At 60.6% G+C, this 230,686-nt stretch carries 207 protein-coding genes, 4 tRNA genes and 5 pseudogenes (2 of these 216 only partly in view); 88 read left to right on the forward strand and 128 right to left on the reverse strand.

Annotated features, from left to right (window positions below):
• The 3 genes from AADH44_RS11190 to speB all read right to left on the reverse strand — a co-directional run.
• Positions 1 to 722, reverse strand: partial view of a DNA-directed RNA polymerase subunit beta' gene (locus tag AADH44_RS11190; RefSeq protein WP_341952908.1) — the 5' portion only. The gene continues 3,160 nt to the left of window position 1, outside the view; only the first 722 of its 3,882 coding nucleotides appear in the window; the start codon lies at positions 720 to 722; the stop codon falls past the left edge of the window.
• Between the two features lie 44 nt (positions 723 to 766).
• Positions 767 to 4,291 (reverse strand): DNA-directed RNA polymerase subunit beta, encoded by a 3,525-nt coding sequence (gene rpoB, locus AADH44_RS11195; protein ID WP_341952909.1) that lies wholly within the window; start codon positions 4,289 to 4,291, stop codon positions 767 to 769.
• Between the two features lie 211 nt (positions 4,292 to 4,502).
• On the reverse strand, positions 4,503 to 5,516 hold the full coding sequence (speB, locus tag AADH44_RS11200) for an agmatinase (RefSeq protein WP_341952910.1): 1,014 nt from the start codon (positions 5,514 to 5,516) through the stop codon (positions 4,503 to 4,505).
• A gap of 136 nt (positions 5,517 to 5,652) precedes the next feature.
• Here speB and AADH44_RS11205 point away from each other — a divergent pair, with 136 nt between their 5' ends.
• The 8 genes from AADH44_RS11205 (at position 5,653) to AADH44_RS11240 (ending at position 11,779) form a co-directional block, all read left to right on the forward strand.
• On the forward strand, positions 5,653 to 6,519 hold the full coding sequence (locus AADH44_RS11205) for a fused MFS/spermidine synthase (RefSeq protein WP_341952911.1): 867 nt from the start codon (positions 5,653 to 5,655) through the stop codon (positions 6,517 to 6,519).
• A 338-nt stretch (positions 6,520 to 6,857) separates the two neighbouring features.
• Positions 6,858 to 7,412 (forward strand): alternate-type signal peptide domain-containing protein, encoded by a 555-nt coding sequence (locus AADH44_RS11210; RefSeq protein ID WP_341952912.1) that lies wholly within the window; start codon positions 6,858 to 6,860, stop codon positions 7,410 to 7,412.
• A 113-nt stretch (positions 7,413 to 7,525) separates the two neighbouring features.
• Positions 7,526 to 8,110: a TasA family protein gene (locus AADH44_RS11215; protein ID WP_341952913.1), complete on the forward strand. Its 585-nt coding sequence runs from the start codon at positions 7,526 to 7,528 to the stop codon at positions 8,108 to 8,110.
• The gene (locus tag AADH44_RS11220) at positions 8,107 to 9,048 is read left to right on the forward strand and encodes a hypothetical protein (protein WP_341952914.1); all 942 of its coding nucleotides are present in this window, start codon (positions 8,107 to 8,109) and stop codon (positions 9,046 to 9,048) included. The genes AADH44_RS11215 and AADH44_RS11220 overlap by 4 nt, the downstream gene beginning before the upstream one ends.
• On the forward strand, positions 9,039 to 9,902 hold the full coding sequence (locus AADH44_RS11225) for a hypothetical protein (protein WP_341952915.1): 864 nt from the start codon (positions 9,039 to 9,041) through the stop codon (positions 9,900 to 9,902). The genes AADH44_RS11220 and AADH44_RS11225 overlap by 10 nt, the downstream gene beginning before the upstream one ends.
• Entirely contained in the window at positions 9,895 to 10,587 is a 693-nt protein-coding gene (locus AADH44_RS11230; protein ID WP_341952916.1) for a signal peptidase I, read from the forward strand. Before AADH44_RS11225 ends, AADH44_RS11230 begins: the two co-directional genes overlap by 8 nt.
• Before the next feature lie 23 nt (positions 10,588 to 10,610).
• A complete protein-coding gene (locus AADH44_RS11235) occupies positions 10,611 to 11,078 on the forward strand; it encodes a SprT-like domain-containing protein (RefSeq protein ID WP_341952918.1) in 468 nt (155 codons plus the stop codon).
• A 71-nt stretch (positions 11,079 to 11,149) separates the two neighbouring features.
• Positions 11,150 to 11,779, forward strand: coding sequence for a CGNR zinc finger domain-containing protein (locus AADH44_RS11240; protein WP_341952919.1), 630 nt, complete (start codon positions 11,150 to 11,152; stop codon positions 11,777 to 11,779).
• 21 nt (positions 11,780 to 11,800) lie between these two features.
• On the opposite strand, the gene AADH44_RS11245 is transcribed toward AADH44_RS11240, so the two are convergent.
• Both AADH44_RS11245 and AADH44_RS11250 read right to left on the reverse strand, forming a co-directional pair.
• The gene (locus tag AADH44_RS11245) at positions 11,801 to 12,103 is read right to left on the reverse strand and encodes a DUF427 domain-containing protein (RefSeq protein ID WP_341952920.1); all 303 of its coding nucleotides are present in this window, start codon (positions 12,101 to 12,103) and stop codon (positions 11,801 to 11,803) included.
• A 66-nt stretch (positions 12,104 to 12,169) separates the two neighbouring features.
• Complete coding sequence (locus tag AADH44_RS11250) at positions 12,170 to 12,691, reverse strand: hypothetical protein (RefSeq protein ID WP_341952921.1); 522 nt, start codon at positions 12,689 to 12,691, stop codon at positions 12,170 to 12,172.
• 72 nt (positions 12,692 to 12,763) lie between these two features.
• On the opposite strand from AADH44_RS11250, the gene AADH44_RS11255 reads away from it, so the two are divergent.
• The 5 genes and pseudogenes from AADH44_RS11255 to AADH44_RS11275 all read left to right on the forward strand — a co-directional run bounded on the left by AADH44_RS11255 (position 12,764) and on the right by AADH44_RS11275 (position 17,931).
• The gene (locus AADH44_RS11255; protein ID WP_341952922.1) at positions 12,764 to 13,264 is read left to right on the forward strand and encodes a hypothetical protein; all 501 of its coding nucleotides are present in this window, start codon (positions 12,764 to 12,766) and stop codon (positions 13,262 to 13,264) included.
• Between the two features lie 62 nt (positions 13,265 to 13,326).
• Entirely contained in the window at positions 13,327 to 14,310 is a 984-nt protein-coding gene (locus AADH44_RS11260) for a DNA topoisomerase IB (protein ID WP_341952923.1), read from the forward strand.
• Between the two features lie 73 nt (positions 14,311 to 14,383).
• A pseudogene (gene ligD / locus AADH44_RS11265) lies at positions 14,384 to 15,328 on the forward strand (non-homologous end-joining DNA ligase); the annotation flags it as partial.
• Positions 15,329 to 15,435: 107 nt separating this feature from the next.
• Complete coding sequence (locus tag AADH44_RS11270; RefSeq protein WP_341952924.1) at positions 15,436 to 16,065, forward strand: DUF1684 domain-containing protein; 630 nt, start codon at positions 15,436 to 15,438, stop codon at positions 16,063 to 16,065.
• Between the two features lie 270 nt (positions 16,066 to 16,335).
• Positions 16,336 to 17,931 carry a DEAD/DEAH box helicase gene (locus tag AADH44_RS11275; protein WP_341952925.1) on the forward strand — a complete coding sequence of 532 codons (1,596 nt, stop codon included), beginning with the start codon at positions 16,336 to 16,338 and terminating at the stop codon, positions 17,929 to 17,931.
• 150 nt (positions 17,932 to 18,081) lie between these two features.
• Here the strand turns inward: AADH44_RS11275 and AADH44_RS11280 are convergent, their stop codons facing one another.
• From AADH44_RS11280 to AADH44_RS11295, 4 genes are read right to left on the reverse strand one after another with little or no spacing between them, the layout of a single operon-like run.
• Positions 18,082 to 19,650 (reverse strand): 2Fe-2S iron-sulfur cluster-binding protein, encoded by a 1,569-nt coding sequence (locus AADH44_RS11280; protein ID WP_341952926.1) that lies wholly within the window; start codon positions 19,648 to 19,650, stop codon positions 18,082 to 18,084.
• Positions 19,647 to 20,639 (reverse strand): FAD:protein FMN transferase, encoded by a 993-nt coding sequence (locus AADH44_RS11285; protein ID WP_341952927.1) that lies wholly within the window; start codon positions 20,637 to 20,639, stop codon positions 19,647 to 19,649. Before AADH44_RS11285 ends, AADH44_RS11280 begins: the two co-directional genes overlap by 4 nt.
• Positions 20,640 to 20,653: 14 nt before the next feature.
• Positions 20,654 to 21,040 carry a hypothetical protein gene (locus AADH44_RS11290; protein ID WP_341952928.1) on the reverse strand — a complete coding sequence of 129 codons (387 nt, stop codon included), beginning with the start codon at positions 21,038 to 21,040 and terminating at the stop codon, positions 20,654 to 20,656.
• On the reverse strand, positions 21,033 to 21,401 hold the full coding sequence (locus tag AADH44_RS11295) for a hypothetical protein (protein WP_341952929.1): 369 nt from the start codon (positions 21,399 to 21,401) through the stop codon (positions 21,033 to 21,035). The genes AADH44_RS11290 and AADH44_RS11295 overlap by 8 nt, the downstream gene beginning before the upstream one ends.
• A gap of 122 nt (positions 21,402 to 21,523) precedes the next feature.
• Between AADH44_RS11295 and AADH44_RS11300 the strand changes: the two genes are divergently transcribed.
• The gene (locus tag AADH44_RS11300; RefSeq protein WP_341952930.1) at positions 21,524 to 22,189 is read left to right on the forward strand and encodes a response regulator transcription factor; all 666 of its coding nucleotides are present in this window, start codon (positions 21,524 to 21,526) and stop codon (positions 22,187 to 22,189) included.
• Entirely contained in the window at positions 22,189 to 23,571 is a 1,383-nt protein-coding gene (locus tag AADH44_RS11305) for a HAMP domain-containing sensor histidine kinase (RefSeq protein WP_341952931.1), read from the forward strand. The genes AADH44_RS11300 and AADH44_RS11305 overlap by 1 nt, the downstream gene beginning before the upstream one ends.
• Before the next feature lie 55 nt (positions 23,572 to 23,626).
• Here AADH44_RS11305 and AADH44_RS11310 read toward each other — a convergent pair whose 3' ends face one another.
• Positions 23,627 to 24,166: an NUDIX hydrolase family protein gene (locus AADH44_RS11310; RefSeq protein WP_341952932.1), complete on the reverse strand. Its 540-nt coding sequence runs from the start codon at positions 24,164 to 24,166 to the stop codon at positions 23,627 to 23,629.
• 100 nt (positions 24,167 to 24,266) lie between these two features.
• Here AADH44_RS11310 and AADH44_RS11315 point away from each other — a divergent pair, with 100 nt between their 5' ends.
• The 7 genes from AADH44_RS11315 to AADH44_RS11345 all read left to right on the forward strand — a co-directional run bounded on the left by AADH44_RS11315 (position 24,267) and on the right by AADH44_RS11345 (position 34,299).
• Positions 24,267 to 24,890 carry a dienelactone hydrolase family protein gene (locus AADH44_RS11315; RefSeq protein ID WP_341952934.1) on the forward strand — a complete coding sequence of 208 codons (624 nt, stop codon included), beginning with the start codon at positions 24,267 to 24,269 and terminating at the stop codon, positions 24,888 to 24,890.
• Between the two features lie 87 nt (positions 24,891 to 24,977).
• On the forward strand, positions 24,978 to 29,756 hold the full coding sequence (locus tag AADH44_RS11320) for a DEAD/DEAH box helicase (protein WP_341952935.1): 4,779 nt from the start codon (positions 24,978 to 24,980) through the stop codon (positions 29,754 to 29,756).
• Positions 29,749 to 30,528: a DNA-formamidopyrimidine glycosylase family protein gene (locus tag AADH44_RS11325; RefSeq protein WP_341952936.1), complete on the forward strand. Its 780-nt coding sequence runs from the start codon at positions 29,749 to 29,751 to the stop codon at positions 30,526 to 30,528. Before AADH44_RS11320 ends, AADH44_RS11325 begins: the two co-directional genes overlap by 8 nt.
• A gap of 128 nt (positions 30,529 to 30,656) precedes the next feature.
• Complete coding sequence (locus AADH44_RS11330) at positions 30,657 to 31,055, forward strand: (deoxy)nucleoside triphosphate pyrophosphohydrolase (protein WP_341952937.1); 399 nt, start codon at positions 30,657 to 30,659, stop codon at positions 31,053 to 31,055.
• 268 nt (positions 31,056 to 31,323) lie between these two features.
• Positions 31,324 to 32,313, forward strand: a complete 990-nt coding sequence (locus AADH44_RS11335) for a DUF262 domain-containing protein (protein ID WP_341952938.1) — start codon at positions 31,324 to 31,326, stop codon at positions 32,311 to 32,313.
• A 2-nt stretch (positions 32,314 to 32,315) separates the two neighbouring features.
• The gene (locus tag AADH44_RS11340; protein WP_341952939.1) at positions 32,316 to 33,269 is read left to right on the forward strand and encodes a hypothetical protein; all 954 of its coding nucleotides are present in this window, start codon (positions 32,316 to 32,318) and stop codon (positions 33,267 to 33,269) included.
• Positions 33,270 to 33,339: 70 nt separating this feature from the next.
• Positions 33,340 to 34,299: a NaeI family type II restriction endonuclease gene (locus AADH44_RS11345; RefSeq protein WP_341952940.1), complete on the forward strand. Its 960-nt coding sequence runs from the start codon at positions 33,340 to 33,342 to the stop codon at positions 34,297 to 34,299.
• Here AADH44_RS11345 and AADH44_RS11350 read toward each other — a convergent pair.
• Positions 34,296 to 35,273, reverse strand: a complete 978-nt coding sequence (locus AADH44_RS11350) for a DNA cytosine methyltransferase (protein ID WP_341952941.1) — start codon at positions 35,271 to 35,273, stop codon at positions 34,296 to 34,298. The two genes, AADH44_RS11345 and AADH44_RS11350, sit on opposite strands and share 4 nt — an antisense overlap.
• 234 nt (positions 35,274 to 35,507) lie before the next feature.
• Here AADH44_RS11350 and AADH44_RS11355 point away from each other — a divergent pair, with 234 nt between their 5' ends.
• The gene (locus AADH44_RS11355) at positions 35,508 to 35,975 is read left to right on the forward strand and encodes a hypothetical protein (protein WP_341952942.1); all 468 of its coding nucleotides are present in this window, start codon (positions 35,508 to 35,510) and stop codon (positions 35,973 to 35,975) included.
• A gap of 9 nt (positions 35,976 to 35,984) precedes the next feature.
• Here the strand turns inward: AADH44_RS11355 and AADH44_RS11360 are convergent, their stop codons facing one another.
• Both AADH44_RS11360 and AADH44_RS11365 read right to left on the reverse strand, forming a co-directional pair.
• Positions 35,985 to 36,992, reverse strand: coding sequence for an HNH endonuclease (locus AADH44_RS11360; protein WP_341952943.1), 1,008 nt, complete (start codon positions 36,990 to 36,992; stop codon positions 35,985 to 35,987).
• A gap of 37 nt (positions 36,993 to 37,029) precedes the next feature.
• Positions 37,030 to 37,170, reverse strand: a complete 141-nt coding sequence (locus tag AADH44_RS11365; protein ID WP_341952944.1) for a hypothetical protein — start codon at positions 37,168 to 37,170, stop codon at positions 37,030 to 37,032.
• On the opposite strand from AADH44_RS11365, the gene AADH44_RS11370 reads away from it, so the two are divergent.
• The 8 genes from AADH44_RS11370 (at position 37,171) to AADH44_RS11405 (ending at position 45,498) form a co-directional block, all read left to right on the forward strand.
• Positions 37,171 to 39,390, forward strand: a complete 2,220-nt coding sequence (locus tag AADH44_RS11370) for a DEAD/DEAH box helicase (protein ID WP_341952945.1) — start codon at positions 37,171 to 37,173, stop codon at positions 39,388 to 39,390.
• Positions 39,391 to 39,482: 92 nt separating this feature from the next.
• The gene (locus AADH44_RS11375) at positions 39,483 to 40,190 is read left to right on the forward strand and encodes a hypothetical protein (protein ID WP_341952946.1); all 708 of its coding nucleotides are present in this window, start codon (positions 39,483 to 39,485) and stop codon (positions 40,188 to 40,190) included.
• Between the two features lie 172 nt (positions 40,191 to 40,362).
• Complete coding sequence (locus tag AADH44_RS11380) at positions 40,363 to 40,944, forward strand: hypothetical protein (RefSeq protein ID WP_341954996.1); 582 nt, start codon at positions 40,363 to 40,365, stop codon at positions 40,942 to 40,944.
• A gap of 98 nt (positions 40,945 to 41,042) precedes the next feature.
• Positions 41,043 to 41,414, forward strand: coding sequence for a hypothetical protein (locus AADH44_RS11385; protein ID WP_341952947.1), 372 nt, complete (start codon positions 41,043 to 41,045; stop codon positions 41,412 to 41,414).
• A 64-nt stretch (positions 41,415 to 41,478) separates the two neighbouring features.
• Complete coding sequence (locus AADH44_RS11390; RefSeq protein ID WP_341952948.1) at positions 41,479 to 41,760, forward strand: metal-sensitive transcriptional regulator; 282 nt, start codon at positions 41,479 to 41,481, stop codon at positions 41,758 to 41,760.
• Positions 41,761 to 41,827: 67 nt separating this feature from the next.
• The gene (locus tag AADH44_RS11395; RefSeq protein ID WP_341952949.1) at positions 41,828 to 42,052 is read left to right on the forward strand and encodes a heavy-metal-associated domain-containing protein; all 225 of its coding nucleotides are present in this window, start codon (positions 41,828 to 41,830) and stop codon (positions 42,050 to 42,052) included.
• Positions 42,052 to 44,346: a heavy metal translocating P-type ATPase gene (locus AADH44_RS11400; protein ID WP_341952950.1), complete on the forward strand. Its 2,295-nt coding sequence runs from the start codon at positions 42,052 to 42,054 to the stop codon at positions 44,344 to 44,346. Before AADH44_RS11395 ends, AADH44_RS11400 begins: the two co-directional genes overlap by 1 nt.
• 39 nt (positions 44,347 to 44,385) lie before the next feature.
• The gene (locus tag AADH44_RS11405) at positions 44,386 to 45,498 is read left to right on the forward strand and encodes a PQQ-dependent sugar dehydrogenase (RefSeq protein WP_341952951.1); all 1,113 of its coding nucleotides are present in this window, start codon (positions 44,386 to 44,388) and stop codon (positions 45,496 to 45,498) included.
• A 139-nt stretch (positions 45,499 to 45,637) separates the two neighbouring features.
• Here the strand turns inward: AADH44_RS11405 and AADH44_RS11410 are convergent, their stop codons facing one another.
• The 6 genes from AADH44_RS11410 to AADH44_RS11435 all read right to left on the reverse strand — a co-directional run bounded on the left by AADH44_RS11410 (position 45,638) and on the right by AADH44_RS11435 (position 52,293).
• The gene (locus AADH44_RS11410; RefSeq protein ID WP_341952952.1) at positions 45,638 to 46,807 is read right to left on the reverse strand and encodes an acyl-CoA dehydrogenase family protein; all 1,170 of its coding nucleotides are present in this window, start codon (positions 46,805 to 46,807) and stop codon (positions 45,638 to 45,640) included.
• Entirely contained in the window at positions 46,804 to 47,970 is a 1,167-nt protein-coding gene (locus AADH44_RS11415) for a CoA transferase (protein WP_341954998.1), read from the reverse strand. Before AADH44_RS11415 ends, AADH44_RS11410 begins: the two co-directional genes overlap by 4 nt.
• A gap of 46 nt (positions 47,971 to 48,016) precedes the next feature.
• Positions 48,017 to 48,526, reverse strand: coding sequence for a DUF6328 family protein (locus tag AADH44_RS11420; RefSeq protein ID WP_341952953.1), 510 nt, complete (start codon positions 48,524 to 48,526; stop codon positions 48,017 to 48,019).
• Positions 48,527 to 48,608: 82 nt separating this feature from the next.
• Positions 48,609 to 48,893: a hypothetical protein gene (locus tag AADH44_RS11425; RefSeq protein WP_341952954.1), complete on the reverse strand. Its 285-nt coding sequence runs from the start codon at positions 48,891 to 48,893 to the stop codon at positions 48,609 to 48,611.
• Positions 48,894 to 48,973: 80 nt separating this feature from the next.
• Entirely contained in the window at positions 48,974 to 50,854 is a 1,881-nt protein-coding gene (locus AADH44_RS11430) for a cell wall-binding repeat-containing protein (protein WP_341952955.1), read from the reverse strand.
• 35 nt (positions 50,855 to 50,889) lie between these two features.
• On the reverse strand, positions 50,890 to 52,293 hold the full coding sequence (locus AADH44_RS11435) for a cell wall-binding repeat-containing protein (RefSeq protein ID WP_341952956.1): 1,404 nt from the start codon (positions 52,291 to 52,293) through the stop codon (positions 50,890 to 50,892).
• 285 nt (positions 52,294 to 52,578) lie between these two features.
• On the opposite strand from AADH44_RS11435, the gene AADH44_RS11440 reads away from it, so the two are divergent.
• Positions 52,579 to 52,722 (forward strand): hypothetical protein, encoded by a 144-nt coding sequence (locus AADH44_RS11440; protein WP_341952957.1) that lies wholly within the window; start codon positions 52,579 to 52,581, stop codon positions 52,720 to 52,722.
• A 536-nt stretch (positions 52,723 to 53,258) separates the two neighbouring features.
• Here the strand turns inward: AADH44_RS11440 and AADH44_RS11445 are convergent.
• A complete protein-coding gene (locus AADH44_RS11445; RefSeq protein WP_341954999.1) occupies positions 53,259 to 53,693 on the reverse strand; it encodes an Lrp/AsnC family transcriptional regulator in 435 nt (144 codons plus the stop codon).
• 179 nt (positions 53,694 to 53,872) lie between these two features.
• On the opposite strand from AADH44_RS11445, the gene pdhA reads away from it, so the two are divergent.
• The 3 genes from pdhA to AADH44_RS11460 are packed head-to-tail and all read left to right on the forward strand — an operon-like array spanning position 53,873 to position 57,299.
• Entirely contained in the window at positions 53,873 to 54,967 is a 1,095-nt protein-coding gene (gene pdhA, locus AADH44_RS11450; RefSeq protein ID WP_341952958.1) for a pyruvate dehydrogenase (acetyl-transferring) E1 component subunit alpha, read from the forward strand.
• On the forward strand, positions 54,964 to 55,980 hold the full coding sequence (locus AADH44_RS11455) for an alpha-ketoacid dehydrogenase subunit beta (protein WP_341952959.1): 1,017 nt from the start codon (positions 54,964 to 54,966) through the stop codon (positions 55,978 to 55,980). The genes pdhA and AADH44_RS11455 overlap by 4 nt, the downstream gene beginning before the upstream one ends.
• The gene (locus AADH44_RS11460; RefSeq protein ID WP_341952960.1) at positions 55,980 to 57,299 is read left to right on the forward strand and encodes a dihydrolipoamide acetyltransferase family protein; all 1,320 of its coding nucleotides are present in this window, start codon (positions 55,980 to 55,982) and stop codon (positions 57,297 to 57,299) included. The genes AADH44_RS11455 and AADH44_RS11460 overlap by 1 nt, the downstream gene beginning before the upstream one ends.
• On the opposite strand, the gene AADH44_RS11465 is transcribed toward AADH44_RS11460, so the two are convergent.
• The 7 genes from AADH44_RS11465 to paaA are packed head-to-tail and all read right to left on the reverse strand — an operon-like array spanning position 57,282 to position 62,169.
• Positions 57,282 to 57,644, reverse strand: a complete 363-nt coding sequence (locus AADH44_RS11465) for a hypothetical protein (RefSeq protein WP_341952961.1) — start codon at positions 57,642 to 57,644, stop codon at positions 57,282 to 57,284. The two genes, AADH44_RS11460 and AADH44_RS11465, sit on opposite strands and share 18 nt — an antisense overlap.
• Before the next feature lie 50 nt (positions 57,645 to 57,694).
• Positions 57,695 to 58,474, reverse strand: a complete 780-nt coding sequence (locus AADH44_RS11470; RefSeq protein ID WP_341952962.1) for an enoyl-CoA hydratase-related protein — start codon at positions 58,472 to 58,474, stop codon at positions 57,695 to 57,697.
• Positions 58,475 to 58,486: 12 nt separating this feature from the next.
• Entirely contained in the window at positions 58,487 to 59,587 is a 1,101-nt protein-coding gene (gene paaE / locus AADH44_RS11475) for a 1,2-phenylacetyl-CoA epoxidase subunit PaaE (protein ID WP_341952963.1), read from the reverse strand.
• Positions 59,587 to 60,111 (reverse strand): 1,2-phenylacetyl-CoA epoxidase subunit PaaD, encoded by a 525-nt coding sequence (paaD, locus tag AADH44_RS11480; protein WP_341952964.1) that lies wholly within the window; start codon positions 60,109 to 60,111, stop codon positions 59,587 to 59,589. The genes paaE and paaD overlap by 1 nt, the downstream gene beginning before the upstream one ends.
• The gene (gene paaC, locus AADH44_RS11485) at positions 60,108 to 60,914 is read right to left on the reverse strand and encodes a 1,2-phenylacetyl-CoA epoxidase subunit PaaC (protein ID WP_341952965.1); all 807 of its coding nucleotides are present in this window, start codon (positions 60,912 to 60,914) and stop codon (positions 60,108 to 60,110) included. The genes paaD and paaC overlap by 4 nt, the downstream gene beginning before the upstream one ends.
• Positions 60,911 to 61,219: a 1,2-phenylacetyl-CoA epoxidase subunit PaaB gene (paaB, locus tag AADH44_RS11490; RefSeq protein ID WP_341952966.1), complete on the reverse strand. Its 309-nt coding sequence runs from the start codon at positions 61,217 to 61,219 to the stop codon at positions 60,911 to 60,913. Before paaB ends, paaC begins: the two co-directional genes overlap by 4 nt.
• Entirely contained in the window at positions 61,216 to 62,169 is a 954-nt protein-coding gene (gene paaA, locus AADH44_RS11495) for a 1,2-phenylacetyl-CoA epoxidase subunit PaaA (protein WP_341952967.1), read from the reverse strand. The genes paaB and paaA overlap by 4 nt, the downstream gene beginning before the upstream one ends.
• 121 nt (positions 62,170 to 62,290) lie before the next feature.
• On the opposite strand from paaA, the gene AADH44_RS11500 reads away from it, so the two are divergent.
• Positions 62,291 to 62,929: a TetR/AcrR family transcriptional regulator gene (locus AADH44_RS11500; RefSeq protein WP_341952968.1), complete on the forward strand. Its 639-nt coding sequence runs from the start codon at positions 62,291 to 62,293 to the stop codon at positions 62,927 to 62,929.
• Here AADH44_RS11500 and paaZ read toward each other — a convergent pair whose 3' ends face one another.
• A complete protein-coding gene (gene paaZ / locus AADH44_RS11505) occupies positions 62,930 to 64,996 on the reverse strand; it encodes a phenylacetic acid degradation bifunctional protein PaaZ (protein ID WP_341952969.1) in 2,067 nt (688 codons plus the stop codon).
• 44 nt (positions 64,997 to 65,040) lie between these two features.
• Here paaZ and AADH44_RS11510 point away from each other — a divergent pair, with 44 nt between their 5' ends.
• Positions 65,041 to 65,439, forward strand: coding sequence for a hotdog fold thioesterase (locus AADH44_RS11510; protein ID WP_341952970.1), 399 nt, complete (start codon positions 65,041 to 65,043; stop codon positions 65,437 to 65,439).
• On the opposite strand, the gene AADH44_RS11515 is transcribed toward AADH44_RS11510, so the two are convergent.
• The 7 genes from AADH44_RS11515 to AADH44_RS11545 form a co-directional block, all read right to left on the reverse strand.
• Positions 65,436 to 66,290 carry a 3-hydroxyacyl-CoA dehydrogenase family protein gene (locus AADH44_RS11515; RefSeq protein ID WP_341952971.1) on the reverse strand — a complete coding sequence of 285 codons (855 nt, stop codon included), beginning with the start codon at positions 66,288 to 66,290 and terminating at the stop codon, positions 65,436 to 65,438. The genes AADH44_RS11510 and AADH44_RS11515 overlap by 4 nt on opposite strands.
• Positions 66,287 to 67,027 (reverse strand): enoyl-CoA hydratase/isomerase family protein, encoded by a 741-nt coding sequence (locus AADH44_RS11520; protein WP_341955001.1) that lies wholly within the window; start codon positions 67,025 to 67,027, stop codon positions 66,287 to 66,289. The genes AADH44_RS11515 and AADH44_RS11520 overlap by 4 nt, the downstream gene beginning before the upstream one ends.
• Positions 67,027 to 68,214 carry an acetyl-CoA C-acyltransferase gene (locus AADH44_RS11525; protein WP_341952972.1) on the reverse strand — a complete coding sequence of 396 codons (1,188 nt, stop codon included), beginning with the start codon at positions 68,212 to 68,214 and terminating at the stop codon, positions 67,027 to 67,029. Before AADH44_RS11525 ends, AADH44_RS11520 begins: the two co-directional genes overlap by 1 nt.
• A 209-nt stretch (positions 68,215 to 68,423) precedes the next feature.
• Positions 68,424 to 68,720, reverse strand: coding sequence for a hypothetical protein (locus AADH44_RS11530; RefSeq protein ID WP_341952973.1), 297 nt, complete (start codon positions 68,718 to 68,720; stop codon positions 68,424 to 68,426).
• 944 nt (positions 68,721 to 69,664) lie between these two features.
• Entirely contained in the window at positions 69,665 to 71,068 is a 1,404-nt protein-coding gene (locus tag AADH44_RS11535; RefSeq protein ID WP_341952974.1) for an MmgE/PrpD family protein, read from the reverse strand.
• Positions 71,058 to 72,596: an MDR family MFS transporter gene (locus AADH44_RS11540; RefSeq protein WP_341952975.1), complete on the reverse strand. Its 1,539-nt coding sequence runs from the start codon at positions 72,594 to 72,596 to the stop codon at positions 71,058 to 71,060. Before AADH44_RS11540 ends, AADH44_RS11535 begins: the two co-directional genes overlap by 11 nt.
• Before the next feature lie 5 nt (positions 72,597 to 72,601).
• Positions 72,602 to 73,204, reverse strand: coding sequence for an XRE family transcriptional regulator (locus AADH44_RS11545; protein WP_341952976.1), 603 nt, complete (start codon positions 73,202 to 73,204; stop codon positions 72,602 to 72,604).
• Positions 73,205 to 73,435: 231 nt separating this feature from the next.
• Here AADH44_RS11545 and AADH44_RS11550 point away from each other — a divergent pair, with 231 nt between their 5' ends.
• The 4 genes from AADH44_RS11550 to AADH44_RS11565 are packed head-to-tail and all read left to right on the forward strand — an operon-like array spanning position 73,436 to position 77,928.
• Entirely contained in the window at positions 73,436 to 74,206 is a 771-nt protein-coding gene (locus AADH44_RS11550; RefSeq protein ID WP_341952977.1) for an aldolase/citrate lyase family protein, read from the forward strand.
• Complete coding sequence (locus AADH44_RS11555) at positions 74,203 to 75,363, forward strand: CapA family protein (protein ID WP_341952978.1); 1,161 nt, start codon at positions 74,203 to 74,205, stop codon at positions 75,361 to 75,363. The genes AADH44_RS11550 and AADH44_RS11555 overlap by 4 nt, the downstream gene beginning before the upstream one ends.
• Complete coding sequence (locus tag AADH44_RS11560; RefSeq protein ID WP_341952979.1) at positions 75,360 to 76,553, forward strand: iron-containing alcohol dehydrogenase; 1,194 nt, start codon at positions 75,360 to 75,362, stop codon at positions 76,551 to 76,553. Before AADH44_RS11555 ends, AADH44_RS11560 begins: the two co-directional genes overlap by 4 nt.
• Entirely contained in the window at positions 76,522 to 77,928 is a 1,407-nt protein-coding gene (locus tag AADH44_RS11565) for an amidohydrolase family protein (RefSeq protein ID WP_341952980.1), read from the forward strand. Before AADH44_RS11560 ends, AADH44_RS11565 begins: the two co-directional genes overlap by 32 nt.
• 36 nt (positions 77,929 to 77,964) lie before the next feature.
• Here AADH44_RS11565 and AADH44_RS11570 read toward each other — a convergent pair whose 3' ends face one another.
• The 12 genes and pseudogenes from AADH44_RS11570 to AADH44_RS11625 form a co-directional block, all read right to left on the reverse strand.
• Positions 77,965 to 79,158, reverse strand: a complete 1,194-nt coding sequence (locus AADH44_RS11570; protein WP_341952981.1) for an iron-containing alcohol dehydrogenase — start codon at positions 79,156 to 79,158, stop codon at positions 77,965 to 77,967.
• Positions 79,159 to 79,177: 19 nt separating this feature from the next.
• Positions 79,178 to 80,803 (reverse strand): thiamine pyrophosphate-binding protein, encoded by a 1,626-nt coding sequence (locus AADH44_RS11575; RefSeq protein WP_341952982.1) that lies wholly within the window; start codon positions 80,801 to 80,803, stop codon positions 79,178 to 79,180.
• A 62-nt stretch (positions 80,804 to 80,865) separates the two neighbouring features.
• Positions 80,866 to 82,290: an amidohydrolase family protein gene (locus AADH44_RS11580; RefSeq protein WP_341952983.1), complete on the reverse strand. Its 1,425-nt coding sequence runs from the start codon at positions 82,288 to 82,290 to the stop codon at positions 80,866 to 80,868.
• Between the two features lie 59 nt (positions 82,291 to 82,349).
• The gene (locus AADH44_RS11585) at positions 82,350 to 83,267 is read right to left on the reverse strand and encodes an acetamidase/formamidase family protein (protein ID WP_341952984.1); all 918 of its coding nucleotides are present in this window, start codon (positions 83,265 to 83,267) and stop codon (positions 82,350 to 82,352) included.
• Positions 83,268 to 83,269: 2 nt separating this feature from the next.
• Positions 83,270 to 84,229, reverse strand: a complete 960-nt coding sequence (locus tag AADH44_RS11590; RefSeq protein WP_341952985.1) for a branched-chain amino acid transaminase — start codon at positions 84,227 to 84,229, stop codon at positions 83,270 to 83,272.
• A 13-nt stretch (positions 84,230 to 84,242) separates the two neighbouring features.
• On the reverse strand, positions 84,243 to 84,884 hold the full coding sequence (locus tag AADH44_RS11595; RefSeq protein WP_341952986.1) for an isochorismatase family cysteine hydrolase: 642 nt from the start codon (positions 84,882 to 84,884) through the stop codon (positions 84,243 to 84,245).
• A gap of 1 nt (position 84,885) precedes the next feature.
• Positions 84,886 to 86,244 carry an ABC transporter substrate-binding protein gene (locus tag AADH44_RS11600; protein ID WP_341952987.1) on the reverse strand — a complete coding sequence of 453 codons (1,359 nt, stop codon included), beginning with the start codon at positions 86,242 to 86,244 and terminating at the stop codon, positions 84,886 to 84,888.
• A 366-nt stretch (positions 86,245 to 86,610) separates the two neighbouring features.
• Positions 86,611 to 87,624: an ABC transporter permease gene (locus AADH44_RS11605; protein WP_341952988.1), complete on the reverse strand. Its 1,014-nt coding sequence runs from the start codon at positions 87,622 to 87,624 to the stop codon at positions 86,611 to 86,613.
• On the reverse strand, positions 87,621 to 88,607 hold the full coding sequence (locus AADH44_RS11610; RefSeq protein WP_341952989.1) for an ABC transporter ATP-binding protein: 987 nt from the start codon (positions 88,605 to 88,607) through the stop codon (positions 87,621 to 87,623). The genes AADH44_RS11605 and AADH44_RS11610 overlap by 4 nt, the downstream gene beginning before the upstream one ends.
• Positions 88,594 to 89,580 carry an ABC transporter ATP-binding protein gene (locus tag AADH44_RS11615; protein ID WP_341952990.1) on the reverse strand — a complete coding sequence of 329 codons (987 nt, stop codon included), beginning with the start codon at positions 89,578 to 89,580 and terminating at the stop codon, positions 88,594 to 88,596. Before AADH44_RS11615 ends, AADH44_RS11610 begins: the two co-directional genes overlap by 14 nt.
• On the reverse strand, positions 89,577 to 90,464 hold the full coding sequence (locus AADH44_RS11620; protein ID WP_341952991.1) for an ABC transporter permease: 888 nt from the start codon (positions 90,462 to 90,464) through the stop codon (positions 89,577 to 89,579). The genes AADH44_RS11615 and AADH44_RS11620 overlap by 4 nt, the downstream gene beginning before the upstream one ends.
• A gap of 368 nt (positions 90,465 to 90,832) precedes the next feature.
• Positions 90,833 to 91,876 (reverse strand): annotated as a pseudogene (locus tag AADH44_RS11625) (IS30 family transposase).
• Between the two features lie 656 nt (positions 91,877 to 92,532).
• Here AADH44_RS11625 and AADH44_RS11630 point away from each other — a divergent pair.
• Positions 92,533 to 93,504, forward strand: coding sequence for an IS481 family transposase (locus AADH44_RS11630; RefSeq protein ID WP_341952993.1), 972 nt, complete (start codon positions 92,533 to 92,535; stop codon positions 93,502 to 93,504).
• Positions 93,505 to 93,660: 156 nt separating this feature from the next.
• Here the strand turns inward: AADH44_RS11630 and AADH44_RS11635 are convergent.
• The 5 genes and pseudogenes from AADH44_RS11635 to AADH44_RS11655 all read right to left on the reverse strand — a co-directional run.
• A pseudogene (locus AADH44_RS11635) lies at positions 93,661 to 94,125 on the reverse strand (amidase); the annotation flags it as partial.
• A 111-nt stretch (positions 94,126 to 94,236) separates the two neighbouring features.
• A complete protein-coding gene (locus AADH44_RS11640; RefSeq protein WP_341952994.1) occupies positions 94,237 to 97,023 on the reverse strand; it encodes a cation-translocating P-type ATPase in 2,787 nt (928 codons plus the stop codon).
• 178 nt (positions 97,024 to 97,201) lie between these two features.
• Positions 97,202 to 97,711 (reverse strand): nuclear transport factor 2 family protein, encoded by a 510-nt coding sequence (locus tag AADH44_RS11645; RefSeq protein WP_341952995.1) that lies wholly within the window; start codon positions 97,709 to 97,711, stop codon positions 97,202 to 97,204.
• Between the two features lie 164 nt (positions 97,712 to 97,875).
• Positions 97,876 to 97,965 (reverse strand) — tRNA-Ser (locus AADH44_RS11650).
• A gap of 36 nt (positions 97,966 to 98,001) precedes the next feature.
• The gene (locus AADH44_RS11655; RefSeq protein ID WP_341952996.1) at positions 98,002 to 98,658 is read right to left on the reverse strand and encodes a hypothetical protein; all 657 of its coding nucleotides are present in this window, start codon (positions 98,656 to 98,658) and stop codon (positions 98,002 to 98,004) included.
• A gap of 170 nt (positions 98,659 to 98,828) precedes the next feature.
• Here AADH44_RS11655 and AADH44_RS11660 point away from each other — a divergent pair.
• From AADH44_RS11660 to radA, 4 genes and pseudogenes are all read left to right on the forward strand, one after another.
• A pseudogene (locus AADH44_RS11660) lies at positions 98,829 to 100,478 on the forward strand (FAD-dependent oxidoreductase); the annotation flags it as partial.
• 36 nt (positions 100,479 to 100,514) lie between these two features.
• Positions 100,515 to 100,817, forward strand: a complete 303-nt coding sequence (locus AADH44_RS11665) for a rhodanese-like domain-containing protein (protein ID WP_341955003.1) — start codon at positions 100,515 to 100,517, stop codon at positions 100,815 to 100,817.
• A 2-nt stretch (positions 100,818 to 100,819) separates the two neighbouring features.
• Positions 100,820 to 101,134 (forward strand): metal-sensitive transcriptional regulator, encoded by a 315-nt coding sequence (locus tag AADH44_RS11670; RefSeq protein ID WP_341952997.1) that lies wholly within the window; start codon positions 100,820 to 100,822, stop codon positions 101,132 to 101,134.
• Positions 101,135 to 101,226: 92 nt separating this feature from the next.
• Positions 101,227 to 102,582 (forward strand): DNA repair protein RadA, encoded by a 1,356-nt coding sequence (gene radA / locus AADH44_RS11675; RefSeq protein ID WP_341952998.1) that lies wholly within the window; start codon positions 101,227 to 101,229, stop codon positions 102,580 to 102,582.
• Between the two features lie 114 nt (positions 102,583 to 102,696).
• On the opposite strand, the gene AADH44_RS11680 is transcribed toward radA, so the two are convergent.
• The 6 genes from AADH44_RS11680 to AADH44_RS11705 form a co-directional block, all read right to left on the reverse strand.
• Entirely contained in the window at positions 102,697 to 103,824 is a 1,128-nt protein-coding gene (locus AADH44_RS11680) for a DUF2510 domain-containing protein (protein ID WP_341952999.1), read from the reverse strand.
• A gap of 180 nt (positions 103,825 to 104,004) precedes the next feature.
• On the reverse strand, positions 104,005 to 104,409 hold the full coding sequence (locus AADH44_RS11685; protein WP_341953000.1) for an SseB family protein: 405 nt from the start codon (positions 104,407 to 104,409) through the stop codon (positions 104,005 to 104,007).
• 12 nt (positions 104,410 to 104,421) lie between these two features.
• A complete protein-coding gene (locus tag AADH44_RS11690) occupies positions 104,422 to 105,036 on the reverse strand; it encodes a hypothetical protein (RefSeq protein ID WP_341953002.1) in 615 nt (204 codons plus the stop codon).
• 26 nt (positions 105,037 to 105,062) lie between these two features.
• On the reverse strand, positions 105,063 to 105,566 hold the full coding sequence (locus AADH44_RS11695) for an amino-acid N-acetyltransferase (protein WP_341955005.1): 504 nt from the start codon (positions 105,564 to 105,566) through the stop codon (positions 105,063 to 105,065).
• 105 nt (positions 105,567 to 105,671) lie between these two features.
• The gene (locus AADH44_RS11700) at positions 105,672 to 108,149 is read right to left on the reverse strand and encodes an ATP-dependent Clp protease ATP-binding subunit (protein WP_341953003.1); all 2,478 of its coding nucleotides are present in this window, start codon (positions 108,147 to 108,149) and stop codon (positions 105,672 to 105,674) included.
• A 106-nt stretch (positions 108,150 to 108,255) separates the two neighbouring features.
• On the reverse strand, positions 108,256 to 109,332 hold the full coding sequence (locus AADH44_RS11705; RefSeq protein WP_341953004.1) for a hypothetical protein: 1,077 nt from the start codon (positions 109,330 to 109,332) through the stop codon (positions 108,256 to 108,258).
• 187 nt (positions 109,333 to 109,519) lie between these two features.
• On the opposite strand from AADH44_RS11705, the gene AADH44_RS11710 reads away from it, so the two are divergent.
• The 5 genes from AADH44_RS11710 to AADH44_RS11730 are packed head-to-tail and all read left to right on the forward strand — an operon-like array spanning position 109,520 to position 116,707.
• On the forward strand, positions 109,520 to 112,192 hold the full coding sequence (locus tag AADH44_RS11710) for an ABC transporter substrate-binding protein (RefSeq protein ID WP_341953006.1): 2,673 nt from the start codon (positions 109,520 to 109,522) through the stop codon (positions 112,190 to 112,192).
• A gap of 3 nt (positions 112,193 to 112,195) precedes the next feature.
• Positions 112,196 to 113,185 (forward strand): ABC transporter permease, encoded by a 990-nt coding sequence (locus AADH44_RS11715; protein WP_341953007.1) that lies wholly within the window; start codon positions 112,196 to 112,198, stop codon positions 113,183 to 113,185.
• On the forward strand, positions 113,182 to 114,039 hold the full coding sequence (locus tag AADH44_RS11720; RefSeq protein WP_341953009.1) for an ABC transporter permease: 858 nt from the start codon (positions 113,182 to 113,184) through the stop codon (positions 114,037 to 114,039). Before AADH44_RS11715 ends, AADH44_RS11720 begins: the two co-directional genes overlap by 4 nt.
• A complete protein-coding gene (locus AADH44_RS11725) occupies positions 114,036 to 115,592 on the forward strand; it encodes an ABC transporter ATP-binding protein (RefSeq protein ID WP_341953011.1) in 1,557 nt (518 codons plus the stop codon). Before AADH44_RS11720 ends, AADH44_RS11725 begins: the two co-directional genes overlap by 4 nt.
• Before the next feature lie 41 nt (positions 115,593 to 115,633).
• A complete protein-coding gene (locus AADH44_RS11730; protein WP_341953013.1) occupies positions 115,634 to 116,707 on the forward strand; it encodes a peptidase C39 family protein in 1,074 nt (357 codons plus the stop codon).
• A 27-nt stretch (positions 116,708 to 116,734) separates the two neighbouring features.
• Here AADH44_RS11730 and AADH44_RS11735 read toward each other — a convergent pair whose 3' ends face one another.
• The 5 genes from AADH44_RS11735 to AADH44_RS11755 all read right to left on the reverse strand — a co-directional run bounded on the left by AADH44_RS11735 (position 116,735) and on the right by AADH44_RS11755 (position 124,157).
• Positions 116,735 to 118,918 (reverse strand): alpha-galactosidase, encoded by a 2,184-nt coding sequence (locus AADH44_RS11735; RefSeq protein ID WP_341953015.1) that lies wholly within the window; start codon positions 118,916 to 118,918, stop codon positions 116,735 to 116,737.
• On the reverse strand, positions 118,902 to 120,233 hold the full coding sequence (locus AADH44_RS11740) for an extracellular solute-binding protein (RefSeq protein ID WP_341953017.1): 1,332 nt from the start codon (positions 120,231 to 120,233) through the stop codon (positions 118,902 to 118,904). Before AADH44_RS11740 ends, AADH44_RS11735 begins: the two co-directional genes overlap by 17 nt.
• Positions 120,234 to 120,304: 71 nt before the next feature.
• Entirely contained in the window at positions 120,305 to 121,204 is a 900-nt protein-coding gene (locus AADH44_RS11745; protein ID WP_341953018.1) for a carbohydrate ABC transporter permease, read from the reverse strand.
• Positions 121,204 to 122,121 (reverse strand): sugar ABC transporter permease, encoded by a 918-nt coding sequence (locus AADH44_RS11750; protein ID WP_341953019.1) that lies wholly within the window; start codon positions 122,119 to 122,121, stop codon positions 121,204 to 121,206. The genes AADH44_RS11745 and AADH44_RS11750 overlap by 1 nt, the downstream gene beginning before the upstream one ends.
• On the reverse strand, positions 122,118 to 124,157 hold the full coding sequence (locus AADH44_RS11755) for a beta-galactosidase (RefSeq protein WP_341953020.1): 2,040 nt from the start codon (positions 124,155 to 124,157) through the stop codon (positions 122,118 to 122,120). The genes AADH44_RS11750 and AADH44_RS11755 overlap by 4 nt, the downstream gene beginning before the upstream one ends.
• Before the next feature lie 235 nt (positions 124,158 to 124,392).
• Here AADH44_RS11755 and AADH44_RS11760 point away from each other — a divergent pair, with 235 nt between their 5' ends.
• On the forward strand, positions 124,393 to 125,415 hold the full coding sequence (locus tag AADH44_RS11760) for a LacI family DNA-binding transcriptional regulator (RefSeq protein WP_341953021.1): 1,023 nt from the start codon (positions 124,393 to 124,395) through the stop codon (positions 125,413 to 125,415).
• 56 nt (positions 125,416 to 125,471) lie between these two features.
• On the opposite strand, the gene AADH44_RS11765 is transcribed toward AADH44_RS11760, so the two are convergent.
• From AADH44_RS11765 to tilS, 16 genes are all read right to left on the reverse strand, one after another.
• Complete coding sequence (locus AADH44_RS11765; protein ID WP_341953022.1) at positions 125,472 to 125,660, reverse strand: hypothetical protein; 189 nt, start codon at positions 125,658 to 125,660, stop codon at positions 125,472 to 125,474.
• Between the two features lie 98 nt (positions 125,661 to 125,758).
• Complete coding sequence (locus tag AADH44_RS11770; RefSeq protein WP_341953024.1) at positions 125,759 to 125,887, reverse strand: hypothetical protein; 129 nt, start codon at positions 125,885 to 125,887, stop codon at positions 125,759 to 125,761.
• A gap of 2 nt (positions 125,888 to 125,889) precedes the next feature.
• Positions 125,890 to 127,389: a lysine--tRNA ligase gene (gene lysS, locus AADH44_RS11775; protein ID WP_341953025.1), complete on the reverse strand. Its 1,500-nt coding sequence runs from the start codon at positions 127,387 to 127,389 to the stop codon at positions 125,890 to 125,892.
• A gap of 58 nt (positions 127,390 to 127,447) precedes the next feature.
• Positions 127,448 to 128,311, reverse strand: coding sequence for a pantoate--beta-alanine ligase (gene panC / locus AADH44_RS11780; protein WP_341953026.1), 864 nt, complete (start codon positions 128,309 to 128,311; stop codon positions 127,448 to 127,450).
• A complete protein-coding gene (locus AADH44_RS11785; RefSeq protein WP_341953027.1) occupies positions 128,308 to 129,057 on the reverse strand; it encodes a DUF2520 domain-containing protein in 750 nt (249 codons plus the stop codon). Before AADH44_RS11785 ends, panC begins: the two co-directional genes overlap by 4 nt.
• The gene (locus tag AADH44_RS11790) at positions 129,057 to 130,787 is read right to left on the reverse strand and encodes a PH domain-containing protein (RefSeq protein WP_341953029.1); all 1,731 of its coding nucleotides are present in this window, start codon (positions 130,785 to 130,787) and stop codon (positions 129,057 to 129,059) included. The genes AADH44_RS11785 and AADH44_RS11790 overlap by 1 nt, the downstream gene beginning before the upstream one ends.
• Positions 130,784 to 131,269, reverse strand: coding sequence for a PH domain-containing protein (locus tag AADH44_RS11795; RefSeq protein WP_341953030.1), 486 nt, complete (start codon positions 131,267 to 131,269; stop codon positions 130,784 to 130,786). The genes AADH44_RS11790 and AADH44_RS11795 overlap by 4 nt, the downstream gene beginning before the upstream one ends.
• Positions 131,266 to 131,754 carry a DUF3180 domain-containing protein gene (locus AADH44_RS11800; protein WP_341953031.1) on the reverse strand — a complete coding sequence of 163 codons (489 nt, stop codon included), beginning with the start codon at positions 131,752 to 131,754 and terminating at the stop codon, positions 131,266 to 131,268. Before AADH44_RS11800 ends, AADH44_RS11795 begins: the two co-directional genes overlap by 4 nt.
• The gene (gene folK / locus AADH44_RS11805; protein ID WP_341953032.1) at positions 131,748 to 132,278 is read right to left on the reverse strand and encodes a 2-amino-4-hydroxy-6-hydroxymethyldihydropteridine diphosphokinase; all 531 of its coding nucleotides are present in this window, start codon (positions 132,276 to 132,278) and stop codon (positions 131,748 to 131,750) included. Before folK ends, AADH44_RS11800 begins: the two co-directional genes overlap by 7 nt.
• Positions 132,275 to 132,694: a dihydroneopterin aldolase gene (gene folB, locus AADH44_RS11810; protein ID WP_341953034.1), complete on the reverse strand. Its 420-nt coding sequence runs from the start codon at positions 132,692 to 132,694 to the stop codon at positions 132,275 to 132,277. Before folB ends, folK begins: the two co-directional genes overlap by 4 nt.
• Positions 132,691 to 133,500, reverse strand: coding sequence for a dihydropteroate synthase (folP, locus tag AADH44_RS11815; RefSeq protein ID WP_341953036.1), 810 nt, complete (start codon positions 133,498 to 133,500; stop codon positions 132,691 to 132,693). Before folP ends, folB begins: the two co-directional genes overlap by 4 nt.
• Positions 133,501 to 133,510: 10 nt before the next feature.
• Positions 133,511 to 134,098, reverse strand: a complete 588-nt coding sequence (gene folE, locus AADH44_RS11820; RefSeq protein ID WP_341953038.1) for a GTP cyclohydrolase I FolE — start codon at positions 134,096 to 134,098, stop codon at positions 133,511 to 133,513.
• A gap of 7 nt (positions 134,099 to 134,105) precedes the next feature.
• Positions 134,106 to 136,106 (reverse strand): ATP-dependent zinc metalloprotease FtsH, encoded by a 2,001-nt coding sequence (gene ftsH / locus AADH44_RS11825; RefSeq protein ID WP_341953039.1) that lies wholly within the window; start codon positions 136,104 to 136,106, stop codon positions 134,106 to 134,108.
• 171 nt (positions 136,107 to 136,277) lie between these two features.
• Complete coding sequence (locus AADH44_RS11830) at positions 136,278 to 137,711, reverse strand: serine hydrolase domain-containing protein (RefSeq protein ID WP_341953040.1); 1,434 nt, start codon at positions 137,709 to 137,711, stop codon at positions 136,278 to 136,280.
• A 10-nt stretch (positions 137,712 to 137,721) separates the two neighbouring features.
• Entirely contained in the window at positions 137,722 to 138,273 is a 552-nt protein-coding gene (gene hpt, locus AADH44_RS11835; protein ID WP_341953041.1) for a hypoxanthine phosphoribosyltransferase, read from the reverse strand.
• A complete protein-coding gene (tilS, locus tag AADH44_RS11840) occupies positions 138,263 to 139,330 on the reverse strand; it encodes a tRNA lysidine(34) synthetase TilS (RefSeq protein WP_341953042.1) in 1,068 nt (355 codons plus the stop codon). Before tilS ends, hpt begins: the two co-directional genes overlap by 11 nt.
• 48 nt (positions 139,331 to 139,378) lie before the next feature.
• On the opposite strand from tilS, the gene AADH44_RS11845 reads away from it, so the two are divergent.
• Positions 139,379 to 139,870: an inorganic diphosphatase gene (locus AADH44_RS11845; protein WP_341953043.1), complete on the forward strand. Its 492-nt coding sequence runs from the start codon at positions 139,379 to 139,381 to the stop codon at positions 139,868 to 139,870.
• A 13-nt stretch (positions 139,871 to 139,883) separates the two neighbouring features.
• On the opposite strand, the gene AADH44_RS11850 is transcribed toward AADH44_RS11845, so the two are convergent.
• Together AADH44_RS11850 and AADH44_RS11855 are read right to left on the reverse strand one after the other, a co-directional pair.
• Positions 139,884 to 140,702, reverse strand: coding sequence for an SDR family NAD(P)-dependent oxidoreductase (locus tag AADH44_RS11850; protein ID WP_341955006.1), 819 nt, complete (start codon positions 140,700 to 140,702; stop codon positions 139,884 to 139,886).
• Between the two features lie 84 nt (positions 140,703 to 140,786).
• Positions 140,787 to 142,082 carry a M23 family metallopeptidase gene (locus AADH44_RS11855; protein WP_341953044.1) on the reverse strand — a complete coding sequence of 432 codons (1,296 nt, stop codon included), beginning with the start codon at positions 142,080 to 142,082 and terminating at the stop codon, positions 140,787 to 140,789.
• A gap of 258 nt (positions 142,083 to 142,340) precedes the next feature.
• Between AADH44_RS11855 and AADH44_RS11860 the strand changes: the two genes are divergently transcribed.
• The 3 genes from AADH44_RS11860 to AADH44_RS11870 all read left to right on the forward strand — a co-directional run bounded on the left by AADH44_RS11860 (position 142,341) and on the right by AADH44_RS11870 (position 142,666).
• Positions 142,341 to 142,416 (forward strand) — tRNA-Glu (locus tag AADH44_RS11860).
• 25 nt (positions 142,417 to 142,441) lie between these two features.
• Positions 142,442 to 142,515, forward strand: a tRNA-Asp gene (locus AADH44_RS11865).
• Positions 142,516 to 142,593: 78 nt separating this feature from the next.
• Positions 142,594 to 142,666, forward strand: a tRNA-Phe gene (locus AADH44_RS11870).
• Positions 142,667 to 143,143: 477 nt separating this feature from the next.
• Here AADH44_RS11870 and AADH44_RS11875 read toward each other — a convergent pair.
• Together AADH44_RS11875 and AADH44_RS11880 are read right to left on the reverse strand one after the other, a co-directional pair.
• Positions 143,144 to 143,611, reverse strand: coding sequence for an isoprenylcysteine carboxylmethyltransferase family protein (locus tag AADH44_RS11875; RefSeq protein ID WP_341953045.1), 468 nt, complete (start codon positions 143,609 to 143,611; stop codon positions 143,144 to 143,146).
• Between the two features lie 459 nt (positions 143,612 to 144,070).
• The gene (locus AADH44_RS11880; protein WP_341953046.1) at positions 144,071 to 144,688 is read right to left on the reverse strand and encodes a TetR family transcriptional regulator C-terminal domain-containing protein; all 618 of its coding nucleotides are present in this window, start codon (positions 144,686 to 144,688) and stop codon (positions 144,071 to 144,073) included.
• A gap of 93 nt (positions 144,689 to 144,781) precedes the next feature.
• Here AADH44_RS11880 and AADH44_RS11885 point away from each other — a divergent pair, with 93 nt between their 5' ends.
• On the forward strand, positions 144,782 to 145,810 hold the full coding sequence (locus AADH44_RS11885; RefSeq protein WP_341953047.1) for an agmatine deiminase family protein: 1,029 nt from the start codon (positions 144,782 to 144,784) through the stop codon (positions 145,808 to 145,810).
• A 2-nt stretch (positions 145,811 to 145,812) separates the two neighbouring features.
• Positions 145,813 to 147,540 carry an amidase gene (locus tag AADH44_RS11890; RefSeq protein WP_341955007.1) on the forward strand — a complete coding sequence of 576 codons (1,728 nt, stop codon included), beginning with the start codon at positions 145,813 to 145,815 and terminating at the stop codon, positions 147,538 to 147,540.
• Positions 147,541 to 147,560: 20 nt separating this feature from the next.
• Here the strand turns inward: AADH44_RS11890 and AADH44_RS11895 are convergent, their stop codons facing one another.
• On the reverse strand, positions 147,561 to 149,135 hold the full coding sequence (locus tag AADH44_RS11895; RefSeq protein WP_341953048.1) for an AMP-binding protein: 1,575 nt from the start codon (positions 149,133 to 149,135) through the stop codon (positions 147,561 to 147,563).
• A 51-nt stretch (positions 149,136 to 149,186) separates the two neighbouring features.
• A complete protein-coding gene (locus AADH44_RS11900) occupies positions 149,187 to 150,959 on the reverse strand; it encodes an aldehyde dehydrogenase family protein (protein WP_341953049.1) in 1,773 nt (590 codons plus the stop codon).
• A gap of 133 nt (positions 150,960 to 151,092) precedes the next feature.
• Here AADH44_RS11900 and AADH44_RS11905 point away from each other — a divergent pair, with 133 nt between their 5' ends.
• On the forward strand, positions 151,093 to 152,316 hold the full coding sequence (locus tag AADH44_RS11905; protein ID WP_341953050.1) for a helix-turn-helix domain-containing protein: 1,224 nt from the start codon (positions 151,093 to 151,095) through the stop codon (positions 152,314 to 152,316).
• An 87-nt stretch (positions 152,317 to 152,403) separates the two neighbouring features.
• Positions 152,404 to 152,688: a hypothetical protein gene (locus AADH44_RS11910; protein ID WP_341953051.1), complete on the forward strand. Its 285-nt coding sequence runs from the start codon at positions 152,404 to 152,406 to the stop codon at positions 152,686 to 152,688.
• Between the two features lie 25 nt (positions 152,689 to 152,713).
• Here AADH44_RS11910 and AADH44_RS11915 read toward each other — a convergent pair whose 3' ends face one another.
• The 6 genes from AADH44_RS11915 to AADH44_RS11940 all read right to left on the reverse strand — a co-directional run bounded on the left by AADH44_RS11915 (position 152,714) and on the right by AADH44_RS11940 (position 160,009).
• Positions 152,714 to 153,931 (reverse strand): ROK family transcriptional regulator, encoded by a 1,218-nt coding sequence (locus AADH44_RS11915; RefSeq protein ID WP_341953052.1) that lies wholly within the window; start codon positions 153,929 to 153,931, stop codon positions 152,714 to 152,716.
• Positions 153,932 to 153,942: 11 nt separating this feature from the next.
• Complete coding sequence (locus AADH44_RS11920; RefSeq protein WP_341953054.1) at positions 153,943 to 155,499, reverse strand: cellulase family glycosylhydrolase; 1,557 nt, start codon at positions 155,497 to 155,499, stop codon at positions 153,943 to 153,945.
• A gap of 12 nt (positions 155,500 to 155,511) precedes the next feature.
• Entirely contained in the window at positions 155,512 to 156,351 is an 840-nt protein-coding gene (locus AADH44_RS11925; protein ID WP_341953055.1) for a carbohydrate ABC transporter permease, read from the reverse strand.
• Complete coding sequence (locus AADH44_RS11930; RefSeq protein WP_341953056.1) at positions 156,341 to 157,219, reverse strand: sugar ABC transporter permease; 879 nt, start codon at positions 157,217 to 157,219, stop codon at positions 156,341 to 156,343. The genes AADH44_RS11925 and AADH44_RS11930 overlap by 11 nt, the downstream gene beginning before the upstream one ends.
• Positions 157,220 to 157,283: 64 nt before the next feature.
• Complete coding sequence (locus AADH44_RS11935; RefSeq protein ID WP_341953057.1) at positions 157,284 to 158,525, reverse strand: extracellular solute-binding protein; 1,242 nt, start codon at positions 158,523 to 158,525, stop codon at positions 157,284 to 157,286.
• 77 nt (positions 158,526 to 158,602) lie between these two features.
• On the reverse strand, positions 158,603 to 160,009 hold the full coding sequence (locus AADH44_RS11940; RefSeq protein WP_341953058.1) for a GH1 family beta-glucosidase: 1,407 nt from the start codon (positions 160,007 to 160,009) through the stop codon (positions 158,603 to 158,605).
• Between the two features lie 274 nt (positions 160,010 to 160,283).
• Between AADH44_RS11940 and AADH44_RS11945 the strand changes: the two genes are divergently transcribed.
• The 3 genes from AADH44_RS11945 (at position 160,284) to AADH44_RS11955 (ending at position 162,969) form a co-directional block, all read left to right on the forward strand.
• On the forward strand, positions 160,284 to 160,418 hold the full coding sequence (locus AADH44_RS11945; RefSeq protein WP_341953059.1) for a hypothetical protein: 135 nt from the start codon (positions 160,284 to 160,286) through the stop codon (positions 160,416 to 160,418).
• Positions 160,419 to 160,543: 125 nt separating this feature from the next.
• Positions 160,544 to 161,341 carry a TspO/MBR family protein gene (locus tag AADH44_RS11950; RefSeq protein WP_341953060.1) on the forward strand — a complete coding sequence of 266 codons (798 nt, stop codon included), beginning with the start codon at positions 160,544 to 160,546 and terminating at the stop codon, positions 161,339 to 161,341.
• Entirely contained in the window at positions 161,338 to 162,969 is a 1,632-nt protein-coding gene (locus AADH44_RS11955) for an MFS transporter (protein WP_341953061.1), read from the forward strand. Before AADH44_RS11950 ends, AADH44_RS11955 begins: the two co-directional genes overlap by 4 nt.
• A gap of 4 nt (positions 162,970 to 162,973) precedes the next feature.
• Here AADH44_RS11955 and AADH44_RS11960 read toward each other — a convergent pair whose 3' ends face one another.
• The gene (locus AADH44_RS11960) at positions 162,974 to 165,088 is read right to left on the reverse strand and encodes an acyl-CoA dehydrogenase (RefSeq protein WP_341953063.1); all 2,115 of its coding nucleotides are present in this window, start codon (positions 165,086 to 165,088) and stop codon (positions 162,974 to 162,976) included.
• Between the two features lie 230 nt (positions 165,089 to 165,318).
• Here AADH44_RS11960 and trxA point away from each other — a divergent pair, with 230 nt between their 5' ends.
• On the forward strand, positions 165,319 to 165,720 hold the full coding sequence (trxA, locus tag AADH44_RS11965) for a thioredoxin (RefSeq protein WP_341953064.1): 402 nt from the start codon (positions 165,319 to 165,321) through the stop codon (positions 165,718 to 165,720).
• Between the two features lie 106 nt (positions 165,721 to 165,826).
• Here the strand turns inward: trxA and AADH44_RS11970 are convergent, their stop codons facing one another.
• Positions 165,827 to 166,531, reverse strand: coding sequence for a DUF2202 domain-containing protein (locus tag AADH44_RS11970; RefSeq protein ID WP_341953065.1), 705 nt, complete (start codon positions 166,529 to 166,531; stop codon positions 165,827 to 165,829).
• Positions 166,532 to 166,652: 121 nt separating this feature from the next.
• Between AADH44_RS11970 and AADH44_RS11975 the strand changes: the two genes are divergently transcribed.
• Both AADH44_RS11975 and AADH44_RS11980 read left to right on the forward strand, forming a co-directional pair.
• Positions 166,653 to 167,345 carry a response regulator transcription factor gene (locus AADH44_RS11975; RefSeq protein WP_341953067.1) on the forward strand — a complete coding sequence of 231 codons (693 nt, stop codon included), beginning with the start codon at positions 166,653 to 166,655 and terminating at the stop codon, positions 167,343 to 167,345.
• Positions 167,342 to 168,706 (forward strand): HAMP domain-containing sensor histidine kinase, encoded by a 1,365-nt coding sequence (locus AADH44_RS11980; RefSeq protein WP_341953069.1) that lies wholly within the window; start codon positions 167,342 to 167,344, stop codon positions 168,704 to 168,706. The genes AADH44_RS11975 and AADH44_RS11980 overlap by 4 nt, the downstream gene beginning before the upstream one ends.
• 45 nt (positions 168,707 to 168,751) lie before the next feature.
• Here the strand turns inward: AADH44_RS11980 and recQ are convergent, their stop codons facing one another.
• The 4 genes from recQ to AADH44_RS12000 all read right to left on the reverse strand — a co-directional run bounded on the left by recQ (position 168,752) and on the right by AADH44_RS12000 (position 174,434).
• A complete protein-coding gene (recQ, locus tag AADH44_RS11985) occupies positions 168,752 to 170,788 on the reverse strand; it encodes a DNA helicase RecQ (RefSeq protein WP_341955009.1) in 2,037 nt (678 codons plus the stop codon).
• A 63-nt stretch (positions 170,789 to 170,851) separates the two neighbouring features.
• Positions 170,852 to 171,820, reverse strand: coding sequence for a carbohydrate ABC transporter permease (locus AADH44_RS11990; protein ID WP_341953070.1), 969 nt, complete (start codon positions 171,818 to 171,820; stop codon positions 170,852 to 170,854).
• The gene (locus AADH44_RS11995) at positions 171,817 to 172,950 is read right to left on the reverse strand and encodes a sugar ABC transporter permease (protein ID WP_341953072.1); all 1,134 of its coding nucleotides are present in this window, start codon (positions 172,948 to 172,950) and stop codon (positions 171,817 to 171,819) included. The genes AADH44_RS11990 and AADH44_RS11995 overlap by 4 nt, the downstream gene beginning before the upstream one ends.
• 143 nt (positions 172,951 to 173,093) lie before the next feature.
• Complete coding sequence (locus tag AADH44_RS12000) at positions 173,094 to 174,434, reverse strand: ABC transporter substrate-binding protein (protein ID WP_341953074.1); 1,341 nt, start codon at positions 174,432 to 174,434, stop codon at positions 173,094 to 173,096.
• A gap of 268 nt (positions 174,435 to 174,702) precedes the next feature.
• On the opposite strand from AADH44_RS12000, the gene AADH44_RS12005 reads away from it, so the two are divergent.
• Positions 174,703 to 175,416, forward strand: a complete 714-nt coding sequence (locus tag AADH44_RS12005) for a DUF981 domain-containing protein (RefSeq protein ID WP_341953076.1) — start codon at positions 174,703 to 174,705, stop codon at positions 175,414 to 175,416.
• Between the two features lie 20 nt (positions 175,417 to 175,436).
• Here AADH44_RS12005 and AADH44_RS12010 read toward each other — a convergent pair whose 3' ends face one another.
• The 15 genes from AADH44_RS12010 to AADH44_RS12080 form a co-directional block, all read right to left on the reverse strand.
• Complete coding sequence (locus AADH44_RS12010; protein ID WP_341953078.1) at positions 175,437 to 176,501, reverse strand: ABC transporter permease; 1,065 nt, start codon at positions 176,499 to 176,501, stop codon at positions 175,437 to 175,439.
• Positions 176,498 to 177,469 carry an ABC transporter ATP-binding protein gene (locus AADH44_RS12015; RefSeq protein WP_341953079.1) on the reverse strand — a complete coding sequence of 324 codons (972 nt, stop codon included), beginning with the start codon at positions 177,467 to 177,469 and terminating at the stop codon, positions 176,498 to 176,500. The genes AADH44_RS12010 and AADH44_RS12015 overlap by 4 nt, the downstream gene beginning before the upstream one ends.
• A 63-nt stretch (positions 177,470 to 177,532) precedes the next feature.
• Positions 177,533 to 178,102, reverse strand: a complete 570-nt coding sequence (cysE, locus tag AADH44_RS12020; RefSeq protein ID WP_341953081.1) for a serine O-acetyltransferase — start codon at positions 178,100 to 178,102, stop codon at positions 177,533 to 177,535.
• 95 nt (positions 178,103 to 178,197) lie between these two features.
• Positions 178,198 to 179,136: a cysteine synthase A gene (gene cysK, locus AADH44_RS12025; RefSeq protein ID WP_341953082.1), complete on the reverse strand. Its 939-nt coding sequence runs from the start codon at positions 179,134 to 179,136 to the stop codon at positions 178,198 to 178,200.
• A 164-nt stretch (positions 179,137 to 179,300) separates the two neighbouring features.
• Positions 179,301 to 183,500 (reverse strand): ExeM/NucH family extracellular endonuclease, encoded by a 4,200-nt coding sequence (locus AADH44_RS12030; RefSeq protein ID WP_341953083.1) that lies wholly within the window; start codon positions 183,498 to 183,500, stop codon positions 179,301 to 179,303.
• 264 nt (positions 183,501 to 183,764) lie between these two features.
• The gene (locus AADH44_RS12035) at positions 183,765 to 184,583 is read right to left on the reverse strand and encodes a PaaX family transcriptional regulator C-terminal domain-containing protein (protein WP_341953084.1); all 819 of its coding nucleotides are present in this window, start codon (positions 184,581 to 184,583) and stop codon (positions 183,765 to 183,767) included.
• 6 nt (positions 184,584 to 184,589) lie between these two features.
• Entirely contained in the window at positions 184,590 to 185,801 is a 1,212-nt protein-coding gene (locus AADH44_RS12040; protein WP_341953086.1) for an aminotransferase class V-fold PLP-dependent enzyme, read from the reverse strand.
• A complete protein-coding gene (locus AADH44_RS12045; protein WP_341953088.1) occupies positions 185,798 to 186,850 on the reverse strand; it encodes an amidohydrolase in 1,053 nt (350 codons plus the stop codon). Before AADH44_RS12045 ends, AADH44_RS12040 begins: the two co-directional genes overlap by 4 nt.
• Entirely contained in the window at positions 186,847 to 187,704 is an 858-nt protein-coding gene (gene kynA / locus AADH44_RS12050; protein WP_341953090.1) for a tryptophan 2,3-dioxygenase, read from the reverse strand. Before kynA ends, AADH44_RS12045 begins: the two co-directional genes overlap by 4 nt.
• A gap of 72 nt (positions 187,705 to 187,776) precedes the next feature.
• Positions 187,777 to 187,980: a hypothetical protein gene (locus AADH44_RS12055; protein WP_341953092.1), complete on the reverse strand. Its 204-nt coding sequence runs from the start codon at positions 187,978 to 187,980 to the stop codon at positions 187,777 to 187,779.
• The gene (locus AADH44_RS12060) at positions 187,977 to 188,372 is read right to left on the reverse strand and encodes a PGPGW domain-containing protein (RefSeq protein ID WP_341953094.1); all 396 of its coding nucleotides are present in this window, start codon (positions 188,370 to 188,372) and stop codon (positions 187,977 to 187,979) included. The genes AADH44_RS12055 and AADH44_RS12060 overlap by 4 nt, the downstream gene beginning before the upstream one ends.
• A 120-nt stretch (positions 188,373 to 188,492) precedes the next feature.
• A complete protein-coding gene (locus tag AADH44_RS12065) occupies positions 188,493 to 190,562 on the reverse strand; it encodes a DEAD/DEAH box helicase (RefSeq protein ID WP_341953097.1) in 2,070 nt (689 codons plus the stop codon).
• A 322-nt stretch (positions 190,563 to 190,884) separates the two neighbouring features.
• Positions 190,885 to 192,033, reverse strand: coding sequence for a hypothetical protein (locus AADH44_RS12070; protein WP_341953098.1), 1,149 nt, complete (start codon positions 192,031 to 192,033; stop codon positions 190,885 to 190,887).
• A gap of 65 nt (positions 192,034 to 192,098) precedes the next feature.
• Positions 192,099 to 195,254, reverse strand: a complete 3,156-nt coding sequence (locus tag AADH44_RS12075) for an efflux RND transporter permease subunit (protein WP_341953099.1) — start codon at positions 195,252 to 195,254, stop codon at positions 192,099 to 192,101.
• Positions 195,255 to 195,368: 114 nt separating this feature from the next.
• Positions 195,369 to 196,790: a PLP-dependent aminotransferase family protein gene (locus tag AADH44_RS12080; protein WP_341953101.1), complete on the reverse strand. Its 1,422-nt coding sequence runs from the start codon at positions 196,788 to 196,790 to the stop codon at positions 195,369 to 195,371.
• Between the two features lie 61 nt (positions 196,791 to 196,851).
• Between AADH44_RS12080 and AADH44_RS12085 the strand changes: the two genes are divergently transcribed.
• Positions 196,852 to 197,523, forward strand: a complete 672-nt coding sequence (locus AADH44_RS12085; protein WP_341953103.1) for a hypothetical protein — start codon at positions 196,852 to 196,854, stop codon at positions 197,521 to 197,523.
• Here the strand turns inward: AADH44_RS12085 and AADH44_RS12090 are convergent.
• From AADH44_RS12090 to AADH44_RS12100, 3 genes are read right to left on the reverse strand one after another with little or no spacing between them, the layout of a single operon-like run.
• A complete protein-coding gene (locus AADH44_RS12090; RefSeq protein ID WP_341953105.1) occupies positions 197,463 to 198,344 on the reverse strand; it encodes a carbohydrate kinase family protein in 882 nt (293 codons plus the stop codon). The two genes, AADH44_RS12085 and AADH44_RS12090, sit on opposite strands and share 61 nt — an antisense overlap.
• Positions 198,345 to 198,359: 15 nt before the next feature.
• Complete coding sequence (locus AADH44_RS12095; protein ID WP_341953106.1) at positions 198,360 to 199,271, reverse strand: pseudouridine-5'-phosphate glycosidase; 912 nt, start codon at positions 199,269 to 199,271, stop codon at positions 198,360 to 198,362.
• A gap of 13 nt (positions 199,272 to 199,284) precedes the next feature.
• Positions 199,285 to 199,926: a hypothetical protein gene (locus tag AADH44_RS12100; RefSeq protein WP_341953107.1), complete on the reverse strand. Its 642-nt coding sequence runs from the start codon at positions 199,924 to 199,926 to the stop codon at positions 199,285 to 199,287.
• 98 nt (positions 199,927 to 200,024) lie between these two features.
• On the opposite strand from AADH44_RS12100, the gene AADH44_RS12105 reads away from it, so the two are divergent.
• A complete protein-coding gene (locus AADH44_RS12105; RefSeq protein ID WP_341953109.1) occupies positions 200,025 to 200,456 on the forward strand; it encodes a CrcB family protein in 432 nt (143 codons plus the stop codon).
• The gene (crcB, locus tag AADH44_RS12110; RefSeq protein ID WP_341953111.1) at positions 200,453 to 200,830 is read left to right on the forward strand and encodes a fluoride efflux transporter CrcB; all 378 of its coding nucleotides are present in this window, start codon (positions 200,453 to 200,455) and stop codon (positions 200,828 to 200,830) included. The genes AADH44_RS12105 and crcB overlap by 4 nt, the downstream gene beginning before the upstream one ends.
• 81 nt (positions 200,831 to 200,911) lie before the next feature.
• On the opposite strand, the gene AADH44_RS12115 is transcribed toward crcB, so the two are convergent.
• Complete coding sequence (locus AADH44_RS12115) at positions 200,912 to 202,027, reverse strand: FAD-dependent oxidoreductase (RefSeq protein ID WP_341953114.1); 1,116 nt, start codon at positions 202,025 to 202,027, stop codon at positions 200,912 to 200,914.
• Positions 202,028 to 202,182: 155 nt separating this feature from the next.
• Between AADH44_RS12115 and AADH44_RS12120 the strand changes: the two genes are divergently transcribed.
• On the forward strand, positions 202,183 to 202,404 hold the full coding sequence (locus AADH44_RS12120) for a DUF3073 domain-containing protein (protein ID WP_341953115.1): 222 nt from the start codon (positions 202,183 to 202,185) through the stop codon (positions 202,402 to 202,404).
• 173 nt (positions 202,405 to 202,577) lie between these two features.
• Here AADH44_RS12120 and AADH44_RS12125 read toward each other — a convergent pair whose 3' ends face one another.
• Together AADH44_RS12125 and purM are read right to left on the reverse strand one after the other, a co-directional pair.
• Positions 202,578 to 203,831 (reverse strand): aminotransferase class V-fold PLP-dependent enzyme, encoded by a 1,254-nt coding sequence (locus tag AADH44_RS12125; protein WP_341953117.1) that lies wholly within the window; start codon positions 203,829 to 203,831, stop codon positions 202,578 to 202,580.
• Complete coding sequence (gene purM / locus AADH44_RS12130; RefSeq protein WP_341953119.1) at positions 203,821 to 204,927, reverse strand: phosphoribosylformylglycinamidine cyclo-ligase; 1,107 nt, start codon at positions 204,925 to 204,927, stop codon at positions 203,821 to 203,823. The genes AADH44_RS12125 and purM overlap by 11 nt, the downstream gene beginning before the upstream one ends.
• Before the next feature lie 117 nt (positions 204,928 to 205,044).
• On the opposite strand from purM, the gene purF reads away from it, so the two are divergent.
• Entirely contained in the window at positions 205,045 to 206,502 is a 1,458-nt protein-coding gene (purF, locus tag AADH44_RS12135) for an amidophosphoribosyltransferase (RefSeq protein ID WP_341953121.1), read from the forward strand.
• A 7-nt stretch (positions 206,503 to 206,509) separates the two neighbouring features.
• On the opposite strand, the gene AADH44_RS12140 is transcribed toward purF, so the two are convergent.
• On the reverse strand, positions 206,510 to 206,920 hold the full coding sequence (locus AADH44_RS12140) for a hypothetical protein (protein ID WP_341953123.1): 411 nt from the start codon (positions 206,918 to 206,920) through the stop codon (positions 206,510 to 206,512).
• Complete coding sequence (locus AADH44_RS12145) at positions 206,917 to 207,288, reverse strand: sterol carrier family protein (RefSeq protein ID WP_341953124.1); 372 nt, start codon at positions 207,286 to 207,288, stop codon at positions 206,917 to 206,919. Before AADH44_RS12145 ends, AADH44_RS12140 begins: the two co-directional genes overlap by 4 nt.
• Before the next feature lie 47 nt (positions 207,289 to 207,335).
• Here AADH44_RS12145 and purD point away from each other — a divergent pair, with 47 nt between their 5' ends.
• From purD to AADH44_RS12160, 3 genes are all read left to right on the forward strand, one after another.
• Positions 207,336 to 208,586, forward strand: coding sequence for a phosphoribosylamine--glycine ligase (gene purD / locus AADH44_RS12150; protein WP_341953125.1), 1,251 nt, complete (start codon positions 207,336 to 207,338; stop codon positions 208,584 to 208,586).
• A gap of 20 nt (positions 208,587 to 208,606) precedes the next feature.
• Positions 208,607 to 209,494: a phosphoribosylaminoimidazolesuccinocarboxamide synthase gene (locus tag AADH44_RS12155; RefSeq protein ID WP_341955011.1), complete on the forward strand. Its 888-nt coding sequence runs from the start codon at positions 208,607 to 208,609 to the stop codon at positions 209,492 to 209,494.
• Between the two features lie 245 nt (positions 209,495 to 209,739).
• Positions 209,740 to 210,402 carry a hypothetical protein gene (locus AADH44_RS12160; RefSeq protein ID WP_341953126.1) on the forward strand — a complete coding sequence of 221 codons (663 nt, stop codon included), beginning with the start codon at positions 209,740 to 209,742 and terminating at the stop codon, positions 210,400 to 210,402.
• 312 nt (positions 210,403 to 210,714) lie between these two features.
• Here the strand turns inward: AADH44_RS12160 and AADH44_RS12165 are convergent, their stop codons facing one another.
• Positions 210,715 to 212,325: an ABC transporter substrate-binding protein gene (locus AADH44_RS12165; RefSeq protein WP_341953127.1), complete on the reverse strand. Its 1,611-nt coding sequence runs from the start codon at positions 212,323 to 212,325 to the stop codon at positions 210,715 to 210,717.
• Between the two features lie 254 nt (positions 212,326 to 212,579).
• Between AADH44_RS12165 and AADH44_RS12170 the strand changes: the two genes are divergently transcribed.
• The 6 genes and pseudogenes from AADH44_RS12170 to AADH44_RS12195 all read left to right on the forward strand — a co-directional run bounded on the left by AADH44_RS12170 (position 212,580) and on the right by AADH44_RS12195 (position 218,016).
• Complete coding sequence (locus AADH44_RS12170; protein WP_341953128.1) at positions 212,580 to 213,740, forward strand: Xaa-Pro peptidase family protein; 1,161 nt, start codon at positions 212,580 to 212,582, stop codon at positions 213,738 to 213,740.
• A gap of 2 nt (positions 213,741 to 213,742) precedes the next feature.
• The gene (locus AADH44_RS12175; RefSeq protein WP_341953129.1) at positions 213,743 to 215,092 is read left to right on the forward strand and encodes a M20/M25/M40 family metallo-hydrolase; all 1,350 of its coding nucleotides are present in this window, start codon (positions 213,743 to 213,745) and stop codon (positions 215,090 to 215,092) included.
• Positions 215,085 to 215,624, forward strand: coding sequence for an Lrp/AsnC family transcriptional regulator (locus AADH44_RS12180; RefSeq protein ID WP_341953130.1), 540 nt, complete (start codon positions 215,085 to 215,087; stop codon positions 215,622 to 215,624). Before AADH44_RS12175 ends, AADH44_RS12180 begins: the two co-directional genes overlap by 8 nt.
• A gap of 23 nt (positions 215,625 to 215,647) precedes the next feature.
• Positions 215,648 to 216,853 (forward strand): pyridoxal phosphate-dependent aminotransferase, encoded by a 1,206-nt coding sequence (locus AADH44_RS12185; RefSeq protein ID WP_341953131.1) that lies wholly within the window; start codon positions 215,648 to 215,650, stop codon positions 216,851 to 216,853.
• Positions 216,854 to 216,895: 42 nt separating this feature from the next.
• A pseudogene (locus AADH44_RS12190) lies at positions 216,896 to 217,611 on the forward strand (VOC family protein).
• A 24-nt stretch (positions 217,612 to 217,635) separates the two neighbouring features.
• Positions 217,636 to 218,016, forward strand: coding sequence for a cytoplasmic protein (locus tag AADH44_RS12195; RefSeq protein WP_341953132.1), 381 nt, complete (start codon positions 217,636 to 217,638; stop codon positions 218,014 to 218,016).
• Positions 218,017 to 218,018: 2 nt separating this feature from the next.
• On the opposite strand, the gene AADH44_RS12200 is transcribed toward AADH44_RS12195, so the two are convergent.
• Both AADH44_RS12200 and AADH44_RS12205 read right to left on the reverse strand, forming a co-directional pair.
• A complete protein-coding gene (locus AADH44_RS12200) occupies positions 218,019 to 219,428 on the reverse strand; it encodes an FAD-binding oxidoreductase (RefSeq protein ID WP_341953133.1) in 1,410 nt (469 codons plus the stop codon).
• Between the two features lie 39 nt (positions 219,429 to 219,467).
• On the reverse strand, positions 219,468 to 220,478 hold the full coding sequence (locus AADH44_RS12205; protein ID WP_341953134.1) for a serine hydrolase domain-containing protein: 1,011 nt from the start codon (positions 220,476 to 220,478) through the stop codon (positions 219,468 to 219,470).
• Position 220,479: 1 nt separating this feature from the next.
• Here AADH44_RS12205 and AADH44_RS12210 point away from each other — a divergent pair, with 1 nt between their 5' ends.
• Complete coding sequence (locus tag AADH44_RS12210; protein WP_341953135.1) at positions 220,480 to 221,172, forward strand: YceI family protein; 693 nt, start codon at positions 220,480 to 220,482, stop codon at positions 221,170 to 221,172.
• Here AADH44_RS12210 and AADH44_RS12215 read toward each other — a convergent pair.
• Positions 221,132 to 222,406, reverse strand: a complete 1,275-nt coding sequence (locus AADH44_RS12215; protein WP_341953136.1) for an MFS transporter — start codon at positions 222,404 to 222,406, stop codon at positions 221,132 to 221,134. The two genes, AADH44_RS12210 and AADH44_RS12215, sit on opposite strands and share 41 nt — an antisense overlap.
• 68 nt (positions 222,407 to 222,474) lie before the next feature.
• On the opposite strand from AADH44_RS12215, the gene purS reads away from it, so the two are divergent.
• The 3 genes from purS to AADH44_RS12230 are packed head-to-tail and all read left to right on the forward strand — an operon-like array spanning position 222,475 to position 223,909.
• Entirely contained in the window at positions 222,475 to 222,747 is a 273-nt protein-coding gene (purS, locus tag AADH44_RS12220; RefSeq protein ID WP_341953137.1) for a phosphoribosylformylglycinamidine synthase subunit PurS, read from the forward strand.
• Positions 222,747 to 223,445 (forward strand): phosphoribosylformylglycinamidine synthase subunit PurQ, encoded by a 699-nt coding sequence (gene purQ / locus AADH44_RS12225; protein WP_341953138.1) that lies wholly within the window; start codon positions 222,747 to 222,749, stop codon positions 223,443 to 223,445. Before purS ends, purQ begins: the two co-directional genes overlap by 1 nt.
• Positions 223,445 to 223,909 carry a DUF3817 domain-containing protein gene (locus tag AADH44_RS12230; protein WP_341953139.1) on the forward strand — a complete coding sequence of 155 codons (465 nt, stop codon included), beginning with the start codon at positions 223,445 to 223,447 and terminating at the stop codon, positions 223,907 to 223,909. The genes purQ and AADH44_RS12230 overlap by 1 nt, the downstream gene beginning before the upstream one ends.
• Positions 223,910 to 223,916: 7 nt before the next feature.
• Here AADH44_RS12230 and AADH44_RS12235 read toward each other — a convergent pair whose 3' ends face one another.
• Positions 223,917 to 224,759: a CPBP family glutamic-type intramembrane protease gene (locus AADH44_RS12235; protein ID WP_341953140.1), complete on the reverse strand. Its 843-nt coding sequence runs from the start codon at positions 224,757 to 224,759 to the stop codon at positions 223,917 to 223,919.
• A 6-nt stretch (positions 224,760 to 224,765) separates the two neighbouring features.
• Positions 224,766 to 225,977, reverse strand: a complete 1,212-nt coding sequence (locus AADH44_RS12240; RefSeq protein WP_341953141.1) for a mechanosensitive ion channel family protein — start codon at positions 225,975 to 225,977, stop codon at positions 224,766 to 224,768.
• Between the two features lie 96 nt (positions 225,978 to 226,073).
• On the opposite strand from AADH44_RS12240, the gene AADH44_RS12245 reads away from it, so the two are divergent.
• The 3 genes from AADH44_RS12245 to AADH44_RS12255 all read left to right on the forward strand — a co-directional run bounded on the left by AADH44_RS12245 (position 226,074) and on the right by AADH44_RS12255 (position 228,754).
• The gene (locus AADH44_RS12245; protein ID WP_341953142.1) at positions 226,074 to 227,456 is read left to right on the forward strand and encodes a DUF2254 domain-containing protein; all 1,383 of its coding nucleotides are present in this window, start codon (positions 226,074 to 226,076) and stop codon (positions 227,454 to 227,456) included.
• Between the two features lie 63 nt (positions 227,457 to 227,519).
• Complete coding sequence (locus tag AADH44_RS12250; protein ID WP_341953143.1) at positions 227,520 to 227,984, forward strand: GNAT family N-acetyltransferase; 465 nt, start codon at positions 227,520 to 227,522, stop codon at positions 227,982 to 227,984.
• Positions 227,985 to 228,013: 29 nt separating this feature from the next.
• Positions 228,014 to 228,754 carry a sulfite exporter TauE/SafE family protein gene (locus tag AADH44_RS12255; protein WP_341953144.1) on the forward strand — a complete coding sequence of 247 codons (741 nt, stop codon included), beginning with the start codon at positions 228,014 to 228,016 and terminating at the stop codon, positions 228,752 to 228,754.
• A 99-nt stretch (positions 228,755 to 228,853) separates the two neighbouring features.
• On the opposite strand, the gene AADH44_RS12260 is transcribed toward AADH44_RS12255, so the two are convergent.
• Together AADH44_RS12260 and AADH44_RS12265 are read right to left on the reverse strand one after the other, a co-directional pair.
• Positions 228,854 to 230,353 (reverse strand): catalase, encoded by a 1,500-nt coding sequence (locus AADH44_RS12260; protein ID WP_341953145.1) that lies wholly within the window; start codon positions 230,351 to 230,353, stop codon positions 228,854 to 228,856.
• Positions 230,354 to 230,385: 32 nt separating this feature from the next.
• Positions 230,386 to 230,686, reverse strand: partial view of a Fur family transcriptional regulator gene (locus AADH44_RS12265; protein ID WP_341953146.1) — the 3' portion only. It continues 143 nt past the right edge of the window; 301 of the gene's 444 nt are visible here — the last part of the coding sequence; the start codon falls outside the window, past its right edge — the gene reads right to left on this strand; the stop codon is at positions 230,386 to 230,388.

Raw genomic sequence — 230,686 nt, forward strand, 5'->3', positions numbered from 1 at the left:
AAGACGGAATCCTCAGGCTTGAGGTCACCGATCTTGAGGCTGCGGAAGTCGTCCCAGACGCGCTCGAGCTGCGAGATCTGCTCGTCGATGGACTTGCGCAGCTGAGACATTTCCTTCTCAGCTGCATCCTTGACGCGACGCTTCTGGTCGGCCTTGGCACCCTCTTCTTCCAGAGCGGCGAGGTCTTCCTCGAACTTGGTCAAACGCTCAGCGATGCGGGAATCGCGCTGGCCCTCAAGCGTCTTGATTTCGAGACGGATCTCGTTCTCAAGCGCGGGCAGGTCAGCGTGACGGCCCTCTTCGTCAACCGAAATGATCATGTATGCGGCGAAGTAGATGACCTTTTCGAGGTCCTTCGGAGCCATATCAAGGAGGTAACCGAGACGGCTCGGAACACCCTTGAAGTACCAGATGTGGGTAACCGGAGCGGCGAGCTCAATGTGGCCCATGCGCTCACGGCGCACAGCCGACTTGGTTACTTCAACACCACAGCGCTCACAAACGATGCCCTTAAAGCGCACTCGCTTGTACTTGCCACAGGAGCACTCCCAGTCACGGGAAGGTCCGAAGATCTGTTCACCGAACAGACCATCCTTCTCCGGCTTAAGTGTGCGGTAGTTAATGGTCTCTGGCTTCTTAACCTCACCGTGCGACCAGCGACGAATGTCGTCGGCGGTAGCGAGACCGATTTTGATTTCATCAAACGCGTGAACGTCGAGCAATTTATCTTCTCTCTTCGAAAGTTGTGCAGTCGTGTTCGGTCGGGTTAAATCTCGTCAACAGACGAGGACTCGAACCGCGCTGAAATGTTGATGCCCAACTCTTCCGCTGCACGGAAAGCTTCATCATCCGTGTCGCGCAGGTTGACCGTTGAACCGTCGGCCGAAAGAACTTCGACGTTGAGGCACAGCGACTGCATTTCCTTGATGAGCACCTTGAAGCTCTCGGGGATGCCGGGCTCCTGGATGTTCTCGCCCTTAACAATGGCTTCGTACACCTTGACGCGGCCGAGGATGTCATCCGACTTGATCGTCAGAAGCTCCTGCAGTGCGTAGGCGGCACCGTATGCCTCAAGCGCCCACACTTCCATCTCACCGAAGCGCTGTCCACCGAACTGCGCCTTACCACCAAGTGGCTGCTGGGTGATCATCGAGTACGGACCCGTTGAACGAGCGTGAATCTTGTCGTCAACGAGGTGGTGCAGCTTGAGGATGTACATGTAACCGACCGAAACGGGAGCAGGGAACGGCTCACCAGAACGACCATCGAACAGCGGGGTCTTACCCGAGGAGTCGATCAGTCGAACGCCGTCACGAGTAGGGGTCGTGGAGTCAAGCAGACCCGCGATCTCTTCCTCGTAGGCGCCGTCGAATACAGGGGTAGCAACCTTGGTGCCTGGCTCGGCGCTGAAGGCCTCCTCGGGCAGCGAACGTGCCCACTCCGGCTTACCTTCAACTTCCCAACCCTGCTTCGCAACCCAACCGAGGTGAGTTTCGAGTACCTGACCGAAGTTCATTCGACCGGGGATACCGAGCGGATTCAGGATGATGTCAACCGGGGTTCCATCGGCGAGGAACGGCATGTCTTCGACCGGCAGAATCTTCGAGATAACACCCTTGTTGCCGTGACGACCAGCGAGCTTGTCACCTTCGGTGATCTTGCGCTTCTGGGCGATGTACACAACAACACGCTGGTTGACACCGGAGCCGAGCTCGTCATCGTTGTCTGCGGAGAACTCCTTGACAGCGATGATCGTTCCGGCTTCACCGTGGGGAACCTTCAGCGAGGTGTCGCGAACTTCGCGGCTCTTCTCATTGAAGATGGCGCGCAACAATCGCTCTTCTGCTGAAAGCTCGGTCTCGCCCTTGGGTGTTACCTTGCCAACGAGGATGTCGCCGGGGCGAACCTCAGCACCGATGCGGATGATTCCACGCTCGTCGAGGTCAGCCAATAGTTCTGGGCTGACGTTCGGCAGGTCGCGCGTGATCTCTTCTTTACCGAGCTTGGTGTCGCGAGCATCCACTTCGTATTCTTCGATGTGGATCGACGACAGTACGTCGTCTTTCACCAAGTTCTGGCTCAGGATGATCGCGTCCTCGAAGTTGTGGCCTTCCCACGGCATGAATGCCACGAGGAGGTTCTTTCCGAGCGCGAGCTCACCGTTCTCGGTCGCGGGGCCATCAGCAATAACCTGACCCTCTTCGACACGCTCTCCGGCGCTAACGATAACGCGGTGGTTGTAGCTCGTGCCCTGGTTGGAGCGGTCGAACTTGCGCAGGAAGTACTCCTGCGTTCCGCCCTCATCGAGCTGAACAACAACAACGTCTGCCGACACCTCGGAGACAACACCAGCCTTGAGCGTGGTGACAACGTCACCGGCGTCAATTGCGGCGAAGCCTTCCATACCGGTTCCGACCAGCGGGCTCTCGCTGCGAAGCAACGGAACAGCCTGACGCTGCATGTTGGCACCCATGAGTGCGCGGTTTGCATCGTCGTGCTCGAGGAACGGAATGAGCGAGGTAGCTACCGAAACCATCTGGCGCGGCGAAACATCCATGTACGCGATGTCTTCGACGGGAACGAGGTCAACCTCGCCACCCTTCTTACGGGCAAGAACGCGAGGCTCAGCGAACTTCATGTCGTTGGTGAGCGGTGCGTTTGCCTGCGCCACGATGAAGTCATCTTCTTCGCTTGCCGTCAGGTAGTCAATCGTGGTCGAGACGGTGTCGTTAATGAGGCGACGGTACGGCGTCTCAATGAAACCGAATGCGTTAATGCGTGCAAACGATGCGAGCGAACCAATCAGACCAATGTTGGGGCCTTCAGGAGTCTCAATCGGGCACATACGGCCGTAGTGAGAGGGGTGCACGTCTCGAACCTCAACGCCAGCACGCTCACGGCTCAAACCACCTGGGCCCAGCGCCGAAAGGCGACGCTTGTGGGTCAGTCCCGCGAGCGGGTTGTTTTGGTCCATGAACTGCGATAGCTGCGAAGTCCCGAAGAACTCCTTGATCGCGGCGACGACGGGGCGCACGTTGATCAGGGTCTGCGGGGTAATCGCTTCGATGTCCTGCGTGGTCATGCGCTCGCGAACAACACGCTCCATACGGCTGAGGCCGGTACGAACCTGGTTCTGGATGAGCTCACCCACGGCACGGATGCGGCGGTTGCCGAAGTGGTCGATGTCATCAACGTCGAGACGAACATCCACCTTCTTGCCGTCGCGGACGCCCTTGATGCTGGCAACACCACTGTCGCTTACCGCAACGTTGGGTGCCGAGTTGTCGTGAAGCGAAACCATGTACTTAATGGTCGCGATGATGTCTTCAACGGTAAGCACCGACTCTTTAATATCTGTGTCGAGACCAAGCTTGCGGTTGATCTTGTAACGACCAACCTTTGCGAGGTCGTAGCGCTTGGAGTTGAAGTAGAAGTTGTCAAGAAGCGCGCGTGCGGCTTCAGCAGCAACCTGCTCGCCCGGACGGAGCTTGCGGTAGATGTCTTTGAGCGCCTCTTCCTTGGTGAGGATGTTGTCTTTCTCCAAGGTGGCTTCGATCGACGGGAAACCCTTGAACTCGTGAAGGATCTCTTCGCTGGTGAGGCCGAGGGCCTTCAGGAATACGGTGACCGACTGCTTGCGCTTGCGGTCGATACGAACACCGACCTGATCGCGCTTATCGATCTCGAACTCAAGCCAAGCACCACGGCTCGGGATGATGCGAGCCGAGTAGATGTCTTTGTCGCTGAGCTTCTCGGGCTGGCGATCGAAGTACACACCGGGCGAACGCACGAGCTGCGAAACAACAACGCGCTCGGTTCCGTTGATGATGAAGGTACCGCGAGCGGTCATGAGTGGGAAGTCACCCATGAACACGGTCTGAGTCTTGATCTCACCTGTGAGGTGGTTCATGAACTCCGCGTTCACATAAAGAGGAGCAGCAAAAGTCTTGCCGCGCTCCTTGCACTCATCGATGGAGTACTTGGGCTCTTCGAGCTCCGGCTCCGTGAACGACAACTGCATCGTTTCGCCGAGGTCTTCAATCGGCGAAATCTCTTCAAAGATTTCGTCGAGACCACTGCGTGACGGCATATCGGTGCGACCGGCAGCTACGCCGTCGGTCGTACGTTGAATCCAGTCGTCATTTCCGACGAGCCAATCAAAGCTCTCGGTCTGCAATGCCAGCAGATCGGGAACCGTTAGCGTGTCAGTGATTTTTGCGAAAGAAAGCCGCGATGCTGAGCGGCCGTTTTTCGGGGACTTATTGGTGGACGCATCGCGCGCAGCAGCCAAGGAACAACCTCCGTGAACCCCGTCGGGTTCGTCTGTCAAGATAATTGACGGTCGGTAATGAAATGCTCACCAGAATTACCCCGCCGCTATACTCGGGGCACCCAGCTGTCCGCAATATGACTGCTTAAATTGTCTGGGAGCGCAAGGATCTACTATAAGCCGGTTTGCCGCGCCGTGTCCACCTGATTCTTGACCAAAGTCGAAATTTCGGCTAGGGGTTTGCTGTGAGTCCTGCTGCACGCTTCTTCGCAGCTAAGGCACCGAACGCTTCCCAGATCAAACGGTGGGCATTATTTACCGTGATGTCGGCGTGGTCATAGGCCGGCGCGACCTCCATCACATCGAAACCAACGACATCCGTTTCGAGCACAATTTGGCGCACCATTCGCAACAAATCAATGGGAGCAAAGCCTCCCGGCTCTGGCGTTCCTGTTGCGGGAGCGAAGCCGGGGTCGAGCACATCAATGTCAATGGAGATGTACACCTTGGATGCCCGAGCCTTCGCCGCAGCGATCACATCGGGGATCACGGCCTTGACGCCCCGCTCCCAAAACTCTTGCATCATGAAGTGCTTGAGGCCGTTATCGCGCATCCACTGCTGATCTTCTTCGCCCGGCCAATAGCCGCGCAAACCAACCTGCAAAAAGTTGGGGCCGGGAATCGCACCCGACTCAATGAGGCGCCGCATGGGGGTGCCATGGCTGGCCAGATTGCCTTCAAGAATATTTGCCGTATCGGCGTGAGCATCGAAGTGGATCATCACAACATTGCCGAAACCGTGATGCTCGGCCACCGCGGTTGCCGCCGGCCAGGTGATGGAGTGGTCGCCGCCAATGATGAACGGGATGATTCCGCGACTAGCGACCTCGGAGACGCGCTCGTAGATCGCCGCCTTAGATAGCTCCCACATTCCGTGACTCGTAATGGCATCCCCATAGTCGATGACATCGAGGTGGTCGAAGATTTCGACGCCAAGGTCAAGGTGATAGGTGCCGGGATCATAGGCGCTGGCGCGGAGAGCGCGTGGTCCGAAGCGGGCGCCCGGCCGGTTAGTGGTGCTGTCATCCCACGGTGCACCCACGACGGCAACATCGGGCTTCCACGAATCGAGCTGCTCTGGCTCACTCAGCATGGGCCGCATACCAAACGTGGCGGGGCCAACATAAGACTGGGCATTCAATTGCGCCTGCAGGTGAGGGGCAACCTCACGGTTCACATCGACCATGCTTCACGGTATCGCCCCGTGGCCGCTTGGCAGGTGAATGCCGCGCCACGGTTCTGTGCGACGAGCGCCGCACCAGCACGCACCAGTACGCACCAGTACGCACCAGTACGCACCAGATTGTGGCAAAGTCAATGCCATGGCCGAGCATCCAACACTCACTTTGAAACTCAGCGGCCACCTTGCCGAGATCGCCCCCGATAAGTGGATAGACGGCGCGTACACCCTGACCGTTGATGGCACACCGCAATCTCACGTGAATATAGACGACCCCAGCCAACTGTTCTTTGAGTACGTGCAGCGCATGGGGCACGTGATTGACCAGCTCACGGAGACTGGGGCACCCATCACTGCCGTTCACCTCGGTGGCGGCGCGCTGACCCTTCCCCGCTATGTCGAGGCCACCCGCCCGGGCTCGCGCCAACAGGTTGTGGAGCTGGAATCGGATCTCGTCGATTTTGTTCGCAAGGAACTTCCGTGGTCGAAGCAGGCATCCATTCGCGTTCGCCACGGTGATGCGCGTGAAGTGCTCGCCAAGTTTCCGCCCGGTTTGCGTGGTGCTGTCGACCTCCTTGTGGTTGACATCTTTAGCGGGGCGCGCACCCCGGCCCACGTAACGAGTCTCGAGTTCTACACCGAGGCAATGACTTTGCTTGCCCCTGACGGCGTGATTGTGGTGAATGTCGCCGATGGACCCGGACTCGCGTTCGCCCGGAGTCAAGCGGCAACCCTCAAGCACACGGTTGGTCATGTGGCCGCGCTCGCGGAGACACAGATCCTTAAGGGTCGACGTTTCGGCAACATTGTGCTCGTGGGTTCACCTTCTGCGTTGCCGCTGCAGTGGATGCCCCGTCTTTTGGCGGGTGGACCGCACCCATCAAAGGTGATCGCGGGCATTGAGCTGCTCGACTTTATTGGCAGTTCTCCCGTGGTAACCGACGCAACTGCGGTGAAATCACCCCCTCCGGCAAAAAATATTTTTCAAGTCAAGCCGGGGCATAGATAGACCGTTCCGTACACGGGGGACGCCTGTACCCCGGTTTCGTTGAGGCAAACGGGGGACAAATCTGTCCCCCCAATTGCCTGTTTCTGGCGATTTCCGCGGAAAACCGGGGTATTTCGTACCCCAAACGGTTTCGTCTAGTCCCCCATGGTGCGGACACGAATTGCCCCCCATTACTGGGGACTGTCCTCCATAGTGAGGACAGCTAGTGTGAATTTAGAAGTTGAACGCGAGCCCCGAAGCTTGCACAGGAACCCGAAACCAGCACACAGCTTCTTGAATCCCGATAACCCGAACCACAATCACTCCCGGCGAGCTTTGCTTTGCCGCGAAAGGAAATCATGAACAAGCTCGTTAAAGGCTCCATCGCAGGCGCAGCAGGAATCGCATTGCTTCTCGGTGGCGCAGGAACCCTCGCCACCTGGAACTCCTCAGTAACCGTCAGCGCACCCGGAAGCATCACCGCAGGAACGCTCGACATCGCAGCAACAACCGGCACGACCGACGGCTGGAAGCTTGGCTCTGCCGCAACCGTTGCTTCGCCCGCCAGCTTCAAGATCGTTCCCGGCGACACCGTCACCTACACGAAGACCTTCAACGTCACCGCAACCGGCGACAACCTCAGTGCAGCAATCGGACTCGGCACTGTCGCGATCGCACCGGCCAACTCAGCCACCGCGGCCGACACTGCACTCGCAGCAGCATTGACCAAGTCAGCAGTCTTCACGGTCAACGGTGCAACCGCGACAACCATCAGCCCCGCCGCAGGAACGCAGCCGGTAGTTGTGACCGCAACAATCACCTACCCGAAGAGCGCAACCGCTGGCGCAGAGAACTCGTCGAAGACCGGCGCTGTTTCGCTCAGCAACTTCAGCATCACGCTCACACAGAACTAGTTTTACCCGGCCGGGTGTGCGATCTGGGGGGACGCACACCCGGTAAAACTCTTCCTCTCTCCTCCCAGCTCCTCTTTTGCTCTGCACACTTCTCATCGGAAAGGCGGTGCACCATGAACTCAACACTCGTTCGCGGCTCGCTCCGCACCGATCGACGCCAGGGCCGTCACGCAAAGCCCCGTAGCACCTCACCCCTGACGCGTCTCATCCAGGGCACATCCGGTGTTCTCAAGGCGGCAGCTGTGCTCGCCATTGCGGTCTCGCTCGGTCTCGTCGGTACCGGTGGTACGTACGCTTACTTGAATTCCTCGGCCACAGTGACGCCCGGATCGACCGTGAGTGCCGGCACCGCCGCGCTCACCGTCGGCGCGGAAGCTCTCAACTGGACGGCGCTTGCGCCCGGCAAGTCAAGTACCGGAACCTTCACAATCACCAACACAGGTGATGTTCCCCTCGTGCTTTCTGCAACAATCGCAGCAACCATGACGCCCGCTGCCACAGCAAACCCATTCACCATCACGGTCGCCAATGGCGCCTGCCCGGCATCGGGTGTGCCCACCGGAACCCTCAACAGCACCCTTGCCGCAGGCGCAACTAGCAGCGCGTGCCTCGTAGTGACGCTCCCTGCGAACGCCCCTGCGAACGCACAGTCGGCCAGCGCCGCAATCACCGCGACGATCTCGGGGGTTCAGCCATGAGCCGCCGCACACAGCCGTCAGACACCAGCAAACAGCGGGGCATGAAACGCTCAACCCGGATGTCGATGATCGCCGGCGTTGCAGTATTTCTCACCCTAGTTTCAGGCGTGAGCTTCGCAGCCTGGACCGCGTCATCCACGAAAACTGCAACCGCCAGTGCTGGTGCAGTGGCAGTGACCACAGCAACAGCCGCTGGCGCTGCCACGATCACCGCTTTCGGTCCCTTCACTTACACGTCATCGAACCAGACCGTGACCAAGCCAATCACTGTGCGCAACACTGGCACCGTCGAAGCATCGGTGAGCACTGTTGCGATCTCGCGCTCCGGAACATTGGCCGGCAACCAGATAGCCGTGAAGTTCTGGGCTGGCACCAGCGCCGCATGCGCGGCGACCACCCCCGTCGTTTCATCGACGCTCGCCGGGGGCACTGTCTCGCTTGCCACGCTCAACATGACGATCGCCGCATCTGGTTCGGCGACCCTCTGCGCATCAACGACCTTCACCGGCAATATGACTACTCAGGCTGGCAGAACTACCGACGCCACTTTTGCCGTCAATGCAACCGCCGGAACAAACTGGAACGCCACAGACTCTCTCGCTGCGGCAAGCCGCACCTTCACTCAGAACATCTTCATCACCACTGTGCCGAACGCGCCGACGAATGCCCAGTGTGTGAACGAGAACAACCAGAACGTAATCACAATCTCGTGGAGCACCCCTAGCGGATTCGTCACGCCCAACGGCGGCTACAACGTTTATTGGAACGGCAGCTTCATCGCCAACACCTCCACTAACTCCATGGGACTTCAAGGCAGCGGTGTAAATGGAAGCCTGACCGTCCGCGCCGTCGCTTCTGATGGAACCGAATCTGCAGATTCCGCCAACATCCCCATCCAACCTCGCACATGGTGGGGAAGTGGGCTCGCGTGCGGATAGCAAACCGCCGAGCATCCGGAATTGCAATTGTGGTGGCACTGAGCGCAATGCTCGGTGCCACACCTTCTAGTGCCGCACCTGCTAGTGCCGCCACTGGCGTCGGCGTTGTCGAAGTCAGTAACGATGGCGTGAACTTCTCGCGCACCTACTCGGCCGCGGTTTTTGACAACATCGCTCGCCTGAGCCCAGGCGACAGTCAGTCCGAAACGATCTACGTTCGCAATTCAGGAACGGTAGCGGGCTACCTGCGCATCACCATGCGCGAGGTCCGCTATTCAGACCAGCACTACGGAAACGCGCTCAACCTGACCACAAGCACTCCGGCCGTCGCCGGCACTGCCAAGTCGATCAGTTCGGCAAACCCATGCCAGGTAACGTACGAAGGCACAATCGTTGCCCCGGGCGCCATAGTGCCCGTCGTCGCCACACTGGCTTTGGGCAATCTGAGTGGCACCGACGGACAGGGTGCAACGGCATCCCTGGCACTGAGGTTCGCGCTCTCCGATACAACACCGGGCACTTTGCCTGCAACGAACTGTGGTGGCTCAGGCACATCAATTCCGATAACGCCGACGAGTCCCGGTGCCGCGGGTGGAACCGCCACATCCGGAACTTTGACTGGTGGAATCGCTGTTCCCGCTCCCGCACCAAGCGCGTCTGCAGCACCAATATCCGGCGAGGCGTCAGGCGCCGAGGTTTTGCCATCGTTACCTTCAACATTCACTCTCGATCCCAACACGTGGCGGCTCTACCAGGAGTACCTTGTACTCATTCTGGTTCTGGCAGCAGTGATTGGGGCTGGAATCTCTTGGTTCGCCGGTCGACGCTCACGAAAGGACACCCACGATGTCTGAGATCACCGAGCGCGCTGACGCACGCAAGGCACAACGCGCCGACAACGAAAAACCCAAGAGCCTGCTGCATTACCTAGGAATAGGCATCAGCGCTGGCCTCTTCGGGCTAGTGCTCCTGGTTGGCGCCCTGGTTATCGTGATCCCCAACCTTGCCGGAGCCACGCCCCTGACCGTGCTCACCAGCTCAATGGAACCGGGACTTCCCCCGGGAACCCTCGTCGTGGTTAAACCGATCGCGACCAACGACATTGCCATGGGCGACGTCATCACCTACCAAATCGAGTCAGGCAAACCTGGTGTTATTACCCACCGCATTACAGGAATAACGAACTCGAGCGATGGAACCCGCACCTTCACACTCAAGGGCGACAACAACGACGTCGCGGATGAACTCGCCGTGCTACCCATTCAGGTCGTCGGCAAGCTCTGGTATAGCGTTCCGTGGATCGGAAACGTCAGCAACTTTGTTAACGGCGACGGGCGATCCTGGTTGGTTCCGATAATTGCCGTTGCGCTCTTTGTCTATGCAGGCTTCATGATCATGAGCGGCATCGTTTCAGGCGCGCGCAAACGCAAGCGGACACGAGCCCGTGCCGAACGTGAAGCCGAACGAGCCGCATCCATCCACGCCGTCACTGAAGTGGATGCCGTCGACCCTGTCGATAACCGCGTGCGACTGGGCTGACCCACTTCGATTAGCCTCAGTACGTGGCTGATCTTCCCCGAGTGCGCGTGTGGGCCGACGCGCTCATCAGACTGCACCTGACCGACGAGTGGCAGTTCACCTTCGACAACGCCAAAACGCGCGCCGGGCTCTGCAACTACACCCACAAGCGCATTTCGGTATCGAAGTATCTCGCTGCCCGCTATGAGGATGACGAGATTCATCAGGTGCTGCTACACGAGATTGCGCACGCAATGGCAGGGTCGGGGGCCGGCCATGGAGCCCAGTGGAAGACGATCGCGCGAGACCTCGGCTACGAAGGTAAAAGGCTGCACGGCGGGGCGATCGCCGACGAATTCGCCCCCTGGGTGGGCACCTGCCCGGCAGGACATCTGCACTATCGGTATCGCAAACCCACACGGGTGCTCGCCTGCGGCCTCTGCTCTCGAAAGTTTTCCAGCGCCCACCGCATCGAATGGGTGCAGCGCACTGTATCGCGCCCCCGGGGTTAGTCGCAGAGGGATACCGAATGTCGCGCGGCTCGCAGTCAGCGCGGCCAGCCGTAACCGGCCATAATGGTTAGGTGCAACATCCCGAGACTCCCGCTACAACCGGCCCATCTGGCACTTCTGACGCCACTGGACAGTGGTTCACCTCTCACACCTCACGCCGGTGGTGGTTTGACTCTGGCGCGCGTGCCCTCGACTTTGCCTACACCGGAGCTATGGGCAACAACCCGGCCTGGGAAAAGTTGCACACCCCCGGCGATCTCGCCAGCTGGCTCGATGAACGGTTCGACGCATCGGATGGTACAGTCACCGAGCGCGACCTGACCGACGCCCGAGGTTTGCGAGAAGCAATCGCCTCCATCGCATCCGCGCTGAGCGTAGACGCGACTCCTGACCCCCAACAGATCGACGTCATCAATCTTTTTGCGGCAACGCCGGATGTTCCGCCACGGTTAGCGGGAGGCGGCATGAAAGCGGGCCGAACCACCGTTCGCACCGGCCAAGCCCTCTCGACAATGGCCCGGGAGGCCGTGTTCCTGTTCGGTGCTGAGCAGCACGAACGAATTCGAGAGTGTGCCGCCGACGATTGTGCTCTCGTCTTCTACGACGAATCACGCTCAAATAACCGCCGCTGGTGCTCGATGCAACGGTGCGGCAACCGCGCAAAAGTGCGCAGCCACCGTGCCCGCAATGCGGCACGCTAGCTGCGCACACTCAGTTGTCGACTAGTCGACGAACTGAACCTCTTTCCAGAAAGTTACGTAGTTGGCAAAGTCTTTACCCACGCGCTTCGCAGCACCCGGAAGTGGGTCGGGGTAGCTGAATGCGCGGTCCTGGAACTTCTTGCCATCAGCACTCACGGTGAAGTACTGGCAGTCGCCTTTCCAGGGGCAGTGGTACGGAGTGGGGCTCTTCTCGAGCAGCTCGTGGTTTACGCTGGCCGGCGGGAAGTACCAGTTGCCCTCGATCTTGATGAGATCGTCCTGAGGTGCTTCTGCGATCACGGTGCCGCCGATTACTGCCTTCATACTGTCCTCCATTGAGTCGGTGATTGTTCGAGCCAATCCTTCAGGCCAACGCTCAAGGAGCAAGCGTCATTCCCGAACGATCTCAAAACTGGCTGCAGCATTGCTGACAATGGCAGCATGCAGCAAGTCTCTGCCTACATCGCTGATGTGCTGCTGGCCCGCGACACTGGCTGACAGCAAGTGGTCATGGGCCGACTTAAGCCCAGTAAACGCTGCGACGGCGGATGCTGCTTCCGGAGAAATGTAGTCAATTCCCGCATCCGCGAGCGCGTCAATGATCGCGCCGGCAGCGAGGAGATCGTCGACGGTGAAACCGCCGTGCGGGTCGCCCGCCGCGATGACGGCGACGGTGAACCGGTCGCCTTTCGCCGTCTGCTGGGCGAGAACCCAGTCAGCGACGGTCGTGGCGGCCCCGGTTCCGGCGGCGAGGATTGAGAAGGGTCCCGGCAACTCAGGCACGGGCGTGACACCGTCGGCAAGAGCATCCACCCATACAACAACGTCAGCGCCAGGACTCAGCTCGAGCGCGCGCTGGCGGCCAAATCCGAAACGCACTTGGTACTGGGGTTGGTTGCGAGGATCGTTCACTCCACGAGGTTAAGGCAAACTTCGGTGGCGAACTCTCTGGATTACCTAATGTGACAGGAGCACACTAGAAGCATGCGCGTGCTACTGAAACTCGAACTCGACTGCGACCCTGAAGATGCTTGGCGTGCGATTCGCACTCCGCAAGTTTTTCGAGATGTCTCCTACCCCCTCACGCAGTTCACCTCGCTGGAAGCTGGCGGTTTTCCTGAACTGTGGCAACCCGGCGATCATCCTGTGCAAGTGTCAGCGTTTGGCAAGTTTCCTATCGGTGAACAGCTGATTGCGGTGTCGTTCGAGAATTCCCCCGGCGGCCTTCGCATCATGCGCGACCGGGGGCGAGGTCTCAGCGGGCCGCTCGCGCTCGTCAGCCACTGGGAGCATTCGATGGCGATCAGCGCTGCACCCGGAGGCAAGACTCTCTACCGTGACCAACTCAGCTTCACGGCGGGCGCTCTCACCCCAGTGATGTGGCTCATGTATTGGGCGTTCTGGCAGTGGCGTGCGGCCGCACTCAAACGACTAGCCCCCACCTGGGGTTCTGGCATAACCGGGCGAACTAACTTGAGTCTTTAGAGCTTGAGGCGCACTTCGGCCACGAGCATAAATCGAATCAGCGTGCGTGGAAGGAAGTCACGGTGCCCCGGTTGCGTCGCAGTGATCCCTCAGGTCTTGGATACCACCGGGTGCGTTCCGGTCGAGGCTTCAGCTTTAGAGATCCCCAAGGCACGACGGTTGTGGACCGTCAGCGGCGTGAACGCTTCATGTCTCTCGGCATCCCGCCAGCCTGGAGCGATGTGTGGATCGCACCCTACGAAAATGGCCACATCCAAGCCACGGGACTAGATGCTGCTGGCCGACGACAGTACATCTACCACCCGGTCTGGCGTGAACGGCACGACCGCGAAAAGTTTGATCGAGCTCTAGCACTCGCTGAGGCGTTGCCGTCGGCGCGCGCACACGTCACTCGCACCCTGCGCAGTAGCGATGACGCTCACGAACGCAGCCTTGCTGCCGCCTTTCGGATGCTCGACACCGGGGCACTGCGCATCGGCAGCGAACGCTATGCCGACGAAAACGGCAGCCGAGGTTTATCAACACTGCTGTGTAACCACGTGGGAGTGCGAGGCGAGTGCGTCACACTCCGCTTTCCCGCCAAGAGCGGTCAGCTCTGGGAAAGTGAGATTAGGGACGCCGACCTTGCGACCTTCGTTCGCGGCCGGCTGCGGGCCGGCAAGCAGACCCCCCTGCTTTCGTGGAGAGAGGGTAGTCATCGTCGCTCGCTGAGCGCATCCGACATCAACGATTATGTGCGCGAACGCACCGGCGGTGAGTTCACCGCAAAAGACTTTCGCACGTTGCGGGGCAGTGTGGCAGCCGCCAGTAGCCTCGCAGTGACCGGGCCCGCGCAGAGTCAGCGCGAGCGGGCGACAGGGATCAAGCGCGCAATGGCAGCCGCAGCCGAGGTTTTGGGAAATACCCCCGCGATCGCGAGGAAGAGTTATGTCGACCCGCGCATCGTCGATGCTTATATCACTGGCTCAACAATTGACCCTCGCCGTTTAGCGTCGGCCGAGACTGAGTTGAGGCTGCTGCTCGCGCCAGCAACAACAGCAATCTGATACCGACCCGCGCATTTCGAGCGAGCCTCGTTTAGTGCTTGTTTGGTTTCTGGTTTCGGTGCATTCTGAGGGAATGGCTCAGACGAAGCAGGCCATCACGATTGACGGCCACAAGCTCACGCTCACCAATCTCGACAAGGTGTTGTATCCCGAAACCGGCACGACAAAGGCCGATGTTCTTGAGTACTACACCGCGATCGCCGACGTACTGATTCCCCACGCGAGAGATCGTCCCGCCACGCGCAAGCGTTGGGTCGACGGGGTGGGCACAGCAAGCATGCCTGGCATGGTGTTCTTCCAGAAAAACCTCGAAGACTTTGCCCCAGAGTGGATCGCACGGCGCACCATCGAGCACAAAGATCACTCCAACGTTTACCCACTCGTGAACGATCTCGCGACTTTGACATGGCTCGGCCAAGTTGCTGCGCTAGAGATTCATGTTCCGCAGTGGAGGTTCGGAAAGAATGGTCAACCCAAGAATCCGGATCGCCTGGTGCTAGATCTCGATCCCGGCGAAGGTGTTGGGCTCGCCGAGTGTGCCGAAGTTGCGCGCTACGCGCGCACGATTCTGAAAAACATGGGTCTCGACCCGATGCCAGTAACCAGCGGGAGCAAAGGCATCCACCTGTACGCAGCTCTCGACGGGCGCTCCAACTCGAAGCAAATGTCAGAGGTGGCACATGAGTTGGCCCAGGCACTTGAGGCCGATCATCCGGAGCTCATCGTCAGTGACATGAAGAAGTCACTTCGTCGCGGAAAAGTGCTTGTTGATTGGAGCCAGAACAGTTCGTCGAAGACCACAGTGACGCCCTATTCGTTGCGCGGTCGCTCTCGCCCGTTTGTGGCGACGCCGCGAACATGGCGCGAACTCGCCTCGCCCAATCTTGAGCAGTTGGACTACACGCAGGTGCTGGCGCGGATGAAACGGCGCAAAGATCCCCTGCGAGCACTAGTGGAGAGGGAACCAGCCACCGCGGTGAACACTGCGAGCGCCGATCGTTTGCGTACCTACGGTTCGTAGCGTGACGCAGCCAAGAACTGACTGATTGACGGGGTGAAGGATCGCAAGAAGACCAGTCCAGCCGAGTTGAGCTAACGGTCGGGCCGCGCAACTAATCTGAACCTATGACCGCTCTTGAGGTTGCCGACTGGCGCCGACGCACTTTTGCTCTCTACGCCGCAGTTCGTGCTAACCCGGATGCGGCGAGCGCCCACGCCGAGTGGCGTGCGGGTCGAGATGAGCTTTTTGCCACGCATCCAGCTTCGCCGCTATTGCCGGAGGACCGGCGCGACTTTAGTGGGTTGCCGGTTAGCGACTACGACCCAGAGTGGCGGTTTGAGGCATCCATAGTTCCTAGTGAGGGTCTTCCGGGAGAAAAGCGCCGCATGGAAGTCGAGACCGGTACGGATGGTGTGGTGCCGTTTGATCTGTTGGGTACGGTGACGATTGACCAGGTTGGCACTCTCGATGTGTGGCGCCTGGCGTCATATGGTGGCGGAATTTTTATTCCTGTGAAGGATGCTCTCTCCCGGGTTGCTGGCGGTACCTACGGTGGCGGTCGCTACCTCATCGACACCGTGAAGGGTGCCGATCTTGGAGCGGGCAGCGCGCCAGAGTCGCTTGTGCTCGATTTCAACTTTGCCTACAACCCCTCGTGCGCGTATGACCCCGCGTGGGCCTGCCCTCTGGCGCAGGCGGGGAACACTGTGACTGTGCAAGTGCCGGTAGGTGAGCGGTATGGTGCCTCTGCCTGATAGGCTGGGGTTACTTGCGAAACAATTGTGTTTCCCTGCGTCGTAGAACGCTTCCCTCTTCTCGTCCACGTCAATCAGAAACGTGTGGCTCGTAGATAACTTTCTCCGGCGAACTGGAGTTATCCGCGCCGAACGAAAGTTCGAGATCTGACCTGTGTACCGCATCCGTGTGAAACACCTGATTGGGTCGGTGTAGATCAGTGCGGGCTGTGCCTGTACGCCTCCGGTATAACGCCCATCTGTTACTTATGCCTGAAAGGCACCACTACTTTGACTGAACAAACTTTTAGTTCGCTCGGCGTACCCGCCCCGCTCGTAGCTGCACTCGCAGCCGACGGTAAGACCACGCCGTTCCCTATCCAACTTGACACCCTTCCGGACACTCTCGGTGGCCGCGACGTGCTCGGCCGCGGTAAGACAGGCTCGGGCAAGACCCTCGCCTTCTCGCTGCCGATGGTTGCTCGCCTCGGCGGCAAGCTTTCGGGTGGCAAGCGCCGCTCGGGTCGTCCGCTGGGTCTCGTGCTTGCACCAACTCGCGAGCTCGCCACCCAGATCTCTGCCGTCATCGAGCCCCTCGCCGCTGCGTACGGACTCAACACCACCACGATTTTCGGTGGTGTGAGCCAGAACCGTCAGGTTGCCGCGCTCAAAGCCGGCGTTGACATTGTTGTGGCCTGCCCTGGTCGCCTCGAAGACCTCATCAAACAGGGCTTCGTAAGCCTCGATGCCGTCGAGATCACCGTGCTTGACGAGGCCGACCACATGGCCGACCTCGGCTTCTTGCCCGTTGTAACGCGCCTTCTCGACAAAACCCCCAGCAACGGACAGCGCCTGCTATTCAGCGCCACCCTCGACAACGGTGTAGACAAGCTGGTTCGCCGGTTCCTCCACAACGAGGTAATGCACTCGGTTGACGAAGCGAACTCACACGTCTCGGCGATGACCCACCACGTGTTCGAAGTCGACAGCGTTGAAGCGAAGCGCGTTCTCATCGAGAAGCTCGCTTCGGGCACCGGCCGCCGTCTGCTCTTCATGCGCACCAAGCACCACGCCAAGAAGCTGGCCCGCCAACTCGTCGATGCCGGCATCCCCGCCGCTGACCTCCACGGAAACCTCTCGCAGGTAGCCCGTGACCGCAACCTGGCAGCCTTCTCCGCCGGTGACGTAAAAGTGCTTGTCGCCACGGATGTCGCAGCGCGCGGCGTGCACGTCGACAACATTGAGCTGGTCATCCACGTTGATCCGCCCGCCGAGCACAAGGCCTACCTGCACCGCAGTGGCCGCACCGCTCGTGCCGGAGAAGAGGGCGACGTCATCACGATCGTTCTTCCGACCCAGCGTAAAGACACAGCAGCACTGCTGCGTAAGGCCGCCATCACGGTGACCCCACAGCACGTGAACGCCAACTCGGATGCCGTGACCGCCCTAGTCGGTCAGGTTGCCGAATACGTGAAGCCTGCGCCTCGCGCAGCAGCTCCCGCCCGTGGCCAGTCACAGGGCGGCCGCTCGCAGGGGGCAAACGCCCAGCGCAAGCGTGCACGTCGCCCCGGTGAGGGTGATGGCGGCGGCCGTGATGGTGCCCGCGAGGGTGCCCGCGGTGGCGCTCGTGGCGGCCAGTCACGCGGCGGCAACGCCGCTCGTGGTGGCCAGCAGCGCTCCAACCAGCAGGGTTCCGGCCGTAGCAGCGGAGTTGTTGCCGGTGCCGGTGCGGACGAACAGCGCTCAACCCACCAGCCGAAACAGCAGCACTCCGATGCCCCGTCGCGTCCCCGTGGCGGCAAGGGCCGCGCTCAGGGCGGTGGCGGTCCCGTTCGCGTCGGACAGGTAGTTCGACCGAACCGTCGCGCTTCCAGCAGCGGACGCTAACAACTCAGCCCCGCACGACACAGCTCTGCCAGATAGGGCGGTGACCTGCTCCCAGCATTAGCTGGGCAGTGGTTCGCCGCCCTTCTGTATTGGTGAGGCTACTTCTCGCCAGACACTCTCGCTTGGGTCGTGAAGTCAACCGATTTTGCCCTAGAGGTCGAGCACAAGTTCCGGGCTTGTCGCGCGCGAGACGCACGGGTAGAACACGCCGATTTCGTCTTTGTCGGCGTCGGGCATCACTGAGTCGAGGTGCTGGGGAGCGCCGGCCAACACCTGGGTCTCGCACGTTCCACAAACGCCGGTTCCGCACGATGTCGCTACGGCAATTCCGGCACCCTGAAGAGCGCTCAGGATGCTTTGATCCGCTCTGACATTGATCTGGCGGGAACTGCGACGAGCCACCACCGACACTGGTGTGCGATTCACCCCGCTCGCGCGGTCGACAGCAAGGAAGCGTTCCACGTGGCAGCGATCGACCGGTGTGGCGGCAACCACAGCGTCGAGCACGGCACCACTGCCGCACGCATACACATCACCCGTGCTCGCGGTGATCTCGGCCGCCAAATCGATGCGTACCGCGCGCTGGTCGCCAGCGACAACGGTAACCTGATGGCCGTAACGCTGCTCGAGTTCGCCCGCGAACGCCATCTCGGAGCGGCTGCGCCCCAAGTACAAGAGGCGCCATGACCGCGCGAGCGGGAGCGCCTCGATCATGGCGCGAATCGGCGTGATCCCGATGCCTCCGGCAATGAAGAGATATTCGTGCGCGGCCTCAAGAGGAAAGGTATTGCGTGGGCCGATCACGTCAAGCTCATCACCGACCGCGGCGACGTCATGCAGATAGGTACTGCCGACGCCAGCCGGTGCCATCCGCAGGACCGAGATGTCGAGGTGATCGCGATCAGCGGGGTCGCTGCAGAGCGAATACTGTCGCTCTAGGCTGTTAGGTAGCCGAACGGTGATGTGTGCCCCGGCATACCAGGGCGCGATCGGTCCCCCATCGACGCGGGCGAGACGCAACCGGACAACACCGACGGCGACGAGTTGCTTCGCCACAATGCGCATCCGTACCACCGCAAGAGGGTCGCTCGGGTTCGCCTCATTCAGAGAAGGAACCGTAGCGCCACGGCCCTGGGTCGCACCAGCCTGTACCGCGTCCGTGGCGGTCGTAGCCGAGGGGGCAGGGCGGCGCCGGCGAGCCATCACAATGCGCACGACGAGCGCGAGCACGCTTGCCGTGACGACGACCGTAGCAACAAGCTGGTACCAGATTTCTCCCGCATCCGTGCCGGCAAAAGCCCCATGCAGGGCGACGGCGAGTACGGCAACATAGCTGAGGTAGTGCACTGCTTTCCAGAACCGACGCGGTAGCCGATTCATTACGAGTGAAGTCAACTGCACCACCACAAGCACGTAGAACGACACGATCCCGAGCGCGACGGGCAATGGACGATACTCGGCGATGAGCGGAATCAGCAGTTGATCGAGCGGCATCGCGAGCCACGGGTCGAGCATGAGCGAGACCATGTGGATGAGCGTGAGCACGAGGGCGGTCCCCCCGAGGTAGCGGTGCAAGTCTTGGAGCCACGCCGGGTTGTCGGCACCCCGGAACACGCGAGTGGACAGCAGGATGCCCCACAGTACTGCGGCGGTCATGATCACCCACGCGAGAATCGCACTCGCACGCGTGACATACCACCAGAAATGCGGGTCATTCATGCGTAGTCTCCCCAGTTGTCGGTCGCAAACTCGCGACCCTCGTCATCGATAAGTAGCCCAGCGGCACCGCGAGTGGGCAACCAGGCAAGGTAGTCGGTCATCGGGCGAAGAAAGCCCGATTTGGTTAGGGTCTCGGCGCGGGCAGCGGTGTTCGCGAGGACCGTGACGGTCTGCACACTCGTCGTCGCGCTGCGCTGCGTCTGCGGGTCGATGAGGTGGTGCGTCTGGGTCGACGCGTGCTGACCCCAGCGGCGCTTGCGCTGACTCGAGGTCGCAATGCCGCCCTCAGTCATGCGCACCGTCGACCGAGTGTTAGTCGCATCGAAGGGGTCCTCGACCCCCACACGCCACGCGATCCCGTCGGGGGCATCACCCATGACGCGCAGATCTCCCCCCACCTCGACAACGCAACCCCAAGCACCCAATTCCATAATGGATGCCGCGAGCTGGTCGGCTGCCAGCCCCTTTCCGATACCCCCGGCATCGAGAGTCATGCCTACCGGGAGCGTCACCCTTTCTCCCTCGACAACGATGGCATCAAGGTTCTGCCCCGAGCGGGCAGAAACGGGCAGAGTGGTAGTTACTGTGGGGTCCACTGTTGATCGGTCGTAACCCGCGGCGATGACGGCGGGAAGGAGCGTGGGATCGAACTGGCGGTCAGTCTCGCGCCAGCCCTCACGCATCGCCGTAATCAGGTGGATCATGTCGGCCGATACTGTCTCGGCGCCTCCGGCAGCTCGGTTAAGCCGGCTGAGGTCACTGTCGACGATAAATCGACTCCAGCTCTGTTCGAGACGCTCCCCCTCACGTTCAAGGAGTCGCGCTGCGCCCTCCGGCGCTGCCAAGATTCGAGCTCGCGCCCGCCCGCCCATCATCGCCCACTCGTGGTCGGTGGCCCGGGGAGTCGCGCCCGACGACCGTACGGCCGCGCGAATGGCGTCCCGGGCGACGTGGGTGACGGCATCCATGATCAGAGGAGCCGAGTGCATAATTGCCGGGCGGCTTAGCCGCCCGAACCTGCCGTGGTGGCGTCGGGTGCGGGAGCGGCAGGAGCGGGAGCTGCCGGAGCAGGAGCGGGCGCGGGCGCGGGTGCCGCAGGCGCTGCGGGTGCGGGTGCAGGTGCCGCAGGAGCAGCCGGAGCGGCAGGGACCGTGGCTGCCTCGGCGGCAGGTGCAGCGGCAGCAGGTGCCGCAGGGGCTGCAGGTGCAGCGGCCGTGGGGGTCGATGCGGGCGCCGGGTCGAGAACGGTGAGCATCGATGTTTCAGCAACGGCTTGGTTCTGGGCGAGTGCGGCGGAGACTTGAAAACCGGTGACCATCACGATAAACGCGATTGCTGTGCCAGCACCTGTGACTATGCGCGCTGACGCCGCAGGATGATGCTTAGTCATCGTCCTCGTGGTCCTCGTGATCTTCGCCCTCGTGGTCTTCGCCCTCGTACTCGTCATGATCGTCGTCGGCGTACTGGTCGTCATCGGCGTACTCGTCGTCACTGCTCGTAGCGCCAGATCCTCCCGTGCTCACCGAAGGAGCGGGCACGGACCCGGAGCCAACTGACGGCGCAGGGGTGGGAGCAGTCGGTGTCGGCGTGGCCGACTCGGGCGACTGAGGAACGATGATCGGATCGGGGCTGCCAACGACTGGCTGTTCCGTCGATGCGGTACTGAGCACGGACTGATTGACGGCGTAGGCACCTCCCGCGGTGCCAAGCACGGCGAGGATGGAAAGTACGGTCGTGATCTGTGTTTTCATACTGCAACGCTAACGAGGCGCGGTTGCAGGCGGATCCCTCGCTTATCCAAGATTTGTCCAAGATGGCCGGTACCCACGCCGTCCTCCCGCCCGTGCAGAGCCACGCAGGGCACAATGAGCACATGAGGGTTCTCGTGATTGAAGACGACGATGCCGTCGCCGACGGCATCGTTGACGGGCTCGCTGATCGTTCGATCACCGCGACGCGCGTAGCAGACGGCGCGAGCGGTCTCGCCGCCATTGCGAGTGATCCTCCCGACCTGGTCGTTCTCGACCTCGGGCTTCCCGATATGGACGGCACCGAGGTGTGCCGCCAGATCCGTGCGACGAGTACGATCCCCGTCATCATCGTGAGTGCTCGTGACGACGAAGTAGACCGCGTTGTGGCGCTTGAGCTGGGGGCTGACGATTACATTGTCAAGCCATTCGGAATGAGGGAGCTGGTCGCACGCATCCGCGCCGTCACCCGGCGCACCACCGAGACTGACCAGCCTCGCAACGACGACGCCGATTCCCGACTGGTCATTGACAGTCGCGCGCGACGTGTCTTGCTCGATGGAGAAGCCGTGCACCTTACTCCACGGGAGTTTGATGTGCTCGAATACCTTGCGCGCGACCGAGGCGCGGTCTACCGACGCACCGACATTCTTCGCGACGTCTGGGACACCACCTGGTTCGGCACCGCCAAAACTCTTGACGCCCATATCGCCGCAGTGCGCAAGAAGCTTGGGGATGCGGGCTGGATCGAGTCGGTGCGTGGTGTTGGTTTCCGACTGGGAGACCTCTAGTGCGTTGGCGCTTCATGGGGGTCGTGATGCTCATCACGGGCCTCGTTTTGTTGGTCCAGACCGTGCCACTTGCCCAGTACCTCCGCGCTGTCGAATACGACCGGCTCCTCACCTCGCTAGAACGCGATGCCTTCGTACTTGCCGGAACCTCGGAGGAGGCACTTGAGGATGGCGACCCCGAGGCGTTAGCGCTCGTGGAGATAGCCGCGCAGCAATACCGCGAAGCCGGAGGTGGTCGCGTAGTCGTCGTCAATGTCGGTGGAGAGGCCATCGTGACGAGTGACGATGATGAGTCGGCCATCGGTGGAGACTATTCTTCGCGGCCGGAGATCGCTGAAGCTCTCGGAGGCACCATCTCCACCGGTTCGCGGTACTCGAATACCTTGCAACAGCAACTGGTCTATGTCGCCGTGCCGGTCTTAAGCGGCCCGAACATTCTCGGCGCAGTTCGCCTCACGTACCCCGAGGCAACGGTGGATGACGCCGTAGGCGAGAGACTCTCCGTCATCTCTGTTGTCGCTCTGCTCACCCTCGTGATGGCAGGCTTGGCGGGAGTGATTTTCTCCGGCACCGTCACGCGACGCTTGCAGGTGCTGACCGCGACGACGGAACGCTTGGCGGCAGGAGACTTAAGCGCCCGAGCCGAACCGAATGCGGGCGCTCCGGAATTGGTGCGCCTTGCCCGGTCGTTTAACCGCATGGCCGACCGCCTCGCTGCGCTTATCGACGAGCAGCGCGCATTCGCGGCACACGCCTCCCATCAATTGCGCACTCCTCTCACGGCCCTACGGTTAAAACTTGAGCGCGCTCGTGATCTGGTGGACTCTGATCCCGCTGGCGCAGCCGCCCGCTTGGCGGCAGCGGAACAAGAGGCTGACCGCCTTGCGACAATCGTCGAAGGTCTTCTCGCTCTGGGGCGCGCAGGCGCGTCGATTGTGCCCAGCGAGCGAGTAGATCTGGGCCAGATCGCCCGCGAAAGAGTCGAGCAGTGGCAACCGCTTGCGGCGGAGAGCAACGTAGAGATCTCGGTGAGTGGGCCAGCAACCATTGCGGTGCGCGGTGTTCCCACGGGCATCGATCAGATCATCGACAACATCATTGATAACGCCCTCGCCGTTGCTCCGTCCCCATCGAGCATCCGCATCACTCTCACGGGAGGCTCACGCCCGACCATCACAGTCACTGACGAAGGCCCCGGTATGTCAGACGAGGATTTGGCGAACGCCTTCGAGCCATTCTGGCGCGGAACAACGACAACCCCCGGAACCGGGCTCGGGCTCGCGATCGTTGCCGAACTGACGGCCGCAAGCGGTGCAACCGTGGTCCTGCGGCGCCGCGAACCACACGGGCTCGAAGTCGTCGTGTCGTTCGAGTCGGCGTAAGACAGTCGCCGCTGAAGGAATCGCACGCTAAAGCAGTCGCGCGCTACAACGCTCGTTAGGGCAGAACTCCGACGGAGGCGAGGGCCGCACGCAACAGCGCACCCCGGCCACCCTCCATATCGGCGGTGACTGCTTCGGATGCTGCCTCGGCGGGGCTCAACCAGGTCAGTTCGAGGGCATCCTGTCGGGGTTCGCACGTGCCCGTCACGGGAACGACGTACGCCATCGACACGGCATGCTGTCGGGAGTCAGTGAACTGGCTTTCACCAGGCCACGGGAAATATTCGGCGACCATAAACGGTGTTGGGCTAGCCGGAAGTAGGGGGAAAGCCATCGGTCCGAGATCTTTTTCCAGATGACGGAATAGCGCGTCGCGCAACGTCTCGCCGTACATGACACGGCCTGAAACGAGCGTGCGAGTGATTTCGCCGTCGTTGCCGCGAACAAGTGTGCCGACCTCAGTGACGCGACCCAGCCCATCCACTCGCACCGGAACCGCCTCAACATAGAGCAGCGGAAGACGCCTGCGGGTCTCTGCAAGCTCTTCGTCTGATAACCACGAGGAGTTGGGGTCTGGTGTGCCGACGGAGCTCATGCTCCATTGTCACCCATGGTGGCGAGTTTGCGCACGCACGACGAGAGCCGCCCGCTGTCTAGGCTGCCGTGCACCACATCCGCCACGTAGGATTCGAGGCATGCAGATCGATTCATCAGCAGTTCTCTGGTCGGCCCCCGAACGTGAGAGGGCCGAGCGACCGCTGCTCGTGTTGTTACACGGCTATGGCTCGCATGAGGGCGACTTGTTTGCGATGGCGCCGGGGCTTCCGCTCGAACCGGTGATCGCGTCCCTTCGGGCGCCGATTCCCGAGAATGGTCGCTTTTCGTGGTTTCCGATCAATCTCAGCGGTGACGGTCGACACAACCCCGAGCTAGTGGATGACTCGGCACGGGCCGTGCTCACCTGGCTCGATGACCAGCAGTACACGAGTGTGAGCCTCCTCGGCTTCTCGCAGGGGGCGGCGATGACGTTGCAGCTTTTGCGGCTCGCCCCGGAGCGCTTCCGCAGTGCTGTGGCGCTTTCGGGGTTTGTGGCCAGTGCTGAGCACTCCGGTGATGCGCAGCTGGCGAGCATCCGCCCGCCCGTATTTTGGGGCCGTGGCACTGATGATGCGGTGATTCCGGCGGTGGCTATTGAGCGCACTGAGGAGTGGTTGGTTGATCACACGCGTGCCGAGTCGCACATTTATGAGGGGCTTGCTCATTCGATTTCGACGGATGAGTTGAACGACTTTGTGAGCTTCTTGAGCACGCACGGGTAGTGAGTGGTGCCGCGGTTGGGGTGCACGTCTCGCTGCACTTCGAGGCCGGTGTAGTGCACTGTCAGCGGCAACAACGAAGATAGAACAATGAGCAATGTGCTCGGCAAGTTTTCGCCCGCCACCCGAGAGTGGTTTGAGGGTGCGTTTGATGCTGCCACCCCGGCCCAATTGGGGGCGTGGGATGCGGTGTCTTCGGGGGCGAATGCTCTCGTGGTGGCCCCGACAGGTTCGGGCAAAACTTTGGCGGCGTTCTTGTGGGCGATCGACCAGTTGGCGTCGAGTCCCGCACCAGCAAACCCGAAACAGCGCACGCGGGTGCTCTACATTTCTCCGCTGAAAGCTCTCGGCGTTGACGTTGAGCGCAACCTCCGCGCGCCACTCGTGGGGGTCACGCAGACCGCACGCCGGTTGGGGCTCGGCGAGCCAGACATCACCGTGGGGGTGCGCTCGGGAGACACCACCGCGCAAGACCGCCGCCTGCTGGCGCGTCTGCCTCCCGACATCCTGATTACGACACCAGAGTCGCTGTATCTGATGCTCACCTCGGCGGCCCGCGAAACGCTCAAGAATGTTGACACCGTCATCATCGACGAAGTGCATGCGGTCGCCGCCACCAAGCGCGGTGCCCACCTTGCACTGTCGTTGGAACGGTTGGATGCTCTGCTCCCGAAACCCGTGCAGCGCATCGGCCTCTCGGCCACCGTGCGCCCCATCGACGAGGTTGCTCGTTTTCTCGGCGGGCGCGCTCCTGTGACGATAGTGCACCCGCCGTCGGCGAAGACTTTTGAGTTGAGCGTCGTGGTTCCGGTGGCCGATATGACGATCCCGGGCACGGTTGCTGCTGCGCGCGGAAAGAGCGGTGCGGGCGGCGGTGCGGGCGGCAGGGCCGGGTCGGGCGCCGGGTCGGGTTCCGGTTCCAGTTCCGGCGGCGACGGCTTTGATGCTGAGGCGACTCCGGAGTCTGCGGCATCGCTGTGGCCGCACGTTGAGGAGCGCATTGTCGATGCGATTCTCGAACACCGTTCCACAATTGTGTTTGCCAATTCGCGTCGCCTTGCCGAACGACTCACTGCCCGCCTTAATGAGATTTATGATGAGCGGATGAGCGACGGCAGCGTCGACGGTGCCGATGCCGTGCTCCCATCGCAGGCCAGTGCGGATGCTGCCGCCTACGCCGCACCGCAGCAACCTTGGAAGCCGCCCGCCCAGATGATGGCGCAGGGCGGATCCACGATGGGGGCTGCCCCGCTGCTGGCTCGCGCGCACCACGGCTCCGTCAGCAAAGACCAGCGTGCGATCATCGAAGACGACCTCAAGACCGGGGTGCTGCGCTGCGTCGTCGCGACTAGCTCGCTCGAGCTCGGTATTGATATGGGGGCGGTTGATCTGGTGATTCAGGTCGAGTCGCCGCCCTCGGTCGCGAGTGGGCTTCAGCGCATTGGGCGAGCCGGGCATCAGGTGGGGGAAATCTCTAAGGGCATGTTGTTCCCGAAGCACCGCACCGACCTCATCCACACTTCTGTTGCTGTTGAGCGGATGCGTAGCGGCCAGATTGAGGCGCTTGCGGTTCCGACGAATCCGCTCGATGTGCTCGCACAACAGACTGTCGCGGCTGTTGCCCTCGACGAGATCGATATCGAGGACTGGTTCGATACTGTGCGTCGCAGCGCACCATTCTCGACCCTGCCCCGGAGCGCTTTCGACGCGACGCTTGACCTGCTGAGCGGGCTTTATCCGAGTGACGAATTCTCTGAGCTACGACCCCGCGTGGTGTGGGATCGCGTCGCCGGAACGCTCAGTGGCCGCCCCGGCTCGCAACGCCTTGCCGTCACGTCTGGTGGCACCATCCCCGACCGCGGGCTGTTTGGCGTTTTCATGATCGGCGGTGAAGCGGGCGCCCCCGGCCGTCGCGTCGGTGAACTTGACGAAGAGATGGTCTACGAATCTCGCGTCGGTGACATTTTCGCCCTTGGCACTACGAGCTGGCGCATCGAGAACATCACCCACGATCAGGTGCTTGTCTCCCCTGCCTTCGGGCAACCCGGCCGGGTACCGTTCTGGAAGGGTGATGGCCTGGGCCGCCCCGCAGAGTTGGGTGAAGCTATCGGGGCCTTCACAAAAGAAATTGCGACCGCATCCGCTGATGACGCTCGCGCCCGTGCCGAGTCGATCGGGCTCGACGAGCACGCGGTGGCCAACCTGCTCGCTCTCGTCACCGAGCAAAAGGCGGCGACCGGGCACGTTCCGAGCGACACCACCCTCGTGGTGGAACGCTTTAGGGATGAGCTTGGCGACTGGCGCGTGGTACTACATTCCCCGTACGGCATGCCCGTGCACGCGCCCTGGGCGTTGGCGATTACCGCCCGCATTCGCGAACAGTTGGGGGTGGATGGCGCAGCCATGGCCGGTGACGATGGCATCGTCGTGCGCATCCCCGACACCGATGCCGCCCCACCCGGTGCGGATCTCTTTGTGTTCGACGCGGATGAGCTTGAGCAGATTGTCACCGAAGAAGTGGGCGGTTCGGCGCTGTTTGCTGCGCGCTTTAGGGAGTGTGCCGCCCGCGCTCTGCTGTTGCCGCGCCGCGACCCCGGCAAGCGTTCACCACTGTGGCAGCAACGTCAACGTGCTTCCCAACTGTTGGATGTTGCCCGCAAGTATCCGAGTTTTCCGATCGTGCTCGAGACCGTGCGCGAAGTGCTGCAGGATGTGTACGACCTGCCCGCGCTCACGGCGCTGACGAAGCGGATCGCGAGCCGCAGCATCCGCGTCATGGAGACAGAGACCGAGGTGCCATCGCCCTTCGCTCGAAGTCTCCTGTTTGGCTATATGGCCGCTTTCGTATACGAGGGAGATTCGCCGCTGGCCGAGCGTCGCGCTGCTGCGCTGTCGCTTGACCCGGCGCTGCTCGCTGAGCTGTTGGGTCGTGCGGAGCTGCGGGAACTGCTCGACCCCGGCGTGATCGAACAGACCGAGCTGGAGCTGCAGCGGCTCACGCCCGAGCGTCATGCCCGCGATGCTGAGGGGCTCGTTGATCTGTTGCGGGTGCTCGGCCCGCAGACCGTTGCCGAGATCGAAGCGCGTTCGCTGGTTACCGGTGCTGCGCTGGCTACCGACCTCGCCGGGCTTGCCGCCGCCAACCGCGTGCTCGAGGTGACGATTGCGGGCGAGCGCCGCTGGGCCGGTATCGAGGATGCTGCCCGTCTGCGCGATGCTCTCGGGGTGCCACTGCCGATTGGTGTTCCCGCCGCCTTTATCGAACCGGTTGACGATCCGGTGGGCGACCTTGTGAGTCGCTATGCCCGAACCCACGGACCCTTCACACTGGCGGATGCCGCGGCCCGCTTCGGTCTCGGAACGGCCGTTGTCAACGACACCCTCCGTCGCCTCGCGGCGGACCGTCGTGTCGTTGATGGCGAGTTTCGCCCTGGCGCTTCCGGCACCGAGTGGTGCTCGGTCGATGTGTTGCGTCGCCTGCGCAGCCGCTCTCTTGCGGCTCTCCGCCAAGAGGTGGAACCCGTTTCGCACGCAACGCTTGGCCGGTTCTTGCCGGCTTGGCAGCACGTGTCTGCGGCGGGTGACTCATTGCGCGGGGTTGACGGTCTTGCCCAGGTGATCGACCAGCTGGCGGGATATTCGGCCCCGGCATCCGCGTGGGAGAACTTCATTCTGAGTGCCCGCATTCGGGACTATTCGCCGGCCTGGCTTGATGAGTTGACCACTTCGGGTGAGGTGGTGTGGGCGGGGCAGGGTGCGTTGGCGGGCAGTGATGGCTGGATCAGTTTGCACCCCGCCGCTACGGCGGCGCTGACCCTGCCGGAGCCTGATCGTGATGGTGTTAGCGAACTGCAGCAGAGCATTCTGGATGCGTTGGGTGGCGGTGGCGCGTTCTTTTTCCGTCAGTTGTCGAACCAGATTGGCAGCACCGATGACAAGCTGCTGCTGAAGGAGCTGTGGGATCTGGTGTGGCGTTCGCTCATCACCAATGACAGTTTTGCGCCGTTGCGTGCGCACCTGGGTGGTGCTGTGCGTGCGACTCGGGCACCTCGTCCGGCGCGCGCGCGTGCCTACCGTGGCAGTGTTTCGACGGTGGCGCAGGCCGGACCACCGAGCGCTTCGGGGCGGTGGGCGCTCCTCGACGCCGCCGAGGGCGATACGACCGTTCGCGCCAAGTCGACGGCCGAACTCATGCTCGAACGGCACGCGGTCGTTACTCGCGGCGCTGTCGTGAGTGAGGGCATCCGCGGCGGCTTCGCGCTGACCTACCGGGTGCTGAGTGGCTTCGAAGAGACCGGCCGCGCACGACGCGGCTACTTCATCGACGGTCTCGGTGCTGCCCAGTTCGCGACCGGAGCCACCGTCGACCGCCTGCGTGGTTTCACTCGGGACCCGGATGCCGCACCCGAACTTCGTGCGATCACTCTCGCCGCGACAGACCCCGCGAACCCCTACGGGGCTGCACTCGGGTGGCCGGGGCTGGGCGGCGAATCCGCGGGTGCAGAGGCGAGCGTCGCGGGTGACGACGGCTCGACTCTGAGCGCTGGCGCCGTAGCATCAGCCAAGTCCCGCGCTGATGCCCCCAAGAAACATCGTCCCGGTCGCAAGGCCGGCGCAATTGTGGTGCTCGTTGATGGCCACCTCGCCCTCTACCTTGAGCGTGGAGGCAAGTCATTGCTCGCTTTTGATACCGAACCTGCCGTGGTGGATGCGGCAACACGCTCGCTCACGAGCACCCTGCGCGGCACCCTCCCGAAGCTGCGCATCGAGAAAGTGAATGGCGACTTCGCCGTCGGAACCCCCGTGGGCAAAGCCCTCGTAGAGGCCGGGTTTGTGGCAACACCGCAGGGGTTGAGGCTCCGTGCCTGAGGGTGATTCCGTCTATAAGGCGGCCGCAAAACTTCGGGCGGCTCTCGATAGGCAGGTTCTTACCCGCACCGACTTTCGGGTGCCCGCGTTTGCAACCCTCGACCTCAGCGGCCAGACCGTCACGAGTGTCGTGCCGCGCGGCAAGCACCTGCTGATTCGGGTTGGCGACCTCGCCATCCACAGCCACCTCAAGATGGAGGGCGTCTGGCAGATTTACGTCGCAGGCGAGCGGTGGCGCAAGCCCTCCTACCTGGCACGCGGGGTGCTGAGCACGGCATCGAAAGTGGCGGTAGGTTTCGAACTTGGCCTGCTTGAGGTGGTGCCCACGGCATCCGAAGACAGCATTGTGGGGTACCTGGGGCCTGACCTTTTGGGGCCCGATTGGGATGCCGAACTAGCGTTGACGAATCTGCTTTCAGACCCTGCACGACCGGTCGCACTCGCTCTGCTCGACCAGCGGAATCTGGCTGGCCTCGGCAATGTGTATGCGAACGAGTTGAGCTTTCTGCGTGGCTTTCGACCCCACACCCCTATCGGCGAGATCGCCGACCCGAAACGACTCGTGGCGCTCGCCTTCAAGGCGATCATGGTGAACAAGGACCGCCCGATCCGCAATCTCACGGGCTTGCCGCGCGGCAAGCCCCGCTACTGGGTGCACGGGCGGCGCGATGAAGCGTGCCTGCGGTGTGGCACCCGCATCGAGTCAGATCAGCTCGGCACCGGCCCCACCGATACCCGCTACATGTGGTGGTGCCCGAGCTGCCAGAAGTGACGTCGCTCGGCCGCGGGCAGTGTCGCACTCCGCGCATCCTGGTCTCGCCAATAGGCTGAAGCGAGCGAGCCCAACTGTGGTCAGCCCCTAACGCTCGCCGCTCGAGAAGTACCCAAAAGAGATCACCCGTGAAGAAACAGATCAACGTTGTTGGCGCGGTCATCGTTCGCGACGGCCTGATCCTGTGCGCCCAGCGCGGACCCGGTGGGGCTTTGCCCGGTATGTGGGAGTTCCCCGGTGGCAAGATCGAGACCGGCGAGACTCCCCGCGATGCGCTCGCGCGTGAAATCGCCGAAGAGCTTGAGTGTGAGGTGGCCGTGGGCGAGTTGATCACCACCACGACTCACGAGTACGACTTCGGGTTCGTCGTGCTGACGACGTTCTACTGCGAGTTGCTCTCCGGCACACCGGTGCTGACCGAGCACACGGACGTTCGCTGGCTCGCGCCCACAGAACTGAGCTCGCTCGAATGGGCGCCTGCCGATGTGCCAGCTGTTGAACTGATTGAACGAGCGGCCGCCTCCTAGTGTCAATCGACCTCTACGAACTCGTAATCCTATGGGGGTGATGTGAACTTCGGACCCTGCACGGCCGGTGGCACTCGACGTGAGTTTGTTTTTGTCTACACCAGCCCTCGCCCTCAGACCATTGCTACTAGTTACATTAGAAGAGTTGTGTTCGTTGAGGTGTACTCCGCTTTTTGATTAGGAGCGATACTCTTCTAACACTTAGGCACGCCACTGATACCCAGCCGTGCCCGTCGGAGATTCGATCAGCTGAACAACAGGAGTAAGCATGCGCCGTCGGCCGAATACACAAACAGTCAAGTGGTTCCTCGAGCTGGACGCCTCAGGACAGCTCGATCTGAATCCTCCATACCAGCGACGCTCGGTGTGGAATGACGACTACCGGCGTTTCTACATCGACACGATTTTGCGCGATTACCCATCTCCGTCAATATATTTGGCGACCGAAACAGCTCCAGATCTGCCAACCGTTCATCACGTGATTGACGGCAAACAACGCCTTGAGACACTGATCGAATTCACTAAGGACGCTTTTCACCTCGGCGACTACTTCTCCTCTGAAGGCTACTCAGCTCCGTATTACTCGGACCTAGCTCCTGAGTTACGGGAGACGTTGGCGGATTACGTACTCACCGTCGAGAACATCACTCGAACCACAGATGCAGAAATCAAATCGGCGTTCGAACGTCTGAATCGCAATACAGCGAAGCTGAATCGCCAAGAGTTACGAAAAGCGCAGTATGAAGGCAAGTTCATTTCCAAAATGACGGGTCTGGCCGAAGACCCCCTGTGGACAAAGTTTGGAATGGCAAGTCGAGCGCGCATCTCCAGAATGCTTGACGTCGAGTATGTATCTGAAATCTATCTACTAACCATGCACGGAGTGCTAGACGGCAGCCCCAACCTTCTCGATCAGTTCTACTCAGATTACGATTCTGAAATCCCAGACGAAGATAGGACTGATGCGGAGTACTACGCCACGCTGGAGTGGTTCAAGGGGCTCGAGCTACCCCCGGGTCGCTGGAATAATCTGGGAGACTTCTACAGCCTATGGGCCGCCATCCTTCACCTGTACCGCGACGGACAACTGCCGCCAGCGTCTCGATCTGCAGAGATTTTGACCGAGTTCGGTGCGCGGGTCGCGGAACCAGAGAGTGAAGACGAAAGAAGATATAGCGACGCTGTCCGCCAAGGAACAAACAAAGAATCATCCCGTTCTACAAGGGCAAATATATTGCAAGCCTTGCTCGCGGAATAGTCGTGAGGATCCCCGACAGCGTCGCAATTGCCTACGAAGAGGCACTTGCTGTCGCTACGCCACTGCGCACGCTGGCCTCCAAAAGACTTCGCCTAATTTGTGCCAAAAATAATTGGCTTTTCGACGACAGGATCAAGAGCGAGGAAAGCTGCCTTTCGAAGCTAGAAATGGGCGGCGGCCCCCTGAAGGATTTGCCTGATTTGTACGCGGCCACGATCGTCGTCCCCACTCAGAACGAGCTTGATGCCGCAGTGTCAGAGTTGTCGAAGAGCTTTGAGGGCACTCTAAAACCGATGCGCCTCAAGTCTGCGGAGGAATTCATTTACGATGACATCCACATGCTGGCGCACTTAGGCCTCAAAGTTAGCCCAGCCGCAGTTAGCTCCCCCATTCGCAGTCGTATATTCGAAATTCAGGTGCGGACCGGGCTGCAGTACGCGTGGTGGCGCGCGACGCATGACCAGGTATACAAGAGCGCGACGGACGAAGGGCACGGTTGGGGGGTTCGACGAGTTTCAGGTCAGGCAAAGGCTTCCCTGGAACTGCTCGACAACGTTTTGGCCGACCTCGAAAAAGCGGGGCAGCAACAGCGGCCCGGGCCACAGCCGAGTAATCCGAAACTCGAGTCAAGAGAATGGCTTAGACGTTGGAGTCCCTCTCGTCGACCGACCGATGCTCACCGCTTCGCCACAACCGCAGATTCGCTGCTGAGTGCCTGTGGTGTATCGAGCACAAGTGTTGAGACGGCCTTTGAATCAGCGGATATCGCCTGCCTAGTAAACGATAGCGATGTTACTCCGGGCCAGGTCGTCCTCGCGGCAGTCCACAGCCTCATTGGCGCCGATCTGGGGGCGCGCCTCGTTGCCGCCAACAAATGTGTCCTAGTCACAAGCGAACTCGTCAACCTCTACCCTGCGATTTCAGAACTGCCCGCTGCAGCGGTCGTACGTCCTTGACAACCCAGCGCGAATCAAATCACTTTCGATTGAAATGGGCGACGAAATCGACGCAAGCTAAGCTTCCACAATGAACGACCGACCAGTGAATGCCGAGATCTCTTTTGACCCGTATCTGGATGCCGACGATCAGGCGCTGGTCGAAGTCGCAGAAGAGCTTATTGGTCTTGATCCCACTGGCGAACGCTGGGCCGCGGTGCTCCGTCACACATACGACATGATCTACAACGGTCAAGAGACTGGGCGGTACAAGTGGGAAGACCTCATGAAGACCGAAAAAACCCACTTTGGAACTCTTTTTGAAATCAATGCACAACGCGAATTCGGATTTGATGGCGGGGACAGGACAGACTTCACCGTTGCTGGTCATGAGGTCGATGCGAAGTGGAGCCAGTCGGATGGAGGATGGATGCTTCCTCCAGAGGTGTTTGATGAGCTTGCCCTCGTCGCCACTGCAAGCGATGCCAAAGGTCAATGGTCGTTGGGATTGGTCCGGGTGGAGCTCGCGAATCGACGCGAAAAGTCCAATCGAGACAAGAAGACACAACTAAACAAAGCCGGGCGAGAAGCGATCCGGTGGCTTTGGCGCGACGCGCCACTTCCTCCGAACGTCCTACTGCTTCTAGATCCAAACGAAGTCGCGAAAATCTTTGAGCATCGAAGCGGAACCCAGCGGACGCACCGGCTGTTTAGAGCCGCTGAGGGAATGGTCGTTCACCGCAGCACAGTTGCGACCGTCAGCATGCAAATGGACCCACAGAAGCGCGTCCGCTACAATGGCGGTTCACGCGATGCGCTTCGATCTGAGGGAATTGTGATTCTGAGTGGCAAATACCATTCTGAGACTGCGCAAGATCTGGGCGTGCCGATTCCGGGCCCACTGGAGTACATTTCGGTACGCGTGGTGCAGTCAACCAATGACGAAGGAGCGGTCATGGACGGCGTGAGGTGGCGTCGGGCAAATCCGAGTGACCCTATCGTCGAGGCTCCACTCATCCCGGAACGGGGTGCTCGAAACAAATGGGCTTAGGCGACAACCTTCAAGTCTTGTTCTAAGATTCCCGCACCTAAAGCTTCTCGGATCGCGCTACCCACTCCTGCAGCTACTGGAGGAGGAAACGCGTTTCCAATCTGTCGGTAAGTCGAAGTTTTTAGACCAGAAAACTTCCAGTTCTTATCAAATCCCTGCACGAGCGCGACCATGGGATTCGTAAGGCGAGGGATGTGATCAAGCGGATGATCCGGCGACGGGGCTTCGTTGGCGATGCCTTTGCCGTCGACGCCTAGCATAAGCCAACCTTGCTTTGCGCGCGTGGGGCCTAGGTCAGCGCCACCGTGCTTTTTCGAGCCGCCAACGACTGTCGGCCCGATCCCGTTCGCGCGGTTGGCCCAAGCCTTCGCGCCTTTCCATCCATTCGCTTTCATCAATGGAAGGAGGGTTGCACCGACGACAGCGCGCTCGCCTGTTGGCTTTGGCCACTCGAAGCTATCGATTCCCGTGCCCCGAAAGGCGACCAGGATGAATCGAGGTCGGAGCTGTGGAACCCCAAAATCTGAGCTGAAGAGGAGCTGCCAAGATGCCTGATACCCCATTCGGTTTAGCTCAGAGAGTATCGAATCCCTATACGGGCCGAAGCGAGCCGAAGCCAACCCTCGGACGTTCTCAAGCATCACGGCGCTCGGTTTAGCCTCGTCCACCAACCTCAATGCTTCCGGAAACAAGTCCCTCTCATCGGCGGCACCAAGTTGTTTTCCAGCCATGCTGAATGGAGGGCAAGGGACACCGCCAGCTAGAAGATCTATCCCTCGAAATTTCTTGCCGTCCACCTCGCGAACGTCACCCTCTTGGACAGCCCACTCGGGCCGATTGAGTCGCAATGTCGCAGCAGCGTCGCGGTCGATTTCTACAGCAAGTTCATGCTCGAAGCCGGCCTTTTCGAGTCCAGAAGACTGGCCACCCGCCCCTGCACAAATCTCAAGGACGCTTAGCTTCGGAAGCGACATCAAACTCTCCATGCTTTGTTTTGTGGTCCACCTAGGCAGAACCGAATTAAAACTACTCTGACACACGCACCTGACATCCCACCGATCTCGGTGCGTTGCCTATGGGAGGGGTGACATTTGCGTATGAGTGCGCTGCTCGAGAGAGGGCCGCTATGTCATGCGGTAGCCGCGTGCTAGCGATCACGACATCGAACCCACTAGATTGTTGGTCACAAACTCAAGCGGAGGCGCTCAATGGGCACTCGAAGACAAGCCAAATCTGCAATAGGGGTCGGACTGATCCTTGTCGGGTTGCTTACTGCCTGCTCGAACGAGCCCATCGAAACGATGGAAGTAGACGAGACTCCCCACTCGGTCAGGACTTCCACGGCAGAACCTCAGATGCCGACCCCGAATGGATTCACGCACAGCGATGGGTACGCCTACATGTATGTCGAGAAGGCTGACTGTGGCGAAGGGTCATCGGGCTATTGCTGGCCATTCGAAATTCGTGCACTCAAGGATTGCAAGTCGACTACCTTTGAAATGTTGGTCACCGCAGAAGACGAAAACATCCTGCTTGAGAGCCAGACGAAAGAGTTGCCGGCAATGAAACAGGGCGAACGCCATTCAATCAAGCTCTCTTGGAATCCCGCCGACTACAACGAACTCGCAAGAGCGTGGGTGCAAGGACTGCGCTGCGACAGTGAGCCGGAGACTTAGGCTCTGGATCTAAACCAGCGATATTTTTTCCTGCACCAACAGGCTAAAACGATGGTTGTGCCACGCAATGAATTCGTGAGACGGCGATTTTCGGAATCTCCCGGCCACGACTGTCGAATTCAGAATATTGGAACCGAACTGGCGAGCAACAGCATCGTCGTGGGCAATCGCGCTCTCCAATAATGGGCTCCGGATTACACGGAGGTCCGGTGAAAAAGTAAGCAGAAAGCCGTCGAATGCAGCGTCGTGCGTCGGACAAGCGGCGACGCCGTTGCCCACGCTTAGCCGCTCCTTGTTGGTGCTCGCTTTCCAGGACTTGATGTGACTCGCGACCAACATTCGTGAAGACGGCAAGCCGTTTGCTCGAAAACTCATCCCGCAAAAGACGCACGCGAATCCGCAATTATTGAGCACGCTTCGCGCAAACTGTTGTTGGCCAACGCGCGCAGTTCCGAGAAGAACCTTCTCAGTTTCGGTAGCGTCACCACTTGGATTCCCGTCAACCCAATCCCGCAAATCGGATTCGACGGATTCCCTGAGCGCGTCGTTAGTGATTTGGTCTGCTTCGATGAATGCTCTCAAGGTGCTCGTCTCTATTCCAAGAAAATCAGGAAGACGCGCATTATCAAGGCCGACCGAGCGACCAGCTGTGAAGGCAAGCTCATAAAGGTGTTCGAATAGAACTAAGTCGTTTGACAGCATTGCCCACAACTGACGTTCGTGCTTTGCCCCATTGGGCCGTCGCCCGTCCAGGTTTGCGAGTTTGGCGGCCAAGCTCTTTGTGGGTCTCTTGAAAAGAGCGGCAAGACGTTGCGCTTCGCGCGACGACTCTCGAATATTTATGGTGCCTGAAGAACTAGGCTCGGCGATTAAACCCAGCCCGAAGCAGAGAAGTGTTTCTAGCGGAACGAAATCAACTTGCCTGCGGCCACCTGGGTCAACTCGCTGAAGAATCGATAGCCACTGGGAACGCGCATCAGCCTCAGTGAGACCGATGTAATCCTTCAACTCGAGCACTTGCCCTCAAATCGTCGATGAGTGCGGAAAAGGCCATCTATTTGAGCGACTCGACCCCTGCAATGAGGATAGTACCGCCAGCCTCAATCGCGCGCGCTTGAGGGCCAAGGCCGCCGACATGCTTCTTTCGGATCACTGCAAACGTCAGAAAGTCAGCACCCCCTGACACACTAGCCACGTGACAGATACTCGCACCGACGCCCTCACCGTTCTCCGCACGCTTGTCGGCAATGACATTGCCGATTTTCATGAGGGACAGTTTGAGGCGATCGAGACACTAGTCGATGGGCGTCGCCGCGCACTCGTTGTGCAGCGCACCGGGTGGGGAAAGTCCGCCGTCTACTTCGTTTCCACGCTGCTGATGCGACGCCGAGGTGCGGGCCCGACGGTACTGGTGTCGCCACTGCTTGCGCTGATGCGGGATCAGATTGCCGCGGCATCCCGTGCCGGTGTGCGTGCGGTCGCCATCAACTCGACCAACCCGCACGAGTGGGCTGAGGTGCAACAGCAACTCGCCAACGACGAAGTCGACGTGCTGCTCGTCTCGCCCGAGCGACTCAACAATCCGTCGTTTCGCGATAACCAGCTCCCCGCGCTGATCAGCCGCATCGGGATGCTCGTCGTCGACGAAGCACACTGCATCAGCGACTGGGGCCACGACTTTCGGCCCGACTACCGCCGCCTGCGCGAACTCATCGCCGCCATGCCCGCCGGAGTCCCCGTGCTGGCAACCACCGCCACAGCCAACTCCCGAGTCGTCGCCGACATCGCCGCGCAACTCGAAGGCAGCGCGGAAACCGGCGACACAAACTACAGCGGCAACCACACGGCCAGCAAGAACGCCGGAACCGAGGTCGTCACCATTCGTGGGCCGCTCGCCCGGGCATCCCTCCGTCTCGGAGTGCTGCGGATGCCCGACGCCCGCGCCCGACTCGGCTGGCTGCTCAGCCACCTCGCCGAACTGCCCGGCAGCGGCATCATCTACACGCTCACCGTTTCGGCCGCCGAAGACACCGCCCGGCTGCTGCGCGATAGCGGCATGGATGTGCGCGCCTACACCGGCAAAACCGACCCCCAAGAACGCGAAGAGTCCGAACAAGCGCTCAAAGACAACACCGTGAAAGCACTCGTGGCAACGAGCGCGCTAGGGATGGGCTTCGACAAACCCGACCTCGGCTTCGTCGTGCACCTGGGCGCTCCGTCCTCCCCCGTCGCCTACTACCAACAAGTAGGCCGCGCCGGCAGGGCCACCGACAACGCCGACGTGCTATTGATGCCCGGTCCCGAAGACCGCGACATCTGGGAATACTTCGCCACCTCATCCATGCCCGACCAGACCAACGCCGAACTCGTGATCGCCGAACTCACCGCCGCCGCGAACTCCGGCGCCGGACCCGTCTCCACCCCCGCACTCGAAGCGCGCGTGAACCTGCGCCGCAGCCCCCTCGAACTACTACTCAAAGTGTTGGATGTCGACGGTGCCGTCGCCCGAGTGCAAGGGGGCTGGACCGCCACCGGCCAACCCTGGAGCTACGACGCCGAACGCTACGCCGGAGTCACCGCCGCCCGCCGCGCCGAACAACAGAACATGCTCGACTACGAACAACTGCCCGCCGGCCCCGACGGCTGCCGCATGGAATTTCTGCAACGCGCCCTCGACGACGACACCGCCACCCCCTGCGGCCGCTGCGACAACTGCGCCGGCATCTGGTACCCCACCGACATAACCACGGATGCCACCACCCGCGCCGCCGCAACCCTCGACAAAGTCGGTGTACCCATCGAACCCCGCGCCCAATGGCCCACCGGAGCCGACAAACTCGGCGTGCCCGTGCGCGGACGCATCAACCCCGACCAGCGCGCCAGCGAAGGCCGCGCCCTCGCCCGCCTCACCGACCTCGGCTGGGGCGGAACCCTGCGCACCCTCTTCGCCCCCGGCACCCCCGACGCGCCCGCGAGCCCCGCCCTCATCGCAGCCTGCGTGCGAGTACTCGCCGACTGGGGCTGGGAGGAGCGACCCGTCGCCGTCATCTCGATGCCGTCACGCAGCCGACCACAGCTCGTGGCATCCGTCGCCGAAGCCCTCGCCAGCGCCGGCAAGCTGCCCTACCTCGGGTCGCTTTCGCTCACCGGTGCCGGACCGCAAGGTGAACCCGGCGGCAACAGTGCCTACCGGCTCGCCAGTGTGTGGGGGCAATTCGAATGGGCCGGTGGTAGCGGTGAAGCCGGAAACACCGAGGGCACCGCATCAGCAGCAGGCAACCCGCTACCCAACGGCCCCATCCTGCTCGTCGACGACCTCGTCGACTCCCGCTGGACCCTCACCATCGCCGCCAAAGCACTCCGCGAAGCCGGAGCAGAAGCGGTGCTCCCCTTCGCACTCGCGAGGCGCGGCTAGCTCCCACAAGAAATCGTGCCGTCTGGCCGGCAAAAAGCTACTCTGGAAGCTAATGCAACGCTGCAGTTGCAGTGCGATCGGAGGTCGCCGCAGTGTCAGATTCCTACACGAAGCCCCACAGTTTCGCCCTCGGCGCGTTCCTCTCAGTGCTGGCAATACCCCTCGCCATCACCGCAGCCGTTATCGTCGGCCTGCTGGGAACTGGGATCGCGGCCGCAGTCGCCGCGATTGGGATGTTTGCGGCATTTCAACTCTTCGCCCTAGGCTCACATGGCCCAGTCAGTCGAGGCCGCGACTTTCTATTCGCCCTCGTCGTTGGTGCCATCGCCACCATCCTCGGGGCCATCTCGGGACTGCTCGCTGACGCCTACACCACCTTCGTTGCCGGCGGCGGCACCAGCGGCATCATCGAAAACCTATTCACCGGACGCGTCGAGCTCCCCTTTCCCAGTCGCCCAGAAGAGGTTGCGGTCCCCCTCACCATTACCGCTGTCCTCGCCGTACTCGCGGTAGTCATGAATGCGGCCAAGGCCCTCGCTGTTCACCGCGACAACCTCATGGCCAAAGCCAACGCTGTTGCAACATCAGCCGCCAGCCACCTAGAGACTTCGCGAAACGCAATGACATCATCCGCCAAGAATTCAGCGAACGCCGCAAACCAATTCGCCAACCACGTCATGACCATCAATTCTTCGTCCCCTGGCATCCTTCTCAACGGCAAACCACTCGAACAACTGCAATCCAAGAAACACCTGTGGAAGGACTTGCGCGAGTTCATCTACAAAACCATTCGGGGGTAGGCACGGCCCCGAGCTACAGAGCACGCTGGCTCAACAGCAAGAACCCTGACATCAGCAACAGATCTCACCGAGAATTGTATTCAGAGAAATACTTAGCTATTCTCAGCAATATCGAAAAGTTGTCTGGCGAGAGATTCTCGCCGCAACCTCCGAGGTGATCACCGTGTCAGGTATGTTCATAAACCCCAGCCCTGGAAGCTACGCGACCGCAAAGGGGCGCATGTTCGAAGCCGAAGCCGCAATCGCGTCCGTCAGAAACGCAGAGGACGGTGGAGGCCAGATCTTGCCGCGGCCCGTGAAGCCGTACAGCTTTACCCGCGGAATTCTCTTCGGACTCCTCACCGCGCCGATCGCTGCTGCCTTTGTTGCCGTCTTCGGGCTCAACTCCCCCATCGCCGCCGTCGCCACCACACCCATCGCTATGGTCGTAGCATTCGGACTCTTCGCACACGGCTCCGGGCGCACACCCGTCAGAGGGCGTGGTTATGCAGCGGCAACAGGGATTGGCATCATCACCATGACCGTTGCCATCATCATCAGCTACCCGTACAGCCTGTTCCTCACCTATCTGTACGACGACGGCGTCGGCAGCATCCTCAGCACAGACTTCGCTAGCCACCTGTCGACCTGGATCACCACAAACCCCGGCCAAATCTTCATACCCCTTACCCTCGTCACGATAGTCACCGCAGTGATGCTGTTCAGAAAAGCACGAGCCGCTCGGGCACACACCGTCCCCGCCCGAGGAAAGTAGTTGTGTGAACTGGATTACACACCCATCAGGGGTTAGTCAGGTCTCCGAACTACACAGTAAGTAGGTACCCGACCCACAGCCCTGCCCCAGGAGGCATCATGGCGATCATCCGCTACACCGGAATCTACAACGCCGACGGTGGCATCTGGGGCGAAACTCGTTACGTCATCGGGCATCTTCTGGGGATCACCGCCTGCTCTTTGTGCGACATCACCCACTCGCCCATCCGTCGCAAACCCGAATGGGATGCCATGGTCACCCGCCTCGGCGTTCCTTTTGAGGTTCGCCACCGCAACGAAATAACGCCAGCCGAAAGCGACTTTGTTCTCAGCACCGGGCTGCCCGTCGTGCTCGCCCACCACGACGACGGCAGCATCGCCGCCGTACTCAGCGACAGCCAACTGGATGCCCTAGCCGGGTCAGTTGCCGAATTCGAGACCGCACTCGCAAAGGCTTTGTTCGCCGGTTGACTTTCGCGCGCTCCAGGCGTCTAATGGAGATACCCCTAAGGGGTATCCATGCGGAAGGAACGAAATGCCCGGCTACGACGAGAACAAAGAGCAACTGCTCAAGCGCCTGCGTCGCGCTGAAGGCCAGGTTCGCGGCATCCATCGCATGGTCGAAGAAGACACCTACTGCATCGACGTGCTCACCCAAGTGTCTGCCGCCACGAAAGCTCTCGAGTCTGTTGCGCTTGCCCTGCTCGATGACCACCTCAGCCACTGCGTCGCCGAAGCCAGCCGAGAAGGTGGCGCCGTCGCCGACGAAAAGATTCGCGAAGCGAGTGCCGCCATCGCGCGCCTCGTACGTTCCTAACCAGCACATCCGTCCGCAAAAAAACTTCCGCCCGCGTCTCACGCCTGCGGCAACCAAAGGAGAACCAATGTCACACACCGCCGATTACCTCGTCGAAGGAATGACCTGCAGCCACTGCGTGAGCAGTGTCACCGAAGAACTCACCGAAGTGAATGGCGTCACCGCCGTCTCGGTCGACCTCGCCTCGGGCTTGCCCTCCACAGTTTCTGTCACCTCTGATTCCCCGCTTGATGACGCAACCGTCGGCGCCGCAATCGAGGAGGCAGGCTACACGCTCGTGAAGAGCCTCTAATGACCGCCGAGCCCCTCGCACCGGGCAGCATCAACCTCACGGATGTCGAACTCGACATCACCGGAATGACCTGCGCATCGTGCGCCAACCGCATCGAACGCAAACTCAACAAGCTCCCCGGCGTCGAAGCCAGCGTGAACTACGCCACCGAGAAGGCCCGTGTTCGGGCGCCCGAGGGCGCGGACACAGAACTGTTCATCGAAACGGTGAAGGCTGCCGGCTATAGCGCGGTCATCCCCGTTCCCATTCACGAACGAGACAGCACTGGCGAGGGCTCCGACTCCGCAAACGCCAACGACGACTGGGCTTCACAACTATTGCGCCGCCTACTGATCTCCACTGCACTGACGATCCCGGTCGTGCTGATGTCGATGATCCCCGCACTTCAGTTCACCTACTGGCAATGGCTGGCACTCACTCTCGCAGCACCGGTCGCGGTGTGGGGGGCATGGCCATTCCACCGGGCCGCCGCCACCAACGCCCGCCACTTCACCGCAACGATGGACACCCTCATCAGCTTGGGTGTGCTCGCCGCTTTCGGTTGGTCGCTGTACGCGCTCTTCTTTGGGGGCGCCGGCGAAACCGGAATGCACATGACAATGACGTTCTTCGGAACGCCCCACGGCGGATCAAGCGAGATCTATCTCGAAGTCGCCTCCGCCGTCACCGTCTTCATCCTGCTCGGCAAATACATTGAAGCACGCGCGAGCCGCGAATCTGGGGCCGCCCTCCGTGCCCTACTCGAACTTGGCGCCAAAGATGCGACCGTGCTGCGCAATGGCACCGAACAAAATGTCGCCGTCTCAGCGCTCGTCGTCGGCGACCGGGTCATCGTTCGCCCGGGCGAAAAAATCGCCAGCGATGGGCTCGTCATCGACGGCAGTTCTGCTGTTGACGAGAGCATGCTCACCGGCGAATCAGTCCCCGTCGAGGTGGGCCCCGACAGCCGCGTTACCGGCGCAACCCTCAACGTGGGCGGCCGACTCCTCGTCGAGATCACCCGCGTCGGCAGCGACACCGAACTGGCACGCCTCGGTCGCCTTGTCGAAGATGCCCAAACCGGCAAAGCCGACATCCAGCGTCTCGCAGACCGGGTTTCGGCAATCTTCGTTCCCGTCGTACTCGTACTCGCCGTTGTTGCCTTCGTCGGGTGGATGATCGCCGGTGGGCCCATCGAACTTGCCTTCACAGCCGCCGTCACCACCCTCGTGATCGCCTGCCCCTGCGCCCTCGGGCTCGCAACACCCACCGCCCTGCTCGTGGGCACCGGTCGTGGATCGCAGCTCGGCATCCTCATCAGCGGCCCCCAAGTGCTCGAACAGACCCGCGCAGTTGACACCATCGTGCTCGACAAAACCGGAACCGTCACCACCGGCGAGATGCGCATGAGCGGCATCGAAGTCCTTGACGGCGAAAACGAGGAGCTCGTGCTGGCGCGGGCGGCCGCCGTTGAGGCTGGCTCCGAGCATCCAGTGGGCCGTGCCGTCGTTGGCGCAGCCTTAGAACGCGGAATCGACCTCCCCACTGCCACCGAGTTCACGGCGCACTCTGGCAGCGGAGTGCAGGCCACCGTCGACGGAACCATCGTATTGGTCGGCCGCGCCTCCTGGCTCACCACCGACCAGAACGTGACGGTATCGGATGCCGCACTCGCGTTCGTCGAGAAAGCGGAAGCCGCCGGATCCACCGCAATGGTCATCGCGTGGGATGGTCACGCCCGAGGTGTGCTGATTGTCGGGGACACCGTCAAGGCATCCAGCGCGGATGCCATCGCCGAGTTTGTTCGCCTCGGCCTGCGCCCCGTGCTCCTCACCGGCGACAACGCGGGAGCCGCAGCATCCGTAGCGTCCGTCGTCGGGATCACCGACGTGCACGCCGGGATCACCCCCCAAGGAAAGCTCGACGTTATTCGCCAGCTGCAAGCCGAGGGGCGCGTTGTCGCCATGGTCGGTGATGGCGTGAACGATTCTGCCGCACTCGCCGCAGCCGACCTCGGCATCGCCATGGGGGCCGGAACGGATGCCGCCATTGCCGCCAGTGACATCACCGTCGTGAGCGGCGACCTGCTCGTGGTCGCTGACGCCGTCCGGCTCGCAAAACGCACCCTCGGCATTATTCGCGGCAACCTGTTCTGGGCTTTCGCCTACAACGTCGCCGCCCTGCCGATCGCCATGCTCGGGCTACTGAACCCCCTCATCGCGGGCGCGGCGATGGCGTTCTCCTCAGTGTTCGTCGTCATGAACAGCCTGCGGTTGCGCAGGTTCACAGGCAGCACACGAGCCGGATCGGCCTAAGCACTGTCATCTTTCTGGAATGTGGGGTGGGATAGTCGCATGCGTTTACGCCTTCGTCTTCTCGCCCCACTGTTCGTGTGTGCGCTGCTAGCAGGGTGCGCTCAAGCTACAGAGGTCGAGCCACCGCCAGCGACAGAAACGGGAACTCCCCCCGAGGTGCGCGCCTCGGTGACAATCGACCCAGACGCTACGCCAACGACTGTGATCTCCGGGCTTGCCGCACCCTGGTCGATGGTGCGCCTAGAGTCTGGGTCAACTCTCGTTAGTGAACGAGACACTCGTCTCGTAAAGGAGCTGACGTCGGGCGGCCAATTCCGAGAAGTCGGCATTGTCGGTGATGCTGCCCCCGGCGGTGAGGGTGGCCTGCTCGGTCTCGCCACCCTCGACGGCACCTCGCTGTACGCCTATCTCACCACCGCGACCGACAACCGCATCGTTCGCTTCGACCTTGAGGGCGAACCGGGCGCGTACTCCCTCGGCGCGAGCAGCGAGATCCTCACCGGACTCCAAAAGTCGCGCGTTCACAACGGCGGTCGTATCGCGTTTGGGCCCGATGGAATGCTGTACGCGACAGTCGGCGATGCAAGTGAGCCAGCATCCGCGCAAGACTTCAACAGTCTGAACGGCAAGATTCTGCGGATGACGCCTGACGGTTCTGTTCCCGCTGACAACCCAATCGCGGGGTCACTCATCTACTCCCTTGGGCACCGGAATCCGCAAGGCCTCGCCTGGGATGCAGACGGACAGCTCTGGGCTGCAGAGTTTGGCCAAAACGCGTGGGATGAGCTAAACATCATCCACGCAGGCTCCAACTATGGGTGGCCGACAGTGGAAGGGGATTCCGCGGATTCCCGCTTCGAACCGCCCGCCTACGAGTGGGCAACCGATGACGCAAGCCCGAGCGGACTCGCCTACGTTCAGGGAACCTTCTTCATGGCAGGTCTCGGCGGTGAGAGGCTGTGGGAAATACACCCCGACGACGCGACGACAGCCCCCGAAGCCGCATTCGCCGGAACCTTCGGTCGCATCCGCGATGTCACGCCAGGGCCCGACGGCAGTCTGTGGGTACTCACCAACAACACTGATGGGAGGGGCGAACCACGCGAGAACGACGACCGCATCCTGCAGGTGACATTAGTGCCTGCTGACTAATGTGATTGTCTTACTTCGTGTCTGAGCCGGTGCCGGTATCGCGGTTACGGATAGCGATCGGAGCGAAGAAGGCGAGAGTCGCGGCGCAGGATGCTCAGGTTGCTGGTGTGCTCCGAGTCGGATGCTGCAAGCACGCCGGTTACCGGAACGCAGCGTGATCAGTGAGGGCGCGACCAAGGACCAGCGTGTGGATCTCGTCGGTGCCTTCGTAGGTGCGCACCGACTCCAAATTGTTCATATGGCGCATGACAGAGAAATCGCCAGTGATCCCATCGCCAGCAAGAATGCTGCGTGCCGTCGAGGCGATGTCAATTGCTTCGCGAACGTTGTTGAGCTTGCCAACACTGATCTGTTCAGGAGTGAGAGCGCCGGCATCCTTCAGCTTCGCCAGATGAAGTGCGAGCAGCATGCCCTTCTCATACTCAACGAATGAGTTGGCAAGTTTCTGCTGCGTGAGTTGCATCGCACCGATCGGCTTTCCGAACGCCTCTCTGGTCTTCGAACGCTCGACGGCCACGTCGAGACAATCGCGCGCCGCCCCCATCACACCCCAGACGATGCCATACCGGGCGTCATTTAGGCAGCGGAACGGGGCCGACAGTCCACGGGCTCCCGGCAACTGCGCCGAGGCGGGGAGGCGAACGTTGTCGAAGAACAGGTCGCACTGAATGGATGCCCGCAGCGAATGCTTACTCTCAATATCCACGGCGCGAAACCCTGGGGTGTCTGTCGGCACCACAAAGCCGCGCACACCCTCCTCGGTCTGGGCCCACACGATCGCGACATCAGCGACCGAGCCAAGCCCGATCCAGCGCTTGGAACCATTGAGCACCCAGTCGTCGCCTGACTTCGTGGCCCGCGTCAGCATCCCGGCAGGGTCGCTGCCACCGGTCGGTTCGGTGAGGCCGAAGCAGCCAATCGAAGTTCCGGATGCCAGTGACGGCAGCCACTGCTCCTTCTGTTCTTCTGAGCCGAAGTAGGCCAGCGCACTCATCGCCAACGAGCCCTGCACAGACACGAAGGTTCGCCATGCGGTGTCGGCGGCCTCCAACTCATAACAAACTAAGCCGTAACTCGTCGCGTTCGCACCGGCAGTACCGTAACCCGTGAGGTGCATGCCCAGCATCCCCAAGGCACCAAGTTCGGCCACGAACTCGCGTCGGAAGACGGCATCCTCAAAGTCTTTCTCGATCGTCGGGCTTACCCGCTGAGACGCAAAGGTTCGAGCTTTCGCCTGCCAGTTGCGCTCCTCCTCCGTGAGCATCGCATCGAGGCCAAGCAGGGTCTCTGAAACAGAGTTCGAGGTCATTGTGTCCCTTCGGCGGGCAGCCACGCGGCGCCCTGGTGTTGTCCGAGATCTGGAGGTATTAGACGGTACTGCGCGGGAGTGCGCGACAAGGTGATCGGGTTACTGATCTGCTGGCTGATGCGGCCGGAGTCTGTAATTTCGGTCACCGGTTCGAGGTCGAGACTGGCGGCGAATGCGATCGCCTGACCGATGTCATTAACCGGACCAGCGGGAATACCCTTGGTCGTCATTGCGTGAACCCAGTGCGCAGCGACCTCGGTCATCAATTGATTCTCAAGAATGCTTCGCAACTCGTCACGGTTCGCTACCCTATTTTCGTTGTGTGCGAAGCGAGGGTCGCCCGCTAGCTCGGGCAGGCCGAGCAGCTCAGTAAGCCTGCTGAACTGACTGTCGTTTCCGACGGCGATCACAAAGGGTCCGTCCAACGCGGTGAATGTTTCGTACGGCGCAATGCTTGGGTGAGCGTTGCCCATCCGCTGGGGTGATACCCCTGTGTTCAGTGCCGCCGACGCTTGATTGACGAGCGCGGACAGTAAGGACGACAACAGGTTCACCTCGACGCGTTGACCAATCCCTGAGTGATCGCGAACCCGCAGCGCGGCCTGGATGCCCACCACCGCGTTTTGGCCGGTGAGCACGTCGACCAGTGCCACACCAACCTTGGTGGGCTCAGAGTCGGGAGCGCCGGTAACACTCATCAAACCGCCGACGGCTTGGACGAGCAGATCATAGCCGGGGAGGTGCGCGCCCTCCCCGGCCCCGAAACCTGTTATGGAACAGTAGACGAGTGACGGATTCTCGGCCGCGAGTTCGTCAAAATCCAGCCCGAACCGCTTCATTGTTCCTGGGCGGAAATTCTCAATCAGCACGTCGGCGCTCAGGGCCAGCCGGCGCGCTTCGGCCGCGCCTTCCGGATCACGCAGGTCGCACACGATCGATCTCTTATTGCGGTTGACGCTCGAAAAATATGTGCCCCTGCCGGTGTCATCGACTGGTGGTGTCCACGATCGGGTGTCATCGCCGGAGGGCGACTCGACTTTGATCACGTCGGCGCCGAGGTCGGCGAGCATCATCGATGCGTAAGGCCCGGCGAGAACTCGAGAGAAATCTACGACGCGGATGCCCGCTAATGGCGCGCTGACGTCTCTGCCGACTGTGTCTATAGCGCCCGCGGCACGCTCCTCCCGTGTCACCACTCTCACCCCTCGCTCATTTGTGTTGCACGTTGGACAGGTATTTTCTGGCGAGGGCCGGCATCACAAGCCACAGCGCTATTGTCAGAGTAGCGGCCACCGCACCCGCTGTGAGTCCTGCCGTCCGACTAACAACCACATCAAAGATGAGCATCGCTGTGCCCGCTATAGTCAGCGACACGACAACGAGGGTGAGCTTGAGCAGCCGGTCGGATAACGTCACCAGTTGCGGTTTAGCTCTCCGACCGAAGAGGGCACGGTGCAGGCTCACGGGGGTGAGCGCGAGCGCTGTGGCGAGCACTGCTGCAGCCACTAGGGCCAGATAGAGCACGACCTGATACTGGTCGAGTTCGCTGAACCGGGGCTGAAACGCGAGCGTCAGTAGAAAACCGGTGAGGATCTGGGTTCCTGTCTGGATGACCCGCAGCTCTTGCAGGATCTCCGTCCAGTTGCGGTCGCTCCGTTCTATCGCAGTCTCATCTCTATCGTCGCTGTGGGAGACGGTATCCGGCATGTTTGCGCTCATCCCCATATCGTAAACAGATTCGCACCCGGCGGCGTGGCGAACATTGCCGACAGTACAACGGAGTCATTCGTAATGTCGTGCACTAGATACGTTCAACGGGCTGCCGCAGAATCGTGCGGAGCTTGGAAGCCTCGACTTTGCGAAAGTCGTTGAAGTAAATCTCGTGGTGCTTACCTGTCATGCGCAGCCCCTGCTTGGGGATGAACTCCTCGTGCAGGGTCGCGAGGGCATCGGGATACTCGCTGTCGCCACCGGGCGCACCATGCCCATCAACCATCAGGTAGTGCAGGGGCGGAGCATCCACAATCCGGAACTGGTTGTGGCGCGCCGCATATGAGTCGAGCGTCTTCGTGAAATCGGTCTTCATGGCTGGCTCCCTCGCTGGCAAGTACTTTAGCGACACCGTGTTAACTGCGAGAGCGCTCAAGCTGTTCAGTCGATGAGCGCCTATGGGCTAGGGGGTGCACCCGGCAGTGATTCACAGACGATTCCATCATTGTCTGAATCTAGCCGCGCAACGTCACCGTAGTGTGGGAAATAGTTGTTGTACCAGTTTTGTGCGGCGACCCAGGCACTGAAGCTGCTGCAATTCTTGGAGTCGCCCGGATTGCTCGGAATTACAATCGGCGGTGGACTTCCACACCGGGTCAAGTTTGCGACGTTATTGCTCAGCACTCCGGTTCCGCCAAGAATCACGCGATTCGTGGTGCCCAATTCCGTGAGATCATCGACGATATTGGCAGGCACACAAGTGGAGGGCACAACATACAGGGGCGCTGAGTTGCGTCCTGCCAAGGCCGCACCCGCCAGCGCGTCCGCGAATCCGGTACCCACAGCAAAGAATGCTTGTGGTGCCGCCGCGAAACTGTTGCGGTTGATCTCGCGCGACGTTGCGTAGCGGTTGGAGCCGGCATACCTCACTACCGTATTTACACTAGGCTGCGCGCGCAGTGAGCGTTCCACCTGCGATGACACGACTCCAGTTCCACCTGCAATGACGGCAGAAGTCACGCCAAGCTTTTGTATAAGCGACGCTGTCGCGGAATCTACTCCACCAGCGAGACCATTCACCAGGAACACCGGACTTCCCGTCGTTCCAGCGGCGGCACTCGCACTCAACGCGTCCGGGAAGTTCGCCCCGGTCGCAAAGAAAGCCTTACTAGCGCCCTCAGGGAAGGCTCGATCGATCACAATTCGGGAAGTCTCGTACCGGTTGGCTCCACCATCACGTCGAATGTTCGGGGCCAGCGCAGACAGTTGCGCATAGATTGTGCTCGAAAGGACACCCGCACCCCCCACAACAACGATTAGGGACGGTTGCAAGCGCAAGATCTCGGCACGCACACTGTTGGGTAGCCCTGTTGGGGGAGTCAAAAGAAGGGGGCCACCTTGCTTCGCTGCCGCCGGAGCTGCGCTGAGGGCATCCGGGTAGTTCGTGCCAGTTGCCACATAGACCGCATCTACTTCGGGCTGATACTGCTGAGAAATCGCAACGGCGGTCGCATACCGATTGGAACCGGAGAGTCGAACCACTCCCGGCTCGGGCAGTGCGCTCATCGTGTTCGCTGTCGATGGAGCCACCACAAGGGCAGCGCCACACTCACCGGTGAGAATGTCGCTCAACACGGACCGTTCCGCACCATCAATTGTTAGGCCCCAGCGGAACTTGACAAGAATCCAACTGGTTACATATCGGCATTGGACGTCAACGTCAGGTGGCAACCACGATGCGGGATCACTTGCGCCCTTGCTCTGGTTCACGTTGTCAGTGACCGCTTCTAGCGCGACATCCAGGGTCACATCGTTCGCGAAGTCCCTGCGTTGCGTCGCAGTCCACCGATCAGCTCCCGAGTCCCAGGCTTCAGACAGCGGCACCATGTGATCGATGTCGACATCCGATGGATCTGTCCACGTCACCCCGTCGTACCAGGAGAACCAGGTGCCCGAAGTTATTGTGCACCCGGTGCCTCTCACTACGGGCGTGATCGACTCCGCGATAAGAACTTCGTGGCGGGTGTCACATCCGTTTGAGTCAGCGTCAACCCAGTGTTCGAAGTACGACCGCTCATAGGCGGTAATGCTCGGTGTTGCGACGACCAGCTGAGCAAACAATTGAGATACCGCCATCTGGTTCGCCGACGCCGTCGAAACGGTGCTCATCGAGGCGTCGAACTTAACTGGACCAGGACCTTCGATGGCTCTTGCTTGATTCGCGAGAGAAATAGTCGTTTCATCGCCAACAGCAGCTGCGGGCAGCACGTTCGCAACGGTGAAGCCTGAAGCGAGAAGCGCCGCCGAAGCGAGCACAGCGACCAAACGGGCGGTCATGCGTCGCACTCGAAGCCGCCGGTGTTCCTCAACCATTAGCAGCGGCTCAAGTACACGACGCCATTGCCCAGTGCTGCGCTTCCCCCAAGAAGCACTCGACTCGTGGTTTCGAAGGCTTCTAGGTTGCGGACGACGTCGGCAGATACACAATTGCTGGGCACAACATAAAGTGGAGCTGAGTTGCGTCCTGCTAAGGCGGCGCCGGCAAGCGCATCCGCGAATCCGGTGCCCACTGCAAAGAAGGCTTGTGGAGCCGTGGAAAAACTCTCGCTGTTGATTGCGTTCGACGTTGAGTACCGGTTTGAGCCGGCGTACCTAACCACCGAATCCACACCGGGCTGGGCGCGTAGCGACAGTTCCATCTGTGCGGAAACAACTCCTGTGCCGCCAGCGATTACCGCTGAAGTAACGCCAAGCTTCTCGATAAGCGCAGACGTGGCAGCATCAACTGAACGTCCATGGCCATCGACAAGAAAGACAGGGCTTCCCGTGGCTCCAGCTGCGGCGCTTGCACTTAACGCGTCTGGAAAATTGGCACCTGTCGCGAAGAAAGCTTTTTCGGTTCCCGAAGTAAAGGCCCGATCGATCACGATGCGGGAAGTTTCGTACCTGTTGGACCCACCGTCACGCCGAATGTTCGGAGCCAGAACAGAAAGTTGCGAGTAGATCGCACCCGAAAGCACGCCCGTACCACCAACGACGACAATAAGGTCAGGTCGCAGACGCTGGATCTCGGCGCGCACAGTGCTCGGTATCCCCGTTGGAGGAGTGAGAAGAAGTGGCCCGCCCTGCTTTGCCGCTGCAGGTGCAGCACTGAGTGCGTCTGGGTAATTCGCCCCGGTTGTCACATAGACAGCCTTCACTCCTGGCGAGTACTGCTGAGATATCGCGACCGCAGTCGCATAGCGATTGGAACCGGAGAGCCGCTCTACCCCTTCAGGAGGCGCGGGTGCGGGAACGCTCGCGCCGTACTTGCCGAAGTTTTCGACCGCCCACGTGGTTCCGCCCGATGTCACGAACGCAATACCGATGTCGGTGTAATCACCCAAGATGTTTGCTCGGTGCCCTGATGAATTCATCCACCCGTTGTGTACCGCGGTGGGCGACGAGAACCCTCGGGCAACGTTCTCGGCTGCCTTGCTCCACCCGCTAGGGATCTGACTCGAGAAATATGGGTTGTGCGTCATTGAACCATTGGAGGCCATCTTGTTCGCCCACGCCGTCGACACCGAACTCATGGCGGCATTGAGCTTAAGAGGGCCAAGACCCTCGGCAGCTCTGGCCTGATTCACGAGTGAAAGAATCGTGTTTTCCCCAGCCGCAGTTGCGGGTGATGCACTGGAAACGGCCAATCCTGATGCGAGAAGTGCCGCGGCGGCGAGCACGCCCAACCAACGGACGACCATGCGCCGCGCTCGAAACCCCCCGGTTTTCTTCACAAAGGCAAGGCTACGCGACACTAGCGCGCACATCGAGACCCCCTTTGCGGGGGCTCTCGATGCGAACCAGCAGCGTCACATGAAGCTTTTCTGCGAATGAACAAACGGCGCCTTGAGGGAGGCGCCGCATTCGAATCACGATCCCGACAGCCCAGGGCCAGCCCCACCGGAATATAGGCCAAAAGAGTGGATGGGATCTTGATCTGAGCATGTGATTGCTGGCCAAAGTGGGGGTCGGTATGGTCCATGATGCTTAGTCGTGGCCCTTCGTGCAAATTCTGGCTCGTGTCTCGTACCGGAATCTGGAGCGGCACCCGGTGTCTGCTGATCGCGATCAACGAGACCGGTAACGTGCTGGCGAGTGTTGCCGAGCGACCAGCCCGATCGATGCGCGCGCGGTTCTGCCACTTGACAACGACAACCGGATAGCCTTAGCAAGCATTAATCGAACTTCAACGCGGACACGGCCAACGCTGGGTTGGCACTCATCCCGTTTCATGATCTGAAGGCTTCGCTCGCGTCCCTGCAAAGTTCATCGACGGCCTGCCTAACAAAACCATGGCTGCCTGCCGCGGAATGTCTCGACTTAACAGCATCACGAGTCTGTTCTATTGCATCTTCCGCAAAAGACGATCGTCCATCAAGCTGGAACCCTGTCTGCTGCACAATTGCTCCGTGCAGAGATAACTCTGGCGAGTGTTGGTGTCGGTTGTGGATTCTCAGTCATCTGATTTCCGACCGCAACCGCCGAAGCGCACACGCCTTCGCTGTACGCCCTCGCGCGGAGACTTGAGCCGCTCAGAGATACGGTGATCGCGGTCGTCGCTGGATCCGCGTGTTCGTAGCGGCGGATGCCAAAGCGATCATCGTCGAACTCATCCTGGGCAGAACGAAAACGATCGGCCTGACGCTGAAGGAGCTGTTCAGTGTGGTAACTCTCATCTGATCCCTGATCACCTAGCCGCTCAGGCCTGAATCGTCTCGAAGTCCTCGAAGATGAGTGCGGTCTTCGTGGTGCGCACCGCCGGGATTGCCTGCAGTTCCTCAAGCACTACTCGACGCAAGTCGCCGTTGTCGCGCGCGCGCACCAGAAGCATGACGTCGTAATCGCCGCCGACAAGTGCGACGTGCACCACCTCAGGGATTTGGGCAAGACGAGCTCGCATCTCCTGCCATGAAGCCTGATTGACCGTGAGGGTCACGTAGGCCGACGAGTGCTGGCCCGCGAGAACTGGATCAACTCGCGCTCCGAATCCGGTAATCACGTGTGACTCGATGAGACGGTTCACCCGCGCGTAGGCATTCGCTCGCGAGATATGAGTCGCTTGAGCGACCGCGCTGATTGAGGCACGGCCGTCTTTCCGAAGCTCAGCGAGCACTCGCGAATCAACTTCGTCCAAATCCACAGGTGAATCCCCTCAGTTGGAAGCCGATTGGTTGGAAGTACTGACTCAATCTACCGTTATCAATAGCATTCCGTCTAACATTCTTGAGTCTTATTGCGACGCTGTTACTCAAGAACCGATGATTGAGTTGCAAAACGTTTATCGCAGTCCGGCATCAATCAATGGAGATCATCATGAGCCATCGTCAGTTGCTACCGCGGGACGTCCCCGTGCAGTTGATCAACGCGGATGGAAAAGCGGACTCGGATGATGTCTACTTAGCTGCAAGCCCGACGGCTCTCACTGACGGATACCGCTCGCTTGTGGTCTCACGGCGGATCAACGATCAGTGCTACGCGCTGGTGCGACAAGGACGGCTCGCAGTGTACCCGTCGTCGTACGGTCAGGAAGCGTGCCAGGTCGCCGCGGTTTCGGTGCTTGACGATGGCGACTGGCTGTTTCCTACCTACCGGGACTCTGTCTCCTTGATGCTGCGCGGAATCGCGCCCGCCGATGCGTTGACACTTCTGCGAGGCGACTGGCACTGCGGCTACAACCCGCACGAGTTTAGGGTGGCACCGCAATCAACTCCGCTCGCGACGCAACTCATCCATGCGGTGGGCTTTGCCCACGCGGCTGTACTGAAGGGCGAGCCCACGGTCGTGATGGCCCTATGCGGCGACGGCGCGACCAGCGAGGGGGACTTTCATGAAGCCATGAACTTCGCTGCGGTCTTTCACCTGCCGGTTGTGTTCTTCGTGCAGAACAACCGATTCGCCATCTCCGTGCCGTTTTCTAAACAAAGCGCTGCGGAATCCCTTGCCCACAAGGCCGCGGGCTACGGGATGCCCGGGGAACAGGTCGACGGCAACGACCTCGCTGCACTGTTGGCTGTGCTGGGCATCGCTGTGGATCGCGCCCGTTCCGGGGGTGGGCCCACCCTCGTTGAGGCCCACACCTACCGCATGCAGGCGCACACCAACGCGGACGACGACACTCGCTACCGCGATAGCGGGGAAGTGCAGGCTTGGGCCGCTCGGGATCCCCTGGTTCGTCTGCGAAAGTACCTGCGTGGCAAGAACGCGCTCGACGACGCCGAGGAGACTGCGTTTGCTGCCGAGGCTGACGAAATCGCGACGACTTTACGTGACGCACTAAACACCGACGTCCAACCTGATGCCGGTGAGCTCTTCCGCCATGTCTACGCCACCAGCACACCTCAACTCGATGAGCAATGGGCTTCGCTGCAGGGCGAACTCGAACGATCAGAAGATGGAGCGAAATCATGACCATGCTGCAGGAGAACTCGGCAAAGGTCGACACCGGGGTAGAGACCATGTCGATGGCTGCGGCATTAAATCGAGCTCTCGCTGACGAACTGGCTGCCGACGACTGTGTCGTGGTGTTTGGTGAAGATGTGGGTGCTCTAGGTGGCGTGTTTCGCGTAACAGACGGACTTACTGGCCAATTCGGTGAGAAACGATGCTTTGACACTCCAGTCGCTGAGTCAGGCATCGTGGGCACCGCGGTCGGCATGGCAATGAACGGTCTTCGCCCCATAGTGGAGATGCAGTTCGATGCATTCGCCTACCCGGCCTTCGAGCAAGTAGTCAGCCATGTCGCGAAGATGGGCAACCGCACCCGCGGCGCCGTGCGCCTGCCGATTGTTATTCGCATCCCCTATGCGGGCGGAATCGGCGGAGTTGAGCACCACTGCGACTCTTCGGAGGCCTACTACGCGCACACTCCCGGCTTGACAGTGGTCGCTCCCTCGACCCCGCAAGATGCTTACAGCTTGCTGCGTGAAGCAATCCGCTTTCCTGATCCCGTCGTCTTCTTGGAGCCAAAAAAACTCTACTGGGCGAAAGGTCCGGTTGATACCTCCAGCACCGCCGAGATAGGCAAGGCAAGGGTGATCCGCGAGGGTACGGATGCGACGCTCGTCGCCTACGGCACTTCGGTGCCCATCGCCTTAGAGGCGGCCGACGCTGCTGCCGCGGAGGGTCGTAGCCTCCAAGTCGTCGACTTGCGGACTCTGTCGCCCTACGATGACGCCACTATCGACGCAGCAGTGCGCTCCACGGGCCGAGCCGTTGTGATTGCCGAAGCGCCGGGCTTCGCGAGCATGGCATCCGAAATCGCCGCCCGGATCTCGGAGCGCTGCTTCTCTTGGCTTGAAGCACCTGTGCGTCGGGTAACGGGCTTTGACATCCCGTTTGCCCCTCCCAGGCTCGAGCACTTCTACTTGCCTGATGTCGACCGAGTGCTGGATGCGGTCGACTCACTCAACTGGGACAGCTAATGGCCATCAACGTCTTTTATCTGCCCGACCTCGGCGAAGGACTCACGGAGGCGGCCCTAGTTCGCTGGATCGTCGCTGTCGGCGATAGCGTCGCGATCGACCAGGCAATCGCCGAGGTCGAGACAGCGAAGAGCATCGTCGAGGTTCCGAGCCCATACGCAGGCACAGTGTCGACTCTGCATGGAGAGGAAGGGGAAATGCTCAATGTTGGTGCGCCACTTCTCGAGGTAGACAACGGTGCCGCAGTGACGACTGAGGTAGCCCCGAGCGCTCCGATCGAGGTAGAGCTTGAGGCTCACCGGGAAGAAGAGCAGGCCGGCTCGGGAAACGTGCTCATTGGCTACGGCACGAAGGTGCGGCATTCGAGCGGACGCACTCGCCGGAGGGTGACGTCTCCCGCTCTCGTCCCGGCCGCAACACCATTGAAGACGAAGCCTGCGCGCAGCGGCCCCGTAGCGGTGCGCTCCCCTATCGTGCGTCGACTGGCCCGCAGTTCGGGCATCGATCTACTCACTATTGTCCCGACGGCCCCCGATGGCGTCATCCGCCGTGAGGACGTACTGAAGGCCGCTGCCACATCCGAGGACTCGGCAAGCACAGCGGCTAGGCTCCCCGTGCCAGCACACGCTGACCTCGAGGTGGTTCGCCGCGAACCGATGGGGATGCTGCGCAAGGCCGTCAGCGCGAGGCTATCCCGGAGTCGCACCGAGATTCCGGAGGCTACCGTCTGGGTGGATGTCGACGCGACGGCGCTATGGGAGCTGCGGCAGGCGATGGGCGATGGGCGCCCGTCTCTCACTGCTTTCATCGCGAAATTCGTGCTTCTCGCCCTCGCCGAGTACCCCGTGCTAGCCGGTCGCCTAAGCGAGGACGGCTCGGAGATTCTCGAGTTCGACGGAGTCAACCTGGGCATCGCCGCCAACACGCCCCGGGGACTCATGGTCCCGGTGCTGCGGCACGCTGAGCGTGACAGCATCGCCGATCTTGACACGGCCATTCGCCGGCTTGCCGAAGATGCCCAGGAAGGACGGCTGTCTCCAGCGGAGTTGTCGGGTTCGACTTTCACCCTCAACAACTACGGCAGCCTGGGGGTCGATGGTTCGGCTGCGATTATCAATCACCCCGAGGTGGCGATGCTCGGGGTCGGCAGGATGATCGAGCGCCCGTGGGTCGTGGGCGGAGCGATCATTCCGCGCCGAATTGTACAGTTGTCCATGGTGTTCGACCACCGCGTCTGCGACGGGGGGTATGCGTCCGGTTTCCTTCGGTCGGTTGTCGACGCCATACAGTCACCGGCGCGGTTATTCGCGCAGATCTGAGCGAAGCATCGCCGTCAGACCACGGTTTCCAGACAGAGACAATTCTCGCCTTCTCTCGACATCCAGCACGATCACAATGGGAAAGAATGTGATGGCTCTTGAGAGCTTGGGGTTGTGAGCATCAGTGCTGTGCACACTCACCAGAATGTTCACCTTGCAGGTGTCGGTGCGCACGAGTAGGACGTGCCCGCCGAAGAGGTCGTCGAGCTGGATCGGATGTGCATAGTTAATACCGCCGACACACGCCATGGCGCAGTACGACCCGCCCCAACGGAGCCCGGAGGCGTGGCTGCGCGATCTACCTACTTCTGCGCGACTGGCAGTAGCCGCGCGGCCGGGGAACATGATATCGTCAGGACCCGCTAGAAACCGAAGAATGATCCAGACGGTATCGGTCAGGGGCCGCTGCCGCCAAAGACGGGCCTACGCTTCTGTTGGAATGCAGCGAAGCCCTCGCGGTAGTCAACGCTCGCACACAGCTCTCCCTGCGCAGTGTTCTCCTCATCGATCGAGGCCCATAGCCCGATTCGATCGTCGCGCAGACGATGAACGAGTTGCTTGCTTGCGAGGAAGGCGCTGGTCGCACCAGTGGCCGCCCGGTGTGCGCGCTCCCGAGCGAATTTGAGAATCTCTGCCTCTGGGACCAGCCGGCTGAACAACCCTAGGGCAACCGCTTCGCTGCCCAGCATCAACTCAGCAGTGTAGATGAGGTCGAGGGTGCGGTGAGCACCCAAACGCTCAAAGAACAGCGCGTGACCACCAGAGTCGAGAGTCGCCCCTAGGTTCGCAAATGGGGATCCAATTTTCGCAGTATCGGCGACATAGACAACGTCGGAGGCGATCAGCAGGCCTAGCCCAACTCCAAGGCAAGCTCCGGTCGCGACCGCGAAGGTGGGTGCCGGAAACTCGTCAATCGTGCGCAGTAGTGGCGTCACAATGTTCGCCAAGTAGCCAGTCGCGTCATCCGTTGCGGGGTCAACTTTCGAGATGTCGCGGCCTGCGCAGAACGCGCGGCCCTCACCGCGCAGCAAGACCGCACGAACGCCCGCGTCCCGTGCGCTATTGTATGCCTCCGTGAGTTCGCAAATCGTGTCCTCATCAAGCGCGTTCAGTTTTTCGGGATCGTTCAGCACGATCTCCGCGACGGCATCTGCAATGTGTAATTCGATCGGCATGGTGTCTCCGGTTCAGGCGTCGTAGTTGACTTCAACAAAGTCGCTTGTGGGGATGGACTGGCAGGTCAGCACATAGCCGCGCGCAAGTTCGTCAGGTTCCAATGCGTAGTTCTCGACCATGTCCACGCTGCCGCTCACGACTACTGCGCGACAGGTGCCGCACACGCCCCCTGCGCACGCGAATGGAACATCGCCGCGCACCCGGAGAGCGGCATTCAGAACGCTTTCGTTGCTGTGCATAGGCGTAGTGACCGTTGCAGTCGTCCCATCCAGCCGGAATTTGACAGTGTGTAGCGGCTGCTCCGCAGAAACGACAATCGGGCGCCCCGACTGGCCACTGATGCGATCCGGCCGTCCGGCCGTGAACAGTTCATAACGAACATCTGCGACAGCTACCCCACGTTCGGCGAGCGTGTCTCTGCAAAGCTGTACAAGGTCGAAGGGACCACAGATGAACCACTCGTCGACTTCTTTAGGAGGGATAAGTTCGTCGAGGATCGCACTGAGCTTGTCGGCGTCCACCCGCCCCGAGAGCAGCTCGGAACTCCGATGTTCGCGCGTGAGCACGTGGTAAAGCGCGAGGCGAGCCGGAAATCGATCCTTCAGGTCTGCGAGCTCGTCCACGAACATCGTTTCCATCGCTGTGCGGTTGGAATAGACAAGTGAGAATCGGTTTCTCGGGTCGGCGCGCAACGCGCTTTCAATGAGAGCGATCACCGGTGTGATGCCCGAACCGGCCGCAATAGCGACATAGTGCGCGGGGGGTGCGACGAGTTGGGACGTGAATTTTCCCTCCGGAACCATCACGGACAGTTGCATCCCTTCACGCAGGTTGCTGACTGCCCATGTTGAGAACAGCCCACCAAGATCCCTCTTGATCCCAACCTTCAGCTCACCGGTGACCGGTGCCTGGCAGATTGAGTAGCTGCGACGCACATCCTCGCCCTCAAGCTCTGTGCGAAGGGCGATGTACTGTCCCGGCACGTAATCGTAGTCATTGACGAGTTGCTCGGGAACTTTGAATGTGACCTCGATCGCGTCGTCGGTGAGTTTGCGCACTCCCGACACAGTGAGTTCATGGAACGCCGCACGTCGCTTGGTTGCGGTTGTCATCAGTGTTCCTTGAAGTAATCGAAAGGCTCTTGACAGCGCTGGCACACATAGAGTGCCTTGCAGGATGTGGAGCCGAACCTTGCGGCTTCGCGGGTGTGAAGGGAACCGCAGTGCGGGCAACGCACGCCTAGCCCGAGGCTGACAACCCCGTCTGTGCGCCTTGGTCCGGGTGCTGCAATCCCGTACTCCTCGAGCTTGTCTCGACCCGACTGGCTCAGCCAGTCGGTCGTCCATGCTGGAGCGAGCACCACTTGTACCATCACCTCAGAATGACCGGCCTTGTTGAGCACCGCGACGATGTCGTCCCGCATAGCGTCGACTGCAGGGCATCCGGAGTAGGTCGGAGTGATCTGCACGATGACACCCTGATCGGAAATCCGTACGGAGCGAAGTACGCCGAGGTCCTCGATCGTGAGTACTGGCACCTCGGGGTCGACAACGGTCGCCGCCAAGTCCCATAGTTCACTTTCGAGAGTGCCGCTGGGTCTGGGTCGGGCAATCTGCTCGATGGCATCGTCACTCACCAGGATGCCCCTGGGTGGGCTCGAGCGAGCACCTGCATCTCGGCTAGCAACGGGCCAAGCGACTCGGAATGCTGTCCAAGTCGACCACCCCCCCGTGACTGCGGAGTCGTCGGAATCTGCAGCCCAGCATCGGTGATGAGGCGAGGCACCAAGACGTCAAAGTCGGCGCGCAGGGTTTGAGGGTCGACGGAGATCCCTTTGAGATCCTCGGCGAGGGGATCCGCGCTGTAGAGCTCATCGACACACGCCCACATGATGTCGAGTCCGCGCTGCATGCGCTCGTGCGAGAACTCAGTACCTCCACCGAGCCTGTTCAGCCACTGCACGCTGTGATCGAGGTGGTAGTCGACTTCTTTGCGAGCCTTCGCCGCGATCGCTGCGAGCGTCGGATCTGTGGATGTTGATAGCTCGCGGTACAGCGAGTCGAAGTAGACGGAGGCGATCAGTTGACGCGCGATCGTCTGAGCGAAATCTCCGTTTGGGCGCTCAAAGAGCTGGCGGTTGCGAAATTCTGGCTCGCCCCGAAAATAGGCTAGATCGTCTTCGGTCTTGCCCCACGCAGAACCCGCGTAGGTCAGAAGGCTTCGTGCATGGCCAAGCTGATCAAGCCCAATATTTCCGAGCGCTACATCCTCTTCGAGCTCGGGTGCGTTGGTGATCCACTCCCCGAGGCGCTGGGCCAGGATGAGTGCATCGTCACCGAGCCCGAGTGCGTACAGTGCAACCGCCTCGGACGCTATTGCCCCCGCCCCGGCAATCGATTCCGGGGTAATGGCCGTGGATGCGACATGGCTGCTCTTCATAGGTGGGGAACCGAATCTGACTCGGTGTAATAGCTGGCGTGGCGGTATTCCTTGCCCTGAGGCGACTCGAAGTATGCGCCGCGGGCGTCCGGGTCCGACGCGGTGATGCTCGAAGCGGGGACCACCCAAACGGACACACCTTCAGCTCGTCGGGTATAGAGGTCGCGCGCATTGCGAACAGCCATGATCTCGTCCGGGGCGTGCAATGATCCTGCATGCACATGGGATAAGCCCCGTGCGGAACGAATGAAGACCTCCCAGAGAGGCCACATCTCGCGGGCGCCGGAGTCGCCGGGACTGGTCATGATGCGATCCTTTCTGGTTCGACGGAGCGGGCTTCGGCATAGGCACGCGCGGCCACGCGCACCCAAGCACCATCTTCGTGAGCGCGCCGACGGCGCTCGACACGAATGCTGTTCGCGGGGCCGCGACCCGCGAGCACTTCGTAGAATTCACTCCAGTCGAGTTCGCCAAAGTCGTAGTGGCCACGCTCCTTATTCCAGCGGATGGCCGGATCGGGAAGAGTGACACCCAGGATCTCGGCTTGGGGCACGAGCATGTCGACGAAGCGCTGGCGCAAGTCGTCGTTGCTAAAGCGTTTGATTTTCCAGGCCATGCTCTGCTTTGAGTTTGGTGAATCGTCGTCGGGGGGCCCAAACATCATGAGTGCGGGGGCGTACCAGCGGTTGACGGATTCCTGAGCCATCGAACGCTGTTGTTCGGTCCCTCGCATCAACTTGAGCAAAATCTCGAATCCCTGACGCTGGTGGAAGGACTCCTCCTTGCAGATGCGCACCATGGCGCGACCGTACGGGCCGTAGGATGCCCGACACAACGGCACCTGATTACAGATCGCCGCACCGTCGACAAGCCATCCTATTGAGCCCATGTCAGCCCAAGTCGGAGCCGTGTAGTTGAAGATCGAGGAGTACTTAGCTTTGCCCGTGATGAGCTGCTCGAACATTGTGTCGCGGTCGACGCCGAGAGTCTGGGCCGCTGAGTAGAGGTAGAGGCCGTGGCCCGCTTCGTCCTGGACCTTCGCCATGAGGATGGCCTTGCGTTTAAGGCTCGGTGCACGCGTAATCCAGTTGCCTTCGGGCTGCATTCCGATGATCTCGGAGTGCGCATGCTGCGAGATTTGCCGTATGAGCGTCTTGCGGTATCCCTCGGGCATCCAGTCGGTGGGCTCAACCCGCTGCTCGTTCGCAATTAGTTCGTCGAAGCGGCGCTGTCCGACGAAGTCGTCCTCTGTCATGATGGCTCCTTTGCAACTTACCGGGCGTTCAGTAACCTTAGCAGGCGGAGTCGGACTGATCAAGCATCCGAGTCGACTAGAGTCGGGATACCATCGACCGGCGAAGTCACGAGGAGCACGCATGGCAAGCTCAGTTCCGGAGGCAAACGAACAGCGTCGCGGCGGCAATGGACGCAGCGGTCGCGATCCCTACGACCTCACCGCCGTCCTCGACATCTCGGTCGCCGCATTCAACGACTTCGGCTACGAAGCAACATCTATGGGGACTCTTGCCGAACGACTGGGAACCAGCAAATCTGCGGTCTACTACCACGTGACCGCCAAGGAGGACCTTCTGAGGCTGGCACTTGATCGCGCCCTCAGCCATCTGGAGGCGGTGCTCGCCGAGCCTGGGGCGACCTCCGGGCCAGCCGACGACCGACTGCGGTTCGTACTTCGCGGAGCAGTGCGGGTGCTGGTCGACGATCTGCCCTATGTGACTCTCCTGCTGCGCCTGCGCGGCAACACCGACGTCGAGCGCGTCGCCCTCGAACGTCGGCGGGAGTTTGACCATTCGGTCGCCAGTCTCGTTGACGAGGCGCGCACCACCGGCAGCCTGCGCTCCGACATTGATGCTCGCACCACAACCCGGCTTCTGTTCGGCATGATCAACTCGATTGTCGAGTGGTACAAGCCGGGCGGTCAGCTCACGTGCGAACAGCTCGCCGACGACGTCATCACCGTCGCTTTTGACGGGCTCCACGAGCGCTCAGCACGCTAGTTAGGTCTTCGACACGAGCGTCAGCACTTCATAGGTGGCGACCGGTTCATCCGACTGGTTGGTCAACACAGCGTCCCAGCGCACTTCACCGTACACTTCGTTCTCGCGAGGCGTGATTTCCTTAGCAGTGAGGCTTACCTTCACCACATCCCCGGGCACGACCGGCGTCAGGAAGCGAAGGTTGTCCAGACCGTAATTCGCAAGAACAGGGCCCGGTGAAGGATCGACAAACAGCCCGGCAGCCCAAGACAACAAGAGGTAGCCGTGCGCGACGCGCCCCGGGAAAAACGGGTTCGCGGCCGCCGCCTTCTCGTCGGTGTGTGCATAAAATGTGTCACCCGTAAAATCAGCGAAGTGTGCGATGTCGTCGAGCGTGATCTCGCGCCCGTCAGACTTGACGGTATCGCCGATCACGAGGCGTGACAGGGGTTTGCGGAATGGATGCTCGCCTTCGACTATCGGTGCACCGGCACGCCACTGGCCGGTCAATCCGGTCAGCACTGCGGGTGAACCCTGCAAAGCGAGACGGCGCATATAGTGCTTCACGGCACGGATGCCGCCTAGCTCCTCGCCACCGCCCGCGCGACCCGGGCCACCGTGTACCAAATGTGGCACTGGCGATCCGTGGCCGGTGCTAGTCCGTGCATCGTCCCGGTCGAGCACTAGTAGACGACCGTGGAATCCTGCAATGCCCTCCACGATTCGCGCGACTGACTCGGGATTATAGCTGGCGATTGTCGCGACAAGTGATCCTCCGCCACGATTTGCCAGCCGGATCGCGTCGCCAACGTCGGCATAGCCCAGCACGGATGCCACCGGACCGAACGCTTCGATATCGTGCACGGCCTCCGAGTCCGCATCGTCGAACTGAAGCAGGACCGGGCCTTGGAAAGCACCATCCGGGGCAGAGCCGCTACTGCCATCCTTGAGGACTACAGTCGGATCGTCGAGACTGCCGTACACGATCCGCCCGCCTCCTGAGACTAGTGCCTGCACGCTTCTGTACACCTCTTCGCGCTGTTCGACACTCGCGAGCGGGCCCATCGTCACACCATCGACGCGCGGGTCTCCCAAGGTCACACGCGAATCGAGGCGCTTGCTGACCGCCGCGATCACAGGGGCAACCATCTCGGCCGGGACGATGACCCGGCGGATGCTGGTGCACTTCTGCCCCGCCTTGGCCATCATCTCCGAAACGACCGACGCGACGAACGCGGCGAACTCGGGGGCGTCTATGGTCACGTCGGGCCCTAGGATCGCTGCGTTCAGCGAATCAGTCTCGATTGTCAGGCCCAGACCGCGGGAGATGACGTTGCGGTGGACCGCGAACGATGCGGCGGTGCTCGCTGAACCGGTAAACGACACGTGGTCACGCACGTCCAGCAGGTCGAGCAGGTTGCGTGCTCCGCCGCAAACGAGCTGCAGGGATCCTTCGGGTAGCAGGCCGGATTCGACCATCACCCGTACCGCTGCCTCGGTCAGGGTAGCCGTCGGACTAGCAGGCTTGACGATACTTGGCACACCCGCGAGGAATGCGGGCGCAAACTTCTCAAGCATGCCCCAGACCGGAAAGTTAAAGGCGTTTACCTGAAAAGCGACGCCGGGGATGCGCTCATAAACGTGCTGGCCTCCGAAGGACCCGTCACGCGCGAGATTTTCAGCGGTTCCGTCAACGATGCGAGTGTGTACATTAGGCAGATCACGTCGGCCCTTTGAACCATAGGTGAAGAGCACGCCTATACCACCGTCGACGTCTACCATCGAATCGCGGGATGTTGCGCCTGTGCTCGCGCTGACCCGATACAACTCGTCTTTCGCCTCGGTGAGGGCCCCGGCGAGCGACTTGAGGATCAGCGCGCGCTCATGGAATGTCAGCTGACCGAGGCTCTTCTGGCCGATGGTGCGGGCAAAGTCGATCGCCCCGGCGAGATCGATGCCCTCACTTCCGACGAGGGCCAACACCTCACCTGTGGAGGCATCTCGGATTGGAATGCCATCGGCACTTTCCCACCAACTGCCCTGCACATAGCTGGGAAGCACGCGAGTTTCAACGAGCGTTGCGGTCATGAGGTACCTTTTTCCATTTGCTGAACGGACAGTAGACTGGCGCGATGACGCAGCAGCCTTGGAAGATCGTGCTCGGTGACCTCGACCGCAAGATGGGAATCGAGGTCGTCGAAGAGTCGGCGGAGCGAGTTGTCGCGACCATGCCCGTAAATGGCAACACACAGTCGTTCGGATCGCTTCACGGTGGAGCGTCCTTGGTGCTTGGCGAAGCGCTCGGCTCGTGGGCCGCAGTCATCCACGCGAGCACGCTTGACAAAACAGCTGTTGGCCTCGATGTCAGCGCGACGCATCACCGTGGAGCGCGAGCAGGAATCGTCACGGGCACAGCAACCGCCATCCAGCTCGGCAAGACGGTGACGTGCCACGAGGTTGTGATGACAGACGAGACTGGCGCACGACTGTGCACAGTGCGGATCACAAATCTCATAGTGAAGCTTCGCTAGTCCTCCCATTGGAAGAACCCCTGACCGGTCTTGCGGCCGAGTCTGCCCGCGGCGACCATCTCGCGCATCAGGGCCGGCGGCTCGAACCGGTCGCCCAGCGTCTCGTGCAGGTAGGTAGCGATGCCCAGTCGAACGTCGAGACCGACCATATCGGTGAGACGCAATGGCCCCACCGGGAACTTGTAGCCCAGCACCATAGCTGCGTCGATGTCCTCGGCAGACGCGACGCCCTCTTCGAGCATCCTGATCGCCTCGAGAGCGATCACGACGCCCAACCGCGAACTTGCGAAGCCAGGTGAGTCATTCACCGTCACCGGGGTTTTGCCGATTTCCACCACCCACTGCTGCGCCAAGTCGATCAACTGAGCTGCGGATGCGACCCCGCGTACGATTTCGACAAGCTTCGAACTCGGCACGGGGTTGAAGAAGTGCAGTCCACACAGGCGCTCGGGGCGAGCGAGCGCCTGGGCGATCAGCGAAATTGATAGCGACGATGTGTTCGACGCGAGCCAAGCATCGGCACCGACCACCCCTTCTACGCGCGCGAGCATTTGGCCCTTGAGCGGAAGATCCTCGGGCACAGCTTCAACAACTAGTCCGGAGTCGGCCAGATCATCAATATTGATCGTGGTTCTGGCGCGCGCAACGAGTTCCTCGCGCGGCTCCTCGGTCGTGCCGCGGGCGACGCTCGTTTCGATCGCTGTCAATAGTGCTGCGCTGGCATGGTCGGCGGCCTCATGGTCGCGCTCGAGCACTGTAACCTGAGCGCCCGCGAGCAGGAACGCATGGGCGATACCAATGCCCATACGGCCACCCCCAACGACCCCTACAACCTGCGGTAGGGCGCTCACTTCGCGCGCCTATCAACAAAGGCGGTCATCCGCTCGAACTTCGCTGACGACTCGAACAGGACGGACTGCGCAAGCTCATCGACAGCCGGATGCTCAGAGCGCGGAGCGCTCATGACTCTCTTGCTGTGCTGGATAGCAAGGGGATCGAGCACAGCGATCCGATCGGCGAGTGCGTCAGCCGCCGCATCCAGTGCACTCGGGTCGTGCAGCTCGGTGACCAAACGCGCCTCAAGTGCCTCCTGAGCAGTGAGCACCCGACCAGCCAGCAGGATCTCCTTAGCAAGCGGCTCCCCGACCAGTTCGAGCAAGCGCCATGTGGCACCGGCAGCCGCAATGATTCCCAGCGAGGCTTCCGGGTTGCCAAAACACGCTCGATTGCTGGCGATCCGGAAGTCGGCCGCGTAAGCGAGCTCGGCTCCACCGCCGAGCGCCCAACCGTCGATCGCGGCAATGACTGGCATCGGCAGTGCGGCTATCCTCATGAACAGGCGCGAGTTGATACCTTCGAGAGCGTCTGCGGCTCGACGTTCACGCAACTCGGCGATGTCCGCTCCCGATGCGAAGACACCCTCGCCGCCGCTGAGGATCAGGATACGGGGGCTGGCTTCGAGGCGGTCACATATATCGTGGAGCTCCTCCACCATCACGCGGCTTATCGCGTTGCGCACGCCCGGACGATTGAGCCGCACGTGCAGGCGATCAGTTTGATCTCCGACAATCAGCAGCGTTGTGTACATCACACTGCCTCCACGATGAGAGCGGCTCCCTGCCCAACCCCAACACACATGGTGGCAAGGCCTCTTCGCGCACTTTCGCGGTCCATTCGGCCAAGCAGTGTGACCAATAGTCGGGTGCCCGACGCGCCGAGTGGGTGACCGAGCGCTATGGCACCGCCGTCGGCGTTCACGATCGCATCATCGAATCCGAGAGTGCGTAGGCAGGCGAGGGACTGGGTCGCGAAGGCCTCGTTGAGCTCGACGGCGCCGAGGTCTCCGATCGTGAGGCCGGTGCGCTCGAGCAGCTTGCGAGTTGCAGGAATAGGGCCGAGCCCCATTACTTCGGGCGCCAGGCCCGCAGAAGCGCCGCCGACTACTCGCGCGCGCGGCGTGAGGTCGAAGCGCTCAACCGCGGCTTCGCTTGCAATGAGTACCGCGGCCGCACCGTCGTTCAACGGTGACGAGTTGCCTGCCGTTACGATGCTGCCGCCCAGTACAACGGGCCGCAGACGGGAAAGTATCTCAAGCGTCGTGTCGGCACGGGGGCCCTCATCCGTCGACACGACGATGCCGTTCGGGGTTGCAACGGGGACAATCTCCCGATCGAAGTGACCGGAGGTCACGGCCGCGAGGGCCCGCCTGTGTGAGCCCAGGGCGAACTCGTCAGCGTCGGCCCGCGAGATGCCCTCCTGAACACCGACGAACTCGCCAGTCTCCGTCATAGAATAGGTCGCCTTGTCTCGGGCCTTGAGTCTCGGGTTGGGAAAACGCCAACCGATCGAAGTGTCATAGATCTCGCTGGGCTTGGCGAACGCCTTATCGGGCTTCGCAAGGACCCAGGGTGCCCGAGTCATGGATTCCACACCGCCGGCGATCACGATGTCGGCTTCGCCGGACTTGACCATGCTCGCCGCCAGGTGCACGGCAGAGAGGCCAGATGCGCACAGCCGGTTCACAGTGATACCCGGCACCGAGTCGGGCAGGCCAGCAAGGAGGAGCGCCATGCGGGCGACGTTGCGGTTGTCCTCACCAGCTTGGTTCGCATCACCGAAGATGACGTCGTCGATGACTGTCGGGTCTACGCCGGTGCGGGCAACAATCTCCCCAATGGCGATGGCGGCGAGGTCATCGGGCCTAACTGTGGAAAGAGTTCCGCCGTAACGGCCGATCGGGGTACGAACCCCATCGATCACAAATGCCTCAGCCACTGCTCGCCACCTTGCGTCGTGTTCGGTCGTTAAGTACTTACTTACTGATCGTTCGTTCGTTCTGCAAGAATGACACGGCTCTCGAAAACAGTCAACCCGCGCGCGTTGACTAGCGATTCCGAACCTGTCCTCATTCACCCAGTGCGTCTCGCACTTGCGGTCACGAAGTGTGACGGCGTCCATCGCCGTAAGGGTCGCGGATTTGCCGGTCACTTCAGCGCTTGGAAGAGGGGAGCAGTGCGTTCCCAAGTGTGCTTCATGGGACACGACTGGGTCATCTTCGTTAACCTCTCGCTGCATCGAGACTGACAAATCAAGAACTGCGGGGCGCAGCACATAGCCGAGGCAGAAGAACGCGCGCCCTTGTCCGAACCGCCGCCGGAGCTGAAGAATTGGTTGATAAAGCTGTCGGCGGCAATCGCCTTGAAGAAGGAGTCCTCCTGCCACTGAATGAAGCGTTGGTTGAACTCGCGCACGATCGCCTCGTTCTGACCTTTCACGAGCACTGCTAGCTCCTTAGGCGCCGCGGATGCTCTACTGGCCAGGATCGGATCCCCCGCGGACAGCGCCACCCAAAAACCACTTGGCGTCACGGACAATCGCTCCGCTGGCTGCCTGAACAATCGTCCCTTCCGGCATGTCCATGAGAGGGGAACAAATGTGGATGAGACTCAGCGCGCCCGATAAGGGCCGTGCTGCCAGCGCCGATGTTTAGCGCCCTGTGCACCTTGCTACGCGCGTACCTCTTGAGCAAAGGCGCGAAGCTCGGAAATGATGGACTGTCGATCCGTGATGGTGACCATTTGCTGTTGCGCTTGAAACCTAGTTGCTAACTTGAGGCATGCTAGTTGTTGCCGAGCACGTGGGTGCGTTCAATGTGTGACAGTCGATGGATTTATGCAGTAACGGCGGTGTTGCCGGTGGCTGAAACGTCGGCGGCGGCGTACGTACGCGAGCCGCGGCGGGGGCGACTTCGGTCATCACTGCGAAGAAGAGTCCGGTCGCTTCGAGGACCGCCTATCCCCAGCCAGACTGCGGAGTAAGGAACGGGAAGACTCGGGTCAAATTCTTGCTGGCGTCGCGGGTCCATCTCCGGCGCGAAGCGATGCCGAACAGGTGCTGGGCTACTCTGAGGCAGAGCAGTTCAGCATTGGTGATGGCTGGTCGTCGCCGGAGCCGATCCCGTTGGCAAATCCCGGTGCGGGAATGATCCGATCCTATAACTGGGCAAAAGTTTGGCCAGGCGGGTGGTCAGAGCTGTCTTTACAAACAAGGGTTAACACCCTTCACCTTTGATCAAGAGTGCCGACTCGCGACTAGTCAGATCGGACAATACAACAAGCGCGAAGCCTGTCGAATAGGAATCATTCCTCTAGGCCCGCCACGCATACGTTTTTCTTGGCAACTGCCGCCCCCGCAGGTCCCTTGCGAAACTGTTCGAAGCGTCGAGTCAACCGTCCTCCAGCAGCGGAAATCCGCGCATGGATATCCGATCGTCACAGGCCAATGTCGTGGCCCACAGCGCGATGGCGTCCAATTCGGGAGCAGCTTCGCTGACGAGGGCGATGAACTTGGCCCCAATGTCTTCATCGAGTGCACGGTTCTTTGGGTTCCCGTATGGGTTCTCGCAGGACCCGGTGAGCACCCGTCCGGAAGTGAATTCGAGCTCGACTCGAGCGCGATGGACATCGGGAAAGACCGCATCATATTTCGAATCCGACTGAATCGTGACTCGTTCCGCGAGCTGCCGGATGTCAGGATCAGTGAGGGCGGCTCCTTCGAACGCGGCTGCCGAGGCTGCACCATGGACGAGCGTAGTGGCCACGGAGAACGGGATGGAGAACCGCGCTGCCAAGGGCGTTAGCAATTCTGGCAGTGCGTCGAGTTCCGCTGCACGCTCGCTAACCCGCACGCTGACGCGCGCGACTGTGCGCGGATCGATTCGTGCGCCCAGCTCCCAACGGGCCCGTTCCGGTGAGGTATCTTCCCTCACAGCGTCAATAAGGGCGTCGACGACGGGATGCAGATGGCCGCAGGTGGAGTGGAACTTCACGTATCCGTCATTAACAGCCCAAGAAGCCCCCAGGTTTTCAGTGAGTGGTCCTTCCTCGAAGCGCTCGCCGAGGATACTTCCGAAGACTTCTGTCACGGATCTGTCGAATGCGCTGAAACCTACTGCCATGAGTCGGTCAACAGTGAGTGCTGTGAGTCCGCTCATCGCTGGTGCGGCCGAGTGAATCGTGGCCCCGGAGTAGGGAAGGCTGTACGAAGTGGCCGACGCGAATGCCGCAGCAGCGTTCATCGCTGCCGCGGTCGCTATGGCGTCCGCCCCCCGAAGCCACGCGAGGGCGGCTGCCACTCCGACATGCCCGTAGTTGCCGTGGCAGTGAATCGGCGGTCGGAGTCGTGCCGCACGCTGAATCCTGGCTTGGACCTCGTAGCCCAGAATGAAAGCGGTCAGGAACCGTCGGCCAGAGGCGTCGTTTGCCTGAGTTGTGGCTAGGACGGGCGGCAGGATGTGCATCGCGGGATGTCCGGTTGGGCGAGTGCCCTCGTCCAGCTCCGTCGAGCAGGCTGACACGGCGTTGAGAAGTGTTGCCTCCTCGATGTCTACTCGTTGAAACAGCGGTGAAATTACGGTCGCCGGTCCCGTGTTCTGCGAGCCGTCGATGAGACGGTGAGCCAAGTCCGTCACCGAACCTCGCAGCATGACACCGATGGTGTCCGATATAACGAACGATGCACGCCTTCGGGTCGCAGATGGGATATGATCGCCCGTCGTCGCTGCGACAAATCGTGCGAGCTCCTGGACTGATGGCTCGAAGTTGGAGCTGCTTTCCTCGTCAAATTTCATATTCTGCATCACCGGTCGCTTTCTGATGGTTGGCTAGAGGTTTCGTCTCGAGAAAGGCGAGGAGGACCGTGGCGACCAGCGCTAGTGGCGATAGGAGAAGAAACAGGGGCGGTAGGGCCGCGCTGTAGGCTTCCGCGACCTCGGATTGGAGCGTAACCGGCATTTGAGCCAGGACCGAAGGAGTCAAGGTCTCTAGATCCACGGCGACGGCCGTGTCGCCGATACGAGTTCCGGCCAAGGTGGTGGCGAGAGTCGCAGTGAACGCGCTTCCCACCGCCGAGATTCCAACCGCGGCCCCCACCTGTCTGAAATAGTTATTGGATGCCGTGGCGCTGCCAACCATGATGGCAGGCAGGGCGTTCTGCACGATAAGCACCAACAATTGGGTGACGGTGCCGAGTCCGGCGCCCATCAGCGCGGAGTAGGCACAAACTTCAAAGACGGTGGTGGATGCGTCCATGGTCGACATCAGCACGAGTGCGATACCGACTATCACCGATCCGACAATCGGAATGAGCTTGTAACGCCCGGTACGGGTGACGGTGTAACCCGTCACCGCGGATGAGACCAAGATCGAGCCGATCATGGGGATCAATATCAGGCCCGACTCAGTCGCGTTCAGACCCATAACCATCTGTACGTAAACGGGGAGGTAGGTAACCACTGCGAACATTGCGATGCCACTTACCAGCAGAGCCGCTCCCGTTGCCAGCACGAAGGTCCGGTCCCGGAAGAGCTTGAGGGACATGATGGGCTGCACTGCACGATACTCCGCAAAGACGAATCCAGTGGCGGATGCGAGAGAGATAGCTGCCATGCCAACAGTCTCGGGGGAATTCCACTCGAATACTGTGCCAGCCCAGGTGGCAAGAAGCACAACCGTGGTCGTTCCGATCAAGAGGAAGATAATGCCGAAAAAGTCGGGCTCAGGCCTCAGCCGGGACTGTGACGGTTTGACGAATCTAAGAGTCAGGCCAAGGGCAATGGCCCCGATCGGCACATTGAGCCAAAATGCCCAATTCCAGCCAGGCCCATCCGTGAACCAGCCGCCGAGAAGCGGTCCGATAACCGAAGCGACGGCCCATACTGCACCGAACACTCCTGCGTACTTGGCCCGCTCTCGAGCGGGAACGGCATCGGCGAGGATGGTTTGCGAGAGAACGAGAAGGCCGCCACCTCCCACACCCTGAATGAGGCGGCAAACGATCAGCCCGTCCATTGTCGTGGCGAGCGCTGCCGCGACTGATCCGCCCGTGAAGATTACGATCGCGAGGGCCAGAAGTCCCCTTCTTCCGACTACGTCACTCAGGGAACCGTAGATGGGCATGCTGGCGGTCGACGTGAGGACGAAGCCAGAGACCACCCAGGCGATGCGGTCCGCACCGCCGAGCTCGCCGGCGATAGTCGGCAGCGCGGTGCTCAGCAACGTCTGATTGAACGCGACCATGAGTAGGGCCAGCATTAGGCACGCGACGAGGAAGCGTACATCTCTCGGAGAGTAGAGCTGAGGGGAGGCAGTATCCGTCATATCTGCTAGTAATATCTTGCGGTCGTCGGAGGCGTGGAAGCCCCCATAAACACCACTGGCCGCGCGGTTCGGTTGGAGTATGCGTGGGGGGTCGCTGAATCGAACGAGACTGTGTCGCCTTCGCTCAATACATAGTGGTGGCCGTCGAGCGTGACTTCGAGTTCGCCCTCCAGAATGTGGAACGCTTCCTCTCCCGGATGGGTCATGGGTGTGTCTTCACTCGAATAGCCTGATGGAACGACTGTGCGAACCATTCCGAGCTTTCGGTTCGCATCCGGGGTGAGCAACTCCTGCGTCAACCCTTCGCTGGTGAGCTTGCGTCGTTCGTTGGTGCGAACGACGCGTCGCTCCGGCTCGTAGCCTTCGCCCTCGAATAGCTCGGAGATCGCAAAGCCCAGCGCGCGTGACAATCGCATCAGGGTATTGAAGGAGGGGTTTCCGATTCCTCGTTCCAGCTGACTAATCAGTCCCCCGCTGACCCCCGCGGCCTCCGCCAACTCCTCGACCGTCATTCGACCCTCTCTGCTGGCCCTGATGACTTTGCCTAAATGGGCCATGCGCGGCTCACTGTCTGGGAGGGCCCTAGTCTTAGTTTCCTTCATAGTCATGGAGATACTCCTTCTGGTGCGCTCGTAAACTAGACCAGATATTCCCGGCCAGGTGAGGAATTGCCAATGTATCGCAGTCGTGACGCTTTATTCGCGTCGTCTTCATTATAACCATGGTATCTTTGTTTTCATGAAGAGGGAGTGGTTGACAGTGACCACACAGCCGCTTGACCTTGATCTAGTCGGCCTTAACGGTCACGCACCGCTCACTCGGCCATACCAGGAGACCTCATGCCACAACCAAGCACGGAAGACGCCCGCCCAAAGCAGATAGGACTCATCACAGCAGATCCGAGCCCCACCTTAATCTCCGTCATCACTCAAGCAGGACTTGATTTTCTCGTCCTGGATGCAGAGCAGACTGGTCTGACGGTGAGGGACTGCACCGACGTGGTACAACGGGTCGCCTGCTCAGGTATAGAGGTGGCCATTCGCGTCCCAGACCTCGCTGGTAACACGCTGGTAGCTTTCGCCAACACGGGTGCATCTGAACTTGTCCTTCCCCAGGTGCGCAGCGTCAGCGAACTCGAACACGCTCATCGGGTAACTCGATATCTGCCAGACGGCAATCGGTCTGCACAGGCCTCGTTCTCCTCTGGTTTCGGAAAAGACTTCTCGCACGCCCCTCGGATCACAGTGCTATTCGAGACTCTGGAGGCAACAGAGTCAGTGGCCGACATCGCCGCTTCTGAGCATTTTCAGGGCGGGTGGGTTGGCCCGGCAGACCTCGCCTCCGACTTGCGCCTGGCGGGTCGATCCGCTCCCAATGCGCTGGAGCTCGCCACTAAGAAGATCGTGGATGGAGTGTGCTCCCAGGGAGGAAGCCTCGGCCTTCCTGCGTCTGGCATCGGCGGAATAGCGGCTGCGTTCGACGCCGGAGCAGACCGGGTGGCGCTGTATTGGGAGCGTCACCTCACCGCGGTCATATCGGAGCTGGTAGATGCCCCGCGCGGGTCCTTTGACAGCCGTGTCATAGCTAACGATAGAAGGCATAAGAGGTGAACTTCAAACGGCTGAGTGCAGTGGGTGACGTGCTCATCGATAGGGACGAACCGGCGACAGCGTTCACTCCGAGCCGGGCCGTGCTGCAGGACTCGGACGTGTTGTTTGGGAACTGCGAGGCTGTCTACGCGGATGGCGCACAGCCGGCGCCGAGTGCCAGTATCCCAGTGCTGGGTAAGCCGGAGCACGCTACCGGGTTGGGTGTCGCCGGTTTCGACATCATGTCGCTCGCCAACAACCACACAGTGGACGGTGGGTATGAGGGACTGCTGCAGACCCGCGAAACGCTCCGCGCTCAGGGCATCGACACATGCGGTGCAGGAGCCAACGCGGCTGAGGCCCGCGCCCCGATCGTAGTGGAACGCGGCGACTGGAGCGTTGCCTTTCTTGCATACTCGTGCGAGTATCCCGCCGGATACGGTGCCGGTGAGGACCGGCCGGGCATCGCCACCATTCGAACCCACACCATTTACGTGCCATCTGAGATGAACGCTTTCCAGTCTGGAGGCGCACCCGATCGGCTCACAATCGCCGATCCGCGAGACCTAGCCACCGTGAGTCGCGAGGTTGAAGCGGCGGATAAACTGGCGGATGTCGTGGTTGTCAGCGTGCACGCCGGGGACGGAAGTCGTCCAGCCGTCATCATGGATTTCGAGCGCCAGATTGCTCGGGCGGTGATCGATGCAGGTGCCGATGTCTACTTGGGACATCACCACCACATGCTGCGCGGCGCCGAATACCACCACGGAAAGCCGATCTTTTATGGGCTTGGGCACTTCGTTTTTGACGTGTTAGATTTCGAAAGTCAGGTTCCACCATCCGTGCTCGCTCGGATGAAAGAGCACGCCGGAGAGTACGGCTACGGATACAGGGAGGGATACCCTCTGCTCCCGATGCACCCCGAAGCCCGAATGAGCATGGTCGCCGTTTGCGATTTCATGGAAGATGGCTCCATTCGTGCCGGTGCCGTACCCTGCAGGCTCAACCCGGAGGGACAGCCCATTCCGCTCAGCCTGAATGATGCGGCGGGTCGCGAGGTCGAAGAGTACCTAGGCGAATTGAACACATCGCAAGGACTGCGCGGGAGGTGGCAACCTTCGCAGACTACAGTCGCTGGTTTTCCCCTATTGGAGTTGGTAGCGGCGGAGGCACAATGAGAATCGATGACTTGACGGGCAGACGCATAGCGTCAGGCTCGGTGCGACAGTTCGACTTCCCGAACCTGAAACGAGTCGTCTATGGCCAGGAAGCGCTCGGTGAACTCGGTGCCGAAGTACGCCGATTGCACGGGACTCGTGTGTTGCTCATCACGAGTCGCAGCACTGCGGCGAACAGCGAATTGACTAGGCTCGTACGCTCATCGTTAGGTAGTCTGCTCGTGGCCGAATTCCGGGACGCTGCCGCGCATGTCCCCTTGGCGACTGTTCGGGTGGCAACCGCGATGGCCAGGGAAGCCGGCGCAGACCTCGTGGTAAGTCTGGGTGGCGGTAGCCCCATCGACTGTGGCAAGGCGGTTGCGCTGTGTGCGCCTTCTACGGAATCCGTAGAAGTGACCCTGGCTCGCACCGTCGTCGACACCGGAGTGACAGCTGTGGGTGACATTGAACACGCCCCCTTGCCACAGGTCACGATCAGCACCACGCTTTCGGCTGCAGAGTTCACGCCGACATTCACTGTCACGAGCGAGATCGCGCGCGCCAAGATCATGTATCACGACCCACGGGTTACGCCATCAACCGTAATCCTCGATCCCTTCGCGGCGAAGGGGACACCGAGCTGGCTCTGGGCTGCCAGTGGTGTTCGGGCGATCGACCACTGTGTCGAATGGTACCTGTCAGCCGCACGCACCCCGTTCACAGACGCGCTTGCGATCTCGGCACTACAAATGCTCTGGCGAGCCTTGCCGACCGCCGTCAATGACCCGGACGACCTCGATGCGCGCCAGGAATGTCAGTTGGCCGCCTGGATGAGTGTTTATGGCTCCTCGAATGTGCTGGGTGGACTTTCCCACGCGATCGGCCACCAACTCGGCAGCAATACTGGAATGCCCCACGGGTACACTTCCTGCGTGATCCTGCCGCACGTGATCGAATTCAACGCCCACGCTGTCGGAGATCGGGTGGCCGCGCTCGCCGGCGCAGTAGGCCTTCCCGATGACGATCTGGCTAACGGCCTCAGGCGGTTGCTCGACGGGCTCGGCATGCCGAGCACAATTTCTCAAGCTACCGATAGCGTGCCGGACCTCAGCGCGATCGCGGAAGCGACCATGATGGAAGTGGCCATAGTCAACAACCCTCGTGAGGTGACGATTGAGGATGTCCAAAGAATTCTCGAGCAGGCGCATTGAGAAGCCCGAGACTTCGCTCGTTCTCGCCAATGTCGGCTTTGCGTGGGTCGGTGACCACGCCGATCGGCGTCTGGTCAGCGGTGTCGACCTAGTTCTCAGACACGGGCGGATCGATGAGATCACTGTCGCGGCAATGAGGCCTACCGATGCCAGGGTGATCGACGCCTCCAGCTGGCTGGTGTTGCCGGGTTTGATCAATGCCCATCATCACCTATCCCAACAACTCACTCGTAACCTAGTGCCATCGGCTTCTGTCGTTCAGTGGCTGGCAGAGTGCTACCCACGCTGGTCGCGTCTCAGCGCGGATACGGCGCTGGCAGGGGCGCGCGTCGGACTAGCGGAGTTGCTACTTGCCGGCGTGACGACGACGGCAGACCTCAGCTACTACTTCCCGCGCGGACACGCAGACATCTTTGACGCGCAGGTGCAGGCCGCCGCGGATGTGGGGATTCGGATGCTCGCGGTTCGAGGTGGCATGAGGAGCGTCGGCGGGCCGGTGCGCGACCTGATCGGTTCCAGCATCGATTCCACCGTTGAGTCCGCTGAGACACTTCTGACCGAACTTGACCGCGTGACGGCGGCCTACCATGATCATTCCCCTGATGCAATGCTCAAAGTGGGGGTCGGCTTGACCGAGCCCTTGTGGGACGAGCCAGACCTTATGCGATCACTCTCCGGTTTTGCGAGGCACCACGATCTCGCACTTCATACTCATGTACATCCGAGACAGATTGATCGAGAGGTAACCGGAGGAGTAGCTGACGCGTTCGCCGAGGTCGGGTGGTGGCATGACCGGCTCTGGGTGGCGCATGGGACGCAATTGTCTGAGCTTGAGCTCATCGCCATGAGCGAGGCGGGCGTAGCTCTGGCCACTTGCCCGTCTTCCAACGCCAGGTTGGGAATGCAGATCGCGCCGGCCTGGGATTTGCACCTCCGTGGCGGCACTGTAGCGATCGGCGTGGATGGTGCTGCCTCCAGTGACAGTGGAGACATGGTGGGAGAGACCCGACTCGCCTGGCAGGTTCAGCGAATCAGAGCCGGTGTTCACCCGGAGGCCAACGCACTGACGCCTGAACTGGCGCTGAGCTGGGCGACTAATGGCGGGGCGGTCGCGCTCGGTTGGCCCGGCCTCGGCGAACTTACAGTTGGCGGGCTTGCAGATGTCGCTTGCTTCGATATTTCACGGCTGGATTACGTCGGCTCATCCAGTCCGCTTGACGCCCTGTTACTGTGTGGCCTCTCACATCGTGCGAGCCTGGTTGTAGTGGCGGGTCGCATAGTTGTCGAGGACGGACGCCTGACATTGCTCGACGAATCGGAACTCGCGGACTCAGGCAGGCGAGCGGCGGCCTTACTGAGCCCTAGTAAGAGCTAAAACGGGCGACAGCATTCGTTGCGCCGCGTCAAGCCCTTAGCGAATGGACCCGAGTAATGCCTCGATGTCGTCGAGCGTGACGTAACGCGGGTTGTTCCGAAGCATCGGGTCGTTCATCGCGGCGCGTGCGACTCCACTGAGGTCGGCGTCCCAGATGCCGGCCTCAGCGAGTGTTCTCGGCAAGCGCATCGAAATAATCAACTCGTTCAGTGCACTGATCAGCTGGCACGCTGAGGAATTCGTGTCTAGTCCGGTGGTGTCCGATCCCATTGCCGCTGCGAGCGCCGCCTGTCGTTCGACAGTCGCCGGGCGGTTGAATTCAAGCACCGCCGGCAGCACGATCGAGGTGGTGTGACCATGCACTAGACCTGCGCGGGGGCCGAGATGGTGGCCAATTGCGTGAGATAATCCGCCGACGACGTTCAATGCACCGAATGCAGACATCCACGCGGCGATCTGACATCGTTGGCGCGCATCGGCGTCGCGCTCCTGGCCGACGGCGAGAGGAAGTGAGTCGCGCAATTCCTTCAGCGCATGAAGTACCAAGGCATCCGTGAATGGGGTACGCCCGAGGGAGAGATACCACTCGATACAGTGGTCGACTGTCTTTATGCCGGTCGAGGCCCACAGCCAGTCCGGAGTATGGATCGCTAAGTCTGCGTCTAAGAAGGCGATCTGAGGGACGACACGGCGATCCCAGTACATGTCCTTCATCTTGGTCGCGGAGTTGGTGACGGTGAAGGAGTGAGTGAACTCAGAACTGCCCAACGTCGTTGGCAACGAAATGTGGGGAAGCGGTTCCGCGGCGAGTGGCGAGTTGATCATACCCCCTGTGAGACTCAACGCCTGCAAACTGTCCACGTCATGTACTCCTTCGGGCATGGACATGGAAACTGCTTTCGCAGTATCGATTGCACTTCCACCCCCCAAGCTGATAACGCCATCGGCCCGGTATGCGCGTGCAGCCTCGATCGCCTCGAGCACCGCCGCGGCCGGAGCGTGCGAGCGTACCTCAGTAAACACTCCTATCGCGAGCCCTCCCAAACTCTCGCGGACGGAGCGGCCTATCGGCCCATTCGACACCGATGGGCTGGTCACCAGCAAAGGGCGTTTCAGGCCGAGCTCCGCTATTGCCTCTGGGAGCCGTGAACTGCAGCCGCGACCATAATGGACGCGACGCATTTCGGGCAGGTCAAAGGTCCGTGTAGATCTCCTCGAATTGCTGTTCATCTCGCGGCTCAGTCCATTCTCAGCGGTGCAGTTGCTTGATTTCCAGAAAGGTGTCAGCAATCAGGCCGCCGTTGACCCGCAGATCGATCAGTACTGGTCCCGACTCTTGGAGAAGCTGCGGAATCAGAGACAGATCTTCAACGCTCGACACAGTGATCGCAGACGCACCGGCAGCTCGTGCCAGATCGGCGAAATTTGGCGATGGGTAGTTCGACTCCGCGACGGGGAGGTTCTGGAGGGCAAGCGTGTGACGCTCTATTCCGAATCCGCCGTCATTGAGAACGACGATTGCAACCGGAAGATTCTCACGGACTGCAGTCTCGAGCTCTGCGATGCTCATTGCCGCCGACCCGTCGCCCATGATGGCTGCGACCCGACGGCCGTTGAGGCCCGCTGCGGCCCCCAGTGCGAGGCTCAGGCTCTGGCCGATCGAGCCGAATGAGAACCCGTGGGTGAATGATCGGGGCATGTGTGTCTGGACGAGTTGGGCGCCCCAGATGCAGGCGTGGCCACCATCCACAACAACGGCGCGATCTCGTGGAAGAGCATTTTCAATGGCGAGACAGGCCCGCCTCGGGTCGACTGTGTTGGCTCCGTCGTCGTACTCGAGGTCGTCACCGGCCGAGTCGCGTGCGGGCGGCCGCCAACTCAGCGGTGGGGCAGACGGCACGATGTACTCGGTGATCGCCAGTGCTGCACATGCTGCGTCGGAAAGGATCGCCAATGCTGGATCGACGAAGCGGCCGAAAGCCAGCGGATCGACGTCAATCTGGATGATGGTGGCGTCTGTAACGAAGTCTTTACGGGTGGTCGTCCAATCGTTCAGTGACGCGCCTATTGAAAGGACGCAGTCCGCAGTTGCCAAGGTGTGAGAAGCCGCAGGATCGCCTAGGCCGCCGGCCACACCTAGCGAGTTCGGGTGCGAACTGAAGTTTCCCTTTCCAAGCAACGACGTCACCACTGGCGCACCGATGGCGACGGCAAGCTTGCCGATCGCGGAGATCGCATCATTAGATGAGGCTCCACGCCCTGCCACGATGATCGGTCGCTTCGCGGCACCGAGGATGCGCGCGGCCTGCTCAGCGAGCTCGCGGCTGGGTGCTGGCGCCGATGCCGTGATGCGGGTTTCGCCACTGCGAATCGTCGTGATGCCTGTCTCTGCTGTCTGAATATCGGTTGCCGCGTCCAATACGACAGTTCGGCGACCGTTCAACACAATCCGGAGCGCCCTATCCAGATCAGCACCTACACGTGAAGGAGTCGTCAGAGCCACTCGGTCAGCACCCAGCGATGCCGCAAATGCCGATTGGTCCAGTTGCTGAAGGTTGTCGACGTCATGCGCGGCCAGTCCCCCGACAATGAGCAACACACGAGACCGGTGCGCCACCGCGGTGGCGAGCGAGGTCGCAGTGTTGGTCATTCCGGGGCCGTGAGTGACCGTCGCCACACCGAGCTGCCCAGTGAATCGAGAGTAGCCGTCCGCCATGCTTACCGCGCCCTGTTCGTGCCGCGCGTGCACGATCCGGATGCCATGGGTCAGGCCTAGCTCCGCCAACAGGTGAAGATTGCCGTCGCCCATAACAGCAAAGACCGTATCCACGCCCTCCGCGACAAGTTGGCGGGCAATAAGTTCATAGCCGTACATTTGATGGTTACCGCTTCTTTCACTAGGGGTCCGTGCAGTCATGGCGTGCGCCGGGATTGATCTCAGCAGGCGGGGCGGTTCAGCACATCACGGGAAACATGCTGTTTGAGCAGAGTGCCATCGGGCCCACGCAGGAGCTTCTTGTTCTCAACCATGACACGGCCCCGCAGGATGGTCATGCTTGGCCAAGCGGCAACTTCGTAGCCTTCCCAGGGTGTGTAGTCCGCCTCGTGCAGATCCATAGAGGAGATCGCGCGCCGGTCTGTGGTGTCCAGAACCGCTAGGTCGGCATCGCTACCGATGGCGATGGCGCCCTTCTGGGGATAGAGGCCGAGGATCTTCGCGGCATTCGCCGAGGTCAGATCTACAAATCTCGTCAGTTCGAGCCCACGCTTATCGACCCCTTCCGTATACGCGACAGGCATGCGCATCTCGACTCCGGCGTGCCCGCCCGTTGCATCGAAGATGGTCTTTCCCCGTGTCTTCACGTCAAAGTCTGTGCACACTCCATCGGTCGCCAGCGTGCTCAAGGAACCGGCGAGAAGTGCCTCCCACATGGAGTCTCGGTCGGTCGCAGACTTCAGTGAAGGGTAAGTGTGGTAGATCGCACCGTGGTCCAGCTTGTAATCCTCTTCAGTAAAGTGTGCGTAGTGGGGGAGCACTTCACCGTAAACGGCCTGCCCCCGCCCTCGAGCCTCCGCGATAGCCTGCACGCCCTCAATTGCACTGACATGCATTAGATAGATCGGGGCCCCAACATGCTCAGCGAGAGTTATCACTCGCTGAAACGAAATCTTCTCGGAGATCTTGTTGTGCGCTTGCGGCATGTATTCCAACGCGGTCTGACCGTCCCGCTGGAGTTGCTTGTAGGCGTACATCACGAGATCATCGTCTTCGGCGTGAACGGCGAGCATGGCGCCGGCCTCTGCAGTCTTCTGCATCAGACCCCATATATTGCCGAGGTCAGTCTTCTGCTTGGGCCGGGTCGGAGTCGTGTTGGTCATCCAGACCTTCCAGCTGCCGTGACCGTTGCGGATAGCATCCGGCACCTGTTCGAGTACCTCGAACGGGATTTCCTCCTCCTTGAACGTGCCATGGAGTGCGTAGTCAGTGTAAGTCTGACCTTCCCACTCAGCCGACTTGCGGGCGAAGGAATCGCTGAGATCGTCGCCGGGTTGCCAATGTGCGAAGTCGATCAAAGTGGTGGTCCCGCCGTAGATGGCGCCTTCGCTTACTCGATCCGCGCCAAAGCACTTGATGCCGCTGTCGGCAGCGGTAGGGAGAACCGAGTTGGTGTGGACGTGAGGATCCACACCCCCAGGTACCACAAGCTGTCCGGCCAGGTCGACGACACGGGCGGCCTCATTGGCGAGAGAGCGGCCGTTCTCTACTAGGGACACAATCTTGCCGTCGGCGATACCGATATCGAGTTTCTTCGCCCCGGAAGGAGTGACTACCAGTCCGTTAATTAGAAGGAGGTCGAGCATGAGGGTGGAGCCTTTCGTTTAAAGTTGTATTGCAGTCGGCGGGAGTACCATTTACTGATTCAGGAGGACGACAAAACAGGTGGTGCAATGAAGTACTCCGTGGCCAGACTCACCTTCACTGAACTGCGAGCGTTCACGAGCTGGGAGATGGAAACATCTGCGACGGCGCTAAGCAGCATCGCGGCCTTCTCGCGCTCCCATCCGCGGTCGGATTGCACCAGCGCGAGCATGTCGTCGAGGGCAAGTCGAGCTGCTTCATCAAGATCATCGCCGTCGCCGATCGTGATCACATAGTTCCCGGAGAGAATAACGGGGCGTGGGTACGATGCGCGGCCGACGACGCTACACGACATCACGACTCGGCCCTCAACCTCGACCGCGGTGAGGGAGGACTCACCGTCACCCTGCACCGCGTGAAGGTCGCCGACGAACAGGAACCCTCCGGCAACTTGCGCTGTGAGGAAGATCGTGGAGCCCTCCACCAAGTCCTTACAATCCATGTTGCCGCCGAAGGTGCCGACAGTGCTTGAACTTGGGCTATCGTCCGCCGGAGCGAACCCAAGCTTGCCGACCATGGGCCGTACAGGGATGGTGACATCCTTTTCGAAGTACACCAAGCCGTTGCGGATATCCATGGTGTGACCGAACGGGCGAAATTCGCCGCTGAAGCCTCCTCGTCCGGGCAGCGTAAGCATCGCACCACGCTCGGCAATATCGAGCTTGTGGATTTCAATGCGGACCAGATCACCCGGATTCACGCCCTCAATAGCTACGGGGCCTATTACTGGAATCGAGAATGCACTGAAGTCGTCGGCGTCCTCAAAACCTGCACGCGAAAGGATGCTCGGCGTTTTGACCAGGAACTGCTCGCCTTGCGCGACAGTGAGCGAGGCTGTCGCTTGCGCGGTGTAAACCGAGGACGAACCCTCATGACCGAGTGCCTGCATCTGCGGTGCCTCTTCGCTGCCTTCGTGCACCGTTATACCGAGTAGACGGGCTGAGCCCATCCTTGGTCGGCGGAGACCTTACCACGCACAGCTTTCTGGTAAAGGTCCTGCAGCTGACGAGTGATCTCTCCCGGCTGAGTGTCTCCAATGGGGGTTCGGTCTACCGATTTGACATGGTTGACCTCCGCCGCGCTACCGCACACGAAAACTTCTTCTGCGGAGTAAAGCTCGGTGCGATCAATGGGACGAACATCCAGCTCCAGACCGAGTTCTGCGGTTGCTAAGTGCATGACACTGTCCCGTGTGATGCCCTCGAGAATGCTCTCGGTGACCGGTGGGGTGCACAGCCTACCGTCGCGCACCATAAACACGTTGTAGCCGGCACCTTCGGAAACGTGACCGTCCTCGGTGAGCAGGAGTGCCGCATCATAACCGTTCCGTCGCGATTCCAGAAGCGCCAGTCGCCCGTTCTGATAGTTCGCGATTGACTTCACTCGCGGAGGCATCGATCGGTCTGACAGGCGCGCCCAACTGCTGATCTGCACATCCAACCCGGTCGCACCGAAGTAATTGCCCATGGGGATGGCCGCCATATAGACCGTCGCGGGGCCTGTATCATCAGGTTTTCCGTCACTGGAATCGACGAAGACCTGGGTGCGCATATGCAGATTGCCGCGCAGCTCGTTTGCCCGCACCAGTCCGAGTAGCTGTGCCGAAAGTAAGTCAACATCCGTCGGCCCGTCGATTTCGACGACTCGCATCGAGTCAACCAGTCGACGCATGTGGTCCTGAATTCGGAAAGCATAGAGTTCGTCGTCCTCTTCGCTCCAATAGGCGCGGAATCCTTCAAAGACTCCAACACCGTACTTAAGCGTCGTGCTGAGCACGTGGAGCTTCGCCTCGCCATATTCCACCAACTCCCCGTCGTGGAGCAGGTAACGTACGCCAATGTCTTGTGTCGGGGCTGCTGGGGCGATTGTGGTGTGTGTCATGACAGAGTTACTCCTATGAACGAATGGTCGATAAAGCGCTCGTGACGACCGCGCTGGTCGTCACGGTGCCGTGGAAAAGGGAAATATTCTTCATGGTGGCCGCGTGGAGGTCAGGCCAAGGAGTGCCACAGGCGTCTTCGACGACCGTGACGCCCAGATCTCGCGAGTACGCATCGCGTACTGTCCCATCCACGCAGTAGCTGGTGGTAACTCCGCAAATCACGAGATGCGTGATGCCCCGCATTCTCAGCTCGACTTCTAAGCCGGTGCCGTAAAACGCACTGGCCCGGTGCTTGACGATTTTCACATCGTTCTCGTGAACGAGCGGGGAGAGGTCATCCAGCAGTTCCGAGTCCCAACTGCCCCGAAGGCAAGGGGGCACGAGGAGTTCCGCTTGTGGATTATCCAACCAAGACCGATCGATCGACACGTCGTTCGCGATGTGCTCCTGGATTGACCAGAAAACGGTCATACCTGCTGCATGCGCAGCAGACACCAGACCAGCAACAACCGGGACGACCTTCGAGTTCGCATCAATAGGCATCGTCTGGGCGATTGACCCGTCTGGGTGGCAGAATCCGTTCTGCATGTCGATCACGACCAGAGCCGTATCTACTGCAGACAATTCGGGGCTCATTTGGATGACCTCGCCCACGCTATTCGACGCTCATAAGCGCCGGATTGATGGTGCGAAGTGGGGAGTTGGAGAATCCGGAAATGTTGTCGCGGTGCGCTTGAACGTTGGCACTGTCGACGAGATAGAGGATCGGCATATCCGCGACTGCGAGATCAGCAATCTGTGAGATCAAGTCACCGCGATCTTCTGCCGATGCCTCCTGCGCCTTACCGACAAGCGCGTCGTATTCGGCGCTATCGTATCCGAAGCTGTTGATGTTGGAGTTCGATAGCGTGAAAGCAGCTGCCCCGTAGGTGGCATCCCCCACGAACGTCGAGTCACTATAGAACGCAGCATCGTAGCGCCCTTCACGGACCAGCTGGAAGAACTCGGCAGCTCCTGCAACTCGGTTGAGTTCCATGGTCACCCCGATATTCTTGAGGTCGGCTTGAATTTGGATGGCAAGCGGCTCCACCCAAGGGCCGGGACGGGACGGGCTGAACAGGGCTGTAAAGGTAAGTCCGTCGGGGTAGCCAGCTTCGGCTAGCAACTTTTGTGCACCCTCAGGGTCGAACTTATAGCTGGTCCCTGACTCTGGGAAGTCATAGTATTGCGGGATGCCGTGTTTCGCGCTTTCCCCAAAGTCCCGATAAATGGTTTCCACAATCTGATCGCGGTCGATCGCCATAGAAATCGCTTGCCGAACGCGAACATCATCGAAGATCTCGCCGTCCTGCTGGAGGAACATTTCGTCACGATCGGCCGCAACACAGTTCTCGATGGCTACACCCTCGGCATCGCGCAACCCGTCGTACTCGGCAAAGGTCAAGGCGTCTGCCCAGTCTGCGTCGCCAGAACGCACGAGTTGCATGCGCGTCGCTGAGTCGGCGACTGCGCGCAGGGTGACCGTCTCGAAGTTGCCGCGTTCCCCTGTGTAGTTGGGGTTCTGGCTTAGCACGATCTCCGTGTTCGGCTGGAACCGGTCCACCTGCCAGGGGCCGAAGTTGGCTGAGTTCATGCGAATGAACTCATTGGCCCACGGGTCTGCGTCAGTTACATGCTTCTTCGCCTCAGTGCTGTCGTGGATGGTCAGAAGGGGGCTTGCGAATTGAATGACATCCGATGACGTTGACGTGACCACGTTCATCTGCACGGTTTTGTCGTCGATGACCTCGACCAGATTGTCGACGTCGTAGCGCCCGATGAACCCCAGCGCGCTCGGGATGAATGCCTCTTGCGCAAGCTGTCGCTCGACGCTCCACTTCACGTCTTCCGAGGTGATCTCGTTGCCGTTGTTACTCACCGCATCGCCTAGGCGGAATACGACGCTCTTGCCGTCATCAGCTAGATCCCAAGAGTCGGCCAGATGGGGTACGACGTCGTTGGATTCGCCGAGCACATCACAAGTGCCTTGGTAGCGGACAAGCGTCGAGTCATAAACCGAGTACAGGATCTTACTCGGCTGACCGCCCCAAGGTGTTTGATCAAGATGTTCTGGAACGCCAGGGACAGCATAGGAAAAGTCGAGATCTGCGGCGACTGAATCCTCGGTATTACCACTCTGAAGACTGCAACTACTGACTAACAGCACGCTTGCTGTCAGTATCCCGAAGGCTGCGGTTGTTCTTTGTCGAGCAGTGCGAGGGAGTGAAACGACCATGTTTTTGCTCCTTTTATTAAAATGATTGTCTAGACAGTATATTGAAACTTGGGTGCCGTCAACTGCGGATATTGTTTCGCTATTGACTCCAGCTCGAACCTGTGCTCAGTAGCGGATGCGCGGATCGAGCATGGCCACGATCACGTCCAACGCAACGTAGGCGAGGATGACAACCGCACCGGTCACGAGGATGAACCCCTGAATGATCGGCAGGTCGCCCTTGAGTACTCCGTCGAGTGCCCATGCGCCGGCACCAGGCCAGGCGAAGACGATCTCGATGATGGATTGGGCGCTCAGGCTGACGCCGAAAAGGATCGCCGCATAGGTGAGCGCAGCAGTGCGCGAGGACAGGAGCGCGTAGCGCATCACCTGCCACTCCGGCAGTCCACACCCCCGAGCGAACTCGATCTGCGGCGTGACCAGCGCCTGAGTGACGCTGGTGCGGACGGTCTTCGCGAAGTACGCAGCCAGAAATATTCCGGAACTAATTACGGGGAGAATCGAGTGGGCCGCGATTGCGCCCAAGGCATCCAGATTTCCGGCCAAGATAGCGTCGTAGAGAACTACACCAGTAACGTCTGGGGAGCGCGGTGTGTTGGGATAAAGCATACCGACCGGGGTGGGAAACAAGCGAAACTGGAACACGAACAGGAAGATTAGGACCACCCCGAGAAAAAATGGGGGGATACCCTGAGCTAGCGAGATGAACCCAGACGAGATTCGCCCTATTGTGCGTCCTCGGAAGTATGCGCCCACCGCACCGATGGCGGTGCCGAGAACGAGGGCAAGCATCAGTGATGGGATGACCAGGATAAAACTGTTCGGCAAGCGTCGCATCAACTCACCAGTGACCGAAGAGCCAGTCAGGTATGAATTGCCCAAGTCGCCGCGGAACGCGGCAAGTACATAGCTAGAGTACTGCTCCCACAGTGAGCGGTCCAACCCTAGATCCGTTCGCACCTTCGCAAGGGCCTCATCGCTTGCGAAATCCCCAAGAATCAAAGCGGCAGGATCCCCGGGAATAAGGAGCACGAGACCAAACGAAAGTGACGCCAAGATGAAGAGCATTACCGGGAGCAGCGCTAGCCGCTTTAGTGTGAAGATCAATGCGGAGTTCAATTCATCACCGTACTTTCCTCGGTCGAGTCAAGTGGGGGAGCTGCACCGATGTGAATACATGCGGCCGCCCGTGCTGGCGCGATTGGCAAAAGCGGAACTGGCGAGACGGCGCACTCATCAGTCTGCAGTGGGCACCGCCCGACCAGTGGGCATCCGCTGAAGCGCGTTGTCGGACTCGGAATGTCACCATGAAGTTTCTTTGAAACCGACTTCTCGTCCGGATCGACCGAAAGTGTCGACGAGAGGAGCGCGACACTGTACGGGTGCTCAGGCTGGTCGATGATCAGGCTGGTTGGGCCCGTCTCCATGAACCGGCCCAGATACATCACCGCTGTGGTGTCGCTAAAAAAACGCACGGTCGCTATGTCATGAGAGATGAATAGATAGGTGAGGTTGTGCTTCAGTTGTAGATCTTTGAGCAGGTTCAGGATCGTTGCCCGCACGGTCAAGTCGAGAGACGACGTCGGCTCATCGAGGACGATCAGCTTCGGGTCCACGATAATAGCGCGCGCAATGCCGATCCGCTGCTGCTGGCCGCCGCTCAGATCAGCGGGATGCCTACGAAGCACGGCATCACTCAGACCGACCTCCTTCAGTACTTCGACCACCCGCTGCCTCCGCGCCGAGGACGACAGGGAAGTGAAGAGTCGAAGTGGTTCGCCAATGATTGCCTCGACCGTCATGCGTGGGTTCAGAGACTCGTACGGCTCTTGAAACACAACGGAGATTGATGAACGCATCTCGCGTAGTTGCCGCGGTGACATCGCGGTGAGATCTCTACCATCGAATATCACCTGTCCCGCGTCTGGCCGGAGCAGCCCGAGCACAATACGTCCGACAGTGGACTTGCCAGAACCACTCTCCCCGATCAGGCTCATCGTCCTTCCTTGTTCAACGCCGAAGCTCACATCGTCAACGGCACGGATGACCTTTCCCCCGCTGCGGAACTCTTTGGAAACGTTCCTAACCTCAAGCAGTGACACGATTCGGAACCTCCCCGAGTTGGTGGTGGCAGGATGCAGCGCGCGCGAGCCCATCCCCGGTCATCGTCGGCGCGACTTCGCGGCAGACCTCGGTGACGTGAGGGCAACGTGATGCGTACGGGCATCCGACCGGGTAGTTGACGACGTCTGGCAGAGTACCGGTTAGGCCCTTGATCGTGCCGCCAGAGCGAGGGACAGCATCGAGCAAAGCCCGTGTGTAGGGGTGGTGAGGGTTGTGGAATACGTCTCGAACGTCGCCGACCTCGACGGGCTTGCCCGCATACATCACCACCACTCGCGTGCAGTACTGCGCCACGACACTCAAGTCGTGCGTGACCAAGAGCATCGAACGGTCGCCGCCAGATATTAGGCCCGTGATGAGGTCAAGAATCTGACGTTGGACGGTGACGTCAAGGGCGGTCGTCGGTTCGTCGGCCAGCAGCAGTCGAGGACCGTGAATCATGGCCATCGCGATGACCACGCGCTGGGCCATGCCGCCGCTCAGCTCATGGGCATAGCCGTCGAGTACGCGCATGGGGTCCGCTATACCGACCTCCTGTAGCGCTCGGAGTGACATTTCGCGGCATTCTCTTCTGGATGCACGACGATGAGCTCTGATGATGTTGGCAAACTGTTGTGCGATGCTGAGAATCGGGTTGAGCGCACCAAACGGGCTCTGGCTAATGAAGCCGATGTCCTTGCCGCGGATGAGGCGCTGTTGCCGGGGCGTCATCTGTAGGAAATTCTCACCTTGGAACTCAACGATGCCACCATCGATGCTCCCGGGGTCTTGAGTGAGCCCGATAATGGCGCGGAGTGTCTGCGATTTGCCGCAACCGGACTCCCCTACGATGCCGACAATCTCTCCTCGTTTCGCTTCAAAAGTCACACCGTTGACGGCGTGTACCGTTCCTTTTTTGGTTGCAAACGAGACTCTCAAATCGGTGACGCTCAGCAACGGTGCCCCGCTCATTTCTTGCCCACCCCCAACAGGTACTCGAGGTTGTCCGCAATGAGATTGAACGCGATGATCGTCACCAGTGTGGCAACGCCTGGGAAGATGGCAACCCACCAGGCACCCTGTGGGATGTACTGGCTGCCTTCCTGGATCATCGACCCCCAGTTTGGAATCGGCGGGTTGGAGCCAAGTCCGATGAAGTTAAGGGAGGCGATGACGATGATGCCGTTGGCCGCAGCCAGCGAACTTTGAACCAAGATGATCCCGGGCACGTTCGGAAGGATGTGGCGGAACGTGATGCGGGTGGGTGAGGCACCGATGGCGTGTGCTGCTTCGACGAACCGGCTCTCACGAATGGTGAGAACCTCGGCTCGGACCAAGCGAATGAATCTCGGAACGTTGACGATAGCGAGGGCTAGGATGACGTTCTCCACCCGGTTGCCTGTGATCTGAACGATGACGACGGCTAGGACAATGAGGGGGAACGCCTGGAAAACCTCGATCGCGCGCATCAGCCACTCGGTCCATCTGCCGCGCCCCCCGGCGAGGAGCCCAACCGGAACACCGATGAGCACGGACACGGCAACGCCGGCGACTGCTAGTGGGATGTCCAGCCTCGCCGAGTACAGAACTCGAGCGAAGACATCGAAGCCCGATCCGTCTGTACCCATAAAGTGCATGGCTCCGGGAGCCTGGAGCATGGCACGAGGGTCTGGAGTGAGTGGGTCAAAGGGGAGTTGCGCCACGAAGGACGAGAGGATGAGTCCCACTAGGATTAGGAGTCCTGCAGCGGCTCCTGCAATTCGATTAGCCTCCGGGAATCGTCGCGTCAACTCTCTGCGACTTTCAAGCAAGCCAGCTATCGACGCTAGTCGAGGGGGAGCATGAGTGGTCACCATTTTCACTCTCCATACGGTCGTGATCTGTCGGTGGCCCAGCCCGGGGAACACCGTTGTCCTCTATGTGCCTTCTTCATCAAAATAATGATGCTCTCACCATAATGAAGAAGTTGGGCGCTTCTGTCAATGCTCCCGGCCGATCGCAATGGTCTGAGACATCACAGCTTGCAATCGGCCGAGGTCGAAGGCACAGTCGAACCTCTGGGCTGCGCTGGCGCCAGGGCCGCCCAGACGCCCTATTCCCGAGATGTGTCGGGATCTCCGCGAATGACCTTCCGATGGAGGTACCTTGAGCGTGTTAACGCCAACTGAAAATAGGGCCAGAAACGCCAGGCGGTTTCAAGTGATCGTCGCAACACTGCGGTGAATCAGGTCGAGATCAGTAGATCACGGATCCGCTCCGCGGGGGTGTCCCAGTCGAGGGTTTTGCGGGGACGGGCGTTGAGTTCCTGAGCGACGTGTTCCAGGTCCTCCAGGCCGTAGGTCGAGAGGTCGGTGCTTTTCGGGAAGTATTGGCGCAGAAGCCCGTTGGCGTTCTCGTTCGAGCCGCGCTGCCAGGGGCTGGCCGGGTCGCAAAAATATACGGGCATGTCGGTGGCGGTGGTGAAGGATTTGTGGGTCGCCATCTCGGAGCCCTGGTCCCAGGTCAGCGATCCGCGCAGGTGTTCCGGGAGCGTTGCGATGGCGGCGACCAGTCCGTCGCGGACGGCGTCGGCGGTATGACTGTGGGGCAGATGCACCAGCATCACGTAGCGGGTGGTGCGCTCGACGAGGGTTCCGATGGCGGACTGGTTCAGCATCCCGGTGATGAGGTCACCCTCCCAGTGCCCCGGTATTGCGCGGTCCTCGATCTGGGGTGGGCGGTCGGCGATCATGATCATCGGGTCAACGAACCTGCTCCGGCGTTCCAGACCGGTGTTCTGTGCTTTGCGGCGGGCTCGACCGGTGCGCAGTGCCGCTTGAACTTCCTTCTTCAAACCGCCCCGGGCCTAGAGGTAGAGGGCTTGGTAGATCGTCTCGGGCGACACGCGCATCTCCTGATCAGTCGGATAGGTTTTTATCAAAGCGTGGCAGATCTGCTCCGGAGACCAGCGAATGCGGAATTTATCTTGAACGTATTCGCGCAGGCGTGGCCGCTGCACCAGCTTCGCAGTTTTCGGTCGAGGGCGGCGCTCGGCCGCGGTGCGGTGGGCGGCATAGGGCTCGTAAGTGCCTGCTGTGGTGGCGTTGCGGCGCAGCTCCCGGCTGATCGTCGACGCCGACCGCTGCAGGACGGCTGCGATCGATCGGATGGAGGCGCCGGTGGCTGATAGGTCCCGGATTCGTTCCCGTTCCGCTAACGACAGGTAGCGGGCGTCGAGTTGCTGCTCGATTCTGGCCAGGCGGGCTCGACGCTCATGGAGTTTAGGCACGTGATAGTTGTATCCCGCCACGCGCCCGTTCGGGTGTATCCGCACACGACCAGACTTTCGGACACCCTGGTCCCAGTCGTTCGCCGTGCGAATATGCACGCCGACCTGCTTCGCAGCCGCCTGCCGTGAGATACCCGTCGTACGCAGCTGGTCGTATTCGGCACGCCGTTCGACTTCGCGGCGCCTCGGGTTGATACCGGCAGCGACCAGCCACCGGTAGCCGGCCATCGTTGTGACGCCGGCCTCCCGGGCGGCATCAGCCACCTTTTCAAGGCGGTCCTAGGCGGCGAGGAATGCAACTTTTTCGGCTTCTCGATAGACCCTCTTGCGGGACAATTCCGGCGGTGTGAATTCGGTGCTCATAGCCACTCTCAAAGTGATGAGTGTTGCGACGATCGATAGAACCCAAGCCCTACTAAAGCTGCTGCACGGTCGGCTTAGTTGACGTAAGTGCTCGGGATGGATAAGTCAAGCAGGATGGTGTCTCCCGCTTGAACTAACCTGGGGGCCCCATCGAGAGTGATCATGAGGTTGTCCTTGAACATGTGTCCCGTATCGCTAGTTGTAGTTCCTTTGGACGTTGTGATCGTTTGATTTAGTGAAGTCCTCCGGCACGATGTGGGTTACCAAGCTCACATCAATAACCGGAGGCCTTCGTGACTCACGCTAATGCTCCTTTCACCCCACAGGGGCGAATTCGTCTTGCCCAGTTGATCGTGGATCAGGGGTGGTCGGCCCGGCGAGCGGCGGAACGGTTGCAGTGTTCACCCGCGACCGCAATGAAGTGGGCGGCTCGCTATCGGTTGAATCAGCCGATGATCGATCGTTCCTCGCGGCCGCGCACGTCGCCCAGTCAGTGCTCTGCTCGGCTTGAACATCGCATCGTCGCACTGCGGTTTACTCGCCGCTGGGGGCCGCACCGCATCGGCTATCACCTTGGCATCAACCGATCTACGGTCGAGAAGGTCCTGGTGCGCTATCGGATGCCGAAGCTGATCTATCTCGACCAAGCAACCGGTCTTCCCGTGCGTCGGCTAAAAGCCGTCCGCTATGAGAAGGCCAGTGCCGGTGAACTGGTGCACGTTGATATCAAGAAGCAGGGCCGGATCCCTGACGGTGGCGGACATCGGGTTCTCGGTCGCGCGGCGGGCAAGAGAAACAACACCGGACACGGGCGACCGGGGCGCGGATATTCTTTTCTGCACCATGCCGTCGATGACCATTCCCGGCTCGCTTACTCGGAAATATTGAGCGATGAGAGGAAGGAAACCGCTGCCGAATTTTGGCTGCGGGCTAACGTGTTCTTCGCCGCGGCCGGCATCACCGTCACGGCGGTGATGACTGACAACGGGGCCTGTTACCGATCACGAAACTTTGCGGCTGCTTTAGGGAGCATCAAGCATGTTTGGACGCGTCCTTACCGGCCACAAACCAACGGAAAAGTCGAACGATTCAAGCGAACACTCGCTACCGAATGGGCCTACGCCGCAACCTACCGCAGCGACGAAGCCCGAGCCGCCGCATATCCCACTTGGCTCCACCACTACAATTTTCACAGACCCCATACCGGCATCGGCGGCCAAACACCATCAGACCGCGTTCACAACCTCAGTGGGAACTACACCTAGTGAGCGGCAAAATGGCCACGGGCACACCAGCCTTGAACCTCTACTCTTGCGCCTCGGCCTACGAGCAATGTACTTTCTCCTCGCGGGCCTCATACATCGCTTCGTCGAGCTCAAGGTAGGGCTCGGCGTGATGCGGGGCATGCGGCGCGGTGCTTCGCGTCGGCGCGAGACCGCTTCGTACGCCACACCAATACTCAGCAGGTCGAGGTCGGAGCAGGCCGCACCCGCGAACGTGATGCCTACGGGCATCCGGATGTCGTCCATGATTCCCATAGGCACCGTCACCGTCGGAATGCCGAGGTGATGAATCGCGAGGCTACCGTTCACTACCCAGACACCGTTTCGCCAACCGCGGGTGGCCAATTCGGGGTTGATGTCCATATCGGCGCGGCCGACATCGGCGACCGCCGGAAAGACCACGGCATCTAGCTCGTTGTCGCGCACCCAACCTTCAAGGTCTCGGCGCCGAGTCTCCTCGAACGCGTGAACGCCGGCTGCCAGTTCCGGGATCTCTTCGAAGCTTGCGTAAGGATGCTCACGCACCTGAGTTGGGTAGGCCGCGAGGTCGACGATCTCTCTCCTGAGAAACTCAGGGCGCACAATGCTACGGGTAGCGATCGTGGCGGTGACCGGTGACCGCGTCATCGAGAACGGCACGAAGCTCCGCAATTGAAGCCTCGACGACGTTAACCGTGCTCATGTTGATACCACTAGCTGTAGTTGGATGATGCGTTAAAGCCGGCGCAGCACAATCTTGCGAAGTTCCTGAAACCAGAGCACGACCGAGGCAAGGCTGATGCAGACCACCCAGTGCAGAAGATCCATCGAGGCGGTGCCGAACGCAACTTGCAGGAAGGGCACCTCCACCACGGCGACCTGGAGGACCAGCCCGAGCACGATCGCACCCCACAGCCAGCGGTTGGCGAACAGACCATGGAACGCACTGGTGGTTTCGGATCGGGCATTGAGGGCGTTGAAGAGCTGGGCGAAGACGAGGGTGGTAAATCCTGCAGTCCGTGCAACGTCAAGGCTGTCGCGGCCCTCAACGAGCCCACCCGGCAAGAACACGTCGATCGTGAACAGGGTGACTACAGCCATCACCACACCGACAGAGACGATGCCGGCCCACATGTGGCGGTCGATGGTAGGTGCATCTAGCCGTCGCGGACGACGAGCCATCACGTCGTCGATCTCGGGGTCTACACCCATTGCCAACGCTGGGGTGGAGTCGGTGATGAGGTTGACCCAGAGGATTTGGGTCGCCAGCAAGGGCAGCACCAATGCCTCACCGCTTCCCGCGCCGAGGCCAATCACTCCGGCCCCAACGACTCCGAGGAACACGGTAAGCACCTCGCCGATATTTGAGGACAACAGGTAGCGCAGGAACTTCTTGATGTTGTCGAAAATCACCCGACCTTGGCGCACTGCAGCCACGATGGTGGCGAAGTTGTCGTCGCCGAGGATCATCCGCGAGGCTTCCTTGGTGACCTCGGTGCCGGTGATACCCATCGCCACCCCGATGTCAGCGGACTTCAGCGCCGGTGCGTCGTTGACGCCGTCACCGGTCATCGCCACGATCTGCCCGGTTGCTTGCAGAGCATCCACGAGGCGCAGTTTGTGCTGCGGTGACACCCGGGCATAGACCGACACCTCACCCACCATCTTCTGAAGGATCGTGTCAGTGCAGGTGTCCAACTCGGCGCCGGTGACCGCGCGACCGCCTGGCTCGATAATGCCCAGATCGGCGGCGATGTGTGTGGCCGTAATCGGGTGATCTCCGGTGATCATGACGACGCGGATGCCCGCTCGCCGCGCCTCGGCGATCGCCTCGGCTGCCTCTGCTCGCGGAGGATCAATCATGCCCACCACCCCCAGATACACCAGGTCGCGTTCGGAAAACTCGTCTAGCGCGCCCGGGCCATCCGTGGGGCCGTCGGCGACTCGGTAGGCAACCCCGATGGTCCGCAGGGCCTCGGCTGAGAGCCCGTCCACCTGATCCAGACACTTCTTTCGGACTGCTTCAGTCAGCGGGCGCGTGGTGTCCCCAACCTGAAGCATCGTGCAGCGACCGAGCAGAACATCGGGGGCCCCCTTGCTCAGAAGCAGGTGAGCGCCCTCGTCCTGCTCCTGATGCACGGTCGTCATCATCTTCCGCTCAGAACTGAACGGGATCTCGGCCCGTCTTTCGAACCGGCTCATCCTCGCGGTCGTGCCCGCCAGCTTGCGAGCTGCGACCAGAAACGCCGCCTCGGTGGGATCGCCCTGGATCTCCCATGTCCCCTCCCGCTCCGTGAGCTGGGCGTCGTTGGCGAGCGCGCCAGCGCCAAGAAGGAGCTGGACCTCGCGGTGGAGAGCCCCGGACGGCTCAGACCCATCAATTACGACTTCGCCCACGGGCTGGTACCCGACCCCCGTCACCTCGACACTGCCCGACGCCGTGACAACGCGCACCATGGTCATCTCGTTTCGGGTCAGGGTTCCTGTCTTGTCGGTGCAGATCACCGAAGCAGATCCCAAAGCTTCCACTGAGCTGAGCTGCTTAACCACCGCGTTGCGTCTGGCCAGGCGTTGTACTCCAATCGCCAGGACAACGGAAAGGATCGTCGGTAACCCTTCGGGCACCGCCGCCACCGCGAGCGAAACACCAAGGAGTAGGACAGTGACGAAGTCCTCCGGCTTGGTGACCCCACTGACCAACACGATCGTTGCCATCACAACGACAGCGATAGCGATCACGAGCAGACCAAGCATTTTGCTGATCTTGGAAATCTCAACCTCGAGCGGAGTTGGATCTGCTTCGGTCGCCTCAAGCATTTCGGCGATCGCGCCCACCTCGGTGGCCGTCGCGACACCCGTGACCACCGCACGACCTACGCCCTGCACAACACTGGTGCCCTTGAAGACCATGTTGGTCCGGTCGCCAATTGACACCGGCCCGGCCAGCACTGCCGCGTCTTTGGCGACCGCCTGGCTCTCGCCGGTGAGAGATGCCTCTTGGATGCTCAGGGCGGTCGCATCCACCAAGCGGGCATCCGCACCCACCGCATCGCCCTCAGTCAAGACCAACACATCTCCGCGGACGAGTTCGGCTGAGGGCACCGTCTGACGTCGCCCACCACGCAGCACTGTCGACGACGTTGCCGTCATGGTGGCGAGCGCCGCCACCGCGTTCTCTGCCTTGGCCTCCTGGCTGTAACCGAGAAGAGCGTTAAGCAACACGATGGCCGCGATCACTGATGCGTCGACGGGTACGCCCGCGCCGCCCGCCAGAACCCAGGCAAATAATGAGATCGCTACTGCGAACAGCAGCAAATAGATCAGCGGGTTCTGGAACTGCGCCAGAACCTTCCGCCACACTGGCACCGGCTTTTTCGCACGCAGCTGGTTGGGGCCGTCGATCGACAACCGCCGCGCGGCTTCCTCCTGCGACAACCCGAACGATAGGTCAACACCCAGACTGCGGGCGATGGCCTCGGCATCGACGACCGAAGCATCAGCAAGATCACTAGCCTGAGTCATATCGTTCTGCCAGCGGACGTGCGCACTCCCACCGCGGCGATGGCCGAGCGGCAGTTCGACCCCACGATGAGAGCTCCTTACCGATGTTCCGGAACCGTGCGGTCAGCTAACCCGCGGTCCACTCGGTCACAACATTATGGCGGCGATCCTGACGAAAGGGCAATGTCCATGGACCTAATCAGGTCGCGGCGGGGATGATCTGGTGCACGAAGCGCGCCTCCGTGATGATGCTCCGTCTCGCGAATACCCAGCGGCCGTCCTCGCGCACATAATCATCGTCGTAGCGGATCAGGAAGTTATGGCTCAGATCAAACGGCAGCCTATCGTTCTGATGGAAATCCTCGTAGATGTGGTGGGCAAGGCAATACACCTCGCCCGAGGCCTTGTCGCCGTCGAGGAAAACTTGTTGAGTCGTGACAGAGTGCAACGTCTTTGCGTAGCGCTTCAGCTGGATTTCAGGAATCCGCACGACATCTTCCAGCCCGCGGGGCGCCGATGTCCCGCTCTCGAAGACGATGTCCTGAGAGAACAATGCCCGCCATACCTCGACGTCGTTCTTGTCGAGCGCCATCGCGTACCGGTGTGACAGGTCTCGAATGGCTAGTTCATCCATAAGGTCGGAAATCGAATTCACGGCACCACTCTCTTTTGATTCGGAAAACTGCGCTTTCTGAAGCGTCGTCAGCACCCTACCAGCCGCCTCTTTTGCGCCCTTTCTTGCGGTAAAGAAACCGGAAAGAAGGGGGCGATACGCTTCCGATCGACGAGCACGCGTTCGGCAGGGTGCACCCCATTATGGAAACCAAAAACCCCCACTTCCTGAGAAATACGGGGAAAGTAGGGGTTTTTCTGTGGCGGTACCGGTGGGATTTGAACCCACGGTGCGCTTTCACGCACACAACTTTTCGAGAGTTGCACCTTCGGCCGCTCGGACACGGTACCGGGAAAGAGTTTAGTACAGATAAAGGGGCAGTGCGTTCACGGGTTTCTGCGCATCCAGTTGAGAGCATGAACAATCAATGCGCCGACGAGACTAAGAGCTCCGACCGTGGCAGCAATGGGTGCGAGGCCCTGAATTCCTGTGATCAGCCCATAGTCCTCGACGTTGAGTCCGGTCTGGGAGTAGAGCTGCGAATAGGCCCACATCTGCCCCGCTACTCCGCCGGCAGTGACGACGACGCCCACGATCCACAGCACGTAAATCCATGGGTTACGGGCGAGACTTTTGCCGCGGCCAGCCGGGACAATTTCGGAAAGCGCGCCTCCCGCCCCCACATAGTGTGATTGCGGCGCAACGTCGCGCTGCTCTTCGCGGCCGGTCACTGCCGCGGCCGAATCCGAACCATCGTCTGATGCTCTGCCGGATGCTGGTGGGAGCGCGACGACGGCGTCTGCGGTTACAGCGCGGCGAGCATCCGCAGCTCGTGGTGGTGTGGGTGCGAAGCTTGCGCTGGCACGAGTCGGCGGCTGGCCGTGGGTGCGGGAGTACTGCGCGTCTGCTGCGTCATCCCGCAACGAATCCACCGTGCGTGCTGCCCGTACGGCATCCGACGACGCGCTCTGATTGCTTTCCGAATAGCCGCGCTGGAATGCGGGATCAAACCGGGGGTCGATGTTTTTGTTTCCCGTTGCCACAATGCTCCCTTGGTCGTTTTCCCATCGTAGGCATTCGTGTGCAACGATGCGCGCATTCCTCACCCAGCAACATATTGGGGCGTTACGCTGGAGTGATGAGACGACCAACGGCAGTCGACTCAATCAACAATGATTAGCGCTTTACATACCCCCATGGGTATGCTTTAAAGATGCCTACTGCGACCCCAGAACGCGCCCGCCGCATCCTCGTCATCGGAGGAGTCGCCGCGGGCATGTCGTTCGCTACCCGGATGCGTCGCCGTGATGAGCATGCCGAAATAGTTGTCTTTGAACGCAGCGGTCACGTCTCCTTCGCCAACTGCGGGCTCGCCTACTATCTGGGCGGCGTCATCACCGAACGCGAAAACCTGCTGCTGCAAACGCCCGCAAGTCTCGGCAGTCGCTTCGAGCTCGACGTGCGCGTCAACCACGACGTCACGAGCATCAACCCCGACCACCGCACCATCAGAGTCCATAACCAGTTCACCAACACAACCAGTACCGAAAGCTACGACGAACTTGTCATCGCCACAGGGGCAAGCCCCATCATCCCTCCTCTCCCCGGCAGCGATCGGATACTCCTGCTGCGCAATATCGAAGATGTGGATGCACTCGATTCCGCCCTGGGCGCGCTTGAGCCCAGCACCGCACATGTCGTCGTTTTGGGCGCCGGATATATCGGCATCGAGATGGCCGAAAATCTCATTGCTCGTGGACTCAAAGTCACACTCGTGCAGCTCGACGAGCACGTGCTCGGAACGTTCGACATCGAAATGATCACCCCGGTCGAAGAACACCTGCGCGCACAGGGTATTGACCTGCGCATCGGTACGGCAGCGGTCGCGGTGCACGACTCCACCGTCGAACTCAGTGACGGCAGCGCCGTCGCCGCAGACCTTGTCGTCGCAGCCGTTGGGGTGCGACCGGAGAATGCGCTCGCTGTGGATGCTGGGCTCACCGTCGGCGCTGCAGGCGGCATCCGGGTGAATACAGGCTACGAAACCAGCTCACCCCATATCTATGCCATCGGCGATGTTGCAGAAAAGAATGGCGCAATCAGTGGAGAGCCTGAAATTGTTGCTTTGGCTGGTCCGGCGAACCGTGATGGCCGCTACCTCGCCGACACCCTCGCTGGCGACCACGTGCACTCCAAGCCAGCACTTGGCACCGCAATCGTGGGCGTCTTCGACCTCACCGCAGCAAGCCTTGGCGCAACCGAGCGCACGCTGCGGGCAGCCGGCCGCGACATCCGCATCATTCACACTCACCCCGTTTCGCACGCCGGCTACTACCCCGGCGCCGAATTCCTCTCGCTCAAGCTCATTGTTGACGCCAACACCGACCTCATCCTCGGAGCCCAAGCAGTGGGACGTGACGGTGTGGATAAGCGGATGGATGTTCTCGCGACCGCCGCGAGCGCCGGACTCACCGCCAGCGCTCTCGCCGACCTTGAACTCGCCTACGCCCCGCAATACGGTTCAGCTAAAGACCCCATCAACCACCTTGGTTATGTCGCCAAGAACCTGCGCGACAACCTCAGTGCGTCGATTCAGTGGCACGAGATCGATGCCGAACTGGCGGCAGGGAGCCTGCTGGTGGATGTTCGCACCCCTGCCGAATTTGAGAGCGGCGCCATCCCGCACGCCGTCAATATTCCGCTCGATGATCTGCGCGGCCGCCTCAGCGAACTCGGTGACAGCCGCGTGATCGTGCACTGCCAGGTTGGACAGCGCGGCCACACCGCCGTGCGCATCCTCAACCAGCACGGCTACGACGCCGTCAACCTTGACGGCGGCTACCGCACCTGGATTGCGGCGACCCCCCGAACTAGCCACCCCACCCCTAAGGATCGAATGATGAACACCATTAGCACCAAAGCTCTCTCCGAACTCACGAATCCCGTAATCATCGACGTGCGCGAACCCTTCGAATACGTTTCCGGGCATGCGCCTGCCGCAGCGAGCATTCCGCTCGGCGAACTTGTTGCCCGCGTCGAAGAAATCGACCGCGACAACACCGTTTACGTTATTTGCGAAAGCGGAAGACGCAGCGGCCAAGCCGTCGAATGGCTCAGCGCTCAAGGCTTCGACGCCGTCAACGTTGAGGGCGGCACATCGGCATGGCGCGACTCAGATCTACCCGTGAAGAAGGAGAACTAGCGATGGCCGTCAACACAACACGCAACGATGTCGATTCCCCGACCGGCCACGACCCCGAAGCCATGCGCAAGGTCATGAATCGCCTCAAGCGGGCCGAAGGACAACTGCGAGCCCTCACTGAGTCGATCGGCGCAGAATCGAACTGCAAAGACGTGGTCACCCAGCTCGCCGCAGTAAGCAAAGCGCTTGACCGCGCCGGCTACATGATCATCGCCAACGCACTCAAGTCCTGCGCCGTCGATGATGCGGATGGCGAAGGAAGTCACGATGGAATGACAGCAGACGACATCGAGAAACTGTTCCTCAGCCTCGCCTAGTGATGGTGACGGAGGTGGTCGCGGTGCGACCGAGGTGGTAGCGGCCGCACTACCCACTCGCCGCTGTCAGTCGCCCCGCCTAGGGTTGGAACATGGCCCGAACTGTAAGTAATTTTCGCTGCACTGAGTGCGGCTGGTCGAGCATCAAATGGGTAGGCCGCTGCGGCGAATGCCAACAGTGGGGCACCGTGATCGACTCCGGCGAGGCCACCGGAGTCACCAAACGCGTCGCCACCGTCGCTGTTGCAGAGAAGAGTGCGGCACGATCCATCACCGAGATTGGTGCTGAGTCAGTGGCTCATTGGCCGAGCGGCATCAACGAGTTCGACCGTGTACTCGGCGGCGGCGTCGTGCCCGGGGCGGCGATTCTGTTGAGCGGCGAACCCGGCGTCGGTAAATCCACACTGCTCCTTGAGGTCGCATCGCGAGCGGCGGCATCCGGCCAGCGTGTGCTCTACGTCACCGCAGAAGAGTCGGTCAGTCAAGTACGGCTGCGCGCCGAACGCACCAATGCCCTGCACCCGTCGCTCTACCTCGCTGCCGAAACCGATCTCGGCACCATCCTCGGACAAATCGATCACGTTAAGCCGCAACTCGTGATCGTCGACTCGGTGCAAACCGTTGCCTCCGCCGCAACAGAAGGTATCGCGGGCGGCCCATCGCAAGTACGTGAAGTTGCCTCCACCCTCATCCGTGTCAGCAAAGACCGCAACCTTCCCGTGCTGCTCGTCGGTCACGTCACCAAAGACGGCAGCATCGCCGGGCCCCGACTGCTCGAACACCTTGTGGATGTCGTGCTGCAGTTCGAAGGCGACCGCCAGACCGCTCTGCGTTTCGTTCGCGCGCACAAAAACCGTTTCGGCTCCACCGACGAAGTTGGCTGCTTCGAGATGACCGGCGAAGGCATCGCCGAAGTCTCCGACCCCAGCGGTCTGTTCCTCTCCCACGCCCGCCGACCGGTCAGCGGCACCTGCGTCACCATCGCCCTCGAAGGCCGACGCGCGCTTCCCGTCGAAGTGCAGGCACTGATCGTCAAGTCGCAGGCTCCGCAACCGCGTCGCGTCGTCAACGGTGTTGATGCGTCACGAGTAGCGATGCTGCTCGCGGTGCTCGAGCGGCGAGCGGGGATTCCGCTCTCGGGATTCGACGTTTATGTATCCACTGTTGGCGGCATCCGAGTCACCGAACCGGGTGCAGACCTTGCCATCGCATTGGCCATTGCTAGCGCATACAAAGACAAGGCTTATCCCGCCGCAATGGCCGTGGTCGGTGAGATCAGTCTCGCCGGCGAGATTCGGCCAGCGTCCTCCGCAAAACAGCGCCTTGCTGAAGCTGCCAGGCTCGGCTTCGGCACCGTCATTGATTCCGAAGCGTCGCACATTCGGGAAGCCCTAAGGCTGGCATTCGCCGGGGCCATCGACGAACGCGTCGACATCCCCGAGTTCTAGGCCCGAGTTCTAGCCCGCGCCCGCACACAGCAATGGCGGTCCGCCTCACGACGGGCCGCCATTACTCCACAATGCTGCGCTAGGTGCTCATTGCTCGTTGTTAGCTGTTAGCTGTTAGCCGAAGAGGGTCCAGAGGCCCCAGTCTTCTACGCGCCAGCTGATCCAGCCGTTCTCGCGCTGCAAGCTCACCAGAATCGAGTCACGCTGACCGTTATCTGGCTTTACTGCACGACACGTAAAGGTCTCCCCGATAAGCACCGGTGGAGTTGAGGGGCAATCGAGCTCAATATTTGCGCCCAGAGTTGCAGCTTGCGCCTCAACCGACTGTTCGATCTGGGTGCTGAAGGTCTGAGGAATGAGCGAAATAACGAGCCCCGGAAGAACAAGCATCCCGATGACAAGAGAAACAAGGGTTGCCGACCACGTAGCGATCGGTGCGATTCCCTTACCCGTTTCCCGCATCGTGCGGATGCCGCGAATCACCAGATAGACCGGTGCAGTAAGGAACGCCCATGCTGCATTCGCTGGTCGTTCGTGACCCCACACCTGCAGGAGCAGGTTGTCATAGGCTGCGAGACCAAGAACAACAACGTACGGCGCAATCCACACGACAAGCAGCAGCGGCAAGTTATCACCAAGGCCCGCATATGCAATCAAGAACATACTCGTCAACAACTGCACGAGAGGCAGTAGTGCGATGAGCCACACAGCGGCGTTGTAGGTGCGGTGTTGGCGAATCTCACGCTTCGGCGCTTCTTCTTCTTCGGCATAGGCGCTCAGCGTTGATGCCCCGGGCATCGTGTTTGCGTGGCCCGCGGCCGCCTTAGGAAGCAACTGAGGCTCGTTGGCCTCTTGGGGTTCTTCGAGCGGCGCCTCAAGCTCACGCAGTGTCATCGCGAGCAGTGGCTGTGCACTCAGTTCGTCATGAACAGGGGCGGTCTCAGTCTCGGGTTCGCTGCGAGTCTCCGTGACCAGATAGTCCTTGGAGTCACCGCGTTCGCGGTCCCGTTGGTCACGGCGAGACGGCAGTTCATCGACGTCGTCATCGTAATCGTCATCGGCAAAGGCCAACTTGGTTGTTGGCTGCACGACGATAGGGGCTCGAGCGTCTGAGGTGTGCTCAGTCCAGGCTTGGGCATCCCACCAGCGCAACTGGGGCAAACCCAGAGGGTCTGGGTACCATCCCGCTGGCACACCGAAACTGTTGTCTTCCACGTTGAACAGAGTAACTGTCACAGACACGGGATAGAAAGCCCTGTTTATAACATTGATGTTCTGGCTTAGCTGGATGTAACCCGAAAGAGTGCCGAAAAGGGGCCCAAATAGACCATTTCTGCACCTTTGCCCCCTGAACTGGGACGTCTACCTGACGGTGGCCGAATGCCGAAAGCTAACCCGGTGGTGACACAACCGGGCCCGCACTCACGAGAGTGTTAGGGCATCCAGAATGTCATCGGGTGACGCCTGCATGGTGTGCGGGCCAGCCACGTCGAACCAGACCGATTCCAAGACTCCCCGATTGGTCTCGAGGAAGCCCCGCAGATCATCTGCCCCATAGGCGACGACCTGATGGTCGGTCTCTTCGGGCAGCATCGCAACGTACGTGTCGACCGAGGAAAACAGCAGGAGCATGTACTTGTCGGCATCCCCGCGACGGAATACTCGCACTTGAGCGTCGCCTTCGTTGCCGTCGCTGAGCATCGGGACAATGACTCTGTCATTGCGAAGCGCGAGGGCTACCGCAACGGGGTCTCCAGTCTCCAATGCTTGGGCAAGCATGGGGGAGCTAAATTCGGCGCTCTGCGCCGCCGAGGAAGAAGAATCCATGATCAATCCTGGCTAGTTCAACAAGAACTGCTTGGTACTTTCTGAGGTGACGTCTCCCACAGAGACTCCGAGATGGTAGCTCGCGCCGTCAGCCGTGACCACGGGACGATCAGACTCGCACGTGTCGGTCGCGGAACGAGTGCGATCCCATTCGATAGAACTTGACTGCACGGGAACGCCGGGCTGCAATATTACGGAACGCGCCTCCCCTGCCGTCTGGCAGTGCTTCGAGTTCCAAATTTCGTCGCTACCGCTAGTGATCACAAACTCTTGGATATCGCTGCCAGCATCCACAACACACGGCTCAGTCATGGTGCTTTTGAGTGAGAACGATAGTTGCGGCTTTTGGCCTTCACCGTAGGTGGACGCATCCGTAATTGCTTCAAGCGTGAGCTTGGCAGGGTCGCAGACTACTGAACCGCTGGAATCGGTGGCAGCGGGACTGTTGGACTCTGTACCGGCCGTCTCGGCTGGCGCAGACGTATTGGGGTTAGAGGAAGCTTTCGGCCCAAAGACGATCAACAGAATGATCGCGATCACGGCAACGAGCCCTAACCCGACGATCAAGCGTCGGCGCCAGTAGACGCTGCTTGACTGCGGGCCGACTGGATTCCGAAACGTCGACATACCGTAAGGCTAAACGTCTCAGGCCGCTAAAGGCGTTTCAGCATGCGCGTGTTGCCGAGGGTATTAGGTTTCACACGAGAAAGATCGAGGAATTCGGCGACCCCCTCATCGGGAGACAGCGACAATTGCGCGAAGACAGCGGGATCGACAAGCTCTTCGTTCACCGGCTCAAAGCCATGGCGGGTGAAGAAGTCGGTTTCGAAGGTGAGGCAAAAGAGTCGCTCTAGACCGAGCCTGTGGGCATCGCGCTCGATCTGTTCAAGCAGTGCGTGTCCAACACCCTTCCCCAGCCAGTCGGATGCCACAGCCAACGTTCGAACTTCGGCGAGGTCTTGCCACATCACGTGCAGGGCCCCGCATCCGATGACGGTGCCGTCTGCGGCTACCGCTACGCGAAACTCTTGCACTGCTTCGAAGAAGACGACGAGGTCTTTACCGAGCAGAATGCGTTCGTTTACGAACGGCTCAACGAGAGACTGAATTGTCCGCACATCGGCTGTCGTGGCAGGGCGAACACTGAATGGGGTCACGAAGTAAATGTACTGCTGCTGGCTCACAGCTCTGCGCGTTAACGAGGAAGTGGCTGAACCTGCACCGTGAGGTGCGGCCCAGCCACTTGTCGTTCGGTGTGAGGTTTAGGCCTCAACCTCAGCAGGTTCCTTTTCGGGGAGGCCCGGCTGGCGGCTCGTGGTGAACACGAACGTGTTGTCAATGAAGTCAACGTGCACGTGATCGCCGGCGTTGAGCTCGCCGTGCAGAATCTTCTCGCTCAGGGCGTCTTCTACCTCGTGCTGCACTGCGCGGCGGAGCGGTCGTGCACCGAGGGCGGGGTCGAACCCGATATCGATGAGACGCTCCTTGGCAGGAACAGTGAGCTCAACGGTGAGGTCGCGATCCATCATCCGCTCCGAGAGTCGCTTGATGAAGAGATCGACAATCTGCAACAGTTCTGGCTTGCTGAGCTGCGGGAACACGATGGTCTCGTCAACACGGTTGAGGAACTCTGGCTTGAAGTGCTTCTTGAGCTCTTCAACAACCTTGCCGCGCATGCGGTCGTAACTTGTTGCCGAGTCGCCTTCCACCTGGAACCCCATGGGGCCCGCGGTGATGTCCTTGGTGCCGAGGTTGGTGGTCATGATGATGACGGTGTTCTTGAAGTCCACTACGCGACCCTGGCCGTCGGTCAGGCGACCCTCTTCGAGGATCTGCAGGAGCGAGTTGAAGATATCGGGGTGAGCCTTCTCGATTTCGTCGAACAGCACAACGCTGAATGGCTTGCGGCGTACCTTCTCGGTGAGCTGGCCTCCCTCTTCGAATCCTACGAATCCGGGAGGGGCACCGAACAGGCGCGAAACGGTGTGCTTCTCGCCGTATTCGCTCATGTCGAGCGAGATCATGGCCGACTCGTCGTCGAACAGGAATTCGGCAAGCGCCTTAGCAAGCTCGGTCTTACCGACACCGGTGGGGCCGGCGAAGATGAACGAACCACTGGGACGGTTGGGGTCCTTGAGTCCAGCACGCGTGCGGCGGATGGTCTTGGAGAGAACCGAGATGGCTTCCTCTTGACCAATGACGCGCATGTGCAGTGCCTTCTCCATGAAGATGAGTCGGCTGGATTCTTCTTCGGTGAGCTTGAACACGGGGATGCCGGTTGCTGCTGCCAGAACTTCGGCAATCAAGCCTTCATCCACGATTCCGCTCGCACCAACGTCGCCCGACTTCCACTGCTTCTCGAGGCGCAGGCGCTCTCCGAGCAGTTTCTTTTCTTCGTCGCGCAGGCTGGCGGCCTTTTCGAAGTCTTGGTCTTCGATTGCGCCCTCTTTTTGGCCACGGACTTCGGCAATCTTGTCGTCGAATTCACGCAGCTCGGGGGGTGCAGAAAGGATGGAGAGTCGCAAGCGTGCGCCTGCTTCATCCAGAAGGTCAATTGCCTTGTCTGGCAGGAACCTGTCGGCCACGTAGCGGTCGGCGAGGTTCGCTGCGGCAACAATGGCACCGTCAGTGATGGACACCTTGTGGAAGGACTCGTAGCGGTCGCGGAGCCCTTTCAGGATGTTGATGGTATGCGGCAGGTTGGGTTCGTGCACCTGCACCGACTGGAATCGACGCTCGAGAGCAGCATCTTTCTCGAAGTGCTTGCGGTACTCGTCGAGAGTGGTCGCACCGATCGTCTGGAGCTCGCCGCGGGCAAGCAGCGGCTTGAGGATGGAGGCAGCATCGATGGCGCCCTCGGCCGCTCCAGCACCAACGAGGGTGTGGATTTCGTCGATGAAGACGATGATGTCGCCGCGAGTGCGGATCTCTTTGGTTACTTTCTTGAGTCGCTCTTCAAAGTCACCGCGGTAGCGGCTTCCGGCGATGAGCGATCCGAGGTCGAGCGAGTAGAGCTGCTTGTCTTTCAGTGTCTCGGGTACCTCACCGTGAACGATGGCGAGGGCGAGTCCTTCAACAACGGCGGTCTTACCCACACCGGGTTCGCCGATGAGCACTGGGTTGTTCTTGCTGCGGCGGGAGAGGATCTGCATGACGCGTTCCATCTCCTTCTCGCGGCCGATTACGGGGTCGAGCTTGCCGTCACGTGCCGCCTGAGTGAGGTTGCGGCCGAACTGGTCAAGAACCTGCGAACCCTTGTCGGGCGTCGCGTCGTTTCCGCCAACGGCAACAGCCTCTTTGCCTTGGAAGCTACCGAGGAGCTGGATGACCTGCTGACGCACCTTGTTGAGGTCTGCGCCCAGCTTGACGAGAACCTGGGCGGCAACGCCTTCACCCTCGCGGATGAGGCCCAACAGGATGTGCTCGGTGCCGATGTAGTTGTGGCCGAGTTGCAGCGCTTCGCGCAAGCTCAGCTCAAGTACCTTCTTGGCACGGGGCGTGAAGGGGATGTGGCCGGTCGGCTGCTGCTGACCCTGACCAATAATGTCTTGCACCTGCTCGCGCACAGAGTCGAGTGAAATGCCCAAAGACTCGAGTGCCTTCGCGGCGACTCCCTCGCCCTCATGGATGAGGCCAAGCAGAATGTGCTCCGTGCCGATGTAGTTGTGGTTGAGCATCTTGGCCTCTTCTTGGGCCAAAACGACTACCCGACGGGCGCGGTCGGTAAATCTCTCAAACATCTCTTCACTCCTTTGATACCGCTACGAATTCGGTACCCATGTAAAGAGAGTAACCAGTGAAATGGTGAAATAGTCCGGTGTTCGCCCTAGGCGTGACGGTCTACGGCTAGCGCTCAGGGACGCAGGCACCTGGGCCTGCGCCGTCTAAGAATTCTGCACCAGTGGCGAGCACCGCTTCGAAGAATTTTTGATCATCGCTCGACTCATTGACGGTGCCCTTGCACGTGGAGGTGTGCAACTGAAACTGCTGTTCTCCAGCCGCATACCTGACGTTCAGGTTGCTCACCGGGGTTGCTTGAGCCGCGGCTAGGAGAGCGTTCTCCCAATCGGCTTCGCGATATTCGCGGTGGCTGATTAGAATCTCTGCGAGCGCCGGCTTGTCGAGCTGTGGCTTGTTCCACATCAGCAGCACGCCTTCGGGGTATTCAAAGTCTGGCGCCGGGTTCTCCGGGACTGCCGAGAAATCGATCAGAGGGATGGTGCCGCGGATCCCGTCAAGCAACTGCACAAGGTCGGCTGGCGGCAGGTGCGGATAGGACCGCATCCCCGCAAATTCCCAGATCGTGGGGTTTTGTGTCTCGTCGTGCACGGCATTGAGTGCTTCGACGTTCTCAATTATGAGTTCAGCGGTACGCCCCGCGTCAGCCTGTTCGGGTGCGCTGAAGGTGCGGTCGTAGGTCCCGGTAATGGCCGCCGGCGTCAGGGCCATCGATAGTTGGGTGCCGGTCGCGGTTTCTGCAGCCCGCCAGTATGCGAAGTCCTCCGCGAACTGTTCGTCGGAGTATCCGAAGTAGCTCCGGGTAAGCATGCTGTTGGTGTCCCCTGCGATTCGCAGTGTGAGTAGTGGCACCGCATTTGCCAGCTCGACGCTCGTGAAGGCCTCATGGGTCACCGTTGCGATCTCCCACGCTTGGTCTTTGGTGGACGCCGCGTTCACTGTCACCTGAAGTTGGGCCTCATCCCCTGACGGGCCATCGGAGGTGAAGTCGGATGATGCGGACTCAACACCCTCGATGCGCTCAAGCGCTGAGACGACATCCGCGAGCTTTCGCTGCTTTTCAGCATCTGCAGCCACGACCCCGAACACTTGGCCAGCATCGTTGACAAGCGAGCAGCCGCCGAGAGTGAGAGAAAGGAGCACGGCAGCGGCGACAATTGCGGCCGGACGTCGAGAACTCTTCATGATTCAAACTTACGCACTGGTGGGCGTTGAGGCCTGTCCCCGTTCGGGTTGAGCTCAGGGACGTGCCGCTCAGATCCACCCGTCTCGCAGCAAATGACGTCTGCTACTGCTGCGTCGCCGCTAGACCAAACCAAAGTTAATCATTCTGTAACGTTATGTAGCGGTGCTTTGGCCATAAGGTGTCGTTATGCAGGCCGCGTCAGGAGAATCCGCCAACCTTGATGAACTCACGCGTGCACTCGACCTCCACATGCTGCGCATCCTGGTCGCAATCAACGAAACCGGGAGTGTCTCCGCCGCCGCCCGCCGCCTAGGGTTCAGCCAACCCGCCATCACCCAACACCTCAAGCGCAGCGAAGCCCGCCTCACCATCGCGCTCGTCGCCCGAACACCGCGCGGTATGGAACTCACCGAAAGTGGCGCACTCCTTGCGCGTCACGCACCGCGCATCGACGCCGCAATTACCGCCGCCGCCAGCGACCTCACCGCGCACCTCGGCCTCGACCGCGGCTCCGTGCGGCTTGCCGCGTTTCCCGCCGCCGTCGCCAGCATCATCGCGCCACTACTTTCGCGCCTCGATCGCGAGTTTCCGGGCATCCATGTCGAATTCAGCGAAGCTAACCCGGATGCCGCCCTCAGCGCTGTAGCCGAAGGTCGCGCCGACATTGCGCTCGATTACCGCTATGCGAGTGACCACACCATCGCATCGAGCTCCCACACAAGTGCCGACGGACTGCGCTCCCGCTTCCTGCTCTCGGAGAACGTGCTCGCGATCGTTCCCCGCACCGAAGCCGACAAGTTGGGCGCGACCGCGAGCGTCACAACATTGCTCCCCTTTACGTGGATCGGCGGCCCGGCAACCTGCACCGAACAACTCGTCGCCGTCGCCCACACCCTCGACGAAAAGCCAAGCCTCCGCCACGATGTAACCAAGACCGATGCCGCACTCGCGCTCGTCGCCTCCGGAATCGGCGTGACCTTTCTCTCTGAACTCGCACTCGCGACCACCGCCCTCCCCGCCGAGGTCATCGCGATCGAACTTCAGCCCAAACTTCGTCGACGCATCTATGCGACCACCCTCGACGACACAGCCGACACCCCGAGCATTGCGGTCGCCCTACGGCTGCTCGCCATGCGTGAGGTGGCCCGGAAAACGAGCAGTGACCGCGCGGCACTATCACAGCACTCCCATCTTCAGCGCGCGAGATTCTCCTCACCACCATTCACTCATCCTGTGACCCTCACCGAAAGGCACGAACTGCGCATGAGAACTTCGAACACAACACTGGCCCGGGGAGCCCGGGCGTCAACGGTTGCCGTTGCCGCCTCCGCCCTACTACTCGCCGGCTGTGCCACCACGAGCACCAATACCGGCGACGGCAACATCGACACCATCACCGTTGCCCTGCCCGGATCGCTCTCCAGCCTCTATGTTGGCGCGGAGAGCGGCATCCTGAACTACTACATCGCCTCCATCACCCAGGAAGGCCTCGTGTCGTTGGATGCCGATGGTGCGCTCCAACCTGGCCTCGCAGAATCGTGGGAACAACCGGATGACCTGACCTACGTTTATGAGCTTCGTGACGATGCGATGTTCCAAGATGGCACCCCGGTGACCGCCGATGATGTCGTCTTCAGCTTGGAGCAGGCACGCGACGAAACCAGCTCACCCGGACTCTCCTACTACCTCGGAGGCGTAGACACCGTCGAAAAGACCGGCGACAGCGAAGTCACCGTCACCCTCACCGCCCCCGACTCTGCCTTCGCAAAGAACATGAGCACCGGTGGCGCAGCCTTCATCACGTCGCAGAAGTTCTGGGAAGAGAATAACGGCGAGGTCGGCACCAGCAGCTCTCTGCTACTCGGCTCGGGGCCCTACAAGGTCACCGAGTTCGTCCCCGACTCCCACGTGTACTTTGAACGCGTCGACACCTGGTGGGGCGAGCTTCCCACGGTGAAGAACATCGACGTGAAGTTCATCCCCGATGAGGGAACGCGACTTCTCGCGGCCCAATCTGGCGACATCGACATTGCCTTCAACGTGCCGCTTGCCCAGTCAACCCAGTGGGAAAACCTCGACAACATGCGCGTCGACTACGTCAACGACCTCTCGTACGTCGGCATGTACTTCAACACCACACTCGCCCCCTTCGATGACCCGAAGGTGCGCGAAGCATTCGCCCACAGCGTCGACCGCACCACCATCGTTGACAAACTGCTGCGCGGCCACGGAGAAGTAGCCACCGCCATCGCCACTCCAGAATCGCTCGGAAGTGTCTATAGCCCCGACGATGCCCGCGACCTGCTCGCGAGCATCCCGCAGTATGACTTCGACCTCGACGCGGCCGCGAAAGCGCTTGCGGCATCCGATCACCCGGATGGCTTCGAAACCGACATGCTGTTCCCCTCGACCGGACCCCAGCTCGGCTCTGCCGCGCAATCGCTCGCCGAGAACCTCTCCAAGATCGGCATCACCCTCAACGTGCGTGAAGTTCCTATCGAAGAGTGGCTTGCGAGCCTAGAACCCAACAGCAGCTACGGCGTAGGGCTGATGTGGTACTTCTCCACCCTCGGTGACCCCTCGGAGGTGTCGTCGTACATGCTCGGCGAGTTCAACATCTCAAACTACGAGAACCCAGAAGTGCTCTCACTGTTTGAACGTGTTGGTGCCGAGACCGACCCGGCGGCCCGCATCGACCTTCTCATTGAGGCGGAAGTTCTCCAGGCCGAAGACATCATCAACGTTCCGCTCTGGTGGGGACAATCAGCAACGGCATTCTCGAAGAACATCGAAATGAGCAACTACAGCTCATTCGCGTTCATCTCGTCGTGGCCCGCTACGCTCACCCCCGCTGGATAGTCAGTGATCTCAACCCCGATTGCACGCGCATCACGAGCACGGCCCCTCGGCCGCATGCTCGTGGTGCGTGTGCTCGGCACCCTCGGCATTCTGTTGGTGCTCTCCATTGTCGTATTCTCGATGCTGCACCTCGCCCCCGGCGATATCGTCAAGAACCTTCTCGGCAATCGACCATCATCACCGGATGCCGTAGCCGCGATTCGTGCGCAATATCATCTAGATCAGCCTCTCTACATGCAATACCTGATCTGGCTCGGCAACACCCTCACCGGTGACTTCGGTCAATCCATTCGTCTGCAGGATTCGGTATCGAATGTGATCGGCGCCCGCCTCGGTATCACCGCGTCGCTCAGCGGTCTTGCGTTTGTTCTCGCGCTTGTCGTCGCAATCCCGCTTGGTGTTCAGAGTGCTGTGCGTTCGGGCAGCTGGATCGACCGCTTCGCTACCGGCTTCGGCATCGTCGGGCTCAGCGCCCCCACCTTCGCCGTCGGCCTGCTCCTGCTCTACGTTTTCGCGTTCTACCTGCCAATCTTTCCGGTCTACGGCTCTGGGGATGGCGGACTCGACACTCTCTGGCACCTTGTGCTCCCCGCTATTACTTTGGCGCTTGGACTCGGGGCAATCATCCTCAAACTCACCCGCACGGCGATGCTGCGCGAACTCGAATCCGACTATGTAACCTTTGGTCACGCGCGCGGACTTCCCGATCGCCAAGTGCACATGATCGCCCTGCGCAACGCTGCCATCCCCATCGTCACCGGCGCCAGCCTCGTGCTGACCTTCCTCGTCGGCGGCACCGTGCTCGCCGAGACCACGTTCGCTTTGCCGGGCCTCGGCACCCTGCTGCAAGGCTCCGTGCTTTTCAAAGACATTGCCGTTGTGCAAGCACTCACCCTGCTCGTGGCGGTGACGATTGCAACAATCGCGCTGCTCGCCGACCTCGCCTACATCTTCCTCGATCCCCGCATCCGCGCTAAGGAGGGTGCACAGTGAGCAGCACCGAAGCTATCGCCCTCGCACAGGTTCCCCGCACGCGCCGTCGGCATCCCCTCGCAGTGTGGGCCTCGCTAATTCTGCTGGGCGTCGTGGCACTTCTGGTCGTGTTTGGCAATCTGATTGCTCCGGATGCCACAGCCCAGTCGATTCTCGATTCCCTCCTGCCACCGGGCAGCCCCGGCCACCTTCTCGGCACCGACGAACTCGGTCGTGACGTGCTCGCCCTGACGATCGCAGGAGCGTCATCCGCCCTCATCGGCCCGATCTGCGTCGCGCTAGGCTCGATGCTCATCGGAATCGTACTCGGCACCATCTCCGGCTATCTGCGCGGCCCCATCGACTTCATCATTGGCCGCTGGACCGACCTGCTCTTCTCGCTGCCCCTGTTGCTCGCCGCGATTGTCGTTGCCGGCGTTTTCGGTGCCGGCTATTGGATGACCGTGCTGCTGTTGATCTTGCTGTTCTCGCCCTCAGACACCCGCATCGTTCGTGCTGGAGTGATGGAGCAGGCCGCTCGACCGTTCGTGGAGGCAGCCCAAATGCTGTCCCTCTCCCGCACCCGCATCATGTTTACCCAAGTGCTGCCGAACGTGTCATCGCTCATCATCACAAACGCGATGCTCAATGTGGCTTTCGCTCTCGTCGCATTCTCCTCACTGTCATTCTTGGGCGTCGGCGTTGCTCCCGGAACCGCAGACTGGGGCCGCCAGCTCACCGATGGCCGAGCGATCATGGTCGACAATCCTGCCGCCGTGCTCGTGCCCGCACTACTCATCATCGGGGTTGCTTCTGCAGCAAACCTCGTCGGCGACTGGCTCGGGCAAAACTTGACCAGAACGGGGCGCTCATGACGCACGAACAAGTCGCCGTCACGGGCTTGACCATTGATGGCCCTGCCGGTGTCGTCGTCGCGCCCTTCGACTTCTCGATTGCTCCCGGCGAAACTCTTGCGCTCATCGGCGAATCGGGTTCGGGAAAGACACTCTCGGCAAAAGCCATCGCCGGGCTACTGCCCGCCGGGTTCAGCGCGCGCGGCACGATCGCTCTGGGCAGTGCCACGATCGAACTGCCGTCAACGGATGCCGTCTGGCGTGCCACCCGGGGCCGCCGAATCTCGCTGCTGCTACAGGATCCCTTCACCAGTCTGAGCCCCGTGCACCGCTGCGGAATCCAAATCGGCATGACAATTGATGCGGCAAGCGATCGTCAATTGAGCCGTAGCGAACGAACCGCCCTCGTCACCCAGCGCCTCGCCGAAGTGAACCTGCCCGCGGAAGTCGCCCGCGCCTATCCCCACGAACTCTCCGGCGGAATGCGTCAACGCGTTGCCATCGCCGCAGCCCTCGCCACCGACCCCGAACTACTGATCGCCGACGAACCGACCACCGCTCTCGACGCGAGCAACCAGGGCGAAATTCTCGACCTGCTGCGAGGTCTGCAACAAGCCCGCGGGATGGCCGCCCTCCTCATCTCCCACGACCTCGGTATGGTGCGGGGGCGGGCCGAACATGTGCTCGTCATGCGCGCCGGCGAAATTGTGGAGCGAGGCCTCACGAGCTCCGTGCTCAGTGCGCCTAGCCACCCATACACTCGCGCGCTCATCGAAGCCGACCCCTCCCTGACCGACCGCTCTGCCGGTGTCTCACACGCGGCATCCGACACCGCTAACGACCTCGTCGTTGTCACGGACCTCACCAAGAGTTTCGGCGACAAAACAGTGGTGCACGGGGTGAGCGTGACGATCCCTCGCGGGGAGACCGTCGGAATTGTGGGCGAGAGTGGTTCAGGCAAGACCACAATCGCGCGGTGCATTGCCGGGCTCGAGCGCGAAACCAGCGGCAATATCGAGTTTGACGGTCTTGCTCTGGCCCCCGGCCGCGCTTCGCGCACTCCAACGCAAATGCAGATCGTGTTTCAGGATCCCTACTCCTCGCTGAACCCCATGATCAATGTTGGGCGGTCGCTGAAGCTCGCGCTCAGCGTGGCGGGGCGTCCGGCATCCGATCTGCCAGGCCTGCTGAAACTCGTGGAACTACCCACAGAATTCGCCGGAAAACGGCCAGCCGAACTTTCGGGAGGGCAACGACAGAGGGTGGCCATTGCGCGGGCACTAGCGGTGCAACCTCAGCTGCTCATTTGCGATGAGTCAGTATCGGCCCTCGACGTTTCGGTACAAAAACAGATCCTCGATTTGCTCGCGAAACTGCGTGTCGATCTCGGACTCTCGATCCTGTTCATCTCCCACGACCTCGCCGTTGTGCGCCAACTCGCCGACCGCGTCTACGTGCTGCGCGATGGCGAAGTCGTTGAATCCGGAGCCTGCCAAGACGTGCTCAACTCACCAACCCACCCCTACACCCAATCCCTCGTCGCCGCCTCAATTCACGAAACGGCACCCCACTGATTTCGGTGCCACCGGCGACCGAAATCCCCTGAAAGGACCCCGTGGAATCTTCCACTCACACTATTGAGCGCTTCACCCCGGCAGCGATGCCCGCCAAATTACTGAGCGCTCTCGGCCCTGAGCGTGCCGAATTCTGGAAGCTCAATCGCGAGCCATACAACCCGCAGGTGTGGATGCTCGACTCACCGCACGGCGCGGCTGCAGCCCTCACCTCTGGTCGCCCCAATACGCGCTACACAAAAATTGTCGATCTCTGGTGTGAGGCCGGTGCCAGCGCAGAAGTACTCGTGGGCGAAATCATTACGGCATCCCAGCAGCGCGGTGATGCCTGCATCAAGTGGCAACTGGCTTCGGATACTGAACTGCCCGGCTTCGCGCTCGCCCTCGGTTTCAGTGAACTGCGTGAGCCCATCTCCTCGGCCGACGGCACCCGCGATGTGCGCGGATTCGTGAAGTGGCACAGCGAATGGCCACACCCCCAGTTGCGCTATTACGGGCAGACCACGCTCTTCACGTGTGGGGCTGTAGCCGCCATGACGGCGCTCACCCAGCTCGGACTCGACCCCTTCGATTCGACCGACGACGCCGATGCCCGCGAGCGCGAACTCGCCTTCTGGCGGGCAGCAACCAACTTTCCGGCCGTCGAACCCATCGGACTCGCCGTTGCCGTGCACGATGCGGTCGCCGCAACAGGCGTACGCCTCGAACTTCACCTCGACACCACTGAGCCGACATTGCTCGAAACGTATGAGGGCGACGAGCGCGTCTTTCGGGAGCAGCTGCAAACACAATCGCGGGCAGAGGCGGCGAGCCGCGGCATCCAGCAGCACACCCAACCACTCCCCATCGAAACGATCGTAGAGCGGGTGGCTGGTGGCGAGCTGGCACTGCTGCTGATCGAAGAAGAGCCCATGCACGACGCCTCAACACCGCACTGGGTTGTCGCCCACGCGGTGCAGGGTGACACGGTGCTAGTGAACGATCCGTGGATCACAGCGGAGCACGGCGAGACCTGGGTTGACTCCCACGATCTGCCCGTTTCGGTCGCGGTGCTCGACCAAATGGTTGCTTTCGGTGACCCCGCGTATCGCGGAGTGATTTTTATGGCACGCTGAAAATCACCTAGGTGAGGAACTTGCCGACTAGACCGCAGTAACCCGCAGCACGATCGCTTCGTCGGGGTGCAGCAACGGCACATCGATTCCCACAGAGTCGAGTACGACGCCCGGCAGTGTGATTTCACCGTCGACCCACCACGCCGGCGCAGTACCCGGGTAGGTCTCGGCGGGGGAACCCACGTCCACTGGGGCAATTCGATAGTTGCGGTGCGGGTCGAGGCCCGGCAGTCGGCGTGTGGGCCGCACCGAATCGCTGGGCGTCACAAGACAGGTAATCCAAAAAACACCATCGCTCAGATCGTGGGCGACCACACCGGTGACGATCGGGTCTTCACCGGTCTCGCCGCGCACTACTCGGCCCGAATGAATCAGAGAGCGCAACGCGCGATAGGTTCCCGCCCAGGTTCGCAGGGCATCCCGTTCGACTTCGGTTGTGGTGGTGAGATCCCATTCAATGCCGGAGTGCCCCATGAGCGCGGTCGCGAGTCGGAAGCCGAGCGAGAGCGAACGGCCCGAGGTGTGGGCGGGAGACGAACCGACATGCGAACCCAAGTATTCGAAGGGGACAAGCAGGTTGGTCCACCGCATGATCGAGAACCGGTCGTGGGCATCGTTGGTGTCTGACGGCCAGACACGCTGCACACGCTCAAGCACGCCCGCATCTACGCGGGCACCCCCCGAGGCGCACGATTCGATCTCGACGTGCGGGTACCGTTCGCGCAACTCGTCCATCAATCGGTAGGTGGCGTGCACATGCCGGTGAACAGAACCACCAAGCAGGTCACGGTTCATGTCCCACTTGAGGTAGCTAATCGCGTACTCATCGAGCAGCGCCGCAATTGCTTCCCGCACATGGTCGTGCGCGGCAGGGTTGTCGAGGTCGAGCACATACTGGTTGCGCCACGATTTGGGCAGTGGTCGGTCATCGTCCCGCAAAATCCATTCCGGATGCTCGCGCGCAAGCTCAGAGTCAAGCGAAACCATCTCGGGTTCAACCCACAGACCGAACTGCATTCCGGCGGAAGTCACGCGGTCAACGAGGGGTGCAAGCCCATTCGGCCAGGCCACCGGATCGACGGTCCAGTCGCCTAGGGCACGTGCGGCGTCGGTGCGCCCCGTCATCCAACCGTCATCGAGCACAAACCGTTCAACCCCAACTTCGGCAGCGGCGTCAACGAGGCCGGTTAGCTGCTCAACGTTGTGGTCGAAATAGACGGCCTCCCACGTGTTGAGGGTGAGCGGGCGCGGTGTCGTGGGGTGCGCGGGGAGATCTCGGAACCAGGAATGGAACCGCTCGCTGAGGCCATCGAGGCCGGCATCCGACCATGCGGCGTACGCCCACGGGCTTTGGTAGCTTTCATCGGTCGCAAGCCGCAGCTCGCCGGGGGCGAAAAGTTCGGCGGCGCCCAGTGTTGTGATGCCGAGGGCTGTGCGGTCGATCCACATGCGGGTGTCGCCGCTGGTGCCCAGATGGATTGCCCAGACTTCACCGTGGCGAAAGCCGAAATCGGGTGTTCCGGCAACGGTGAGGTAGGAATCGTCGTGACCGCGACGGCCATACCGTGATTCACGCAGCCAGGTGCCATAGTCGATTGCTGAACGCTGGGGCACGCGTTCTGCTGCCCAGATTCCGGTGAAGTCGAGTCGCTCTCGCGCCATCGGCGGCAGCGGAAGTGTTGTCGCGAGCGTCGAAAGCTCAAACGGCTGTGCGGCAGTGTTCGTGATGTGTGACCGGCTGCGAAGTACACCGCTGGGTGATAGCTCAAACTCGACGATGAGTCGCAGCGTTGCGGCATCCATCGCCGTGGTTGCGTCACCCGAGTTTGCACTAGCGCGTGATGTGGCAGCGTCGCTCAGTGTTATCGAAACACGGTGGGGCTTCGGATAATCGATGCTCTCGGTGTGCAGCATCGGCCGGCGAACTCGCCCGCCCTCTGTATCGTGCCGGCCTTCGAGACCGGGGATGCCAGTCCAGGCATCGGCAAGCAGGGGAACAATTCCCAGCCGCAAAGGTTCGTCGATTGAACTGGGGCCCACGGCGCGTTCGCGAGAACGAACCACGTCACTCAATTGTTGGGGTGAGAGTTCTCCGAGGTCGGAGCCCCAGTGCGTGATCGACGGCACGCCCGTGCCGCGGGTGTCCAGCACAAGGCTGGTACCCGCGGCACGGAGGTGAATAACGTCGTTCGTGTTATTCGTTGACAGCAATCGCGGCAGCCTTCATGGCGTCGATTGTTTTCTGCTGACCCGATTTCAGTGCATCCATGAGGGTGCCTGAACCGGAGATTGCGGCGGAGAACCCGTCAGCAACATCCGTGTAGGTCTGCGTCATTGTTGGTCCCCACGTGAAGTCGGGGTTGACCTGGGCTCCGGCTTCAGCGAACACATCGTAAATGTTCTGTCCGCCGTAGAAGTCGAGGCCCTCGGAGAATGCTGGCAGGTCTCCGCCAGCCTTCGTTGCCGGGTAGATGTTCGCTGTCTTGTTCATGCTCGTCAGCGCTTCTGGGTCGGTGTTCAGCCAGAGTGCGAACTGTGCAGCCTCGTAGGGGTGCTCGCTTCCCTTGAGTACTGCGGTGCTCGATCCGCCCCAGTTACCTGCAGCGGAGTCGCCAGCGTTCCACTGCGGCATCGGAGCTACAGCCCAGTTGCCTGCGGTGTCGGGTGCGCCACTCGTGATGGTGTTTGCACCCCATACTGCAGAAACCCAGCTCCAGACTTCGCCCGAGTTGTAGCCGTTGTTCCACTCGTCAGTCCACGGCGGAAGAGTTGCGACGAGGTCATCGTCGAGCAACCCCTGCCAGTATTCGGCAACCTTGGCCGACTCGGGGGAGTCGAGGGTTACATCCCATGCGGTTCCGTCGTTCTGGAACCACTGGCCGTCTGCCTGCCACACGAGCCCAGCGAAGGCGTTGATGTCGCTCTGTGAGAAGTTGGTGATGTAGCCACCCTCTGCGCGGATCTTCTTCGCTGCCTCAGCGTATTCGTCCCACGTGGTCGGGATGGCGATGCCAGCCTTCTCGAACAGGTCGGCGCGGTAGAACAAGGCTTCAGGGCCAGTGTCCTGCGGGATTGCGTAGACCGCGTTGTCTTCACCGAACGTCACTTGGCTCCAGGTCCAGTCAATGAACTGGTCCTGAGCATCCATGACCCCAGCGCAGTCGGCGATGTTAACAACACCGTCTTGCACGCGGAAGTTGGGCAGTGCGTCGTACTCGATCTGGCCGAGATCGGGAGCATTGCCTGCTTCGATCTGGTTGAAGAAGTTCTTGTACGTTCCGCCGTTACCGTTCGGACCGGTCTGAACCTCAACCTGGATGTCAGGATTCTTCTCGTTCCAGATTGCTACGGCATCTTCCATGCCGGGCAACCAGGTAGTGAAGTTGAGGGTTACCGGTCCCTCTGACGGAGCACAGGCTGCGGCGTCTGTGCCACCGTCTGTGCCTGCGCCGGATGAGCATGCGGAGAGTGCGAGCACGGAGACGAGCATCAGTGCTCCTCCGGCCCGACCTATGCGATTAGCCATGCGAGTTCCTTCCTAGTGATTGTTCGTGGTGCGGGGTTCCATCGGCGCGAACCGAGTGGTCTGTGGGGCGATCATTTGAGCGCGCCCGTTCCCAGCCCGCTGCGCCAGAAGCGCTGCAGGCCGAGGAAAGCGATGATGAGCGGGATGATCGAGAGCAGTGCGCCAATAATCACGAGCGCCCGAATTTCAGGAATCTGGCTGACTTGGCTGTTCCAGATGTAGAGACCAAGCGTTACCGGGAACAGCTCTTCGTCACGGAGCATGATCAGCGGCAGGAAGAAGTTGTTCCAGATCGTCACAAACTGGAACAGGAAGATCGTGACCATGGCCGGCATCATCAGTCGCGTTGAGACGGTAAAGAAGGTGCGGACTTCTCCTGAGCCGTCAATTCGCGCGGCCTCAACAAGCTCATCAGGAACGCTTGAACTCGCGTAGATGCGCGCCAAGTAGACGCCGAACGGGCTGACGAGGCTGGGGAGGAACACAGACCAAAAAGTGTTAGTTGCTCCGACCTGGCTGAAGACCAGAAATAGGGGTAGCGCCAGTGCGGTTGCCGGAACCAACACTCCACCGAGGATGATGTTGAAGATTGTCTCGCGACCGCGGAAAGCATACTTCGCGAGCGCGTAGCCGGTCATTGTGGCGAAGAGGGTAGCGATCGCGGCGCCAGCACCGGCGTAGAGCACACTGTTGAGCATCCACTGGAAAAAGAGGCCATCACGGTAGCTCGCGAGGTCGGCAATGTTCTGAAAGAGGTTGAAGTCAGCGAACCACAGTGGTGCCGAAGAAATGAAGTCGCTGCGGTCTTTCGTAGCCGCAACGAAAAGCCACCAGATCGGCACCAAGAAATAGAAGGTGCAAATGGCCATGACCAGCATGGCACCAGCCCGCGAGAACAGGCTTTCGCGCGGCCCGCGAAGCCGCTTCGCCACGGAAGTAGACTTCGCCGCTGAAGTAGTTGGGGCACTCATCAGTCAGCCTTTCGTTGAGTGAGCTTGAGCACGGTGAATGACAGCGCGAAAGTCAGCAGGGCAAGCACCACCGAGAACGCCGCTGCCAAATTCACGTTCGGTACTGATGCCGTCGAGTAAATGAGCAAGTTCGGCGTGTAGGTGCTAGTCACCGCGGAAGTGAAGCTCTTGAACACCTGCGGTTCGGCAAGCAGTTGTAGGGTTCCGATGATCGAGAAGATCGACGTCAGTATGATCGCGGGCGTCACCAGCGGAATCTTGATCGACCACGCTATTCGCGCCTGAGAGGCGCCATCGAGGCGGGCGGCCTCATAAAGCTCGCTCGGGATCGCCAACAGTGCCGAGTAAATGATGATCATGTTGTAGCCGATGAACACCCAGGTGACGACGTTGGCAATCGACCACAGCACCAGATCAGCACCCAAGAAGTTGATCTCACTCGTGACCGCCGTAAATGGCGACAGGTTGGGCGAGTAAAGGAAGCCCCACATGACCGCCGCGATTACACCGGGAACTGCGTAAGGGGCGAAGAACGCGAGCCTAAAGAAGCGCTTGCCCTTAACGAGCGGCGAATCCAGCAGCAGAGCCAACAGCAGCGCAACACCGAGCATGATCGGCACCTGCACGACACCAAAGCCGGCGACACGAAGAATGGATGCCCAGAAAGCATCGTCTTGGAAGACCCGTGCGTACTGCACGAACCCCCCAAACACCTCCGTCGGCTTACCGAAGGTTCCCTCACGCTCTACCGTAAGCAGCGACTGGTAGATCGCAACGAAGATCGGGATGATGTAGAACAGGCTGAACAGCACAGCGAATGGGGTGATAAAGAAAATCACCGCACCGCGGTTCTTGGACACCCCTCGCCTCTTTACCTGCTGTGGTGCTGTGGTGGGTTGAGCAATGCTGGTGTTCATCGCGTAGCTCCTTCTTCAACACTCAGGCGGATGACGCGAACGCCCCCGGCAGGAACAGTCACCGAACCCGCAATCGTTGTGTCTGTCAACAGCTCTTCGCCATCGACAGGGAAAGAAATGTCGTGGGCGCTGTGGTTAATGACAAAGCGGAAGCGTTCTGAGTCGTTCGACCGAGTGACCACCTCAACACCAGCACGAAGCTCCAGCTGTTCAACGCCAGCCTCGTCGAGCGCACGGCCCATCAGGTCAGCGAAACTTGGCTCGTCGAGCGCGGTAGCCACGTACCAGGCCGCTCCCGAACCGAAGCGATTGCGCGTGATTGCCGGCCCACCGGGCACTGGGCCGCTCGCGAATTCGGCGACGACATCCGCAGTGGTTGGTCGAACATGTTCTGCCCAGGTCGTGGCGTGTCCGCCGTCGCTGAGCACAAGCTGAGTTTCGGGCATGAGGGGGAAGAATTGTTCGGTCCAGACCCCTAGCAGCGCAGGGAATGCCCCGGGAGGCGTCTCTCCTGTGGGGTCACACCGGATGCCATCAGTTTCGTCAACGATGCCCGAGAAGAAGGTAACAACAGCGACACCGCCGGCCTCAACAAATTCGGTGATGACGTCGATACTGTCGTCGTCGACGAGGTAGAGGCTCGGAACAACAACAAGCTGGTAGTCGTTAAGTGCTGCGCCCGGCGCGACGACGTCTACGGTGACCCCGTTGGCGCGGAGTGCATCGTAGGCAGCGTGCACTTGCTCGAGGTATTTCACGTCTGTTGATGGTTGCGAGTCGCCCTCGGCGGCCCACCAGGATTCCCAACTGAATATTAACGCCACTGAAGCCTCGACCCGGGTGCCCGCGAGAGACTCGAGCGCGTGGAGTTTCGCACCCAGGTCGAGGGTCTCACGCCATACGGAAGTGTCAGTGCCGGCGTGAGGAAGAAGCGCCGAGTGAAACTTTTCGGCACCGTGTCGCGACGCACGCCACTGGAAGAAGCAGACGGTGTCTGCTCCTCTAGCGACATGAGTCAACGTATTGCGCAACATCTCGCCGGGCTGCTTGGCGAGATTGTGTGGCTGCCAGCTCACCGCACTGCTGGCCTGTTCCATGAGCACCCAGGGTGCGCCCTGCGCGAGACCGCGGGTGAGGTCAGCAGCAAACGACAGTTCGCTTACCGGATGCGATAGCCGGTGATCAAGGTAGTGATCGTTGGCGATGACATCCATTTCGCTCGCCCACTGCCAATAGTTTTGGCTGCGGATATGAGCGGTGACCATGAAATTGGTGGTGACGGGGATGCTGCTAACCGAGCGGAGCAGTGCCGCTTCGCCGCGGTAGTAGTCGAGCAGTTCATCCGAGCTGAAGCGTGAGAAGTCGATGCGCTGCGCAGGGTTTGTTGACGAGAGCGTCGCCCGCGGAGGAAGTATTTGGTTCCACTCGCTGTAGCGCTGGCTCCAGAAGGCGGTGCCCCATGCCTGGTTGAGCGCGTCAACAGTTGTGTAGCGGGCGCGAAGCCATTCGCGGAACGCGGCTGCTGAGGTGTCGCAGTAGCAGTGCGCGTTGTGGCATCCCAGTTCGTTGGAGACGTGCCACAGGGCGAGCGCTGGGTGCGAGCTATAGCGTTCGGCAACTTTCGCGACGAGGCCCAATGCTGCAGAACGGAACTCGGGCGAGCTCGGGCACCAGGCTTGGCGGCCGCCAGGCCAGCGGCGAGTGCCGTCGGCTGCGGTGGGCAAAATTTCGGGGTGGAGGGTGGTGAGCCAGGCGGGCGGTGATGAGGTTCCGGTGCCCAAATTGACGCGGATGCCCGCAGAGTGCAGCAGATCCATAATCGTATCGAGGCGGTCGAAGTTGTACTCTCCCTGCCGCGGCTCAATTTCTGCCCAACCAAAGATGTTGATTGCGACGAGGCTGACGCCGGCTTCACGCATGAGCGCGACATCCTGGTGCCAGACGCTTTCCGACCACTGCTCGGGGTTGTAGTCACACCCGAGCACCACTGAATCGGGTGACCAGCTCGCGGCGCGATCTGCGCGGGATGTGGTCACACGTGCCTCCTTTGGCATCTGACTCGACTGCTTGTGCTCTGAGTCTTTATTCTGCGGACGTTTTTCTGTGAACGTGCACAGAATCTGCCCCGAAAGAACCTGCGTGGTTTTCTGGGAGCGTGCACAGACTATGCGAGCCCTCATCGACGTGTCAAGCGTTCGGCGTGTCTGGGAGCGTGAACAGTCCCGCAAACTCGGGCAACCCACACACCGCTGCGAGCGCTAGCATGGAGCCATGGCAACCCCACGGGCTCGGCAACGCCGCGCGACAATTTTCGATGTCGCAGCAGAAGCGAACGTTTCCCGCGGCACCGTCTCGCGACTACTCAACGGTGAGCCCTACGTCTCAGACTCTGCCCGCGATGCAGTCGAGAAAGCGATCGCCAAAGTCGGTTACGTGCGCAATATGGCCGCCCGCAACCTCGCCACCCAGCGCTCCAAGGCAATCGCGCTCATCGTGCACGAACCTCACTCGGTATTTCTCGAAGACCCCAACATTGGTGCGATTCTGCTCGGCACTAACGAGCGACTCTCCGAAGCCGACTATCAGCTTGTGTGCCTCATCATCGGATCCGACCGCGACAGCACTCGCATCGCCGAATACCTGCGCGGCGGATTCGTCGACGGCGCCGTCATCGTCTCGGCACGCGAACACGATCCCATCGCCGACGCCATCGCCCACATTGGTCTTCCCGCGGTTTTCGTTGGCCACCCCGAGAGCGCCCCAGAAATGCCCTACGTGGGCATCGACAACCGCAGTGCCGCGCGCGATATCACCCGCGAACTACTTGCCACCGGTCGCAAACGCGTGGGAATGATTGCTGCCGCCCTCGACCGCGACTCCGGTAGCGAACGACTGGCCGGCTTTCGGGATGCTATGGGTGACGACTTCGACGAAAGTCTGGTTGTCGATTTTCCGCTCTACTCCCGCACCAGCGGCGTCGAGGGAATGGAAACCCTCCTCGAACGCGCTGGCGACATTGATGGCGTGTTTGCGGCATCCGATGCTGTTGCCGCTGGCGCGATGGATGTGTTGCGGGAGCACGGGCGATCGGTGCCGGGAGATGTCGGAATCGTCGGCTTCGACGACAGCGACTGGGCGCTTCGGTGCCAACCTCAGCTATCGACGGTGCGACAGCCTGCCGACTTGCTCGGCCGTGAGGCGGCGTCGATGGTGCTTGAACTGGTAAACGGCCTCACCCCGGAGTCGCCGGGGCGAATCTTGCCCACCGAGATCAGATTACGCGGTTCCGCTTAAGACTGCGCGGTTCAGCTTAAAGCTGCGCGGCTCAGCCTGCGACTGAGCGGTTCAGGCTAGGGCTGTGTCGTCGCGTCGACGAGAGCCGCAGCCTTGGCGCGCTCTTCTGCCTCGATCTTGGCGTAGCTGGTGCGCTCGGTGCGGTCGGAGCGAATGATTGCCGCCATCACGATCCAAAAAATCACCCCAACAGCAATTGTGGGCACGACGGAGAAGATCGCGTTCGACCAGAATTCTTGAGGCACGTATTTAGCCTAACCGTTCAGCAGCGTGACAATGGCGATGAGTACAACAAGTCCCACGAGAGTCACAGTCATGATGAGCCGCGACGATTTGCGGTCCACTACTGCGCCTTCACGAACATGCCAACGATCCCGGTAGCAATCATGAATACACCAGCACCGGTCACCAGAATCCACAGCGTAACGCGCAGGGGCGTGATCGCTGAGGTCTTGCGGGGTTCGATCACCACTGCTACTTCACCAGCGGGAAGAGAATTGTTTCGCGAATACCCAAACCGGTGATCGCCATCAACAGGCGGTCGACACCAACACCGATGCCACCGCTCGGCGGCATGCCGTGCTCGAGCGCACGAAGGAAGTCTTCATCGAGGCGCATCGCTTCAACATCGCCCTGACTAGCCAAGAGCGATTGCTCAACAAAACGTTCCCGTTGGATGACCGGGTCTACGAGCTCCGAGTAGCCGGTTGCCAACTCGAACCCACGAATGTAGAGGTCCCACTTTTCAACAACACCCTCGATGCTGCGGTGGTCACGCACGAGCGGGCTCGTGTCAACCGGAAAGTCCATGACGAAGGTAGGGCGGTCGAGTCCCGGCTTGACGTAGTGCTCCCACAGCTCTTCCACGTACTTGCCGTGGGTGGGTTGGGTGACCTCGATGTCGACGGCATCGGCAAGCTTCTTGAGCTCGTCGACAGGCATCTGCGGGGTGACGCTGAGGCCAGCCGCTGCGTTGAGCGAGTCATACATCGAGATGCGTGCCCAGTCACCGCCGAGGTCGTACTCGGTGCCGTCAGCGAGCGTAACGAGCATCGAGTCGGCCACAGCGAGAGCCGCATTCTGCACGAGCTCCTGGGTGAGGTCAGCCATCTGGTTGTAGTCGCCGTAGGCCTGATAGGCCTCGACCATGGCGAATTCGGGTGAATGGGTAGAGTCGGCACCTTCGTTGCGAAAGTTGCGGTTGATTTCGAACGCGCGCTCAATGCCACCAACGACGGCGCGCTTGAGGAACAGTTCGGGCGCGATGCGAAGGTACAGCTCAGTGTCGAATGCGTTGGAGTGGGTCACGAACGGTCGAGCGGATGCCCCGCCGTGCATCGTCTGCAGCATCGGTGTTTCGACTTCGAGGTAGTCGTGCTCGGCGAATGTTGCGCGCAGGCTCGCGTTGACCTTGGCCCGGGCACGCACCGTGAAACGGGCCTGCTCACGAACAATGAGGTCGAGGTAGCGGCTGCGAACACGCTGTTCGTCGCTCAAGTCTTTGTGGAGGTTGGGCAGCGGAAGCACAGCCTTGGCCGCGATCTTCCACTCCGTGACCATGACCGACAGCTCACCGCGACGACTAGAGATGATCTCACCGCTGACGAACAGGTGGTCACCGAGGTCGACGAGCTCTTTCCACTGCGCGAGGGCGTCTTCGCCAATCTCAGCAAGTGAAACCATGACCTGGATGCGCTGGCCGTCGCCTGCCTGCAACGATGCGAAGCACAGCTTGCCGGTGTTGCGAAGGTGCACAATGCGGCCCGCAAGCCCCACAATGTCGCCGGTAGTGTCATCCGCTTCAAGCGAAGGATACTTGGCTCGCACAGCAGGAATGCTCGTGGTGATCGCTACGCCTACCGGGTACGCCTCGGCACCAGAATCGATGAGTCGCTGACGCTTCTCAAGCCGAACAGCTTTCTGTTCAGAAACTTCGGCCTCGGTGGGATCTGGAGCGTTTGCGGCGTCATTCACGCCTTCAATCGTAGCCGGGATGGAACTACCTCGCCGCGCCCCAGAATCAGCCCACAAACTACCCGACGTAGAGCGAAGAGTTGTCGATCAGACGGGTGTCTCCGACACGCGCGGCGACGATTGCCGTTGCCGGCCCACGGAAGCCATCAGGCACCGGCATGAAGGTGTCAGTGTCGACAACCGAGAAGTAGTCGAGCTCAGCCCGTGACTCCCCCATGAGTGCACCCTGCGCTGCCGCAATAACAGCATCGAGGCCACTATCGGCAGCCGAGGTCGCCGCCTTCAGGGCGGTCGACAGAATGGTCGCGGCTTCCCGCTGGCTGGCATCCAAGAACTGGTTGCGGCTCGAGAGCGCGAGTCCGTCGTCTTGGCGAACGGTTTCGATAATTTCGAGGCGAACCGGGATGTTGAGGTCGGTGATCATGCGGCGAACCAAGAAGAGTTGCTGGGCATCTTTCTGGCCGAACGTCACGAAGTGCGGTGAGGTGATCGCGAGCATCTTGGCAACTACCGTGAGCACGCCATCGAAGTGACCCGCGCGGGCCTTACCTTCGAACATAGTGCCGATCTGGCCCGCAGAGATTGTGGTCGAGGTCGGCCCCTTTGGATACATTTCTTCGACACTGGGAGCGAACACGTAGGGAACACCGAGCTCGCCCAACAAATCGAGGTCGACATCCATGGTGCGCGGATACTTGTCAATATCCTCGTTGGCACCGAACTGGGTCGGGTTGACAAAGATCGACACAATGCGCACATCGGCAAGCTCGGCCGCGCGCTCAACGTGAGCCACATGCCCCGCATGCAACGCACCTAGCGTGGGAGTAAGGGCGATCGTTCGACCAGCAGCACGCTCATGCATCGCCAGATCGCGCATGCCCGCGACGGTCTCAATAACTTGCGGGCGGGAGTGTGAACTCACGAGGGATCCTCCTGTGAATGGGGCCTCGAATCGGGGTCGAACGAGGAAAGGTCGATCGTAGTCGCAGTTGCGCCCGCGAGCGCACTTTCCACCGACGACCGCAGCAAGGGGCCCAACACTCGGGCAGGATTTTCGACCCCGACGTTCGCCAGCAAATCGAGTGATTGCCCCACAATTGCGGCCGAAAAACTGGTAGCCGTACTGACAGCCTCAGCCCAAGCGGCGCGCTCATTTTCCGCGACCACAATCGGCTCAGCACCCATCTCGACGACGAGAGCCTGAGCGATCGGCAATACCGGTGTCGGCGCGCTCACGGCGCAGTACGCCTCATGCAGCCGGGTGAGGTCAAGGCTTGTTCCCGTGAATACCATCGCCGGATGCACCGCCAAGGGAATTGCACCAGCAGCGAGGGCAGGAGCAAGCGCTCCATAACCGAGTCCCGGTGCCGTGTGCAGCACGAGTTGTCCCGGCTGCCACACCCCGGCAGCGGCAAGACCACTGGTAAACGACTCGATCTCCGACTCGGGAATCGCCAAAATTACGAGCTCGCTTCGCTCAACAAGGGTGGGGATGTCGAGCACAGGAACGTCGGGCAAAATCGCGCTCGCACGCTCCAGGTTTCGCTCGGACGTCGCCGCGATCCCCACGATTGCGTGCCCTGCCCCGGCGAGCGCCGCCCCAAGAATCGGGCCCACCTTGCCGGCGCCGATGATGCCAATGCCGAGTCGGCCTGCTGCCTGTGCCACTACGGGGTTGCCTCCGGGGTTGCCCCTGAGTTTGCCCCAGGGGGTACCTCCGGGGTTGCCCCAGGGGGTACCTCCGGGGTTGCCCCAGGGGGTACCTCCGGGGTTGCCCCTGAGTTTGCCTCTGAGTTGTCGGCAGTGCGCTCCGTGCTCCCACTGCGCCAGCGATGGCTCGTATCGACGCTGGCGGACTGCACCGCAGCATGCGAAACTTCGGTGAAGAATGCGATGACATCACTGCGCTCCAAGGCGCCAATGGTCGCCGAGATCGGGCCGGCAACGGTGTGCACCCGCAATTCCGCGAGACGCATCCGACGCAGAAGCGGGCCTTCAGCCATGCTGACACTCTGCATGCGCGCTTGAGGAACGAGCACAAGTGAACGCCAGATCGCGCCCTTGCGGAGAGCAACAGCATCCGAAATCATGACAAAACCGTTGCGGCGCCATGAGAACCAGCGCAGCACGGCGGCTCGCTTTGGCGAAGTCACGTAGGCGTCATCATGGGCACCAGCGGCGAGCCCAGCTTCGAGCAACTCGCGCGATTCAGCATCGGCGAGGCTCGGCAGAATCAACTGCAGCACGCGGTGCACGTCATCCATATCCCCCACGGGAAGCAGTGTGGTTTTCGCATTCGCTTGACCAGAGCTTGAGGCCTGCGAAGCAGTATTAATCTTGATCTCCCACCACCCGGCCAGCCGCCAGAGAAGCGGCTGAGAAACCTCGACGGCGTGAATGCGGCCCGGAGGCAACGTCTCATTGGTCGTTGAGAGCAGCCCGTAGCCGACACGGATACCGTCTTGGGTTGAGGCGATCGAATAGCGCAGAGAGCGGGTCAGCCGGGAGAGGAGGTAACCAAAAAGTCCGAGCACGCCTGGCAAAAATGCGAACAACCAGAGGTAATCACCGGAGATCGAAATCGTTACGATGATGCCGATAGCAACCGCGACCGCGATGATGGTTGCTTCACTCAACACGAGCGAACCAATCAGTCGGGGAATTCGGATGCGCACAATCGACTCTGGCGGCGCCGCATCCGGGTCGAGCTCGGGAGCCAAAAACTCGTTCACTCGCTGCTCAATGAGCCCACCCTCAGGGCTCGCAGCTGCTTCGGATGCCTCAACGGCGCGGGTTCCCGAAGCGAGCTGCAAGATCGCGCGCCGCAAATTGTCTGCTCCGCGGGAGCCAAGGTATGACAGCTCAACATTGGCGTCTTGACCGGCCACGTTTACCTCAAGTTTGGCCGCGCCAAACAGACGGGCAACAAGTGGACGCGAAATATTGATGCCCTGAATACGGTCAAGCCGACCACGGCGGTTGGTGCGGAACAGAATGCCGCTGCGCACCTCGACAACTTCATCAGTGATGCGGAAGGTGTGCATCCGCCAAGAAAAGTAGAACCCCAGTACGCTCAGAACGAGAACCGCAAGCACAATCAGGACTGCCGGAATCAACAATCCAAACTCTGCAAGTTGAGAGAACGGATCAAACTCATTGCGGCTGTTGAAGAGCGTCTCGATAAAGAAATCGCGCGCGTTCACAATGATCACACCGATGATCGCCAAGAGCGCGATGCCTCCCCGCAGCAGTGGGGTTGCGGGATGCAGCCTGTGCCATTCGCCGTCGGCGAGGCGCTGAGCTTCAGCCGGCAAACTGCCGACACTCGCGGCGGGTGCTACCGACTCGTTCGCGGGGGACGCGTTCGCGGTGTGATCGTTCGCGGGGAGCTCGCTCACAACCCGGCCCTGCGACTCTCTGCCAGCGCAACGAGTGTGTCTCTCAACTCCTCCGCGTCCTGCTCGGGCAAACCAGGAATGACCACACCGGTGGATGCCGCAGCAGTCACAAATTTGAGTTCGCTCAGCCCCACAGCACGATCGAGGGGTCCGCGGTTAATGTCGACGAGCTGCATGCGACCATAGGGCACAGCAACCACGCGTCGGAACATCAACCCGCGTCGAAACACCAGGTCATCGGCACGCAGCATGTAGCCAATGGCGCGCACGCGTCGCGGGGTGAGAAGGATGTTGATGAGGAAAATAATTCCCAGTGAGATGGGGATAGCCGCTAGCCATTGAATACCCGAGATAAAGGTGGGGATCGAGCTTGCGGCCGAGAGAATCAGCCCAAAGATGATGAGGCCAACAACCTCAACGACCACGTATTTGCGGGAAACTCCGCGCCACTCGGTGTCAGGTAGGTCCAGTCGCTCGGTCACGCTGCTCCTTGGGGGTCCATCGGATTCTGCGACGATGAATCTTCATCGTCGGGCGGGATCGTGCACAAGTGTTCGGCAACGAGTCCTGCGATCAGTAACCCTATCGCGGCGCCAGAAACGACCAAACTAGCCGTAATGGTTCCCGCTCCAGGCGAGACAGTGCGGCTCAGCAAGTAGACGGCAATCGCTACAGCGGAGCCGCCGAGTAGCGCTCCCGAAAAGCTTGAGGCCTTGGCTAAGACCACAACGCGGAGAGCATAAAACGGGTTGACCCGCGCCCGGCGCAGTCCCCGCGAGGAACGATAGATGGGAACGGCGAGCACAACCACAACAACGGCGATGACGAACAGCGAAATTGCGAGCGAAATCGACGGGATCACAATTGGTCGACCCGATGCTGTCAGCAGCACTTCAAGGAGCCAGCCCGCGGCAGCGCCGACGGCCGCCAGCGTGATCAGGTGCAGTGGCGAGGTGCGGCTCACCACAGTGGTTCCGCCTCAAACTCGGTGGCGTCATTCTCGATCCCCGCGAGCAGGTCTGCCGCGCGCCCCACCCCGGGAAGGCTCGCATCGGGGTCGAGCTGCAGCCACGGCACGAGAACAAAAGCGCGCTCGGCGGCCCGCGGATGGGGAATCGACAGCAGTTCATCATCCACCAGCAGGTGCGCAAAGGTCACAATGTCGATGTCGAGAGTGCGATCGCCCCAGCGTTCTTCGCGCACACGGCCCTGCTCGGTTTCGATGCGCTGCAACTGCGTGAGCAGGGCGTGGGGCTCCAGCGCGCTGCGCGCTAACAGGATCGCATTCAGATATGCGGGCGCCGAGTGGTCGACGCCGAAAACCTTCAGCGCTGGGGTCTGCACAATACTGGATGCGGCATCCACCGATACGCCGTTGATACGAGAGATGGCGTGCACGGCGTCGCGCAGCGTCGATTCGCGATCGCCCAGGTTGCTGCCGAGGGCAAGCACGAGTGGCAATTCGACGCGGAGGCGTTGCTGCCGAATCACGAGAGCCGTTGTGGATCTGCGCTAAAGCCAGCGGGGTGGCCGGGTGCTGCGCGGTGACGCGTGATCGTGACCGACACATCAGCAAACGGCACGGTGATCGGGGCCGACGGCTTGTGGATGGTGATCTTGGTGCTAACCGCAGCCTCATAAGCAAGAACAATGGCCGCCACTCGCTCCGCCACTGTCTCAATGAGATCAACAGGATCGCCTTCCACCGCGGCGACGATCTGCTCCGCCAATTCTCCATAGTGAACGGTGCGGTTCAACTCGTCAGAGAGCGATGCGGGCGACAGGTCAAGGTAGACCGTGGCATCCACAACAAAGATCTGACCGTCTCGACGTTCGTGGTCGAACACTCCGTGAAAAGCTGTGGCACGCAGCCCGGTGAGGGTGAGTTCGTCCAGCGCGGGATTCATCGTTTTTTTCCCTTCTGCATCGCTGTGTACACGGAAAGTGCAACCTGTGTTGACGGTACATCGTGCACCCGAACACCCCAAGCGCCTGCCTCCGCCGCGATGTTACTTATCACTGCGGTAGCAAGATCTCGATCGGTGGTTGGTGCATCCGGTGGTAAAAGTTTGCCGAGAAAACGTTTGCGCGATGCACCAATGAGGAGGGGGTAGCCGAGCGACGACAGTTCGTCGAATCGCGCCAGCAGGGCCCAATTATGGCGGGCCGATTTGGCAAAGCCGAGACCAGGATCGAGCACGACACGGTCAGGGTTGATCCCCCACACCATCATTTCGGCCAAGCGGTCTTTGAGTTCGGTGCGTACATCGCTGACGACATCGTCGTAGTGCGCCAAATTAGCCATCTCAGTACTGTGCCCACGCCAGTGCATCGCAATATAGATCAGGTCGGTTGCGGCAACAGTTCGATACATCTCTGTGTCAGCAAGACCCCCCGAGACATCATTGATGATGGATGCTCCGGCCTTCGCCGCGGCCAGTGCAGTCTCGGCATTCATCGTATCGATGCTCACGGTCACCCCCTCAGCGGCCAGTGCTTCGATCACCGGGATGACTCGCACCTGCTCTTGGGCTGCCGGCACACGCTCAGCACCGGGACGCGTCGACTCTCCGCCGACATCCACCACATCGGCTCCCCGATCACGAAGTTCAATGCCGCGCGCGATTGCCCGATCAACATGCTCGAATTGACCGCCATCGCTAAAGGAATCTGGGGTCACATTGAGAATGCCCATAACCCGCGGAACGGGCACGGTGGGCCTTCTACGCATTGTGGCCTCTGCTGCCAATGAGCGCCATCACTTCGGCGCGCTCAACAGAGTTGTTTAGCACTCCGCGAGAGGCGAGGGTGACGGTTGAGCTTGAGGTCTGGCGTGGTCCGCGAGTAGAGACACACCCGTGCACGGCGTCAATGACCACGAGCACACCGCGTGGTGAGAGCCCCTCGTCGATGGCGTCAGCGATCTCTTCCGTGAGCCGCTCTTGCAGTTGAGCGCGCGCCGAAATCGTCTCCACTACCCTGGCGAGATTACCGAGGCCGATTATCCGCTCATCCGGAACGTAGGCCACATGAGCTACACCAAGAAATGGCAGCAAATGGTGTTCACACATCGACCGAAACTCGATGTCCCGCAGAACCACAAGCTCTCCGGTCTGGTCGGCTTTCGCCGTGAACTCGATGCTGTCAGAGAGATGGTCGACCGCGTTGACAGTGTTGCCAGCAAAGAACTCGGAGTACGCCTCGGCGACCCGGCGCGGCGTGGCGGTGAGGCCGGCCCGCTCAGGGTCTTCACCCACGGCAGCCAGCATTTCGGCTACCGCAGCTTCGATGCGTGCGAGGTCAATTGACATTGCGCGCCTAGGCTGTCGCGACGCCCGGCGACTTGCGTGGCCGTGGCTTACGTGCCGGCTTCGACGGTGTGCTGTCGTCACTCTCTGCTACGCCAGTTGTCGCGACGCGCCTCTTGGGCACCTTCACGGGCGGAAGCTGAGAGACGGGACGCGCATCGCTGGAGAGCCACTGCGGGCGCTCAGGCAGTTTCGCAATACCCTTGAAGATCTTCTCAAGCTCGACGTGGTCGAGCGTCTCTTTCTCGAGCAGCTCGAGCGCAAGCTTGTCGAGCACCTTACGGTTCTCGTTGAGCATCTGCCATGCCTCGTCGTGAGCGTGATCGATTAGTACGCGCACTTCTTCGTCAATGATTTTGGCCAACTCGTCTGAGTACTCTCGAGTTGCCCCCATGTCACGGCCCATGAACGGTTCGCCCGATCCGGTGCCCAGCTTCACGGAACCAATTCGGGCACTCATGCCATATTCGGTCACCATTCGGCGAGCAATCGATGTCGCTTTTTCGATGTCGTTGGATGCCCCAGTGGTCGGGTCGTGGAACACGATTTCTTCGGCAACACGGCCACCCATCGCGTAGGCAAGTTGATCGAGCAACTCGTTGCGCGTGACGGAGTACTTGTCTTCGAGCGGCATGACCATCGTGTAACCGAGGGCACGACCACGAGGAAGAATCGTGATCTTGGTGACGGGATCGGTGTTGCGCATCGACGCAGCAGCTACCGCATGACCACCCTCGTGGTAGGCGGTGATGAGCTTCTCTTTGTCATTCATGAGGCGCGAACGACGCTGAGGGCCCGCCATGACGCGGTCTACGGCCTCGTCGAGTGCACGGTTGTCGATGAGCTGGGCGTTGGAGCGCGCAGTCAAAAGTGCAGCCTCGTTGAGCACGTTAGCGAGATCGGCACCGGTGAACCCCGGAGTCTTGCGAGCAAGAACCTCAAGATCAACACTCTCGGCCATGGGCTTGCCCTTACCGTGCACCTCAAGGATCTGCTTGCGACCCATCATGTCGGGCGCATCCACACCAATCTGGCGGTCGAAACGACCAGGACGCAGCAGTGCAGGGTCGAGAACGTCAGGGCGGTTTGTTGCAGCGATGAGGATAACGTTGGCGTTCACATCGAAGCCATCCATCTCCACCAGAAGCTGGTTGAGGGTCTGCTCACGCTCGTCGTTACCGCCACCGATACCGGCACCACGGTGACGACCAACAGCATCGATCTCATCGATAAAGATGATCGCGGGAGCGTTCTGCTTTGCCTGCTCGAAGAGGTCGCGAACGCGGCTTGCACCGACACCCACAAACATCTCAACGAAGTCAGAACCGGAGATTGTGTAGAACGGCACGCCAGCTTCACCCGCGGTGGCCTTAGCCAGCAGGGTCTTACCGGTTCCGGGAGGGCCGTACAGCAGTACGCCCTTCGGGATGCGGGCGCCAACGGCCAAGAACTTCGCCGGCTCTTTCAGGAAGTCTTTGATTTCTTCCAGCTCTTCGATGGCCTCGTCGGCACCAGCGACATCCGCAAACGTTGCCTGCGGGGTGTCTTTGCCCACAAGCTTGGCTTTCGACTTGCCAAACTGCATGACCTTGCCGCCGCCACCCTGCATGCGGCTAAAGATGAAGAAGAAGATGATGCCGATGATGAGGAACGGCAGCATGATCGACAAGAACGACATGAAGAAGTTCTCTTGCGGAACCTGGTCGTTGAACTTTTTGACGTCTGCGCCATTGACCGCGGAAACGATCTCGGTGCCGCGTGGTGCGACGTAGTAGAACTGAACCTTCGTACCGTTGTCGCCTGCCGCCTTCGACAGTTCGAGATCGACGCGCTGCTCGCCATCGATGATGGTCGCCGACGTCACCGTCGAACCCTCGAGCAGACCAAGGCCCTCCTGGGTGGAGATCTCCTTGAAGCCCTCACCCAACAGCAGGCTCGCGGCAATGGACACCGCAGCGATGCCAATGATTATGTACGGAACCGGGCCGCGAAAAATGCGCTTAAAATCCATGATGTTCCGAGTCGTAGGACTCAGTACCTCTCTCTGAAGAAACGTGGTGCAAGGTTACCGTTACTGCGCTGCAAGACGACTGCGTGTTTGCCACGGGCGTAATGCCTTTCGCGATCGTTGCTGGTCGAAAAAGACGACCGGTGGATGCCGCGGGCGCCGACCCTGAGCGGCTCAGTGGTTCTCGGTAGTCACCGCAAAGGTTTGCACGCGCGGCGGCAGTTCAGGGCTCATCAAGATGTGGCACCTGATTCGGCCGCGTTCGCCCTCGATGGTCCAGTTGGTAACCGCGGGGGTATCGCTGAGTTCGCGCGGCACCTCAGTGAGTGCTGCGGTCGTCAGCGGACCAACGTTAGCAATCGCTGTCGCGATGGCGGCAATGCGTTCCACATAGGGAGCATCGAGCGCCAAATTCACGGCGGCAACCGCTTCAGCGCTGGCGGTGTCCCCGTTGCGGATGAGGCTGTCGAAGATATCGCGCGCAGCAACAGTTTCGGGCCACGCCGGTGCTGGCGTCGTCAGTTCACCGTAACTGTTGAGGGCCGCCTGCAGAGCATGAGTGGCCGGAATCGAGGATGCCGCAAAGGTGCCATTCTCGAGCGCCACAATGCCGAGCCCCGTAGGGGCATGCCACCGCATATGGGCGCTGAACCCCGGGTACCCGCCAGAGTGCGAAACAATCTTTGTCGTGCCCTCATCGACGAACAACCCATAGCCGTAGCCATGCGCGGTGGGTTCCGCGAACTCAGCAACCTTCGACAGGTTGGCCGGAACCGCACGCTGGATCTGCTGGAGTTCGCGACGGCTTGCCACAGACAGCGGTCCGTCTGAGGTGTCCCCGGGGTCGAGAGCGCCAGCGAGCCACAGCGACCACCGCACAAGGTCAGTCGCGGTCGAAAACAAACCACCCATGGCCGAAAAAACTCCGGGCGCAGTGAACGGCTGAGCCTGCCACGCGCCATTCGCAAGCCGGTAACCGATCGCAATATCGGCATCCGGATCTTCATCGAAACGGGTCGATGTGAGGCCGAGCGGTTCAAGGATCTCGGCCGCGACGACGTCAACATAGTTGCGGCCCGTGACCTCTGCAATCACTTCGCTGAGTAGCGCATACCCGAGGTTCGAGTACTCAAAACGGGTTCCGGGCGTGCTCGAATAGCGGATGCCCGTGGAGACGAACTCGTCGAGCTCGACCCGAGTCATTTCCTCCATGCGGTCGCCCCAGGGGTTATCGGTGGGGAACCCGGCCGACATCGTCATGAGCATCCGCACGCTGGGGGTAGCCGGAGCAACCTCGGGGGAGAGAGACCGGAACGCGGGAACAAAGTCGGTGATGGGCGCGTCAAGGTTGAGCTGCCCACGATCGCGCAGCATCAGCAGCATCGTGCACGTGAAGCTCTTCGTGCACGACGCGATGCGGAACACGGTGTCACGGTCGGGGGCGGTCTCGTCACCGAGCACCTTTTCGCCGTAGCCGCGCTCGAGCACTATCCCGTCCGGACCAAAGACGGCGAAGAATGATCCCGGGGTCTTCTGCTCAGGTACCCGATTCTCAAACAGACCAACGATCTCGTCGGCCGCCTGATCGATTGCTGCCTGCGCCCTCATGCAGCCAGCCCTACGCGTAGACGTGGGGCGCGAGAACTGCGACACCGCGCAAATTGCGGTACTTCTCGGCATAGTCGAGTCCGTACCCCACAACGAACGCGTTGGGGATGTCGAACCCAACATAACGAACGTCTACGTCGACTTTGGCGGCATCCGGCTTGCGCAGCAGGGTGCAGATTTCGACAGACTCTGCACCGCGGCTGCGAAGGTTGCCAAGCAACCACGAAAGAGTGAGGCCCGAGTCGATAATGTCTTCAACAATGAGCACCTTGCGGCCCTGAAGGTCGCTGTCGAGGTCTTTGAGGATACGAACGACACCCGAAGACTGTGTACCGGCGCCGTACGAGGAGACGGCCATCCAGTCCATCTCCAGGGGAAGCGTGAGTTCGCGAGCGAGATCGGCCATCACCATGACGGCACCGCGAAGCACACCAACCAGCAGAAGCTTCTCGCCCGCATAGTCGGCCTCGATCTGACGCGCCATGACGGCGATCTTCTCGTGGATCTCTTCCTGGGTCAGAAGTACCTCACTGAGGTCTCCTTCGACATCGCTAAACTGCATCGCGTTCCTCACTGTGGGCCGAAAAGTGGAGAAGATTTTCTCGTCGCTCAACCCTAACGCCGGGAACGTCGATCGGTCCCTGCCCCCTCCAGCCGGTGACGAGGCGTGCGATCTCTAAAGTGTGGGTGCGGCTGAGCGACACCTGAAACTCGCTGAATACCGCCAACCGAATCAACCGCTGGCGAAGAGCGGCCGGGTTTGCTGCGAGAGCCCGCACGGGAAGGGAGATTCCGGCCTCCGAAATTTCGGCCAAATCTTCGGCCATTTCTTCTGCAAAGTGGTCGAGTGCTTCGGCATCTTCGCGGGCCTGGTCTGCGGTTCGTGCCAATGCTTCGCGGATGCCGGGCCCCAGTTCACTTTCCAGCAGCGGCAAAATTGTCTGCCGAACCCGCACTCGCGTGTATGAGGTGTCGAGGTTGTGCGGGTCATTCCACGCCACGATTGCGGAGTCTGTGCAGAACTGCACTGTTGTCGCGCGCCCGACAGCCAGCAGCGGCCGTAGGTACTCGCCGGTGTCAGCGGCCATGCCTTTGAGGCTGCCGGCGCCACTGCCGCGGGCAAGGCCCAGCAGCACCGTCTCGGCCTGATCGTCGAGGGTGTGACCCAGCAGCACCCGGACAGCGCCATGCTCGGCGGCGGCGGCGGTGAGCGCCGCATAGCGCGCATCACGAGCTGCAGACTCGGGGCCTCCGGCGTCACCAACGTGAACCGAGCGGATGTCGACGGGGTCGAGCCCCAGATCGCGAGCCTGCTGCGCGGCGGCGGCCGCAACATCCGCTGACCCGTCTTGAAGGTTGTGATTGACGATCACAGCGCCGGCCCGCACGCCAGCCTTAGGCGCCTCGAAGGCAGTCGCCGCCGCAAGCGCGAGAGAGTCGGGGCCACCGCTCAAGGCGACAAGCACGAGCGGTTCGGGGCCGGTTGCCGTTTCGTGCGAGGCTGAACTAGTCGAACCGGTCTTCGCGTTCGCGGCCAGAAGCGCGGCAAGTGCAGTGCGAACGGCACGACGCACGTCAGCGATTGCTGGGGTTAGGCGGGGGCGCCGATCAGAGTGCATCCAGTAACGTTATTGCAGCAACCCCCCAATTTTCTTAGGAGCAGCTAGATGGCCGCATACGACGTTGTCGTTGAGATTCCGCGCGGAAGCCGGAACAAGTACGAAGTTGACCACAAGACCGGTCGTGTTTTTCTTGACCGTTACCTCTTCACCACCTTCGCCTACCCCACCGACTACGGCTTCTTTGAGAACACTCTCGGCCTCGATGGTGACCCCGTAGACGCATTGATCCTGCTTGACGCCCCCACCTTCCCCGGTGTTGGCATCTCGGTTCGTCCCGTTGCAGTGCTCAACATGAGCGACGACGGCGGCATCGACTCGAAGGTCATCTGCGTTCAGGCCAAGGACCCACGCTGGTCGCACATTCAGGACCTCACCGATGTTCCGGAGTTCACACGCCGCGAGATCGAGCACTTCTTCGAGCACTACAAAGACTTAGAGCCCGGCAAGTGGGTCAAGCTCGACGGGTGGGGCGATGCAGCAGAAGCTGAAGAGATCGTTCTGGCTGGCATCGAGAAGCTCAAGGCCGAAGGGCACTAAACCTCCGCTGGTGCTAGCGGCCGGTGAACTCATCCATTGAGCGGTACACCTTGAATACGCGGTCGGCGATGAAATCCCAGGCTCGCGTTGGCAGGAGCCCTCTGACTCCGCGAGCGAACCCCACACTCCACGGTTTCATGAGTAGCGGTTTGCCGCGGAGCATGGCCGACCAGGCGGCAGCTGTTGCTTTTTCCGGGGTCATGATGGGGGTGAGTAGGGGCCCGCGGGCTCCGGCAAACATCCCCGTACTGATGTAGCTGGGGGCAAAAGTCGTCACCATCACGGTGCGGTGGCCCGCTTTGATCAGTTCGAGGCGGAGCGAGTCACTCCAGCCGATCATTGCCCATTTGGATGCTGCATACACACTCATACGCGGATTGGAGATGGTGCCCGCGGCGGAGGCGATGTTCAGGATTCGGGCGGGGCCAGTGCTGGCAATCATCGCAGGCAGGAACTCGCGAGTGAGATACATGGCGGCAAGAGTATTGATCTGCATGGTCGCTTCGATGTCGCCGATGGGCTCGTTATCCCAAAAATATCCGCTGCGGATGATGCCCGCGTTATTGATGACTACCTGTGGGTCGCCAACTTCGGTGCGAATCCGTTCCGCGACCGCAGCGATTGCTGTGCGCGACGAGAGGTCGACAACGTAGCTGGCGACGGAACCTCCCGCCACCCGCAGCGCCGACGCCGCTACCTCGAGCGATGCAGAATCGACGTCAAGAAGAACAACATGTGCGGCACCCTCGCTGACGGCACGATGGGCATACATTTGGCCCATTCCTCGGGCCGCACCGGTGATGACAACTGTTAGTCCAGCAACGGAGTCGATGTGATCCCCCTATTCCGCCGAAGGCTTTCAGCCTTCAGGCTTGCGCGCCGTCAGGCTTTCACCCGTCCGGCTCGCGAGCGGTCGTTAGCCTAGACGAATGCCCTTATTTGCCATGAAGGGAACTGGGTCGGTAGTGCTCCAGCCGCCGGGGCGAACCTCAAAGTGAAGGTGGCATCCGCTGGAATTTCCGGTGTTGCCGACCCGAGCGATTTTGGTGCCCACGGCGACATTCTGGCCGTACGAGACGTTGATGCCACCGGGCATTATGTGACCGTACGCGGTGCGCAGTCCGTTGGCGTGCTCGATGATGATGTAGTTTCCGTAGCCACCGTTCCAGCCATAGCCCGCGTAAACGACGGTTCCGGCGGAGGCGGCAAAGATACTTGAGCCACAACCGGCACCCAAATCTGTGCCCTTATGGAAGCTCGAGCCGTATTGTGAGCTGAAACCATAAACGGAGGTGATGTAGCCGCCTGCGGGGCGAACCCACCCGCTCAAGCTGATCTCACCAGCGTCAAGGTTCGGAACCTGGGCGGCCGCAGCTGCCGCCGCTGCAGCAGCCTGCGCTGCCGCTCGTGCTGCCTCACGCTCACGCACGCCAGCCAAATAGTCTGCCTCGGTGGTTTGGCGTGCGGCTGTCAGCGCGACGAGCTGGGCATCGAACTCGACCTTGCGTTCCTGCTGCTCGGCGAGGGCTGCTTCGGCTGCTGCTGCTGCTGCTTGAGCCTCAGCGAACGCCTTCTCTGCGGCAATCTTGAGCACTTCAAGTTCGGCGCGAGCAACTTCAGCGGCATCGCTCAGCGACTGTGCTGTATTGCGGGCCTGAACGGCACGATCAAAGAGCGCGGATGTCTGCTGCGAAATCTTCGACGACATACCCAAGTTGTAGAGCAGTGCGTCGGCGTCTTGCGAGTTAGTGAGGAGGTTAGTGGTTACGTCGCCACCGCCGGCACGCACGAGCCGTGCGGCAAGCTCACCGATTCGTTTCTCAGCTTCGTCTGCTTCGGCGCTGGCGGCATCCGCTTGCTCTTGCAAAGTTTCAGTCTGGGCCGACTTGGCCTGGTATTTGGTGTCGGCTTCTTGCCAGATGTTGCCCTTTTCTTCGGCATCTTTCTGGGCAGCTACGGCCTGAGATTCAAGTTGAACGAGTGCGGCCTTGATGCGGGCTACTACCGCTTTGGTTGCGGCTTCGTTGTTGCGAGCTTCGGTAACGTCGCTCCACGTGGGGTAGTCGTCCGCGAAGGCGGCCTGGCTGCTGCCGTTATAAAGTGTGCCTCCGACGACGAGGCTGAGCACGGCGGTGAACCCGACGATTCGAAAAATTAATGAGCGCAGCGTGAGCTTTGCTGCGGTCCCCCGACTCGCATGCGTGGCGTTCATTGTTCCCCTCAACCCTGGTGACCGCAGACTAATGTTCATTAGTCACAGCAATAACATTGACCACACTAACAACACGTGGCCCAAAAGTCTCAACCTTTCAATGAACGTAGTATCTGTTGGTCCCAGAGTCGAGTACATTTGAGCCTGTTGGAAAAAGGGTTTTTGCGAGATACCAAACTTGCTTGCTTCTCGGTTTGGTAATTCACGAAAGTCGCCGTATGCTTTTCCCTCGGTAGCTAAGAAGTTCTGTGACTTCGAGGCCCCATCGTTTAGTGGCCTAGGACACCGCCCTTTCACGGCGGCAGCACGGGTTCGAATCCCGTTGGGGTCACCAGACAAAACACAGAATTTAATAGCTTGGCCCTGTAGCGCAGTTGGTTAGCGCGCCGCCCTGTCACGGCGGAGGTCGCCGGTTCAAGTCCGGTCAGGGTCGCAAACAGAACGCCTCTTCGAAAGGAGGGGCTTTTTCTGTAGTAGGAGGAAACTCCTATGAGTAAGAGGCAACTCTTACGGCTCTGTAGCTCAGTTGGTAGAGCGCACGACTGAAAATCGTGAGGTCACGGGATCGACGCCCGTCGGAGCCACGTGACCCTTTCCCGGGCTTCTACTGGGCGAGGGTCATTTTTTTGCCCTCTGGCCCTCATTCCTGGCTTCCGGCCGTCATCTCTGACCGCTAGCCCATTCGCTGCAGCAGACGGCGCGGTCGGCCCCGAGCGATCACTTCGATTGCTGGCCCGGTGCCCAAGCCCATATAGGGCACCTCCACCGGCCCACCTCCACGCTTGTCGCCCTTCCTTCTGAAAACTCAGGAAATCCGAGCACAGCTGTACCCCGATGCGCCGTTTACCGGGGATCACAGTGCCACGCGACGAGCTTTTCCTGAGTTTCCGAAGGCGGCATAAGGGCTTAGCCGCGCAGCAACGCCGTCGGCAGTGCGCACGACCGAAACCGTCAGGTCACTGTGATCGACGCGGGTCGAAGCCGCACTCAATCCCGGGCCACCACTGCGGGGGCTTTCGTCTTCCCGCTCGGCACAACGTGTGTCGCGTGCAAGCCGTCATTCAACTGATCCGCCCGATGCCGGGGATGAAACGGCCCACGCGAACCGCGTAGCCGGCATAGTTGGCGTAGCGCTCGACGAGCATCCGTTCCTCCCAGCGCGCCTTCATCATGAGCAGCACCAAGAGCGCCAGCCACACACCCAAATGCCACCAGGTGGCGCCAGCCAACGCGACACCGAGTGAGCCCAACATAAGCCCGCTATAGATCGGATGGCGCACCAATCCATAGAGGCCGCCGGTAACTAGTTGTGAGCTTTCAAGCGGCACCGGGTTGGCTGTTAGGGAACGGCCGAGCCCCCGAACTCCGAGCACGGCAACCACCAGCCCGGCTATTGCAAGCACCCCCGCGAGGGTGTACACAACGGCATCCCGCTGCCACAGCGGATCGGTCCACGGCAGAAGTGCAACCGCGGCAAGCAGCGCAAGCTGCACGACGACTAGCGCGAGCCCGATCGCGCGTCTGCTCATGATCAGCTCCACTTCGTCAAGTTATTCGGGGTCAACTGCGTCACCGGCACGTGCCCTGCGGCCTTGAGGTCGCCGTACTAGTGACGTGCTGCATCGTGAAGAACTAAATGAAGGCTACGACTTGTTGCTAGGAACGTCGAGGGGGTTGCCGCCGCATTATGTTGGGAACCACCGATGCAGAACACCACCTCATACGTTCTCCTGCCGACAGCACATTCGGCATGTCGCCACTGGTGCAGTGCGCCCTCAACTGGGACAACTACGGTTTAGGCGGCCCAAGGTAATCGTGATGGCCCCGCTTCGTGTTGGCGTTTGCCCTGATCCCCTTCTGCAATACCTCTTCAGGGGGCCGCGGAAAAACTTTCGGCACCTTGCTGTGATTTTTGCTCCGAAGGTACGCGACATCGTCAGATAAAGCGGCACACCATGGATTGAACCGGCAGAAGAAGGCTCTTCTCTTCAGTCGAAAGTCGCGCCCGTTCCCAACATTCCTTCGAGCGCGTTACGAATGTGCGGACCACGTGCACCCGATTCGTTCCAGCGCACTAGGGCATGGGCGTTGAGCCCATCGATCATGCCGAGCAGGAGCCACGCGACCGATTCTGCGTCGACATCGCGGAATTCACCGCACGCGATTCCTCGCTCGATGATGTCTTGAATGATGTCTCGCCAGGCATCCATCTGCTGACGCACGACAAGAGCGAGCGTGGCATTGCGTCGCCCGATACCCCACGCTTCGACCCAAATAACGGTCACGTCGTCCCGCGACTGATCGAGCAGGGTGTCAACCAGCGCAACTAAGCAGGCAGCCGGCGACGGCTTGCTCGCGAGAAACTGCTGCACTTCGGCGATCTCCGTCTCAACAATTCCCTGAAACGTTGAGGCGACGAGCGCATCCATGCTCGGGGCGTAGCGAGCGACGAGACCGGATGCCACACCAACCCGCTTCGCTACAGCGCGAAGTGTCACCGCTGCAAGCCCCGCGTCGAGCGCGAGGGCACGCGCTGCCGCTTCGATCTGGGCGGTGCGCTCGCGGGGAGATCTGCGTGCTGGGCCTTCGCCCGGTGATCTTGACATGATGGCCCCAGTCTAGATAGGTTCAGCACATCTTATTGATCAGTCGATCAACAAGCATTCTCGGCACAACACCGACGATCGAAAGGCCATCAGATGGCGTGGCGTATGCCTTCCGAAACCGCACGCCACGACCGAACCTGGATGGCATTCCCGCGCCCCGGCTACACCCTCGGAACAGACGCGGGCAGTGCGGACCAGGCCTACGAAGCTTGGGCGGCAGTAGCCAACGCCATCCTCGAGTTCGAACCCGTCACGATGGTGGTTGACCCAATCGAGAGGCACACCGCGGCGAGGCTGCTGTCCTCCGAAATTGAGCTGGTGGAGACTCCGCTCGACGATTACTGGATGCGCGACTTCGGCCCCACGTTCGTTGTCGACGACGCGAGACCCGGCATCCTCGGCGGTGTGGATTGGATCTTCAACGCGTGGGGGCAAGAGCACTCCTCCTACGCCAGCGACAGCCAGATCGGCAGACTCGTCTGCGAGCATGCGAACGCCGAACTCATCCCATCACTCCTCGTCAATGAGGGCGGAGCAATCCACGTGGACGGTGAGGGCACTGTGCTGGCTACAGAAACCGTGCAACTGGATCCGCGTCGCAACCCCTACGTTGACAAGGAGCGCATCGAAGCGGAATTTCGTCGCACTCTGGGCGCGTCAAAGGTGGTGTGGCTGCCCCGCGGGTTGACCCGCGATTACACCGAGCTAGGTACGCGGGGCCACGTAGATATGGTCGCCACGATCCCGAGCCCCGGCACGCTCCTTCTGCACGAGCAGCAGAACCCCGACCATCCCGATCACCAAGTAATGCGCGAGCTTCGGGCGCTGCTTTCCGAGACGACGGATGCGGCGAACCGCCCGTGGAACATCATTGACGTGCCGGCCCCAACAACGGTGCGAGACAGCGAGGGGTTCGTCGATTGGAACTATGTGAACCATCTCGTGGTCAATGACGGAGTGATCGCCTGCGGTTACGGCGAACCTGCCGCCGATGCCGCTGCCCGCGAGATTCTTGCCGCCGCGTATCCCGGGCGCCGCGTTGTGACCGTGGATGCTCGACCCATTCTTGAGCGTGGTGGCGGGATCCACTGCATCACGCAACAGCAACCGGCGGTGGACTGATGATGCCGCACGAGCAGCCGTTCGACGTCGTTGAGGCTTCGATCGCCGAACTGCGAGCAGCGCTGCAGAGCGGTCGCATCTCCAGCGAACAGCTCGTCCGCTCCTACCTAGCCCGAATTGAGGCCTACGATCGGCCCGAAACTGATACCGCACTGTGCTCCGTGGTGGTGATGAATCCGGAGGCAATTGCCGACGCGCGAGCATCCGACGCGCGTCGAGCAGCGGGTGGCACAGTGAGCGCTCTCGACGGCATTCCCTACACCGCGAAGAACAGTTTTCTCGCCCGTGGCCTTACCGCGGCCGCCGGATCCCCCGCATTCGCGCAGTTGATCGCCCAACGCGACGCGTACGCGATCGAGCGCCTTCGCTCCGCCGGGGCAGTGCTCATCGGTCTCACCAATATGCCGCCCATGGCCAACGGCGGAATGCAGCGCGGACTGTATGGTCGCGCCGAAAGCCCCTACAACAAGCAGTATCTGACCGCAGCATTTGGTTCCGGGTCGTCGAACGGATCGGGCACGGCAACCGCGGCGTCGTTTGCGGCCTTTGGGCTGGGGGAAGAAACCTGGTCGTCGGGGCGTGCACCCGCCTCGAACAACGCTCTCTGTGCGTATACCCCCTCACGCGGGATGATTTCCGTTCGCGGCAATTGGCCCCTGGTTCCCACCATGGATGTTGTCGTGCCTCATACCCGCACCATGGCCGATCTGCTTGAGGTGCTCGACATTCTCGTCGGTGACGATGATGAGGTACGCGGGGACTTCTGGCGGGCCCAGCCCTGGGTCCCAATTCCGCGGGCATCCGAGATCCGGCCGTCCTCCTACCTAGCGCTGGTGCGCGATCCGCAGTCCCTCGCCGGTAAACGGTTCGGCGTGCCCCGGATGTATATCAACGCTGATTCTCTCGCCGGTACGAGCGCGCCCGGAAGCGTTCCCGGGGTCGGTGGCCCAACGGGGCAGCGGATAGAAACACGGCTGACAGTGATTGCGCTGTGGGAAGAAGCACGGGAAGCGTTGATCGCCGCCGGAGCCGAGGTTATCGATGTCGATTTTCCGGTCGTATCGAACTACGAGGGAGACCGCGTGGGAGCACCCACGATCGCTACCCGCGGTGTGGTGTCACAAGAATTTCTGCATCGAGAAATTATCGACCTCTCGTCGTGGGGCTGGGAAGACTTTCTCCAGAGCAACAACGACCCCAGGCTGAACACCCTGACCATCATCGACGGTGCCACCATCTTTCCCCGCCCCGACGGCGCGCTGCGCGATCGCTACGACGGATTCGATGATGACATCACGCAGTATCCCGACTTCGTGCGTGCGCACGACTTCACGTCATTTCTCGACATACCCGACCTCGCCGAGGGGCTTCACGGGCTAGAGCGAACCCGTCAGGTCGACCTAGAAGAATGGATGACCTCGCTCGGGCTCGATGCCGTCGTTTTTCCCGCCGTCGCCGATGTTGGCTTGGCCGATATGGATGTCGAACCCGACTCCGCCGATCTCGGCTGGCGCAACGGCGTCTGGGTCGCGAACGGCAATCTCGCCATCCGTCACTTGGGGATTCCGACCGTCACCGTGCCGATGGGAACAATGTCTGATACGGGCATGCCGGTGGGCCTGACCTTCGCGGGGCGCGCCTACGATGACACCGCTCTGCTGGAGATCGGCTGCGCGTTCGAGGCGACCGCCGTCAGGCGCACGCAGCCTCCTCGAACACCGTCTCTCTAACTAGCGCGAGAGCTGCCCCCTTAAACCCGCAGATCCTTGCGCAGAATCTTGCCCGAGGCCGACTTCGGGATGGTCTCGATCATTTCGACCTGCCTCACCTTCTTGTAGGGAGCGACGCGTTCGGCAACGAATGCGATCACCTCGTCTTCGCTCAGCTCCATGGTGGCCTGCAGCACGACGAAGGCCTTGGGCACCTCTTCGCCTTCTGCGTCGGTGACTCCAATAACGGCGGCGTCGGCGATCAGCGGATGCGTCAACAGCAACGCTTCGAGCTCGGCGGGAGCCACCTGGTAGCCCTTGTACTTGATGAGTTCCTTCAGCCGGTCGACGATGGTGACGTACCCCTCAGCGCTCACGGTGGCGATATCTCCGGTGCGCAGGAAGCCGTCGGACGTCAGCACTTCGCGCGTCGCCTCGTCGTTGCCTAAGTATCCGATCATGATGTTGGGGCCGCGGCAGAGCAACTCTCCCGGCGCGCTCACCCCGGATTGCGGAATCTCGATGTCTTCGTCGGTCAGCGGATCAATGAGTCGACACTCTACGTTCGCGATGGTCAGACCGACCGAACCGAGAGGGGTCTCAGGTCTGGCCACATCGTGGGCGTGGGAGACCGGGCTCATCTCCGTCATGCCGTATCCCTGAATCACCCGACAGCCGAGACGCGAAGCCGCCAGACTAGCGACCGCCTCATCGAGCGGTGCCGCTCCCGAGAAGATCACGCGCACACTCGCCAGCTCGTAGTTGTCGATCACTGGATGCTTGGCTAGGGCGAGGGCGATCGGCGGCGCCACAAACACAAAAGTGCAGCGGTGGTCTTGAATGATCCGCAGAAACTCCAGCAGATCGAATCGCGGCATTGTTACCAAGCTCGCCCGAGCAGAAAGCGCCAAGTTGAGCAACACCGTCATGCCATAAATGTGGAAGAACGGCAGCACCGCCAGCACAACATCGTCGGGGGTTACCCCGATCTGAGGTCCGGCCTGCACCACATTGGCGACCAGATTGCGGTGCGTGAGCATGACACCCTTCGGCTTCCCCGTCGTTCCCGACGAGTACGGCAGCACCGCAAGGTGCGTCACCGGGTCAAACGAGACCTCCGGGGCCGGAAGCCGGTCAGCGATAAGATCGGCAAACGAGCGATACTCCACCGTTGGGTCCAAGACGGTCACAGCATCCGGCTCCATCCCTACCCGCTGTGACGCCTCCAACGCCTGAGGGAGCAGGGGTGACACCGTCATCAGTCGCGTCGCCTTCGAATCAGTGAGCTGCGAAGCGATATCGTCTGCCGTCGCAAGCGCATTGATGGTGGTCACGGTTGCACCGGCCCGCAGGATGCCGTGGAACACCGCCACGAACGTTGGCGTGTTCGGGGAATGCAACGCCACGACACTGCCCACCCCAATCCCGTCGGCCGCGAGCGCGCCGGCCACCGCATCGATCTGTGCGAGCAGCTCGCGATACGAAACCACGGCACCGGTAGTTCCATCGGTCACCGCCGCGCGTTCGAGGTCGCCCTCTGAAATCGAGCCGAAGAGGAAGTCGTAGATGCTGAGCTCGGGAATCACAACATCGGGGTAGGGGCTACGGAATACCACTGGGTTCTCCTTAAAATGGGTTGATCGGGGCGGGGCGTAGATGCGGCGGGACTAGGCGCGGAAAGCCGAAATGAAGATTCCCGGCATCTTGGCCCACGAGGGCTTGCCCACAAACCCGGCAAGTAGTTTGCCGGTGCGTTGTGCGCTGCGCGCGGTCACGAACCATGGTGGCTTCGGGAACAGGGCGAACTCGCCGTGCACGAATGACCGCGGGAACGGCCGGAAGGGGCCCCGTACGACGGTGCGCTCGGGCGAATCGATCAGCAGAGCGTTGTGCACAACGCCGATACCCGACTGCACGTTGTCGATGGTGTGGCCAGGGAACGCGCCCCACGACGCAGTGGCGGTAAGGAACCCGACCCCCGTCCACGCGTTAATCGCGATCGTGCCGTACTCCAGCTCTGCCATGGCCTCCCAGAAGCCCGACCCGAGCTTCGTGATAACCGAAGGCTCGGCGATCACATTCGCGCCAAGGGTGCCGAGGAAGTCACGGTTGACGGTCGCCACAACGGCATCCAAGTAAGCCTGTCCGGAACCCGGCACCTCAATCACTCCGAGTACTGGAGAGAAGGTTTCGGTTTTCTCTAGGTACGTGGCATCATCCTCTGCCGTGATGTCGACGAGCAAGCGAGTGCCTGCCGCAAACTTTTGTGCGTTCGGGTAGCACGCCGCCGCATCCGACATCCGGTCCTCGCTGCCGGGGTACCACGCCGTGCGGCCGGGAGTGCGTTCGAGCGCTGCTCGCAGTTCAGCAAGAAACTGCTCCTTCTGCGGCCAATCGGCGCTGAGCACCACGATCTGACCGGCGATGCAGTTGTAGCCACCGTTGTGCAGGCGCATAGTGGCAACATGCTCGGCCTGGTAGCGGAGGTCGCGCTTCGTCCACGTGCTCGGCAACAGGATGATGGGGGCGACGCCGCCAAGCTCACTCGTGATGGGCTTGACGAGCAGTGGTGTCTTTGCCGCCTTGCGGGCGGCACCATCTGTTCCGGGGCCCCAGACAATGGTGTCGTGCGTCGCAGAGCTGCCCGTGATGTGCACGTGGTCCACCGAGGGGTGGTGTGCCAAATAGCTGCCCTCAACGGCACCTCCCTGAACAATGCGGAGAAGTTTCGCGGTCACCAACGGCTCGAGCGCCGCGAGATAGACGTTCATCATGTCCGCCATGATCGGGTTCAGCTTCAGAATCACCGCCCGGTTGTTCGCAACGATCTCGTAGAGCACATCGAGCGGCGGGATGGACGTGATGTTGCCGGCCCCAAGCACAAGGCCGACACCGCCAGATTCCTTGGGCGTGAGCTCGGCAAGGCCCGCTTTCTTTACGGCGTCGGATGCCGTCGCTCCGGGCTTCAGCCACACTTCAGCAGTGAAACCGTGCAGCAGCAGCGCCTCGTATGCCGTATGGGGAAGTACCGGAATCCTCACACGGTTGCCCGGGGCTGTTCCCGTCTTGATGCCGGCCAGCGGCGACTTGCCAGCGGCGAGGGCAGCGACCGAGTGGGCGAGGCTGCCCACTCCGGCGAGCGCAGCGTACGGGCCAGAGATCCACTCCTCACCGACCAGGGGGGATGCGGCTTCCAGACCCTTGATGTCGCTGGCGGTCGTCGCCCAGCGCTGGGCTTGCGCCGCCATGGCCGTGTGGGTCGCGGAGAGTAGGCCAGCGCGCTTAGCTAGCGGCATCGCTGCCCACGCCGCTGCGCCTGCTACGAGATCGGAGACGGCCGCGTCTAGCTCGGCTTTCTCTCGTTCGCCGAGCGGCTGGGGGCCAGTGGATGCCGGGGCCGACGAGCTAGCGCCTTCGGGGGTGTGAGCTGCGATGGTCATGGATCTCCTTTGATCGTGACTCTCAGTGTTGCCGCCTCCGTGGTCTCGTCCTATGGGCGGCTGCCCCGACATCAGCCCCCGTCGTTGTGCGGCTGCACAATGGTTCTACGGAATCTGGGGCTAGAGTTGCGGCATGTCTCCATCGGACAATGCTGTTCGCACTACCGCCGCACAGCTAGACCCCCGCAACGTGACGGCGGGACTCGACGCTGATGCACGAGCACTCTTCGCCGAAATGCTCGACTCGGTCGAACTCATCTCGTCGCGGATCGTTGACGGGATCCTGAATGGAGAACACGCTTACGCCGAGAGCACCCTTGAGCTATCTGTGCTCGAATCTGTGGTTGCCGAAAACGTTGAAGCTATACTGCTCGGCCTCTCGGGCAGCAGTCGCTCGCTCGAAGCACCCCGCCGCGCCGGGCGAGTCAAAGCAGCATCGAACATTCCGATGGCCGGGCTGCTGCACGCCTACCGCCTCGCGGGCCTCCAGCTCTGGGAAGAGATGATGTCGCGCTCGCGCGCCTCCTCCCGATCTGAGGCACTGCTTCGCGTGTCGTCCGCTGTGTGGGGAATCATCGACGAATATTCGAATGCGGCCGCCGACGCCTACCGCGAAGTCATCGACGACATCGGGCGCAAAGACCAGCAGGCGAAAAGCGTCACCCTGCTCACCTTGCTCGAGGGTGAAGCTGCCACCGGCGACATCGGCCGCATGCTTCGTGCGCTGGGGTTGAGCGAGCATGCCACCTACCTCGTCGTCGCTGCAGAGTTAAGCGGAACAGGTGAGGACCCAATGCCGGGCATAGCGCCCCGACTTCGCGCTGCCGGCATCCCGTCAGCATGGGCCACCTGGAAAGGCGAGTTCGTTGGTTTGCTCGGATGCCTCGTAGAGACCGACACCACGATCGCCACACACGTGGTCGCCGAGCTTGCGGCATCGCGAATCGGCGTCAGCCGGACCTTTGCGAATGTGACAGCCGCCAGCGAAGCAGTCACTCAGGCCCGACTGGCGATGCAGTGTGTCCCCAGCGGCGATAGCGGTGTTCATCGCTACGGGTCGGCGCCCCTCGATGTGCTCCTCGTGCGCGACCCCACCTCGGCGGCAGAAATCCACACGACAGTATTGGGCCCGTTGACGACGATCGATCCGCGCGACGCCGAACTGCTGCTCGACACCCTCGAAGCCTGGTTCACAGCCGAAGGGTCAACATCTGAGGCGGCTCGCCTCCTCCACTGTCATCGCAACACAGTTCTGCATCGGCTCGCCAAATTGAGCGAGCTCACCGGACGGTCTGTCACCCGACCGTCGGAAGCAGCAGAGTTGTACACCGCGCTTCGTGCCGCGCGACTTAGCTAAGTCCGCCATCCAGCCAGCCTCAGTGACTATGGCGCTACTGCGAAGAAAGCTCTAGCGATGGCGCCACCCTCGTGTGAGAATTCGACTATGCCCCAGAGTGAGTTCTCGTCAACAAAGACTGCGACACCCAGCCCCCCGGTTGCCGGCATCGCCCTGCCTCGTGTTAGTGCATCCGCGTCATACTGGCTGACGCTCAGCATCTGGGGCCTCGGCATACTCGCCGTGATGGCGGTGGCAGTGCAGTACGTCCCCAGCGCCACCATCGACATCAACTGGATCGATGTTGGACTCTCAGCGATCGCGATTGCGGCCACGTTGAAAGCTGGGCGGAATCCGCGGGCCTTTACGCTCCCGTTGCCGAGAAGGCGCTAACTTAGCATTCCGCTGATAGACAGCGCTACGGCATCGGCGGTTGGCTGCCCCGCGGCGCGGCAAGAAGCGCTTCGAGGGGCATCATCGCAGCGCCCAGTGCGACAGTGTCCCCACCGAAATGACACGCGTGCAACGAGAACTGCCCACCGGGGCGCAGAAGTGCCTCGGATCGTGTAGCTTCCTGCACGCGGCTAGCGAACCTTTCCATGAGGCGAAGTCCGACCCAACCACCAATAATGACTCGCTCAGGATTGGTGAGGTTTACGAGGCCGCCCAGCGCCGAACCGAGGGTATCGATAATTTCATTGACGACACCAACAGCAACCGGATCGGTTGACTCGACCAACTGCCCGACTGCACCCCAGCCGGAACCCTCAAAGGTACCGCCGGCTTCGCGCCACGATTCGAGGATCGCGTCCGCTCCCAGATAGGCCTCAACACAACCTCGCCCACCGCAGCGACAAAGACGCCCATTGCGCACGATCTTGACGTGACCCCACTCCCCAGCGCTGCTATTTAGTCCGCGGGCGAGTTCGCCGTTCGACACAATCGCGAGACCGACACCGCGACCGAGCAGCACTACGAGTGCTTCATTCACACCACGAGCCGCGCCATCCCACAGTTCAGCCATCGCCTGAGTCTTAGCACCGTTCTCGGCAAAGACTGGCATATTGTGCGAGACAAGATCAGCGACCGGGATGGGCGTCCAACCAAGACTCTGGGCGTACAAAACTTGGCGGCCATCAGCATCCGACTCAACAATGCCCGGCAATCCTAGGCCGATGCCAACCAAACGATCCCAGGCGGCCGGGTTTCGTTCACGCAAAGCGTTGAGGGCCTCATCAAGATCAGCAGCGATCGCCTCAATAGGCTCACCCTCGCGGCCGCCGCGAAACTCCCGATCGATACGCGTCATCGAAAGATCAAACAGCTCCACGGCGACGCCACGCTCGCCGACATCCGCGCCCAGAAAGTAGGCACCGGCAGGGTTCGGGGCCAGCAGAGTCACGGGTCGCCCACCGCTCGAAGCGACCGATCCAGCCTCCATAACGAGCCCCTCGGAGATGAGCTCAGACACTAGGTTCGTGACCGACGCGACCGACAGGCCCGACTCGCGTGCCACCGCCGCGCGCGAAGTCTCACCCGTGAGAATCACACTACGTAACGCTTGCGAGCGGTTGCGCTGACGCACATCGCTCACCGTTGCCGGCGCGGAAGTGGTGAGTGCGATGCGCCCGGTCATAAATCCAGACCCTACCAAGTCTTGTCGCTTCCCGACGGGTAGATCCTGGAGACCGTTGTTTCTGCGGTAGCGATGACCCGGATGCCGCGTGCTGTCTGCTCGACGCGCACCGCAGCATCCCGGCCATCGCCGTCCACCACGCGCGCCACAGCGGCACCCGTGAGCTCGTACTCGAGCCAGTCGCCCGCGGAGAGGTCCACGACCAGTTCTTCGGCGATATCGTAGACACGGCCATCCATCTGTTCGAACGGATTCGCGGGGTTGTTGCCCTCGCGAGCCCACCGCAGCGGCACGGTGTCACCAGCACGGATCGCCTTAACACCGCCTGTGACAGCAATCGAATAGGACTCGCCAGCACCGCGATAGCCATACCCCCACACGGGCACGACCGTCGGATGAGAAGCAAGAAGAGCCGCAATAACGTCAGGCTGCCAACGACAGTTCTCGATCCTCATTGCGTCAAGCAGATCCTCAAAGACAGGCTTCGCTTCGGCGGGAGTGATCGCTGAAGGGTCGCTAATGCTGGCAATGACGCGGTCCCATCCTTCTGGCGCAATAATCGACGCGGCCGACGTGCGAGTGTCAATCTTCTTCCACGGCCAAAAGTTCCAACCGATCCCGTGCGACTCATACAGACGGAACGCCGCATACAACCACTCGAGTGTGTTCTCGCCACCCTCACCCATGTAGATGGGCAGTCCAAGACGATCCCGAACCTCAAGGAACGCCGAAATCGACTCGGTGTCGGGCGACGACCAGTACTTGTGGAACTGCAGCAGCGAGTTGTCGTCCCACCCCTCGGTGAAGATGTCCCAGTTCGTGGCCCAGTGCGTACCCTCATAAACAATGAGATGGTCGGGGTCGATCGCTCGGATTTCGCGTGTCAGGTCACGGTAGAGATCAGTGAGAGCATCCGCGTAGGTGTGCTGCCATTCGTTTGGCAGCGGCTCATTGAGGAGGTCGTATCCCATCACGACAGTCTCGTCGCGGTAGCGAGTCGCAAGATCCTGCCACAACCGCACGGTGAGTTCGCGGTAGCGCGGCTCCATGAACAACTCCGGCAGATTGTGCGGCGAATCATCAATGTTGGTGCCCGTCTGACCGCCCGGTGCCCCATGAAGATCGAGCATCACCCACAGCTTGTGTTCACGACACCACTCGATGAGCCGATCGATCATGGCGTAACCGGCCTCGATCGGTTCGCCGTTCTCATCCTGAATAACGCGCGAATTGATCGGCAACCGAACATGGTCGAAACCGGATGCCGCGATAAGAGCAATGTCCGCTTCAGCAATAAAGTTCGTCCGGAAGCCCTCCCAGAACCGCTCAGCCGCGGCTTCCCCCAGGAGTCGTTCGGTGAGCCGCTCGATTTCCCGAGGCGACTCCGCGCCGGGACCGAACTTCCACATGTAGCCCTCGGGCAGCATCCAGTTGCCCAACCCTACCCCACGAAGGAGCAACTCACGGCCTAAGCCATCGACGAGCCGAGCATGCTGTGCATGCACAAAGCCGTCAAAGGATGCGGGACGTGGTTCGAACGCTGGTGTGGCGAGCATGAGATCAGTCATGGGTTGCTTTCGTTACTTAAGACCGGAGAGGGCGAAGCCTTGGATGACATAGCGCTGGAAGATGATGAACACGATGAGGATCGGAATGACCATCACCGCTGCCGCCGCCATCTGCAGCGAAGGGTTCACGGCGAGTTGTTGGTTGAGGAGGGCTAATCCCACGGAAAGGGTGTACAACTTCTGGTCAGACGCAATGATGAGCGGCCACAGGAAGCTGTTCCAACCGGAGATAAATGTCAGAACGATTTGCACCGCAAGGATCGGTTTAGACATCGGCAGCACGATCTGCCAGAACGTACGGAATTCTCCGGCGCCGTCGAGGCGCGCGGCCTCAAGCATCTCCGTGGGGATTGTGGTCATGAACTGACGGAAGAGGAAGATGGCGAAGCCACTCACCAACGTCGGGAGGGCGATACCGACGAGGGTGTTGGTGAGCTTCATGCCGTTGAGGATTAGATAGGTCGGAATCATCGTGACCTGGATGGGGATCATCATCGTCGCGAGAACGAGGAAGAACATCCACCGGCGGCCGCGGAACTCGAACTTCGCGAATGCATACCCTGCCATCGCCATAAACATCAGGCCGATGAATCCAATGAGAACGACGAGGATTGTGTTGACGAGGTAGCGTCCGAAGTCCAGCTCAGTGAAGAGCATCTGGAACCACTGGAAGGTCGGCGCCTCAGGCAGGATCGTGGGAGGGAAGGTCACCGACTCCCGCTGCGGCTTGAACGCGGTGGTGAGCATCCACAGAAAAGGGAACGCCGTAATCAGGGCGCCAACCCCCAGCACGATACCGATTGTTCCGGTCAGCGCGCGTCTCCGCTTGGCGTAAGTGCGATCAGTAGTCATCGTCGGCCCGTCTCACTCGCAATTGGATGAGGGTGATCACGGCGATGATCGCAAACAGCACGATCGAACCGGCGCTGGCATACCCGAACTGGTTGAGACGGAAACCCTCTTTGTAGAGGAAGATCGAGGCCGAGGTGGTGGCGCCGAGCGGCCCACCGTCGGTGAGCACGAAAGGCTCATCGAAAAACTGGAGCCACGCAATCGTGGTGGTGACGCTCACGAAGAAAATCGCGAAACGCATGAGGGGGATCACGATCGAGAACGTCTTCTTCCATTCCCCAGCCCCATCGAGGGATGCCGCTTCTAGGTACTCCTTCGGAACACCCTGAAGTGCGGCAAGGAAGATGATGATGTTGAGCCCTGTTCCTCGCCAGACAGCGACAAGTGCCACGGAAAACTTCGCCAGTAGTGGGTCCGACAGCCACTGCACCTGGGGCACTCCCACAAGTGAGAACAGGTAGTTGAGCAGTCCGAACTGGGTGTTGTAGAGGTAGCCCCACACGAGCGAGATGGCCACGATGGCGGTGATGGCTGGGATGAAATAGAACGCCCGAAGCGAGCGGAAGAACCTGCTCTGGCTGTGGTTCAGCAACAGCGCGACCCCGAGCGACAGGACCACGATGGCCGGCACCCCAAACACCGCAAACAGACCAGTGTTGCCGATGGCCTGCCAGAAGTCGGGGTCCGCAAATAGTTTTGTGTAGTTGTCGACGCCGATGAACTTGACGTTATTCCAGTCGGCGAAGGCGGAAATGTTCATGTTTGTCGTGCTGATGACAGCGGCGACAAGGATCGGGAAGATCCCGAAGGTGATGAGGAGAAGCATTGCGGGCGACACGAACAGGTAGGGAGTAAGGCGATTGCGCACCGTGCTGTCCTTCCTGTTCGTGTCGCGTCGCGACGCTGAGATTATTAGTGAGAGGTGTTACTTGCTAGTTAATCGTGAGGCCCGCGGTGGTGGAGTAGAGGCCGTCAAGTGACGACTTCGCGTCCGCTCCCGTGAGCGTTATTGCGTTGAGTGCATTGAGCAGCTCGGTTCCCACAGCGCCGTCCCAGTTGGAGACGAGCGGAAGAACCTTGGCCGTCTTGAGCTGGTCGGTGTAAACCTGCACGTTGGGGTCGCTGTTCAGGTCCCCATCTTCAAGAGCAGAGGTCACAGTCGGCAGCTCGCCGGTCATGGCGTACCACTCAAGCTGCTGCTCGGCCTGCGAAACGTACTCGAGGAGATCGAGTGACGCATCCTTCTGGTCAGTGTTGAACCATACGCCGAGGTTCGAGCCGGCAAACAGCGAGATCGAACCGCCGTCACCCGCAGGCAGCGGGCTTGCTTGCCACTTGCCGTCGAGCTCAGGAGCTGAATCAGCGATTCCTCTGCCGAGGTACGGGCCACTCACGAGCATCGGCGCAACACCGGAGATGAACCCCTGGGTCTGGTCGAAGTCGCCGTTGACCGGCACGCTCTTGTCTGCGTAGAGCCCGGTGTAGATATCAACCGCTTTCTTGAACTCGGGAGTATCGAAGTTGACGTTGCCGTCAGCATCGATGACCTCGCCGCCCATGCTCCACGTCATCTCGATCGGCAGCGGAGCATCCCACTGAGGAATGTAGTAGCCGTACTGGCCTTCACCGCGTGCCGCGAGAGTCTTCGCGTCAGCACGCAGTTCGTCCCAGGTGGCCGGAGGTGCGTCGATGCCGGCTTCCGAAAGAATGTCGGTGCGAGTGAAGAGCACGCGTGTGTCGCTTGTCCAAGGAACGCTCACGATCTCTCCGCCGACCGAAGTCGCGGTACCCGAAACTCCAGCAGGGAAGTTTGCGGGGTCAATGCCGGGATGGTTGGCGAGTTCGTCATCGAGAGGCATGAGGGCTCCGGCATCTGCAAAGGTGCGCAGCTTCGAAAGACCAATCTGGAGGATGTCGGGTCCGGAACCAGACGCGACAGCGGTCGTGAGCTTTTCGTCAATCGAATCCCACGGGATCGCGACGACCTCAACCTCGATGCCGCTGTCAGCGACAAGCTTCTCGAAGTTTTCCCCCGAGTCGCCCATTACCCAGACGGTGAGTGGACCTTCGGCGTCGCCGCCTCCGGCTGCGGGTGTTGTCGAGCACGCGCTCATGCCTAGTGTGAGCCCCACTGCCGCAACGGTGGCGACAATGGAGGTTGCTGTTCTCTTCATTGAGATTCCTTCTTCTCGATTTTTGGTGTGTAGTGCAGTGGGGCATGGGCGAGTCATCCAGACTCGCACCATCCGGGTCAGGCTGTTGTGTACGCCACGACTTCCTGATGCTCGGTGATGAGGCGCCGATACCAGTGCGCACTCAATTTCGGGATCCGCTCCTGGGTGCGGTAGTCGACCCATACAAGGCCGAAACGTTTGCTGTAGCCTTCCGCCCACTCGAAATTGTCGAGGAACGACCACGCGTAATAGCCGCGAAGATCAACACCGTCAGCGATCGCATCGGCGGCAGCGCCGAGGTAGCCGCGCAGGTAGGCGATCCGCTCCGTATCGACAACGTCGCCATTGGGGTCCACGTAATCGTCGTAGCTCGCCCCGTTTTCGGTGACGTAGAGCGGCACACTGGTGAACTCGCGCGAGACTCTGGTCAGCACTGCAGTTAGAGATGCAGGGATGACCGACCAGCCAAAGGATGTCGTGGCTGGTTCAGCAGGCTTTTCGGCAACCCCAAAAGGTGCTGTCGCATCGTGCGAGGCGATTACACGCTGGTAGTGATTGATTCCGGCGAAGTCGGTGGGCGCCGAGATAATCTCGAGGTCACCCTCGTGCACCACGTCGCTAAGCCCTCGGTGGCCAAGGGTGTCCCACACGGCATCCGAGTATGCGCCTACGTAGACGGGATCGAGGAAAACCCGGTTGCTCGATGCATCGAGGCGCACCGCTGCTGCCGCGTCATCTGGCGAGTCGGTTGCAGGCACGATGTCGGTCACAATATTCGTGATGCCGACGGATGCGCTGGGCATTACTTCACGGATCCTCGCGACCGCAAGCCCATGGCCCAGATTGAGGTGGTGTGCGGCATGAATCGCTGCCCGGTAATCCTTGCGGCCGGGAGCGTGCGCACCGTTTCCGTAGCCGAGGAATGCGCTGCACCATGGCTCGTTGAGTGTCAACCAGTCGGTAGCGATGTCTCCGAGCGCCGTTACGGTTCTCGTAGCGAACTCTGCGAAGCGGTACGCCGTGTTCCGCACTGGCCAACCGCCGGCATCTTCGAGAGGCTGCGGCAGGTCCCAGTGGTAAAGCGTCACAAGGGCCCTGATGCCACGTGCCGCAAGTCCTGTGAGAACGTCGCGGTAGAAGGCGACGGCGATCTCGTTTAACTCGCCGTGTCCGCTGGGCTGCAGCCGTGACCACGAAACGGAGAGCCGGTAGTCGGTAACTCCGAGACTCTTCAGCAGGTCGAGGTCTGCTTGCCAACGGTGGTAGTGGTCGCAGGCGATGTCGCCTGTATCCCCGTGCAGGCTGAGGCCTAGCGTGTGCGAGAAAGTGTCCCAGATGCTCGGTCCACGACCGCCCTCAAAGGCTGCGCCCTCGATCTGGTAAGCCGCAGTAGCGAGACCCCAGCGGAAGTCCGAGGGGAAAGCTCGGATGTCCTCGATAGAAGGTTCAGAGTTGAGCCGCGCCGTAGGAGAGATCTCGGTCATGGTCGATCGCATTCAGGTTGAAAGTTCACTGGTTCTGACTTATTTCAATACTTACTATAACTATCGTCAAAACTAAGTCAAGTCTTTTCAGAAAAGATTGCGACGAACGCATCACCACCCAATTCGGAGCGAAACTGCCTGCGCGGTAGGCAGTACAACTCGACGTGCTCACAGAAGACGGCAGACTCTTCAATAGGCAACCCAGGGTTTCGCACCGTCACGCCGTGGGCAGACCCGTGCCGCGCCGCGGCACCCACTCCGATATCCTTAGGAAATGAACTTCATCTCTGTAATCACTGTGCTCGGCAAGGCTGTGCTTGTGGTGATGGGCACGGTTGTTGCGCTCACCGGCATCCTCCTACTCGTCAACCTCGCTGTGCCAAGCCTGCTTGCCGGCTTCAGCAGCTAAGCACCCCGCACTGACCAACTCGATATCAACGATTGCGAGTTTCCGGCAACATGGGCCATTCCGCGGTTCGTCGGTTGACTCCTCCTCAAGAGTTCTAGGCTAGGCCTCAACCGAAGGAGAACGTGATGCGAGAATCCGCCGATATTGTCAGGCAGATAACCGTTGCCGCGAGCGCGACATTCGCCCTCATCGGAGCATTCGTCGGCTCCGGTGCTGCAGGAGGAACGCCGATACAGGATGCTGCGGGTGGCGCGCTCAGCGCCGATGCAACTGTCATCGCCCCCGCCGGTTCAGCGTTTGGCATCTGGAGCATCATCTACTTGGGTCTCGTTGCCTACGCCATTTGGCAAATGCTGCCCAAACAGACCAGCACCGAACTGCACCGCCGCGTCGGATACTGGGTCGCAGCATCACTAGTTCTTAACGCCGCCTGGATTCTCTCCATCCAGTACAACCAGCTTGCGCTCAGCGTTCCCGTCATCATCGTCTTGCTCGCCGTACTCATCCGGGCTTACCTCATCACCGTCGAACTGCCCGCCGCTGGCGCTATCGATGCGATCATCACCGACGGCACCATTGGCCTCTATCTCGGCTGGGTGTGCGTTGCGACGGCAGCCAACATCACGGCCTGGCTGGTCGCCATCGGATTCACCGGCTTCGGCATCCCCGAAGGTGTGTGGGGAGTCGCCATCGTCGTCGTTGCCGGCGCAATAGGCATCGCGCTCGCCGCTCGCGGTCGTGCACACTTCTCCCCAGCCCTTTCCCTCAGCTGGGGACTCGCTTGGGTTGCCGTCGGGCGCCTCAGCGGAGAGCTCATCTCACAACCCACCGCCGTCGCCGCCATCGTCGCCGTCGTCGCTGTGCTCGTCAGCGCAGCAATATTCACTAGTGCACGGCTTCGTGCTGAACGGATCACCCCGTGAACGAAATTCGCGCATCGCGTCGACGTTGGATCGGTCTCGTCTTCATCAGCATCGCCGTGGCGCTCATCATCGTCGACTCCACCATCGTTAACGTTGCCATACCGTCGGTCGTTGAAGACCTCGACCTCAACTCAACCCAAGTGCAGTGGGTGCAAGAAAGCTACACCCTTGTCTTCGCCGCACTACTGCTCGTCTTCGGCACCCTCGCCGACCGCTACGGCCGCCGACGCGTGCTGCTCCTCGGTGTTGTCATTTTCGCGCTCTCCTCCATCCTCGCCGCGACCGCCGCGACCGGAGAACTGCTGATCGCTTCGCGACTAGTGCAAGGAATCGGTGGGGCCATGATCCTCCCCGCCTCCCTCTCCACTATCAACGCCACCTTCCGTGGCCGCGAACGCGCCATCGCGTTCGCCGTCTGGGGCTCCACCATCGGCGGAATGGCTGCTGTCGGCCCGCTCCTCGGGGGTTGGCTCACCACCTACTTCTCGTGGCGATGGGCGTTCGGCATCAACGTGCCCCTCGGCGTCATCATCGTTATCGGAATCCTTGTCTTCACCATGGAGTCCACAGAACCATCAGCTCAGAGACGGGTGGATGTAGTTGGTGCCGCCCTCTCGGTAGTCCTGTTCGCGTCGCTCGTCTTCGCCCTCATTGAGGGCCGCAGCTACGGCTGGTTCTACAGCGACACCCCGCCAGACTTCTGGACCTGGAACATCTCCCCCATCCCGTTCGCCTTCGCGCTCGCCGTCATTTCTGGCATCGTTTTTGTGCGCTGGGGCTTCGCCCGCGAACGCGCCGGAAAATCAACGATGCTCGCGTTCGGGCTGCTGCGCATCCCCTCATTCCGAAACGGAAACATTGCCGCGATGATCGTCTCCCTCGGAGAATTCGGCATCATTCTGTCACTGCCGCTGTGGCTACAAAACGTGCTCGGCTATGACGCCCTGCAAACCGGTTTCGTCATCCTCGCCCTCGCCATCGGCTCCTTTGTCGCCAGCGGATTCGCGGGGGCTTACGGCAACAAAATCACTCCCGTCACAATCGTGCGCGTCGGTATCGCCGCCGAAATCGTCGGCGTTCTGATCGTCGCCTTCGGCCTCAACCCCGACGCGGCCTGGTGGCAGATCGCCCCGGGACTCTTCGTCTACGGTTTCGGAGTCGGACTCGCGACCGCCCAGCTCACAAGCGTGGTGCTCAAAGATGTGCCGCTCAGCCAATCTGGCCAAGGTTCAGGAACCCAAAGCACGGCCCGCCAAATCGGCTCAGCTCTCGGCATCGCTATCCTCGGTACAGTGCTGTTCGCGAGCCTCGGCACCGGCCTCAACTCAAAGCTCGAGAACCGTCCAGAGCTTCCCGCTGAAGCGCGCACTCAAATTGTGAACCTCGTCGTTGACTCTGCCGGCACCGGCATCAGCGCCCTCGACAAGCAGTCACCGGATGTTGCAGCGGACGCCCGCCAAGCCTTCACCGATTCCACCCGGTATTCTGCCTTCGCGGCCGCCGGATTCCTCGCGATCGGGTTCCTCGCCAGCCTCCGCCTCGACAGCGGGCGACGAAGTGACGATGACGCTGAGGGCGAAGTCGAGGGCGAAATCGAGGGCGCAGTCGACGAGTCCACAACGACCTAAAAAGCTAGCGGCGCTTCTTCTTTTTCAGATCCTTCTCGTGCACCGGCTCCTCGCCGGATGCACGACGGTCGGCGTAGTAGTCGCGCGCCTCGTTCTGACGAACAGCTTCGGCACCTGATGCGATCGGTGCACGCACCAGCTCATCAGTGAGGCCAAACGCGGCCACAAGATCTAGAGCCTGCGGGCGCAAACGTGGGAGCAGACGGTCGTCGATGTAATCGGTGATCGCCTGAGCGCGGTTCGTTGAAATGCGACCGTGCATCAGGTACCACGCGAGGTTCTTCTCGATCAGCGAGAAGCCGAAGAGGTCACGAAGCCAGGTCATGACCTTCGCAGTGCCTTCGTCTTCGATCTTGTCGAGAGCACGGGTGAACGCTTCCCACTGCAAAAGCTCCGCGTGCGCGTAGGCCGTCATGATGAGCTGGTTTTGGTGACTGTTGAAGAGAGCGGCAGCCTCATCTTGCGGAAGCTTCGTAGCCGCACGCAACTTGCCTGCGACATCCGCCACCATCGTTTCGACGCGGTCGGTAAGCAGCTGGCGTTGAGAATCGGTGTCTCGCACATAGCCGATTGAGCGGGCCGTCGAACCAAAGTCGACGACGTTCTGGGCGAAGCGGCGAAGACCTGAACGGTTCACCGCAGCCTCGCTCACCTGATCCGCAACATACTGCGCGAGAGTGCCCGGATCCGCACCCGCAAACTTGCGCGAGTAGTCAGTGAGGAGTCGCTTTGCTACCAACTGCAGAAGCACGTTGTTGTCGCCCTCGAACGTTGCGTACACGTCGAGGTCGGCGCGCATCTGGGTGAGCCGGTTCTCGGCCATGAAACCGGCACCACCACACGCCTCGCGCGCTTCTTGAAGAGTGTCGAGCGCAGCCCACGTGCTGAGTGGCTTAAGTGCTGCGGCAATCGTTTCGAGATCTTGGCGGTCGGCTTCGGTGTCGGTGCGCCCCGAGAACACACCATCGAACTTCTCAAGGAATTCCTCGTGCGCAAACGACATTGCGTAGGTCTGCGCGAGGCGTGGCAGGAGGCGACGCTGGTGACGCTGGTAGTCCAGAATCACTTCTTCATGAGTGTTGCTGGCTGCCGTGAACTGTCGGCGCTCCGAGCCGTACTTGATCGCAATCGTGAGGGCTAGCTTGCTCGCGAGCACTGCGGCACCATCGAGTGAAACGCGGCCCTGAACGAGCGTGCCAAGCATCGTGAAGAAGCGACGACCTGGACTGTCGATGTCTGACGTGTATTCGCCGTTCTCGTCGACGTTGCCGTAGCGGTTGAGAAGGTTCGTGCGGGGCACGCGCACGTGGTCAAAAGCGAGGCGTCCGTTGTCGATTCCGTTCAGGCCACCCTTGAGGCCGTCGTCCTCGCCCGAGATTCCCGGGAGGAAACCGTTGTCGTCGCGCAGCGGAACGTAGAAGGCGTGCACGCCGTGGTTGACGTCTTTTGTCACCAGCTGAGCGAACACTGTCGCCGCTTTACCGTGGAGGGCCGCGTTGCCGAGGTAGTCCTTCCACGCCGCACGGAACGGGGTGTTGATGACGAACTCATCAGTCTTGGGGTCGTAGGTTGCCGTCGTGGCGATGCTCGCGACATCCGAACCATGACCGATCTCCGTCATCGCGAAAGCGCCGGGAGTTTTCAAGCTCATGATGTCGGGCAGCCACTTGTCGTGGTGCTCCTTCGTGCCTAAGTGAACTACAGCGGAACCGAAGAGCCCCCACTGAACGCCAGACTTGATTTGTAGTGATGGGTCGGCAAGCACGGTCTCTTCGAAAGCAGCAATGTTTCCGCCGTGGTCGTCGTTGCCACCGAGCTCCTTGGGGAACGCACGGTGAACCGCATTGTTATCGACGAGGAGCGACAGTTGGTGCAGCACGCGTTCGCGGTGGTCATCCATAGAGAGTCCATCAACGCGGTGGAACTCCGGGTTCGACATGAGCGCACGCGACTCTTTGCGAGCCTGTGACCATTTGCCCAAAAGGTATTCGCCCAGCCATTCAACGTTGATGGCGGGAGCCTCGGGGGAGGTCTCTGCAGAAGTCGTGGCTGCGTCGCCGTTGGCGGGTTTAGGTGCTTCGGGCGCCGTCTCGGTCGCCGTGTCGTGAACCTGTGTCATGGCTATCTCGATTCGTGAAAGTTTAGTAATCACACGCTACGAGCGTTGCGGGCGGGTGCAAAGTGAGTCGTTCACGGTCAACCAAGTGGATGCCGCGCCCGCCGCATCCCTTTGTGCGAAACCGCAAAACAGCCGCCGTAGCGTTGTGGGAAGTATTGCGCTCCAGGCGAACTAGGCGGAGGGAATCTTTGTTCAGGCGACGTTGTTGGGCTCCATGAAAGGATGTAACTATGTCGACTATCACTCTTACCTCAGAAGACTTTGGCCAGACGGTCACCAAAGAAGGAATCACGCTCGTAGATTTTTGGGCCGAATGGTGCGGCCCCTGCAAGCAGTTCGGGCCCATCTTTGAGACCGCAAGCGAAACCCACACCGACATCACGTTCGGCAAGGTAGACACCGAAGCACAGCAAGAACTTGCTGGTGCTGCAGGCATCACCTCCATCCCTACCCTCATGGCATTCCGTGACGGCGTACTCGTGTTCTCCCAGCCCGGCGCACTCCCCGCCCCTGCCCTCGAGCAGGTCATCGAGGGCGTCAAGAACCTCGACATGGCCGAGGTGCACAAGCAGGTTGCTGAACAGCAGGCTGCTGCTGAAGCTGGCGAAGCGCCGGCAGCCCCCGCTAGCTAGCTGTACCCGGCCGTGGCGTTGGTGACAGCGACCCGCCAACAGCTGTTTAGTCTAGGGGCGCCCAGCTAAGTGCGCGCCCCTAGACTCCATGCGAGTCGGGATTCAGTTAGCCGCCGAATGCATTCAGGTGCTTTTCGGATCCCGACAGCAAGTGTGAATACACTGCGAGAACGTCGGGCGCGGTCACTGACTCAGCAGCTGCGGCGATGTCGCTAATGTCGTTCTTTTCAATGGTGCGGGCCGCCTCGAAGGCACCATCTCGGCTGACGGAACCTTGCGCGAAGAGTGAATCATACAGCTCCTGCATGCTCTCCGAGGAGAACTCGCCCGGGGCAAGCCCCACAGTGGGGTCAGCGAGGTCGTAGCGTTCAAGCAAAACCTGCACGGCAGAAAGGTGCTTGGTCTCGGCGTTCGAGACCCGGTCGAAGACTTTGTCGCCGTAGAGGTCACCAAACGCGACGTAGAGATCGTGTGCGACCTTCTCCTCTTCGGCCATGAGTGACAGCGTGGCTTCCTGCTCACTCGTCAGCGTTCCGCTTTCGACCCCGGTGAGGCCATCCATTGCATTGGTGCCAGATTCATGACCCTTCTGTGCACCCCGGCCCATTTCTGAGGAGTTCGAGCCGCCGCCCATTCCTGAATCTGAACCGTTCTGACCGTGGCCGCTCTGACCGTGACCGCTCTGACCAGACCCAGTGGATGACTCGTTGTCGTTGTTGCTCGCGCCAAGAGCAAAACTGGCCCCGGCGACGAGCGTGACGGCGAGTACGCCGCCGATGATCGATGTGGTGATGATTGTTCCCTTGCGCATAATGTGCTCCTGTTCATTGTTGTGTGAAACACACACTGCGCTCTCACTGTGCAGGCCCTCTCGCGGTTGTGTGGAGATTGTGTGGAGACTGTTCGCTGCACCACGTGGAATAAGGTGAAGTATGCCTACCGTGCTGGTCGTCGAAGATGAACGGGATATCCGTGAGGTGCTGCGCCGCTATCTTGAACGGGCCGGGCTTTCGGTCCTCACCACCGGGTCTGGTGCCGAAGCACTTCGACTCTTCGACTCCGCAGATTTGGTGCTGCTCGATCTTGGCCTTCCCGACATCGATGGAACTGACCTTCTGAGGGAGATAAAGTTGCTGGGCAACCTCCCCGTTATCGTGTTGACTGCTCGCAGCACGACCGACGAGCGTATTCAGGGTCTCGAACTTGGGGCAGATGACTATGTGACCAAACCCTTCAGCCCCCACGAAGTGGTTCTTCGAGTACAGGCCGTGTTGCACCGACTCAGCGGGAAACCCACAGAGAACGGGATCGTCAGCTACGGCGGAAATCGTCTGCGGATCGACGAAGGTTCCCACCGCGCGTGGCTAGATGACTCCCTTCTCGATCTGACACCCACCGAATGGGGGCTGTTGTCGGCAATCGCCACCGCCGCAGGGCGGGTCTATTCGCGCTATGAATTGGTGAATCGAGTTCGTGGATACGAATACGAGGGCTACGAACGCACGATCGATTCGCATATCAAGAACCTCCGGCGAAAGCTCGGGGCCGACGGTTCTCTTGTTATCGAGACGGTGCTCGGCGTCGGCTATCGACTGGGTTTCACCAGGGATGAGTCGCCACAGTGACCCGCAATTCTCGAGAAAACAGGTTCGGGCTTGGTGCCCTAGGTACCCGTCTTCTGCTTGCGTTCGCAGTAGTAGCGGTGTCGTCGGTGCTCGTGCTGACGGGAGCTGCACTCGTCGGCGTCGACCGTGGAGTGCAAGCGGGAGAACAGGCCGATCGCCAACAGGTGGCCGATTCCGCTGGCGCTGCCGCCGCCGACGCCTATCAGGCTGCTGGGGGCTGGGAAGGTGCCGACCTCACTCGCGCGGTGAGCATTGGCGAAGCGGCATCAGCACGGCTAGTCATTCTTGATGCGGCCGGGTCTACCGTGGCCGCTAGCGGCACCGCTGGCGGACATTCGGGCGGAAATGGCGGCGGGATGGGCTCCGGTGCCAGTGTCGCGGAAATAGTCATTGACGGGGCACAGGTCGGTTCGGTGCGAGTTTCGCAGTCTCCGATGGCCACATCCCGTGTGCTCGATATCGCGTGGGCGTGGATACTGATCTCCGCGATCGTGGCGCTCGCTATCGCTTTCACCGCAAGCTGGGTTGTCACTCGCTTTCTTGTTGGTCCCCTGCAGCGGATGACGGATGCCGCACGATCCTTTACCGCCGGCAACCGCGCGTCGCGAGTCACCGGCCGCGCCCCGGGAGAGCTCGGAGAACTCGCCACCGCTTTCAATGGAATGGCAGACGAGGTAGTGCGCTCTGATCGGGATCGACGCAACCTGACCGCAGATGTTGCCCATGAGTTGCGCACGCCACTGGCAGCACTCCAAGCCGGCCTCGAGGAGCTTCGCGATGGCTTCGTACCGCCCGATGCTGAGCGGCTTGCGGCGTTGCACGATCAATCACTCAGGCTAGGTCGGGTCGTGGCGGATCTGGCCGAACTTTCTGCGGTCGAGACGGCTGGTCCCCTCCTACAGGAAGGACTAGTGGATCTCGCCACTGTCGCCCGCGAGGAGGTGGCACTTCACGAATCCCAACTGCGCGCATCGGGCCTCCACGTGTCCGCCGACCTGGCCGAGCCAGTTCTCGTGCGCGCGGATGCCGACCGGCTGCATCAGGCGGTCGGCAACGTGCTGGCCAATGCTGCACGGTATTGCCGACCAGGGGACGAGGTGAGCCTCTCCCTGTCAGTGCGCGATCATGAAGCCGCGCTGGAGATTGCCGACACCGGCCCGGGCATAGCTACAGAAGATCTGCCATTCGTTTTTGATCGATTGTGGCGAGGTGAGTCCGCACGAGAGATTCCCGGTTCTGGTATTGGTCTTGCTGTTGTGCGAGAAATTGTTTCCCGGCACGGTGGCAGCGCCGAGGTGGAGTCGCCCCCCGGTGAAGGAACCCGGGTCACGATCCGGCTTCCCGTCGCGATCGGTGAGTGACCGCGACGGCTACTGGGACTGTTGCGTCGACCGGTTGACGCCGCGTCAGTATTCCGGCGGCCCATCGTAAGGTGCATCGTCATCCGAGTAGAACGGGATGTCGTTTTCGTCACCGGGAACCGACGCTGAGGATGAAGCTGCGCTCGGTCGTGATGGTCGAGACGCAGGTCGCGACGCGGCGGTTCGAGGCTGGCGTGTGGGCGCTGCCGAGAATGCCGGTGCAACCTTATCTGCCGCCACTGTAGTCGCAGCGGATGCATCAGGAGACTCCCCCGCAACAACCGCGAGCACTGCCGCACCATACGTTTCGAGCTTCTTCTCGCCGACCCCACTGATCTCAGCCAGCTCAGCCAACGACTCAGGCTTAGTGACGGCGATGCCTCGCAGGGTGGCATCCGCAAACACAACGTAGGCGGGCACCCCGTTGTCGCGCGCTACTCCCGAACGCCAGGTGCGAAGATTCTCGAAAAGGTCCGTCGCCGACTCGGGTAGATCGACCGTGGCCTTGCGCTTTGCGGCCGCCCCACCGCCGCCGGAACCTCGCGCTTTGCGGGGTGCCTCACGTCGCAGCTTCACGATGCGGTCGCCGCTCAACACCGACCCACTTTCGGGGGTGATCGCCAGAGTGCCGTACTCGCCGTGCACCGCCAGCAGTGACTGAGCCAGCAGCTGCCGCACGACCGAACGCCAATCCTGCTCAGAGACATCCGACCCGATGCCGAACGTCGCCAGATCATCGTGGCGCTGCTGCGTTACGCGGGGCGTGGTCTTACCGATCAGGATGTCGATAAGGTGTCCGGCGCCAAACTTCTGGTTGCGTTCGCGGTCGAGTCGCACAATCGTCGACATGAGTTTTTGGGCCGCAACCGTGCCATCCCACGACTCCGGAGGCGATAAGCACGTGTCACAATTTCCGCACGTCGTTGATTCCTGCCCGAAGTAGCCGAGCAGTTGCACCCGGCGACACTCGACGGTTTCGCACAGGGCGAGCATCGCATCGAGGTGCGCGCTGAGATTACGACGGTGAGCCAGGTCGCCACCAGACTGGTCAATCATGCGGCGCTGCTGCATGACATCCTGCAAGCCATAGGCGAGCCATGCCGTTGCGGGCAGCCCATCACGGCCAGCACGACCCGTCTCTTGGTAGTACCCCTCAACGCTCTTGGGAAGATCAAGGTGGGCGACGAACCGAACATCAGGCTTATCGATACCCATACCGAACGCGATCGTCGCGACCATCACCATGCCATCTTCGCGCAAGAAGCGGCTCTGGTTGCTGGCGCGAATCTTGGAGTCGAGACCCGCGTGATACGGGAGTGCGGGGATGCCGTTCTCTACCAAGAACTGTGCCGTCTTCTCGACCGACGCCCGCGATAGGCAGTACACAATTCCCGCATCGCCGGGGTGCTCGGTATTAAGCAGCGTCAGCAGTTGCTGCAACGGCTGCGCTTTCGCCTCAATACGGTATTGGATGTTGGGCCGATCAAAACTAGAAACGTACTGAGTGGCGTCGGTGAGCTTCAGTCGCTGCGCAATCTCTGTGCGAGTGGCTTCAGTCGCGGTCGCGGTCAGCGCAATTCGCGGCACATTCGGCCAGCGGTCGTGCAGCACATCGAGCTGCAGATAGTCGGGCCTAAAGTCGTGGCCCCACTGCGATACACAGTGCGCCTCGTCGATCGCAAAGAGCCCGATCGTGCCCTGGTCGAGCAATGACACGGTGGATGAGACCCGCAGCCGCTCGGGGGCGAGGTAGAGCAGGTCCAACTCGCCAGCCCGGTACGCGTTTTCGACGCGCGTGCGCTCTTCGGCGGACTGGGTTGAGTTGAGAAACTCTGCGCGAGCACCAACGGCGGCGAGAGCATCCACTTGGTCTTGCATCAAAGCAATCAGGGGGGAAATGACAACACCAGTGCCGTCACGGACAAGTGCGGGGATTTGATAACACAGTGACTTGCCGCCACCGGTAGGCATGAGTACGAGAGCGTCGCCACCCTTGACGATCGTGTCAATGATCTCGCCCTGCTGCCCCCGGAACGAGTCGTAACCGAATGTGGACTCAAGAACAGACTGGGCAGACACCATGCCGAGAAGTCTAGGCGCAGCCACCGTCGCAAGATGCGGCGGGGCGGCACCTGAGGACTACTGCTACCCCTTTGTGGAACCGGCGAGGAGTCCGCGCACGAAGTAACGCTGCAGTGCGAAGAACACGATTAGCGGCACGAGGATTGAGATGAAGGCACCCGCCGTGAGCAGGTTCCAGTCTTGACCGCGGCTACCGGTGATCTCCGCCAAGAGTTTCGTCATCGGAGCGACCCGGCCGTCGGCAAATACCAACGCCACAAGGAGGTCGTTCCACACCCACAAGAACTGGAAGATCGCGAAGGATGCGATTGCCGGCATGGTGAGGGGAAGCACAATTCGGAAGAAGATTTGGCCGTGGCCCGCGCCATCTACTCGAGCGGCTTCAATCAGCTCAGACGGAATCTCCGAGACGAAGTTGTGCAGCAAGAAGATCGCCAAGGGGAGGGCAAAAATCGTGTGCGCAATCCACACCTGTGAGTATGCGTTGGAGGCGTTCAAGCTGGCGAATAGTTCGACATCACCAATCGATAGTCCGCGCGAGAAGAGGCTCAGCAGGGGCACGAGTGCCATCTGCAGGGGAACGATCTGGAGTGCGAAGACTCCGATGAACATCCAGTTGCGGCCAGGGAACTTGATCCACGCGAAAGCGTAGGCTGCGAGGCTCGCGATAACGAGCGGGAAGATTGTGGCCGGTAGCGTGATCGCAATGGAGTTGATGAACGCGCCAGCCAGATTGAGCGTGCTGTTTCCCGCGGCAAGCACCTCAGTGTAGTTGTTGAGGGTGAATCCGGGATTTTGGAAAATCGTCCACCAACCGTTGCGCAGGATCTCCTCGGGCGGGCGAATTGAGGAGATGAACAGGCCGAAGGTTGGCGTTGTCCACAGCACGGCGATTACCAGTGCTGCGATTGTTGCGCCTCGACTGGTGAGGCGCTTCTTGGTGCGCGTGGCTGCTCCCAGCTTCTCTCCGCGAGCCAGTTGCTTTTCGGTTTTCTTGTCAACCGGAATTTTTGCGGGAACGGTCGCGGTCATCGGATCTCCCTCTGCTTTTTGATCTGTCTCGCGTTGTAAATGACAATCGGCAGCACCATCAGGAATAGCACGACCGCGAATGCCGCAGACCTACCAACTTCGAACCCTTGCCACTGGGAGTACATTTCGTTGGCGATCACGCTGGTCTCGTTTGCGCCTGCGGTCATGGTGCGCACGATATCGAAGACCTTCAGAGAGGCAATGGAGATCGTGGTGAGGACCACAACAAGTGAGCTACGGATGCCGGGAACTGTGACATTGGTGAAGCGTTGCCACGCGTTAGTACCGTCGAGTTCCGCGGCCTCAAGCTGTTCGAGGGGAACGCCTTTGATCGCGGCCGACAGGATCACCATGGCGAAACCCGTCTGGATCCAGATCAGCACAACAATAAGGAAGAACGTATTCCAGGGGGAATTAGAGAGCCACGAGACTGGCTCACCGCCCAGCCAGACCACGACCTGGTTGAGCAGACCGATCTGCTCCTGCCCTGCGGGGCGCACCGCGTAAACGAAGCGCCAGATGATGCTCGCGCCGACGAACGAGATGGCCATCGGCATGAACACGAGCACTTTGAAGAACTTCTCGCCGCGCGACTTGTCAATGAACACCGCATAGGCGAGCCCGAAGATGGTCGAGACTACGGGAACGATCAGCACCCAGACGACCGTGTTGAGTACAGTGCGGATGCCGGTGTCTTGCGTAAAGATCCAGATGAAGTTTTCGAGGCCCACGAAGCGGGTGCCTCGGCTGTTCATGAAGGCTTGGATGGTGGTTTGGATCGTGGGGTAAATGAGTCCGATGCCGAGCAAGAAGATCGCGGGGCTGAGGAATCCGACCAGCTGAAAGAGGTAGCCAGCACCCTGCTTTGAGCGGTAGTCGAGGTAGAAGAAGAGTGCGCCAAAGAGTGTTGCGGCGGCAGCAGCCCAGAGCACTGATCCGAGGGTGAGAAACACGAGCCCGGGAATGAGCACGCAGGCAGCGGCGCGGATGATGGTGAACTTGCGCCCGGTTCGCGGCGCAACCTCCAAGAAGAAGATCAGCAGCGCTATCACTGCGAAGAAAGCCAGAAGCACGAGCGGTATTTGCGCAAGTGCCGGAAGGGTGGAAATCCACGCTAGGAACGCTGACATGTCAAACCTTTCGAGTGCATCACTGGACTCTCTCTACTTCTGTGACTCTACGACACCTCGGCGGTAGAGCAACAGATATGGGTGCGGGCCGGGAAGAGTTTCCCAGCCCGCACGTCATACCTGTCTCGAACTACGGTGTCGAACTATTCAGATGGCCATGAGGCGTCAATAGTTGAGAGCACCTCTTCGGTTGATTTGCCGTTGATCCAGTCGACCATTCCTGTCCAGAACGATCCAGCGCCAACAACACCCGGCATAAGGTCGGATGCGTCAAAGCGGAAGGTCGTGTCGGGGTCCTGCAGGATGGTGATGGCCTGCTGCAGGATCGGGCTGCTCGCGCTTGCGGGGTCGAGGCCGTTGTTGGCGCTAATGACACCGCCCAGCTTCACGCGAGTGTTTGCCCACTCGGGGCTCGAGAGGAACTCCTGAACCTTGATGGTTTCTTCGTCGTTCGAGAAGGCTCCAACGATTTCGCCACCACCGGTGACGGCGTTGCCGCCGGCCTCAACGGACGGAGTAACGAAGGCCCAGATGTCAGCATCCGGTCCGACCGTAGCGTTGCCGTTCTTGGGGTCCTGGATGAACCCGTCGAAGAACGATGCCTGGTGGTGGAGTGCACAGGTGCCGTCACCGAGCGCACGAGCCGGGTCACCGAACGGGGTAGTAACGATCGACTTCACGTCACCGAATCCCGCGTTGACGAATTCAGGGTTCAAGAGAATTTCACCGACGGAATCGAAGGCCGAGACGATGGCGGGGTCGCTGAAGGGAATTTCGTTCGACACCCACTTGTCGTACGTCTCTGGTCCGGCCTGGCGAAGCACGAGGTCTTCAACCCAGTCGGTTCCTGGCCAGCCCGTTGCGGCATCCGATCCGAATCCTGCACACCACGGTGCGGTGCCCGTCTCGTCAGCGATTGTTTGGGTGAGGGTGAGCAGTTCATCCCACGTGGTGGGAACTTCTACACCCCACTCAGCGAACTGCGCTGGCGAGTACCAGACGAAACCTTTAACGCTGGCCATCAGTGGTGCACCGTAGAGGGTGTCTCCCGTGGTGGCGTAGTTCGCCCAGTCTGCGGACCAATATTCTTCTACGTTGGCTTTAACGCCCTCGGGGGCTGGCTGAATGTAGTCGCGCGATGCGAGGTCTGCGAGCAGACCAGGCTGCGGGAAGATTGCGAGGTCGGGAGCGTTGCCGCCTTGGGCCCGGATACTGATCTGGGCTTCGAACTCTTTGCTGGCTTCGTACTGAATGTCGATGCCGTTCTCATCTTCCCAGGCAGCCCAAGACTCCTCAAGAAGTTCAGCCTCGGTGTCAGCAATGGTGCCGTAGATGGTGACGATGCCGTCAGCATCGCCAGCATCGCCGGGTCCGCCGGCGCCGTCTGTGCCACCGGATCCTGATGCGCAGCCGGTGAGAACCAAGCTTGCGATGCCGAGAGTGGCGATCGGAAGTATGGCTCGTCGATAGTGGTGGGAAATCATACAAATCCTCCTCGTCGAGGTTTTGCCCGCAAGCCGATCAGTATGCGGGGGAACAACTGCAGCGCTGAACTCGTCGTTGGGGTAGCTGAGACCCGGGCGAGCGTGTTCAAGATTCACGCTAAGGCACACCCGCAGATTTATGCAAGCGCTTACTGTCCACTTTCGTCGACCGAAACCGGAATGAGACATTTGGCGAAGCTGGTGTGACATTTGTGCGCCCCACTGCTGAAAGCTTGAGTAATCATAGGTGCGGGTGTTCACTGGAATTATGGATCAAGGATTAGTAATTGACTGGACTCAAATGCCCACCTACAACACGATCATGGCGGTGGCAGCCGGAGCAGGCCTGCTCAGCCTTGTTCTGTTTGCGAGACGGCTGATGGCGGGCACCGAGATCGACTTCCGAGGCTACGCTGTCAACTTCGGCGTGTTGGGCCTGATACTCACGATCACGGGCGCTCATATGACACTGACATGGCCGTTTGCCGCCTACTTCCCGTTCGACAACATCATCTTCGGAGAACCAAGCCTTGCGTTTGGTGTTCTCCTGCTGGCTGCGAGCTTTGTACTGTGGCGTCGAGCCGCAGTGCTCGAAGAGTCAGCGGATGCTGCACGCTCCGTTGCCCGCACAGCGGAGCCGCTTGGCGTGCTCATCTTCGGCCTCGGGCTTTCCCTCATCGCTATCGCTTTCGCGGGAATCATCTTCCAGCTCTTCGCTGCCCCGCCGGAGGAACCCATTTCTGGCGCTTTCGCCCAGTGGCCCTGGGTCGAAGCAATCTTCATGTCGGGACTGTTCGGACTGGTTGGTCTGGGTGCACTACTGTTCCCGTTCGCCACCCGCACCTTCGCTGTGCGCAGCACCCCTACCAAGGTTCAGTGGATTGCTGGGGTTGCGCTCGCCCTGAGTGGAGTCGTATTTCTGCTCTTCGGCGCTCTCAACTTCTTCACTCACATCGGGCTTATCGTCAACACGATGGGCTAGCTCAGCACGGGCCACATCGTTTACGCGATGCGGCTCCCGCGGCTCAGCCTGGCTGCTGGCGTTGTGGTACGAAACCACGCGCCGGCCAGCAGAGCACCGGCAAGTACGAGGTGTGTTGCAAGCCCTACGGCCCATCCGGGAGTCGTGGATTCGATAATGTCTCGCGCATTCGAATACTCGGAAGACGGCTGCTCGGGCTGTCCGACGACACACACAGTGCTTTCATAACCGGCACTCTGGGGCAGTTGGGTCATACGTGCCGACAACTTGAAGTATCCGAACAGGTCGGTCGGCTGGTCATTCTGGTCGTAGGCGGTAGGCACCGCATCGGCCAAGATCACGTAAGGATTGGCGACGAGAGCGCCCCAGAACAAATCGAAGCGCGGGGTTTGATACTCGTATTCCTCGGGTGTCGAACACTGTGTCGGAATTCCGTCGGCGTTGTATTCCGTGCCATAGCTGAAGACCGATTTTGCGGTTGTTTGGAGCGCAAGGCCGCCCAGCGTAAACGCAATCAGGGTGCCAACGCTGAGTGCAGCCACCACAAGATACGTCACAACAATCGAAAACAAGGGGCGCGTCATCAGCCCAGAAAGCCCCACACCGACGGCGGCAACGACACCCAGCTCGACCGCCAATACGATGACCGAAACAACAATCGTGCTCACCCGAAGCTGACCGACAATCGCGGCGTAGATGAGAAACGGAATCGCAGCGATCAAGAAGGCGAGCGCGGTAATCCACGCCGAGAGAAACTTACCCATGATCAGTTGGCCGGTCGTGATGAGCGTCACCTGCGTGGTGGCAAGAGTTCCCGCATCCCGATCACCATTGATGGCGTTGCCGCTGAGGGCAGGCGCAACAAGAGTGCCCAACAGCAGCACGAAGTAGATGATGGTGGAATACACGCCACCACCACCGTCATTGGGGCTGCCGAAGCCGTTGAGGGCAAACGACAGCAGCACCGTGACGATCAGAATCAGGCCCACAAACACCCCGAGCAGGATGAACCAGCTGACGGTACGCACGCGTTGGCGCAATTCGAGCGAAAGAATTACTCCGACACCGGAGAAGAATGCGGTCATTTCGAGTCCTCGGCGCTCAAGTCGATAAAAGTGTGTTCGAGGTCGCCGACAGCAGGAGCAAAAGTGCTGATCGCGACCCCCGCTCCCACCAAGCGAGCAAGCAGGGCGGATGCCGCAGCTTCGCCTTCGAGAGCAACAAGCAGCTCGGTGCGGTCGGTTGCAATCGCATCCTCGTCGATGCCGTCGGCAACAAGTGCCGCGCGCAGTGCCACCACATCACTCGAGCGGATGCGCCACGGTCGAGCACTGGCGCGACTGCGCGCAAGTGCCTCAGCTGACGCCGTCACTCCCTTGGAGATGTAGACGGCACCGTCGGCCATCTCATCGAGTTCGGAGAGTACGTGGCTCGACACCAACAGGGTTTTGCCTTCAGAGGCGAGACGCCGCACCAGAATTCGCAGATCGGCGCGAGCAACCGGGTCGAGACCCGACGCTGGCTCATCGAGCAGCAGCACGTCGGGCTCATGCACGAGAGCGCGGGCCAGGCTCAATCGCTGCTTCTGGCCCCGCGAGAGTACGCGCGTTGGGCTGTCGGCAAGCTCAGGCAGATCAACAAGAGTGATGAGTTCTGCCGCGCGCGCTGCTGCGGCAGATTTATCCATTGCGTACATGCGCGCCGTGTAGATGAGGGTGTCACGAACGCTGAGGCTCGACCACGAGCCGAGCACGTCGGGCATCCATCCCAGCCGCGCGCGAACCGCAGCAGTCTCGGTGACAGGATCATGACCAGAAATGCGGATGCTGCCAACATCCGGCTTCAACAGCGAAGCCAGCATGAGCATGAGCGTGGTCTTGCCCGAACCGTTGGGCCCGATCAGCCCGGTGACGGTGCCCGGTTCAGCGATAAAGCTTGCGTCGCGCACGGCGTGCACTTCGCCGAATGATCGCCCGACATGCTCAACGGCGATGCCGCTCTGGGCCACACCGCTGGGTTCTGGTTCGATGTGCGCTGTCTCAACTGACGTCATGGGGTTGAGCATAACTTACAAATGGGCTGCACACGATCGCCCCAATCAGGAGTGCACCAGAGCCTAAATGTAGATCGCGGGGTCGGTGTAGTTGAAGCTGTCGCGGGGAGCTTCGGTGCCCCGCTTGGGTCGCGCAACGGCGGGGACACCGACGAGTAGAGAATCGGCGGGCGCATCCGCAACCACGATGGCTCCGGCACCAACGACCGAGCCCGCGCCGATAGTGATATCGCCCAGAATCGCGGCCCCAGCCCCGACAACGATGTCACTGCCGAGAGTTGGATGCCGCTTGCCACCCTGAGAGCTCGTGCCACCCAAAGTGACACCGTGGTAGATGAGTACGTCATCGCCAACAATGGCGGTCTCACCAATGACGACACCAGACCCGTGGTCGATGATCACGCGGCGACCAAGCTGCGCTGCAGGATGGATCTCTACTCCGGTCAAGAAACGAACGAACTGGGAGACCACGCGGGCGAGGAAGTGCGCCCGCGCAGTCCACAACCAGTGGCTGAAGCGGTAACCCCACACCGCATGCATGCCCGAATAGGTCAGCCAGATCTCGAAAGCTCCGCGCGCTGCGGGGTCGCGCGTACGCACAGCAGCGATATCTTCACGGGTTCGAGGAAACAATAGGGCTATCCATCAGTTGAGGTGGGCAATGAATTGATAATTGCGACGCGCTGCAGCACGTGGGGCGAGCAGCAGCGCGCTAGTACACGGTGCTCTTAGTCGACGAGGTCTTCATAGAGCAAAGTCGAGAGGTAGCGCTCGCCGAAGCTCGCGATAATCACGACGATGGTCTTGCCGGCGTTCTCGGGGCGCTTAGCCAACTCGAGTGCTGCGTGCACTGTCGCTCCCGAGGAGATGCCAGCGAGGATGCCCTCTTCTGCTGCGAGACGACGGGCCATGGTTACCGACTGGGTGATGTTGACGTCGAGAACCTCGTCATACACATCGCGGTCAAGAATCTCTGGAACGAAGTTGGCGCCGATTCCTTGAATCTTGTGGGGACCAGGAGCGCCACCGTTGAGGATTGCGGACTCTTCTGGCTCAACGGCCACAACCTTGATTTCGGGGTTCTGCTCTTTGAGGAAGCTGCCGGCGCCGGTGATCGTTCCGCCGGTTCCGATTCCGGCGACGAAAATGTCGACGGTTCCGTCAGTGTCATTCCAAATCTCGGGGCCCGTGGTTGCGTGATGAATAGCAGGGTTCGCTGCGTTGGCGAACTGCTGGGCCGCGACTGCACCTTCAGTGTTGGCAACAATCTCGGCCGCCTTCTCAACAGCGCCACGCATTCCTTCGCCGGCGGGGGTTAAGACGAGTTCCGCACCAAAGGCGCGCAACAGCATCCGGCGTTCCTTACTCATGCTTTCGGGCATCGTGAGCACGACGCGGTAACCACGAGCCGCACCAACCATTGCCAGAGCGATACCGGTGTTGCCACTGGTGCCCTCAACGATGGTTCCGCCGGGCTTGAGCGCACCGGCTTTCTCGGCGGCATCGATGATGGCGACGCCGATGCGGTCCTTCACGCTTGCGGACGGGTTCTGAAACTCAAGCTTGGCCAGCACTGTCGCGCCAGCGCCCTTTGTTACGGAGTTGAGCTGAACCAACGGTGTGTTGCCGACAAGTTCGGTGACGTTGTTATAGATACGACTAGCCATGATTCAGGGGTTCCTTCGTAGGTAGGAGATCGATGGGAGCTTGCTCACCATAGTTACCAGCAATCTGTGCGCCAAATTTATTTCATCAAACTGGGTAACACGCGAAAGAGGGCCCCGCAGAACGGGACCCTCTTCGCGCTATTCGGCTAGCTGCCCGATGTCATCTAGAAGACGAACACCAGTCGTGGCCAGCTTAAACTCGACTCCACAGTGGCGTTACCGGAGTACTCGACCCAAATGAAGTGGATACCGCGGCTGAGCTTCGGCAGTTCCAGCGAAGCATTGCCGCGATTGTCTACCGTGCTCGTTCCGACAGCGGTGCGACCGTCATAGAAGGTCACCTCGCCAGCGGACGTGCCATCTTTACCAACCTTGACGCTGGCATCGACGGTGACCGAGCGGTTGCCCCACACGAACCAAGAGGAGAGGCTCGTGCTGACTCGCGACGAGATCTTCTCCACTGATTGGGCGTCCGATACAGCCACACCGTCTGAGAAACCGTCCTTGCTGGCCGTGACCTGCACGCTCAACTCGGTGCCGATGTCCTCGGTCGTGATGCGGTAGCGACGGTCGGTTGCATCGGCAATCGGCTCACCATCGCGCAGCCACTGGTAGCTGAACTCTGCCGAACGCTCACTCCACCGTCCCGGCATTGCCTTGACGGTCTTACCAACCTCAACCGTGCCTCGGATGCTCGGAGCACGAGTGTTCTCGATTGCTTCTGCCGTTGCGGTGACCTCGATCGGAACCGCAATCGCAGTATCCGTTCCCGGCACCGCTACGGTCAGCGCGAGCATGCCCGAAGGCACTCCAGCCGGGATCGTGATCGTCACTGTTGCGCGACCCTGCTCATCCGTCGTATCGACGATGGTGCGGTCGATTGTTGCCGAACCGAGCACGGTACCGTCAACCGATACTTCGACCGTGGTGGCATCTGATCCGCCACGGCTGAAGGTGAGCGACGACAGATCGAGCGTGACGTCGTCTCCGGGGTTGTAGCCGTCAGCATCCGGAGCCGAAACAACAGCACCAATAGCGCGCTGTTCGAACGGCGGCGAAGCTACCGGGGTCTCCTCGAAGTAGTCGACCATGGCCTGCAGGTCGACGCGTCCGGTGTCGGTCGGGTTCGCGCCCGCAGCGAGAGTAGCGAAGTTGTCGCCACCAGCCGCGAGGAAGGAGTTAGCAACCACTTTGTAGTTGGCTGCAGCATCCACCGGAACACCGTTGAGGTACATCGCAGTCACATGTGCACCCTGGCCCGCAGCGGGGTCATAGACGTACGTGAGTCCTTCAGAAACACCGAGCTTGAGGAACGGACGCTGAGCGCCAGCGGGCTGCCACTGCTCTTCAAGAACCTGCTTGAGCTGGGCACCCGTGAGTGTCAGCGTGACAAGAGTGTTCGCGAAGGGCTGCACGTTGGCTGCCTCACGGTAGGTCACATCACCGTCAGCGTCATTGGGCCCCGAGGATTCATAGACGAGGTCGGTACGCAAACCACCAGGGTTCATGAAGGCGATCTCTGCACCCGAATCGGATGCTGCCCAGAGCTGAACGTCAGCAACAAAGTTACCGAGTGTCGACTCTCCACCGCGGTTCTCCGGGAACGGGGTTCCCACTACCGGAGTCTGAACCGCACGGAACATGCTCGCCGAGATTTCGCCGACCTTGGCCGAACCCAACTCGTCAGCAACAGCGGTCGCTTCGTCAACGATTGCCTGCACAGCCAAGTCAGGCTCGAAGCCCTCAATGGGCAACACCTCGGCGCTGAAGGAGATGATCTCCTGCGTTGCCGGGTCAACCGTCAGGTCGAAGTGACCGTAGTTTGAGCCGTACTGTCCCGCCGAGATGACCAGTCGAGGGCGGTCCATACCGGGAATCGCGATCTCGTGGTCGTAGGCCAGGTGAGTGTGACCCGAAACGATTGCTTCAACCTTCGGGCTCAGGTCCGTGACGATCTTGCCAAAGTCCGAATCGTCAGTTGACGCCGCGATATCGGTGGATGCCGCACCCTCATGAACGAGCAAGACGAGTACGTCGGCTTCGCCGTTAGCGTCATTGCCGTCGGTGAGGTAGTCCGCAACGCGATCAACCTCGGTAACGATGCTGCGAATCTCCAGCGAGGCAATGCCAGCAGGGCTGACCAGCTCATTGAGGTCCTCGGTGACGGCACCAATGAATCCGACAGTCACGCCATCGAACTCCTGCAGGAAGTACTCGTCATAGGCCGGAGCGTTCGTAGCCCGGTCGTAGAGGTTCGCTGCAAGGTAGGGCCAGTCGGCGGCATCCAGGATGCGGTCGTCAACATCGGCGCGACCCTGATCGAATTCGTGGTTACCGAACGAACTCGTGGCGAGCCCAATTTCGTTGAGCACATCAATTGTGGGCTGATCGTTCTGGATAAACGACGTGAACGTGGATGCACCAAGGAAGTCACCGGCACCAACAAATGTTGTGTTCGGGTTCTGTGCCTCCCAGTAGTTCACCATTCCACCGAGCTGAGCTGCTCCAGGAATGCCGCGACCGGCTTCGATGCGACCGTGGAAGTCGTTCGTCGTCAGAATTTCGATCTCGACGGGCACCGCCTCAGTGCTGAGGCCGATGCTAATCGGATCGTGATCACTCGAGCGGAATACGGTTCCCGCTTCAGCTGCCGCATACGCGTAGCCACGGTCTGACCATTCTGGGGAGTTAATGTTCCAGACAGCAGCATCCGTCACGTGGTCGGCAAGCGACGGCGACACAATGATGTGGTCGAGTGATCCCAGTTCACCATCGAAGGTGTAGGTATATCGATCGTCGGTCGTGGCAGCAAGAGTGTCAACGTAGCCAGCCGAAGTGAACACCTGAACTGGGTCTTCTTCAGAGTAGGAGTTGAAGTCACCCACAAGAACAACCTGATCGCTCTTGGTTGGATCAGCCGAAATGCTGTCAACAAGCGCCTTCACCGCGGTGGCCTGCTCAACACGCTCAGTGTTGAACTTTCCCTGACCATCAGCAGGTTCAGCGCCCGAGCCACCCTTCGATTTGAAGTGGTTGGCGATAACCGTAATGAGTTCGCCATTCGACTCAAAAGTTTGAGCAATCGGCTCACGCGCAATGTCCCACACCGTCTCGTCAACGGCAGTGAAGCTGTCGCCCACCGCGGTGACGGAGGCCGGCTTGAAGATGATCGCGCTCGTGATGAAGTCGGTGATCGCCGCATCATTGAGTGCTGCCGGGGTGCGAACGTAATCCCATGTACCCGCGCCGGCTGCCGCGTTGAGAGCACCCACGAGGTCCATGAGCGCTTCGTCGAGGCCGCCACCCAACTTGATGGAGTTCTCGATCTCTTGGAGACCAACAACATCCGCATCGAGCGAGTTGATCGCGGCAACAATCTTCGACTGCTGAATCGCAAACTCTTCGGCGGTGTCTGCACCACGCGCATCGGGGTCTTCGCTTGTGAGAGTTGTGAAGTAGTTGAAGACGTTGAATGCTGAGACCTTGAAGTCTCCGCCAACTACTGGAGCCGACTCTTCACGCGGGTTCGTCGACGCGAACGTGGGGCGGTACTCCGCCGCGCTCGAGTCATTGATCGCAACAGTCGGCTGCAAACGCCAGTCGTCAAAGCCGTAGCTCAGAATGTAAGGGTTCGCGGGGAACTCAACGGTGTCACCGTTGCGCACAACAGTGTCAGCCGAGAAATATGGCTGGTCGCCGGGGTGAGCACCGTTAGAAATCTGGATGCTGTAGCCATCATCGAGGAAAATGCGGCTCGCACGGTTGGCGGCGGCAATCGCGTTTGCAGCATCGCCGGCATCCGTGGTTTCGGTGCTCTTGACGGCGAGTTCTTCTGGGCTGAGCCAGAGCGTGCCGAAGTTGTAGAGCTGGTGGCTTGAGCTGACGAGGTAGTCGCCGGTGGGGGCGACCAGCATCGACTCGAAGGGTTCACGATCATTGCCGACAACACTGGTATCAAGCGCCGTTGCTTGAACCGTGTCTGCGTCTGCGAGGTCTGCTGCGGCGGTAACCAGCTCAACGGTGGCAGGAGTTGCGCCCGCACCTAGCTGAGTCTGGCCAAAACGTTCGTCGACAGGGCCGGTCGCGCTGACCTTGTCGCCAATGGCGACAGCGGGGTTCAGGTTGTTGAGGTAGAGGAAGATTCCGTCGGAGGCGCCGGGCGTAGCATCGCTCACCCCGCCTGATCCGGGAGTCTGAATAACGATGCCGCGGTAGCCGGAAGCTCCGCGGTAGTCAGCAGTAACGACACCATCAACGGTGACGGTAGAACCCACCAAGGGGCTCGATGCTGTTGTGCCTTGAACATCGGCAATAGTTGCCGTTGCGTCGGCGGCAAGTGCGGCCGGAGCTGTGATCGTAGTCAACGCGATCGCACACGATGTGGCAAGAGCCCCTATCGTGAGTCGCGTTGGCCTACTGCTTCGAAAATGCATAGCGGGCAGTCCCCTCGAGAGTTGTGAAATCTGTGGTCTACCCCCATTAGGGGTATGACAGACGATAGCCCCGCTCACAGCCAATTCCAAGGGTTAAGGCGAATTGCTCATGTGCGCGTAACCCACTGTTCGTGTGCGCATCTAGCGGCTACCCGGATGCTGCATGCCCAGCAGGCTCGCCACATCACTCGTCGGCTAGCGCACAGAGGAGCGCGCGAAAGCGTGTGCACGTGCAGCCAACGAGCGGGAGATGCGCCCAAAGAGTTCCAGACTCGCCTGGCCGGGCCACCCCGACGGAAGCGCCGAGTTCGGCAACCCAGGATCGAGATACGGGATCACTCGCCACTGATCAAGAGCATGAATGTAGCGAGCGAAGGCTTCGGCGTCGCTCGCGGCCGGGCCCACCTGAGCGGAGTGCTGTGCGAGGAAACGCTCATGCAATTCGCGCAAGCGATCCAGATCCCACCACTGAGCTGCGGCATCCGACAGCGGGCGGTCTGTTTCAGGGCTTCCTGCGATGAACAGCGTTGCGCATTCCTGCAGATCGAGGTCTTCAAGAATCGCAAGAACCTCATCCTTGAGCGATGCCGGGCAAATCCAGAGACCCGTTGCGACGGTTCCACAGCCGATCCAGCCCAGCCGTCGGCGCAACTGGTGACGTGCATCCCGGCGCGACTCAGGAATGGAAAACGAGATCAAACACCAGTTATCGTCTTCGCGCTGTTGTCGAAAACTGAAAATGCGGCGGTCACCACTTTCGAGCATGGGCACCGCGTCACCATGCACCCGATACCCCGGCTGACCGTTGACAACCTCAGGAACGAGCAAACCCTTCGACTTGACTCGAGCGATCGCACTGCGAGCGCCATTGGCCGGAACTCCCAATGCCTCCATGATGCGCACAAGCTGCGCCGACGAGATCCAGCCGCCCAACTGGCGCAACTGCGAGCCAACAAAGGTGCGCAGCAGTGAGGTAGCGCTCCCCGGTCGGGAGTCGAAGTCATCCAGAATCACGGGCTGCTACTTCACCATGGCTGCGTGAATTGCTTCGATCCCCAACTGCACTTCGGCGAAGGTGGTGCTCAGCGGTGATAGCCCCAAGCGGATGCCGTGGGGCCGGCGAAAGTCAGGAATGATCCCCTGTTTCCACAGTTCGGCGTTGACGCGGCCGAAACTCTCGTGGTCGATCGTGATGTGGCTGCCACGCTCATCGGAATTGCGCGGTGAGCTCACGGTGACGCCGAGCGGAACGAGCAATTCGTCGACCAGTTCAAGCGCGAATTCGGTGAGCGCGACAGACTTTGCGCGAATCGCAGGAATGCTGGCCTGCTCGATGAGTCCCAGCATGTCTTGCATGGCAAGGGATCCAATAATCGACGGCGTGCCACTGATGAAGCGACGGATGCCGTGGTGCGGCGCATAGCCTGGCCCCATTTCGAAGGGAGTGCTGCTGCCCATCCACCCCTGGATTGGTTGGGTCATGCTCTCGATGTGTTCTGCGCGCACATACCCGTAGGCGGGGGAGCCTGGCCCACCGTTGAGGTATTTGTAGGTGCACCCGACGGCGAGGTCGACACCCCACTCGTCGAGTTCGGTTTCGACAACTCCGGCGGAGTGACAGGTATCCCAGAGTACGAGCGCACCCACTTCGTGAACGAGCGCGGTGATGCCGGGCATGTCAGCGAGGTGTCCGGAGCGGTAGGCGACATGGCTGATGACGACGATGGCGGTGCTCTCGGTGAGGACCGCGCGCAGCTGGTCGGCGGTTACTCCCCCGTCGATGGGCGGGTCGACCCACCGCAGCGTTTTGCCGAGTTCGTCGGCAATTCCTTCGACGAGATAGCGGTCGGTGGGAAAGTTGCCGGTGTCGATGACAATTTCGCTGCGATCGGGTCGTGCTGTGAGTGCGGCGCGGATCAGTTTGTACAGGATGACCGTGGTGGAGTCGCCGATAAACGTTTGCCCGGGCGCTGCGCCAAGCACTGCGCGGCCGAGTCGGTCGCCGAGAGTCAACGGCAGTTCGTACCATGATTCGTCCCAGCCGCGGATGAGGCGACCACCCCACTGGTCGTTAACGAAGGATGCTAATTGTTCTGCGCTCGCGGTGGTTGGGCGGCCCAGTGAGTTGCCGTCGAGGTAGGCGCGCACTTCGGGGGAACGCACAAACTTGGCGGGGAAGGCGGCAAGCGGGTCAACGGCATCCTTGGTTGCCGCATCGGGTGTGGTATTCATCGGGTCCTCATTAGTTCGGGTGCGGTCAGTACAGTTGCGGTCATCAGCCATTGGGCAAGATCGGTATCAGCGTCGGGAACGGTCGGAAGGTAGCTCACGGTGCTGCCGAGGCTCGGAAGGCAGAGCGCTCGAAGGAGAGCGTCGTTACGCACCCCGGCATCCTGCAGGGCGACAAGCTCGCGCTGGTTGAGTCCCGGCGGAAGATCGCCATTGCCGAGGTCGGTGCCGTACCGCACGATTCCCCCGGCGAGGTGGAACCGTCGCAGGTTGTCGCTGGCGATGTCACAGTCGATACCGCGTTGACCGTAGCCGTGGATGTCGAGGGTGCTGACCCAGGAGTGGCGCCCACCCAAGAAACGTGGATCGCTCTGCGCCATCGTCTCAATGAGGGCGTCATCGAGACGTTCCGACCACGGTGTGTGGGCGAGACGATCAACACCGGCATCGAAGGCTCGCTGTGCCTGGCCGATTCCTTGCGCGTGCGCGACAACTTCGCAGCCTCTGCTGTGCGAGTACTCGACCACGGCATCCAACGTCTCATCGGCGATGACCGGACCATCATCGGTATTCAGCGTGACTTTGATGAGGGATGCCCCCGCAGCTACTTGCTCAGCCACAACCGCGATCGCTTGCTCTGGCGTTGACACTTCGCACACCGAGAGTGTTGCGGCCCACGCGCGAGTAGCAGGGTAGCCGCCGGGTGCCGTAATGAATGCCCCCGCATAGCGCAGCGCAGGAACCATGTTGTCGCTCGCCCATTCGATAAGACGGCCAGGGTCTCCGCCCAGGTCATCAACCGCAGCAAGGCCGCCCGCGATGAGGCTACGCGGCTCGATCAGCCCGAGATGCACGTGCGAGTCACGAAAGCCCGGAAGCAGCACTCCCGGGAGGTGGCGCGCACCAGAGTTGTGGTGATCGGCGGTTGGGGCATCCGGAAGTACCGTAATTGAGGATGGCGTAACCCGCACAATGGCCGGACCATGCCAGCCGCGCTCCCAGTACGCATCAATCGCATAGTCGACGCTTGCCGCGCCGACGGGCTCTGTCACGAACGCCCAATCTCGGTGCGCACAGCGAATAGTTCAGGGAAGAAGGTGAGATCGAGTGCTTTCTGCAAGAAGCCGACACCGCTTGACCCGCCGGTGCCACGCTTCATGCCGATGATGCGCATGACTGTTTTCATGTGGCGGAAGCGCCACAGCTGAAAGTTGTCTTCGAGGTCAACGAATTCTTCGCACGCTTCGTAGGCGAGCCAGTGTTCGCTCTCGTTGTCGTAAATGTGGCGGAACGTGTCGATGAGGTCATCGTTCTGCTCGTAGCCGCGCGTGACATCGCGGTTGAGTACGGCTGCCGGGATGTCGTAGCCGTGCCGGGCAAGGTAGCGGAGAAACTCGTCGTAGACGCTGGGCTCGGCCAGCAGTGTGCTGAGCAGGGCGTGCGCTTCGGGCTGAGATTCGAAGACCTTGAGCATGCCGGCGTTCTTGTTGCCGAGCAGAAACTCAACCGCGCGGTACTGGTGCGACTGGAATCCGGATGAGCTACCTAAGTAGTCACGGAACTGCGAATACTCACTGGGCGTCAGGGTCGCAAGCACTGACCACTGCTCGGTGAGAGTGCGCTGGATGTGCTTGACGCGCGCAATGCGCTTGAGCGCAATAGAGAGGTTGTCGTTGGCGATCAGATCGCGGGCCGAAGTCAGTTCGTGGATCACCAGTTTGAGCCACAGCTCGGTGGTCTGATGTTGGATGATGAACAGCATCTCGTCGTGATGCTCAGGCTTGCTCTGCGTGGTTTGCGCGCTGAGTAGCTGGTCGAGTTCTAGGTAGGAACCGTACGACATCCGCTCACTGAAGTCGGTAACAATATCGTCTTCGAGGGCGCGTTCGTTGTGAGTATCCGACATGCCGACACCCTATTGCACTTTTACGACGACCGCCACACTTGTGTTTACCTGCGGACTCACATCTGCCTCAGGTCAGGGGGCCTTCTCACCGTCCACGCTTTCCGCAGCCCTGTTTTCGCCGACCTCATGAATACTGCGAAGGCTGTCGTCAAGGGCGCTGCCAAGTGTCGCGTCAGCGTTGTCCTGCTCGTTTTTGCCCTTCAACTTCTCGCGCGCAGCAGCGTCAGTGGCACCGTCCATCATCGGTTCGTCCTGAGTTTTGTCATGTGAAGTCATGTTCGAATTCTATGGTCAGACCCTGATGAATCGCCGCTATGGGTTCCCTTTGCGAAACCAGTTTCTGCCCGGCGCTTGCGCTTCTCGTTCGCAGCAGCGAGGGCCTTGCGCGCGAGAGCGTTAGCCTTGCCGCTGGCTCTCTTTGCCGCCTCAAACTCTGTTCCGAGAAGGGCGAGACCGCCCACCGTGATGAGGGAGCCCGGCCCCGGCAAGGGAATCAGCGCTATGCCAAGCACGACGGTCGTACCGCCGACGACACCGATCGTCGTACGGTAGACGCGATTCGAAGTCGGGTTTTTACGGATCGCGGCGCGCGTTCCACGGGCCGCAGAACTCGCCACGTGTCCCAGTGCGGAACCGGCACGCGCCGCGGCTGATGGTTTGTCGTTCATAATTCGATTCTACGAGAGGCGGCTGCGACTCCACCCTCTGAAGATGCAGAAAACCCCGGATACCTACCACGTGAGTGGGGCATCCGGGGCTCTCTTACGCTGATGTGAGCTGGGTGCTAGTTAGAGCGCAGCCAACTTGTCGATGACGACGTCTCCGGCAGCGACGTCGATCGACTCTGCGTCGATTTCGGCGCGGCCGAGCAATTCGTCCATCTTGCGGCGGCGGTTGCGGTTGATGAGCGTGACAACGGTGCCGACCTTGCCGGCGCGACCGGTACGACCAGCGCGGTGCAGGTACGTCTTGTACTCCTCGGGAGCGTCAGCCTGAATAACGAGACTGATGTCATCCACGTGGATGCCGCGGGCGGCAACGTCTGTCGCGACGAGAACATTTACCTTGCCACTCGTGAGCATCTGGAGGTTGCGGGTACGACGCGACTGGTTGAGGTCACCGTGGAGGCTGGTCGCCGGAGTTCCCCCCATGCTCAAGAATTCGGCCATCTCTTCGGCGAACGCACGCGTGCGAGTGAAGACGAGAGTCTTGCCATCACCCGCAGCAAGCTGCTTGATGATCGCACGCTTTTCGCGCTGTTCGATGAGCAGAACTTTGTGGTCGATCGTGGATGAAGCCTGGTCTTCGCCAGCCACCTCGTGCACAGCCGGGTCAACAAGGAACTCCTTGACGAGAGTGGCAACACCCTTGTCGAGGGTTGCCGAGAACAGCAACTTCTGGCCGCCTACGCTGGTCTCACGCAGGATGCGCTGAACAGGCTCGAGGAACCCAAGGTCGCACATGTGGTCTGCTTCATCGAGAACAGTAACCTTCACCTGACTGAGGTCCAGTCGACCCTGCTCGATGAGGTCTTCAACACGACCGGGGGTAGCGATGATGACATCGACACCACGCGTGAGCGCTGCAACCTGCTTGTACTGAGGAACGCCACCAACGATGGTCGTCGTGAACAGACCAACGCTGCGAGCGATGGGCTGAATGGTGCGGTCAATCTGCTGAGCAAGCTCACGAGTCGGCGCGAGGATGAGGGCGCGAGGCTTGCGACCCATCTGACGGTCCTTGCCACCATTGTTTTCCATGAGGCGCTCAACGAGGGGCGCACCGAAAGCAATGGTTTTGCCCGATCCGGTCTTTCCGCGGCCAAGAACATCTTTGCCGGCGAGAACATCGGGGATGGTTGCTGCCTGGATGGGGAACGGCGACTCTGCACCCATGGATGCGAGCTGACGCGAAATGTTCGAACCAATACCGAGGTCGAGGAACGACTTGCCTGCAACCTCGCTCGCAGTAACTACTTTGGCTACAAGACGCTCAAGTACAACATCTTCCTGCTGCGAGTGCGACGACTTGGCGTCACGGTTCGGGTAGTACGAGCTTTCGCGCGGCTCCGAGCGTTGCGCACGATCGTTGCGGTCATTGTACGACGGACGGCCACCACGATCGGGGCGGTCACCGTACGAGGGACGCTCTGACCGCTGAGCGCGATCGTTGTATGCGGGACGCTCCGTGCGCTGGGCGCGATCGTTATATGCGGGACGCTCCGTGCGCTGGGCGCGGTCGTTATACGAAGGACGCTCGGTACGGCCGGCGGATGCGCCACGGTTAGCCCGGTCGTTGTACGAAGGGCGCTCGGTGCGCTGGGGGCGTTCGTTGCGGTCTCCGTAAGACGGGCGCCCGCCACGTTCGGGACGGTCACCATAGGAAGGGCGCTCGCTGCGCTGAGCGCGATCGTTGTATGACGGGCGCTCTGAGTGGCCACTGTATCCACCACGGTCCGGACGCGAGTCACGCTGAGGACGATCGCCAGAGCTTCCGCGCTCTGGGCGTTCACTGCGCTGGGAGCGGTCACCATAAGCACCACGTTCATTGCGCTGCGGACGGTCACCATAGGAGGGGCGCTCGTTGCGGTCGCCATTCTCGGGGCGTCCGCCACGGGCAGGCTTTTCGCGCGGGGTCCAGTCGGGGCGGCGCTCATCGCGTCCACCGCGAGCGGCACCGGGCTTGCGGTCGCCGGTGCGCGCGGCACGGTCATCTGCACTCCAGCGACGTTTGGGCGCTTCGCCCTGGTCGGCACGGAATCCGCGGTGCCCTTCACTGCGAGCACCACCGCCACCCTTAGGTGCGGGCTTGAAGTTCTTGTTGCCACGGCCTGTGGCAGGTTTATTGAAATTAGGCATGATGCTTTCCGGGTTATTCGTAGATGAAACACATCTAGTGCGTGGAGCGCGCGCACGCCAACGCTCACCAAGTTACTTAGTTACTGAAGAACCAACTTGAGCATTCGTGCACTGCACTACTGAACCCGGGCAGTCTTTGACCGAGGCCGTCACATACATTCGTGTGATTGTCACCAGCCGCCTGAACTTTTCCGACGTGTGTGCTGGCAAACCGGCCCGCAAGACTTACAAACCCTACGCGAGATTTCGCGCTGTCTTGAGCCGACCCGACAACGTTACTCCATTGCGCAACCGATTGCGAGGGGCGAGTGGATGCTCGGCACTATTTAACGTGTGAATTCACCGCAAACTGCAGCACGAACGTGTCAATCTGCTCTCCCACCGGCGCCAGCCACTCGCCCACCTCGCGCAGCAAATCGTCAGGGGTGACGAGTCGAACCGCATTCTGCGGATCAGTTGCGACCGTGAGCGGAGCATCCACCAGTCGGTGCACTACAGCCCACGAACGAATTGTGAGCTGGGGGCGATCTGCCGTGTATCGTTCGGCAGCTATCGCGGTGGTCACATTGATGTGTTCGTCTATCTTGCCGTCGCGCACAACGCAGCCCCAAGCATCCAACACATACTGACCGGGCGCCCATAGCAGGGAGTCAATGAACGCGATTTGGTTACCCGCGATAACAGCGTGCCCGACGTGTGCGGTGCGCGAACCCGGAAACGCAATGCCCTGAACGATAGTGACGCCTGGCATCCGCAAGAGCTGCTCAAGCAGCGGCGCACTCAGTCGCTCGGCGACCGCAAGTCGTCGCTCCAGTTCACCCGAATGCTCGTTGAGTACAACGTGCGCACCCGCGAAATAGCGCTCGCGCTGACCGTCAGGGAACACGGTCTGATTTGCCGTCGCAACGTTGCCGCGCCAGTGCGCAAAACTGCTGACCTGTGTATTCAGTTTTATCCAGACCGCAATCGCGAGAGCGACAAACACTGCTCCCACAATGAGCAACGGCAAATTGCTGAGCTGCGGGATGGTCGTGAAATCGGATGCGGAACTCTGGTTCATGAAGACAAGCACGCCGCCGACTACCAGACCGATAAGAGCAGTGACAGCAAAGAGCAAAAACATGACCCTGGCAACGCCGATCGCAAGATTGATCCTCGCCAGCCCCACCGCGATCAGGGCGATGACAAGTTCCGCCGCGATTGCGCCGAGAACCAGCTGCCAATTAGCATCAGCCGACGAGGCAGCGAGGTACTCGAGAAGGTAAACGGCAATACCCGCGACGGCCACAATCAGAAACAGCGCAAGGAGCACGTGCGTGATCGCCGTGAGCGGTGCGATTCGTGGCGGAGACTTCGGCCACACCGTCGGCTGATCGGCCCACCGTTTCTGAGCCCAGCCAAACTGTTCCGAACGCACAATCGGCACCGGAATTGATTGGCCTACCGTGCTCTTTGCCCCAGCAATATTCATGACAGAATCTCCATTTCCCCCGGATCAGCCTAGGGCATCCGAGGGAAATGGACGCAACCAATTTCTTAGCTCGTGGATCCTACAGCGCTCGGCTCACGGCCAGCTTTCTTGGCCGCGCGACGACTCTTGCGATCTGTTCCGGCGGTCCTGCGGTCTTCGCGACGTTCCTTCGCGCCCTCGACGAGATAGTAGAGAACGGGCAACACCACGAGGGTGAGCAGGGTCGACGAAACAAGTCCACCAATCACAATGATCGCGAGGGGTTGCGAAATGAATCCACCCTGACCGGTGAGACCAATGCCGAGCGGGAGGAGCGCAAAGATTGTTGCTGCCGCTGTCATCAGAATCGGGCGGAGTCGACGCGACGAACCCTCGATGATGGCCTCGCGAGCGCGCATACCCTTCACCCGGTACTGGTTGATGAGGTCAACGAGCACGATCGCGTTCGTGACGACGATACCGATAAGCATGAGTACACCGATCAGTGACGCAACGCCGAGCGGGATGCCCGAGATCACCTGGAGTGCAATCGCACCGGTCGCCGCGAATGGCACCGACACCAGCAACAGCAGAGGTTGGCGCAGGCTCTTGAAGGTCGCAACCATCACCACATAGACAATCAGGATAGCCACGAGAAGTGCCAACCCGAGTTGCTGGAACGCATCCGTCTGCTGGGTGGCAACACCACCCAGTTCAGCCGACGCACCCGCAGGCAGCTTCGCGTCATCAACTGCGGCAGCAACGAGAGCGGATGCCGTTCCCACGTCATCACTGCTGGGCGTCACGCTGAGTGTCGCACTGCGCACACCCTTCACCGAAGTGATGCTGGCGGGGCCATCCTCAACAGTCACCGCCGCCACATCAGTGAGCGGAACTAGCCCGACAGCGCTGGGGATCGAGAAGTTGCGCAACTCGTCCACTGTGACCGGTGCTGAATCGTTGAGGATATAAATCGAGAGCGTCGCTTCGTCAATCACTGCGCTACCGACCGCATTCGGGTTCATCGCGCCGGCAACAATCCCGCCAACAGCAATCTCACTCAATCCGAGCTTCGCCGCCTTATCGCGGTCAACCGCAACCTCAATGAATGGCTGCTGCTCCGACAGGTTGCTGGTGGCTTCGGCAACCACATCAAGGTCGCGCACCTGCATGAGCAGAGCATCCGATGCTTCGCGCAGCTCAGAATCACTGGTTGCGGTGATGTTGATCTCAATGTCGGTTGAGGCGAACCCACTGGATGCCGCCGCGAGAGTAACCTCACCCGCATCGTCGATCGTGGCAACAGCGTCACGTACCTTCGCTTGCAGTGCGACCTGGTCGACCGCGGGGTCAGTGGTGAGCGAGAACGTGCTCGACCCACTGCCGGAGAATGCGGCGCGAAGTGAGCCACCGCTGGAACCGATCGACAATTGAACGGTGTCAACGCCGTCGAGTCCGATCAGAACATCTTCGACCTTCTTTGCCGCTTCGTCGCGCGCCTCAAGGCTCGCGCCCAGGGGCAAGGTCTGACTGACCGTGAGCGTGTTCTGCCCGCTGTCTCCAATGAAGTTGGTCTTCATGAAGGGAACGAGGGCGACGGTTCCGCCAAGCAAAAGAACAGCGGTGAGGAGGGTCGCAACGGGGCGCTTCAGCGTCCACTTGATCACGGGGAGGTACCCACGTTGCAGCACAGTCGTCTTCTCCGCTTGGGGAAGACCGGCGGCGTGGGCGTGCTCGACAGCCTCTTCCGTGTGACGCGGCGCTGCCTTGTTTCCGAGGAACCAGTAAGCGAGCACGGGAACGATAGTGAGCGACACAAAGAGTGACGCGGAGAGTGCGATCGCGGTGGTTAGCGCGAACGGCCGGAACAGTTCACCGGTGATATCCCCGACGAGTGCCAGCGGCAAGAACACCGCAATGGTCGTCACCGTGGATGCCGTAATAGCACCAGCAACTTCCTTCACCGCAATCTGAATGGCTTGCAGTTTTGGCTCACCCATCGACACGTGCCGTTTGATGTTCTCGATGACCACAATCGAGTCATCCACTACTCGACCAATGGAGATGGTGAGCGCGCCGAGGGTGATGATGTTGAGGGTGTAGCCCGAAACCTGCATACCGATGAAAGTGATGAGCACGGATGCCGGAATCGAAATCGCGGTCACCAGCGTCGAACGAATCGAGAGCAGGAACACCAAGATCACGATCACGGCAAAGACGAGCCCCAGCAGGCCCTCAGTCGTCAAGCTGTTGATCGACTCTTGAATGAACGGCGCCTGGTCGAAGACAACCGTGAACTTCGTGTTACTGCCGAGGGCACTCTCAAGCTCGGGGATGAGATCGTTCACCGCTTGCGAAACAGCAACCGTGTTGCCCGCAGGGCTCTTCGTGATGGCAATGGTGAGTGCTGCGTCACCGTTAACTCTCGAGATTCCGGTAGCAGGATCGTCAATCACCTCGACGGTCGCGACATCATCGATCGTCACAACCTCGGTGTTGGTGCCACCGAGAAGCGGCAAGGAAGCAACCTCGTCAGACGACGAAATCCGCTGACCTGCCTGCACGGTGAGCGTCTCACCGTTCTCGGTGATCTCACCAGCGGGCAACAGCACACCATTGTCATCAAGTGCCGCAAGAATGTCTTGGTTGCTCAGCTCATTCGCAAAGAGCTTCTCCGGGTCGGGAGTGATAACCAGCCGCTGGGTTGACGTGCCCAGCAGACTTGCGTCACTGACGCCATCCAACTTATTGATATCGACCAGAGTGGACGCCTCAAGCTTGCGAGACAGCTCCTTGGCATCAAGATCGCTCGAGACAGCAATCTGCACGACCGGCAGATCGGTGAAGTTGAAGGTGAGCACCTGAGTTTGGGCGGAGTCAGGGAGTTGACCCGAGATCCGGTTGATGGCCAACTGAACTTTCTGCTCAGCGGTCGCAATATTGGTGCCGTAGGCGAACGCTGCGGAGATATTGGAGAAGTTAGAGTTCGACGTGGCCGTGGTGGACTCGAGGCCGGGAACACCCTGAATTGCGGCTTCGATCGGCGCCGAGAGATCCTTATCGACGACGGTAGGTGATGCGCCGGGGTACGTCGAGATGATGAAGATCTGCGGCAGCGACAACGATGGGATGAGCTCTTGCTTGAGCGACGTTAGCGCCACCCCTCCGAAAATTCCGATGACGATTGTGATGAGCGCGATGAGGGCTCGGTTGCGCAATGAGAAAACGGAGAGCAGGTGCACGAGGTAGCTTTCGTTGCTGTTAAACGTGGGTGCTGTGGCGAGTCCACAAACTGGTTACCCCAATTCTCGCAGGGTGTACCGAACTGCGCGTACTCTCGCGAGATTAGTTGTGAACTAAACGACGTTCGCCAGTTCGCTGCTTGCCGGCGAGAACGGATGCCGCATTACCGTCGACCAGGCGGCCGCCAGTGCCGAAACGCCCTGTTCCAATTCTGCGGCATTTCCGCTAAACGGAATGCGCAGGAATCGCTCGAAAGCCCCGTCCATGCCAAAGCGTGGACCCGCCGCGATGACGAGACCCTCATTGCGGGCCGCCAATACAAGTTGCGAGCTGACGGGCTGACCGAGCCCCACCCAGGCGGTCATTCCGCCGGGGGTGTGCGGCACATGCCAGGCCGGCAGTTGCTCCCGGAGGAGGGTGGTGAGGTGCTCGCGGCCAGCACGAAGTGACATGCGGCGGGCATCCAAAATCGCAGGGAAATCTTCGAGCACATTGGTGACAACAAGCTGTTCAAGCAATGGTGTGCCGAGGTCACCAGCCGACCGGGCACGGACGAGTTGGCGAATAGTGGCATGATCGGCACGAATCCAGCCGGTGCGCAGGCCACCCCACACGGTTTTGCCGACAGATCCTACCGAGATCGCGTTGCCATGAGCGGCAAACGGTAGCCGATTTCCGGTGCCATCGAGGTCGAGTTCGGCCATCGTTTCGTCAGCGATCACCGCGGTGCCGTGACGCGCGGCGAGCGAGAGCACCTTTGCGCGAAGTTCGTCGGGCATCGACTGACCCGTGGGGTTGTGAAAGTCGGGCATGAGATACGCGAGCGATGGGCTCGTTCGCTGGATGGCCTGTTCGACGGCGAGCGCATCCCAGCCCGTCTCCGTCGACACCCCCACCGGCACGAGTCGCGCCCCGGCAGCACGAAGGGCATCGAGAGCGTGCGGGTAGCTCGGGTTCTCCATCAGTGCGCGGTCGCCACGAGACATGAGCGTGCGCGAGATAAGAGCAATGGCGTGCTGGGCGCCGAGGGTGACCATGATCTGGTCTGGGCTCGTGGGCAGTCCACGATCGGCATAGCGCTGGGCGATGGCTTCACGCAGCACCGGGAGGCCGACCGGGTCGAACCCTGACTCCCCTAAGTAAGCCGGTAACTGTTCGGCCGCTCTCTGGGAGGCCGCAATCACTTCGGGCGCCGCCGCCATCGTCGACTTGCTGAAGTCGAGCATTTGCGGCGCGGCAGTGTCGGGAATCAGCATTGACCGGTGCGGCAGCTGCGCCACACTCCCCGAACCTCGGGTGCTTTCAACGTAGCCACCCTCGCGCAGTGAGGAGTAGGCAGCGGTCACCGTTGTGCGGCTCACACCGAGAGCGAGTGCCAGCTCGCGCTCAGCGGGCAAGCGCGTTGAGGTCAGGATGCGGCCATCCATAACCAGGAGACGGATGCGGTCGGCGACAGCAACATACGCCGACGTGGATGCTGCGGGTCGCCATTCGCCCATCATCACAACCAATGCGCGTGCGGAAAGGCTATTCATGATGCCAGAATAGCCGAATTGGCCTCTTGCTCAGAGTCCAATCAAGTAATTGGATACCCTTATGACTCCCCGCCTCATCATGGCTCGCCGCGTGGCCCAGCTCGCCTTTGGGCTCTTTTTCTACGGCTTCGCCATTGCACTCATGATCCGAGCCGAGATTGGAGTCGCACCATGGGACGTGCTCGGTCAAGGAGTCTCGCTCACGACCGGAATTCCTTTTGGCTTTGTCACCAACATCATTGGCCTGATCGTGCTGCTGCTGTGGATACCGATTCGCCAGAAACCCGGCATCGGCACCGTATTTAACGTTGCGCTTGTTGGGCCGAGCGCCCAAGTTGGACTCTGGATGCTGCCCGAAGTCGAAGGATTGTTCCTGCGTATCCTCCTTTTCATCGCCGGTCTCGCACTCCTCGGCATCGCCACGGGGCTGTATCTCGGTGCCCGCTTTGGGCCAGGCCCGCGCGATGGCCTGATGACGGGCATCCACCGCAAATTTGGCGGCAAGATTTGGATCGTGCGCAGCAGCATCGAACTTGTCGTGCTTACCATCGGTGCCGTTCTTGGCGGAAACCTTGGCTGGGGCACTCTCGCCTTCGCCCTGCTGATCGGCCCCATCGTGCACTTCACAATTCCGTGGCTCATGGTTCCAGCGGCGATCTCGCGTGATGCGGCTCAGTCGACCTGCCCAGCGGATGCCCCGGGTGAGCACAGCACTAGGGCGGCTGATGCATGACCGCCGACGCACGCGTGCCGCAGGTCATGAGTCGTGAGGAACGTGCTGAGAAATCCTGCGGCGAATGCGTCACCGGCGCCTGTGAGATCACGCACCTCTGGAACGGGCGGCACGGGAACCACTAACCGTTCTTCCCCCGGCCGGTGCACGACGGTCGGGTCGGCGCCTGCTTTGGTTACCATGACGGTGTTGGGTAGCTGGCTCGCGTGAGGGCCGGGTTGGCCGTCGACGGTGACCCCGAGGAACGCCATTTCGCTCTCATTTCCGATAAGGAAATCCGGGCGCAGCGCCGCCATCAGCTCGAGAAAACGTTCGACCCCATACTGGGCGAGCATGCCGATGGATGAGGCGTCGATGGAAACCAAAATACCCTTCTCTTTGGCGCGGCGGATCACATCGATCGTGGTGCTCCCCACCGGATCTCCGCTGAAGGAGTATGCCGGCACATGAAGAAGCTCAAGCCCGTCCAACCATTCGTCGGGAACCTCATCGAGCAGCTTTGCCGCTCCCCGGTTGGGCAGCATGCTCCGTTCGCCCGTCTGGTCAATCAGGATGACGATGGTTCCGGTGACATGCTTGCGCTGCACGCGAACGTCGACGCCGTCCGCCTCCAGATCGTGCACCAGCGAGTCACCGAGATGATCGTTCCCTACACATCCGATGAACCGGGTGGGGCCGAGTCGAGCGGCGAAGCTAGCCACATTCGCTGCGCTGCCTCCCCGGGTGTGGAAGATTTCGACTTCCGTGTCTGTCCCCTGTCTGAGAGGCTCAGCCAACCAGACGATTACGTCCTCGACAAGATCTCCGACTATTCCCAGCATGACGGTGTCTCGCCGTCAGCGGGTCAGCGCCGCGGCGACGAGACCACCGAGGGCGACGTTGCCGCGGTAGACCTCAACGTTGACGTCCAAACTGAGGCCGTTTGTGTCGCGCTGGATGAAGTCCAACAGAAACGGAGTTGACGCATTTCCGCTGATGCCCTGCTTCTCAGCTTCGGCCCAAGCACGCGTGAGGATGTCGTCGAGCTGTTCCGGCGGAAGCTGCTTGTCGGAAGCGACCGGGTTCGCGAGCAGTACCGACTGCGGAAGGCCAAGGTCATCACGAGCCTTGACGATCGCGGCGACCTCGTCGGGAGTGTCAACGGAGTAACCAATGGTGAAGCCTGAGTCAGTGACGTAGAAGCCCGGGTAGTGGGTGGTGCCGTAGCCAATGACCGGGATGTTCAGGGTCTCGAAACGCTCAAGGGTGGCCGGAATATCGAGAATGGACTTAACGCCAGCGCTGATCACGAGAATCGGAATTTGGGCCAGGGTGGTCAGATCCGCTGACTCGTCGAAGGTTTCGGCCGCACCGTGGTGCACGCCGCCGAGGCCGCCGGTAGAAAAAACCCTGATGCCAGCGTGGTGGGCAAGAAAAGCAGTCGCCGCGACCGTCGTGCCGCCGTGCTTGCGTAGTGCGCACACAACGGGCAGGTCGCGGAGGCTGACCTTGGCGATGTCATCCGTGTGGGAAAGCGTCGTAATCTGCTCGGTGCTGAGGCCCACGGTCGGAACGCCGTTGAACACACCAATGGTGGCGGGTGTGACGCCCTGAGCCCGAAGACCAGCCTCTGCCTCAAGTGCGACCTCAAGGTTGCGAGGGCGAGGAAGTCCGTGGGTAAAAATGGTGGACTCGAGTGCGACGACGGGTCGGTTGTCGCGGACAGCGTCCTGAACTTCTTGGGCAACATGGATGACGGGGTGCGACATGGCCGATCTCTCTCTATTCGCTGAACTGCACTGGCACGTAGACATCCTGCACACGATCGTTGAGGGCGGTGTGGTCGTTACGGGTATAGATTCCGCACGCATTCGTGATGCAGTCAGCATCTTCGCCCAGCGGGTCGCCCAGCTCGAGGTACGCCGTGAAAGCACCCGCGGACGCGTCGTCATAGCTGCGAGCGCCAAACAGCCGCCACGCCCAGTCGGCATTGATCCAATTGCTCGGAGCCCACTGCACAGTGCCGGCGGTGACGTCTTCCTGTTGTTGACTGGGAACGCCGCCAATACACGGGCCAGGCTTGTCAGCGGCAGTCTCGGGGATGACACACACGGCAACGTAGACGCCCTGCGAGCCGTCATACCCGGTGCCACTCACGACAACACGTTCACCACGAACGAGAGCGTCGGTTTCGATCGGTTCGCCGTTTTCGCCCGCAACGCTGAGCGTTCGCGTTCGCCCGTCGTCACCCGCCGCCGACACCGAGAGCGGCCACTCTTCCTCAGTTTGTTGCTGGTTCGACTGCCCGGCACTCTCATGCGTGAGAATCGGAACCACGATGATGGCAACCGGCACGAGAAGAACCACAACAACAACCAGTACGATCCACGGCCACAGGCGGCGGCGTGACCTGGTGCGGGGCATGGGCCAAGTCTAAGGCCGCAATACTCCGCGACAGGGGGTCGTCTTGTCATAAGGTGACAGTGCGGGCCAACCGCCACGAACCACCGAAAGGGCACGCAATGATTCGGGACCTTGCTGCTGTTGCCGTTGGCGGCGCACTCGGCACGGGATTGCGCTTCGCCCTCGATCTTGCGTTCGCAACCGGCGACGGCCTATTTCCTGTCTCGACCCTCCTCGCCAACATTCTGGGAAGCTTCATGCTCGCGCTCATCGTTGCCGAACTGTGGGAGCGATCACCCTCCTGGGTGCGTGCCGGCCTCGGCGCAGGATTGCTCGGCTCGTTCACCACATTCTCGGCACTAGCCATCGCCGTCGTGCACCTGACCGGGGTTGACCAGTGGGTGCTCGCCGTCATCTACTTGGCCGCAACGATGGTGCTGGGGCTTGCCGCCGCAGCCTTTGGGCTGTGGCTGGGTTCGCGCCGTGCTCGCCGGTTGGGCGCCGCCGAACTCGACAGCGACACGGTGCAAGAAGAAATGATGACCGAATGACCGGCGGAGTAGTCGCAGCAATCCTTATCGCTGGTGCGGCCGGCTCAATCCTGCGATACCTGACCACACGCGCTTTTGCCTCCACAACGCAATTCCCGTGGGCCGTGCTCGTTGTCAACGCAATCGGGTCAGCGCTCGGCGGCATGCTTGCCGGGCTGGCGCACATCGGAACCATCGACCCGAACCTCGAAGTCATACTGCTCACCGGGCTTTGTGGCGGACTCACCACCTTCAGCACCCTCAGCGTCGAGACGATTCAACTCGCGACGCTCAAGCGAGTTCGCGTAGCGCTGCTCAACGTCGCAGCCAACCTGATCGTGGGTATTGGTGCTGCGGCAGCAACCTACTTCTGGTTGATTGCTCTCGCGACTTAACTGCTCGACTCTGGGTGTCAAGCACCGGAACCGAGAAGCTAACGCCAGCACCGAGCCCGAACACCGCGGTGAGTGCGGCCGCTAGTGCTTCATCGCCTGAATCTTGCTGAGGGTCGCGATGACCTGTCGGGCGATCATCCGCCCCGCTCGGTTTGCACCGATTGTGGATGCCTGGGGTCCATAGCCGGCAAAGAACACTCGGGGATCTTTCCACGCGACTCCCTGCCCCACCGAAACACCGCCCTCTTTCTCGCGCAGCTTCAACGGGGCAAGGTGGCGAAGTTCTGGGCGGAATCCTGTTGACCAGATGATGACATCCGCCTGCTGGAAGGCACCGTCTTTCCAGCGCACCCCATCGGGCTCAATGCTGGAGAACATTGGGCGTGGAGTGAGCACGCCCCTTTCGATACCGGCTTGAATCCGTCTGGTGCGGGGCACGCCGGTGCCACTGACAATACTGGGAAGCGCTCGACCCGCGCGTGCCGCCTCATCTTGGATCTGTACTGCTTCTTTGCGCGCCTCAAGGTTGAGTCCACCATCTTCGAGAAAATCTATGGGGCGTCGGCTTACCCAAGTGAGATTCTTTGCCAAGTTTTCGAGTTCGAGCAAGAAGCCAATCGCTGAGGTTCCGCCCCCGACCACAACAACACTCTGGTCGGTGAATTCGCGCGCGCTCTTGTATTCGCTCGTATGGAGGTGCCGACCCTCGAATGATTTGAGCCCCGGGTACCAGGGGATAAATGGTGCGCCCCAGGTGCCAGTCGCGTTGACGACCGTTGTGGTGCTGACAGTTTTGGTTTCTTCACCATCGAGAGTGAAGATGACATTGAGGTGGTCGCCGTCGTTTTCCACAGAAATTACGTCAGCGTTGCGAACGACATGGAAGTTGTAGTGCTTCTCGTATTCGCGGTAGTAGTCCGAGACCACTTTTTTTGCCGGCATGTGTTTGTCGGCGGTGTCAAAACTCAAACCCAACTCGTCGAGTCCCGGCAGATCGTTGATGCGGTGGGCTGATCCGATGCGCAAAGCTTCCCAACGGAACTGCCACGCACCGCCCGCATCGGGGCCCCGGTCGAGCACAACAAAGTCGTTGCCAGGATCAAGCCCGAGTCGGCGCAAGTAGTAGGCAACAGAGAGGCCCGCTTGCCCAGCACCAATGACGACAACAGAGGTGTCGGTGTCGGTAGTGGATGTCACGGGCTAACGTTACCCGCCCTAGGCCACCCTGTGCATGGCCCACAAAGAGATAGGTAACCCTCGTGCTAAACTGTGGTTTAGTTTTCATCCATCCCTGTTCGCTCGTTCGCTGACCACCGTCGGTGCACCGGGACAGAAGCATGAGGGGGTCTCGCATGGGACGCGGCCGTCAGAAGGCAAAGCACACCAAAGTCGCACGGGATTTGAAGTACTTCAGCCCAGACACGAACTATGGCGCGCTTGCTCGAGAATTGAGTGGGTCAGATAGCACCGCTCCTGTCTCCGAAGATAGCGAAAAGTGGCCAGAATACTCCGCAGGAGATACCTCCAGCGATGAGTACGAAGCCGAAGACGACGAGGAAACTCGCAGCGCCTAACAGCCGTCTTCACTAAGCACAGAGATTTATCAGTACAGAAATTTATTAGTACAGAGATTTATCAGCATAGAAATCTGACAGAAACGACGAGCACCTAACCCCCAACTGGGGCCGGGCGCTCGCCTTTTTCTCGCCCGAGAGCGTGCATCAGAGCAGCGCATGAAGCTGCGCGGCTAGCCTTCGCGCGCCCAACTCACGAGCGTCGGCACAACATCTTCGGCGAAGCGCTCGTAGTCGTCTGGGCTGTTGTAGGCGTGCGCGGCGAGCCGGAGGTAGCCGGTGTCGCGCCAATTCGTCACTTGAGTTTCGAATCCCAGTTCGTCACTGATTCGTTGACGCACGATTTGCGCATCGGGGCCGGTGGCACCCAGCGTGCCGGGCAACCTCAGCAGACGCATACCGGGAGCCGGCATGCCGACATCCACTCGTGACTCCTCGCCCGAAGCGGTATCGAGCGCGTCGGCAACGATCGGGGTGGCATAGTCGAGCAGCGACCCAATGTACGAACGAATGGAGTCCCAGCCAATGCGCTCATCGAGCCCCCTGATGGAATCGACGCTCGCTAGGTAGGGCGTGTAGTCGATCGTGCCCTGGTGGTCGAAGCGGCCGGGGAACGGTTCATCCATTCCCCACGAGTCGATAACCGGGTAGAGATTCTTCGCGAATTTCTTCTCCGCCACCAACACTGCTGTGCCGCGGAAGCCGCACGCGAACTTGTGTATGTTGCCCACCCACGCGGATGCAGCAACACCTTCTGCAGGTCGGTGCTGCACGCCGGGGGCGTGGGCGGCATCCACGAGCAGGGGCACTCCGTGCTGCTGGGCGAGTTCGGCGAGCGCCGCCGCCGGAAACTCGCGCGCGGTCGGAGAACTTGAGGCGTCAATGACGAGGCCGGCCGGTTTTTTGGCCAGGGCTTTGCCAAACACGGTGAGGATCTCATCCGCAGTTGCGTCAAGTTCGATGCGCACCGTGCGCACCTTGGCACCGCGCTGGCGGGCTTCACGTCGCGCGGAGAAAGCGACGGCGCCGTACGCGTGGTCGGTGATGATTATCTCGTCACCAGCCCCTAAACCGAGTGCGCGAATCGACGCCGTCATTCCGGCACTGGCGTTGGGGACGAAACCGAACTGGTCGGCATCCACACCAATGAAATCGGCAAGGTCGGCTCGGGCCTGCGCGACGCGGGCTGGTGCCGACATGAACCAGCGTTGAGGGGCGCTCTCAGCTTCTTGCAGGTAGGCCATGCGGCGGAGCTGGGCAAAGACGGGCACTGCCCCGAACGAGCCGTGATTGATGTGACGCCACCGCGAGTTAAGACTCCAGAGTGCTGCGGCGGGCGAGCCGTCGTGTGCCTCAAGTGGTTCAGGGCGCACGGTCTTTGCTGGCGCGGGGCCAGTCTCGGCAGTGTCGGGTTGCTTAGTTGCCATAGCGCCCATTCAAGCGCACGGCACCACCATTCACCCCCTTGGCACCCTGTTCGAATCCAGAGAGGTCTTGCACAGACATCGAAACTCGGCCGACTTCCCAGGAGGGGATGCCGTCGACGGTCAGCGCAGCAATTGTTGCGTCAGCAGAGTCGGCCGCCACAATCGCGATCATTCCGATGCCCAAGTTCCAGGTTCCTTCGGCACTTTCGAGGGTGGAACCAGCCAAATCTGAGAGCACACGGAAGACGCTCGGCGGCGACCAGGTCGATCGCTCAACTTCTACCCATGAGCCGAGGGGCAGCACGCGGGCGAGGTTGGCAGCAATTCCGCCGCCGGTGACATGGCTGAGGGCGTGAACCGCACCGGGTTGTGCACTAAGGAGGTTGAGCAGTGGAGTCGTGTAGAGGCGAGTGGGCTCGAGGAGCACTTCACCGACGATTCCGCCGAGGTCGTCAAGGCGGTCGGTGTAGCCGATCTTGTTGTTGACCAAGATGTGGCGTACGAGTGAGAAACCATTGGAATGGATGCCCGACGATTCCATCGCGATCACGACGTCGCCCTCGGTGACGAGGTGGGGGCCGAGCTGGGCATCCGCCTCAACAACACCGGTAGCAGCACCGGCAACGTCGTAGTCGTCGGGGCCAAGAAGGCCGGGGTGTTCTGCGGTTTCTCCGCCAACGAGAGCTGTGCCGGTAGCGGCGCATCCACGAGCGATTCCCGCAACGATGTCGGCGATTCGGGCGGGCACAACCTTGCCGCACGCAATGTAGTCGGTCATGAAGAGGGGCTTAGCGCCCACAACGACAATGTCATCAACGACCATGCCCACGAGGTCTTGGCCGATGGTGTCGTGCTTGTCGAGTGCCTGAGCGATCGCGACCTTGGTGCCCACACCATCCGTCGACGTTGCCAGCAGGGGGCGGGTGTATGACTTCAGAAACGAGACATCGAAGAGTCCGGCAAAGCCGCCGACGCCCCCAAGAACGTTCGGACCGTGAGTGGCGCTGACAGCCGACTTCATCAGTTCGACGGCAAGATCGCCGGCTGCGGTATCGACGCCGGCTGCGGCATAACTGGAGGAAGAGTTCTCGGTCACGGCTCAAGCGTACCGGTCTGCGGTTGCCTGCAGGCGGCACTACAGCTGGGGTATGAGAAACTAGATCGTACTCACACCGGGTACGGTCTCTTCGACCTCAGGGAGCCACGCGAAAGCATGTGCGGCATTGTCGGTATCGTCTCGTCTCAACCCGTCAACCAGCAGGTCTACGACGCACTGCTGCTCCTGCAGCACCGCGGTCAAGACTCCACGGGAATCGCCACTGCCGACGGCAGCACCCTGCACTTGCAGAAAGCAAACGGTCAAGTGCGAGAGGCGTACCGCACTCGCGATATGCGTAACCTCGTCGGAACGTCGGGCCTCGGGCATGTTCGTTACGCCACGAAGGGCAATGCTTTCAATGAGAATGAAGCGCAGCCGTTCTATGTGAACGCGCCCTACGGCATCATCCTCGTTCACAACGGCAACCTCACGAACACGCAGCAGCTCACCGATGAACTATTCCGCATTGACCGCCGTCACCTCAACACCACGAGTGACACCGAACTTCTCGTGAACGTGCTGGCCAACGAACTTCAAGAGCAAGTATCGGGCCTTGATCTTGACCCCGAGCAGGTCTTCACCGCCATCTCCCGCGTACACGACCGTGTTGAGGGTTCCTATGCCGCGATTGCTCTGATCGCTGGCCACGGCTTGCTCGCCTTCCGTGACCCCTACGGCATCCGCCCCCTCGTTTTGGGCCGACGCCAGACTGGTCTCGTGGGCAACGAATGGATTGTGGCATCCGAATCTCTCGTTCTCGAAAGCGCCGGTTACGAACTGGTTCGGGATGTCGCCCCCGGCGAAGCAATCTTCATTACGCCCGACGGTGAGATGTTCTCGAAGCAGTGCGCGAAAGCACCCGTGCTGATTCCGTGCTCGTTCGAATACGTCTATCTCGCTCGCCCCGACTCGATCATGAACGGCATCTCGGTTTACGAGGCTCGCCTGCGTCTGGGCAACAAGCTGGCCGACACCATCGCCAAGTACACACCCATGGGTGATATCGACGTTGTTATGCCGATTCCAGATTCCGCACGACCCGCAGCAATGCAGGTCGCCCAGAAACTGGGTGTCGAATACCGCGAAGGTTTCTACAAGAACCGTTACGTCGGGCGCACCTTCATCATGCCCGGTCAGGCCGAACGCAAGAAAAGCGTCAAGCAGAAGCTCAACGCGATGGGCAGCGAGTTCAAGGGCAAGAACATCCTGATCGTCGACGACTCGATTGTGCGCGGCACCACCTCAAAAGAGATTGTGCAGATGGCCCGTGAAGCCGGAGCAAACAAGGTAACCTTCACGTCGGCAGCACCACCCGTACGTTTCCCTCACGTCTATGGCATCAACATGCCGACCCGCGCAGAACTTGTCGGTCATGGCCGCAAGATTCCTGAGATCGCGATGGAGTTGGGTGCCGATGCACTCATCTATCAAGAGGTTGAAGACATGCAAGCCGCGATCATCGAAGGCTCGCAGGTGACGTCGCTCGAAATGAGTTGCTTCACTGGCGACTACATTTCAGGCAACATCACGCCCGCGTACCTCGATTGGCTCGAAAAAACCCAACTGAGCTAGGCGGCTGCTATTCGAGCGTGCCCTCATACGATTCTGGTTCAACCGTTTCGTGTTCGACGGTTGCTGCGCGTGAGCGAGCAATCGATACCCGGTCGAGGATGAGCACGACGAGCGCGCCCAGAGCGACACCCGCGGGGATACCAAACAGGCTGAAATACCCGAAGAGCGCACCGAAACCCACTACAGGGTCGACGGGGAACGCCATCGTGAGAATGAAGGTCACGATGGCGCCGACGCCGCCGCCAATGATCAGGAAGGGCGCAAACTTGGGTGCGCGACGAATCCTTACGTTGCCAGATTCCACCGAGCTTGTCAGTGCGGGCTCGCGAATCTCGGCCACCTCAGGCTGCTGCTCGACGGCGTGCTCGGGCTGCTGCGGTTCGGATGCCGCGGACTGGTCTTCTGGCGTTGTGCTCACGGAGCTATTCTCTCCCACGCCAGCGGTAAGTATTCACTGAGGTCGGCGCGCGAACCCGACGCACTGATATCGCCAGAGTCGAGAGCTTCGGCCCATTGGCGCGTTCCGGTCGCCAGTGCGATCCAGGTTTCGGCATCCATTTCAACAACATTGGGTGGTGTGCCACGAGTGTGGTTGGGGCCCTCAATTGCCTGCACGGCTCCATGGGGTGGAACTCGCACTTCTACGGAGTTGCCTTCGGCGTCTCTGCCCAGAACCTGCAAGAGATAGCGCACGGCGGTGGCAGTCGCATCGCGATCGGCTCTACCGTCTTGGACCATTCGAATGCTTGCTTCGCCAGCAATTGCGGCAATCTTCAGCTGTGCCATGGCTTAACGCTAGCAAGTAACACTGAGCGCTTGGTTAGGCTGGGGTCGTGCGAATTCTTGTTCTTGGTTCCGGTGCTCGCGAGCACGCGATTGTTACGTCTCTTCTGAGTGAAGAAGAGGCCCACGAAATCACGGCCGCGCCCGGCAATGCGGGTATTGCGTCTGTGGTTGAGACGGTGGCGCTCGACCCGACTCGGGGCAGCGTCGTCACCGAGTACGCCCTCGACAACGACATCGAGCTCGTCATCATTGGGCCCGAAGCTCCCCTCGTTGCCGGAGTTGCTGACGACCTTCGACGCCGCGGAATCGCGGTGTTCGGCCCCGGCAAAGCTGCTGCTGCGCTTGAGGGCAGCAAGACTTTCGCGAAGCGCATCATGGATGTCGCCAACGTGCCCACGGGTCGCGCCCACCGCGCTGGTTCGCTCGACGAAGCACTTGAGGCTCTCGACGAATTCGGGTCACCCTACGTTGTTAAGGCCGATGGTCTCGCGGCAGGCAAGGGCGTTCTTGTCACCGGCGATCGCAACGCGGCTGTCGACCACGCGACTTACTGGCTCGGCCACGGCAGTATTCTCATCGAGGAGTATCTTGCGGGCGAAGAGGTTTCCCTTTTCTTGCTCAGCGACGGTCACAATGTTGTGCCCCTGTCACCGGCGCAGGATTACAAGCGTGCGTACGACGGCGACAACGGCCCCAACACCGGCGGAATGGGCGCATACTCGCCGCTGAACTGGCTGCCCGAGAATTTCGTCGACGAAGTGATCGACACCATTGCGTTGCCCACGATCCGTCAGCTTGCGAGCGAGCAAACACCCTTCATCGGGTTGCTCTACTGCGGGCTCATTGTCACTCGGGAGGGCATCCGTGTGATCGAGTTCAACGCTCGCTTCGGTGACCCCGAGACGCAGGTTGTGTTGCCGCGCCTCGTTACTCCGCTGAGCTCGCTGCTGTATGCCGCATCGACCGGCGGTCTCCCCGACCACGCCACGCCTGACTTTACTGATGACGTCGCTGTGACGGTCGTGCTTGCCAGCGAGGGGTACCCCGAAAACCCCAAAATTGGTCGCCCGATTACTGGTTTGGATGCGGCGCTCGCTGTTCCCGGAATCACTATCGCCCATGCGGCCACCGCCAAAAAGGGTGACGAGTTTGTCGCCACCGGCGGTCGCGTGCTCAGCGTTGTCGCGACTGGCGAATCGTTTGCCGTCGCTCGCGCCCGTGCCTACGAAGCACTCGGGCACATCCACCTTGAGGGCAGCCACTTCCGCAGCGACATCGCCCTGCGCGTCGCCCAGTGAGTGATGCCGTGAGTGATGCCTTGAGTGACACTGTGCACGGTTCCGCGAGCGCCTGGACGAAGTCGTATTCCGGCAAAGTCCGTGACCTGTATGTACGCGCCGACGAGCCACAGCTTGTGCTCATGGTTGCCAGTGATCGGGTCAGTGCGTTTGACCATGTGCTGGAGCCGGGCATCCCGGGCAAGGGTGCACTGCTGACTCAGCTGAGCACATGGTGGTTCGCCCAGTTGCCTGATGTTCCGAACCATTTGGCGGATGCTGATGCGGGTTCGAATGTCGCCGTCGAGGCCCCGGCAGCGTTGGCCGATCGTTCGATGGTTGTGAAGCGTCTCGATATGTACCCCGTGGAGTGCGTTATGCGCGGCTACCTCTCGGGCAGCGGATGGCTGGAGTATCAGGAGTCTCAGAGCGTGTGCGGCATTGCGCTGCCTGCTGGGCTGACTGATGGCGATCGCCTTCCGGAGCCGATTTACACTCCCGCCTGGAAAGCCCCACTGGGTGAGCACGACGAAAACATCAGCTTTGAGCGCACCGTTGAACTCGTCGGCGAAGAGGTTGCTGTGGCGCTTCGGGATGCTTCGCTCGACATTTTTGCACGGGCCTCCGCCATCGCGGAGACTCGCGGCGTGATTCTCGCCGACACCAAGTTCGAATTCGGCGCTGACCCGGAGACCGGTGCTCTCGTTCTGGCCGACGAAGTGCTCACGAGCGACTCAAGTCGCTACTGGGATGCCGAACTCTATGCCGCCGGTGGCCCCGGTCGTCTCGCAAGTTTCGATAAGCAGATCGTGCGGAACTGGCTTTCGGCCCACTGGGACAAGCAGGGAACGCCGCCCGAGCTGCCCGCGGAGATCGTGGAGCAGACTGCTGCCCGGTATCGCGAGCTGATTGAGCGGCTGACGGCGTAGTTCAGCCGGCGAAAGTCGTGCCTTGACTGGGGCTGCGCGTCATTCTGACCCTTCCGGTATCATGTGTTGTGCGTGCTGTCACGCCGAACCTTCTTCCGGACCCCACGATCCGGCACGGGAGGGCAAAGGGGATCATGAATGCCCGGCAGTTAGTCAGATTGAACTTCTTTGGTGTCCTGGTCGGGCGACAGTAAGCGTGGGTTGCTGTTTCGCCTCCCCGCAGCGGCACTCGAAGGAGAAACACCATGACCAAGCAAGAGTCGTTCAAGCGTCGAATCCGTGCGCGGATGACGACCACCGGTGAACGTTACGCCGAGGCTCGGCGGGTATTGACCGCGCAGTCCCCGCCCTCCACTACAACCCGTTCTTGGGCTGCCGCGCCCGAGTTGTCGGATGAGGCGATCCGTGCGGGCACCGACAAGGGTTGGGAAGACTGGTGCGATCTGATCGAGCAATTCGCGGGGCGAGCAGACGGCCACGCCGCTATCGCCCAGCATGTCGGCGACGACCTTGGCGTTAGCGGCTGGTGGGCTCAGGCAGTAACAGTTGGGTATGAACGGATCACGGGACTTCGTCTCCCGAATCAGATGTCCGATGGCACGTTCACTGCCAATAAGTCGGGGACCGTCACCGTTGAGAGCGACATGCTTCGTCGCCTCCTTCTAGACGACGATGATCGAGCTCAACTGTTTCCCGGTGTTGCTACTGAGCTCAAGTCGAAGCTGACGGCGAAGGCAATCAGAGTGACGGTTGGGCCAGGCTCCGCCATTATCCGGCTCGAAGACCGTAGTGGAGGCCGCACTCAGGTCGTCATCCAACATTCACAATTGCCCACGTTCGGTGACGTCGAGGAGTGGAAGTTTTACTGGGCCGAGTGGCTCGACGCAATTGATGAGGCAGGGAGCTGACAGGAAACTGTTCGCCAGAGACGCCGCGGAACTCTATCGGCATCGCGATCTCCCCGGCCACCTCGAACACGCCACGACTGCGGTCTTACCGGCGAGATCGATTCCGGCGATCACTTCGGCCGCGGTGCTTCGGTATCCGAAGTTCGATTCGAGTGGTTGCTGGCGGGCAGTCACTTCTTCGCGGGAGACCGTGGCGCTAACCCTAAGAGTTGGAGCGCACTCTAGGTCAAGCCAGTCGCACCCCCAGACACCCAAATGCCCGGGCCGATTGGACGACCCGGGCATCCGCGGTGTTAGTTCACGTCTAAGCGATTAGCCCTTGGTGACCTGGTAGTACAGCGGAACTGAATCCCAACCGAACTCGACGTTGCTCACGGTGTCTGCGTAAACACCGGTTGCGTTGGAATACCACAACGGAATGCTAGGCAGATCCTTCAACAAGACTTCCTGTGCCTGCTGGTAGAGCGCGGTTGCGTCTTCAACAGTCTGAGCAGCTGCACCCTCCTTCAGGATTCCGTCGAACTCTGAGCTGCTGTAGCCCTCATAGTTCGAACCAGCACCGGTCTGGTAGAGGGGTGCAAGGAAGTTGTACAGCGACGGGTAGTCAGCCTGCCAACCGGCGCGAGTTGCACCGGTGAGGGTGCCCGCTACGCGGTCTTCGAGCGATGACTTGAAGTCGGGGTACGACTTGCCGATGGCGTTGATGCCGAGGGTGTTCTTGATGCTGTTCGCGACAGCATCAACCCACCCCTGATGTCCACCATCTGCGTTGTATGCGAGGTCGAATGTGGCGTCACCGAACGGTGCGATGGCGTCTGCTTCGGCCCACAGCTTCTGAGCTTCCTCAGGGTTGAACGTCAAGACGTCGGCACCCTCAAGCGAGCTGGAGTAGCCATCGATCACGGGAGACGTGAAGTCGGTGGCCGGCGTGCGAGTTCCTTGGAAGATCACGTCAGTGATCTCCTCACGGTTAATCGACATCGAGATAGCAGCGCGACGCAGCTTTCCTTCTTCGCCACTGAAGTGGTCAAGGTAGTAAGGAATGTTGAACGCCTGGAAAATTGCTGCTGGTTGGTTGAGGGCGCGGTCGCCGAACTCATCCTGGAACAGCTCGAATGCGCTGTCAGGAACTGCATCGAGAACGTCAAGGTTTCCACCAAGAACGTCTGCATAGGCAGCATCCTGTGAGGTGTAGAACTTGAAAGTGACTCCACCGTTGGCGGGCTTGCGCACACCGTCATAGTCGGGGTTCGTCACAAGAGCGATCTGCTCGTCGTGCTGCCACGCGCCTGCACCATCCATCATGTAGGGACCGTTACCGATGGGGTTCTCTCCGAAAGCCTCAAGGTCATCAAAAGCGGCCGAGGGCAAGGGCATGAACGCGGTGTAACCGAGGCGCAGTGGCCAGTCAGCTTCGGGAGCAACAAGAGTGACATCGAACGTAAGGTCATCGACGACGCTGAGTCCGGTCAATTCTGAGTCAGCTTCGTAGCTGAAGCCCTCGATGTCGTCGAAGAAGTACGACGAAGCCTGTGCATTGCTGAACTTCGCGCCATAATTCCACGCATCTACGAACGAGCTAGCGGTTACCGCTTCACCATTGGTGAACGTCCACCCGTCGTTGAGCGTGACAGTCCAGTTTTGGCCATCCGACGACTCAATCGACTTCGCGACGTCGTTGCGGATGCTTCCGTCTGCCTCATACGAAACCAGACCCGCGTAGATGGACGTCAGGATCTTTCCGCCGCCGGTCTCGGTGGTGCCGACGGTGATCAGCGGGCCAAGCGGCTCGCTTCCGTTGGTGGTGATGATCTTGTTGGTGTCGCCCGAGCCTCCGCCATCGCTGCTTGCGCAGCCAGCGAGAGTGAGCGAGACAACAGAGACCAGCGCTACAACGCCGATCCCGAAACGTGCTGTCTTCATGCTTCCTCCTGTGCAATAAGCGCCCTCAGTGCATGCATCTAGCAGCGCCGGGCGTTGGAATCACTTTAGACCTCACAATCTGACGCCTAAAGCAAAGTGCGATAATGTTACCCCGTTGTTAGGTTATCTAGACCTGTTGCCTTACAAACAATTTACATAATCGGAGCATGGCCTATCATTGCCGGTGAGTGGATGCCGTACAGTTTCGCCGTGACGGCACTCAGCCCGACCAAGCAAAGAAAGAAGTTGAGACGATGACGAGCGCGCCAATCCTCATGTTTTCGAGCACGATGTCAGCAGACATGCGACATGTAATCACCCACGAGGTTCACGACCCATTCCTCTACATCGAGGTCGACGGTAAGCGTTACACCGCAATCAAGTCACTTGAGGCCGCACGGATGTCTGAAGTGGAGAACATGACCGTGTTCCCCCTTGAAGCTCTCTTCTTCGACGACTTCCGTGCCGCGGGCCAAAGCCCCGAGCTCGCCGAACTCAACACTCTGGTAGAAGCCTGCCGCCGCACTGGCGTGAGCAGCGCCATCGTTCCCGCCACTTTTCCGCTGGGCGTCGCCGACCACCTTCGCGCCAACGGAATCGAACTCACCGTCGACAACAATGTCTTCGAAATGCGTCGCCGCATAAAGTCACCCGCTGAACTTGCCGGGATGCGCCGCGCACAGATCGCTGCTGAAGCTGGCGTTGCTCACGTTGCCACACAAATGGAAGCCGCCGAGATCGGCGCCGATGGTGGACTACTCATCGACGGCAAACCACTCACCTGCGAAGACCTGAAGACGGGCATCCGCGCCGCCTTCCTGCGTAACGGCTGCGAAGATGCCGGCCTGATCGTGGCTCACGGCGAGCAGACCTGCATTGGTCACCACGCTGGTTCGGGCCAGATCTTCGAGGGTGAACCCGTCACCGTTGACATCTGCCCGCGCGACACCGAGTCAGGCGGCAACTCAGACATGACACGCACCTTCGTCAAGGGTGAAGTCAACGAAGAGTTGGCCACCTACTGGCGCATCGTCAAGGAAGCATTCGACAACACGCTCGCCGCGATTCGCCCGGGCCTTCCGGTTGCCGAACTTCACCGCATCTCGTGCGAGCCGATCAGCAACGCCGGCTACCCCACGCAACTCACCAAGAAGCCGGGCGAAGTGCTCACCGAGGGCTACTTCCACAGCCTCGGCCACGGCATCGGCCTCGAAGTTCACGAAGCTCCCGGTCTTGGCCAGAACGACGCCGTGCTTGTTGCTGGTGACGTCATCGCGATCGAACCCGGCTGCTACCGCCAAGGCTTCGGCGGCGTACGACTCGAAGACATTGTGCTCGTCACTGAAACCGGTGCCGAACTCATCACCGACTACCCGTACGAGCTCACCCCCGTCGCGATCTCGCGAGGAGTCTAATCGTGCGCGACCCCCGTATTGATGCTGCTCGCGAGCAGAGCATCAGCGAATGGCAGGAATTCTGTCGCTTCCCCTCCGTGGCGGGCGATCGTGTTGCAATCGAGGCTGCCGCTGACTGGTTGGAGCAGAAACTCCGCCGGCTCAGCAAGCGCGTCGAACGCATCGAGATTCCCGAATACGGTCCGGTCGTCGTCGCCTACTTCCCCGGAGCAAGCGACAAAACGCTGATGCTCTACAACCACTACGACGTGCAGCCTGCTGGCGACCTCGACCAGTGGGTGTCCGGCCCCTTTGAGTCAGAGATCCGCGACGGCGCTATGTGGGCCCGCGGCGCCTGTGACGACAAGGCCGACGTGACGAGCCGTCTGCGGGCGCTCGAACTATTCATGGAAGATCACCCAGACGGACTGCCCTACAGCATGATCTACCTCGCCGACCCGTGTGAAGAGATCGGTAGCCCTGGCCTCGAAACTGTGTTGGCCGAGAACGCCGAACGCCTCAGTTCGGATGCCGTGCTGTGGGAAAGCTACCTGCGAGAAGATGACGGCCGCCCGGCCGTGGGCTTCGGATGCCGCGGTGGCATGGAGATCAGCCTCAGCCTGAATATTTTGGCCTCCAATCAGCACCCCTCGTATTCGCAGATTCTGCGCTCTGCACCGCTGGAGTTGATGCGGGCGATCACGTCACTCGTCGATGAAGAAGGGCTGATCGCGGTTCCCGGATTTACCGACTCCGCGTTGCGCCCCGATGCGGCAGCGAAAGCCCGTACGCAAGAATTGTCGCTACCGGGTGACGCCATTAGTCTTCCCGGAATCAGTCCCCTGAAGGATCTTTCTGAGGAGGAGTTGAAGGAACGCTTCATCTTCGCACCCTCCATGAGCCTCGCGGGTTTCGATCTTGATCCCAGTGTTCGCCAAAGCATCCCTGCTGGGGGAACAGCGCGGGTGCGCTTCGGACTGGTTCCGGGAATGGACCCTCACGCGTGCTTCGAGTCGGTGAAGTCTTTCTTGGGCAGCACTGCGCCCGACATTGAGGTTGAGCTGATCCGCACGATGCTGCCCGCATTTTCTCCCGTTGACACTCCGTTCGCCGTGTCAGTACTTGAGGCCGCAACCAAAGCCTTCGAGGCAGAGCCTGTCATCTACGATGTGATGACTGGTTCCGGGCCCGGAGCATTCTTCCTTGAGCATCTGGGTGCACCCCTGATCTCACCCACCGGAACATTGCGACCGGAGGGAAACATGCACGGCTACAACGAACACGGTTACCTCGAGGACTACCTCACCCATATCCAGTTCACTTTTGACTTGCTCAACAACCTTGAAGCGAATGGGTTCGCGAACAATGACTGATTCGACGGTGGAGAATGACGCCACGACGATCATTGATCTGCTTGTGCCGAGCATTCCGAAGGTCGAACTTGACAGCATCGATCTGCAACTGATCCGCCACTTGCACGAGGATTCCAGCATTTCACTACGCAGCCTTGGCGCTCTTGTGGGGATGTCAGCTCCGAGTGTTGGAGAGCGCGTCGCCCGACTTGAACGCACGGGAGTCATTCGCCGCCGCAGCATTGAGATGGACTGGTCTGCCATGGGCCGACCGATGCTCGTAGTCATTCCGATAAAGATCACGTCTGATGCCAAAATGCTCACCGTGATTGAGGCATTGCAGTCGATTTCGTCGCTGACAGAGATTCTCATTCTGAGTGGCACCTACGACATGATGGCGCGCTTCCGACTCAAGGATCACGCTGAACTGCAGACGCTGCTGCTCGAAAAACTGGGCGCCGTTCCGGGCCTTCAGCGAGTGGAAGCGATGATCAGTCTCGGCCGCGTCGACGACACATCACCACTCAGTCACATCCTCGGCATTGACGACTAACCACACCAACAGAAAGTAACCCTGTGCGCATCGATGATTCGTGGCGAGACCTCGCAGCACCAGACTTTTCCCTCTATGCGGGGCTCGACCCCAAACGTCGGATCATGATGATGGGAGCAGACCCTTTCGCTCCCGACAAGTGCCTGCCAGACCACGTCATCGACGCCACGAAGCAGGCCCTCGATGACGGCAAAACTCACTACTCTCTCGACAACGGTTACGCCGAGCCTCGCCTGAAGGCGGCACTGGTTAACAAGCTGCGCGACTTCAACGGGATGGAGATCGACCCCGAAACTGAGTTGATGGTTGGCCCCAGCTCCGCGTTTACTCTCTTCCTCTCGATTCGCATCTGTATCCGCCCCGGTCAGGGTGATGAGGTGCTGGTGACGAGTCCCGGTTTTGCGGAGAACATCAATGATATCCACCAGATGGGTGCGGTGTGCGTGCAGGTGCCAACGTACGAAGAAGACGGTTTTAAGCTGCGGATGGATGAATTCCGCTCGCGCATCACGGAGCGCACCCGCGCCATCGTCATCACGAACCCCAACAACCCCACCACCACGGTGTACACGCGCGAGAACCTGTTGGAACTCGCGGCGCTTGCTGAAGAGTTCGATCTCGGCGTGATCGTTGACCAAGACTTCGAGCGTCAGGTGTACGACGGAGCCGAGTTCGTGAACTTCGCCACTCTGCCCGGCATGCGTGAGCGCACCCTGACGGTATTCGGCACGTCTAAAGACTTAGGGCTCACGGGCTTTCGTGTTGGCTACCTGGTGGCGCCGGCCGAGATCATGCCAATGCTCAAGATTGCGACCTTCAACTACGTTGGCCCCACTAATACTTTCGCCCAGTATGGGGTTGCGGCTGCCTACGAGAACCCGGCCTACACCGAGGAGTGGTTCAAGATTTATGACCAGCGCCGCCACGCAATTTTCGACGCACTCACCGGCATCCCCGGCGTCGGTGTCTCGATGCCCGAGGGAGGTTTCTACCACTGGGTCAACACCTCCAAACTCGGAACATCACTCGAAGTCGTCAAGCACCTCGTGACTACCCAACAGCTGGGGGTCTCTCCAGGAACCTGGTTTGGTGACGTCGGTGAAGGCTACGTTCGCGTGATGTACGGCTCGAATGGCAGCGACGAGGTCTTCCGGGAAGGTGTCGCGCGCCTGGCTTCCGGCCTGCGAGCGCTTGCCGAGAGCAAGGGACTCACCGCAGCCGTAGCCTAGCTGTCGCGGAATACCGTTGCGAGTGGCAGGGTTGTACCGGTCATGACCGAGCTGCTCGCTGCCGACACCGCGATGGGTGCGGTGACACTCAGCGTCGCGAACCTTGACGCGTTGACCGCGTACTACCGGGATGCCGTAGCCCTCAGCGTGCTGAGCGAGTCTTCAGACACCGTGGTTCTTACCCGCGCACCTTCACGGGCAGCGCCGATCACCTCGTCAGCACAGCGTTCTACTTCACCGACCCCGAAGGCAATGGTGTTGAACTCTACTGGGATCGCGACCGCACCGAATGGAGCTGGACCCACGGTTCCGTCGAAATGGCCACCCTCCACCTCGATCCCAACACCTTCCTCCAAACGAACCTCACGGAAGCTGCGGTCGAGCAGCCCCTGATTGGTAGCGCGCGCGTCGGTCACGTCCACCTCCAGGTCGGCGATGTTGCGACCGCCCGCGACTTCTACGTCAATCAACTCGGCTTCGAAGCGACCACCGAAATCCCCGGCAGCGCCGTTTTCGTCAGTGCTGGCGGCTACCACCACCACATGGCGATGAACACCTGGAACGCGAGCGGCGCGGGCCCTCGGCTGCCAGCACTCGGTCTCGCCCAAGTCGACATTGCGGTGCCGAGCGCCGACGACCTCGCAGAGTTGGGCGAACGGATGAGGCACCACGGCATCCAACTGCGTCACGATGGCAACGCTCTCAGTTTCGGTGACCCGTGGGCCAACCAGATTCGGGTTACCACAGCCGCGAAATAGTACGACCGTGGGAAAAAATCACGCTTGCCTACGAGCAGTTCAGAGCGCACACTGTTGCTCATGGACGACGATCCGGTAACAACTAATCCGCAGCACTACTCGGTTATTTTCGAGAATGAGCGCGTGCGAGTGCTGGAGTATATTGATGCGGCCGGAGACAAGACAACGCCGCACGAGCACCCCGATAGCGTCATGTACACCCTCAGCGATTTTCGTCGGCGCCTCCATGCGGGCGGTGGGCATCGTGACGTGGAACTTGCTGCCGGAGCCGCCGTCTGGCTACCCGCGCAGCGTCACAGCGGTGAGAACATCGGCACGTCACCCACACATGTGATCTTCGTGGAACTAAAGGGCGACCCAGGGACGCAGCCGACAACCGACGCGCAGCTGGGCCCGGCCCTCTAGTCTCAGCGGCCGGCGACTGTGTTGGCAAAGCGGGCAATCTTGCTCGTATGCTGAAGGTCGAGTGCGTTTTCGCGACGGTCGGCTTCTCGATAGAGCATGTACATTGCCTGCACGCCGAGCCACCGCAGAGGTTCTGGCTCCCAGGGGCGAACACGGCGTCCCACCCACGGCAGGTGAGTGAGATCGGTGTCACGGCGCAGCACGAGATCTGCGAGGGTACGGCCGGCAAGGTTGGTGGTTGTGAGTCCGCTGCCGACGTAGCCACCAGCGGTTCCCAGGCCGGTTTGTTCATCGAGGTCGACCGTCGCACACCAATCGCGCGGGACTCCGAGAACGCCGCACCAGGCCTGTGCGATAGGAACGTCAGCTGCCGCAGGAAACATGTCGTGCAGCAGAGCGGTGAGGGCGGTGATCGTCCAGTCCTGGGTTTCGCCATCCACATCTGTCCGCGACCCGAAACGATAGGGAATTCCGCGACCACCGAGCGCGATGCGGTTGTCCGCTGTTCGCTGAGCATACATGTAGGCGTGCGCAGCATCGCCAAGCACTTCCGCACCAGACCAGCCGAGTTGCGTCATCACAGAGTCCGGCAACGGATCAGTGACGATCATCGAGGAATTCATCGGCAGCCAGCCACGCCTCTGACCCTTGATGCCAGCCGTGAAGCCCTCAAGGCACCGCAACACAATGGGGGCTTTGACCACCCCACGGTCTGTACGCGCCAACCTAGGCTCGATCGCTTCTACCGTGGTCTGCTCGTAGATCACGACCCCCAGCCGCTCCACTGCAGCGGCAAGCCCTTGAACGAGTTTCGCCGGCTGCACTCGAGCGCAATGGGGGCTGAAAAGCCCTGCCTTCGCGCCATCAACAACGATCCGACTGTCGAGGTCGGATAACGTGAGAGATACTAGGTCCTCTTCCGTTGCGCCCCACGATTTCTCATACTCGATGGTCTCCTGCAGGCGCTCGACTTGAGCTCGATTTCGCGCCACGTGGAGGAGCCCGTCCTTGACGATGTCGGCTTCGATACCTTCAGCCTCGGCGACAGCGATGACCTCGTCGACTGCCCCTCGCATCGCGGTCAACAAATCGACGACACCCTGATGACCATGCGTTTTCGCATAGAGCGCACGAGATCCGGCAAGTTCCGCTGAAAGCCAACCGCCATTTCGACCGGACGCGCCGAAACCGGCGAATTCGCGCTCGAGCATCACAATACGAAGATCTGGTTGCGCCCGCTTGAGATAGTAGGCGGCCCACAGCCCGGTGAGACCCGCCCCGACAATGCAAATGTCCGCATCTCGATCGCCGGGCAGGGGTGCCCGATATTTCGGCAATTCGGTGCTCGTATACCAATACGACACACCACCGTTGGGCACACCGCTAGCACCGAGCGTGGTGGGAGTCTTCATTGTGTTTTCCATGAACGGACGTCATTTCTGGATAGGGCCCTAGCCGCCGAGCAGTTCATCAATCTCGCGGATGATCGGCCAGGCGCACTCTTCTGAATTGGAGAGCACCACGACGTCGAGATCGGCTTCGAGGTAGTGACGCACGATCCCGGATGCTCCAGGCCCGACGCCATCAGCAAAGTAGCTGCGAACGCTGCCGTCTTCGTTCATATCAAACTCGAGCCCGAAGCCATACCAAGTCTCTTCGTCGTACTGCACCTGTGGGGTGAGGAACTCTTCCGTGTACTCAGCATTGAGCAGTTCACCGTTGCGAAGAGCTTGGATAAAGCGCACGAGGTCGGCTGCGGTGACGTGGGCTCCGCCGTCGGGCAGACCAATGGGCGGGGCGCTGTAGATGTTCGAAACCCAGCGACCATCAATGAAGTCCCAGCCTTCAGCAACGCGCGGCGCGGCATCCCGCCGGTCGTAGAAACCGGAATCGATCATGCCTGCCGGTGTAAAAACCTCGTCGAAAACGTACTGACGGTACTTCTCTTCGGTGACCCTCTCCAGCGCAAGACCCGCAAGAACGTAACCAGCGTTGCTGTATACGCATTCGACACCGGGGGCAGCGATGGATTCCTTGTTAATGAACGTCGGCAGCTGATCTGCTGGTTCCATGATCGTGTAGGTCGGGAACTCTGACCACAGTTCCGTGTAGCTTTCGCCCTCTTCCTCATCCACATCGTCAGCAATGCCGCTCGTATGGGTGAGCACATGAAGCAGGGTCACGGCCGGGTCGATCTCAGAATCAGCGAGATCAACATAGTGATGAATGGATGTCTCGAGGTCGAGTTCACCCTTCGACACCTGTTGAAGCACAGCAACACTTGTGAAGAGTTTGGTGATGGAGCTCGAATCAAACCGGGTATCCGCAGTATTGAGCACATCCCAACGGTGGCTCGCCTTACCCATTACCGCGTCAAAGATCGTGGCATTGCCGCGCTTGATCAAGACAGTGCCTGAAAATTCGTTCTGCTCAAGAAATTCGTCGAGCCCAGAGGTGTCCATAGTGCGAGCCTACCGACTGTCACTGACCAATAGCGGGTCGGATTTTGAGGTCGGTGTGATCCGTCAGGATTGGCGCGATGTCGCGAACTTGCGCATGCAAGGAATAACCGTGGCGTGCGTGCCGTTTCACGAAGGCATGACCACTTCTCTTGACACCCACACCAACTTCATCGCCGGCACCTGGGACATCGATGCCACCCACTCGACCGTCTCATTCACGGTAAAGCACCTCATGATCAGCAAGGTCCACGGAACGTTCGACGGCTTCTCTGGCGCCATCGTTACCTCCGATGACCATGCCGAAAACTCGGTCAATGCCTCCATCGATATGGCCACGATCAACACCAACCAGGCTGATCGCGACGGCCACCTTCGCACCAACGACTTCTTCAACGTTGAGGAGTTCCCCACCGCAACGTTCACGTCGACCGCGGTCGCCATCGATGGCGACGACCTCACGATTGACGGCGACCTCACCCTCCGCGGCGTGACCAAGCCTGTCACCCTCACGGGCGAATTCGGCGGCATCGCCACCAACCCCTACGGTCAAACGGTGGCTGCGGCGAGCGCCAGCACCGTCATCAACCGCATCGACTTTGGCGTCAACTACAACGCCGCACTTGAGACCGGTGGCGTTCTCCTCGGAGAAAACATCACGCTGGCGCTTGACCTGCAGGCTGTACTTCAGAAGTAGCGTCTAGCGGTGCGGCTGGTGTGGTGGGTGTGGTGGGGGTGATCCGCCACACCACCAGTGCCGCAGCGGCAACAACGAGCACCAGCAGGCCTGCACCCCACGCGAGCCCTGCATAGCCGACGACAATCAGAATGGGCCCGGCGAAGCCTCCACCAAATGCCCCAGCGAGGCTCATGATGGTGTCACTTCGGCCCTGAATACGTAGGCGCATTGCGCCGGTGGAGAGATCCGCCACGAGGGCTGAGCCGGCAACAGTCGAGGCGCTCCAGCCGAGACCCAACAGCACCAAACCGACCGTGACCGCCGCATTGCTCAGTTGACCGAGTGCGACCACCAGCACCGATGCCGCAAACAATGCTTGACCGACGAGAATGGTCGGGATGCGACCAAAACGGTCACTGGCCCACCCAAAGACGGGCGACAGGGCGTACATTCCGGCAATGTGCAGGCTTATCGTGAAGCCGATGACGGTGAGACTGGCCCCTTGATGGCTCAAGTGCACAGGAGTCATTGCCATGATCGAGACCATTACCGCATGGCTGATCGCAATTGCAGCGATCGCGAAGACCAGCGGTCCACGGCCGCGGACTATTCCGGCATCCGCAGCGACTGCCTGCTCCACAGGCTTGTTGCCGGCGAGAACAAGAGGATCGGGCCGAAGCTCTACGAGGTAGAGAACCATTGCGGCGAGCTGTGCCGCGATCGCAAAGACAAACGAGCCCGTGTTGGTGGGCAGCGATAACCACTGCGCGACCGCTTCACCAGGCCCGATGAGGTTGGGGCCAGCTACGGCACCGATCGTTGTCGACCAGACCACGAGCGACAGGTCACGCCCACGGTGTTCGGGAGCCGCAACATCCGTCGCTGCAAATCGAGCCTGCAGGCCTACCGCTGTGCCAACACCGAGCATCGCAAAACCAAGAATGAGGAGCGGGAAAAATGCGGCCCCAATCGCCAGCACCGTGATGAGGGAGCCACCCGCAGCGACACCGGCACCGAGCGCGAGTGCTGGTCGACGCCCCCAGCGTTGCGCCAGTCGAGCCAAAGGGATCGACACCAGAGCAGCACCGAGTGTGCTGGATGTTGCTGCCGCACCCGAAAGTGCTTCACCACCGAGATCGGCGGCCAGAATCGCTCCGACCGCAACCGTTGCTCCCAGCCCGAGCCCGGCAAGCACTTGCCCTGCAACGAGGGTTCTGACGATGCGGGATTGCACTGCGCGGTCGATGTCCATGACTACAGTCTGCTGCACGCTCCGCTAGACTGACACCATCCACCCGCGCGAAATCCTGGAGTGATTCAGTGCCAACAATCGTTGTCGAGGTAATGCCTAAGGCTGAAATCCTCGATCCTCAGGGCAAGGCTGTCGCCGGTGCCCTCGTCCGTCTCGATAAGAGTGAGTTCACTTCGGTGCGCATCGGTAAGCGTTTTGAGCTCACCGTTGATGGCCCAATTACCGCTGATTTGCTGGCGGAGGCTCGTGAGATCGCGAACGATCTTCTCGCCAACACGGTGATCGAAGATGTGATTTACGTCGGTGAGGCTCGCGGCGCCGACGACGCTCAGGGCGCATAGTGCGCGTCGGAGTCATCACTTTTCCGGGTTCGCTTGACGATCGCGACGCTCAGCGTGCGGTCAAACTCGGGGGCGCAGTGCCGGTAGCCCTGTGGCACGGCGACCACGATCTCAAGAATGTCGACGCAATCGTATTGCCTGGTGGTTTCAGCTACGGCGACTACCTGCGCGCTGGTGCTATTGCCGCACACTCGCCCATCATGAGCGAGGTCATTGCTGCAGCGAACGGCGGAATGCCCGTGCTCGGCATCTGCAACGGTTTTCAGATTTTGGTGGAGTCTCACCTGCTGCCCGGTGGTCTCGTGCGCAACGATCACGGTGACTTTGTGTGCCGCGACCAGAAGTTGCGTGTTGAAAACATCGACACCGCCTGGAGCAATGGCTTTAGAGAAGACGAAGAGATCATCATTCCGGTGAAGAACGGTGAGGGTGGCTACATCGCCGATCAGAACACCCTCGATCGTCTTGAGGGTGAAGGTCAGGTTGTGTTCCGCTATCTCGAGGTCAACCCCAACGGTTCAGCGAATGACATTGCCGGCATCTCGAATGCGCGGGGCAACGTTGTTGGGTTGATGCCACATCCCGAGCACGCTACCGAGCCTGGTTTTGGCCCGGACACTCGCGTCGCGATGCGATCGGGCACTGACGGTCTCACGTTCTTTACGAGTGCGATTAACTCGTTGATGGCTAACGCCTGATGTTCGCAACCCCCAAGTCACTTTTCCGCGTTCTCGCATTCGCTGAGGCTGTCACCTGGACCTTACTGATTACGGGACTCATTTTGCGTGCCACGATCGGGCTGGATGTCGCGGTGTCGATCGGTGGCGGCATCCACGGGTTTGTCTTCCTCACCTACGGTGCCACCGCCGTGTTGTTGACGGTGAACCAGCGGTGGAACGTCGGCACCGCGGTTCTCACCATTGGTAGCGCAATCATTCCTTACGCGACCATTCCGGTGGAGTTGTGGCTTGCACGCTCGGGTCGTCTCGCCGGCGAATGGCGCACGGAAGCTAGCGATCATCCTCGCGATGCAGGTTGGGTCGATCGCGCTATGCGGTGGTTCTTGAAGCACCCGTATATTCTTCTCGCGTTGATCGCTGCGGCTGTCGTGCTGCTCTTTGTTGTGCTGCTGATCATCGGCCCGCCCGGTGGCAGCAAATAGCTAGCGGCTACACCAAGAAGATCGGGATAACTCCCGGGTTTCGTGCATGCACGATCACGAGGAACACCACGGCATCGAACAATAGGTGCACGGTCAGCACGTAGACGAGCGACTTGGTGCTCGAGTAAATCCACCCTTGCAGCAGGGCGAACGGGATCGTGAGCAGCGGACCCCAGGATTGGTAGCCGAGTTCCCACAGGAACGACACAAAGATCACCATTTGCAGCAGGTTCGCCTGCCAGACCGGAAAGTGCCGTCGGAAGAGCACAAACACGGTGAGGATGAAGAACAGTTCATCCCACGTGCCAACTGCGTTGACCCCGACAAACAGTCGCCCGATCTCATCGGGAGTTGTCACAATTGGCCAGTTCTCGTACACGCCGCTGGTGATGAAGTAGAACGGCAGAATGAGCCACCCGAGGAAGAGCACGAGTGCGAGATAGCCCCACTGCACTCGATTCCACGGCCAGCCGCCTCGCCACGGAAACCGAATGAGCCGGTCTTTGAAGACAAACCGGGAAAGTGCGTAGGGCACCGCGACCGCTGTCGCCAACACAAAGCCGAGAAGAAAGAAGTTGCCCCAACTGATGTCGGCCGCAACCGAAATTGTGGAGACGATCACCATTCCCGAGGCGATGAGCAGCAGGTCTTTCGCCAGACCTTCGGTGAGTCTTTGGCGGTCGGTTATCCACGCTGCGGCGAGCGCTGCCGCTACCACCACATAGCCGAGCAGGGGAAGCCGCAGTGAGAACAGGAGCACCGCAGACCCGCTCAGCAGCGCTGCGGGGATGAGCCCCCAGCTGCGCGAGCTCAGGGGTGGCGTCGCAACAGCGCTGTCGGGCGTTGGCATAGTTCGTTAGTCCCTTTCGGAGAGGCTATCCGGCGCGCGGTCTGGCGCGTTTTCAGGAATGTTATCTTGCAGGGGGATTGCTCCAGTGAACTCTTGACGGCGCGCGTCGGCTTCTGCGCTGCCGCTGAACAGTCCGCGGTCTTGAGCCTCTGTTGAGCCCTTACTGCGTGCGCGTGCCTCGTTTTCGACCATGAGCACGCGCTGGCGTGGCAGGGCGGCGGGGTTCTTAGCTTGCAGCCAGTCGACCATCTCTTCCCGTACGTGGGTGCGAAGGTCCCACTGGGCGCCGGAGTCTGCGGCACTCACGAGCACGCGAACACGAACGAAACCACCGGTAGTGTCAACGACTTGGATGTTGGCGGTGCGGCCATCCCACAGCTCTGTGTCGGCAACAATCTTCTTCAGTTGCGTTCGCATCTGGTCGATGCTGACGCGCCAGTCGAGGTCAAAGTTGACCTCGCCGAGTAGCTCGGTGGCGTTGCGGGTCCAGTTCTGGAATGGTGTGGTGGTGAAGTAGGTGGAGGGCAGCACTAGTCGGCGCTGATCCCAGATGCTCACCACAATGTAGGTGAGCGTGATTTCTTCGATGCGACCCCATTCGCCGTCGGCGACGACAACATCGTCGACTCGGATGGCGTCACTAAAAGCGAGCTGCATGCCCGCAAACACGTTGGCAAGAGCAGACTGTGCCGCGATACCGGCGACAACGCTAATGAGGCCGGCCGAGGCAAGGACGCTGGCGCCGAGGGTTTGAGCTCCGGGGAGCGTCAAGAGGATGGCCCCAATCGTGACGATTACGATGACGGCGGTGAGCACGCGGCGCAGCACTTGCACTTGGGTGCGCACTCGGCGCGCAACGCGGTTATCGGGCACATCGATGGGGTAGCGAGTGAGCGCGCGGCCGAGTAGCAGGTTCATGACGGATACCAGCAGCCAACCGCTGATCGCGATGACGACGACAAGGAAGACGTTGTCGATAATGTCGAGGATATTCGGATCGACAATCGGGATTGTTGCCTTGACCGCAATCCACACGGCTAAGAGCGCGATCAGCACGCGCAGGCGTTGACGAACTGGCGCTAGGGTTGCGTACACCCCCGGCCTAAGGTGGGCGATCACACGCACAATAAGCGCGATCACTCCTACTACGATCACAACGGCAATAAGCGCGATCACGACGGCGACAGCGAGCCCCAGCCACGATTTCCATTCGAACACTCGAGTGATTTCCTTCCGTTGGCGTTGCTATAGCCTACGGGCACTCCCCATGGCGTCGCGTGTCGTGATTAACTGGGGGAATCCGAGAGGGGCGCCATGGGCGAAGCAAGAACACAGAGTGCGCGACGGAGTTCCGTGCGACTATGGTTCGCGACCACGCGCGAAGCGGCCTCCGCCGAACTCTGGCCGCTACCGACTCTGTTCATCATCATCGCCGTTGTTCTCGGGATAGTACTGCCGTTCATTGATCGCGCTGTCGACTCTTCACTGTCTCCAGTGTTCAAAAGTGTGCTCTTTGCGGGGGGGCCGGATAGCGCCCGAGCTGTACTCTCCGCCGTTGCGGGCTCACTCATCACGGCAACTTCGCTGACGTTTTCACTGACGGTGGTGGCACTGCAGCTGGCAAGCAGTCAGGCCTCACCGCGTGTGTTGCGCACCTTCCTCAAAAACCGCACGGTGCAGTGGACACTCGCCGTCTTCGTTGGCACTTTTGCCTATGCACTGACGGTGCTGCGCACCATTGAGGATGGCTCGGTCAGCGTTGACCCGATCGTTCCACGCTTCGCGGTAACTCTTGCTTCGTTGTTGACTCTGGCAAGTGTTGTCATGCTCGTACTGTTCTTGGCCCATCTCGCGAGACAGCTACGGATTGAGATCACAATTCGGCAAATTTTTGTTGAAACTAGCAGCACCATCACATCTGTGAAATCGACGATGGCGGAGGGGTACATTAAGCTTCCGGATTGGCCGCCTGCCAGCCGCATTGAACTCAGCCTGGCAACACGTTCGGGGTTCATTCGCTCCATTGATCGCTCGCGCCTTCTCGCAGTAGCGATCGATTACGATCTTGTCGTCAGCGAAGTGGAGACCATTGGCAATCACGTTGTCAGCAAGACTCCCGTAATCCGGTGGTGGCCGCGGGATCCGCTGGAACATGTGGACGACGAGGCACGCGAGAACATCAACCCTGCCCTCTCCCAGGCGATTGATTTGGCATTCGAACGCACGGCAGGCCAAGACATTGGCTTCGGCATCCGCCAGCTCGTCGACATCGCCGCCAAAGCTCTCTCACCCGGCGTCAATGATCCAACTACGGCCGTGCATACGCTCGGCCACCTCTCGGCGATCCTCGGATCTATCGCCGAACTGCCCATTCAGTCAACGGGGCTCACCGATGACAATGACCGTGTGCGTGTCATCATCAACCCACATAGCTTCACGGATCTGCTCGACGTTGCCATGACTCAGCCGCGGCGCTACGGTGCGAGCGACCCCGGAGTTGTTGAGCGACTTTTCCGACTGCTGCAAGAGGTGGGGTATCGTGCGCAACGACCCGAGCAGACCGAGGCCGTGCTTCAACAGATCGAGCGGCTGGAGGCATCCGTTGCTGCAGAAAACTATGACTATGTCGAGCGCGAGCGGTTTGCCAAGCTCGCGGACGCAGCACGCGCAGCAACTTCCGACCACCGCTGGCTCTGAACTGGCGCGTTCACTTCTCGAGCTCTCGACCCTTTATCGGGGACTTGCAGATATGCTGCTGTCGTGGAATACACCTACGAACTTGAGTTGCGCAGCGTTCCCTTCGAGCACGCCGATTCGGTGATGTTGCGGTCGGCGCAGCGCGCGGAACTAACCGCGCGCTACAAAACCGAAGACAGCGAGCCAGGGGTAAAACCCAATTCTGACTCCGTCGTGGTGTTTCTTATTGCGTATGTCGACGGGATTCCTGCCGGTTGTGGTGGACTCCGCGAGCTCGACAATGGCGGCTTTGAAATAAAACGCATGTACGTCACTCCGGCTCAGCGTGGCACCGGCATCGCTATCGCCGTGCTGAGAGGACTCGAAGAGTGGGCACGAGCACAGTCCGCAGCCGAGCTTGTGCTCGAAACAGGAACAGCCCAGCCGGATGCGATGCGTTTCTATGAGCGCGAAGGTTACAACCGCATTGACAACTTCGGCGCCTACACCGGCGAAGATTTGAGCGTCTGCTACTCCAAAGCGCTCTAGCTCCACCGCCCACGCTCTAGGCTTGGCCAGTGCTTGCTCTCGTTGCGATATCCGTCCTCATTGGAGCACTATCGCAACGAATAACGGGGATGGGCTTCGCGCTCGTGGCGTCGCCGCTGATAGTTATTCTCCTCGGCCCCTTCGACGGCGTACTCGTCGTCAACCTCTGCGGAGTCATTTCGGCGCTGCTCATCATCCCGCGGGTCTGGCGGCTCATCGAGTGGCGCACTTTCGCGTGGCTAGTCATTCCGGCCATTGTTGCCATCGTGCCGGGCTCGTTGCTTGCCGCTCGGCTGCCCGGCCCCATCCTGCAACTCGGCGTTGGCGTACTAGTTCTTGTTTCGCTCACTGCGACCCTGCTCATTACCCGCGCAGACCACATTGTGGCTGCACGGCCGGCAGCAATCATTGCCGGAGCGGCATCCGGATTCATGAACACTGCCGCCGGTGTTGGCGGACCAGCCCTCAGCGTCTATGCGGTGCTCACGTGCTGGTCGCAGGCACACTTTGCCGCAACCCTGCAGCCGTATTTTGTGGTGGTCGGAACTGTCTCGCTCACCACAAAAATTATCTTCTCTGAGGGGCAGCTACCACAGTTGGATGCGGCGAGCTGGATCATCATCGTTGGCGCACTGCTCGCGGGGCTAGCACTCGGTGAGGTGCTCAATCGGCACATCAGTCATCGTGCGGCGCGGATCGGGGTCATCATCATCGCCTACATTGGCGGCACGGCTGCCGTGATCGATGGCGCATTGCACCTCTCGGTCTAAGTGCTAACGAACGGATGCCCGGCCCCACCACTCGGGGCCGGGCATCCGGCGTCACTGTGCGCTACTGAGCGAGACAGGTTCTACTGAGCGAGACAAGCTCTACTCTGCGGGGCCTACACCGACGGGGTCGGCCTCTTCGTTGGGGGTGTCCCCGTCGCCGGGAACAGTCCTGCGGAGAGTGGCGCCGAGTTCGGCATCCACACTGCCCCAGTACCAGTAGAAACGCTCGAGGATTTCGGGAATGGTGATTCCGCGGCCCTGGCCGGTGAGCGTTTCGATGAAGCGAGCCTTTGACTCTGCGCTGAAGACGTCGCGGTAGAGGGTTCCTGCCTGGCCGAAGTCGTCGTCTTCAGAGTGCAGGGTTGCTGCGGCACGGAGCAGTTCGCCGTCGCTGGCCCATCCACCTTCGCCAGCAAGCTCGGGCTGAGCTGCGGGTCCGCCGTACGAGTTCGGTGCGTATGTGCGTGCTGCTGCGTCACCGATCTTGTAGTTCATGGCGCCTTCGTGCTGGTAGTTGCGCGCTTCGGAGGCGTGCGGCTGGTTGACCGGCAGCTGGTTGTAGTTGCTTCCGATGCGGTTGCGCTGGGCATCCGGGTAGGAGAACACACGCGCCATCAGCATTTTGTCTGGGCTGATGTCGGTGCCGGGAACCATGTTCGACGGCGAGAATGCGGCCTGCTCGATCTGCGCGAAGAAGCTTTCCGGGTTGCGGTTGAGCGTGAAGTGGCCAACCGGAATCAGGGGGTAATCATCGTGCGACCAAGTTTTGGTCAGGTCGAAGGGGTTGAAGCGGTAGCTCTTGGCGTCTTCGTAGGGCATGATCTGCACCGAGACATCCCAGCTGGGGAAGTCGCCGGCGGCGATGGAATCGAAGAGGTCGCGACGGTAGTAGTCGGCATCTTCACCGGCGATGCGTTCGGCATCCGCAGCTTCCATCAGCTCAACGCCCTGGCGGGACTTGAAGTGGTACTGCACCCAGAAGCGCTCGCCTCCGGCGTTGATCCACTGGTAGGTGTGCGATCCGTAGCCGTTGATGTGGCGCCACGACTTGGAGAGCCCGCGGTCACCCATGAGGTACGTGACTTGGTGGGCGCTCTCGGGTGAGAGGGTCCAGAAGTCCCACTGCATGTCTGCATTGCGCAGGCCAGAGTCGCCGAGGCGCTTCTGCGAGTGGATGAAGTCGGGGAACTTCATGGCGTCACGAATGAAGAAGATGGGGGTGTTGTTTCCGACGATGTCGTAGTTGCCCTCGGTGGTGTAGAACCGCAGCGAGAAACCACGAACGTCGCGCCACGTGTCGGGCGAGCCCTGCTCACCAGCAACGGAGGAGAAACGCAGAATTGTTTCGCTCTTGGCACCCTTTTGGAAGACGGCGGCCTTCGTGAACTGCGAAACGTCTTCGGTGACGACGAATTCACCGAACGCTCCACCACCCTTAGCGTGCGGGTTGCGCTCCGGCACACGCTCACGGTTGAACGACGCAAGCTTTTCGACCAAGAAACGGTCGTGCAGTGCGGTTACGCCATCGGGGCCCGTGGTGAGCGAATGTTCGTCGCTCGCAATGGGTGCTCCGGCTTGGGTTGTCGTGGGTTCAGTCACGATGTCTCCTTTGTTTGGGTGGATGTGGGGGTTTAGCTGGATGTGAGGGTTTGTGCTTGGCAGTCGGGGCATACTCCCCAGAAGTTGACTTCGGCAGTGTGCACGGAAAAACCGCCGGCCTGCGATGGTGTGAGGCATGGGGCTTCACCCACGACACAATCCACGTCGCGCACGGCACTACATTCAGTGCACACGACATGGTGGTGGTTGTCGCCGGTGCGAAGTTCATAGAGGGCGGAGGACCCTGCCGGTGCAATCTTGCGCAGCAGCCCCGCCGTCGTTAGCGCGGCCAGTACTCCGTAGACGGCTTGCAGGGAGGTGCCTGGCAGTGTC

This window comes from Salinibacterium sp. TMP30, assembly GCF_038397785.1.
Classification (GTDB): Bacteria; Actinomycetota; Actinomycetes; order Actinomycetales; family Microbacteriaceae; genus Rhodoglobus.

Bases quoted from the DNA above. Each gene is read 5' to 3' on its own strand.
- speB (WP_341952910.1), bottom strand. From the start codon at position 5,516: ATGGTCGATGTGAACCGTGAGGTTGCCCCTCACCTGCAGGCGCAATTG.
- AADH44_RS11205 (WP_341952911.1), top strand. From the start codon at position 5,653: ATGGCCGAGCATCCAACACTCACTTTGAAACTCAGCGGCCACCTTGCC.
- AADH44_RS11210 (WP_341952912.1), top strand. From the start codon at position 6,858: ATGAACAAGCTCGTTAAAGGCTCCATCGCAGGCGCAGCAGGAATCGCA.
- AADH44_RS11215 (WP_341952913.1), top strand. From the start codon at position 7,526: ATGAACTCAACACTCGTTCGCGGCTCGCTCCGCACCGATCGACGCCAG.
- AADH44_RS11220 (WP_341952914.1), top strand. From the start codon at position 8,107: ATGAGCCGCCGCACACAGCCGTCAGACACCAGCAAACAGCGGGGCATG.
- AADH44_RS11230 (WP_341952916.1), top strand. From the start codon at position 9,895: ATGTCTGAGATCACCGAGCGCGCTGACGCACGCAAGGCACAACGCGCC.
- AADH44_RS11245 (WP_341952920.1), bottom strand. From the start codon at position 12,103: ATGAAGGCAGTAATCGGCGGCACCGTGATCGCAGAAGCACCTCAGGAC.
- AADH44_RS11255 (WP_341952922.1), top strand. From the start codon at position 12,764: ATGCGCGTGCTACTGAAACTCGAACTCGACTGCGACCCTGAAGATGCT.
- AADH44_RS11270 (WP_341952924.1), top strand. From the start codon at position 15,436: ATGACCGCTCTTGAGGTTGCCGACTGGCGCCGACGCACTTTTGCTCTC.
- AADH44_RS11280 (WP_341952926.1), bottom strand. From the start codon at position 19,650: ATGAATGACCCGCATTTCTGGTGGTATGTCACGCGTGCGAGTGCGATT.
- AADH44_RS11285 (WP_341952927.1), bottom strand. From the start codon at position 20,639: ATGCACTCGGCTCCTCTGATCATGGATGCCGTCACCCACGTCGCCCGG.
- AADH44_RS11290 (WP_341952928.1), bottom strand. From the start codon at position 21,040: ATGACTAAGCATCATCCTGCGGCGTCAGCGCGCATAGTCACAGGTGCT.
- AADH44_RS11295 (WP_341952929.1), bottom strand. From the start codon at position 21,401: ATGAAAACACAGATCACGACCGTACTTTCCATCCTCGCCGTGCTTGGC.
- AADH44_RS11300 (WP_341952930.1), top strand. From the start codon at position 21,524: ATGAGGGTTCTCGTGATTGAAGACGACGATGCCGTCGCCGACGGCATC.
- AADH44_RS11310 (WP_341952932.1), bottom strand. From the start codon at position 24,166: ATGAGCTCCGTCGGCACACCAGACCCCAACTCCTCGTGGTTATCAGAC.
- AADH44_RS11315 (WP_341952934.1), top strand. From the start codon at position 24,267: ATGCAGATCGATTCATCAGCAGTTCTCTGGTCGGCCCCCGAACGTGAG.
- AADH44_RS11320 (WP_341952935.1), top strand. From the start codon at position 24,978: ATGAGCAATGTGCTCGGCAAGTTTTCGCCCGCCACCCGAGAGTGGTTT.
- AADH44_RS11335 (WP_341952938.1), top strand. From the start codon at position 31,324: ATGCGCCGTCGGCCGAATACACAAACAGTCAAGTGGTTCCTCGAGCTG.
- AADH44_RS11345 (WP_341952940.1), top strand. From the start codon at position 33,340: ATGAACGACCGACCAGTGAATGCCGAGATCTCTTTTGACCCGTATCTG.
- AADH44_RS11350 (WP_341952941.1), bottom strand. From the start codon at position 35,273: ATGTCGCTTCCGAAGCTAAGCGTCCTTGAGATTTGTGCAGGGGCGGGT.
- AADH44_RS11355 (WP_341952942.1), top strand. From the start codon at position 35,508: ATGGGCACTCGAAGACAAGCCAAATCTGCAATAGGGGTCGGACTGATC.
- AADH44_RS11380 (WP_341954996.1), top strand. From the start codon at position 40,363: ATGTTCATAAACCCCAGCCCTGGAAGCTACGCGACCGCAAAGGGGCGC.
- AADH44_RS11385 (WP_341952947.1), top strand. From the start codon at position 41,043: ATGGCGATCATCCGCTACACCGGAATCTACAACGCCGACGGTGGCATC.
- AADH44_RS11390 (WP_341952948.1), top strand. From the start codon at position 41,479: ATGCCCGGCTACGACGAGAACAAAGAGCAACTGCTCAAGCGCCTGCGT.
- AADH44_RS11395 (WP_341952949.1), top strand. From the start codon at position 41,828: ATGTCACACACCGCCGATTACCTCGTCGAAGGAATGACCTGCAGCCAC.
- AADH44_RS11400 (WP_341952950.1), top strand. From the start codon at position 42,052: ATGACCGCCGAGCCCCTCGCACCGGGCAGCATCAACCTCACGGATGTC.
- AADH44_RS11405 (WP_341952951.1), top strand. From the start codon at position 44,386: ATGCGTTTACGCCTTCGTCTTCTCGCCCCACTGTTCGTGTGTGCGCTG.
- AADH44_RS11410 (WP_341952952.1), bottom strand. From the start codon at position 46,807: ATGACCTCGAACTCTGTTTCAGAGACCCTGCTTGGCCTCGATGCGATG.
- AADH44_RS11420 (WP_341952953.1), bottom strand. From the start codon at position 48,526: ATGAGCGCAAACATGCCGGATACCGTCTCCCACAGCGACGATAGAGAT.
- AADH44_RS11425 (WP_341952954.1), bottom strand. From the start codon at position 48,893: ATGAAGACCGATTTCACGAAGACGCTCGACTCATATGCGGCGCGCCAC.
- AADH44_RS11430 (WP_341952955.1), bottom strand. From the start codon at position 50,854: ATGACCGCCCGTTTGGTCGCTGTGCTCGCTTCGGCGGCGCTTCTCGCT.
- pdhA (WP_341952958.1), top strand. From the start codon at position 53,873: ATGAGCCATCGTCAGTTGCTACCGCGGGACGTCCCCGTGCAGTTGATC.
- AADH44_RS11455 (WP_341952959.1), top strand. From the start codon at position 54,964: ATGACCATGCTGCAGGAGAACTCGGCAAAGGTCGACACCGGGGTAGAG.
- AADH44_RS11460 (WP_341952960.1), top strand. From the start codon at position 55,980: ATGGCCATCAACGTCTTTTATCTGCCCGACCTCGGCGAAGGACTCACG.
- AADH44_RS11465 (WP_341952961.1), bottom strand. From the start codon at position 57,644: ATGTTCCCCGGCCGCGCGGCTACTGCCAGTCGCGCAGAAGTAGGTAGA.
- AADH44_RS11470 (WP_341952962.1), bottom strand. From the start codon at position 58,474: ATGCCGATCGAATTACACATTGCAGATGCCGTCGCGGAGATCGTGCTG.
- paaE (WP_341952963.1), bottom strand. From the start codon at position 59,587: ATGACAACCGCAACCAAGCGACGTGCGGCGTTCCATGAACTCACTGTG.
- paaC (WP_341952965.1), bottom strand. From the start codon at position 60,914: ATGAAGAGCAGCCATGTCGCATCCACGGCCATTACCCCGGAATCGATT.
- paaB (WP_341952966.1), bottom strand. From the start codon at position 61,219: ATGACCAGTCCCGGCGACTCCGGCGCCCGCGAGATGTGGCCTCTCTGG.
- paaA (WP_341952967.1), bottom strand. From the start codon at position 62,169: ATGACAGAGGACGACTTCGTCGGACAGCGCCGCTTCGACGAACTAATT.
- AADH44_RS11500 (WP_341952968.1), top strand. From the start codon at position 62,291: ATGGCAAGCTCAGTTCCGGAGGCAAACGAACAGCGTCGCGGCGGCAAT.
- paaZ (WP_341952969.1), bottom strand. From the start codon at position 64,996: ATGACCGCAACGCTCGTTGAAACTCGCGTGCTTCCCAGCTATGTGCAG.
- AADH44_RS11510 (WP_341952970.1), top strand. From the start codon at position 65,041: ATGACGCAGCAGCCTTGGAAGATCGTGCTCGGTGACCTCGACCGCAAG.
- AADH44_RS11520 (WP_341955001.1), bottom strand. From the start codon at position 67,027: ATGTACACAACGCTGCTGATTGTCGGAGATCAAACTGATCGCCTGCAC.
- AADH44_RS11535 (WP_341952974.1), bottom strand. From the start codon at position 71,068: ATGAAATTTGACGAGGAAAGCAGCTCCAACTTCGAGCCATCAGTCCAG.
- AADH44_RS11540 (WP_341952975.1), bottom strand. From the start codon at position 72,596: ATGACGGATACTGCCTCCCCTCAGCTCTACTCTCCGAGAGATGTACGC.
- AADH44_RS11545 (WP_341952976.1), bottom strand. From the start codon at position 73,204: ATGACTATGAAGGAAACTAAGACTAGGGCCCTCCCAGACAGTGAGCCG.
- AADH44_RS11550 (WP_341952977.1), top strand. From the start codon at position 73,436: ATGCCACAACCAAGCACGGAAGACGCCCGCCCAAAGCAGATAGGACTC.
- AADH44_RS11560 (WP_341952979.1), top strand. From the start codon at position 75,360: ATGAGAATCGATGACTTGACGGGCAGACGCATAGCGTCAGGCTCGGTG.
- AADH44_RS11565 (WP_341952980.1), top strand. From the start codon at position 76,522: ATGTCCAAAGAATTCTCGAGCAGGCGCATTGAGAAGCCCGAGACTTCG.
- AADH44_RS11570 (WP_341952981.1), bottom strand. From the start codon at position 79,158: ATGAACAGCAATTCGAGGAGATCTACACGGACCTTTGACCTGCCCGAA.
- AADH44_RS11575 (WP_341952982.1), bottom strand. From the start codon at position 80,803: ATGTACGGCTATGAACTTATTGCCCGCCAACTTGTCGCGGAGGGCGTG.
- AADH44_RS11580 (WP_341952983.1), bottom strand. From the start codon at position 82,290: ATGCTCGACCTCCTTCTAATTAACGGACTGGTAGTCACTCCTTCCGGG.
- AADH44_RS11590 (WP_341952985.1), bottom strand. From the start codon at position 84,229: ATGACACACACCACAATCGCCCCAGCAGCCCCGACACAAGACATTGGC.
- AADH44_RS11615 (WP_341952990.1), bottom strand. From the start codon at position 89,580: ATGAGCGGGGCACCGTTGCTGAGCGTCACCGATTTGAGAGTCTCGTTT.
- AADH44_RS11620 (WP_341952991.1), bottom strand. From the start codon at position 90,464: ATGGTGACCACTCATGCTCCCCCTCGACTAGCGTCGATAGCTGGCTTG.
- AADH44_RS11640 (WP_341952994.1), bottom strand. From the start codon at position 97,023: ATGACTCAGGCTAGTGATCTTGCTGATGCTTCGGTCGTCGATGCCGAG.
- AADH44_RS11665 (WP_341955003.1), top strand. From the start codon at position 100,515: ATGAACACCATTAGCACCAAAGCTCTCTCCGAACTCACGAATCCCGTA.
- AADH44_RS11670 (WP_341952997.1), top strand. From the start codon at position 100,820: ATGGCCGTCAACACAACACGCAACGATGTCGATTCCCCGACCGGCCAC.
- radA (WP_341952998.1), top strand. From the start codon at position 101,227: ATGGCCCGAACTGTAAGTAATTTTCGCTGCACTGAGTGCGGCTGGTCG.
- AADH44_RS11685 (WP_341953000.1), bottom strand. From the start codon at position 104,409: ATGGATTCTTCTTCCTCGGCGGCGCAGAGCGCCGAATTTAGCTCCCCC.
- AADH44_RS11690 (WP_341953002.1), bottom strand. From the start codon at position 105,036: ATGTCGACGTTTCGGAATCCAGTCGGCCCGCAGTCAAGCAGCGTCTAC.
- AADH44_RS11700 (WP_341953003.1), bottom strand. From the start codon at position 108,149: ATGTTTGAGAGATTTACCGACCGCGCCCGTCGGGTAGTCGTTTTGGCC.
- AADH44_RS11705 (WP_341953004.1), bottom strand. From the start codon at position 109,332: ATGAAGAGTTCTCGACGTCCGGCCGCAATTGTCGCCGCTGCCGTGCTC.
- AADH44_RS11710 (WP_341953006.1), top strand. From the start codon at position 109,520: ATGCAGGCCGCGTCAGGAGAATCCGCCAACCTTGATGAACTCACGCGT.
- AADH44_RS11725 (WP_341953011.1), top strand. From the start codon at position 114,036: ATGACGCACGAACAAGTCGCCGTCACGGGCTTGACCATTGATGGCCCT.
- AADH44_RS11740 (WP_341953017.1), bottom strand. From the start codon at position 120,233: ATGGCTAATCGCATAGGTCGGGCCGGAGGAGCACTGATGCTCGTCTCC.
- AADH44_RS11745 (WP_341953018.1), bottom strand. From the start codon at position 121,204: ATGAGTGCCCCAACTACTTCAGCGGCGAAGTCTACTTCCGTGGCGAAG.
- AADH44_RS11750 (WP_341953019.1), bottom strand. From the start codon at position 122,121: ATGAACACCAGCATTGCTCAACCCACCACAGCACCACAGCAGGTAAAG.
- AADH44_RS11760 (WP_341953021.1), top strand. From the start codon at position 124,393: ATGGCAACCCCACGGGCTCGGCAACGCCGCGCGACAATTTTCGATGTC.
- folB (WP_341953034.1), bottom strand. From the start codon at position 132,694: ATGAATCCCGCGCTGGACGAACTCACCCTCACCGGGCTGCGTGCCACA.
- folE (WP_341953038.1), bottom strand. From the start codon at position 134,098: ATGTCAATTGACCTCGCACGCATCGAAGCTGCGGTAGCCGAAATGCTG.
- ftsH (WP_341953039.1), bottom strand. From the start codon at position 136,106: ATGGATTTTAAGCGCATTTTTCGCGGCCCGGTTCCGTACATAATCATT.
- AADH44_RS11830 (WP_341953040.1), bottom strand. From the start codon at position 137,711: ATGAGGGCGCAGGCAGCAATCGATCAGGCGGCCGACGAGATCGTTGGT.
- hpt (WP_341953041.1), bottom strand. From the start codon at position 138,273: ATGCAGTTTAGCGATGTCGAAGGAGACCTCAGTGAGGTACTTCTGACC.
- tilS (WP_341953042.1), bottom strand. From the start codon at position 139,330: ATGCACTCTGATCGGCGCCCCCGCCTAACCCCAGCAATCGCTGACGTG.
- AADH44_RS11845 (WP_341953043.1), top strand. From the start codon at position 139,379: ATGGCCGCATACGACGTTGTCGTTGAGATTCCGCGCGGAAGCCGGAAC.
- AADH44_RS11855 (WP_341953044.1), bottom strand. From the start codon at position 142,082: ATGAACGCCACGCATGCGAGTCGGGGGACCGCAGCAAAGCTCACGCTG.
- AADH44_RS11875 (WP_341953045.1), bottom strand. From the start codon at position 143,611: ATGAGCAGACGCGCGATCGGGCTCGCGCTAGTCGTCGTGCAGCTTGCG.
- AADH44_RS11880 (WP_341953046.1), bottom strand. From the start codon at position 144,688: ATGTCAAGATCACCGGGCGAAGGCCCAGCACGCAGATCTCCCCGCGAG.
- AADH44_RS11885 (WP_341953047.1), top strand. From the start codon at position 144,782: ATGGCGTGGCGTATGCCTTCCGAAACCGCACGCCACGACCGAACCTGG.
- AADH44_RS11890 (WP_341955007.1), top strand. From the start codon at position 145,813: ATGCCGCACGAGCAGCCGTTCGACGTCGTTGAGGCTTCGATCGCCGAA.
- AADH44_RS11900 (WP_341953049.1), bottom strand. From the start codon at position 150,959: ATGACCATCGCAGCTCACACCCCCGAAGGCGCTAGCTCGTCGGCCCCG.
- AADH44_RS11905 (WP_341953050.1), top strand. From the start codon at position 151,093: ATGTCTCCATCGGACAATGCTGTTCGCACTACCGCCGCACAGCTAGAC.
- AADH44_RS11910 (WP_341953051.1), top strand. From the start codon at position 152,404: ATGCCCCAGAGTGAGTTCTCGTCAACAAAGACTGCGACACCCAGCCCC.
- AADH44_RS11915 (WP_341953052.1), bottom strand. From the start codon at position 153,931: ATGACCGGGCGCATCGCACTCACCACTTCCGCGCCGGCAACGGTGAGC.
- AADH44_RS11920 (WP_341953054.1), bottom strand. From the start codon at position 155,499: ATGACTGATCTCATGCTCGCCACACCAGCGTTCGAACCACGTCCCGCA.
- AADH44_RS11925 (WP_341953055.1), bottom strand. From the start codon at position 156,351: ATGACTACTGATCGCACTTACGCCAAGCGGAGACGCGCGCTGACCGGA.
- AADH44_RS11935 (WP_341953057.1), bottom strand. From the start codon at position 158,525: ATGAAGAGAACAGCAACCTCCATTGTCGCCACCGTTGCGGCAGTGGGG.
- AADH44_RS11940 (WP_341953058.1), bottom strand. From the start codon at position 160,009: ATGACCGAGATCTCTCCTACGGCGCGGCTCAACTCTGAACCTTCTATC.
- AADH44_RS11945 (WP_341953059.1), top strand. From the start codon at position 160,284: ATGAACTTCATCTCTGTAATCACTGTGCTCGGCAAGGCTGTGCTTGTG.
- AADH44_RS11950 (WP_341953060.1), top strand. From the start codon at position 160,544: ATGCGAGAATCCGCCGATATTGTCAGGCAGATAACCGTTGCCGCGAGC.
- AADH44_RS11960 (WP_341953063.1), bottom strand. From the start codon at position 165,088: ATGACACAGGTTCACGACACGGCGACCGAGACGGCGCCCGAAGCACCT.
- trxA (WP_341953064.1), top strand. From the start codon at position 165,319: ATGTCGACTATCACTCTTACCTCAGAAGACTTTGGCCAGACGGTCACC.
- AADH44_RS11970 (WP_341953065.1), bottom strand. From the start codon at position 166,531: ATGCGCAAGGGAACAATCATCACCACATCGATCATCGGCGGCGTACTC.
- AADH44_RS11975 (WP_341953067.1), top strand. From the start codon at position 166,653: ATGCCTACCGTGCTGGTCGTCGAAGATGAACGGGATATCCGTGAGGTG.
- recQ (WP_341955009.1), bottom strand. From the start codon at position 170,788: ATGGTGTCTGCCCAGTCTGTTCTTGAGTCCACATTCGGTTACGACTCG.
- AADH44_RS11990 (WP_341953070.1), bottom strand. From the start codon at position 171,820: ATGACCGCGACCGTTCCCGCAAAAATTCCGGTTGACAAGAAAACCGAA.
- AADH44_RS11995 (WP_341953072.1), bottom strand. From the start codon at position 172,950: ATGTCAGCGTTCCTAGCGTGGATTTCCACCCTTCCGGCACTTGCGCAA.
- AADH44_RS12000 (WP_341953074.1), bottom strand. From the start codon at position 174,434: ATGATTTCCCACCACTATCGACGAGCCATACTTCCGATCGCCACTCTC.
- AADH44_RS12005 (WP_341953076.1), top strand. From the start codon at position 174,703: ATGGATCAAGGATTAGTAATTGACTGGACTCAAATGCCCACCTACAAC.
- AADH44_RS12010 (WP_341953078.1), bottom strand. From the start codon at position 176,501: ATGACCGCATTCTTCTCCGGTGTCGGAGTAATTCTTTCGCTCGAATTG.
- AADH44_RS12015 (WP_341953079.1), bottom strand. From the start codon at position 177,469: ATGACGTCAGTTGAGACAGCGCACATCGAACCAGAACCCAGCGGTGTG.
- cysK (WP_341953082.1), bottom strand. From the start codon at position 179,136: ATGGCTAGTCGTATCTATAACAACGTCACCGAACTTGTCGGCAACACA.
- AADH44_RS12040 (WP_341953086.1), bottom strand. From the start codon at position 185,801: ATGAATACCACACCCGATGCGGCAACCAAGGATGCCGTTGACCCGCTT.
- kynA (WP_341953090.1), bottom strand. From the start codon at position 187,704: ATGTCGGATACTCACAACGAACGCGCCCTCGAAGACGATATTGTTACC.
- AADH44_RS12055 (WP_341953092.1), bottom strand. From the start codon at position 187,980: ATGACTTCACATGACAAAACTCAGGACGAACCGATGATGGACGGTGCC.
- AADH44_RS12060 (WP_341953094.1), bottom strand. From the start codon at position 188,372: ATGAACGACAAACCATCAGCCGCGGCGCGTGCCGGTTCCGCACTGGGA.
- AADH44_RS12065 (WP_341953097.1), bottom strand. From the start codon at position 190,562: ATGCCTAATTTCAATAAACCTGCCACAGGCCGTGGCAACAAGAACTTC.
- AADH44_RS12070 (WP_341953098.1), bottom strand. From the start codon at position 192,033: ATGAATATTGCTGGGGCAAAGAGCACGGTAGGCCAATCAATTCCGGTG.
- AADH44_RS12080 (WP_341953101.1), bottom strand. From the start codon at position 196,790: ATGAATAGCCTTTCCGCACGCGCATTGGTTGTGATGATGGGCGAATGG.
- AADH44_RS12085 (WP_341953103.1), top strand. From the start codon at position 196,852: ATGACTCCCCGCCTCATCATGGCTCGCCGCGTGGCCCAGCTCGCCTTT.
- AADH44_RS12090 (WP_341953105.1), bottom strand. From the start codon at position 198,344: ATGCTGGGAATAGTCGGAGATCTTGTCGAGGACGTAATCGTCTGGTTG.
- AADH44_RS12095 (WP_341953106.1), bottom strand. From the start codon at position 199,271: ATGTCGCACCCCGTCATCCATGTTGCCCAAGAAGTTCAGGACGCTGTC.
- AADH44_RS12100 (WP_341953107.1), bottom strand. From the start codon at position 199,926: ATGCCCCGCACCAGGTCACGCCGCCGCCTGTGGCCGTGGATCGTACTG.
- AADH44_RS12105 (WP_341953109.1), top strand. From the start codon at position 200,025: ATGATTCGGGACCTTGCTGCTGTTGCCGTTGGCGGCGCACTCGGCACG.
- crcB (WP_341953111.1), top strand. From the start codon at position 200,453: ATGACCGGCGGAGTAGTCGCAGCAATCCTTATCGCTGGTGCGGCCGGC.
- AADH44_RS12120 (WP_341953115.1), top strand. From the start codon at position 202,183: ATGGGACGCGGCCGTCAGAAGGCAAAGCACACCAAAGTCGCACGGGAT.
- AADH44_RS12125 (WP_341953117.1), bottom strand. From the start codon at position 203,831: ATGGCAACTAAGCAACCCGACACTGCCGAGACTGGCCCCGCGCCAGCA.
- purF (WP_341953121.1), top strand. From the start codon at position 205,045: ATGTGCGGCATTGTCGGTATCGTCTCGTCTCAACCCGTCAACCAGCAG.
- AADH44_RS12145 (WP_341953124.1), bottom strand. From the start codon at position 207,288: ATGGCACAGCTGAAGATTGCCGCAATTGCTGGCGAAGCAAGCATTCGA.
- AADH44_RS12160 (WP_341953126.1), top strand. From the start codon at position 209,740: ATGACCAAGCAAGAGTCGTTCAAGCGTCGAATCCGTGCGCGGATGACG.
- AADH44_RS12165 (WP_341953127.1), bottom strand. From the start codon at position 212,325: ATGAAGACAGCACGTTTCGGGATCGGCGTTGTAGCGCTGGTCTCTGTT.
- AADH44_RS12170 (WP_341953128.1), top strand. From the start codon at position 212,580: ATGACGAGCGCGCCAATCCTCATGTTTTCGAGCACGATGTCAGCAGAC.
- AADH44_RS12180 (WP_341953130.1), top strand. From the start codon at position 215,085: ATGACTGATTCGACGGTGGAGAATGACGCCACGACGATCATTGATCTG.
- AADH44_RS12200 (WP_341953133.1), bottom strand. From the start codon at position 219,428: ATGAAGACTCCCACCACGCTCGGTGCTAGCGGTGTGCCCAACGGTGGT.
- AADH44_RS12205 (WP_341953134.1), bottom strand. From the start codon at position 220,478: ATGGACACCTCTGGGCTCGACGAATTTCTTGAGCAGAACGAATTTTCA.
- AADH44_RS12215 (WP_341953136.1), bottom strand. From the start codon at position 222,406: ATGGACATCGACCGCGCAGTGCAATCCCGCATCGTCAGAACCCTCGTT.
- AADH44_RS12230 (WP_341953139.1), top strand. From the start codon at position 223,445: ATGTTCGCAACCCCCAAGTCACTTTTCCGCGTTCTCGCATTCGCTGAG.
- AADH44_RS12235 (WP_341953140.1), bottom strand. From the start codon at position 224,759: ATGCCAACGCCCGACAGCGCTGTTGCGACGCCACCCCTGAGCTCGCGC.
- AADH44_RS12245 (WP_341953142.1), top strand. From the start codon at position 226,074: ATGGGCGAAGCAAGAACACAGAGTGCGCGACGGAGTTCCGTGCGACTA.